Source organism: Lachnospiraceae bacterium, from assembly GCA_022794035.1.
Lineage (GTDB): Bacteria > Bacillota > Clostridia > Lachnospirales > Bianqueaceae > CALWPV01.
On the sequence record JAAWDX010000003.1, the window covers coordinates 115,343 to 346,028 of the forward strand.

Here is a 230,686-nt window from a genome sequence, read left to right on the forward strand (position 1 = left end):
TTCCAGCTGCTTAAACAATAAACTAAAACGCTGATTGGCACTGCGGGTGTTTTGCATGGCAAGATGAACAAATTCTCGGATATCGTTGAGCTGTAGCCCTGCTTGCTTCAGATAATGAATGAGCTGCAGCCAGCGATAGTCCTCTTCTCTGAAAATGCGAATCTGTCCTTTAGAACGCTGCACAAAAGGAAGCAATCCCTTTTTATCATAATAGCGCAGCGTTGAAGGGGCAACATTCAGCCGTTTGGCCATTTCCCCAACTGTATAGAGCATATGAACTTCCTTTCCCTAGCAACTTAAACATAAATATCTATAATAAATAAAAAATTTGACTTTATTATCTAATGATAGGGAAGGGTTGTCAAGTCATTCGTCTAAATTTAACGAATGCCGTGCTTTTGAGCATATTCCGTTACAATACGAATCCAATGCGCATGGGTAAAGCCCTTTTGAATATCCGACAGATCTTTACGGTCAACGCCCTCGATGGCGCCGATATAAAACAGATTATCTTTTCCAAGCAGTTCTCCCAATTTGACAAAGCATTCAATTCCTTCACGGATCTGCGGCAGCGTGACCCTGCATTTGAAATCCAAAAGCCGGTCGCCGCCTAAAAGAATATGATCAATCGTAGTTTCCAGTACATTGGCCAGGTCTGCAAGCAGTGCAGTGTCAGGCAAGGTCTCGCCTCGCTCCCATTTGCATACGGCCTGAAAAGAGACGCCGAGCCGTTCTCCTAATTCATTTTGGGTAATGTTTTTGCGTTTGCGCAAAAAAAGAATTTGTTTTCCCACTTTTTCGGGATGGATCATCATCTATATATCCTCCTGCTGATTAAAAGTAAAAGCGCTTTTCTAAGGTCTAGTATACAAGATGCTGAATGAATTACAATAATGGCGCAAATTAGAAAGGAAGGGAAAAATCAAATAGGAGTTAAAATATTTGTTTATGAGACAAGTAGAAAAGCTTCTCTGTATATGGTAAAATGGAAAGTACATATATAAGCGTAGAACTTAGATAAAAGCGTATTTAAGAAGAGGAGTAAAGGCGGCGCCATTTGAAGAATTTATAATTAATAATCGTTTTAATCATCCCATACAGGATTAATAAAACGATTGTTAAATGCTGATAAAATGATGAAAAAGAATATTGGATAGTGAAGTAAAAAGGTAGAACATCTTCTAAAGGAGACTAAAATGAATTACACAAAACTATTTAACAGCCTGCATCCCGGGTTTTTTGAGGAAGAAAACATTCGTACACTGCCTAGGGAGTGGGTCTATACAGAATTGGTTATGGATCTGCGAGGGGAGCTTCCTGATGTGACGCCGGTTTCTGATCTAAACGGAATCACGTTTGACGAGTATCATGGAGAGCTGGCAAGGGTTCAGAATGCGGTTCGCCGGGTGGACGAGGACTGGGTGCAGTACTTTAGAGAAGGTGACCGGTTCTATTGTGCCTTTGAAGGAAAAGAGATTGTTGCTTTCTGCGGCCTCACCGATATGGGGCGGTTTGAAGGCCTGCATATCGGCGGACCGGGCTGTGTCGGCACACTGCCCGAATTTCGCAGGCGGGGCATTGGCCTTGAAATGGTGCGGCTTGCCACGCAGACGCTAAAACAGGATGGATTTGATCTCTCCTGGATTCATTATACCCATCTGGCGGATTGGTACAGCAGGCTTGGCTATCAGCCGGTTCTTCGCTGGAACAGCGGCGGACTGCTCGCTGACAAGTAAATAAAGCGCTTGCAAGTCTTCAGAAAAAGCATTAAAATATAAAACGATAGCAAATTAAAAGAAAGGAAGTGTCATTCATGACCAAAATAGATATTTTTTCTGGCTTTTTAGGAGCCGGAAAAACAACATTGATTAAAAAACTGATTGCAGAGGCCTATCAGGGAGAGAAGCTGGTGCTGATTGAAAATGAGTTTGGTGATATTGCCATTGACGGCGGTTTTTTGCAGGATGCCGGCGTGGAGATCACCGAGATGAACTCCGGCTGTATTTGCTGCAGCTTAGTGGGAGACTTTGCGGAGGCACTTAAAAAGGTGATTACGCAGTATTATCCTGACCGCATTTTGATCGAGCCCTCGGGCGTGGGCAAGCTCAGCGATGTGATCCGGGCAGTGCAAAATCTGCACATGGAGGATATCGTCTTAAACAGCTTTACGACGGTAGCAGATGCGAATAAATGTAAAATGTACATGAAAAATTTCGGGGAGTTCTATAATGATCAGGTGGAGCATGCCAATGCCATTATTTTAAGCCGCACAGACGGACTGGCACAAAATAAGCTGGATGCTTGCCTTAAGCTTTTAAGAGAGCATAACGAGAAGGCAGAGATCATCATTGCTCCGTGGGAGGAGCTGAGCGGCCGGCAGATTTTAGAAGCCATGGAGCATACCAATACGCTCGAGACAGAGCTGCAGGAACTGGCAGAAGAGCATCACCATCACCATCATCATCATGACCATGAGGAGCATGAATGCTGCTGCCACGACCATCATCACCATGATCACGATCATGACCATGAGGAGCACGAATGCTGCTGTCATGACCATCATGAGCACCACCATCACCATCATGCAGATGAGATTTTTACCAGCTGGGGACTGGAAACGGCCCGTAAATTTACGAAAGAAGAGATCGAAGCAGCGCTGGCAGCGTTTTCTGATGAAGCCGCTTATGGGACTGTGCTGCGGGCGAAGGGCATCGTAGCCGGCGCGGACGGAAGCTGGATTCATTTTGACTATGTGCCGGAGGAGACCAATGTGCGCACAGGCTCCGCGGCTGTGATGGGCCGGCTGTGCGTCATCGGCTCAGAGCTAAACGAGCAGGCCATTCAGAAGCTATTTGCATAAAGCACACAGGAGGATCATATGCAGGAGATTCCGGTATATCTTTTTATTGGTTTTTTAGAGGCCGGCAAAACCAGATTCATTCGCGGGACATTAGAAGATCCCCGCTTCAATGAGGGCGAGCGCACGCTTTTGCTTCTTTGCGAGGAGGGGGAGGAGGAGCTGGATCCGGCGCTTCCTTATATGGAAAACATTTTCATCGAGACCATGGAAAATGAGTCCGATTTAACGCCCAAGGTGCTCCAATATCTTGTGAACAAGCACCGGGCCACGCGCGTCATCGTAGAATATAACGGCATGTGGCAGCTTGGCTCGCTGTTCATGAATATGCCCGAGCAGTGGGCTGTCTATCAGGAATTTATGTTTGCAGACGCAGGCACGTTTCTAAGCTACAATGCCAACATGCGGGGGCTCGTAGTGGACAAGCTTGCCAGCTGTGATGTCGTTATTTTCAACCGCTTTACGGACGAGCTGGACAAGATGGATTTTCACAAGCTGGTTCGCGGCGTAAGCCGGCGTGCAAACATTGCTTATGAATTTGAAAACGGCGACGTCGAATATGACGATATCGAAGATCCGCTGCCGTTTGACATCGATGCGCCGGTGATCGAGATCGCCGATGAGGATTATGCGCTGTGGTACCGCGATATCGCGGAGGAGCCTAAAAAATATCAGGGCAAGACGGTAGCGCTGAAGGGGCAGGCGATGACCAATGCGCGCATAGCGCCAAATAACTTCGCGTTTGGCCGCAGGGTGATGACCTGCTGCGAGGCCGACATTCAATTCGCCAGCCTGCTGGCGCAGTGCAGCAAGGAGCAGGCGCCGGAAAACGGCGCATGGTATCAGCTTACATGCAGAATTGACATCAAATTTCATAAGCTGTATGGCCGCAAGGGGCCGGTGCTGACGGTACTGGAAATAGAAAAGGCACAGGCGCCGCAGCAGGAAGTAGCCACATTTTTCTGAAAAGAGAGTAAGCAATGAAAATCGGAATATTTACGGATGCGCATTACAGCTCGCAAACGCTCACCTGCGGAAAGCGCTATAACAGCCGCTCTTTAGAGAAAATTCAAAAAGCAGTTGCCGCCTTTGAGGCCGCAGGCTGCGATTTGATCGTTTGTTTAGGAGATTTAATCGATCGGGAGAGCGATCATACACGTGAGGTTGCAAATCTGCAGGCCGTTTCTCAGGTGCTGCACAGCAGCAAAATACGAACGGTCTGCATCATGGGAAACCATGACGCCTTCGCCTTTACGCCAGAAGAATTTCGGGACGTATCGCAGCTGGAAACGGCGCCTGCCCTTATTTCAGAGGGCTCAAAGCATCTAGTGTTTTTAGATGCCTGTTATTTCAGGACCGGCGTTCATTATGAGCCGGGGGACACGGATTGGACGGATACCTTTTTGCCGGCGGCAGAGCAGCTGCGTGAGTGTTTGCCTGCCCTGCAGGGCGAGGTCTGGGTGCTGATGCATCAAAATATTGATCCATCTGTGCCGCAGGATCACTGCCTGGCGAATGCGCGAAAGGTGCGTCAGATTCTGGAGGAGAGCGGTCGCACGCGCGCTGTATGGCAGGGACATTACCATCCGGGGGCAGCTTCGTGCGTAAACGGGATTGAGTACAGGACGTTTCCGGCGATGTGCGAACGGGAAGAGGATTTTTATTGGATTCAGGAGATTTAAAAGGGCTGTTTGGAGAAGAAACAGCGTAAAATACAAAAGGCAGTTATAAAGGATGTAGGTGAACAGGATGAGAAAGACAAAAATAGTATGTACGCTGGGCCCCGCCTGCTCGGACGCGGATACGCTTGCAAAGATGTGCCGGGCCGGCATGAATGTTGCCAGGCTTAATTTTTCACATGGCACGCATGAGGAGCATGCGGAGCGGATCGCGCTTGTAAAGAAGGTGCGCGGGGAGCTGGGGCTGCCCATTGCGATTATGCTGGATACCAAAGGGCCGGAATACAGAATCAAAACCTTTAAAAACGGCGGTATTCTCCTGCATGAGGGGGATCGCTTTGCGTTTACCGCAGAAGAGATAGAGGGTGATGAAAGCAGGGTGTCCGTTAATTATAAGGATCTGCCGAAGGATCTTGAAACAGGGGATACCATTCTGCTTAACAATGGGCTTATGGCATTTGAGGTGACGGATACGACAGATACAGAGGTAAACTGCGTTGTTACGGTCGGCGGCGAGCTGACCAACCGTAAAAGCATGAGCTTTCCGGGCAAGACCTTAAAGCAGGTGTATCTGAGCGAGCAGGATAAAAGCGACATTCGGTTTGGCGTAGAGCATGATATTGATTTTATTGCCTGTTCCTTTGTTTCCTGCCGGCAGGATATTCTGGATGTGAAAAATTATCTGCAGGAGATTGGGGCATCCGGCATAGATCTGATTGCTAAGATAGAAAATCGCTCCGGAGTTGATCATATCGAGGCAATTTGTGAGGAATGCGACGGCATCATGGTGGCGCGCGGCGATATGGGGGTTGAGATCCCCTATGAGGAGCTGCCTGCCATTCAAAAGGAGATTATTATGAAATGCCGTATGCTGGGAAAACGCGTGATTACGGCCACGGAAATGCTGGAGTCTATGATCCATCATGCGCGGCCTACGCGTGCGGAGATATCGGATGTTGCCAACGCGGTATACGACGGGACCAGCGCTGTCATGCTGTCAGGGGAGACAGCGGCCGGTCAGTATCCGGTGCAGGCGGTGAAAGCGATGGCGCGCATTGCGGAAAGCACGGAGAAGAATATTCATTATGAAAAGCGCTTTCTTTCTTCTGAATTTAAGATAAAAAATACGGTCGATGCGATCTCGCATGCGACCTGCGGCATGGCGATGGATATTGGCGCAAAGGGGATCACGGTGTGCAGTCTGTCAGGCATGACGGTGCGCATGGTGTCGCGCTTTCGCCCGCCGGTTGACATCGTAGGGCTGACCACTAACGAGAAAACATGGCGCAAGCTCGCGCTTTCATGGGGCGTTGTTCCCTGTATGTGCGAAAACTATCCTTCTACCGAGGTGCTTTTCTATAAGGCGCAAAAGGTGACGAAAGAGGTTTTAGGGTTAAGCGAGGGGGATAGAATTGTGATTACCGGCGGCGTGACGAACGGCAAATCCGGCAATACGAACCTGATCAAGGTTGAAAATATATAAGGACTCCTTTGCATGTATCAGCTGTCTTGCAGCAGCCGCTCGTAGGTAAAACGCGCGGCTGCTTTTTTTAGCAGCAAATATGCGGCGAGGGTGCATAAAAGGCCGATGACCAGCAAGATAGGAGCGCTGATGAGGAGAATGCCGGTAAACTGACCGGCGATGAGGAGGATCAGCGGAAAAATCAGGAAAATAGCCCATTGCTGTGCATCCTCCATGCTATGGGCCTTGGCAGATACACGGACGATGAGGGTAATTGCAATTAAGGAGATGGCCGGCGAGAGTAAAAGAAGGATGACGAGCCATTGAAGGCCCGGAATCAAAAAGCTCTGAAAGAAGATAGAAGCTTCGGTTTCTAAAACCAAAAGCATGACAAAGAAGGAGATCAGGGAGACGCTCATACTGAGAATAAAAGAGGCGGCTACCTTGCTGCGGAAGATCTGTTCCAATGACAAAGGGCTATAGAGCAGCGTTTCAAGCGTGCGCTTTTCCTTTTCACCGACAAAGGAGCTGGCAGCTGTGATTGAGGCGGCCATGATCGGAATCAACAGAAAGAAAACAGGCATAAGATAGTTAAATAGCAGATGCAGCAGCGTAAGTGGAAGCTCCTGCGGCCGGCCAGAGGCCGGAAGCAGCTTAAGGAGCGGCTCAAGATCTCCTAAGTCGTCCGGAGACAGATGAATGGCCAGTACAAAGATGGTGGGAACAACGAGGGTGAGGAGGATGGGGACGATGAAAAGGGAAATATAGAGCCTTTTATTTAAGGTAACGCTTTTCAAATCCTTTTTGATGATGGCCAGCATTTCAGTCTTCATGTGATTCTTCTCCTTTTTTAGGGGTAAGTGCAAAATATAGATCTTCTAAAGACGGCAGATGAGCAGAAACATGATAGATGCAGCCGTCTTTTTCGATGATTTGGCGGACCAGCTGCGGGATTTCCTGTTCTGATTTGACCTTGGTTTCAAAGGTAAGAGAATCAAGCTGACAGCAGGGCCTGACGGGAGCTACTGTTGATTTTATGGTTACAGCGATCTCAGAATTGACTTTGCGGCGCAGTTGATCCAAAGTTCCTTCGGCCAGCAGCTGTCCCTCGGCCATCAGTCCATATCGGGTGCAGATTTCCTGCGCATACCGCAGTTGATGGGTACAGAGAAAAATGGTAATGCCCTTTTCCTTGGCCAGATTCTGAATGAGCAGATGAACGGCCTGCGCACTTTCGGGGTCGAGGCCGGAGGTGGGTTCGTCGAGAAACAGAATCTGCGGTTCATGGATCAGGGCGCGAGCGAGAGCGAGGCGCTGGCGCATACCGGTGGAATAGGCGGATAATTTTTGATCTCTCGCATCAGACAGCCCTAATTGGGTTAAGAGAGCATTTGTGCGCTCCGCGCTCTCGGCAGCGCTGCATCCGAACAAAGAGGCATAGAAAATAAGGTTCTGCAGGCCGGTCAGATGGTTGTACATCTGCGCGTGTTCGGTGACGATGCCGGCTAGTCGGTGGACTTTTTCCGGAGCCTGCTGGGGATCGAGACCGAAGACATGGCAGCGGCCCTGTGTGGGGAGAAGCATGCCGTTTAATAGTTTGACGGTGGTGGTTTTCCCGGCGCCGTTCGGACCGAGAAAGCCGAAGATTTCACCGGGAGCAAGGGAGAGTGTGAGTGAGTCGACGGCTTTTTTGCCGCTGTCATAAGTTTTGGATAGGGCTTCGATGGAAATGGCGTTCATAGGGATTCCTCCTTATCGGGCTGTAGCCGGGATAAAATGGTTTGAAAGAGCGGTTCGTTTTGCAGTGAAGCAAAGGCAGGAGCAGTGCTGACAGCTTCGAAGATGCTGCGCCGGATGAGAGCTTCGTCGCGGGGAGGGGCGGAGCCGAGCGGCAGATTTTGCTCGATCCACTGATCTAACAGGTCAAAATAGGAGTTGCCGTGGAGAGTGAAGGGATAGATGCCGGAAAGGGCGAGATCGGCATAGGACTGCAGACAGGCAAGGGCCCTTTGGACGGAGCCCAGCTGCATAAAGCCTTGTGCGGCGGTGATATATACAGTCAGCAGAGAGGCTGGCTGCAGTGTTTCGAGCTGAAAGGCGGAGGCGACGGAGAGAATTTTGTGGTAGCTTTCCTCAAAAATGCGGGCATTTTGCATATGCAGCCGCATATAGGAGGTGAGCAGGTCGATTAGCTCAAGGCAGGACTGATAGATGCCGGACTGCAAAATCATGGAGGCGGCCTGCGGATTCTCCAGCATTTGGTGAGCAGCGGCGAGCAGTGGCTCGGGAGGAAGGTGCAGTGCGTCAAAAGGCTCGAGCAGCGTGAGCACTTCTTCGGGGTGGCGGAGATGGAGGGCGCAGAACGCTTCCATTTTTGTGGCTTGGGCGCGGAGCTCTACATCGGGGCTTTCGTTTTTGATCCGCCGAAAAAGAGTACGGGCTTCTTCTAAGACAGTTTCCGTCTGATGAGGGGCCTCTGCCAACATGCAGTGATTGACATATAGGCTGCCGATTTGAAAGAGAAGGGGAAGACAGGAATAGTATTCCTGAATGAGCTGACGGCAGCGCTGCATGACTTCGTGAAAAGGCTCAGAGGAAAAGGCGTGGGATAAGGCGCGGTGCAGCTGCCGAATCTGAGACATTGTCATCTGAGGCTTGTATCCCATGAGCGTATCGATGCTGATATTAAAAAAGGCGGCCAGCTGCGGGAGCAGGGCGATATCGGGATAGGTGGCTCCGGTTTCCCATTTGGAAACAGTGGCTTTGGAAACGCCGAAATGCTTGGCCAGCGCTTCCTGCGTTAGATGCAGGCGCCGGCGGTTTTCTGCTACTATGCGGCCGAGCTGAATTTGATCCATAGATATATACTTCCTTAAATTGATGGTTTTATTATAGAAGAAAGAGTGAGGGTTTACAAGGGAGCGAAAAGTAACTTTTGGGAAAAAAGTTTCTTAAAAGGAAACATAGATCAAAGTAAAAAATTTTGTTTTGCGAATATGGATACAGGATCTTGTATGTTGAAAATTACATATACAAATTATAGGATAAAGCTATTTTTGTTAAAATTTACAGAAAAAATGATTGTAAAATCGACAAAAATGCTATATACTTTTAAAGCATAATATATCTTGCAATTAGTACAGGCGAAATATAATACATAGCCAAAATGCAGAACCTGCCATTGTTAGATGTAAAATCGATCATAATTTAAAAGAAATGAACAGTGTTTAGGAGGGCAATTTTATGAGGCAAAAGAGACGGGTATGTAGCTGGCTTTTATGCTTTGCTATGCTTTTGTCAGTGTTCGGGAACTGCTTTACGGCGCAGGCTGCGGATGTCATTCAGAATCCGGGCGAGGCGTGGAATAGCTATTTGGACCGCGTATATCAGGCGCGCAAGGCGGAATTTGATGCGCTGCGCGCTGCAAATGCGGACAATCTGGTGCCGGCAGAGGAGGTCTGGACTCTGAATGCGATGGAAGAGGCAACGGATGCAGACGGCAATGGCTTAGTTGACGTGTATAAGGCGTCACAGCTTCGGTGGGCTTTGGTCAATAAAAAATCGCTGGAGCTGAAAAATGATGTGGACCTTGGCGGACGCAATGGCGTGAACTGGTCGCCCGTTGCAGATCCTGGTAATATCATTATCGAGGGTAATGGGCAGACGATTTATAATATGAACTGCGAAGGCGGTGCATATGTTGGTTTTATCTCTAGCGTAGCTGAAGCCAATAGCGCGTTTAAAATGCAAAATATCCGTTTCCGCTATTGCTACACGAGAGCCACGGGGCAGTATTCAGGTACTGTAATTGGCTGGATGCGTGGCGGTCAGATGAAGCAGGTATCGGTAGAGGATTCTGTACTTTACGGTGCGGCCCATACGGGTGGTATTGTAAGCGGTTGGAGCGGTACAGGAGACGGTAACCTGCAAAGTTTTGTTGTAAAAATGGATCAGTGCCATGTACGGAATATTACAGTATATGGTACAAGCTGTGTCGGGTCCTTTGTAGGGCCGGTTTCCGGCTATAAAATTACAAATAGTTATGGTATTGATAGCTATGATATTTCTACTTCTAGCCATTCAGGCGGATTTGTTTCCTGCCCGGGCTATTGCTGGGTAGAAAACTGTTTTACGAACGTTAAGCTCTATTGTAATTCAGATGGCGGTGTTTTTTCTGGCATTGGTCATTATGTGAATCATTTTGAGAATTGTTTTGCAGCAGGTGTTGTAGAAGGAACTTCATCAGTCGGTGGTTTTTTTGGCCGTGATGAGCAGACAACCGATACTTGTGTTAACTGCTACAGTACTTCCATGGTAGGCATGCAGAGTACGGCAAGTAATATGGGTGGTTTTTATGGTTCTACGTCTGGTACTTTAATTACAAACAGCTACTGTGCCGGAGAGGTTGGTACTACACAGACAAAGCCTGGACAAGCAAGCTCGTCAACGCTTGGCGGATTTGGCGGTGCGGGCGGCAGTGCAGCACAGATTCAGAATTGCTATTATGACAAGCAGACCTCTGGTATGGAAGAATATGTAATTGGCACAACTCAGCAAACTGCATTTACTGGAATCGATGGATATCTGACTGGTCAGATGATTGGCAGTGCTATGCAGGATGAGTTGGGTATGGATAATTGGGTATATCAGGAAGGCATGTATCCTCAGCTGAAAGTGTTTGCAGAGCCTACAGAAGCCTTTGGTAATGAAACCGATCGGGCAATCGCAAGGGCTTATTCTTCAGCGTCTGTTTGTACGGCGTTGCTGCAGCCTTCCAATTTAGGAAAGTCGCAGGAGGAGCTGGAGGCCTTTGGCAATGCCAATTATGATACGGTGCGAAAGATTACGGTTTTATTCCCGCTAACCAATAATGAGATCTCGGGGATTGGCAGTCAAGGCATGTCGATTCGCTGGGATGTACGGCCGGGCTATACCTGTCAGGTACCTGGTGATATGTATGGAAATGAAGTCATTATCATTGATCCAAAGACATATCAGACAACAAACTTTACGCCCGGCGTTGGTTGGGTGGATGTTTCCGTAGATACAGGCATTGTCAATCCGCAGAACGGGGCGAACATTGTTGGCCAGCGCTTTATGCGCCTAGTGCCGACTACCGTTATTTCTATGGGAAATGCCGAATCTGTTTCTGCCGTTCGCTATGTAGATCGCGGAGATGATCGGCAGAAAGAGGCTGATGTTCAGTATGATCATCGGCTGGATGTTGTGTTTGCAGCCGGCGAAGCCAATCAGGTAGACTCAGGTAATATTCGCAATTCTGCCTATCCTAAAGATGATGAAACATTTGGCTATAAAGTAACAGAAGATGCAGCCACGGGTGAAAAAAAGGTAGAGCTGGTTGGTGTTGAATTGCCGTCAGTTGCATCAGGTGGCGTTGGCGGTAAGGTCGTCGTCGTCGTGTTTAAGCAGAATCCGGAAACCGGCGAGTTTGAGGAGATGAATGTTGCTACAGATGAAAATCTGCAGGATCTGCTGCTCAACAGACGGCATGTGGTGCCTGAGGATAGGGGCGTTTATCGTCTTGAGTACCGCTGGTACACGGCCGGCCAAATGAATGGCGGCTATATTACGAATAGTAAAACGCTGACGATACGGGATTCACTGAAGCTTTCTTATGATTGGAATCATGTGGATCATGAGGAGCAGAGTTTGATTTATGAGGATGATTATCCTTATACGATCGGTGCAACAGTTCAGGATGCAAAACATGAAATTCCAGAAGACCCTGCGACGAAGGGGTATACCTTTATGGGATGGAGCACAGATCCAGAAGCAGATCCTGATCATTTTGTGCCCTTTACAGAAGAAACGCAGCTGGAAGATGATACGGTTGTCTATGCCGTTTGGAAGATCAATAGATATCCGGTTTCTATTGTGAAGAATGGGCGCGGTATCATCAGTGGAACGGGCAGCTATCCTTACGGCGACGATGCAAAACTGACCTGGCAGCCGGAAGAGGGCTGGTATATCAACTATATTATGGTAGATGGTATCGTGCGCGATGATTTGCTTGCGGAGAATGAATTTACTTTTGAAGCAGTAGAAGCAGCCCACACGATTTATGTGGAATTCGGACAGGATCAAAATGTTGTAGAATCCGAGTATTATCCTATTATTACAAAGCGTACCGGCGGCGATGCAAGCTGCATGGTGAGTGATTCTGTTTCGGCTAGGCCGGGAGAGGATGCGACAATTACATGGGCGGCCGGTGATGGCTATAAGGTGACAAAGGTCCTCATTGACGGTATGCTGATAGATAATGGTAAGAGCGGAAGCTATACATTTAACGGTATCAGCCGCGGTCATGAAGTGGAGGTTGTTTTCGAAAAGGAGAATACCAGCACGGTGAATGTTGTTAAAGGATATTCTACGATCAACACCTCTAAAACGGGCAGTGGTACTGTGACCGAGAGTGCCAGTGTGGAAAACAGCGGTAGCTATACCGTTCATTGGATACCAGAAGCAGGAAATCATGTGACGAAAATCGTTATTGATGGGGTTGAGATTACGGATGCAGCTGTGCTTAATCAAGGTGAGCACACCTTCTTCCCCGTTGGTGAGGATCATACATTTGAAGTATTTTTTGAACCGGATACAGTAGATCCTGATCATCCGACTCCGCCAGATCCAACAGCCAAAACTTATACGATCGAAACGCAGATTACAGGAGGACCTGGTACAATTACACCCACTACAGTAGTGGAGGTGTCTGCAAGCAGTCCGGAAGCAAATGAGGAAATTGAGTGGACAACGCCGGATCAGCGTTATAAAGTGAAGGATGTCTATGTCGATGGTGTTTCCGTTAAAGACAGCACGGATGAAAATGCTAAAGTCGTTTTTGACGAAATTGACAGCGACCATACGGTTTTAGTTGTTTTAGAGCCGAATTTATTTGAAGTTCAAACCGTAATAGAAGGCGAAGGCAGCATCACGCCAGGAGCGACTCTTTTCTGGGGTGAAGACTATACAGTTAATTATGAAGCAGCGGACGGATGGAAGCTGGAGCAGATTTATATCGATGAGGTAGCACAGATTGAATATCCTGAGCCTGAGGAACCGGAAAATCCGGATGAAGAAAATAAAGAGGCAAGGAATGTTCCGCAGATTATAGGTTTGGCTCTTCATCTTAATCGGTTAGGAAGAGGAACTGCTGCATTTGCACCGGAGGATCAGACAGGAGATGCCGATCAGACGGATGTCGGTCCGGTAGAATTTGCAAAGATTGAGCAAAATCATAAGGTGCATGTTGTCTTTAGTAAGATCGACGCTTCAGGAGAAGAGCCTGATACAGTTAAGCATAATGTGAGTACTTCTTTAAGCGGCGGTATCGGCAGTGTGACGCCTGGCGTTGTTTTAGAGGACGGCAGCCAGTATACCGTTGAATGGAATGTGGCAGAAGGATATGAGGTCGAATCGGTAACCGTTAAGGTTAATGGTATTGCCAGAGATGGCATGGTAGCAGGCAATCAGGTTGTGATTGATGATTTGAGCGATGATGTAGAAGTTAATGTTGTACTGCGCCCTGCTCATACAGTTAATGTTCCGGGAGCTACGCCTCCAAGTGAGGAGGATAATGCGCCTACCTATGATATTCGAACAAGTATTGAAAAAGGTGCAGGAACGATTTCTTCATCAATGAGCGGTGTGGCTCAGGGAAGTGATCAGACAATCTACTGGAATTTTGGCGATGATTCGGCTATTCGCACTATCTATGTGGATGGTGTGGTGCGCGATGATTTACTATCCTCAGGGCAGTATACATTCTCTAATATTACAGAGAACCATGTTATCGAGATTTTCATTAAAGAAGATCCCAATGGGACTGGCGGTGTGGTTGATAAGGAATCGTACCGTGTGATTACTTCTATGAGCGGTCAAGGGGAAATTTCAGATAGTACGACAGTACAAAAAGGTGATTCTGCTACTGTTACCTGGACACCTGCAGAAGGCTGGCAAGTGACAAAGGTGATGATTGACGGAGCAGAAAAGACGGACCTCCTTTCTGAGAATAGCCTTACTTTTAATCAAATCGGTGCAGATCATACTATTCAGGTGGTTTGTGAGAAAGTTCAGGCGCCGGGCGAGGATCCCGTTGAACCCTCTGAGCAGTTTACGATTACAACGGCTATGCAAGGCGAGGGAACGATTTCTTCTTCATGTACAGTAGAGAAAGGACAGGATAAGACCATTCGCTGGAGTGCGAAGGATGGAAGCTTTGTGGCTGCTGTCATTGTGGATGGCATTATGCGCGGTGATTTGCTGCAGGCAAATCAGGTTGCATTTAATTCTATTGATAGCGATCATACGGTTGAAGTGCTATTTAAGGAAAAAACAGAGAAGCCGGATGAGGAGCCCAAACCGGATGAGGTAAAATATGTACAGGTTAAAACATCCTCTAAAGGACAGGGTACCATCAGCGGAACCAAAACAATGGTAGCCGGATCTGGTTATACGGTTTCTTGGAAGGCAGCAGACGGTTGGAAAGTCGCGGGCATTTTGGTTGATGGCATGAATGTGGATAGTCTTGCCACTGCTGAGCAGCTTGTCTTCAATACGGTCAACGAGGATCATACCATTCAGGTTATCTTTGTACCGGCGGATGGAAGCGCACCGGGACCTGCTCATACGATTGAGACCGATATTTCCGGTGGAGAAGGTACGATTACAGCGACTGGTGAAGCACCGGAAGAAGGAGATTATACCGTTACTTGGGAACCGAAAGAAGGGTACGAAGTTGATATGGTGATCATTGACGGTGTAGAGCATCCTGAGCTAGTTGGTGCAGGTTCCTGGACGTTTAAATCTGTAGAAGGTAGTCACAGCATTCGGGTGACGATGCGGCCTGTTCAAAAGACACCGGATGAGGAGCAGGGAGGCACCGGCGTTGGAACGGGTGATGAGCTTCCTGTTGGGACATTTGCAGTCTTGGGTGTTTCTGTACTGGCACTTGTGCTGCTTCTCATTCTCAGGGGAAGGAAAAAGACTCATTTTAATGAATAATCATTAGAATAAAAGAAAAGTGGGCAGGCGAAAAATGCGCTTGCCCATTTTTATGGAGTGGGGTATGATAGGAGAAGGATTTTAAGAAAGTAGGGGGAGACTGTAGTGAATGTTCTAGTTATTGACGGGCAAGGAGGACAGCTTGGCGCGCAGGTGATTAAGGCAATAGCATCAAAAATTCCCGAGATTACGATACAGGCCGTTGGAACCAATGTAATCGCAACCACGGCCATGAAAAGCGGTTCCTTGTTAAAAATCTAAAATGTGATAAAATATCAATATACTCAGAAGGGTAGAACTGGAGCAGAAGCTCATAAACAAAAAGATTTCATATCAAGACGATGCTAAGAAAGCGTTGATTTCTCAGAAGAGAAACCAGCGCTTTTATATTTGTCAATAAATGGAGGAAAGTTATGAAAAATAAAGATCATATTCGGAAAATGATTTTAAGTGCTATGTTTCTGGCTTTGGCTTATGTACTGCCGTTTTTTACTGGTCAGATTCCGCAGATTGGGTCCATGTTATGCCCAATGCATCTGCCGGTATTGCTTTGCGGATTTATCTGTGGCTGGCCATGGGGATTAGCCGTTGGGCTGTTTGCCTCGCTTTTGCGGTCAGTACTTTTGGGAATGCCAAAGCTTTTTCCCACGGCAATTTGTATGGCATTTGAGCTTGCTACATATGGTGCATTGGTTGGATTCTTATATCAGCGCTTTCCTAAGAAAAGAGGATTTATTTATGCAGCGCTTATTGCAGCGATGGCTGCAGGAAGGCTGGTATGGGGCGCTGCTAGATTGGCCTGTGAAGGATTTAATGTAGCAGTGTTTAATGCTTCTGCATTTTGGGCTGATGCTATTACAACAGCGATTCCGGGGATTATTGTACAGATTGTGTTGATTCCTATTTTGGTTATGCTCATTGATCAAAAAAGATTTAGGAGATATCAATGATGAATGAGGCGGAGCTGATAAAAGGACAGTTTGGGGGAATGCTCCGGCAAATAGAGCGATTGCTTCGAAAGGGCAGCACAACGGTTGCGATTGAGGGCGGCAGTGCCAGCGGAAAGACAACATTAGGGCGTTTTCTTGAAGACAGCTATAAGTGTACGGTTTTTCATATGGATGATTTCTTTTTAAGGCCAGAACAGCGGACAAAGCAGCGTCTGGCAGAGCCCGGTGGCAATGTGGACAGAGAGCGTTTTTTGCAGGAAGTTCTTTTGCCGCTTAAGGAAGATAGGCCTATTTGCTATCGGCGGTTTGATTGTAGCACCTTTTCCTTATTGCCTGCGGTATCAATAAAGCCGGAGAAACTGGTGGTGGTAGAAGGAGCCTATAGCATGCATCCAGACTTTACCGGGTATTATGATTTTTCAGTATTTTTGAATATTGAGCCTACTATCCAGAAAAAGCGTATTCAAAAGAGAAATACGCCGAAACAGGCCGAGAGGTTTTTTCAAGAATGGATTCCACTGGAGCAGCACTACTTTGCAGAGATGAAAGTAAAAGAACGATGTGATATGGTGATCGATATAAATTAAGAACGGTCGATGTCTTTATGTTCTATTATACTGTTATCTGCCAATATATCAGGCTTATATTTCATGCTGTCTGCTTCAGTAAGTGTTCTGATTACTTTGCAAGGAACGCCGGCGGCAAAGCTGTTGGCGGGAATATCTCTCGTTACTACGCTGCCGGCACCGATTACACAGTTATCGCCAATTGTAACACCGGGACAAACCGTTACAGAAGCGCCGAACCAGCAATCATTGCCGATATGAACGGGTTTAGCGTAACAAAGATGCTTTTTTTGGCCATCGGCTGTTAATAATGCTCGGCGTTCATTGGCTAACATAGGGTGGATGGGAGTTACGATTGTCACATTTGGACCAAAATTGCAGTTATCACCAATTGTAACCTCGGCATCATCCTGGATGGTTAAGTTGAAATTACCAAAAAAATGTTTACCAATTTTGGTATGTTTCCCATAATGAAACGTGATAGGACCTTGAAGGAAGCTGCCCTCACCAAGCTCACCGATTATTTCGGCGAGAATGGCAGTGCGTTTTTGTGTTTCATCCTCATAAGTATTATTGTAGTCTATATTTAATTTATGTGTTTTTAACTTAATTGCTTTTAAGGCTGGATCAGCAGGGCTAAATAAGATGCCGGCCTTGATTTTTTCTTCTTCTAACATGTTTTTCTCCTATAAAAATATTAAATTCATGGATGCGATACATGTATTATGTACATTTTGATTTGAAAAATCAAGAGGTAATTGATTACTCCCTAGGGCTTATATCATGGCGCTGATATGAATGCTATCTTGTAATATTTGCCACTTTTTTAAAATCAGATCTCTACAGTCTTCTGCCGTTTGCAGTGGCAGGAGATCGTTAGCCGTGATGCAGAGAATCGAAAGAGACTCAGTCAAAAGCCGGTGAATTTCATTTTCAGCATCTTTTGTAATTCCATTTGCACAAAAGAGAATAGCGGTTTTATTGCCCTTCATGCTAGAGATGTGTGCTAGATTTCTGATTTGAGGCAAGTCTACATGTGTTTGCCAATTTTTGCACTCCACTAAAATGTAAGCACCCAGTTTCCAGAGGGCATCCTCTAGAGAAATATTGACTACACTGATATCAATTTCCTGAAAGCCTGCTTGGACGCGCCGGCCAGTAATTTTCCACCCTGAGATATTTTCTAATACATAAGCAGCTACGTCTTCCCATAGAGATCCTTTTTGATGGGTTTGGCTTTCATGGGTCGCATTTTCTATTAATTTATGTAATGCAGAGGGAGAAAAGTTAGTGCTTGTGTCTGTGTGCGGCACAAGAGGCCAAAGATAAGGAAGATATACATACCGTGAATTTATGGTCTGATGTAAATCCTTTGAGATAACCGGTTCGTCTTTTCCCCTTAAAAAAGCGCGAAAGCTTTGGATATGAACCAGTAAGGCATTATGATATTGTTCTTTAGGAAGAACGGGATGGACATTCACTGTTTCACAGATATAATCCTGTAAGAAGGTTAGAAATTTCGGATATACTTTTGAGATACTGAACGAATCCCAAACGTATTCTGAAGTAGCACACAGGTAAAGGAATACCTTATGCCATTCTTCGCAAAGACTATTCGGCTGCAGCCATGTGCCATATGCATAAACAGGATTCATCAGGATTGTTTGCAGGTTTGAAGAGCAAAATCCGCCTAAATCCATTGGATGGATGGTTTCCTTCATGTAAGAAAGTTCTTCGCCGATTGAAACTTGAATGCCGCCTTCAAAAATAAGCTTCCAGCTTCCTGTTTGCGTCTGGGGCAGAAAGGAAACCACTTTTCGGCCAATAAGATCATGTAAAAGGAATGAGTGGGTCATAATTTGTTTTCCATATAGGCAGGGCATCTCCCGGTCCAGCCATAATGAAATTAAGGCATCTGTATCTTTGGGAGAACGGCCGCAGCAGATGCCAACAAATGCAAAATCTTCATTCTCATAAGCAATATGTTTGGGAAAATGGTTAGGTTGCTTACAAAAGAAATGCTGAACACTTTTAAAAAATGCATTGCCCATCTGGTCCAGTTTTGGTGAAAAGTCTTGAATATCTTGGGCAGCTAGGATCTGCTGAAAGTTATTTTTTAACGCATTCTCAACCAGATCGGATACGGTATTTGCCCTTTGTTTTGCCCCGACAATGGCGAATATATGGATTATATCAGGATCATCACCTGCTTCAGCTGCTTTTTTCATTACTTGCTGATAAAAGGCGTCTCCTATATAATGATAGGTGTCAGCTGTATGGAGGCTCGAAAGGGTATCTTCTCGATAGCCAATGAGATAAAGATATAAAAGCCCTGCTGAAGAAATCAAATCATTCACGGATAAATTCACCCCAAACTGGAATTTTTCAATAAAATGATGGGGATACATATTCCAATCATTTAGATCAAACAAAATCGTCATTACCATTAAAATTGAGCTGATACATGCGAAATATGACAGGAAAGTTTTTGGCTGCCATTGCTCTTCATATGAATAGCGATATGCCATACCTAACTGCTGCATAACAGCTTTTATGTAGGTGTATTCATATTATTGTACCTCTTTGGCTTTAAAATTTTGCGTTCTTCTCATATATAATAATGGATAGGGATTTCCCTGTTCATCAAGTTCTGTTCTCTCATAAGTCTCAAAGCCCATATGCTCGTAAAACCCCTTGGCAGCAGGATTCTGTTCATTTACGGCCAGTTTTTCTATTGAGTACTGTTTTATTCCGAGTTCTAATAGCTGCTTTCCGATACCCTTTCCCCTTTCATCGGCAGAAATAAATAACATTTCTAGCATCTGGTCTGCGATTCCCATGAATCCTAGAGGAGTGTCGGTTTCATCCACAGCTATTAGTAAATAGGGAATGTTTCTTAATGCTTGCGGAACATACTGTTTAATTTGGACTATTTCATTTTCTGATAGAAATAGATGTGTTGCCCTAACAGAGCTTTCCCATACATCTAATAGTTTTTGTATCAGTGCAGGATTTCGCTCTTTTATTTCCACTATTTTCATCATATCTGTATCCCTTTAATCAGGCGCATTTTGGTTGTTAAAAGATTCATCAATTCTGTTCTTATGAGGTTACATATTTTTGCATGATATCATTTGGTATTTCGATCTCGTATTCGCAGGTCAAATCTCCATTTAAAACGGAGCAAACTACTTTACCTTCTAATTCTCGGTCCATAAATGCTTCTACAAAATTCATCATATGACCCAGACTGCAATTACATAAGGTAGACGATACAACATTTTCTGATAAGATGGATTCTTTGGCAAGAGGGCAGTGGCAAGCATGGTACCGCTTCATTTTTTCATCGGTAGCTTTTAGATACTCTTTCATGTTATAGGGAAATGCCTTACAGTATAGTTTATTTCCCCGCCTCACAGGAGCTAGCATTTCTGGATTTTCTTTTATAAATGTCAATACTTCATCTGAAATCTCCTGTCCATAAAAATCCTTTTTTTCACGATTCAGTTCAATAAAATGATTCAGTTCATCATTCGAATGCTTATTCAAGAAATCATCTAAATTGCCTACCTCCATAAGCTCTTTATGGGCCCATTTACACTGAGAGGGATGTAATCCATGTCTCACTTTGCATAATATTTTTTTTAAGGTTTTTTCATCTGTCATTTCTTCCAACCGTTTCATAAATAAGTACATATGATGACATTGACATTTATACTCAGAATCTATATCCGGCAATTCAATATTCTTAACAAATTCATCCCCAAAAGCGTTCCCTAATTCTGTACAAATTTCTCTTTTAAAAGTAGAAATTCCAAATTTTTTGTCATAAACGATTTTATTATCTTCCATGTTTTCTCCTAAAACCTAATCTGTAATACTCTAATTATACCACTTTTAATTTTATTCCTATTTTACCATAAGCTCCTGATGAAAGCCAGTTACACTTCATATTAAAGAAAGAGTATCATCCCAACATTTTTCATTTCTCCATCCTTCTAATTTAAAATGACCTCATAGAAAGGATTACTTCCTCTCTACAAGGTCATTCAAACTTACTCTATTCGCTTTTTGGGGCTGTCTAAGATTGCCCTCACAGGATAATCGGGTGTGCCTCGGGATAATATTTATTCCTACTCGGTTGTTTCATTTAAACAGTTCTCTTTTTCAGTCTGCCTGTCATCCATTCCAGCGTTATCCCGACGGCTAGAACCCAGAAGGGCATTACGGAATAACGGTATCTGGGTTGTATTTCGATGAGAAGATAAACGCAAAAAGTAATGCAGAGGATTGCCAGGCAAAGCAGCGCTCCGCCTCTTTTCCTGTTTTCTTTCCGCCACAAAAGTACTGGTGCAGGCAGCGCAAGCAGGTAAACTAGCAGCAACGCCGCCCGCTCAAACCACTGCATATAAGCCCGAAATCCTTCCACAGTCAGCCCTGGAAGCACCTGGGCGTTGTCCGCTAAGTTCCAGGTTGACCAGTTTATAGACTGGGGCTGCGTCCAAAAGCGATTTGCCTTCTCCAGAAAGAAATGCGCCGGAGAAATTTGAGAATTGGCGAAGGCGTTTTGGATTGCATCCAGCGTGGCTTTCTTTCTGGCAGCGCTGGATGCAATGGATAAAATAGCGACGTTTTTTTCCGAATAGCTGCCGTAGCCTTCTACATTACCCAGTCCCAAAACAAATTTCCATTCCAGCGCGTGATTGGCAAGACCGTTGGGGGCAATGCGCAGCCCCATTAGCGCCAGTTCTACCAGCTTTGACGTGGCCCAGTAAGAGCCAAAAACCAACGCAAAGCTTGCGATAAAGCCTAGAAAAGACTCTCTGGTTGGATGCTGCATCCAGCGTAAAAGGCCACAGCATCCAACGGCGGTCAAAATGATAATCAATTCAGGCCGCATCAAATTGCTGACAGCAAAACTTAGACCTGCCAAAAGCAAAAAACGCCAGTTTTTTGCTTGGAGCAGACAGAAAACCCCAAGCAACAGGAAAAACAAAGAAATATGCTGATTGGTCAAAACGGACGCGAGCATGACTGCACCGGGGAAGGCCGCATAGAGAAATGTGACGCAGAAGGAAGCGGCTTCAGAAAGAAAGGTTTTGGCGATGCGGTAAAGCAGGTAATTGGAGCCGACCATAAAAAGCACATTCAAAAGCTCTAAGATAAACATAGAATGAAACAGACGCAAAACCCCGGCTTCATACAAAACAAAAGGAATCTGGTAGGCCCACAGGTAAAAATACCCGGTTGTCGTCTGACTCCAGGAGAAATCCCCAGCCGCCGCTGCTTGGGCAGATTCATAAAGTAGGGCAAAATCGCTGACAGGCTCGGTGGGAATCAGCAGGACATAACAAAGTCTGCTTCCCAGAGATAGCAGCAAAATTATGGCTAAAACAGAAAGAGGCGGTTGTTTTTTACAGCGAAATGCGATCAGGACGCAGCCAAGCAGCAAAAGAAGCAGATAAAGTCCCGCTATACCATAGCCCAATGGCCGCCAGTTTTGCACTCGCTCCGAGAAAAAGTAATAGAGGATTGTTACGGTAACAACGGCGAAAAAACACAGTGTCAGCCGTTCAATCCAAAGCCCCAGAGCATTTTTCTTTTGCGGTGGCTCTAAAAAATGAGTTTCTGGGAAATGCATAGCATACCTCCTGTGCTTACAAAAAGGGAAAAATTTTTATATAAAACTAAAGATTTCTTGCGCCGTCCATTTTATTTGAGGCTGCTCAGAAATGCACGGTCGCTTTTTTCTACGTCGGAGGCTGGTGTTTAACGCCCTATGACAAGTGGTGTCATGGCAAATCTCATTTTCGCTCTCGCCCTTCCTCGTTCTCTCCTTTTTCCTTAGTAGGGTTTTAAAGGGTTTTGAGAGAAAATGGAAAGAGAAGAGGAAGAGCCTCTTTTCCTGCAAGGTCTGATACTTGTTCTATTTAATTTGGAACGAAAACCAAATTTTGATTGTTAGGTGAAATGGGTTCCGTCATTACAAGTGGTATTACTCCCACTCCACTGTTCCCGGCGGCTTAGAAGTGATATCATATACTACGCGGTTTACGTGGTCCACTTCGTTGATAATCCGGTTGGAAATGCGGCCCAAGAGATCATATGGAATCTTAGCCCAATCGGCCGTCATGAAGTCATCAGTCGTGACAGCGCGGATGGCAATGAGCTCATCATAGGTACGGGCATCTCCCATCACGCCGACAGTTTTAACGCCGGGCAGCACAGCAAAGAATTGAGCCAGCTCATCATCATAGTGACTTTTGGCAACCTCATCACGCAGTACAGCATCTGCTTCCTGCAGAATTTTGACGCGCTCTGCCGTGACCTCACCGATCACACGCACACCAAGACCAGGACCGGGGAAGGGCTGGCGCCAAACCAGCTCTCGCGGAATGCCCAGCTTTTCGCCCACGCGCCGGACCTCATCTTTAAAGAGATCCTGAAGGGGCTCTACAATGCCGACAAATTGAATATCAGAGGGCATCGCTACCTGATTGTGATGGGTTTTAATGGTAGCTGCGTCGCCCTTGCCGCTTTCGATGCGGTCAGGGTAAATCGTGCCCTGAGCAAAGAAGCCATTGGAGTAACGAGCGCGGATTTCATCCCAGAAAACCTTATAGAATTCGGTGCCAATAATCTTGCGTTTATCCTCAGGATCCACAACGCCTTTTAGCTTAGAAAGAAATTGTTCCTGGCAGTTAATGCGCACAAAATTCATATCAAATAATCGGGTGAAGGTTTCCTCTACAAAATCGCCTTCATCTTTGCGCATAAGGCCCTGATCAACAAATACACAGGTGAGCTGTTTACCCACAGCCTTGCTCAAAAGGGCGGCGGCCACAGAAGAGTCAACCCCGCCAGAAAGGCCGAGGACAACGCCGCGATCGCCAATTTGTTCGCGCAGGCGCGCAACAGTATCTTCTATAAAGCTGTCCATGATCCAATCACCGCTGCAGCCGCAGATTTCAAATAGGAAATTGTGGAGCACCTGATTGCCGTACTCAGAATGGGTAACTTCTGGGTGGAATTGCACTGAGTAAAGTCCGCGGGAAGCGGCCTCCATAGCAGCACAAGGGCAATTAGCGGTGGAGGCGGATACGGTAAAGCCCTCGGGGGCCTGAGAGATATAATCGGTATGGCTCATCCAGCAGATGCTTTTAGAGGGAATGTCTTTGAATAAGAGACTTTCGGAAGAAACAGTGACCTCAACGTGACCGTATTCTTTGTTAGGAGCCTGAGAAATGGCGCCGTTTAACATATAGGCCATGAGCTGAGCGCCATAGCAGATGCCAAGTACAGGTACGCCCAGATCTAAAATATCAGCTGTATAATGCGGAGAGCTCTCCAAATATACACTGTTGGGGCCGCCTGTGAAAATGATGCCTTTATAGCCGGCCTCCTTGATCTGTGAAAGAGGCGTAGTATAGGGCAGGATTTCGCAATACACATGCTGATCCCGCACGCGTCTGGCAATCAGCTGATTATACTGCCCGCCAAAATCAAGTACTAATACTTTTTCCATGAGACCTCCTTGGTTTATCGGTGGATAATTTCTTCGCGCTTAGGGCCGGTGGATACCATCGTGATCGGCACGCCGAGCTCCTGCTCGATGAACAGTACATAGTCCTGTGCCTCCTTGGGCAGGTCTTCAAAACGGGTGATGCCACGGATATCTTTTTTAAAGCCGGGGAAAACCTTCAGGACCGGCTTGGCCTTCTTAAGCACAGGTGTTACAGGAAAATCTTTAACAATTTTACCATCGATTTCATAGCCAACGCAAACGGGAATTTCATCAAGATATGACAAGCAGTCGATAGCAGTCAGCACAACCTGCGTAGCAGCCTGACATTGTACGCCGTAGCGGCTTGCAACACAGTCGAACCAGCCTACACGGCGGGGACGTCCGGTGGTTGCGCCGAATTCGCCTTTATCCCCGCCGTGAAGCCGCAGTTCTTGCGCTTCGTCGCCGAAGATCTCAGACACGAATTCTCCTGCGCCCACGGCGCTGGAATAGGCTTTGGTAACAGCCACAACATCGGTAATCAGACGCGCCGGCAGTCCTGCGCCCACAGCGCCATAGCCCGCCAGCGGCGAGGAGGACGTGACCATGGGATAGATGCCAAAATCAGGATCCTTCAGCGTACCCAGCTGTCCCTCCAGCAAAATGGTCTTGCCGGCGGCCACGGCTTCGCGCAGATATACGTTGGTGTCGCACACATAAGGCGCGATCATATCTTTATATTCCATCAAAGTCGCAAAAAGTTCATCCGCATCTAGCAGCGGTTTGTGGTAAATATGCTCGAGCTGCAGGTTTTTAAGCTCGCATACGCGCGCAAGCTTCTCCTTCAGCTCTTCGGGATAAAACAGCTCGTTTACCTGAATGCCGATTTTGGCGTATTTATCAGAAAAGAAAGGAGCGATGCCCGATTTGGTAGAGCCAAAAGCGGCAGCGCCCAGCCGTTCCTCTTCATATGTATCCAGAAGAACATGATAGGGCATTACAATTTGAGCACGATCCGACACCAAAATATGCGGATTGATGCCGCGCTGCTTTACGGTTTCCAGCTCGTGAATAAGCTTGGGAATGTCCAGTGCCACGCCATTTCCTAAAATGTTTACGGTATGCGGATAGCAGACGCCGGAGGGCAGCAGATGCAGCGCAAAACGACCATGCTCATTGATAATCGTATGGCCTGCGTTGGCACCGCCCTGAAAACGGATTACAATATCAGACTGGCTGGCGAGCATATCGGTAACCTTGCCCTTACCTTCATCGCCCCAGTTCGCCCCAACAATTGCTCTAATCATAATTCTCCATCCTTTATAAGGTGTATTTTAGCGGCTGTGCCGCCAATTGTTCGCGCCGCCCATAAAACAGATAGCGGCGAGGAAACAGAAAAGGGCTTCCGAAATAGGGGGGAAGCCTTTTAAGCGTATTCCTGATCCATTATAGTATAGGACGAGGGGACTGTCAAGAAAAGTGCGGTGAAAATATCATGGTCTTTATGTTTAAAGAATAATAGATCGAAACAATTAAATGATTTCCTTTTCTGCTTTGTCGAGCACATCAGATAAACCGGCGATAAAAGCATCTTTATCGAGACAGCAGCGAGTTAAGTAAAGCGCGAATGTAATATGACTGCAGCAGCTTTTGCCTGATTCTAATGCTGTATAAGCCCGACCGCTCATATCCAGAATGGCTGCCATTCTCTCTTGCGAGAGTCCTTTGGCAGCTCTTGTCTTTAATAATTCACATCTGACATAGTTTTTGTACGCTTCACGGATGTACTTTCTCATGATAAATTTCTCCTTTGATAAAATTTATCTTAATTGTACAGAGATTATGAGGCGCACGCCATGAAGTGTACTTCGGGAAATGAGGGTATCACATGTGCTTGTCGGCTTCTAAATATAAAATAAGCAGTTGCAGTAGGGAGGATAAAGAGAAATAAGTACGTTATAAGAGTTCTGATGTGATCAATTTAACGCGCAAAACAGCAAATGGGTACGTTATAGTAAATTATTCATTGAGGAAGCAACGTGCGAATTTCGGAAGTTGCACGTTAAAAAGATATTATTTTAAATTTGCAACGTAGTTACATAAAACATCGCTCCGGTCGAAGCACGGTGACCGGAGCGATGCAGCATTCTATCACGGGAAAAGATTACATAGTTTGTTATGTTACTCTTCGGGGATTGGGTGATAGAATACATATAGTGTAGCAAAAAGAAATAGAGAGTACAAAGAAGCGGAGTGCATTTTTGGGAGAATTTAGGAAAAAGTTTTGAAATATAAGGAATTAAAGCAAAGCATGTAAAAATTTGAAGCGTCTGGGTATTGAACTTGAAGTTTAAACGCGGTATAATACTCATACTAAACTTAGGTTTAGTTTCATAAATAATGGGTAATGGCTTTGCAAGAGTGATCACAGAAGATATCATCGAGGGTACATGTATTTTGCGTGATCACATTATTATGCATATGGACTTAGAATAACCGGACAGTAAGCCTTGCCCTAAATAAGGGGAACTGAAAAAAATGTCAAGTAATTTTCATATAGATCATAAGCAAGAAGGCATGAATGATCAGAGGGGCAGTCAGGCCTATCCGCGCAGGCGGATTGAGCATTGGCAGATGATTGCGATTTGGCTAGTCATTTATGATGTGCTGGCCGTTAATATTGCCTATTTTATTGCTTTATGGCTTCGGTTTGACTGTCGATTTTCGGCAATTCCGATATCTTATTTGAAATCCTATCTTTATTTTACGCCGATTTACACGCTTTTTTGTATTATTATATTTAAAGGGCTCAGACTGTACAGAAGTGTTTGGCGTTTTGCCAGTTATAGTGAATTGGTAAGAACGGCCGCTACTTCTGTATTAACATTCCTTTTTCATACAATTGGTATTACAGTATTGTTTGAACGCATGCCGGTTTCCTATTATTGTTTTGGCGCACTGATCCAGTTTGGCCTGATTTTAGGAGTTCGGTTTTCTTATCGTTTTCTTTTGCTAGAGCGCAGTCGCAGAAATAAAAGCCAAGAAGAAGCAAGAGCGAGCCGTGTAATGCTGATTGGAGCTGGCAGCGCTGGACAAATGATTTTGAGGGATATTTTGCATGCAGATGAGTTAAAAGAAATCGTATGCTGCATTATTGACGATAATCCTAATAAATGGAACCGTTTTGTAGACGGCATTCCGATTGTAGGCGGACGGGATGATATTCTTGTTAATGTAGAAAAATATAAGATTGATAAAATATATGTAGCAATTCCTAGTTCCACGGCAGAACAGAAAAGGGATATTTTGAATATCTGCAAGGAAACAGGCTGCGTACTGAAAAATTTGCCGGGGATGTATCAGCTGGTAACTGGCGAAGTAACGGTGGGTGCCATGCGGGATGTGTCGGTGGAAGACTTGTTGGGAAGAGAGCCAATTCGCGTTAATAATGCAGAAATTTTCCAACAGCTGCAAGGAAAGTCGGTTTTAATTACAGGCGGCGGCGGTTCTATTGGGAGTGAATTGTGCCGCCAGATTGCAGCACATGAGCCCAAACAATTGATTATTTTTGATGTATATGAAAATAATGCTTATGAAATTGAACAGGAACTTAAGAGAAAATACCCTAAATTGAATTTAGTTGTGCTGATTGGTTCCGTGCGGGATAGTAGGCGTATCAATGGGGTGTTCGAGACATATCATCCGGATATTGTGTATCATGCGGCGGCTCATAAGCATGTTCCGCTAATGGAGATGAGCCCTTGTGAAGCAATTAAAAATAATGCAATTGGAACCTATAAAACGGCATATGCTGCACTGAGAAACGGGTGCAAACGCTTTGTATTAATCAGTACGGATAAAGCAGTTAATCCAACTAATATCATGGGAGCCAGTAAACGTCTTTGTGAAATGGTGATTCAGTCTTTTGCCCAGGCAGTTAAGAATGGAAGTACGGAAATGCTGCCTGTGCTTTATGCACATCAGGAAGATGAAGACGGCAGTATGAAGGAAATTGCTCAAATAATTCGTAATGGGCAAACAGAATTTGTGGCGGTACGTTTTGGAAATGTGCTGGGGAGTAATGGTTCAGTGATTCCTCTATTTAAAAAACAGATTGCAGCAGGCGGTCCGGTAACAGTGACGCATCCGGATGTGATTCGGTATTTTATGACTATTCCGGAGGCAGTTAGTTTGGTATTGCAAGCCGGTGCATATGCCGCCGGCGGCGAGATTTTTGTGCTCGATATGGGAGCACCGATGAAGATCGATACGCTTGCTAGAAATCTCATCAAGCTTTCCGGCTATAAGCCGGACATTGATATTCCTGTGGTTTATACTGGCCTGCGTCCGGGAGAAAAGCTTTATGAAGAAAAGCTGATGGAAGAAGAAGGGATGCAAACAACGCCGAATCATTTAATTCATATTGGTAGACCGATTCCATTTGATGCAGGGATGTTCTTAGAGCAGATGCAGGAGTTGGTACGTGTAAGCTATAATAACGATGAAGAACAGATTCGAAAGTTAATGCAGGAAGTTGTGCCAACATTTTCAGCGGCAGGAGAAAAGGGAAGTGAGAAGAAAGGTGAAATATATGAAGAGCTGCTGAGAGAAGTTAGGGTAAGTACTACTAATTAAGGAAAAGTAATGTGTTAAAAAACAACAGAACCTAATTGAATATCTATGGTAGGAGAAAATAGCAATGTAGCTGGGGAAAAGAAAGTTTTTATTCTGATATGACTTCTGATGCAACACTCAATCTGGACATTAAATTAGTTAAAGTTTACAATAAAAATTGATGTAATTAAAGATGTTCGCAAGAAACATGGGGTGTTGTTCATTGAAGATGCTGCTGAATTGATGGAAGCTACATATTAAGATCGACAGAGCGTTTTTTTGTAGATTATGCAGTAACTGGTGTGGCTGCCGTAATGGAGGAGAAATGGAAAATAATTACATTCAGTATGAAAAAGAATTAGATGTCAAGCGTGTTGCTGTGGCGTGTTTAAGGAAATGGCGGATGATCCTTATTGCAATGTTAATTGCTGCGCTGCTGATGGGGATCACCGATGTGATTTCACAGCTTACACAGGAATCAGTTCGGGCTGAAGATGGTACGATGGTGAAGATAGTGTTTAGTGTTTCCAGTGTTGTTATGAAGATAATTCTTGGCGGAATACTCGGCGCAGTAGCTGTGTGTGGATGTGTGTTCTGTAAACAGCTTTTTATGTTGTTATTTGGAAAGAATCTTTACAGCATGAAACATGTGTGCGAACAACTCAATATCCCAATTATGGTATCTTTTCATATACCGGTTGGGAGTAAGAATATAAAAAAAGCAACGAAAATTGATAGGCTAATTGATCAGCTGGATGGTGGTGCCCGTGAAATAGATGTAAGTAAAGAGTATGCACTTGCGGCTGCCAAAATCAGTTTGGTAGCCGGAGAGAAAAAACAGATTCTAGTGATTGGAACGGTATCGGAAGCAGAATTGAATGAAGTCGCCGTCAATCTGAATCGGAGCGGTATCGCAAGCGGAATTTCCTTTGTCCCTGTTGCAAAAGTGTTGCAAGATCCTCAATGCATGATAAAGGTTAAAAATCAGGCAATTGTGTTGGTACAATCGGAAGAAGGTAGCATAAAAGGTGATGTCTTTTCACTGTTGGAACTTTTGGCACAGAGCCGAACTATCGTAATAGGAGCAATTCTGTTGTAACGGATGTAATGCGAAAAAGAGATATAATAGTGATATTCTGAAATGTAAAGCGAGCTTTTGATCTGAATGTATGAACTGGATAAGTGAATGCAAGACTCACGATGCATATCAAAAAGGAAGCTGAGAGTATCATTTCGATATATAAAGTTTATGGAGATGTAGTGCTATGAAAAAAATTGATATTCCATTCTCGCCTCCCGACATCAGTGATGCGGAGATTAATCTTGTGACAGAAACACTTCGTTCTGGTTGGATTACCACTGGACCCAAAACGAAGGAATTTGAAAAAAAAATTGCCGAATATGTTGGTTCACCTAAGTGTGTATGTCTGAATTCACAGACTGCCTGTGCTGAGGTTTCACTCAGAATACTTGGTATTGGTGCGGGAGATGAGGTAATTGTCCCTGCATACACCTATACTGCAACTGCTTCGGTGGTCTGTCATGTGGGAGCCAAGATTGTCATGGTGGACTGCCAGAAGGATAGTTTAGAAATGGATTATGATGCTTTGGAGGCTGCCATTACGGATAAGACTAAAGCTGTAATTCCAGTGGATTTGGCGGGTATTCCGTGTGATTATAATCGTATCTTTGAAATCGTAGAACGTAAAAAGTCTCTTTTTAATCCAAATAATGAGATTCAAGAAAAACTTCAAAGAGTTGCAGTCGTTGCTGATGCAGCGCATGCTTTTGGTGCCCAGCGACATGCTATAATGGTTGGTTCTATCGCCGATTTTACAAACTTTAGTTTCCATGCTGTGAAAAATCTGACTACAGCGGAAGGGGGAGCTATGACCTGGAAGCATATTGATGGCATCGATGATGAAGCAATTTACAAACAAATACAACTTTTCTCTCTTCATGGTCAATCCAAAGATGCACTTGCTAAGACACAGCTCGGAGCATGGGAATATGATGTTGTTGGTACTTGGTACAAGTGCAACATGACAGATATTGCCGCTGCGATTGGTTTGGCCCAGATAGAGAGATATGATGGTATTTTGTCGCGAAGGAAAGAGATTGTCAGTAAATACGATGCAGCTTTGAAACCACTTGGTGTTAAGGTGCTCTCTCATTATACAAATGAGCACATATCAAGCGGACATCTATATATTACGAGAGTTCCAAATGTTACTGATGAACAGCGCCGCGAGATCATCGTAAAGATGGCAAAAGCAGGTGTGGCTTGCAATGTTCACTACAAACCATTGCCAATGCATACGGCATATAAAATATTGGGGTTTGATATTAAAGATTATCCGAACGCCTATAAGCATTATGAGAATGAGATTACACTACCACTTTATACGAAACTGACCGACGAGGAAGTGCAGTATGTGATTGATACTTATGTTGCAATTTTGAAAGAGTATATTTAGGTGAACATAAAATGAGAAAATGGGATGAGCTACCGGATAAAATGAAGACCGAGGAAGTTCGTTACTACTACGATATTCTCTGCAAGAAGAAGTTCAGTCTATTAGTGAAGCGGTTGTTTGACATTGTAGTCTCCGCTATTATGTTGGTTATTCTATCGCCTGTGTTTTTGGCTCTGGCTGTTGCAATCAAGATCGACTCTTCTGGTCCGATTTTTTACAGACAGGAGAGGGTGACTAAGTATGGTAAGAGATTTCGTATTCATAAGTTCCGCACGATGGTCAATAATGCCGACAAAAAAGGCAGCTTGGTCACAGTGAAGAATGACAGCCGTGTTACGAGAGTGGGCAGATTGATTCGAAAATGTCGGCTTGATGAAATCAGTCAACTGTTCGACGTGTTCATGGGTGACATGACCTTTGTCGGCACACGTCCGGAGGTCGTGAAGTATGTGGATCGGTATGCACCTGCTATGATGGCAACATTGCTTCTACCGGCAGGTATTACATCAGAAGCGAGTATTCTCTACAAGAATGAAGATAAGCTCCTAGATGATGCTGAGAATATAGACGATGTCTATGTGGAAAAGGTGCTTTCCGGCAAGATGTATTACAATTTGAGAAGCATTGAGAGATTTAGTCTCCGAGGAGATATCAACGTTATGGTTAAGACAGTGTTTGCGATGTTGGGTAAGGGTTATAAGACAGATGAAGCAGGGGAAAGAACGTTTGCAGAATCAATGAAAAAACAAATGAGGTAAATGTGTGATGAAAATATGGTATTTCCATCATTATGCGACGCCATATGAAATAGCGGGCTTACATAGACCATTTGAATTTGGGTCGTATTTGAATCAATCAGGAAATCAAATAGCAGTCTTTACTTCATCTTACCTGCATTATGCTGGTGAGAACATGATAAAGGGAAAAGAAAAAATCCTTCTTCGTGAATATGATGGAGTGACATCAGTTTTTGTTCGAACCTGTGGATATCAGAACAAGATTAATCGGGTTATGAATATGGTTCAATTCGGATATCGACTATTTGAGGCATCAAAATGGTTTGCAAAAAATCATTGGAAGCCGGATATTATTGTTGCATCCATTCCGCATCCGCTGGCGGCTCTTTCTGCATTAAAAATTGCAAAAAAATACAATATTCCTTGCATTTGTGAAGTTCGTGATCTTTGGCCGGAAGTTTTTTTCTTGGGAGGTGTGGTGAAAGAAAGGGGATTAATAGGAAAGTTTTTACTCCATTACGAGCGACTCATATATGAGAAAGCAGATAGCTTGGTATTTCTGAAAGAAGGCGACCATACTTATATTTCAGATCATAAATGGGATACAGCAAACGGTGGTAAAGTTGATATATCAAAATGTGCATATATTAATAACGGTGTCGATATACAACTGTTTGATAGAAGAATTAAAGAATGTACTTATCCAGACGAGGACTTGGAGACTGACAAATTTAAAATTATCTATTGTGGCACAATTAGACCTGTCAATAATATTGGCATGCTTCTTGATGTGGCAAAGAAGCTTGATGATGATGCGATAGTTTTGATATATGGTATGGGTAATTGTGTCGAAGAATTAAAACAAAGAGTTGTAGATGAGCAGATAAATAACGTGCGATTCAAAGGGTATGTAAATAATAAATATATTCCATACATCTTAAGCAAATCATCCTTGAATATTTTGAATTATTCGGGCTCTACTTATAACTGGTCGCGAGGTAACAGTTCAAATAAACTGTTTGAATATTTGGCAAGCGGGAAGCCAGTTGTTTCGACTGTCAAAATGGGATATGATATTATCGAAAGAGATAATTGTGGATACTCCGTTGAAGAGTGTACAGTTGATAATATCGTTGAAGTTATAAATAGGGTTAGAAAATTGTCTCCAGCTGAATATGAGACAATATGCAAGTCAGCAAGAAACACAGCAGAAAAATTTGATATTCCAATACTTGCTAAAAGATATGAACAGGTATTGAAAGATACTATTAAGCAATTTAAAGGAGAATAAATAAAAATGATTAACGTAATTGGACTCGGCTATATCGGGCTTCCCACAGCTCTTATGATGGCTTCTCATGGAGTAGAGGTTATAGGTACTGACTATAATAAAGAGCTTGTAGCAACACTTAATGCAGGTCACACTACTTTTAAAGAAAATGGGCTTGATGAGCTTTTTAAAAATGCTGTTAAAGCCGGCATCAAATTTACAACGGAATATCAGGTAACAGATACATATATTGTTTCTGTTCCCACACCATATGACAAATTTTCTAAGAAAGTCGATGCTTGCTATGTTGTGGCAGCGGTAAAGACTATTATGGATGTTTGCCCTAAAGGAGCAACAGTGGTTGTAGAATCCACTGTCTCCCCCGGAACTATCGACAAGTATGTTCGTCCAGTAATCGAGGAGAAGGGGTTCACCATCGGCAAGGACATCAATCTCGTTCATGCGCCGGAGCGCATTATTCCGGGGAATATGGTCTATGAACTTCTTCACAATAATCGCACTATCGGTGCTGATGATAAAGCTATCGGTGAAAAGATCAAAGAGCTTTATTCTTCTTTCTGCCAAGGTGAAATTGTTGTAACAGATATTAGAACTGCTGAAATGACAAAGGTTGTTGAGAATACTTTCCGTGCAGTCAATATTGCTTTCGCAAATGAGTTGGCTAAAATTTGTCGACATGACAATATGGATGTGTATGAGATCATTCGTATATGCAATATGCATCCTCGTGTAAACATTCTTCAGCCCGGTCCCGGTGTTGGTGGCCACTGCATCTCTGTTGATCCGTGGTTTCTTGTGGGTGATTATCCGAGTCTTGCAAAGGTTATTGATGAATCTATGAAAACTAATGACGGTATGCCTGATTTCGTTCTTAATCGCATTTATGAAATTATGAAAGAAAATGAAATCACTGATTTTAGCCGTGTTGGTCTTTACGGACTTTCCTATAAGGAAAATGTTGATGACCCCAGAGAGTCACCGACGATTCAGTTGCTTGAAAGTCAGGAAAGACATCTTGCAGCTCCGCTTAAGGTATATGATCCCTTCTTTACAAATGATCTAGTTTCCAATCAGTACCATGATTTTGACAAATTCTTGGAAGATACTGACCTTGTCGTTATTATGGTCAATCATAATCAGATCAAAGAAAACATGGATAAACTCAAAGGTAAGATCGTATTCGATACCCGTAGATGCTGTGATCTTCCCGGTACATATAGACTCTAACATAGGGAGCAAAATGATGAAAAAAGTTATGCTTGTTTTTGGCACAAGACCCGAAGCAATAAAAATGTGCCCTTTAGTAAATGAACTTAAAACAAGAAAAAATCTCAACACAGTTGTCTGTGTTACAGGGCAGCATCGTCAGATGCTCGATCAGGTGCTTGAAGCTTTCAATGTAACACCGGACTATGATTTGTCTATCATGAAGGACAAGCAGACCTTGTTTGATATTACAACCAACATTCTAAATGGTATTGGAGAGATTCTTGATGAAGTTAAACCGGATATTGTACTTGTTCACGGAGATACAAGCACAACTTTTGTAACGGCTCTGGCCTGTTTTTATAAGCAGATAGCAGTTGGACATGTAGAAGCTGGACTTCGTACATATGACATTTACAGCCCTTATCCCGAAGAATTTAATCGCCAAGCTGTTAGTATCATAGCAAAGTATAATTTTGCTCCGACTGAGATGTCGAAAAACAACTTGATCAAAGAAGGCAAGGACGTTGACAACATTTATGTAACTGGCAATACCGCTATCGATGCGCTTAAAACTACAGTTCGAAAGGATTATACACACCCCCAACTTGAATGGGCTGCAGACAGCCGTTTGATAATTATAACAGCTCATCGTCGTGAGAATCTTGGTGAGCCAATGCGTAATATGTTTCGTGCAATTCGCCGTATCATGGATGAGCATCCTGATGTTAAGGCGATTTATCCCATTCACATGAATCCTGTTGTTCGTGAGGCGGCAGCTCAAGAATTAGGTGGATGTGACAGAATTCATATAATTGAACCGCTTGAAGTACTTGATTTTCACAATTTTCTTGCAAAAAGCTTCTTGATTCTAACAGATAGCGGTGGAATTCAGGAAGAGGCTCCTTCTCTTGGAAAACCGGTTCTTGTTATGAGAGATACTACTGAAAGACCAGAGGGTATTGCAGCAGGTACTCTTAAACTTGTAGGTACTGATGAACAGGTTATCTATGATAATTTTAAGCAGCTTCTTGAAAATGAAGATGCCTATGAGGAAATGTCGAAAGCAAGTAATCCGTATGGTGATGGTTTAGCAAGCAAGCGAATTGCGGATATATTAGAGCTTTAATTTAGTTTGTGCTGATTAATGGGAGGAATAAAAGTGCTGTTTGAATCAATAAAGAATGGAAAAGCGTCACTTTCGCTTATCGGTTTGGGATATGTTGGTATGCCTATTGCAGTTGCGTTTGCAAAAGTGGGTGTAAAAGTTGTAGGTTTTGATTTGAATCCAGCGAAAATCGAACTTTACAAATCTGGTATTGATCCGACAAATGAAGTCGGGGATGAAGCAATCAAGCAGACGACGGTTATGTTTACAGCAGATGAAAAGGATTTGCAAAAGGCAAAATTCCATATTGTTGCTGTACCTACGCCTGTAAATCTTGATCATACGCCTGATTTGACTCCTGTTATTGGTGCGAGTGAAATTGTGGGCAGAAATTTGACGAAAGGTTCTATTGTCGTGTTCGAATCCACAGTTTACCCTGGCGTTACTGAGGATGTTTGTCTACCTATTATTGAGCGTGAATCTGGATTAAAGTGTGGTGTTGATTTCAAGATAGGTTATTCTCCTGAAAGAATTAATCCTGGTGACAAGGTTCATCGACTTGAAAATATAAAAAAGATTGTTTCCGGTTGTGATAAAAAAGCGCTCGAGGAAATCAAGGCTGTTTACGATCTGGTAATCAAGGCTGGTACACATCCTGTGTCCAATATTAAAACTGCTGAAGCAGTTAAGGTGGTTGAGAACAGTCAACGTGACATCAATATAGCGTTTATGAATGAGCTTGCAATGGTCTTTGATCGTATGGGTATTGATACAAACGAAGTTGTAGAAGGGATGAATACAAAGTGGAACGCACTTGGTTTCCGTCCGGGGCTTGTAGGTGGTCACTGTATTGGAGTTGATCCTTATTATTTTACTTATCAAGCGGAGAAACTTGGTTACCATAGCCAGATTATTCTCAATGGACGTATGGTCAATGACAGTATGGGAAAATTTGTTGCGGATGCGGCAATCAAGCAGATGATCAGGGTGGGCAAGGCTCCGATAAAAAGCAAGGTTGTTATTCTTGGACTAACCTTTAAAGAAAACTGTCCCGATACAAGAAATTCAAAAGTATCCGATGTGTATAATAGTTTGATGGAATATGGAGTGCAGCCGATTGTTATCGATCCGTGGGCAAGTGCACATGATGCAAAACATGAGTATAATATTGAGCTTAGTCCGTTAGAGGCTGCCGTGGATGCGGACTGTTTAATTCTGGCAGTTGCGCATGATGAGTTCAGACAGCTTGGACTTGATAAGCTTGGTAAGATGTTTAAGGATATTCCTCAAGACGAGAAAGTGCTGATTGATGTAAAGGGTTTGTATTCTGTAATGGAACTTGAAGCAAGCGGTTTGACGTATTGGAGATTATAATAAAGGGTAGATTCAGTAATGCGGGTATTACATATTAATTGCAATTATTTAACAACAGAATTGCATCAAACGATGGTCAATCATTTAAATGATTTAGACGTGGAAAATGTTGTTTTTGCGCCCACATATGATATATCTTTATCTGTTGTGGAGCCAAATTCAAATGTAATTGTTAAAAAGTGCTTTAAAAAATGGGATCGTTTATTTTTTGATTATAAACAAAGAAAGATTCGAAACGGTCTTTTGGATAGCGTGGATATAGAGTCGTTCGATTGTATTCATGCATATACTTTGTTTACAGATGGGAATTGTGCGATGCATATTTCACGTAAACTAGGAATTCCGTATGTTGTGGCCGTTAGAAACACGGATGTTAATACTTTTTTGAAATACATGCTTTATCTACGTCATAGAGGTGTAGAGATTTTGTTAAATGCCAAAGCGGTTTTTTTCCTTTCACCTGCTTATAAAAGAACTGTCCTTGAAAAATATGTTCCTAAAAAATACCAAGATGAAATTGAAAAGAAAAGCCTGATTATGCCTAATGGGATTGATGATTTTTGGCATAATAATGTATACGATAGACTACAAAATGAGTTATGTAATAAAATAAATCTTGTTTATGTTGGGAAAATTGATAAAAATAAAAATATTGATACTACTCAAAGAGCGATGGAGCTTCTTTCGCTAAAAGGTTTTGAGGTTTCGTTAACAGTTGTCGGAAAAGTTATGGATGATTCTGTATTAGAGAAAATATCGACGGATAAAAAGACGGTTATTTTGGCTCCAAAGCCTAAAGAAGAACTCATATCTGTGTATCGGGCAAATGATATTTTTGTAATGCCATCTCATACGGAAACCTTTGGATTGGTATATGTTGAAGCAATGACGCAAGGACTACCAGTTATATATACAAAGGGGCAAGGGTTTGATGGGCACTTTAAAGACGGACAAGTTGGTTTTAGCGTTGATGACAGAAAACCTCAGGACATTGCGGATGCCATTGAGAAAATAGTTACAAATTATTCTGGAATTTCAAGGAATCTAATATCTGCTTCGCGCTCTTTTTGCTGGGATGAAATTTGCCGTAAGTATAAAACAATTTACGAAAACCTTTTGTAAATCTGGACAAAGAAAGGAGTGTTCAAGTGAGAATATTAATCGTAAAAATGTCTCCTATTGAGGCGATAACTTCTTCGATGTTTAGGACACTTGCCATTGCGCGCGGTTTGCATGAACAGGGTCATCAAATTGATTTTTTGACCGTTCCCGATACGAATACCAATGCAAAGGCGGAACCCAAACATTTTATTCAAGACATAAATATAATTCGAACTAAACCAAATAATTTGTTTATAAATGCAAGTAAGACTATAAACCAAAATAAATCTAGCTTGAAAAAAATAGTGATCTCAGCTGCTCGTACGCTTTGGCATAAACTATGTATATATGATAACACAATTAATATAGCAAAATCGATTTCTCTTGATCTTTTGCCAACGAATAAATATGATATTGTTATTTCTTCATCGGATCCTAAAACAGCACATATTGTTGTGAAAAGATTATTGAAACAAGGTTTGGAATGTGGAAAGTGGATTCAATATTGGGGTGACCCTCTTACTCTAGATATTACTCAAAAGAGTATATATCCTAAAATAATCCTTAAAGCCTGTGAGAGAGGCTTAATTGGAAAAGCAGATAAAATTGTTTATGTTTCTCCTTTTACTTTAGACGAGCAAAAAAAATTATTTCCCAAATACGCTAAAAGAATGTGTTTTTTACCTATTGCCTATATGGAAAAGAAAGAGTATCCACAAACTTGTAATTCACAGTTTGTAGTTGGATACTATGGTGATTATAAAAGTAATGTAAGAAACATTGTACCATTTTATCAGGCATGCAGAGAATTAGGTGACTTAATACATGCTGATATAATTGGTGATACTGATTTGACATTGGAATCAGATGCAAATATAAATGTGTTGCCAAGGGGAATAAAAGATTCATATGAAGAAAAGGCGGATCTGGTGGTTTGTATATTAAATTCTCGTGGTACTCAAATTCCAGGAAAAATATATCATGAAGCCGGAACTAATAAGGCTATTTTAGTTATCGTTGATGGCGAAAAACGAGATCAGATGTATGAATATTTGGAGTCATTTAGCCGTTTCATAGTATGCGACAATGATGTTGAGGCAATAAAAAATGCAATTTTGAAAGTTATTAAATGTAAGTCTAAGGTTCACCCCTTGGAAGAGTTGCATTATGTAAATATATCTATGAAATTAATAAGCTGACTTGCTATATTTTGTTATGATATTTGTAGGGGCTTCTATGCAGAGCAGGTAGTCAAAAGTATCGTATATTGAGCTTATAGCTGAATAGGGAGCGCAATTGCATCAGCAGGCAAAGGAGGATGAAAGAAATATGCTATTAATTGTTTTTTATATAATTGTGGCAATCATTGCAACACTTATATTTTTAATCCACTTGAAAAATAGAGGTATATCCATTAGCATCACATTTCATGCTCTTTTCTTGATATATTATTTTGTCATTCCTCCTTTGATGCTGCTATTATTGAATTACACAGATTGGCTTCATATGAACATAATTAGGTTTAACTTTATTGCACATACAACAGAAAAACAGAGATATTTATCTTTATTATTAGCCATTATAGGTTATGTGATATTTATTTTTGTTTTTCGTACTAATATTTTTACAAAAAGAGCAAAAACAGAGTCTGCTGATGAGCAATTATATGAAACACAAGGGTTATATACTACTTTATATAAGGCGGGAAGACTCTTTGCAATCATTGGTATAATCTGCTTTGGTGTTGTAATTTATGAATTGGGTGGGATTTCAGCTATGCTAGGTATTGCTGGCAATCTTCGCGGTTATAATGTTGACAAATCTGAATATTTTTCTTCAATAGGAGCAATTTGCCTTTCAATGTCCGGTTTTATTTACAGCGCTGCGATTTGTTTGCTCTCTTGCTTGAAAAAGAAAAGGAATGTAACGATCTGGTTGGCGGTTGTCTTGATATTCTTGCTGCTGTATCTTTTGTATAATCAAGGGAGAGGCCCTATTGTTCTTTTTACATTGTGTATTTTGTATGCATTTCTTAAAAGAAAAGATATTAAGGACTCAAGGATTATCTCTGTTTTTTTGATTATTGCAGTGTTCGTTTTTTTGAGTTCGGGGTCGTTGCGTACGATATTGCGCTCAGTATCGTCCGGTCAGACGACTGAGGTAACTCTGATTGAGAATATTGAATCGACATTGAATGACTTGTCTTATCCATATGCAAATACGTTAAATGTTACGCATTTTATTGAAAAATATGGTTTTCGTTTCTTCAAAGATTACGTCTTGTGGGTTCCTGAACTTCTTCCAAGTCGCCTTTTTTCAGAAATAGGGATTCAATTACCCGAAATACAAACAATGACGAGCATTGTTTCTTATGAATACTCTAGAGGCGCGAAAAATTTGGGAGGGGTACCGGTTGACTTTCTCACTTCGGGTTTCTTTCAGGGAGGGATTTTGGGTCTGATCGGAAATAGTATAATTATACTGTGCTTGTTAAGAAAATTGGAAAGTATAGTTGAAGCTTTTCCAAAAGAGTGTTCTGCAATTAAATTCTGGATATGTGCTACAATTACATGGTCAGCTGTGATTAGTATGGATCCGTGCAAATTGCCACTTGCTTATTTACATCTTTTTATCCTTATTTTTGTTATGAGGAAACAAGCCATTCGAATGAAGCGCTATAAGCCTACTCCTATGGTGGGAAAGCTATAAAGCGGAGCAGAAATTTAGTTCAAACAGGATATAATAATTGTATTGTATGGAGGAGGTGATTGGTAATGGAGTGGATTAAAGAGAAAATAAAATATCTAAAGTCTGATATATCGCGTGTCTTAATAGCATCTGGAGTAAACAAAGGCATTAGCATGATATTAAGCATTGTCATTGTTCGGATTCTTTCGAAAGAAGATTACGGGCTGTTTTCTTTCGCATATAATAAAGTATCAATTATTATGGTATTTTCCGGCTTCGGAATTATCAGCGGTATCTTACAATTCTGTTCAGAATCAATCAGCAGTGAGAAAAAGAAAAGATACTATAAATTCGGCTTTCTCTTTGGATTGATCGCTAATAGTATCTTAAGTATCCTGCTGTTAGTTTATGCCATGGTCATTCCGATGGATATGAAGGGAGCCTCGGAATATGTGCTATATTTGGCTTGGCTGCCAATTATTGCGTTTTGCTATGAGTATGGAAACACAATTTTGCGTACTCAGGATCGCATGATTCAATATGCAAAGTCTACCAACATTAACTCTTTTTCATACGCTGCGGTATCTATTCTTCTAACGCTTTGTATTGGGGTATATGGGTATGTTGTTGGATATTACGCAAGTTATGTTGTTGCTATTGGCTATATTATTTTTGTTCTATTGAGAAATAGAAATTTTGGCGCATGGAAGACCGAAAAGTTTCAGCAGAGTGAAATAAAACCACTCCTTAAATTTTCTATTATTTGTATGCTGACAAACAGTTTGTCCAATGTGCTGGGATATATTGATTTGGAGATGATTGGTCAGATTATTCCGAATGCAGAAGTGTTGGCTGCATATAAAATTGGTTCAGGGATTCCTTCTCATGCGACCTTTATTACCGCGGCAATTGTCACGGCAGTCTATCCTAATTTTGCTAAAAACCAAGGGAATTATCTTTGGCTAAAATCAAGTACCAAAAAACTGCTCTTGGGCTTGCTGACCATTAATGGCGTTGTCGCTGTTGTTTTGTTTTTAGGCGCTGAACTAATTATCCAAGCATTATATGGACCTGAGTATTTCGATGCTGTATCAATGCTTAGAATTTCATCCATAGGGTATTTATTGTCAAGCGTTGTTCGCATTCCTTTTGGAACGCTTTTGTTATCAATGAGAAAAGTCAAGTTCAATCTGGTGGTTTGTGCAATCAGTGGCGTTTTAAACGTCATATTAGATCTTTTGCTGATTCCTAAGTATCAAAGTATGGGAGCGGTGTTTACATCACTTATTGTCATTCTGGTATCTGGGGCGATGTCTTTTACCGGATTTGTTATGTATATGAAGTCAATAAAAAATAAAACTCTTAAGGAGGAAGTATAGCGCATGAAAAAGATCTTAGTTACAGGCGCAGATGGTTTTATTGGAAGCCATTTGACTGAGCAGTTGGTAAAAAGAGGATATCAAGTAAAGGCATTTGCTTATTATAACTCTTTTAATACATGGGGATGGTTAGATAGCCTTCCTAAAGAGATTATGGAGAATGTTGAAGTATTTACTGGCGACGTTCGTGATCCCAATGGGGTGCGAGAAGCGATGGTTGGTTGCCAAGCAGTATTCCATCTTGCTGCACTGATAGCCATTCCCTTTAGTTACCATTCTCCGGATGCATATGTGGATACAAATGTTAAAGGAACACTAAATGTTTTGCAGGCAGCAAGGCTTTTGGAGACAGAAAGAATACTGGTTACGTCAACATCTGAAGTATATGGTACAGCTCAATATGTCCCAATAGACGAAAAGCATCCATATCAAGGTCAATCACCATATTCAGCTACAAAAATTGGCGCTGATCGTTTAGCGGAATCTTTTTATCGCAGTTTTGAATTACCAATAACTATTGTACGTCCTTTTAATACTTTTGGACCAAGGCAGTCGGCTAGGGCTGTAATCCCCACGATTATTACACAACTGCTCGCAGGGAAGGAAGAAATTAAACTTGGATCCATCACTCCTACTCGCGATTTTAATTACGTGAAAGATACTGCGAATGGATTTATCGAAATTTATCGGTCAGATAAAACCATTGGTGAAGAAATCAACATTGCTACGCAAAAGGAAATTTCGATAGAACAGCTGGGTAACGAGTTAATTCGTCAAATTAATCCAAAGGCGAGGATTATATGTGATGAGCAACGATTGCGTCCAGAGAAGAGTGAAGTGAATCGCCTGCTGGGTAGCAACGAGAAAATCAGAGCACTTACAGAGTGGTCGCCAAGGTATTCCTTTGAACAAGGATTAGCGGAGACGATAGCCTTTTTCAAAGATAACTTAGATAAATACAAGGTCGATATTTATAATATTTAGGAGATGAATACTATGGAAAAAACAGCGGTTATACTCTCCGGAGGATTGGGAACTAGATTGAAGCCTTTTACTAATGCTATTCCAAAACCACTTTTACCGATAGGTGAAAAGGCTGTGTTAGAGATTCAGATTGAAAGATTAGTGAAACATGGCTTTACACAAATAGTCTTGGCAACAAACTATAAAGCAGATTATATAGAGAATTTCTTCGGGGACGGTTCTCGTTATGGTGTAAAGCTTGTTGTTAGCAAGGAAGAGAAGCCCTTGGGCACTGCTGGACCAATTAAGCTAGTATCTGATTTATTAACTTCACCATTCCTTGTAATGAATGGTGACATCCTTACCACTATGGACTTCAATAAAATGTATGATTACGCCTGTAGTAATGATTCTCTCTTAACCATCGGACTAAAAAAGATTATTATGCCTTATGCCTTTGGAAATATATTTTTTGAAGGGGATCGTGTAACAGGCATACAGGAGAAACCCGACCTTATTACCTATGCAATGGCAGGAATTTATATGATGAAGCCGGGAATATTAGACTGTATTCCTGCAGACACATATTTTGGTATCGATAAGCTGGTTCAGGGTATGTTAGAGCAGGATATACCTGTTCGTAAGTATGATATTGAAGAATATTGGCTGGATATAGGTCGTATAGATGATTACGAAAAGGCGCAAGATGATTATGAGAAATTCAAAGAATGAGATTCATCGATACATGGGGGAAAGGCAAAATACACGTAATCCTAATATCGAATTGCTTAGAATTATTTCTATGCTGATGATTCTTATTTTGCACTACTTCAACCAAGGCAGAGCACTTTGGGATGTATCAGAAGGAAGTATTAATTATTACTTAATATGGGTTGTCGAAGCAATCTGCTATTTTTCAGTAAACTGTTATATGTTAATCAGTGGTTATTTTCTTTGGAAGACAGAGTTCAAATTGAATAAATTGATTTCTTTCTGGTTAACAGGAGCTTTTTATTCAGTTGTATTGTTTGTTATGTGTGTTGCGTTAAATATATATGAGTTTTCTGTTAAAGGCGTATTTATGGCTATTTTTCACGTAGCTAGTAGGGCGAACTGGTATGTGAGCGTTTATTTTGCCTTGTATTGCTTGTTACCGTTGCTAAATTATGCAATACAGGCAATGTCAAAAAAAGAGATGAAAGTGGTAACGGCTGCTGTTCTTATTCTTTTCTCGATCATTCCAACAGTACTGTTCTTTTGGGATGCATTCGGTGTAAGTAATGGATATAGTTTACTTTGGTACGTGGCTCTATATTTGGTAGGAGCTTTGTTAAGCCGTTTTTATGCCGAGAGAATAAAAGCTATTAAAACATCTGTACTGATCCTAGGAATGCTTACTGTTCTGTTATTGCCGATATTTAAGTTTGCAGTTAGGGCTATGTCTGATAGCATACCAGCTATATCAGGGTTTACAGATATACTATATAAATATAACTCCATTCCTGTTGTCATTGCATCTGTATCAATGTTTTGTTTATTTGCCCGTATACAGATCTCTGGAGATAGAATTACCCGATTGATAAATAGAATTGCTAAAACGACGCTGGGTGTATTTATTATTCATACTCACTTTGCGCTTAGGGATTCTTTATGGATAATGCTCGGTTCAAAGGATGTTATGAATTCTCAGTTGCTATGGTTGCATTTATCAGGATGCATAATTTTGGTTTTTGTAATATGTAGTTTTATTGATCTTGGCCGAGCAAAATTGTTCGACGTTTTAAAAGTTGAAAAGTTCGTTATCAAATTCAGTGAAAAAATCAACATGTTATTTGACAAGGAAAGGTTGGAAAAGAAGAATGACTAATCGTTTTATCCCATTATCGGTTCCGAATCTTAAAGGAAATGAAGTCGAATATGTTAAGCATGCTGTAGAAACAGAATGGGTATCTACAGCAGGAAGTTATGTTTCAGATTTTGAAAAGGCTGTGTCAGAATATGTGAAAACGCCTGGAGCTGTTGCGTGTCAAAGTGGTACAGCTGGGTTACATATTGCGCTAATGCTTTGTGGCGTTGAACGAAATGATATGGTCATTGTACCAACACTTACATTTATCGCTGCTGTTAACCCAGTAAGGTATATTGGGGCTGAGCCCATATTCATGGACTGCGACGACTCCTTGTGTATTGATCCTATAAAGTTGGAACAATTCTGTAAGGAAGAGTGTGAAATCAAGAATAATGTGTTATATCACAAAATAACAGGAAGCCGAATTCCAGCTATGGTTGTTGTTCATGTTTTTGGGAATATGGCAGATATGGAGAAGATTGTTGCTGTTGCTAAAAACTACCATATAAAAATTGTCGAGGACGCAACCGAAGCACTTGGAACCAAGTACACGGATGGTGCCTATTCAGGGCGTTTTGCTGGTACAATCGGCGATATGGGTGTATATTCATTTAACGGAAATAAGATTATTACTACTGGTGGCGGTGGAATGATTGTATCCAATGATAGGAGTATGTTGGCTCACGCAAAGCATTTGACGACCCAAGCAAAAGCTGATGAATTGAATTTTATTCATGATGAAATTGGATATAATTATAGATTGACTAATCTTCAAGCTGCTTTAGGGTTAGCTCAAATGGAGCAGCTGGAAACATTTATTGAAATAAAAATCAAAAACTACGAATGTTATCATTCGCAGATTTCCTCTATTCCTGGGCTCAGTATGCTTGGATTTAGAGAGAATACTCGTAGCAATCACTGGTTTTATTCGGTTTTCTGCGATCCAGTCTATCCCTTCGACAGAGATTCTCTGATCCATAGGCTTGGGGAGAAAAAAATACAGTGTCGACCAATTTGGGGGTTGATTCATCAACAAAAGCCTTATGAAGGGAACATGAGTTTTGAAATTGATAAAGCATTATATTATAATAAACATATAGTTAATATTCCTTGTAGTACCAACCTTACAGAACAGGATGTTCAATGTGTAATTGAGCAATTACGGTAGAGGTTCAAAATTTTGAAAGAAGATTCCCTATGAGAAAAATATTGATTATTGGAAATGCAGATTCTATATGGGTTAAGAACTATATTGAGCATATTTTGATGTCAGACGATTATGAGGTATATTTAACAACAACTTCTCTCAAAACAAGGTTTGATATTTTTTATCAGCAACGGCATGTTTTTTTGGTACCGCTACAACGTCGTGCTTCTTTGCTTGATAAAATACCAAAATTAAATGGAATTGCAAATATTTTAACAAGGGTAAAATCATTGAAAAAGTATGGCTTTTTTGATGTAATCCATGTACATTATGTAACAAGAGCAGCGTTGTTGTTGGCAAAATTGTTAAAACAAAGTAATACTCGTATTGTTGTATCATATTGGGGGAGCGATTTGCTGCGTAAAGGAGCTCGTGAGCTTAAGAAGGAAAGTAAATTTTTTTCAGAGATATCATGCTTTACACTATCCTCGGATGCAATGTATGAAAAGTTTATAAAGGTATATAGTCATAAATACTCGGAGCGGATCAACAAGGTACGATTTGGTGTGTCCGGATTTTTATCGATAATGCATGTCAAAGAAACCTTATCGATAGAAGACTGTAAAAAGTCGATAGGAGCTGACCCCCAAAAAGTGCTTATTGCAATCGGCTATAATAAGGCTCAGGGACAGCAGCATGACAAAGTGCTGAGTCAGATACAGACATTGGATAAAAGCTTGCAGGAACGTATTGAGCTTGTCCTGCAGTGTGGATATGGTGAATGCAGCGAAGAGTACTGGGAACGGTTGCAACAGATTATAAGTACTCTTTCCTGCAAAACAATTATTTTAACCAATTATATGAGTGATATAGATGTTGCTAAGCTTAGATATGCGGTTGATATTTATATTAACGCACAGATAACAGATGCCTTTTCTGCCACAATGCAAGAATACTTGTTCTCAGGAGCAATGGTTCTTAATCCTATATGGCTTTCATATCCGGAAATATCAGAGTTTGGCCTTTCTTGTGTTGAGTATAAAGATATTTCTGAAATACCAGAAGTAGTTGCGAAAATTATTTCAGCCGGAGTGTATCGACAATTAGAAAATGCAGCTATTTATCAGTATTCTTCATGGGAAAATTTAAAAAAAGGATGGGAAAAGAGCTATTTCTTTCCTATAGTTTAACTGAAAGAGAGATGACACAATGCGAGAAATAGTATTGTTTGGAGCAGGCGGTCATGCAAGAGTTGTTGCCGATATTGTTAAAAGTAATAATGAAGAGGTTAAAGGGTTTCTTTGTAATGAGGCCCCTCCCTCTGCAAGCCTTCATATTCTGGGAAATGATTGCGCTGCCGAATTAAAGTATGCAGATAAACAGTTTATTATTTGCGTCGGTAATAATAGGATTAGAAAGAATATTGCATTAGCTCATAAACGGTTGACCTATGCAACAGCTATTCATCCTTCTGCAGTGGTAGCGGAAGATGCAGTTATTGGTAAGGGAACCGTAGTTATGGCAGGAGCAATAATTAATCCGGGTGTTATTATCGGCGAGCATTGCATTATCAATAGCGGGGCAATTATTGAACACGATTGCTGGATAGGTGACTATGCTCATGTCTCGCCTCGTGCTGTACTTGGCGGGACAGTAAGGATTGGTGAAAATGTACATATTGGAATTGGCGCCACTGTAAAGAATAATATTACAATATGTAAGGACGTTGTGGTTGGTGCTGGTGCTGTTGTTGTAAAAGATATTTGTGAAGAAGGAATATACGTCGGAATACCCGCACGCAAGGTAATATCACAGAAGTAAAAATGGAGGAATCAATATGCCAGGCTTTTTTATTAGTAGTATTAAGGGAATTACAGTTCCTGATAATGAATATCAAAGCAAATGTATAAAGCAAGAAATTGCAAATGATAAATATGTAATACAACGCAATACTTTAGATAAGTATTTAGATGACAAGGTTTTTTTTGAAAATGACAAGGTGGTCATTATTCTTGAAGGGGTCATACTGAATAAAACTGAATTGTGCCAAAAGTATGGGGATAGCGATTTTACTTTAACTGTTTTGAAAATGCGAGAAGAAAGAGAAACTGAATTTTTCAATGATTTTCGGGGGAGCTTTTCTGGTGCGGTTTTAGATAAGAAAAAGGATGAGTGGCTCATATTTACCGACCATATCGGGCGTTCCCTTTATTGGTTCCAAAATGAATTGGGCTTTATTGTTGGTTCTGAAATACGATACATCTCTCAATCTATGCAGCGGCTTGGATTGCGCCGCGATATAGAAAAGGCCGCATTCGACTATATGTTTGTATATGGATGTATGATTGATAAAAGAACACAGATTAAAAATGTATACCGTGTGATGCCGGGTCATTATCTGACAATTGCAAATGGAAAAGCAGAGTTAAATCGCTACCACCGGATGTCTAATAAGCCAAATACCGCGATTACAGAAGACGAGGCGATCGAAACCTTTGATCGTTTGTTCTTAAAGGCTATGAAAAGAATAATCGATAAAGATAAAGAATATGGATATCAGACTATTTATGATTTAAGTGGAGGACTTGATAGTCGCGCAATATGCTTTACGGCAAAAAGACTTGGTGTGAAAAACGCTCTTACTTTCAGCTTTGGACAAAGCGGGAGCACAGATCAAACAATTGCGCAAGACATTGCCAGCTACTTAGGCTATACAAATATCTTTTACTCAATTGACAATGCAGCACATCTATATGACATAGACCAGATCATTCGCATGAATGGGGGAAGTTGCTATTACGCTGGTAACGGCGCTTATAAGCGTTGGATAGAGTTATTAGATACGAAAAAAATCGGCTTATCGGTTAACGGCGTATTTGGAGATATTTATGAAGGCGCTCATTTGTTCAATAAGACAAACGATGGATATTTGCCTATAATAGTCAATGAACGAAAAAAATGTTTGTCTCACCTGCTGGATATTAATTTAGACGAGAGTTGTACAGAGGGATTTGAGAATATAGAGCTATTTCTCTCGTATACTCGTGACATGCTTGGAAATATGAATACAGCCTTGACCAAACAAAACGCCATAGAAGTAATGTCTCCTTTTGGGGATATTGACTTCCTTTCATTCTTTTATTCTCTCTCGAGAGAAATGAGAATAGAAGAGCGGATTGGTATAAAATGGCAGAATAAAAAAAATCCAGACGCTATGCGTTTCATTTATGCAACAACAGGTCTTCTTCCAGATGCATCTCAATTTCGAGTTAATTTGCACCGTTTCCCCTTCCGTGTAAAAAAGAAATTAATGTCATATATCGGACGTAATGTGAAGAGTGTTCATGATATGAACCCCTTTGCTTATTGGTATGCAAGTAATCCTGATTTTCGAGTGTTTTTTACCAATTATTGGCGAGATAACAATGATTGTGCAAAACAATCGCCAGAAATATATACATGTGCAGAAAAGCTATTTAAAGAGGGCAATATGCTTGAAAAAATAATTTCAATTAGTGTTCTGTCGATCATCAAACAGTATATTGACAGATAATAACAATAACATTCCCATTTTTGCGAGGTGAAAAAATGCGTATTATAGGTACAATAAAAAGCATCTATTTTCATATCCTGGAGAAAAAATATGGTAAGAATGAGATCCGCTATATTTATCAAAAACAGAGAGAATCGGATGTGTTAATTGTTGTTTTTTCTGGATTTGCAGGTGCTGGTATGCCCGCAAGATACAACTACATAAGAACACTTAAAGATATAAAAGCCAATAAATTATATATACTTGATGATTTTGGTTATCAAAATCGTGGTGGTTATTACTTAGTGGATCGTGAGGGTACATTTAATGGTACGATTATTCAGGAAATAGCAGCACTTGTTGAAAAATATGCCAAAAACAGAAAAGTAATAACCGTGGGATCTAGTAAAGGTGGGAGCGCAGCTTTGTTATATGGTATTTTGTGCAGGGCGGATATGACCATTTCCGGCGCTCCTCAGTATTATATCGGTGACTACTTGAATTGCGATTCGCATAAAAAGATATTAAAAAGCATTTATGGGAGCTCAGGACAAGAGGCGGTTGCTGCATTGAATGAAATACTGCCATGTGCAGTTAAAGATCATGCAGGCGATAGTCATTTAAAAGTATTTGTTCACTGTTCAAAAAATGAGCATACTTACAAAGATCATGTGGAGGATATGGTGAGAGATTTAAATCAAAATGGGTACAGTGTTTCGTTAGATGCAGAGTATTGCTATACGGACCACAAGGATGTTGCGAAACACTTTCCACCGTATTTGCTGAAAGTCTTAAAAAGGGAACTGAGAATAAACGATAATGCTGATACATATGAAAAAGGTGACTAATTAAGTCAGAGAAACGGTGACATCCATTGGTAGCACATGGATTAGGCTTATAACTACTTCGATAATGTGCAAGAGAAGGTTTATACTAGAGATTTATTTTGAAGAGATTAAAATCTGTTTTGCATAATGAGTCTATACCTGTTATAATAGGTAGAAATAAAGTTTTAATAATTAAGAAGGTAATATATATGGATCAGGAAAACAAAAGAAGGCCCTCTGAGCAAGGGCAGCAGAGAAAAGCGCAAAATATAAACCATCGTCCGCCGGTACGCTATGACGAGAACGGGAATCCAATCCCGCCGAAAAAGCGTCCGCCGGTACGCTACGACGAGAACGGCAATCCAATTCCTCCGCGCAAGCGTCCACCGGTACGCTACGACGAGAACGGCAATCCAATTCCGCCGCGCAAACGTCCACCGGTACGCTACGACGAGAACGGCAATCCAATTCCTCCGAAAAAGCGTCCGCCGGTACGCTACGATGAAAACGGGAATCCGATTCCTAGGCAGCACCGCGAGGGGCAGAGGCCTCCTCGTGCGACTAGTGGATATGATAAATATCAGGAGAACGAAAATCAGTTTTTTGATAGGGAAGCGTATTTGAAGGAACGGGAAGAGGAACGGGCTATGCGGCGTGAAAAACAGAAGAAGAAAAAAAATATTTTTGGAAAAACCCTGATTGCGCTGCAGGCAGTTGTAACGGCCGTATTTATGGTGCTGATCTTTATACTCGATTTGCTGCCAGCAAAATATGTAGCTGCTATTGCTGTTATTTTACTAGTGCTTTGGGGGTTCACTTTATTATCGCAGAAGCTAAAGGCAGGGCAAACAGTAGGAAAGATCTATGCTATACTGATCATTTTAGTGTTGTCAGTAGGAACAGTTTATATATGGAAGGCCAATAATGTCATGGCTGATCTGACAACGGGGCAGCTTGTAAAGGTAAGCGATGTATCAGTAGTGGTGCTGGCCGATAGTCCTGCTCAGGGTCTGCAAGATCTGGATGGGAAGAGTTTTGGCGTGCAGGGTATTCTAGATAGGACCAATACCAATACTACTTTGTCAGACTTGCAGAGTAAATATAGTCAGGATATCAGCACTAAGGAATATGATGGTTTTGCTACACAGGCACAGGCGTTATACAGCGGCGAGGTGGATGCGATTATTATCAATGAAGCATACCGTCCTTTGATTCAGGAAACCTATCCGAAGTTTGATCAGGAGACACGGGTTTTAGATTCTTTTACCTATCAGGAAGAAATTATCCAGAAGGAACCAAAACCAGATGTTGATGTTACAGAAGAGGCTTTTACCGTGTTTCTGTCAGGTAATGATTCCTATGGAACTGTGTCATTAGCCGATGGACGTACAGATGTTAATATTCTAGCCACGGTTAATCCCAAAACACGGCAGATTTTGCTGACGACTACGCCGCGTGACTATTATGTAGAACTTCCCTTTTATGAGGGATGTATGGATAAGCTGACACATGCAGGACTATATGGCGTGGATTGTTCGATGACGACGCTGGAAAATCTGTATGGCATCGATATTGATTATTATGTGCGTGTGAATTTTAGCGGATTTCAAGATATTGTAGATGCATTAGGCGGAGTAGAGGTATATTCGGATTACGCCTTTACTGCTTCGGCAGGCGGCTATTATTTTGATGCTGGGTATAACTACGTGGATGGCGCCAGCGCACTGGCATTTGTGCGAGAAAGATACTCTTTCTCCGACGGAGATGTGCAGCGTGGCCGCAATCAGATGGCGATGATCAAGGCAATTATTGATAAGGTTATGTCTCCTGCCATTTTAACCAATTACATGGGGCTTATGGACAGCGTTTCCGGATGCTTCATCACGGATATGCCGCGAGATAAAATCTCTGACTTGGTGAAGATGCAGTTGGGCGAGGGTGGTTCTTGGAATATCGTCACCAACAGTGTGCATGGGTATGGCGATATGCTGCCGACCTATTCTGGCGGAAGCGAAGCGCTTTCCGTCATGAAAGAGGATGCAGAGGCTGTGCAGCAGGCAAAGCAGCTGATCGAAAGATGCGAAAATGGTGAGATTTTATCGGATCCATCATAAATAAAGTAAAACAAAAAGGAGACGCTTCCTATAAAGAAGTTGTCTCCTTTTCGTTTTATAATTAACAGAAATGATTAGAAAGCTAATTGCTACGAAGCGTTGCCCTTGTGCAAATGAGCGTTTCTTGTAATAGATGATTACGAGAATTATCATTAAGCCAACAGTTAAATGAATGGCTATTGGAGGATTGTACAATGACTAAAAATAATAAAATAGGAATGACATTAGGAGAAAAGTTAAAATCCGCAAGAAAGAATATAGGGTTTACGCAGGAGCAGTTGGCAGAAAGGCTTTTAGTATCGCGGCAGGCAGTTACCAAATGGGAAGCCGACAAAGGGACACCTGATATAGAAAATCTCAAACGGCTTTCAAAATGTCTTGATGTTAGTGTTGATTATCTTCTTGATAATGAGGAAAGTCTGAATCTGTCTGTGATGAAAGAAGAAATCAATCTTGCTGATTATATTTATAAACGAAAAATTAGAGGAAGATGGAGTAAAAAATCAGGAAAAAAAGATATGGTCGTAATAAAAAAATATCCAGATGCTGAAATTCATTATCTAATGGGAGAACAAATGCTGACCAAGAGTGAGAAAATGACAGATCACATAATAGGTTTTTTAACCAGTGCACCATTTGGAATACCAAAGCTTCTTAACAGTATTAAAAATGCTAATAAAGAATTTTATCTTGTCAAACAATCCAGCAAACAATTTCTTGTAATCGTAAGTGATGAGTATATTGAAAGCAGACAGCTTGCTGAAACCATTACAAATAACAAGTTTACGATTGGGGATTTTGTGTTTACTGATTGCGGCACTCTGCAATAAAATTAAGACGCCTTCATCAGGAAGGCGTCTTAATTTTTTATTTCAACACGTCCAGCCAGCCCTGATAAAGCTTACCGGCTTCTTCGGGCGGCATAACCGGATAAAGCCGCCGGCTTTCGGCAACAAGCGTTCTTAGCGACTCCTGATCCTTCCAGACGCCGCTGACGAGGCCGGCCATAAAGGCAGTGCCAAGCGCGGTCACCTCTGGATTAGCAGTTTGAATCACCGGAATCTGCAGCAGATCCGCCTGAAACTGCATCAGGAAATCATTGGCGCTCATACCGCCGTCTGTGCGGAGCGACATGCAGGGAAGCCCCATTTCGCGCTCCATCGCGCCCACCACATCCTTTACACGGTAGGCCACGCTCTCCAGAGCCGCGCGGACGATATGCGCCGCCGTCGTTTTGCGCGTCATCCCATGCAGGCTGGCGCGGCGGCCATTTTCCCACCACGGCGCCCCAAGCCCCTGAAAGGAAGACACAAAATACACACCCTCTGAGCTCGGCACCGACTCAGCCAGCTGCTGCGAATCACTGGCATGCTCAATCAGCCCCAGATTATCGCGCAGCCACTGGATAACAGCGCCCGCCATAAAAATACTGCCCTCAAATGCATAGCGCACCTCACCCCGCAGCCCCCAGGCCACAGTCGTCAGCAGGCCGTTTTTAGAAAACAGCGGCGAATCGCCAATATTAGAAAGGATAAAGGCGCCCGTACCGTAGGTACATTTAGCCTCGCTTTTTTCAAAGCAGAGCTGGCCAAAGAGAGCGCTTTGCTGATCGCCCAGCACGGCGCAGATCGGGATTTCAGCGCCCAAAAACGATGCATCCATCCGGCCAAAGTCAGAGCCGCTCTCCTGCACGGCAGGAAGATTGACGCGCGATATGCCAAAAAAGTCCAGTATTTCATCGTCCCAGTCCAGCGTATGGATATTCAGCAACATCGTGCGAGAGGCGTTAGAATAGTCGGTTGCATATACGCGGCCGCATGTAGCCTGATAGATCAGCCAGGTATCAATCGTGCCAAACAGCAGATCGCCGGCCTCAGCCTTCTCCCGTGCGCCCGGGACGTTTTGCAGCAGCCACTGAATTTTGGTAGCCGAAAAATAAGCATCGGGGATGAGCCCCGTCTTTTCATGCAGCCAATCAAAAAGACCGCGCGCTTTAAGCTGCTCGCAGACTTCTTCTGTGCGGCGGCACTGCCAGACGATGGCAGGATACACAGGCCTTGCAGTATGCTTATCCCAGGCAATGAGCGTCTCGCGCTGATTGGTAATGCCAAGGCAGGTGATGTCGGAGGCTTGCAGCGACAGCTGCTCCAGGAGGCGGCGGCAGACGAGCAGCTGCTTGTCCCAGATTTCCAGAGGATCTTCTTCGACCCAGCCGGCATGGGGATAGGATTGATGAATTTCTTCCTGACACATGCCGAGCGTGCGGCCCTGCTCGTCGAACAGCAGGGCGCGTACGCTGGTGGTGCCGGAATCTAAAGAGAGAATGAGTGACATGTTATTCTTCCTCTAAACGGCGTTCAATGGCGTTTACAACGGTTTCGAGCACCTTGATGCGGGCGTAATATTTGCTGTTGGCTTCTACGATGATCCAAGGCGCGTAGGTGGTGGAGGTGCGGACGAGCATCTCGTCTACGGCCACCTCATACTGATCCCATTTTGCACGGTTGCGCCAGTCTTCTTCGGTGATTTTCCACTGCTTATCGGGGTTTTCCTGGCGCTCCTTGAAGCGGCGCTCCTGTTCATCCTTGTCGATGTGCATCCAGAATTTGAGTACAACGGCGCCGCTGTTGGTCCAGCTTTCCTCCATGTGGTTCATTTCTTTATAAGCACGGCGCCATTCCTCCTCGGAGCAGAAGCCCTCGAGGCGTTCTACCATGACGCGGCCGTACCAGGAGCGGTCGAAGATGGCGATGTGACCGGCTTTGGGCACGGCGGTCCAAAAGCGCCACAAATAATGGTGAGATTTTTCTAAATCATTGGGAGAAGCCACCGGGTGCACGCTGTAGCCGCGGGGATCAAGCGCCTGGGTAAGTCGTTTGATGGCGCCGCCCTTGCCGCCGGCGTCCCAGCCCTCAAAGGCTAAAATCACGGGGATGCGGCGCAGATAGAGCTCGCCGTGGAGCTTGGTCAGCTTCTTTTGCAGCTCCTTCAGCCTCTTCTGATATTGTTCTTTGGTCAGTGTTTTAGAAAGGTCAATGCCAGCCAGCGCAGAGGCGCGGAAATTGTCGGTATGGATCTGGGCGCTCTCCTCGGGGCTCACCTTAATCAGATGCGCAGCGCGGCGGTCGGAAGCAGCAATGGCCTCTTCCAGACGGCTGACAACGGTGGAGGCAATCTTGGCCGCGGCATATTCCTTATCTTCCGCTTCCACAATGGTCCAGGGAGCGTTGTCACGATCCGTCTTTTGCAGTGCTTCCTCAGCGATGCGGAAATAGGCGTCATACTGCTCACAGCGCTGCCAGTCGCCCTTCGTCACGCGCCAGGCAGTTTCTTTAGAATCCTCTAGCTTTTTCAGGCGCTTTTTCTGTTCCTTTTGCGAAATTACGAGGAAGAACTTGATGAGTACGATATGGTCATCGGTTAACAGCTCTTCAAAGGAATTGATTTCATCGGCAGCGGTGGCCAGATTTTTGGCAGTGCTCTTGCCGTCGAAGCGGTCGTTGAGCAGGATGCGGTACCAGCTGCGGTCCAGAATCGAGATGCGTCCCTTGCCGGGCATCATGTTCCAGAAGCGCCATAAAAACGGATGGTAATGCTCCTCCTCCGTCTCGCGCTGCGTGGTATACACCTTGAAGCCTCTCGGATCGAGCGGTTCGATGAGACGGTTGATCATCGTGCCCTTGCCGGCAGCGCCGAGGCCTTCAAAGGTGATGATCACAGGAATTCCCTTTTCCTTGCAGAGGCGCTGCAGGCGGCCCAGCTTGGCATCCAGCTCGCGCATCAGCGTCTTAAATTCCTTTTTGTCCATCTTCTTAGAAAGATCAATTTTTTCTAACACACTATTCCTCCGTTCTAACATGTATTTCACATAGAGGGCTCTTTATACAAAGGGCCGGTCTATGTTGATCACAGCATAATATTTTCCCGGCAGCTCGCTTACCCGCTGCGTGAGCTGCTGCTTGAATTCATCGGCGTTTAGCTGATAGGGCAGCACGGCGTCAAAGATCAGATTAGTATGCGTTTCGCCGACAACCATCCGAAAGTCATGGATGGAAATTTCATCAGAAATCTCGTGTGCAAAGCTGCTGAGCTTCATGCGCAGCTCATTGGTGAGCGCGTCATCGGTCGCAATGGGATCCATATGGATCACAGCGTCGCAGCCAAGCCGTTCGCGCAGCTGCATTTCGATATTGTCGATCATATCATGTGCCTTTAGAATGTCCACATCCATGGGAATTTCTGCATGCAGTGAAACCATCTGCCGGCCAGGACCATAATCATGGATGATCAGGTCATGAATGCCGGTGATGATGGGCGCCTCCATCACAATGCTCTGGATCTGCCGAATGAATTCAGGATCCGGCGCCTGCCCCAGCAGCGGATTGATCGTATCCTTAGCCGCGCTGTAGCCGGAAAATAAAATGAAGCCGGAAACAAGCAGACCGCACCAGCCGTCGATGGCCAGACCGGTGTAATGGGCAATCACCGAGCAGATCAGCACCGCGGTCGTGGCAGCCATATCGCTGAGACTGTCCATAGCCGTGGCCCGCATGGCAGCTGAATCTATTTTTGCCGCAGTGCGGCGATTATAGAGCGCCATATATCCCTTGACCAGAATGGCCACGAGCAGAATGAGGGCGCTGGGCAGGGTCAGCTCCGTTACCTCAGGGTGGATGATTTTTTCGACGGAGGTTTTAACGAGCTCGAAGCCCATCAGCAGGATCAGGGCGGATACGATGAGGCCGGATATGTATTCGATGCGGCCGTGGCCGAAGGGGTGGTCGAGGTCGGGCTTTTGGCCGGCCATTTTGAAGCCGATGAGCGTGATGAGCGATGAGCCGGCGTCGGATAGGTTGTTGAAGGCGTCGGCTGTGATGGCTACGGAACCGGTGAGGGTGCCGGCCAGAAATTTTCCGGTGAATAAAAGCAGATTGAGAAAGATACCAAGAAGCCCGCAGAGCATGCCATAGGCCTGGCGCGTTCTGGGGCTTGCGGTATTCTCACGATCCTTGATGAATAGCTTAGCAAGAAGAGTGAGCAATGATATGTCTCCTTATGAAATTAGTTTAGTCTTCTGAGGCCGGCGGCAGATTGCCGAAGGTTTGCAGATGCTGCAGGCTGCCGTAGCGCTGTTGCAAAATATCCCATTCGGCGGAGTCATAAAAGCGGCAGTTGCCGCGCCCGAAATCGATGGCTACCTGCAGCATGAAGCGGGCGGCATTTTCGATATCGGTCAGGTGGCTGGCATTGGTAGCGCAGCCGGGAACGGCCGTTTGAGCCGTGATGGCAACGCCGACAACAGGGGCTTGCGTGGCTGTGGCGGGCTGCAGGATGCTGTTTAAATGGCTGACACCATTGCCGTAGGGCGTGATATCCTGCGTGGCCAGCGGAAATACGTAGGGCAGCTCGCCGGTCGTGATCTCCATGGTGCTAAGCAGATCTTCGGAAACGGAGAGCACATAGCCCTGCATAACCGTGTTGGAAATAGCAAAGCCGCGGTGATTGATGACGCGGTTGCCCTTGGTCGTGTCCACCGATAAAACAGCGTCCAGCCCCTCTATGACTTCTTCTCGATTGGACTGTACGGTGCTGATGTGAGAGCCCATGAAGGGAACTGGTTTGTGAGGCGCGGTGGGCGCATCGGGGCATACATGGGTGGCGATGAAGACATCTCCCTCCAGACGATCGCCCTTCTGCTTCATGTCCAGAAGTTTGGCGGCCAGTGCCAGTGCGCAAAGCGCACCGTCGCCGTCGGATACAAAGCCGATCTGATCAGGGCGCGCGCCGATGCCGCCGAGGCGTCCGATCAGTCCGATCGTGGGCGCGGAGCCGCCGTTCATTTTTCCGTGCGTGCCGGGAATCCATAGGCGCACGACGTCCGTTTTTCCCTTGCCGTTTGCGGCATAAAGCGGATAGGTTTCGACCTGTGCGTCGGCATCGATGCCAAGTAGATAGCTTTTTACGGCTTCGCCATTTGCACTGGCCGTGTCTAACAGATCGTATACGTCAAGTAATTGTTTGAATAACATAGCAGCTGCCTTTCTTAATGATATATGAATAGAATTAAAAAGTATGCATGAGCTGAGCTTATGGTAGCATAAAACCACAGGACGACCGCAAGAATCCCGCAGGGATTTCTTGCTAAGTTCAGCGAAGAATGAGCTGAACTTATGGTAGCATAAATTGGGGGAAAGCGCAAGCAGGAAAAGCGATCAACCAATGGTTGAATCGGCCGGTCAACGAATGCTTGATTGCTATTTTGTGCATGATCTGCTACGATGAATGCATCGATCGATACAATCTGCGAACAGGAGAAAACAAATGAATATTAAATTAACCAGCATCCTGCGCGAGCTGCGCAGGGAAAAAGAAATCAAACAGGAAACACTGGCCGAGGCCATGGGCGTGAGCGTGCAGGCGGTGAGCAAGTGGGAGACGGGCATGTCCTACCCGGATATCCAGCTGCTGCCGGATCTGGCGAGATATTTTGGCGTCACCGTGGACTACCTGCTCACGGGAGAGGACAGCAAAGGTTTGCCGGTCATGCCGGAAAAAGCTCCAGTATCTGACCTTGGGGACAGCCTGCAGGTGGTGGTGGCCTATTATCGTGATGGGGAGATGCTGCGGCAAGAGAGGCCTGAGCAGCCGATTGAGCTTGGGAATATTGCGTGGTGCATGGGCTCGGAACGGAGCTTTCAGGAGCCGGAGCTGCATGTGAGCATCTATGGCAATGCGGAAATTGCCGGGAAGATCAATGGCAGTATCGCGCGGGCACAGGATGTGTACTGCGAGAAAGTGAATGGCAGCGTGATGGAGGCCAGAATGGTGGAGACGGATAAAATTAACGGCAATGTGCAGGCACAGACGGTGCGATGCGGCGAGGGCAGCAAGATCAATGGAAATGTGGAGGCAGATGTGGTGTATGGACCGTTTCGTGCTTCTGGTGATGTGATCATGAAGGAGAAGGGGGAGCTGCCGGAGATTTGACGGGCAGAAGGGCTGCTAAGGCTGCGAGGGGGTCTTGGCAGCCTTTTTTAATATAGAGCAGCTCATACCATATAGCAGCTTATATAGCCGCTCAAAAAGTGTACTTCCGCCAGTGATGGCTGAAATTTGCGATATGGCGGATTTTGGCCGTCCTTTTGGTGCGGGTCCGTCCCTTAAGGAATGTCGTAGCCGCGTTATTTTCTTCTGATATCGGTTTTTTAACGTGCCTTAGCCCTATTTGGCAAGTTATCCCTCTGCTGTTTTTGTTCATTTAACTGGGTAAATTACTGCTTGTCTCCGTTACATTGAGTTTCATTCTCTATAATAACGGGTCATTTAACCCGTTAATTAGTTGTAAAAAAGCTATCATCAACGGTGCTGCAAGCCCTTTTGCACGTTAAACCGGTCCAAAATTCTTTCTCAAAACTGTCCTGGCATGAGACTGTCATGATTTTCTTTTCAGCTATATTTAATTTTTCCGCCACAGATAGCTGAACTCATGATATAATAAGCGCAGCCAGATATAGTTAGGCTAATCAAGCAATTGTGCTGCGCTATGAGTTTGGCATTTTATGCCAAACTCCGGTGTCGTCATGATATAATAAAGGCGGCAAGGCAGTTTAGGCTAGGCAAGCCCCTGAGCCGCCTTGCGAGTTTGCGGCAAGGTAGTTACAAAAGGAGACATAAAAATGGAGATTCAATATGAAAACATTGTGCTGCGTGATATGATAGAAACGGATATTGAAGATTATGTGAGATGGTTCACACAGGAAACAGCATGGTCAGAATATGATGCACCGTGGGAGGCGATTGAAACGGATGAAGCGGAAGAACGGCAAAGCTGGCGAGAATATTATGAATCAGTAAAGCAGCTGCCGGATGATCTGTTTCGCTGGAAGTTTGAAATTGAATATGAAGGCCGGCATATTGGGTGGGTAAGCGCCTACTCAATTGATGAAAATTATCAATGGATATCTGCTAAGAATATCAAAGATGGTCAAACGATATATCATGCAGTTGGGATTGATATCTGCGAATCAAATATATGGGGAAGCGGGATTGGTACAAATGCGCTTCGCGCATTTCTTGAGTATTGTGCAGAGCATGGATGGGACGAGCTGTATACACAAACATGGTCTGGCAATGGCCGCATGATTCGTGTTGCGAAGAAGCTTGGCTTTGTAGAATGGAGTCGTGCAGTAGGCACGCGTGAGGTTGACGGTGCAAGGTACGATGGATTAACATTTAAATGGGAGAAAAAGATAAGATGAAAATTTCTGGATTCGCAGATGAAATTAGCGCGGATTTTGATGTGCAGCTGCGCACGGTGAAGGCACTGGGAATGGAATATATATCACTGCGTACGGCAGATGGAAAGGGCATTGCCGAATATACGCCGGAAGAGGCAAGAGAGCGTCTGCTGCCTAGAATGAGAGAGGCGGGGATCTGGGTATCGTCGCTAGGCTCACCGATCGGTAAGATTGGGATTGAGGATGAAGACGGATTCAAACGCCAGATGGCGCAGCTTAAGAATCTGTGTCAGATTTGTAAGCTGCTGGATTGCCGTTATATTCGGGTTTTTAGCTTTTTTATGCCAAAGGGAGCAGCGCCGGAGGCTTATCGAGAAAAGGTGCTTGAGCGCCTGCGGCAGATGATTCCGATCGCGGAGCAGTATGACATCATTTTGATTCACGAAAATGAGAAAGACATTTACGGCGATACAGGCATGCGGTGCTTAGACCTGATGCAAGAGCTGGCAGGTCCGCATTTTCAGTTTGCCTTTGATTTTGCAAACTTTGTGCAGTGCGGCGAGGATCCGGCGCAGTGCTGGGAGCTTTTAAGAGGATATATTGCCTATATCCATATTAAAGACGCGATTTCGGAGAATAAAGAGAATGTGCTTTGCGGAACGGGCGAAGGGAAGATTGAGGAGCTGCTGCAAAGGGCAATCTGCGAAGAGGGATATGATGGCTTCCTGACACTGGAGCCACATCTGGTGTTATTTGATTCACTAAGCTCTTTGGAAAAAGCAGGTGCAGATCAGATCATCCGGGAAAATAAGGCAAGGGACGGAGCGCAGGCATATGAAATGCAGTACCGGGCGCTGCAGAAAATATTAAACCGCATTATGATAAAGGAGTGAAAAGAATGGAGAAGAAGCTGCAGGAAACAATTGATACCTTGGTGAAGATGCTGCGTCAGACGGCGGAAGGGCGCTGCAGCATTGCGCTTGCCGGGGCTCATGCAAAGGGAGTGGCAGATGCCGCTTCCGACATTGATCTTTATATGTATGTGGATGCAGTAAAACCACTGGCAGAAAGAAAACGGATCGTAGAGGAAGTCGCGGATGCAGACGCAGGGATTTGGATGGATGAGAATCCGGATGCGAAGCCATGGGGCGGCGGATTGGATTTTAAATATCAGGGGATACCGATCGAGGTGGTCGTGCGTACCTTTGGCATGACGGATCAGCGCGTAGAGGATGCGCTTTCCGGCCACTTTGAGATCATTCCGGCTACGTGGACGTCGAATGGGTATTATACGTTTATCCATGTCTGCGAATTATCCTTTATTAAGCCCATATACGATCCAGAAGGAATATTGGAAGCGTATCAAAAAAGAGTCATTCCTTATCCGGCAGCGCTTAAGGAAAGTATTATTCATACCTTTTGGGCACGCGCGAATACATGGCTGGATAATTTTCATTATGATAGTGCGATTGGGCGAGAAGATATCTGGTTTTGCGGACCAATTGTGATGCATACGGTGATGGATCTGGTGCAGGTGATTTTTGCGGTGAATGACGCTTATTTTACCGGCGATAAAAAGCTGATCAAAGCGCTGCAGGCTCTACCGTATTGTCCGAGACCCCTTTTGGAAAATGCGGCTTTGCTTATGAGCGCGCCACCGGACCATGCCGCCTTGCAAAAGCAGCGTGAGCTTCTTCGCGCCGTGCGCGATGAATTAAAGGAAAAAATGAAAGGATGATCAATAGTAAAGTCCGCACCCTATTGGATGCGGACTTTTTTAGCTTATGATACTTTGACGGTTACAATGAAGCCATCGACATTGTTTCCGGAGATTTCGTAGGGCTGCTGCGAAGGCACGGGGACCTGTGTGCCGGCGGCATAATAGATTTCATAATTGCCATCTGCTGTGCTTACGGCATAGTGTTGGCCGTCAGCAGTGTAGTTTTTGATGAAATCCATATACTCCTCGAGACAAAGGCCTTCATTGTAAACGGCGGTAGCATTAGGAACACCCAGATAGCGGAAATGCCAGGATTCATAGTCGATCTGAGTGATCGAAGCCTTATCATCGGGATAGCGCACGATGAAGCCGTATTTATGGCAGTTTTGCGTGAGCCAGGTATATTCACCGGTAGAGGAGTAGTACTCTACACCGCCGTTATCCAGCAAAATGCCTAAATCCACGGCAAGTGCAGAGTGGTGCTCGCTGTATCCGGGCCGCATGATGTAGCGCTCGGCATGCTCCAGACCGTCTTCCCGCACGCTGGCGTCAAAAAGCTCCTGTGATTCCTCCTTCGTACGGTATCCGCAGAGGATGAGCAGATTACGGATGCTGCTATGCTCGTAAAAGGATGTCAGCATTGTGTTGAGCGGCTGAGCAGCGATCTGATCGACCTGTACGTCGGTACCGGATACGCTGTATGCATCACCGGCCAGATCATACATGGAAATGAGCGTTTGATCTGTTGGGAACAGGTACTCATAGTTTTTGTTGATTAAAATGAGGGTTCCTTTATGCATATCCTCTGCGGAAAGCTGACGCAGCTCGTAGCCATCAGGAACGACCACCGGGGCTGTTGAAGAAGGCTCAGGAGCGCCGGCGGAGGAGGTGGCGGCAGAGGCAGAGGAGTGCGAGGAAGAGTCCCCTAAGAGGGAATAAGAGCTCCCGCTCTGATTGGAAGGGGCAGGATCGCTCAGCCGGCTGATAAGAATGCCTAAAAGAAGGCTGATGATCAAGGCAAATAACAGCGCGCATAGATAGAAGATCAGGCGTCTGCGTTTCCGCCGGCGCCGCAGATACTCTCGGCGTGTCATATAGGTCATACGCTATGCCCCTCCAGAGAAAGCTCGTGCATATATGGCTTCATGCCGTCGATGCATAAGGAAATTACGGCAGAGAGCTCCATGCCCAGCATGTCACAGCCCTGCAGGATGACTTCGCGGTCGCATTTGGCAGCAAAGCGCTTGTCCTTGAATTTTTTATTTACACTTTTAGGGGTTAGGTCGGTGATACCGGTGGGGCGCATTAAGGCGGTGGCCATGATGATGCCGGTGAGCTCGTCTACGGTAAATAAGCTTTTTTCCATATTGGTTTCGGGCTTGACATCACAGGTAAGGCCATATCCGTGACTGACAATGGCGCGGATATCAGAATCAGACAGGCCCTCGGGAGCTAACAGCTCTTCCACATGCTGGCAGTGCTCCTCGGGATATTTTTCAAAATCGATATCATGAAGATAGCCAATGACGCCCCACGCCTCGGGGTTTTCACCAAAATGAAGCGCCATGGCCTGCATTGCGCCGCAGACGGCATAGCAATGCTTGATCAAATGCTCCTCTGTGATGTGTTTGGCGGCAATTTCTTTTGCTTGTTCTAATGTAATCATATTAAAGGTTCCTTTCGTAAAGACTTGATCGTCAGGGTTGCAGTCGATATGTCTGTCTACGCTTCTTATTTTATCATAATTTTACTTAAATGGTTGTAAATTTATTGAAAAAAAGAAGACACCTTTATGTTTCAGGTGTCTTCTTTTTTGTCGGCTCGGGGGGTATCCTGTTGAAAGAGCAGACAGCCCTGCCGTTTAAATTGCGCAATCTTTTCATCGATTTTACAAGCATCTACATTGAAATAAGCGGCTAAACAGTCTTTACACATATAGGCAGCCGCTTCACGGGAAACGAGCTTTCTGTGAACAGCAATTTCATCGGAAGTCAGCGCTCGGCCGCATTGCATACAGCGTGCCATCAGCGGTCGATCACCTGAGCTCTGTATAGCTTGCAGCCATGTGCCGGGATCTGCTCCGTGATGATACCATTTGTTACAATCTTTTCCGCGCCGGTCCAAAGCTCTTTAAGGCGAAGTGTTTTTCCGGTGCTTTCCGGCAGGCCGATCGAATCAAGTAAAAGATGAGAATTCCAGCGGCTGGAAGCTTCGTCAGAAAAATTGAAGAAGCCAATGGCAAAATCACCGTTATTCAGCAAACGCACATAAACAGGCAGCTCATTAGGAGCGCCAGAAAGCGCCCGCGGGCTGGCATCATAGGCCTGATTGTAATCCGGATCCTGATTGATCGCGATGACCTCCTGATTCATCAGCGTTTCGCGAGTGGCCTCATCCATCGAGCGAATATCGCAGCCGATCATCAGCGGAGAGCCCAGCAGTGCCCACAAAGAAAAATGCGTGCGGTATTCTTCTGCGCTGCAGCCGGCAAAGCCCACATTGCCCTTGCCGCCCATGCCGGTAACCAGCATGTCCATGTCAGGAAAACAATTGATGCTGCCATACTGAATCGCGTCGCCGGCCACCAGCGAAAGGTCCTTAATGGAGCGCCAGGAATCATTGATGTCACCGGTAGTACGCCACATATTGGCGCCTGTCTGCTTGATCCAGGTTTTCGTTTCGTCCGCGCCCCATGAACAGGCCGAAAACAGAATATCACGTCCGCAGTTGGCAAGCGCCGCCGCCATCCTTTTATAAAGCACATGTCCCGGAATGCTGGTGGGGTGAAAACAATAATCATATTTCAAAAAGTCAATTTCCCATTCCGCAAAAGTCTGCGCATCCACAAACTCATGATCAAAGCTCGCCGGATAGCCCGCACAGGTATGCATGCCGGCGCAGGAGTACATGCCAAACTTAAGCCCCTTGCTATGCACATAATCAGCCACATATTTCATGCCGTGGGGAAATTTAGCAGGGTCAGGAACTAAACGTCCCTCTTTTCCGCGCTCGCGCAGGGCCCAGCAATCATCAATCACAATATACTCATAGCCGCAGGCGGCAAGGCCGGACGAAACGAGTATATCGGCGGATTGCATCACAACCGTTTCATTAATATCTTCGCCGAAGGTGTTCCAAGAATTCCATCCTAAGGGTGGGGTTAAAGCTACCATATTCATGACCTCCCAATATTTGATAGGTGCAGGATAGCACTGATTGCGCGAGGTGTCAATGGGGAGATTTTATTTAGGCTCTGTGTCCGCGTGAAGGCGCTCATATTGCTCTAAATCGTTTTTGAGCAGGCGGTATACAGTAGCCGCAATGGGGACGCCGATGAGCATGCCCAATATGCCGAAGACGCCGCCGCCAACAGTAACAGCGGCCAAGACCCAGATGCCGGGCAGACCGATGGAGGAGCCGACAACACGGGGGTAGATCAGGTCGCCCTCGAGCTGCTGGAGGATGATGAGAAAAATTAAGAAAATCAGAGCCTGAACAGGCGACTGCATAAAGATCAGAAACGCGCCGATAGCGCCGCCGAGAAAGGCACCGACAATGGGAATGAGGGCGGTAAAGGCGATGACGGCGCCGATCATCAGGGCATAAGGAAGGCGCAGAAGGAGCATACCGACAGTACACAATGCGCCTAAAATAACGGCATCGATACACTGGCCGACAACAAAACGGTGGAAGCAGTCGTTGGCAACAGAGAGGACATAGCTGAGCTTTAGACAGTGATTTTCTTTGAGATAGCGTTTGGCAAGGCGCGTGATCTGGACAGTCAGCTTATCCTTGCTGAGCAGCAGATAGATTGCGAAGACAAGGGCCAGGAAGGTGGTGGTGACTCCTGAGATAAAGGAGGAAATGAATTTGGCAAATAGATCGAGGATGCTGCCGATCCCGGAAAAGACAGTGGCGGCGATCTGGCGGATTTCAGACTGGAAATTGATGGCCGAGAGCTTTTGCATCAGCTCTTCGGAGAGAATGTTGGTCTGCTCTAAATAGGAGATGATGTTTTGAATGGCAATGGGGATCTCGGCGACTAAAAGCTTGATACAGCTTACCAGCTGCGGAACGATTAAAGAAGTGATCAGAGCTGTTAAGGCAATCAGGCTTAGGATGGCCAGAATTAAGCATATGGCGCGGCGGCTCCGGCATATGAATTTTTTCTTGGAGCGCGGAAAAAAGCTGCGTTCATAAAAACTCATCAGGATATTGATCAGATAGGCAAAGATGCCACCGATGAAAAGCGGCATAAGCGCTGCAAGCACGGTGCCAAGAATGGCGGATACATTGGGCCAGTAATGAATACACAGATAGAGGATAAAAACAGCAGCGCTGACAGTTATAATTGTTTTGGTTTCAGGTTTTTTCATGGCAGCCTCATTTCTCTGGTCGTAGGATAAATAGTAGAAAGACATCGCAGAATAGTTGCCTTGCGATGCCTTATGTTTCATTTGAGCTATTGATTTTTATGAATGACCCGTGGGAGAATCGAACTCCCGTTACCGCCGTGAAAGGGCGATGTCTTAACCGCTTGACCAACGGGCCGGAAAACGGAGGAGGTAGGATTCGAACCCACGGGCCCTTGCGGACTCACTGGTTTTCAAGACCAGCTCCTTAAACCACTCGGACACTCCTCCAAATAGAACAGTGTATATTATAAAGAAAAAATAAAGGAAAGTCAAGAAAAATATTAACGGGAATGCTCAAAGAGGGAGGAAGGAGTAGATAATCTGTTATATCGCATATACCTGGCCTCGGTTAACGTACTTTTAACATCTATTGTACATAAAATTTTTCTATATTTCTGATCATAACTACTATTATAGACGGGAAGGGACGGAGCTAGAATACGGCGAATCCATTTTATGAAGCATACTTCATGGCGTATACCTCATAATCTTTGTACAATAATGATAAATTTTTATAGAAGGAGGAATTTATCATGAGAAAGGAAATTCGTGAGGCGTACAAAAATTATGTTAGGGTGGAGTTCTTGAGAACGAGGGATAAGGAAGGGCTTTCACAGGGGAAAATGGCGGCCATTCTGGAGATGAGCTATGAGGCTTATAATGCAATAGAAACAGGCAAAAGCTGCTGTGGTCCGGAAACATTATCACTTTACCTAGTGCAGTTTCGTTCTGATGATAAGGAAGTTTTTATGGACGGCTTGTACAAGGCCCTTGCTAAAGTAAAGGAGAAGAGCGCATAATGTTTTGATAAGGAGCAGATAAAAAATTTGACAATGCATTGACGCTATGCTAAAATAGTAATACTGTGTGATTTAAACACCAAAACTATAAATTTTACGAAGGGCAGTGAATCCAATGAAATTACAGGTTTTTTTGTATAGCAAATACGGCTATGCTCAAAGAGTTGCTGATGAACTCAGCAGTATGTTCAGATGCAAATGCGATCAGATTCCTCCGGCATATCAGTGCAATAAAGAAAAGTTAATCTTTATTGTATATGAGAAGTATGGCAGCCTGGATAAGAAACTGGTTAGCTACATGAAAGAAATGGATGTCAATAAAGCACAGAACATTGCTTTTATTGAAATTTCCAATACGGGTAATGAAGGTGTAGAAGAGCTGAGCTCTATGGTAAAGGCAAACAAGGTCAATATCAGCGGCGTGCATGGCATTGCGGTTAAGAGAGGATTATTCTCTAAAGGCCAGCTGACGGATGCAGATATTGAAGGAGCTAAAAAGTTTGCAGACGAACAGGGAAAAGCAAACTTCGATTTCTTAAACAAATAAGATCCTTACATATCAAAAGGATATGGGGCGCCTTCCAGAAGGAAGGCGTCTTTTTTATGCGCAGTCCCATGCAGAGGCAGTATGCCGCAGAAGCGGCGCATGGGGCGCACGACGAGTAGGAGAAGATGGTTCTTCCCTACTTGATTGTTAAAATGAATTTGCAGGAGGGTATATGATAGCATATCGGGCAGTACAGCCGGAGGAAATAGATCGTGCGCTTTTTGCAGGGTTTATCCGCCGGCAGGTGGTTGTTCAGTGCCGCCGGCGGGAAAAGGACCAGTGGGTGATTAAAGAAGATCCGTTTATTGATGACTGGTCAGAGGAGGAGTATCAGGAGCTGATCAGCTGCCTGAAGCATACACTGCAAACCGGAGGATTTGTCTACGGCGCTTTTCAGCAAGGCATTTTAAAAGGCTTTGTATCGGTGGAGGCCGGGCTTTTTGGCAGCCGGAGCCAGTATGCAGATCTGTCTTCTATTCATATTTCTGAGGATATGAGAAGACGGGGCATAGGGAGCATATTATTCAGAGCCGCTAAAGAATGGGCCAAGACAAAGGGGGCCAAAAAGCTTTATATTTCAGCGCATTCTGCGGTGGAGTCACAGGCCTTTTATCAGGCTATGGGCTGCACGGAGGCAGAGGAATACAATCAGAAACATGTGGAAAAGGAACCCTATGATTGTCAGCTGGAGTGCAGTGTGGAATAAAAACAGAAAGGAGAAAGAGGATGAATATAAAATCTGTTGTATGCGGCAACAAAACCATTGCCATTGTAACAGGAGAGCATGTGATGTATGATGTGCAGTCAGCGCTCGATTTGATGATGACTGTTAAATATGAGGCGAATACCAATCTGATTGCAATAGATAAGCGAGGAATCATAGAGGATTTCTTTATTTTGAGCAAGGGCTTAGCTGGAGAAATATTGCAGAAGATGGTGAATTATCATGTTAAAATGGCTATTTATGGGGATTTTTCTAAATATACAAGTAAGCCGTTAAAGGATTTCATGTATGAGTCTAACCATGGAAAAGATATCTTTTTTGTGGAGACAGCAGAAGAAGCGATTCGTCGATTCGCAGAGTAAGGTTGCATTTTTGAAGCAAGAGGAGTAGAATATATAGGATTCTAAAACATAGGCTTAGTCTGTGTGTATAAATGGAGGAATAAATTGAAAATCAATATAGCAGTTCTTTTTGGTGGCAAATCCACCGAGCATGAGATATCCTGTATGTCTGCAGCGACGATCATAAAAGCGTTAAATCCGGAAAAATATGAGGTATACCCTGTATTTATTTCCAAAGAAGGATTATGGTACTACTATGAGGGAAGCATCGATCAGATCGAGGCAGAAACCATTATGCAGCAGGCGCCAAAGGCTGCCATTTTGCCCGGACAAAAGGAAAAGGCGCTTTGGGTTTGCCGCAACGAAGAATGGAAGGCGCTGCCGCTCGATATTGTGCTTCCGGTACTGCATGGCCGAAACGGAGAGGATGGAACGATTCAGGGACTTTTAGAGATGGCGGGGATTGCCTATGTAGGCTGCGGTGTGCTTGCATCAGCCGCTTCCATGGATAAGCTGACTACAAAACGAATTGTGATGGAAGAGGGGATTCGGCAGGCAAAGTATGAAGCCGTGTTTGCACCAGAGCTGGCGCAGATAGAGCCGGTGCTGGACCGCATTGAGCAGGCGCTGCCTTATCCGGTGTATGTAAAGCCGGCCAATGCAGGCTCCTCGGTGGGCGTCTCGAAGGCCGAGAGCAGAGCAGAGCTGGCAGAGGGTTTGCAGCTTGCTGCGCAGCATGACAGCCGCATTCTGGTGGAGGAAACGATTGTCGGACGCGAGGTGGAGTGCGCTGTGCTGGGCAACAGCAATTCTATAGAAAATCCGCCGAAGGCATCGGGCGTAGGTGAAATTTTGGCAGCGGATACATTTTATACGTATGAGGCTAAATATCACAATGCTGAGTCGAAGACAGTGCTGGATCCGGATCTGCCTCCGGACACGATTGAAGAGATCCGCAAGGATGCCTGCCGCATTTTTCAGGCAGTAAACGGCTGCGGTCTGTCGCGCGTAGACTTTTTTGTGGAAGCCAAAAGCGGGGAAGTGATTTTTAACGAGATCAATACATTTCCTGGCTTTACAGCAATCAGTATGTATCCCATGCTATGGAAGCATCAGGGCTATGATATCTCCTCTTTAGTGGATGAGCTGATTCGGCTCGGGTTTGAGCGCTGAGGTTGGCAATGGACAACAGAAAGATTGGCGTATTTGATTCCGGTTTGGGCGGCTTGACGGTGGTACGGGCCATGGAAGAGCTGCTTCCGGCTGAAAGCATCGTCTATTTTGGCGATATCGCACGTCTTCCTTATGGAAGCAAATCCAAAGAAACGATTACTGAGTTTTCTCATCAGATCATGCGGTTTTTGCTGCAGCATGATGTGAAAGCCGTCATTGTAGCCTGCGGAACGGCCAGCTCCAACGCGCTGGAAGAGCTGCAGAGCACCTATGATCTGCCGATTATGGGGGTGGTTGAGCCGGGAGCCAGAGCTGCCGCGAAGGCAACGCACAGCGGACGCGTCGGCGTGACCGGTACAGAGGCGACCATCCGCTCCGGTGCCTATGAACGTCTTTTGCAGCTGGAGGACAAACAAACAGAGGTATATGCAAAGGCCTGTCCCTTATTTGTTCCCTTAGTAGAAGAAGGATGGTTTGATGACAGCATAACCGCGCAGGTCATTACGCGCTATCTGGCTGAAATCAAAGAAAATCAGGTCGATACGCTGGTGCTGGGCTGCACGCATTATCCGCTTCTAAGGACCCTCATTCAAAAGGAAATGGGCGAGAACGTCACACTTATCAATCCGTCCAGAGCCGTAGTCGAGGAGCTGAGGGCATATCTGCAAGAAAACCAAATGCAAAGCAGCACCCAGCAGGGGCAGTACGAGTTTTATGTCAGCGACAGTACAGACAAATTTCAGGCATTCGGCCGAAAGGTGCTCGAAATCCCCAGCCTAACCGTACAGAAAGTCAATATTGAGAAATATTAAGCCATGGAAAAAGAAATCAAAATACAAATGATCAGTCGTTTTCAAAACGAGGCGGCGCCGCTGCAGCGCGAGCTAAAGGCTCGTTACCGCCTTGCAGAGCGCGAAGCAAAGCTGATCTATAAGCAGCAGCTGGATCCGCAGCAGGAGCAGTACACGCCCGAAATCCTCACAGTAGTGATCACGCCGGGGGGAAGAGCGCAGAGGGTGCAGATGAAGCGCCCCGGTACACGCCTTCAGCTAAGCTTTCAGCAAGGCATTGCCTGTACAGCCATCTATGATACGCCGGCCGGAGCCATAGAAGCAGAGCTGCATACGCAGCAACTGGACGGCTGTTTTCTGGCGGGCGAGATTGATCTGCGCCTGCAGTATGAGCTTAAGCTGGGCAGCGAGTCTATGGGCGTAACGATATTGGAAATCAGAAGCATATAAAAAAGGAAGCCGATCGGCTTCCTTTTATTTTTTGCTCTGCATATCGCTGACCTTATTCGCCAGCTTTTCACGCCATGTGAGCTTGCGTTCAAATTCAACTTTCTTTTCACCTTTTTTAGCTGTGTTAAAGCTCATGATATATCCGCCGGAGACCTCAAGTTTGACAATTTTTTTAACCGGCAAAGCCTCGAACACCTGCTTATCAGAAAACATTGTTAAAATCTGAGGTCCTACTTTGACCTTGACCAGCGGCACCTTTTGAAAACGCATGCGCTTAGGAACCTGTTCCATAACGGATTTTGGCATATTGGCCTGAGAAATTCTGATCTTTTTTTTGTCAATAATCAAAGCGGAAATGGTTTGTTTATTTTGCTCCACAATCTGCATAGAAGCAGCCTGCTTCTTTTGCATCTTCTTGCCCAGAAAGTAAAGACCGACGAGAACGAGTGCAATAATAATGATAACGGTAAAAAATATTCCAAGTGCGTCCAAGGGAATAGGCCTCCTTTAAATCAAATAAGCCAGAGTCATTATGCTGGCATTATATGCATATCAATCTTTAGTTTAGTCTATTTGTGAGGATTAGTCAATAATTTTTCTTGAAAAGTTCTTAAATGTAGCATATACTAAATCATATGCAATTAAGGAGGAGAAGGCATGTGGGCAGGATTTGTTGATATTATTGCAGAAGTGAGTCGGTACATATTTTGGATCAATATGCTGCTTGGGCTGATTCTGGTATTTTTTGAGCGTAGAAATACCGGTACGCTATGGGCGTGGCTGCTATTGATGTTTTTTGTGCCGATAGCCGGCTTCCTTTTTTATTTATATTTCGGACAGGATCTTCGCAAAACAAAAATGTTTAAGGCTAAGCAAGTAGAAGATATGATTCAGATTGCGGAGCTGCAAAAGAAACGAATCGATGATAAAACCAGAAATCCGCTGCCTCAGTATGAGCAGTATATGGATACAGCCAGGATGCTGCTGGACAGCGGGCAGGCCGTGATCAGCGATAATAATTATGTAGACATCTTTACAGATGGAGAAGATAAATTTACCAGTCTGATGGCCGATCTGCGGCAGGCAAAGGAATATATCTATATTCAGTATTACATTTTTCGCGGTGATGAGCTGGGAAAACAGATTATGGATATTCTGTGCCAAAAGGCGCAGGAAGGACTTGAAGTGCGCCTGCTTACCGACGGCATGGGCAGTATGGGAGAGAAAAAGGCCTTTTTTCAGCGGCTGCGCCAGGCTGGCGGCAGGGTGACTGTGTTTTATCCGCCCTTTGTACCATATATAAATTTTCGTATTAACTATCGCAACCATCGTAAGCTTGTGGTTATCGACGGAAATATTGGTTATGTCGGAGGGTTTAATGTCGGGGATGAATATCTAGGTAAAGGCAAGCTTGGGTATTGGCGGGATACGCATCTGCGGATCCAGGGCAGTGCCGTCGACGATATGGAGATGCGCTTTTTGCTGGACTGGAACTATGCCAGTCCCAGTAAGATTCGTCGTGACCGCTTTTATGGGCGCGACCGCAGCGGCGAGGAGTATATTCCGGCGATTCGCAAAATCCCAGGGGCGCATCCTAAATTTAGCCATGTGGTCATGCAGATCGTATCAAGCGGACCTGACTCGGCCTGGCAGAATATTCGCAATGGATATTTAAAGCTGATTACAGAGGCGGAAAAGAAAATTTATATTGAAACACCCTATCTGGTGCTGGATGATGTGCTTTTAGAAAATCTGCGGATAGCAGCGCTATCCGGCCTCGATGTGCGTGTGATCATTCCCAATAAGGCAGATCATATGATGCTCGATGGCGCCAATATGTCGTATGTGGGCGATCTTTTGGAGGCCGGAGCGCGCTGCTATACCTATCAGAATGGATTCATCCACAGCAAGAGCATTATCGTGGATGATGTGCTCTGCTCCGTGGGAACGGCTAATATGGATATTCGCAGCTTTAAGCTGGATTTTGAGGTGAATGCCTTTATCTATAATCCAGAGCTGACAGCAGAGCTGACAAGATGCTTCATGAAGGATCTGGAGCTCAGTCAGGAGATTACAGTAGAGGCCTATAAAAGGCGTTCTCTTTGGATGCGCTTTAAGGAATCGGTTATGCGTCTTGTTTCACCGCTCCTATAATGCAGTGCCATTCATTTGACATATTTAGCAAGACAGAAAATGATCAGCATAAGCAGAAGCATGACAACGAAAATTCCCAGCATTCCCTTGCCCATAATGGAAAGGGATGTTAAAAATGTGGATAAAATTTCTGAATTCATGATGATGCTCCTTTCATTATAATAAATTAGATACGAGGCCTAGGATGATGCCTCCGGCAACAACAGAACCGATCTGCCCCGCCACATTTGCGCCCACGGCGTGCATCAGCAAATGGTTGGTGGGGTCTTCTTTTAATCCCATCTTTTGAATCACGCGTGCGGACATGGGAAAGGCCGAGATGCCGGCGGCGCCGACCATGGGATTGATTTTGTTTTTACTGAATAGGTTCAAAAATTTGGCAAAGAATACGCCGCCGATTGTATCAAAGATAAAAGCCAAAAGACCGATCCCCATGATCATGAGTGTTTGCGGCGTGATGAAATCGGCTGCTTTCATGCTGAAGGAAATGGTGATGCCCAGCAGCAGCGTAATTAAATGAGAGAGCTCCTTCTGTGCCGCTTCCGAAAGATTTTTAAGCACGCCGCATTCGCGGATTAGATTGCCAAACATTAAAAAGCCAACGAGTGAAACAGAGCTGGGGGCAATCAGGCCGGCGATAAAGGTGACAATAATAGGGAAAAAGATGCGCGCCTTTCGCGAGACGGCGCTCGGTTGATAGGGCATTCGGATGCGGCGTTCTTTCTGCGTAGTCACGAGTTTGATTGCAAAGGGCTGGATGATGGGGACGAGAGCCATATACGAGTAGGCGGCTACTGCGATAGCGCCGATGTATTTAGACTGAAAGATCTGTGAGACCAAAATCGAGGTAGGTCCGTCAGCAGCGCCGATGATGCCGATAGAAGCAGCGTCGCGCAGGTCAAAGCCTAAAAGCACAGCAAGGGAAAGGGCAAAAAAGATACCAAATTGCGCCGCAGCGCCAAAAAGCAGCATTTTTGGATTAGATAGCAAGGGACCAAAATCAATCATAGCGCCAATGCCAATAAAGAGGAGAAGGGGCATGGCTTCAGAGGCTTCGATGCCAATGTGAAAAAGCCATTCAATAATACCGCTGATTTCACCAATGCCGGCAAGCGTTTGATTGATTGCACCGGAAAAAGGCAGATTTACTAAAATGGCGCCAAAGCCCATGGGCAGGAGCAGGGCAGGCTCGAAATCCTTTTGAATCGCTAGGTAGATGAGCAAAATGCCAAGTAAATACATGACTACCTGCTGCCAGGTAATGGCCATCAGGCCTGAGATTAGAAATTCCATAATGTTTCCTCCATTTTAATTCGGGAGAACGTAAAAAGACCTGTATCCTACCCGAGTAGGATACAGGTCTTGTCAGTTACAATTATACCAGCCGTTGGTCAGCTTGCTGTTGGCATAATTCCGCGGGTGCGGCGACTACTCCCCCGTAATGCTGGGCTTAGTGTATCATATGCATCGTCGATAGTCAAGGATAAAAAAGGTTTGGATTTGGTTTGGGTTTAATTCTCATGCCGGGGTGGCTGCATGACGACTGCCTGCGTTGTGTGTGGATGTATGACGATTGGCTGCCTGTGTCGTGTGTGGACGTATGTCGATTGGTTGCGTGCGCCATGTGTGGCTGAAATTGAAAATATAGCTGAAGGTTTTCTGCTATTTTGATTTTTTCCACCATATGTGGTGGAATTTCTTCAGCCACATTACTTTTCAGAGACGGTTCATGACGGAGAAAGTTCCACCATTGTTATCGTTTTCTGCCATGAATAGCTGAATTTTTTCAGCTAATTTCAATTTTTCCACCACGCACGGCTCAACCTATGATACAATAAAGGCGGCAAAGCAAATTTGGCTAGTCAAATCCCTGAGTCGCCTTATAAATTTGTCGCAAGTGACAAACTCCGATGTTATCACAGTATACAAATGATCTTTTAGATCATTTGTATTAAGAGTGACTTTTGCTAATCTTATGCGATCGCAAGAATCCATATGGTAAAATAAAAACTTGAAATGGGGGTGCTGATCCAGTGCAGATGAATATTGAGCTTGTAAAATTAACGAGTGAGTATAAAGAACAGCTTATAGATATGCTGACAGAATGGAAAAATGATATCCTTATCAATCATACGGATAAGTCTCCGGGCAGGTTATGGGCCAATGATTTTCATGATTTTGATCATTATCTTAAAAACCTAGAGATCAAAGAGGATACCCCCGGTGGACTAGTTCCGGATACAACATTATTTTGTCTTGATAAAGACAGGAATATTTTCGTAGGAGCTGTCAATATCCGGCACTATCTCAATGAGGCATTATTAAAAAATGGCGGTCATATAGGCGATGGAATTAGACCCAGTGAAAGAAGAAAGGGCTATGCAACGGCCATGATCACTTTGGCGCTAGAGGAATGTAAAAAGCTTGGCATTGATAAGGTGCTCATGTGCTGTGACAAAGACAATATTGGTTCGGCGAAATCAATCATAAATAATGGCGGTGTATTGGAAAATGAGATCGAAGAGGACGGGCATATCGAGCAGCGGTATTGGATTCAGCTGTAGGATAGAACCCATTACCAGACGGAGGGGGAAAGGAGAAGAAACATGAAGCAGTATGCGGATCTGCATGTACATACCCATATGTCAGACGGAAGCGATTCGGTAGAAGAGGTGCTCAGACAAGCGAGCGATAACAACGTCTCCTTTTTATCCATTACCGATCATAATACCTTAGACGCGTATAAAAAAAATATAAATAAAGAGGCTGAAAAGCGAGGAATTCAGCTGCTTCCCGGAGTGGAGCTAGACGTGATTCATAAGCAAAAGCAGTACCATTTACTGGCGTATGGCATTGACATTCACAATGCTGCACTGCAGGAAGCCTGCACATATAATTGCAAGGTACAGGAGCAATATAATTTTTCTTTGCTTCAATGCATGATACAGGATGGCTTAGCACTTTCGGAATCAGAGTATCAGCAATATATGATTCCGTCAGGACGAGGCGGATGGAAGCTGCTCAACTATCTGCTCGATGCTGGGGTGACTCACAGCCTGCTGGAAGGAACGAAATATTATCGGCAATATGGATTTGATTCCAATCATATTGCATTTATCAGCCTCGAGGAAGCAATCGGCATTGTAAAAGGGGCATCCGGGATTCCGGTGCTGGCGCATCCGGCCGAGCAAATCCCTTATAGCGCATATGATCAAGATCATGATTCGTTTTGGACGGCACTAGAGGAGCTGCTGCAAACCCAAATTGAAGGAATAGAATGCATTCATCCGCTTCATGGGTTTGAGCTTCAAGAAGAGCTGATAGCGCTATGTAAGGAGAGAGGGTTATTCATTTCCGGAGGAACAGATTATCATGGCCGGTTTTTTAATAAACAAAAACAGAGGATTGGCGGACAGTTCATTTCAGCAGATATTGTTAAAAGCCTAATTATGGAGAAAGTGCAGTGAAGCAGTCAAGATGGAAAAAAGCCGACTGGATTTTGCTCGGGAGCCTGTTAGCCGCAGGGCTGTTAGGAGGATTGCTGCTATTTTTGACCAGTAAAACCGGTCAAAGAGTGCAGGTTCGGGTAGGCGGCGAGATTCAGGCTGTGTACCGGCTGGAAGAAGAGGGGCGCTACCGCATAGAGGGCGCTGAAGGCGGAAGCAATATCCTAGTCATTCAAGACGGGAAGGCATGGGTTGAAGAAGCATCCTGCCCGGATGGACTATGCATGCATATGGGAAAAATCATGCAGCAGGGGCAGTCCATCGTATGTCTGCCAAATCAGGTGATTATAGAAATCACAGAAGCCGGAGCAGAGCAAAAGGTTGACGGCGTGGTTCGATAAGAGGAAAATGATATGAAACAGACACAGAGAATTGCGCAGTACGGAATCCTGATTGCCCTCGCAATGATTTTAAGCTATGTCGAAGCGCAGATTCCAGCATTTTTCGCTGTGCCCGGGATGAAGCTGGGGCTTACCAACATCGTAGTGCTGCTGGCGCTTTATCAGCTGGGAATCAAGAGCGCTTTGCTGATCAATGGAATACGGATTCTTTTAGTTGCGCTTCTATTTGGAAACGGCATGAGTCTGGCGTATAGCCTTGCCGGAGGCCTCTTGAGCGGCCTGATCATGATCCTGCTAAAAAAAACAGAGCGTTTTCACATGATCACCGTGAGCATAGCAGGCGGCATTTCGCACAATGTCGGACAGATTTTAGCCGCAATGGCGCTGCTGCAAACGAAATCGCTCGCATGGTATCTGATTTTTCTTTGGTTTGCAGGTCTTGTAAGCGGCAGCCTAATTGGAATTATAGGAGAAGAGCTGTGTAAACGAATCCATTTGGGTAAGAGATGAATTATCCTATTTTTCCACCGCCGCGGGCGGAAATGGACGATATAGCTGATTTTCCACTATTGCCGTAGCTCCCGTAGGATGGCAGAGGGATATCCATTAGCAAGCATCCTGAAATAAAAAAGTGACGGAAAAATTCCGCCACTTTTTTGAATTTTACCAGTTCTGGCAAAAGCCGAGAAGGCCGCAGATCATACGAAATGCCTTTCCTTATTTTGCTGCGGGGTGCACCTTAGAGGCAGTCAGCAGTCCCGCTTCCAGCTGAATCGAAATGAGCTTGCGAATCGGAACGACCTCATAAGACAGCTTTTCCTCTGCCAGAGCAGCCTGTTCGTTTAGCTTAGCCTCAAACAGGGAAAAAGCTTTGGTGAGGGCCTCTTTTTTGGCAGGATTGACTTCCCCTGTTTCTTCCATATGTGCCAGCTCGCTTTCATGAGCGCGGGTATACAAAGCCAGTGTCAGGCAGGAGAAGAAGGGCTGGAGATCAATATTGGAAAATTTCTCAGCCACAGTGGCCGGTTTTTGATATTCAGGATTTTCACTCAGCATCTTGCGGGTAGCAGAATCATCATCAATACTGTTAAAGCCCTCAACAGCAAATTTGAAAGGATTAGCAGGATCGATATAGCTCCAGGAATTCACTAGCGTCTCTTGGGCAAAGGCCTTCATGGCCTTGCGATAATCGAGCGCATAGAGATTGGCATCGCGGCGGCTGATGTCAGAAGCAGACAGGTCGCAGATGGCCGGATTAAAGAAGTACGGCAGCTCTGTGAGCAGGGTAAAGGCGCCGCAGGCGGCCTTGCCATAATCAGCGCTGCAGGTGCCGCAGCCGCACATTTCCTCAGGATGCTCAGCACCATAGGATTCATAATAATCATAGGTATCCCCCATGCTGATGTTGCGATATACAGCCGGGCTAAAGCGCTGAATATAGGGAGCCTCCGGCTCGCCTAAATCGATGGGCATACCATGCTTAGCGGCCACTGCGCGCAGCGCATCATAAAAATTCTCGTCAAAAGCTTCCGTTAAATACCAGTACACACCGCCAAAAGCAGAATTATGCAGAGAGTATAAGAAGGAGGGATGTAGCTGATCAATCAGCTCTTGCACAGCCTTGGTCTCCGGAATGCTGTCATGGAAATGCAAATTTTTGTAGTCGATCGGGAAAGTCCAGTCCACTTGCGCCGTGGGCGCGGGACGGAAAAAGTGACGTACATAATTTTTGAGGCTGAACGGCCCCTTGAACCAAGGCTCGTTGAGCTGGGTGCCGTCTACATCCCAGGACTTGATGATATACCATGTATAGTCCAGCGCCTCGCGCAGCTCGGCATCCTCCGCCAAAATGGCAGAAAAGGCCTCCAGCATCATGGCACCGATGGGTTCATTGGGATGCGGACAGCCGTAGCAAATCGCATTCTGTGAGCCGTTTCCGATCTTGAGACAGTACAGAGGATGTCCGGCGCGGCTCTTGGTCAGTTCAAAGATCTCGACCACATCCGGATGCGCCTCAGCCAGCCGATGGCTGCTGGCATCCATTTCATCTACGGTCATAAAGGTCTGATAATCAGGCACCTTTGCGATCACACGATCGATCAGTTGTTGTGAAATCATGATTTCATATCCTTTCTTGCTAGGTTTTGATAATAATAAACGACAAGCTGTGTACGGTCGCGCACACCAAGCTTATCCAATATTATACTAATATAATTGCGCACAGTCCCTTCGCTCAGGTACAGTGCCTGCGCAATTTCCCGGTTGTTGCGCCCCTGTGCCACCTCATGCAGCACCTGCATCTCCCGCAGGCTCAAAGGCGGATCCGAGGGAACCGGCGGTGCCAGATGAGAAAGCTTCTGCGCAATTTGACCGCCGAACACGCTCTGCCCATTCATCACTGCCCGCAGTGCAGGCGCGATAGATTCTGTTTCTTGCTTGATCAGATATCCTTTGGCGCCAATGCGCAGCGCTTCGCGCAGATATTCATCATCAGAAAAGGTCGTCAAAAACAGAATCCGTGCTGCCGGATCCTCCTGCAAAATCGCTTCTGCGGCGGCAAGGCCGCCAAGCGGCTGCATCTGAATATCCATCAGCAGTATATCAGGTTTTTGAGTATGATACAAGTCGATCGCTTCATTTCCATCGGCGCCGGTAGCGGCTACGGTAATGTCCTCCTGAGCAGATAGAATGGTTTGCAGCGACAGGCAGACAAAGGGATCATCGTCAACGATAACAAGCTTCATAAAAACCTCCTTGAATCAATGAAAATATTAGATAGTCTTTTTGGGAATGGATATAAACAGGCGAAATCCCTGGTTGGTTGTGATATGAAGAATTCCCTGCAGTGCATCTACGCGCTCCTGAATGCTATAGAGCCCCATGCCCTTTGAAGAAGAGGAAGAAGCAGTAGTGCCATTATCCTCGATAATCAGCTGATACAATGAGGGGTGCTCGATGACAGAAATATAGGCGTGGGATGCATTGCTGTGGCGCGCGATATTGGAAAGGGCTTCTTTGATAATGGATAAGAAGCAGTGATGCAGCGCCGGGTTTTGCACAGAGGCTTCATAGCGAAGCGTGACGGGACAAAAGGTGAAAGCATCGATAAGCGCCTGGATGGCAAGAGAAAGCGAAAGGGATTGGTCGTGCAAGTCATGTACGCTGGAGCGGATGTTGTCCATGGCGGAAGCAAGCGTAGTGCTGACCGCTTCCAGCGGCTCCTTCATTTGAGGAGAGGTGACCTCCAGCGCACGAATCTGCAGCAGCGAGCGGGTTAACAGGTGTCCGACATGATCATGGATTTCTCTGGCAATTCGGTTGCGCTCACCAAGCGTAGCGAGCTGCACCTGATAGGCCTGCGTTTCAGAAAGAAGCTGGTTTTTCTGCTTCAGCAGACGGGCCTGCTGCCGGCTGTCATCTTGAAACATATAGAAGCGGCGCGATTGATCCTCGAGCCGGCAGGCAGAAGAGCCAGCAGACAAAACAGACAAAGAAGGACAAAGGTATGCGGTACGGAAAGTGTGAATAGAGTGGGAAGAACCCAGGTGACATATAGAAACTTTTGCGGATTTTTATAGGTTAGGTGGAGCAGCAGATAGACGCTCATGGGGAGAAATAAAAGAAAATCCGGCCAGAGCAGGCAGACGATTTGATAAAAAAGACAAAAAAGGCAAAGCTTTTTGCGGGCAATCATCTGGCCAGCATACAGGCAAAGTGCGGTGAAGGAAAGGGAAAAAAGAAGGGCGAGCAGATACGAGGTGCTGATAAAGGCTGGCAGGGAGGTAGCGGCGCACAGCAGCCACAGCACGACAGGGAAGAGTAAATATTTCATAAGCGCCCTCCTTTTCTAATGATTTTAATATTATAAAACAGCCTAAAGAACTCGTCAAGCAAAACAGGGAGGCCTGTACGGCTTCGAATATGACAAATGTCATACTGGAAGGTGACTGCGTTCACTTTTCCCGCTGTGCGGGATATGGTATCATAAGTGCAGTTAGATATGTTTGGCGAATCAGGCACGTGGGAGGAAATAATGCTATTTGTGCCGTTTCGGAATGGAGGGTAACATGATTGAAGTGAAAAATCTGGTGAAGCGATACGGCGATCTGCTGGCGCTGGACCATTTTAATTTATCGGTGCAGGATGGCGAGATTTTTGGCCTGCTTGGGCCTAATGGCAGCGGCAAATCAACAGCGATTAACTGCATGTTGGGGCTGCTTCGCTATGAACAGGGCGAGGTGCGTCTGTTTGGCGAGCCGATGACACCGACGAGCTATGAAAGCAAGCGCAAGATCGGCGTGGTGATGCAGAATGTGGCAGTTTTTGAGGAGCTGAGCGTGCAGGAAAATATCGAATATTTTTGCAGTCTGTATGTGAAGGACCGTCAGCGCTGCAAGCAGCTGGCGCAGGAGGCCATGGAATTTGTGGGTATTGAGGAGTTTTATAAAATGCGGCCTAAAAAACTGAGCGGAGGGCTGCTGCGACGGCTGAATATCGCCTGCGGAATTGCCCATAAGCCCAGTCTGATTTTTATGGATGAGCCGACAGTTGCGGTGGATCCGCAGAGCCGCAATAACATACTGGAGGGGATCCAGCGGCTTTGCCGCGAGGGCGCGACGGTAGTCTATACGACGCATTATATGGAAGAGGCGGAGCAGCTTTGTTCGCGCATTATGATTATGGATAAAGGACGCGAGGTAGCTACCGGCACAAAGGAAGAGCTGAAGGCGATGATCCGCGCCGGGGAGAAGATTAAGCTGGAGATATATGCCCTGCCGGTGCCGGTTCTGGAGCAGATCCGCCGGCTGCCGGAGGTAAAATCAGCCGCCTATCAGGAGGGAGAACTGACAATGGAAAGCAGCAGCGCCCATGTGCTCGTGAGCGTGCTGGATCTGCTGCGGCAGGCCGGTCTTGTACCAGGGCGGATCTTTTCGGAGCCGCCGACGCTGAACGATGTATTTTTGGAAATGACCGGTAAACAGCTGAGAGATTAGGAGAGGGAGAAGCGATGACATTTGGTAAAATGATGCAGCACAGCATAAAAATATCGCTGCGCAACCGGGAAGTATTAACGTGGACGCTGATTTTTCCGCTTTTGATGTCTACTTTGTTTTATTTTGCCTTTAGCTCTCTGGATGAAGCCAATCAGCTGGAGGCAGTTCCGGTGGCCATTGTGGAAAATGCAGAGTACCGAAATAGCAGTCTGGAGCAAATGCTGCGGGAGATTTCAGAAGGAGAGGAACCGCTGCTCGCTCTGCAAAGCTGTGAATCGGCGGAGGAAGCGGCGGGCCGTCTGGAGGAGGGCGAGATAGCCGGCTATATTGATTTGGAGGACCAAACGCCGAGGCTCACTGTGAAGGAAGAGGGAATGAATCAGACTATCCTGCGGCAGGTGCTCACGCAATATCAGCAGATGTGGCACAGCATAAGCGGGCTTACGCCTCAGCAGGCCGCTGCCGTGATGGAGGCGCAGCAGGGAGAGCAAGAGTCCATGCTGGAAAGGGTCAGCTTAACGCATAACCCTCCTTCGGATATGGTGGGATATTTTTACAGCCTCTTGGCGATGGTTTGTTTATTTGGCATGTATCAGGGCATTATCAGCGTATATAATCTGCAGGCCAATCAGTCGGCTCTGGGAATTCGTCGGTGCATTGCGCCAGAGTCCTATATTAAAGTTATGCTGGCTGAAATCCTGAGCGGCTCCCTGCTGCATATTCTAGTGGTCTGGATTGCGCTTGCCTACATGGTGCTAGTGCTTAAAATCAATTTTGGCGGCCGGGTTTTGCTGGCAATGGCCGGATGCGCGGCCGGCAGCCTGACGGGAGTCAGTTTAGGCGTCTTTGTAGGCTCCTTTCCAAAGATGAATGTACAGATGAAAATCGGAGCCTCCACAGTGGTATCACTGTTTCTGTGCTTTTGCTCCGGCATGATGGTAGGGGGCATCAACTACTGGATTCAGGAATATATTCCAATATTTGCATGGCTCAATCCAGCCATGCGGCTCGTGGATGCGATGCACAGCCTGTACTATTTTGATACCATAGAGCCGTTCCTGCTTAACACGGCCATTCTGCTCCTTTTTTCTGTAGTCTTTTTCGCATTGTCAGCGCTTCGCCTGCGGAGGTACCAATATGAAAGTGTTTAAAACTTGTTTATTGATCGCCCGGCGCTGTCTGGGCATCCTGATTGCATTCTGCGGAATTTTCATCTCAATCAGCGTGTTCAGCAGCAAAATGCAGGGTGAAACCATGGAAAAAATATTTCAGGGCGAAGCCGTGCCGTATAGCATTATCAACCGAGATCAGGACTCCGCTGTGGTGCAGGGACTGCAGACATATCTGAGCACTCAGGCCGAGCAAATCGAGATCGAAGATGAGGTGCTCAGCCTGCAGGACGCACTGTTTTATGCAGAGGTCGACTATATCATCATCGTGCCACAGGGCTTCAGCGATGCCTTCCCGGAGAAAAAGCTGGAGATTGTCAGCCGGCCGGACGCGATGGAAACCTATCTGATGGATCAGCTGCTGGATAATTATTTCATGCATCTAAAGCTGCAGCTGCAAATCACGGCAGAGCCGGAAGAGGCTGTCGCAAATGCCTTAGAGAGCCTGAGCCAGAGCGCCCAAGTAGAGAAGCAGCAGTTCGGCAATCAGCAGGAGACGACGGAGGGCTATCAGGTGTATTTCCGTATGGTCGGATATGCGCTGATCGTATTGGTCTTTCAGTTTATCAGCTCGGTACAGCTGGTTTTTGGCCGCCGCGAAATCCGCATGCGCCACGACAGCGCACCGATCAGCAAGCGCAGAATGCTCTGCGAGATTGGGGCATACGGTGTGTTAGTCAGCTTTGCCATCAGTCTTATTCTGATGGGAATTGGCTATGGGATGAATGCAGCCTATTTCAATGCCGGAGGCTTTCAAAAAATCGGCTTGGTGTATCTGAATGAACTGGCCTTTATGCTAGTTGCGATTGCGCTCTCCGTGCTGTGCAGCCAGTTCACGCGCAATCAGACGGTGCAAAGCGTCATCAGCAACTTTGTAGCGCTCTCGCTCAGCTTTCTGGGTGGTCTTTTTGTACCAATGGAGCTGCTCAGCGAGTCATTGCAGAACATAGGGCGGCTCATGCCTACGTATTGGTATGTGCATACCTTCGATCAGATTAACCAGCTGGGGCATTATACTGCGGCTTCGCTGCAGCCGGTTTGGCAGGGAATGCTGCTGCAGATGGCCTATGCTGTCGCCTTTTTCTGTGTGACACTGGCAGTGGTGAAATATAAAAGGATGGAGTAAAACCATCCTTTTTTTTATTTATATATGCTCGCCGGGCTTAAGCTGCCCGAGTAAAAAGGGACTGTCAGGATCGCACTGCGAGAGATTGCGGTCAATAGAAGCCTTGCTGTAATTGGCATAGCAGTAGTGGCATCCATTTAAACAGGTATTATAGGCGCCGATATCGACGCTCTTGCTGCAGCCGCAGTGAGGGCGCTGACCGGCGTCTTTTTGCGCCCGCGGCGCAGTGTGCGTAATACGGCTGATGCGCTGCAGATCGATGCAGCTGCCGCGTTCGATCCCATAGGAAGACAAATCCATGGCTTCGCTGCAGGCGCGGATGCGCAGATGATAAGAAGCGGCGATCTGACCAAGCTGCGGAGCGAGAAGGCGGATCTCCTCGGGAGCGGCCTCATGCAGGCCGCTTTTTTGCAGGCGCTTATACAGATCGAAAAAGCTGATCACGACTTCGTCGGTATAGGGGCTTAGGGCCCGGCAGTATCTTTCAAATGCATTTAGATGAAACGGCATATCGTAGCGCGATGTGAGAATGATGGGATCATAGCGCCAGACAAGGCGCTGGCGCCCGATACGGCTGCCAAGGGCAGCAACCTGTTCCAGCAGCTCTTCCTTGGGAGGGAGTCCGGGCTCCAGATCAGCACCATAAGGGGTGAGTGTATGCTGAAAATAATACGCATAGCCCATGGCTTCGATTTCATCTAAATAGGGAAGAAAAGGAGCCGCGTTTTTGGTCCAGAATACGATGCAGTCAACCGACTGCGGCGAGAGGCATACGCGCTGGATCTGGCGGAGATTCATGGGATTGCGCGTGAGCGCATAGCCGGCATGCAGTCGATTCATCAGCCACCTACCGTGGTAGCTGGGAATGTCGGTGCGGCGGGAAGCGGATATGATCATAAAAAGCTCCTTTGCATAGATTAGATGATATCGCTCTGAAAGGCGATGGCCTTTCCTAATATGCGGATTTCGCTGAGTTCTCCTCCTACATATAAAAAGGGCTCATAGGCAGGATTCTCCGGCATCAGCACCAGCTTTTTCTGTTCAGGATAATAATAAAAGCGTTTGAGGGTGATCTCCTCTTCAATGATCACGGCGGCAATCTCGCCGTTTTCAACCATATCCTGCTTGTGGATGAAAACAAGGTCCCCATCCTTGATGCGGGCGCCGATCATGCTGTCGCCGCGGGCGCGCAGCGCAAAATCAGCATGGATGTTGGCGCCGGCTTGGACGTAGTTTTCATATTCTTCATTCATGATGATGGGAGAGCCGCAGGCGATGTCGCCCAGAATTGGGATTCTCTGAACCTCAATCGGCAATATATCGGGATGCTGCCATAAGGCGGCTTCTGAATGAGACGAGGAAGCCTGATCCGGCCAGCCAAGTAAAAAGCTGGTGCTGACGCCAGTGGCTTCTGCAATTTTTTGAATGCGTTCTAAAGGAACTTTGGCGGTTTCGCCGGTGGCATAGCGCTGCAGAGCAGACTTGGGAATCTGCGTAAGCTGCGCTAAGGCAGCATAGGAAAGCTCTGCGCGTTCGATGGCGGTTTTGATGCGGTCTGCTAATTCGGTCATAGGAAGTCTCCAATTCTAAGTTTAATTCTGATAAGGCTATTATAGTACATTTGTCCCGGAAATGCAACCATAAAATAAAAAATAATCCCAAAAATGGGTTGACAAAGATTGGAAAAATTGATATGATAAATCCGTCCCTGATTTGGGACGGTGAATTTATATATGCATATATACAATAGATAAAGGAGGAAGAGAAATGGATATTTGGCAGCAGAGAATTATCGAAGAGGTCAAGACCTACCGCAAAGGGGCAAGAGCAGAGCAATTTACGCTCACCAGCTTAAAAAGGGTGGAACGCGAGCTGGAGCGGATTTATAAAGGCAGTCAGGATCCCAATCTTGCACAGGAGCCGGCGGCGAAGCTATCAAGGTGACAGGAAATCTGCATGGCATCGGCAACTTTGTAGACAGTGAATTTAACACAGCTACCAAGGTCTTTACCGAGGCAGGCAAAACAACTCCTGCAGAGTAAGGAGAACAGGTAGATGAAAATTAACGAAATCGAGTTGCAGGCGGATCTATATGACATCGCGGTCTGGGCCGCCGCACTGGAAAAGCAAAAGGAGCAGCCGACCGGCAGCGGCTAAATGCTTTGGAAAAGGCACTGATGGGAGATGGCAATGTGCAGGGGCTCATTTAAAAGGAAAAGACGCCATATCAAGCAAATGTTTGCAAGGGGCGTCTTTTAATATGTAATCATATATGAATTTGCCTAAATATAATAAAGGCCTGTAGAAAGATCAGTTCTGATTTTAGGGGTTTATTTTTTCAAAATATTGGAAGAAGTTGTGGTCCTATTCTATAGCCTGTCTTTAGGAATGCCATAGGAAAGTTTAATAGAGTAAGAAGAAATATGCGCGGATAGAATGACATCATTTCCAAGATCAAAATAAGTATCGGAGGTTGGGTCATATAAAGAAAAGTTGTTTTGCAAAAGAGAGTAAATATTTGCAATTTCAGCTTCAGAAAGAGAAGAAGTATCGCAGTATAAACTACAGAATACTAATTTACCATCAAGGAAAGTAAGCAAAACTTCATATGTTGCTTTAAAAAGGGAAAATTCTTTTGAGAAATAAGCTATAGAAGGATTTTCAGAAGAATCCTCAAGCACATATTCATTAAGATCGAAATTAGTTTGAGGTTGCCCCAGTATTAAAGTCATTTGATTAGACAGTTCGATAATAGATTCCCTCAAAGAGGAATTCTCCAGTTTAGAAAAAAGAGTGGGAAAGGGATCTTTGGCTTTGCTGCAGGAACTTATTGTAAGAATAAGCAAAACAGTTAAAAATAGAGTAAATATTTTTTTCATCAATATAGTCCTTTCTAATAGTTTTTTATAGTTTATCAAAACGTAAATCATAAAGCAATATTTATCGTGATTTTGAAATTTGATAAATATATTTTCCTTGAATATCAGACCGATGCTGATATAATTGAAAAAGAGAAGAAGGAAATAGTATGGCCGTTGCTGTTTAGTCGAATAAAAGGATACGATGGATAAGGAGTATAAAAATGAAAAGAGTTAATGGTTTTCTATTTATTGTCTTTGTAATGCTCTTACTTTCCGGGTGTAGTGCAAAGAAGATCGAAAAGGTGGCTTCAAGCGAGCATCTTGGATATACGATCGAGAGTATTAAAAATGATTTTTCGTTAGATGATTTTGAGCTTGCAGGAGAATCGAAGACAGGAAATGAAATTGTGTTTAGCAATCCGCAGGGACACATAATTCGTTTTGCCAGCTATGCAGAGGAAAGTCCATATACTGACTTTATCTTGATCGCCTCACCTAATAGGGAAGATCTCTTTTCGTATTTAGAAAAAATGAACAAGTTCATGGAGATATATGAAAAAGAGGATGGAGAGCAGATTAAGGATCTATGCAATACGCAGGATAAGGACTTGGATCAACTGTCGGGCCGCAGACAGGTAATTGGAGATATCAGCTATCGATTTAATATGGTAGCGGGAGCAAAGAATACATATTCTTTGCAATTAGCAAGACCGAGAGATAATTCCAAGTGATATAAAAAGATAGGAGCAAGGACGGGTTTTGTCTTTGCTTCTATCTTTTTGGAGAGGATATTTCTCTTTAAGTGAAGTTTTAACTTTGATTTGCTAAAGGAATACCATAAGAAAGCTGTGTCAGTATATCCGGTAATGCCCAAAATACGAGAACTGTTTCATTTCCAATATCGAAGAAAGTGCTATCTTTATATAAGGAGAAATGAGCTGTAAGAATTGATTGAAGGGAAGAGATTTCAGCTTCTGTCAGCGGAGAGTCGAAATCGATATCTAAGTACGTTAGCTGATTGTCAGTGAAAGAAAGAGTTAGTTTACAAGGGTGGTTAAAAACAGTTATTTCTTTTTTATAATAGGTGAAATCAGGATCGGAGGAATCATCTTTTAAATATTCGTCAAGCTGAAAATCAGCGGCAGGCCGTTTAATTATAGAGGATATTTGCTCAGAAAAATCAACGATGGATTCCTCTAAAGAAGCCGTCTCCATTTTAGAAAGAAGGGAAAGAACGGGATCCTTCTGTCCGCATCCCGTTATAGATAAGGTAAGTAAAAAAATGAGCAGGCAAGAAAAAAGTCGTTTCATAATCGGTACTCCTTTAAAGTGATGAAATATAAAGATTAGGCGAATATACGGAGCCTATAAATGTATTTATTTAGATTATCATTAAACAGATAAAGAAATTCATATTTTGCATGATTTACATCTTCCGTGCCAAAAAGAGTAGGAAGTGAGGCAGAGATAGGGGCACCATGGATGTCAGTATTACATAGAGCCAAAAGCTGCTTCGAATCGCTTTCTGAGTATAGATCCAAGACTTGGTTGGCTTGTTCCAAATAAGAAAATAAATCTTCTGAAGTAGCAGCATCGATGACGATATAATCGATATATTCATATTTTTCAGGATGAGAAGTAAAAAAGCAAAATGCATCGCCATTTTCGTTGCTATATATTAACTGTTCGGGGAAATTGCTCTGAAAATCAAAGGAATCAATTTTTAATTCTTTTTTTATATGATCTAAGGTATATCCGAAGTGTTCATTGGACTCTACTTTTTTATCCTTGCATCCGATAAGGGAAACCAAGGAGAATAATAATATGACAGTGAGCAGTAAGGTTTTTTTCATGGAATAGAAGCCTCCTATTAAATTAGTAAAAGGTATGATTATCGTTTATCGAAAGGAATTCCATAAAGGATATGATCCTGAGAAAAGAAAGCAAGAGTTTCATCATCAATTTGATAACCAGTATCATAACTTGGAAATTTAGAATCTAAATTTGCAGTAAGAGAGGCAAGCTCGTCTTCAGTCAAAGGTGTTTGAAAATATATTTATATTATAGTTATCAAATTAATAAAAAGCAATACTTATAATTTTGCTAATTAACGTTAAATAGAAAGGGATTTTTGGCCATGATCAAAAATCCCTTTGAATCGGAATAAGGTTTTATTCTTTAGGAGGAACAATCGTATAATGAAAAGAGCAATGAGAGTAACCGTCTAGAAAAAGTAAAACCATATCATCCTGAATACGATATACCATTCCATCAGGTTTAAGTTTTGAATCTAAAATTGTACGAATGGGTTCCGTTTCTTCAGACGTAAAAGAACCGGATAGAAAGATAGATAAACTAGAAAATTCATTATTCTTGAGCATCAATAGAATTCTAGTATTTGGGTGGCCAAAAACAGTTAAATAAGTTTCATAAGATTCAAAAGAGTCATCAGGCTCTGAAACATTTGCATATTTTTCAATATCGAAATCATCAATAGTTTTTCCCCTTAAGGAATAGGCTTTTTTAGAAAAATCTACAATGGCTTCTTCAACAGGGACATTCTCTACTTTAGAAAAACGTGATAATACAGGATCACCCTTTTCAATGCAAGCAGTCATAGATAGGGTAAGCATGAATGCTAGTAAGAGAGAGATGATTTTTTCATAATAAACGCTCCTTTTTCAATCAAAAAATTTAAAAGCAAGTTAAAACACTCATTTTTTATTCAACGAATATAAATGTTGAATCTCTTACATAAAGATATTCGCCTTCATTTAAGGTACAATATATCTCCTTTTTATCTTTATCATCATCATAAACCGGCTTTGATGAAGAAAGAATATTAAGGCCATTGGGATCAGAAGAAATAGCGTAGAATATGCGAGCACGGGGAAGCGGAGAAATTTTATACTTTCCGGCAGGAATATCACGGCCGACTAGATATTGTCCACCATTGTAGCTGCCGTCAGAGGAAGGAGAAGGAAGGGGGGCATCTTCTGCTAGAATCATTTGAAGATCAGCACCAGTGAAATGAAAATAGTCTCCATCCGATAAAAGAAGATATCTAAAAATATATAGGGAACCATCAGCAAATACAGTTTGAGAGGTATTGTCAAGAGATAACTGCCAACGAGTCAAACGACCAGAAGTTGCTCGGACATAGTATAGTCCGGCAGGGATATCGACACCTATTTGATAAGTTCCAGGTTCATAGGTAGTAAATGGTTTTTCTATCAGAAAAAACTTTCCATGGCTAATATCAAGAAATTGTCCATCAGAAACCGTGAGATATACATCATTATCAAGACTGCCGTGTTTCGGATGACTAGCGTAATCCAAGGTATAAGGATTAGAGGATAAATAATAAAAGGAGTGTTCGTTAGGAGCTATACAGGAAAGCCGGTATTTTCCAGCCGGAATATCACGACCTACCAAATATTGTCCCTCACCATAGCTGCCGTCAGAAGCGGGCATGGGAATAGGAGCCTGATCAGCTGGTAATAAAAGACCATCACTAACGTAAAGGAATTCGCCCTCAGAGACAAGAATATATGCAAAACTATCTACAGAGTCACTACGATTATAGGATGAACGAAAAGGATCGTTTGTTGTACTCCAATATGCCGGGAGGTCAGAAGAAGCTTTAATATAATATAATCCGGCAGGGATATCACTTCCAACTAATAAGACTTCTTGAGTAAGATAATTTATTCCATCAGATGATATATAAGATGGGCAAAGATATATAAAACCGTATTGAGAATTTGCCTTTCCGTAAAATGTGAAAATAACATCTTCATTAATTTTAAAGACATTATCCTCAGAATCAAATAATTCAGTCTCTTGTGAAAAATGCTGTTCAATGTGGGACTGAATCGTAGAAATTTGATCTTGTGAAAGAAAATTATTTTCTGTAGATGCTATCTGAATTTCACATAGCTCATTATTACTAAAAGATAGGGTTAGCTCATATGTTTGGCCCCAAAGTTCAATATCTTTATAGAAAAAAGTATTAGACGAACCAGTAGTATATTCATTTTCTGAACAGTCATCAAGAACAAAGGTGCTACGGGAATTGCCTAATGCACCGGCTATTTGTTTGGAAAAGTCAATGATAGTATCTTCTAAATCGGAATTTTGGATTTCGGAAAAAAGGGAAGGGAGTGGATCCTCTTTTTTGTGACAAGAGATAAGTATAAAGAGAAATAAAAATAGTATGATAAAAGTGTAAAATTTTTTCATGAGAGTCCTCTTAATGCTTTTGTATAGTATATATCATAACAGATTTGAGAATAGAAAGCAAGAAACCAACAATTAAATACGGAGACTGCAGCGCAATCTCCGTATCTGTTAATGACTAATAAGGTGATTTTCTGAATACGATATGATTTTCATCAGATAAATAAAAATAATTTTATCTTTATTTAGATTTATTGAAGACTAATTCAAATACACAGTCGAGTTTAGCGAAAGAAACATGAGACCCATCTGATAATTCTATGACAGCAATTTCACCGGAGTCTATCAGTGCCATGATATCAGCGACCTCTTGAGAATTGGCAGTAATATCAAAAAGTCAAAATACTGCTTAATTGTTTCCTGCGAAACAGAGGTCATGTCGATATGATCAATATAGGTGTCATTTTTTAATTTGCTAAAGAAGAATAGTTCTTTGCCATTCGATGAGAGAAACCAAGGAGAACAATAATGTGGACATAAGCAGTAAGGTTTTTTCATGAGATACAACTCCTTAATATAAAGTGTAGGTTTAAAAGAAACTATGAATAATTAGTGATAGTACTATTATAAGGGTTTGTAAGATAGAAAGCAGTAGAAAAGTAAAAATCTTTAATTGTGGTCAGATGCTGTAATTTGCATGATTTATGCACGGAACATGAAATAATTATATGTTATTATTTTATTATTGCTAAAGAGATATCAACAGAAATTAGCGTACTATTTATCTAGAACGGAACAAGTAAAATCAAAGCTTTATTAAAAGAAAGGATGATAAAATGGGAGATAGTACTAATATTGAATTACATATAGATAGTTTAGGGTTAGAGAAAGGGTTTCAAAATGTAATTAGGCAATTAACAGGGAGACGGACAGAGGAAATAAGAAAAGTATTAAAACAGCCATTTGAAGTAATCACTGGTGAAATAACAAAGGAAATCAAAGATACAATGCTGCGGGTGGTGCCCAATTTGGATCTGTTGGGCTAGCGATAGGAGGAATCGGACTTGCCATTGAAGGAGTTGTTGGCGTAATTAATATTCTGGATCAAGCTGTCGCAGACCATACACAGGAGTGGCTAAAGCAATTTGGGGTATTATCGGATGCGCAGCAGGAAAGTATTACAAAGGCAACGGAGTGGAATAATCAATGGAAAGAAATTAAAAGTCATAGTAATACAGAAGCCACGGGAGTGTTAGGTGAATATCAACATACAGAGGGTTTGCTCGACAAGTTACAAAAGATTACACAGGAAAACGGCCGGATAAAAAAAGGGTATGAAGAGAGAGCGGAGATAATTACAAATACATTAAGCCATTCACTTGGTATAGAGATTGTGGATGGACAGATCGTAAAATATGGCGAATTAAAGCAATCGTTGGAAGAATTGATCCAGAAGAAAAAATTAGAAACGCTCTTGAGAGTATATGAGGAGGAGTACACAGAAAGCCTTAAGAATCAAATTGCAGCCAAAGAGGAACTGGCAAAAAACCAAGGGACATTGGGGCAATTCCAAGAGGAATATAATGCGGTTCTGAGGGATAAAGTGGCGTGGTCTAAACAAGATTATTTATCCCAAGAGCAGAGAGAGGCGTTAAACGCGAAGTACAGTGGTGGAATTACCGATCTTTTGGCAGCGGAGCAGGCCTTATCTGAAAAGATACAAGTGCAGCGAGGGGTTGTAGAGGAAAGAAAAGCAACTCTGGAAAGTATGAATACCACCGTGGGTAATTATGAGTATGCTTTATCGGCTGCAGCCAGCGGCGGCGTTGAAGAAATGGATAAGGCGATACTAGCTATGACAGGTCAGCTGCAGCTTGCGGAAGCTTCAAATCAGTATATTTTAGAGCAGCAGATGGAAGATTTTAACAATGCTTATCAGGAAGCCGCAAATTCAGTAGAGAATGGCAGCATGGAAATAACGCAAGCGGATTAGCCGGAAGTGTTGCAGAAGAGCTTGGTCGGGCTTTGGATATCCATTCTCCCTCTAAAGTAACGATAACGATGAAGCTGGGCAAATACACATCAGAAGGCTTGGCAGTCGGCATTGAAAAAGGAGAAGAAAAGGCAATCAGAGCCTCAGAAAGTTTGGCAGAAGAAGGCTTGGAAGAAATGAAAGCAAGGAGGCTCAGTATATGCCGATGGTCTCTGCACTGGTCGCCCAAATCTCAGTCGCCGTATCCGCGCAGACCTCCGGGCGCGCCGCCTGCCACATGGCGCTTGGCAGTGCGATCGGCAAGGGCGGTGAAAGCATATCAGCAGCAGAGGGGGCTTGCGCCGGATGGCATAGTAGGGGAGAAAACATGGACGTGTCTGCTGGGAGCGGGATGATCGTTTGCCGCGTTGGGGCAACATAAAACCGCTGCCCCTTTGTAGCGAAAGGGCAGCGGTTTTGAAAATAGTTGTTTTATTTGGGAGCGCCGCATTCAAGACAGGTTTTGCGAGAGCTGGGATTCTCTGTATGACAGGATTTGCATTGCCAATAGCCTGGTCTGGCGGATGGGATAAGGACGCTTTTATTTTCGTTTTGCGGCTGCTCGGCAGCTGCCGGTTCTTGATTCTTTAATAAAATTGCCTGATTCCCAAGAATCATTTCCTGATTATCCAGAATCTGGCCAATGGCGAAGAGAACGGCGCTGGATATGGCTATGGAGCTGAAGCTGCCAAGAAAGAGTGTGAAGGAAAACTCATTTGCAATCTTGGCACTTGCGATGGAGCCAATAAAGCCTAAGATACAAAGGATAGCAGCGGTAATTTTTAAAATTTTAGACATGATATATAGTCCTCTCTTTATATTTTATAAATTTAGCTTTACAATGCGATCCTCCTTTATCTGTAAAGGAGCAGCTAGTTTCTTTACAGTTTTTAAATTTATTCTACATCATCTTTAAAAGAATGATGGATGAAACGAGGCTGGGTTGATTCTACAAATTAAATGATGGGGATTTTTGATGGGGATTTTAAATTCCATCAAAAAAATAATGAAAAATAAAATCTCTGAAAGCCGCTTAAATAAAAGGTTTCAGAGATTATTTTTCAGAGCGCGAAACGAGATTCGAACTCGCGACCCTCGCCTTGGCAAGGCGATGCTCTACCACTGAGCCATTCGCGCATATATGAAATTCTTTCAACGACGATTATTATATAATAGCTTCTTAGTACTGTCAAGTCTTAATTTGAAAATCTTGGATAAGAGGGGGTGAGCCAGAGATAGGGGATTTTAGAAAATGGCGTAAAAATTTCTACCAGAACATGGAGCTGGACACTGTATGGCGGAAAAAATTCCGCCATACAGTGAGGGAGGCATCCGCGCGGATGGTAAAATTCAGCTATTCTATTAGTTATCAGCCAGATATGGAGGAAAAATTTCAGCTAAATCAGAGATTTTCCCCAAGGCTGGCGGAAGCCGTACCTAGTACATCTGCATCGTATTCCGTATCTAGTACATCTGCATCGTACCCCGTACCTGTGCACCTATCCCGCCCACGCCCCGGCACCACACCTGCGTACATCTGTCCTAATTGACCTCGCCTTAGCGCTCGCGGATGATCTGCTGGATTAAGTCTTGACTGATAAAGGGGGCAATAGGTGCAACTGCAGAAAGCCCCTGATTCAGCAATACTTTTTTCGCAATCGAATCAAGAGTTCGCTGAGAGAGAAATGGAGCAATGGAGGCAACATGGTCTATCCCATTTTTTTCATACTCCTGCTGCGCAATGGCATCGATATAGCCTGAGCTCATAAAGGGGGCGACAGAGGAGAGCGTGCTAATTCCATCTCTCTCATAGGTTTTTTGAGCCAGCTCGTCGATTACATTCTGGGAGAGAAAGGGAGCGATAGGCGCAACATGATCTATCCCATTCTTTTCATATTCTTGCTGCGCAATGGCATCGATGCGGCCTGAACTTATAAAAGGCGCAACGGAGGAAAGCGCACAGATACCGTGCTTTTCATAAGCCGCCTGAGCCAGACCATCCATTGTTTCTTCATCAAGATAAGGAAGAAGAGAGGAAAGTTCTGATAAATCTCCCGAAAACTCTATGGGGGGATCCGTGTGTTCAAAGGCCGTTTTAAATTGATCCGGCTTTAGAACGGGAGCGGCTGTTTCCAGTTCTTGGGGAGAAATTTGAGCATTTTCCAGATACGCATCGCCTTCCTCAGAAAGTAAGCCGTTTACAAGAGAAGAGGATTCTCCCAGCAGTTCATCAATTGAGACCGAGAGTAAGCGAGCGACGTCGGGAAGCTTGGCAATATCCGGCATGGAGATGCCTCGCTCCCAATTGCTCACTGCCTGAAAGCTGACGCCAAGCTGGTCAGCAAGCTCAAGCTGCGTCATATTGCGCGCTTTGCGCGCTGAGGAAATGATTTTGGCTGTGTGCTGCATGTTAAACATAAAATCGATCCTTTCTTTGAAATGAAATGTTGTAGATCCGAATCTGCAGATAGCATAGCACAGATGCGGCGTAAAAGCGATCAAGTGCTTGTTGAGTCGGGGTCAAGTGACAGTTGATTTTGAAAAAATATCATGCTATCATAAACGGGTATCAATGTAAAATGGAGGTTACTATGAAAATAAAGCAAAAATGTACGGCAGTGCTGCTTGGGTTGTGCCTGGTCCTTTCGGGGGCGCTGCTCAGCGGCTGCTCTCCGGAAAAGGAGCAGCAGGCGTTTGATGCGTTTCTGCAGGAGATGTTTGCAGACGAGGTGACAAGCGACACGATCACATTGCATTACACGCTGGCTGATCCGGAAAAACAGGGGATTACGCCGCCCGAGGTGACGTATGGCGAGGTGGACTTTTCGGAGGAAGGGCTGGCAGAGGCCAAAAAAGAATTGGAGGACAGTCTGAAGGAGCTGGAGGGCTTTCGCTATCGCCAGCTGACGGATGAGCAGAAGCTAAATTATGATGTGGTCCACGAGCTGATGCAGACGGAGCTGGCCTTCTATGACCATCCGTTTCTGTATGAGCCATTTGCCTATACCAGCGGCGTGCAGGCCAACCTGCCGATTACGCTTTCGGAATACAAGCTTTACAATCAGCAGGATGTGGAGGATTATCTGCAGCTGATCGAGCAGATGCCCGCCTATTTTCAGAGCTACTTGGATTTTGAACGGGTCAAATCCGAAAAGGGTCTTTTCATGGCAAAGGGCTGTGCAGAGGAGGTCATTCGCCAGTGCTCCGACTTTATCGCTACGCCGGAGGAAAACCTGCTGATCGAAACGTTTAATGACAGGGTTGCTCAGGTGCCCGGCCTTTCACAGCAGCAGATCGAGGCCTATCAAAAGATGAATTATGACGCAGTACTGTCATATGTCATTCCCACTTATGAGGAAGTGATCCGCGTTTTTAAGGAGCTGCAGGGTACCGGTAAAAATGAGCTGGGCCTGAGCCATCTGGAGGGCGGCAAGGAATATTATGAGTATCTTCTGAAAAGCAACGTGGGCACCAGCAAGACGCCGGAAGAGGTGATTGCGCTGCTGGAGAGCGCCATGGAGGAACGGCTCGGCGAGCTGTATGCGTTTTTCATGGAACATCAGGATGTGTATTATGCGTATATAGAAAAGGAAGATATCTATGGCGATCTCGATCCGAAGGAAGCCATCCAGCATTTTCAAGAGGTCTTTTCCGACCGGTTCCCGGAGATTCCGCCGATCGAATTCAAAGTGAGTCCGGTGCATAAATCATTAGAAGCCAGTGTCAGTCCAGCATTTTATATGACGCCTGCGATGGATGATTATCATAATAACTCCATTTACATCAATGGCGGGACGGAGAGCATGGGTTCTCTCTGGGCCACATTTGCACACGAAGGGATCCCCGGCCATATGTATCAGTTCGTCTATTTCCTTTCTCAGGAGCCAGAGCCGATCCGGGCGCTGCTGTCCTTTAGCGGTTATCAGGAGGGCTGGGCCACCTATGTGGAGATGATGAGCTACGACTATTATGATTTTGAGGATCCGGGCTTTGCCACGCTCGAGAGAATCAACGGCGAGCTCAATCTGCTCGTATCTGCGCGGTTAGAGATCGGCATCAACTACGAAGGCTGGACGCTCGAGGAGACGCAGACCTATCTGAGCGACAATGGCTACGATGCCTCTGCCGCCGAGGGCGTCATGGAATATGTGATTGCCGAGCCCGCCAACTACCAGATGTACTGCACTGGCTGGCTGGAGTTTGAAGAGCTTCGCGGCTATGCTGAGACGGCGCTGCAGGAGCGGTTCGACGAATCAGAGTTTCACAAGATCATTTTAGAAGCAGGCCCCTGCCAGTTCGATGTGCTAAAGAGCGTAGTAGAAAATTACGTAAAAGGCTGAGTGCAGAGCGAAAGCGCAGAGCGCTAAAATTTCATGAATATAGTAAAACAGCTTCCTTTCAGGATGACGGAAAGGAAGCTGTTTTTATGCAGGCGGCGCGCTGTATAGATAAATAAACCAATAGGAGCCGCCGCTTTCCTGATAAAGCCCTGCCTGCTGAAGGGCATTTAAACTGCTGTCATCAAGCGGTATGACCGAAAGAGTGACTTCGTCATTTTCCCGCGCAGGCGGGTAGACGCGGTCCTGATAAAGCTGCTCGATCTGTTCTTTGCTCCAGTCGCTTTGCAGGATGATGGTGGCGCTGACGGCACGGGCAACTTGATCCTCGGAAGCGGAGCTGGAGATAAAGCGCGCACCCTCCGGCATCTCGTGCTCAAAGAGCGGGGCGGCAAAGGCACCGGCAAAGCGTTCGGATTTTTTGTTGGCGATTGTCTCCGGCAGTACAAAGAGGAGACAGAGAATGACGATGGCAAATAGAGAGCCAAAAATGTAAGGGAATTTCCCCTTGGGTAGCTGCATATGTTGCTCCTTTCGATAAATTTAGGTAAACAAAAAGCCGCCCCGCAATCGTAATGAAAACGAAACGACCTTGAGCGGAGAAGAAGAGATTTGAACTCTTGCGCCGCTATTAACGACCTACTCCCTTTCCAGGGGAGCCCCTTCAGCCACTTGGGTACTTCTCCATAAAATGTAAGCACTGGCAAGGCGCCTACGAAAACAAATATAACGATAAAGCGGAAAGGGTGGGATTCGAACCCACGGCCCCTTGCGGAGACACTGGATTTCGAGACCAGCTCCTTCGACCACTCGGACACCTCTCCAACAGCGTCATCCACAAACGCGAATTTCATTATATCTGAAAAGAATAGGCCTGTCAAGTTGTTTTTGAAAAATTCTTAAGATTGGTACGCAGGGTTTGCTTTTCTCATGCAAACTTGCTATAATAAGCACAATTATTGCATATTTCGGCACAAGGAGGCAAAGGATGGAACAGGTACATGTGATGCAGCATCCGCTGATTCAGCACAAGATCGGCGTGCTTAGGCGTAAGGAAACGACATCAAAGGATTTTAGGCAGCTGGTGGGAGAGATCGCTATGCTGATGTGCTATGAAGCGACGCGCTTTTTGCCGCTGACGGATGTGGCGATCGAAACGCCCATCTGTAAAACAACGGTTAAAGAAATCAAAGGAAAGAAAATGGCAGTCGTACCCATTCTGCGGGCCGGGCTGGGCATGGTGGATGGGCTCCTGACGATCGTTCCCGGTGCAAAGGTAGGACATATCGGGCTGTATCGTGACCCGGAGACGGCGCTGCCGATCGAATATTACTGCAAGCTGCCAGCTGATTGCAGCGAGCGCGAGGTATTTGTGGTGGATCCGATGCTGGCCACCGGCGGTTCAGCGGCTGCTGCGATTACGATGCTTAAGGAAAGAGGCATTGAGCACATTCACTTTCTGTGCATTATCGCTGCGCCCGAGGGCGTGGAAAAGCTGACGCAGGAGCATCCGGATGTGGATATCTATATCGGCGCGCTCGATGAAAAGCTGAATGATCATAAATACATTGTGCCCGGTCTTGGTGATGCAGGCGACCGCATCTTTGGCACAAAATAAGAAAAGTAAGAATAGAAAGTAAGGATATAAAGAGAGAATGGAAAAAATATGGGCGGTTGTGCCGGCGGCCGGCATTGGCAAACGCATGGGGATGGCAGTGAAAAAGCAGTTCATTCGCCTGAAAGGAAAGGAAATTCTGATCCGCACGCTGCAGACGCTGGCCGAGGTGCCGGAGATTGAAGGGATTTTGCTGATGGTCAGCCGGGATGATCTGGATCTCTGTCAGCACTTGATTCATGATCATCATATTGAAAAGGTAAAGGATATTCTGCCGGGCGGCAGCACAAGGCAGGAGTCTGTGCTAAAAGGACTCAGCGCAATTCCAAAGGATTGCACGATGGCTGTCATTCACGATGGAGCGCGGCCGCTGGTCACGCGCCAGCAGATCAAGGAGACGATTGAGGCAGCCCGAAAGCATGGCGGCGCGCTGCTTGCTGTGCCGGTCAAGGATACGATTAAAGTGGCCAACAAAAAGGGGTTTGCCGTGCAAACGCCGCCACGGAGCAATCTGTGGAGTGCGCAGACGCCGCAGGCGTTTCGCTATCCAGACATTTTAAATGCACATCGCCATGCGATGGTGATGGGTGATTATGCCTGTACTGATGACAGCCAAATTGTAGAAAAGTACCTGGATCTGCCGGTGAAGATCGTACAGGGCTCCTATGAAAATATTAAGATCACAACGCCGGAGGACATCAGCATCGGCGAACGGATTTTAGAAGCGCGCGCAGCGCAAAATGACGGAGGGGCAAAGGCATGACCAGAAAGCTGTATGACGAGGATTCGCATATTCAGAGCTTTGAAGCGAAGGTTCTTTCTTGTCTGCCGGCGGAAACCGGCTATAAGGTAGTGCTGGATCAGACAGCCTTTTTTGCGGAAGGCGGCGGCCAGCCGGCTGACCGGGGGATTTTGGATGGACAGACGGTGCACGATGTGCAGGAGGAAGAAGGAGAGGTCTATCATTATATAGAAAATCCCATTGTATGCGGCTCGGTAGTAAAAGGACAGATTGACTGGGCTTTTCGTTATGATTATATGCAGCAGCATTCCGGAGAGCATATTTTGTCTGGACTGGCCTATGCATGGAAGGGTGTTCATAATGTAGGTTTTCATATGAATGAGGCTGTGACAACGATAGATTTTGACGGCGTTTTCAGTGCAGAAGAGCTGGAAGAATTAGAACGGCGTGCCAATCAGGCGATTTATGAAAACCTGCCGATTACAGTGAGCTATCCCGGGCCAGAGGAGCTTGCCCGGATGGAATACCGCAGCAAAAAGAAACTGACGGGCGCTGTACGCATTGTGAAGGTGGCAGATGCGGATTGCTGCGCGTGCTGCGCGCCGCATGTGCGCCGTACCGGAGAAATTGGCCAGATTAAGATTGCCTCAGCCGAGAGCTATAAGGGAGGCGTGCGCCTGACGATCCTGTGCGGGCAGAGGGCCCTAGTGGATTATGGCGTTAAAAGCCGGCTTTTGAAGGAGCTCGGAGCGGCGCTTTCGGTGAAGGCGGAGGAGATTGGGAAAGCGGTAGAAAAACAAAATGGCGAAATGGATCGCCTGAAGGAGCAGGTGGCGGCGCTTTCGCAGGAGCTGATCGAGTGCCGTTTGCAGCAGCCTTTGGAGCAGTCATCGGTCTGTCTGATTGAGAAAAACATGGATGCTGTGGCCGCGCGCAGCTTGGTGAATCAGCTGGCGGCGAGATTGCCGGGGTATGGCGCTGTGCTGCTGCCAAAGAAAGGGAGCGAGGAGACATATCAATATCTGATCGGCAGCACCAAGAAGGATGTGCGCCCTCTGGCTAAGGAGCTTGCGCAGCGCTTTGGCGCGAAAGGCGGCGGCAGTGCGCAGATGGTGCAGGGCACGGTTACGGGACGAGCGGAAGCGATTGCAGCTTTTCTGTGTGAGGCGCACGAGCAGGAGCAGGCTTAGCCTCGTAGCGGGCGATGCCGGCGGCGCCAAATTCGGTCATGTATTTCCAGTAGCGCTTCGGCATATGATTCATACGACATTTCGGGTTATACCGGGCTTTAATGGCAACCGTATCATAATAGGTCTGCCAAAGAGCCCGGTATTTTTGTTCGGCAGGTGTGGGCGCTTCGAGAAACAGCTCCTGCAGGGGCATGATCTGCGGATGACCAGGTTGGTAAAAGAGCGCCATGGCATGCGTTTCATCATAGATGAGAAAGGATTCGTGCCTAAAGCGGTCGCAGAAATGGCTCTGCAGCAGCGGCAGTACAAAATTGTTGGGGTGAATGACGGTGACCAGAAACGAATGGTAGTCAGAAAAGCGGATAAACTGCTTGAAAAAATGAGTTTCATTATGAAGCGTCTGCACAGCCTTGGAGAGAACATGCACCGTGTTATCAGTCAGCATATTCAGAACGGCCGGTCCGCGCTGAAAAGCGAGATGAAGGAAGCGGAGCATATAAAGCTCCTTGCCTGAAAGACAGGTGAGAAAGGCGAACTGGAAAAAGGCCGCCACATCCGGCCCAAGCTTTTGCGGCAGTGCGCGGGCGACCCGCGCTGCATAAGCCTCATTGGTAGCAATGCGGTGCAGCGGCGTCAGCGAAAGCTGCGCATCTCCTTCTATTTGAATGTCGACAGGGATTTCTTTGTGCAGAAAGCTTTCAAATACACAGGACAGAAGCCCCTCATAGCTGCCGTCATAGGTGTAAATCAGATTTGGATAATGGATCATAAAGCAATGCCCTCCTTGACCAGACTGTGCAGCTCCTGCGCTGAGGGGGCAAATAGAGAAAGCTGCTCGGGCTGCTGCTGCAAAAAGGCATTCATGTGTTCCACGCCTTGCGTGCTTAGCAGAGAGCGGATGACAGTGTCCTGCTTTAAAGACAGATGTCCGATAGTTTGTCCGCTGCACAAAATAAAGTATTGCGCCCGCTTGAGGACAACGCCGATTTTTTTAAGTCCTGAAAAATCGATGGGAGCAAGCCGCCGTGCGGCAACAATCCGTTTGGCACTGCGCGGACCGATGCCTGGCACGCGCAGGAGCGATTCATAGGGTGCGCGATTGATCTCGACTGGAAAATACTGCGGATGTTGCAGTGCCCAGTTGCATTTGGGATCGACTAATGGATTGAAGCTGGGATGCGCTTCATCGAGCAGTTCATCAGCCTGAAAATGATAAAAGCGCAGCAGCCAGTCGGCCTGATAGAGGCGGTGCTCACGTAGCAAGGGCGGTTTTGTCGTCAGCGCAGGGAGCAGCGGATTTTCTACCACGGGAGTATAAGCGGAGAAAAAGACGCGCTTGAGCTGATATTTTTGGTATAGACCCTCGGTTAGCTTTAAAATCTGAAAGTCCGTCTCGGGTGAGGCACCGATGATCATCTGGGTGCTCTGACCGGCTGGGGCGAAATGAGGCGCATGCTGATAGCGGATGAGATCGGTACGATTGGCCTGATGGGTATCACGGATTAAAGCCATTGGCTTTAAAATGGAAGTTTTAGACTTGTCGGGCGCTAATTGACGCAGGCTTTCCTGAGAGGGAAGCTCGATATTGCAGCTCATACGGTCGGCCAGAAGGCCGAGCTGGGTGATCAGCTTGGGATCCGCGCCGGGGATTGCCTTGGCATGGATATAGCCGTTAAAATGATATTCATGGCGTAAGATAGAAAGAGCAGAAATCATGCGTTCGCAGGTATAATTAGGGTCTTTAAGAACACCGGAGCTTAAAAAGAGGCCCTCGATGTAATTACGCCGGTAGAAGGCGATCGTAAGCTCTGCGAGCTCACGAGGAGTGAAGGCCGTGCGCCTGGTATCGTTGGAGCGCCGGTTGACGCAGTATTTGCAGTCATAAACGCAGTAATTGGTCATGAGTACCTTGAGTAGGGAAATACAGCGGCCGTCGGCAGAAAAGGAATGACAGATGCCGCAACTGGCAGCACTGCCAATGCCGCCGGCTGAATTGGAGCGGTCAACACCACTGGAGGTGCAGGCCACATCGTATTTGGCTGCATCGGTAAGAATTTGAAGCTTTTGCATGATATCCATGGGAAGTATCCTCGGCTTGTTCGTTCTAATAAGAATAAATATTCGTATATTTGTATCATACAAGAGAATAAATGTTCTGTCAAGAGGAAAGGGATGATTTTTTATTTTTTGCGGGCGAGTTAGTTTTGTGGGCGTTATGATGCGCCTATTTTATGCTTTTAGCGGGCATAAACCGTTAAATAGCGCGACAGGCCATCTTCGCAAAGGGCATACGCCATCTCAGGGGACGGACTTAAGGAAAAAAAGCTGATTATAAACGGCTTGTTCAATCCAATAATGAAGTTCTTGAATTATTTTTGAGAATTTTAAAAAAATTCTTGACACGTATTCTTTTGTATGATATGGTGTGCATGTGTCAGGTAACATCTTTGTGCTCACATATTTTTGTAAGTCATTTGATGCAGACAGATGATTTACAAAAGTATGTGATTTTTTTCTCATACCAGGGGAAGCAAGCATAAATGCGCCTTCACCCAATTAAAAAATAGGAGGTACCTATCATGAATCAGGGTACAGTAAAGTGGTTTAATCCGGAGAAAGGCTTTGGCTTTATTGCCAACAACGATGGCGGCGATGACGTATTCGTTCATTTTTCCGCAATTCAGGCAGAAGGCTTCAAGACCTTAAACGAGGGGCAGAAGGTTACTTTCGATATCGAAGTAGATCCTAAGAACCCTGCAAAGATGCGCGCAGCAAACGTAGTAGCAGTTGACTAATTGCAGTCCTTTGCTTTTCATATAAGACCGATTTCGTCCTACTGACCGTCAGGTACGTATAGACCAGCATCGGGTGCTTATCATGAAGCGCCTCTTTACAAAAAATGGAATCATCATACAAACCCTTGTGCAGGGATTGTATGATGATTTTTTATATATGATCAGCAGATAGAGAAGAAGGAGCAAATGAGAAAAATAAAATTTTTAGTCCTATATATTTTTGCATGTTTAATACTTGTAAGCTGCCAACCGAATGCAGCCGGAGCTCCCCTTCAGCAGACCACTTATTTTGAGCTGCTGGGCATAGAGCCAGAAGCCATAGAGGAGGCGTGGTTAATCTATCAGCCAACCGGGGTGCAGCCAGAGGCAGAAAAGAAGGAGCTTGTCTGCTACGGCCGCGAGGATAGGGAGCTGGAGGAGCTGCTCGCTCTTTTGCAGCAGGTTGAGCTGACGCTTCAGGAGCAGCTGGACTGGCAGATATTGCAGCCGCGCTATATATTGGGCAATACGCAGCTGGTGCTGTATGCGGAGGGCGAGCGCTACTGTCTGCCAGTGCTGGATGTGTTTGAAAAATCCATTGAAAAGCCGCATCCGATCAGCTGGGCCGTGTGGCAGGAGAGCGCCGTCTATAGGGTCAACATAGAAAAGCTTTGGGAGCAGAAGCTCTATTTAGGGCTTGCTTTATATCTAGACCGGCTGGCAGAGCCATTTTTAACTGAGAAAGAGGCCGTACGGATTGAGGTTCCCTCTTATTATGGGGATAGAATTAATGCGGCTTCCTGGAATTTCGACTGTAGGTTTGACACGATGTTTGAAAAATCGAAATGGATTTTTCATGGTCAGATTCTGGAGGCGGATCTTTATGAAGGATATCAGGTCCAGGTGCTGGAGAGCTATAAAGGAAACTGGGAAGAGGGGTACTGCTTTGGCTATCAGGACGGCACGGGAATGGACTTTGAGCTAAACCGGTATGAGGCGCTGGTCAATGAGAGTGACCGGGCGCTGCGGCCCGGCCATGAATATATCTTTTTTATGAGGCAGTACCCTAATGCCGAGAAGCTTGTGCCGCCGGAGGGTATAGAGCCGGTTTGCTTAACAGACCGGCAGTGCGGCGTTTGTGAAATTATCGACGGTAGGGTTTGGCCCATTTTCAATGCCAAGCCCGGTACATCATGGTTTACCGGACAGACGATAGAGGAAATCAGGCAGATGTGCCAGTGAAAGGCAAATCCTGTTTCTGCCAAGGTTGGCAAAATTTAAAAAATGGCGGAAGAATTTCTCCCGTCCATAAAGAATTAGAAAGGCGTGGCGGAGAAGTTTCCGCCATGCTTTGTTTCAAGAGGCTTGCTAACGGGTAAATTTCCACCATTGCATTGAAGTTCCGCCATACACAGCTGAAAAAATTCAGCTATATCGTCCATTTCCGCCAGTGGCGGCGGAAGTCGGAGGGCACAGACTGATGGGCGGCGGAAGACAAGGGCACAGACTGATGGCGGTGGACGCCGAAGGGGACGGTCCAGCGGCGGCTGAAAGCAGCAGTGCACCAGTGTACAAAAAATCAAGAATGGGTATCCGCCGTGGATGGACGGATACCCATTCTTTTATGAGGCAAAATGACGCGAAATGCGGCTCCCGATCTGCGCCAGCCCCTGATACAGCAGTACGGCCATCAGGCAGAGCAGCACGATAGAAAGCAACACCCAGTCCATCTTAAAGATTTGGCTGCCATAGATGATCAGATATCCTAGTCCGGCCTTCGCGGACAGGAATTCGCCAATGATCACGCCGATAAGGCTCAGGCCTATGTTGACCTTGAGCACATTCATGATGGTGGGGATGTTGGCTGGCAGCAGGATGGTGGTCAGCGCCTGCTTTTTGCTGCCGCCGAGGGCGTAAATTAGACGCACTTTATCATCCTCCGTTTCCTGAAAGCCAGAGAGCACGGTCAGAATCGTGACGACGATGGTCAGCAGAATAGAGGTGATGACCGTGGTGCGGATGGTGTTGCCGAACCAGACGATGAGGATGGGAGCCAGTGCGGATTTGGGCAGGCTGTTTAGCGCTACCCAATAGGGCTCCGTGGCCTCATAGACGGAGGGAAACCACCACAGCAGCATGGCCAGCAGAATGCCGATGGCTGTGCTGATGAAAAAGCTGATCAGTGTTTCTCCGAGTGTGAGCCCCATATGATATAGAAGGCGTTGGTGCAGGAGCAGATCAGCGGTGGTTTTTACCAGCGACGAGGGGGAGGAAAAGATGAAGGAATCGATCCAGCCGAGCTGAGAAGCAAGCTCCCAAAACCCTAGAAAGAGCAGCAGAATGAGAATTCTGGCGCATAGAATCCGGCGTTTGTGACCGGAAAGGTGGGCAAGATAGGCCTGCTGAGTTGCAGAAGGCTTGTCGTTAGGCATGCTGCATCACCTCCCAGATAGTTTGAAAATATTCCTGAAATGCCGGCAGACTGCGCACGCCCAGCGGCGTGCGATCCGGCCCGAAGTCGATGGGGATATCGCGCAGGATTTTGGCCGGCCGGCTGGATAAAATGATGACCCGGTCTCCCAGACTGATGGCCTCGGAGATATCATGGGTGACAAGGATGGAGGTCTTGGAGGAGGCCCGCAGGATTTTCCAGATTTCATCGCTGACGGTGAGCCTGGTTTGATAATCAAGGGCCGAATACGGCTCATCCAGCAGCAGCAGCTCGGGCTTCAACGCGAGTGTGCGCACCAGCGCGGCTCGCTGCCGCATGCCTCCTGAGAGCTGGGAAGGCTTGTGAGAAAGAAAGCTGCCAAGACCATAGGAGTCTAGCAGTTCCTTGACATAGGCCTTCGTTTCGGGATTTAGCGCTTTGCGCACTTCAAGACCTAAGCAGGCGTTTTGCAGCACGCTGCGCCATTCTAAAAGAAGGTCGTGCTGAAACATATAGCCGACGGCGGTGCGGGGAATGTGAAATTCGATGGAGCCGCCGGATGGCTCCTCGAGACCGGCTATGGCGGAGAGCAGCGTGGATTTGCCGCAGCCGGAGGGCCCGAGGATGCTGATGAATTCGCCTTGATGCAGTGTGAGATTGATGTCTTCGAGGGCGGTGGTTTCGCCGCTTGGCTGATGATAGGAGAGGGAGAGTTGTTTGATTTCTAAGATTGGCTTCATGTCGTCTCCTTCTGCGCGCACAGCGTTACTCGGCTTTGACTTTGTTTGCGAAGTCGGTGATGACGATGGCTTCGTATGCGATGCGCTGGTCGAGGGTGCCGGAAAATTCGAGAATATCTTCAATGAGGTCTAAGGATTCGGGCTTCATCAGCGGATGCTCAGCCCAGGTGTCCTGCGACCGGTAGCGTTCAATGATGGCGGTGAGGGCATCCAGATCCGTCTCGGAAAACTGGGGCTGGATCACTTTGGCAATTTCGGCGCTGGTGTGCTGCTGGCACCACAGGAGGCCTTTGTAGGTGGCATTGGTGAAGGCCTGAACGATTTCAGGTTTTTCTTCTATTATAGAAGAAGTTGTCATATAGACGGTATAGGGTACATACCCTGAATCAACACCGAGAGAAGCGACGACATGCCCCTGACCGGCGAGCTCGAGCGTGCTGGCGCCGGGCTCGAATTCGGTAGTGTAGTCACCGGTGCCGGCTGTGAATGCGCTGGCGGTTGCGGAAAGGTCGAGATTGGTGATGATGTTGACATCGGTGCCGGCTTCGATTCCGTTTTGATGCAGGATATATTCAAGGACCATTTCAGGCATGCCGCCCTGACGGCCGCCGATGATGGTTTTGCCGCGCACCTGCTCCCAGGTGAAATCGGGGTCGGCTTCATGACCTACCAGGAAGTTGCCGGCGCGCTGTGTAAGCTGGGCAAATACCTTCGGTACGTCGGCCCGGCCCTCAGCATGGATATACAGCCCGGCTTCGGTGCCGCAGAGTGCGATGTCGGCGTTGCCGGAAAGGAGAGCGGTCATAGATTTGTCGGCGCCATTTCCGATGTCGACGGTGAGATCAAGACCCTCCTCCTCATAAAAACCAAGCTCGATGGCGACGTATTGCGGCGCATAGAAAACGGAATGAACCACTTCGTTCAGAGTTACGGGGGTAAGCTCTTTTTTGTCATCGGACTGTTTGCAGCCGGCAAGGGCACATAGGCACAGTGCGGCTATGAGCATGAGTGCAAATAATTTTTTCATGGATCGTAAATATCTCCTATTTAGATTTGTTGTTAGTGTATGCAGGAGAGGGCGAATGGTGCCAGCGGAGTAAAAATGAGCAGGACGCGTATCGTATTGAAAAAGAAATTTGCCGGGGAATGCTTGTCACGGTACAAAGTTATGGTATAATAAGCGCAGCAAGAAATATTTCGGCTATTCAAATGCTTGTGCTACGCTCCAAGTTTGCCCTCGGCAAACTTGCGATATTGGTGGCATAACATAGGCGGCAAGGCGATTTCGGATATTCAAGTCCCTGAGCCGCCATATGAGTTTGCTGCAAAGCAGCAAACTCTGATATCGCCATGGTATAATGCAGACACAGAACGACCGCAAGAATCCCGCAGGGATTTCTTGTTGAATCTTTGATTTTGTAAATTAAAATTGGGAGGAACCAATATGAAGGATTATAAAGAATATGTAGACAAGATCATCCAGAGCGCGAAGGAGCTTGCTGAAACCGTCAGTGACAAAACGAAGCAGACAGCGTCCACAGCGAAAATTGAGCTGGATATCAAAAAGGCAGAGCGAGAACTTGAAAAAGCGTATAAAGCGCTGGGGCGCATCATGTATCAGATCGAGATCGGCAGCCTCAGGCGCGACGAGCAAATCATCAAGGTAGCCTGCGCGCAGGTAAAGCAGCAGGAGGAGCAGATTGCCCAGCTTGAAAAAGAAAAGGAAACTATCAAGAAACAATATGCCGACGGCCCGATCGATGTAGAGGGACAGGAGGTCACGCCAGAAGAAAGCGCGCCGCAGCCCAAGCCGCAAAAAAATCAGGACGGTTATTTTGTGCTCAAATTCTGTCCGTATTGCAAAGTCGGCAACCATCCCGATGCAACCAAATGCGTCAGCTGCGGTCATGACATTTAAAGAAGAAGGCTATTGGATCTGTCGTCATCCGCTGCATCCGTCCGTTATGGAAATTTTAGAAGCCGCTGAGCTCAAAAAATTTCAGCAGATCGAGGGCGGATATGTTTTATTAGCCCAAGTCGATACGTATGAGGCAGCGCTTGAGCGGGTACAATCTATTTTAATGGAGGTCTACCATCGCGATCCCGCCATGCAAAACATTAAAACACAGATCGAACAGCTGTACCAGTAAAACGGAAGCAGCTGGCAGAGAAAAGGAGAAGAACATGGGCGTCATATTCGCCATCCTGTGGGGCATCCTCAAATGGGCCCTCTTGCTCCTCTTAGGGCTGCTCATTCTCATTTTGCTCATAGCCGCCGTCTTCATTTTCGTGCCCATTCGCTACCGCATCCAAGGAGAAAAAAGCAGCGAGCGCCTGCAGGGCAGCTTGCGGCTCACCTGGCTGCTGCATCTTCTATCGCTGCGCGTGCAGTATCAGGAGCATGAGCTTGTATGGGAGTGCCGGCTGGGCCCTAAGATTCTGGCTGCATCCTATCCGCTGCCGCAGAAAAAGAAAAAGCGCAGGCCGCTTAAACAGCCGCCGCAGGCGGAAAAAACGACGGAGCCCGCAGCAGAGGAGCCATCGTCCGCACCGCCAGTCATTCCTCATGAGGAGGAGCAGCCAAGGCCCCGGACGAGCGAGATGTTCTCAGAAGCACCAAAGCCGCTTCCGGCCGTGCCGGAGGAAAAGCCGAGGCAGTCTAAATGGCACAAAATAAAGTCGGCAGTGCGCCGGTTTTGGCAGAAGCTCATCCATCCCTTTCAGCAGGCTTATCATAAGCTGCAAAGGTGGAGGGAGAGCTGGCACAGCATAAAGGAAAAATGGGAAGGGTATCCGCAGAAGGCGGAAACGGCCCGCGCGGTGAAGGAGCTGGCGCTGGGGCTGCTGAGGCCGGTGCTGCCCAGAGCGTATCAGCTGGAGCTGCTGTTTGGCTTTGACGATCCGGCTACGACCGGCAAGGTGCTGGGGTATTATTATATGCTGGACCCGCTGCTTTTTCCGGAGAGGAAGCGGCGCAGGGAGATTGTGGTGGAGGCTGATTTTCAGGAGGCGGTGCTGGAAGGTAAGGGCTGGTGCCGCGGCCGGTTTTGTGTAGGCAGTTTTTTAAAGCCGCTGATTAAGGCGCTGATGAATGCGCATATTCGCCGGCTGATTCGCTATATAAGAGCTTATCAATCATAAGGAGATCAATTATGGGAAATGCAAAAGAGGCGTTAAAGGAATTACTAAGTGAAATGGAAGGGTTTGTATCGACCAAGACAGTGGTAGGAGAGGCCATCCATATGGAAGATACGATTATTTTGCCGCTGGTGGACGTGAGCTTGGGCGCGGGCGCGGGTGCCCGGGAGAAGGAGAAGTCGGGCGGCCTTGGCGGCGGCGTTACAGCGAAGCTTTCGCCCAGCGCCGTGCTGGTGATCAAAAACGGACAGACGCGGCTGGTCAACATCAAGCAGCAGGACACCATCACCAAGGTGCTGGATATGGTGCCCGATCTGATCGACAAATTTAAAGGCACGCATAAGGAAGAGGATGCTGCGATTGCAAAGGCAGTCGAGGAAGCGCAGGAGAAAGAGCAGCTGTAATGATTCGCAAAATCGTAAACGGCAGGATTTATGACGGAAGCGGGACGGAGCCGTTTCTGGGCAGTATCGAGCTGGAGGCCGGCCGGATCGTGCGCGTGCGCGCTGGCGCGGAGAAGGCAGAAGGCCCAGAGATTATTGATGCGCATGGGATGGCTGTCACGCCGGGCTTTGTGGATATTCACCGGCACCACGATATTGCTGCGCTTTATGATGATCACTTTGGAGAGCTCGAGCTGGCGCAGGGCATCACAACGGCGATCGCCGGCAACTGCGGCCTGTCGCCCTTTCCCAATCATCCGCAGCGCTGCCTGCAGCAGTTTGCCTATATCGAGCCATGTCTGGGCAAAATGCCATCGGACACCAAGCTGCATTTGTTTTCGGATTATATGGAAGCGCTGGCAAAAAAGCAGCTGCCGCTCAACGTGGGCGCTCTGGTCGGAGCCGGGGCATGCGCGGCGGCGGCCATGGGCTATGAGGCGCGCGGCTTTACACCCGCAGAGCGGGAAGAGGCTATAGCCTATGTCAGGGATGCGATGCAGAGCGGAGCGCTGGGCATGTCATTTGGCATCATGTATACGCCAGAATGTTATCTTGCAGAGGAAGATATGGTCGCGATGGCCAGAGAGTGCGCGCGGCAGGGCGGCATGGTGAGCTGTCATATCCGCGGAGAAGGAAACGGACTGGTTGACTCGGTAAGAGAGATTTTGACGATCTGTAAAAAGGCAGAGGCGCCGCTCAATATCAGCCATTTTAAAGCGACGGGGATCGCCAACTGGGGACGGAATATTGGGCAGGCGATTGAAGAGATTGAAAAAGCCCGCAGTGCAGGACAGCGCGTGACCGTGGACGTATATCCCTATACGGGCGGCGCGACGACAGCGCTGTCGCTAATTCCGCCTTGTGTGACAGAAGGAAGGCCTCTTTCTTATTTAGGTACGCCGGAGGGAGCCGCGAGGCTGCGGCAGGAGATTGAACGCGAACAGCCAGGATGGGATAATATGGTCAAGAGCATCGGCTGGGAGCGAACGATCATTGGCAGCGTGACAAAAGAGAAAAATAGGCGCTACTGCGGAAAAAGCGTGGCCGCTATCATGCAGGAGCTGGCACTGGAGGACCCGTGCGAGTGGCTGGGACAGCTAATCGCAGAGGAAGAGGGCAAGGTGGGCTGCATCATCATGAGCATGAGTCAGGAGGATGTGGATACGGTTATGAGGCTTCCGTATGCGGCAATCATTTCTGACAGCCTGTACGGCGGCGGTGATAACCCTCATCCGCGGCTTTACGGATCGTTCCCGAGGGTGTTGCGCGAATATGTAAGGGAGCGGGGCATTTTAAGCATGCAGGAGGCTGTGCGCAAGATGACGGCTATGCCGGCGGAGCGCGCAGGGATCTTGGACCGCGGCTATATACGGGCAGGGTATATGGCGGATATCAACATTTTTGATCCGGAAAAAATAAGAGATTTGGCGACCTTCACAGAGCCGAAGCAGCTTTCAGAGGGAATCGCTTATACATTGATCGGCGGCGAGCAGACAGGAGCAGGCGCTCGGGGAAGACTCATCAAGAAAGGCAAGGGATTATGGAATCAGTTTTGATTTATGTGTTATTTGTAGCAGGTCTGATCTTAATTATTAAAGGCGGAGATATCTTTGTAGATGCCTCTGTGTGGATTGCAGAGGCATTTAAAGTGCCTAAATTTGTCATCGGGGCAACGGTGGTCAGTATTGCTACGACCCTGCCGGAGCTTTTGGTATCTCTGATGGCGGCCTCTCAAGGAAAGGTGGATGTAGCGGTCGGCAACGCCGTAGGATCCGTAACGGCCAACATCGGACTCATTTTGGGAGTCGGACTCTTGTTCTCTCCCTTTGCAATGCCGAAAAAGCATTTTACCTTGAAGGGTCTCCTCATGGTGGCATCCATTGCTCTTTTGTTTGTATTATGTCTTGGCGGCGCCATGCCCATGGGTTTGGGGATGCTGCTTTTCATACCGCTGATTCTGGCCACATGGGATAGTCTAAGAGCCGGCAAGAATGAAAAAGAGGAAGCGGCGCAGCCGGTTGCGACCGACAAATGGACCATTGGAGCCAATATAGCTAAGTTCGTAATCGGTACAGCCGGCATTGTAGCCGGCGCCAATCTGCTGATCGACAACGGCAGCCTGATTGCTGAGCAGTGGGGCGTGCCGGAAGGCGTGATCGCCGTAATCTTCATTGCCATCGGGACCTCGCTTCCCGAGCTGATTACCATGATCACCGCGATCCGCAAGAAACAGACCTCATTATCGCTGGGCAATATCATCGGAGCCAATATCATTGATATCACCCTCATTCTTCCCGTCTGTTCCTTAGTATCCGGCAGTGCGCTGCCGCTCAGCGCCCGGTCGCTCTCGATGGACTTCCCCATTTGCCTGGGGCTCGCGCTCATTGCCATTATTCCTTCCATATTTACAGGGAAATTTCAAAGATGGCAGGGCGGCGTATTAGTAGTCAGCTATTTGGCATATGCAGTTGTGACATTCATGTAATCGGATAACCGCAGTTCGGTTGCTTCATCGCTTGCGCCATTTTTCATCGCGTCCGCTGTTTCCGCTGTTTCCGCCGCCACTGGCGGAACTGGGCGAAATAGCTGAACTTTTTCCGCCGTGTCTGGTGGAACTTTTATAAATAGCGTAAGATTCACAGTCAGCAAGACTCTTAAAATAGAAAATAGCGTAAAAAATTCCGCCATGCAAATTTGAAACCTTATGCATGGCGGAAATTTTTACGCTATTTTTTGATTTTTACATTTGATGGCTCAACGCAGCAAAGCTCAAAGAGTTTTCTGCTTATTCCGCAATCAATTGCTTCATAGAATATAAGCCGGGAGCCTGCTGGATCAGAAAAGCGGCGGCATTCAGTGCACCGCTGCCGAAGATTTCACGGCTGAGCGCAGTATGCTTAATTTCAAAAAGCTCATCATGTCCGGCAAAAAGAACCGTGTGCTCTCCCACAATCGTACCGCCGCGCAGTGCGGTCATGCCGATTTCATGAGGGTCGCGTGCACTGCGCTTTTCGCAGCGGTCGGTGCTCATATAGTATTCATTTCCCAGTGTATTGATCAGGACATGCCCGATTGAAAGTGCCGTACCGCTGGGAGCATCCAGCTTGCGATTGTGGTGGCGTTCATTGATTTCAATATCAAAACCTGCAGGAGACAGGATCGCGGCAGCCTTTTGGCACAGCTCTGTCAGCAGGTTGATACCAAGGGACATGTTAGCAGAAAAGAAAATGGGAATCTCTTTAGCAGCAGCCTGAATTGCCTTTTGCTGCTCTTCGTTTAGCCCGGTGGTGCACAGCACTAAAGGCTTGCGAGCCTGCTTGCAGGCCTGCAGCAAAGAGGGAACGGCAGCGGCAGTACTAAAATCAATGACACAATCGTAAGGATCTGTTATGTCATTTAAAGAAGAAAAAACGGGGTAGCCAAGATCATCAGCTGAATGAATGTCAAGTCCGGCTACGATAGAAAACCGCGGATCCTCTTTTACAAGAGAGGTGATCACACGGCCCATATGGCCGGTACAGCCGTGAAGTACAATGCGAATCATAAAAACCTCCAATTCTGGAGCGTAAGCGTTCCGATATATATCGAAGCGCTGCGACAAAGCGACGAGAAATTTGCGAAGGCGATTTCTCGTCTGCTCTCCATGCCTATTTGTGACGCTCCGGCACCAATAGAGATATGAAAAATGAGTTATTAAACTTATTTTTCATATTACCTCCATATATTGTGTTTGCAAAAAATTATATCACACTCTGTAGAATAGGTCAAATTGTACGTTGCCAACAGTGCATTTTAAGCGCAAAAAAAGAAGCCGGATCCCTGTAAAAAATTTTTAGAAATTCTAAAAAAACCTTGTAAAGGGAGAAGGCATGTGTTAGAATGGTAACCAAGTGGAAGGAAATGGAACGATTTGGAGCAAAAAGGAGTGGAGGTGAAGACGTAATGTTCTTTGGTGAATATCGCCATAGTGTAGACGATAAAGGCCGCATTATCATGCCGGCAAAGTTTCGTGAACAGCTGGGCAATGTATTTTATATCACCATCGATCTTTGGGGCAAAGAAGAAGAAAAATGCCTGTACGTCTACGCTGAAGAGGATTTTAAGGTGCTGTGTGATAAACTTCGTCAGATGGCAGCCAGCGATTCCGAAACCCGTAAGCTCTATCGTAAATTCTATTCTCGCGTGCAGGATACTTCCGTTGATAAACAGGGACGCGTCATGCTTGCAACAGAATTGAGAGAACATGCCGGTTTAGATAAAGATATCGTGCTGGCAGGCCAAGACGACCACATTGAAATTTGGAACCGCGAGAAATGGGAAGCGTATAATGAAGACGATGAGTTCTTTGAGTCGAACAAGCTGGCTGAAGGGTTGAAAGCTAGTGGGATCTAATTAAATCGAGGGTGAGAACGTGGAATTCAAACATGTATCCGTCTTAAAGAACGAATGTATCGAAGGGCTTCACATTCAGGCTTCCGGCACTTATGTTGATGGAACATTTGGCGGAGGCGGTCATGCTATGGAAATTATCAGCCGATTAAACGGGAACGGCCGTTTCATAGGAATTGACCAAGATCAGGACGCAGTAGAAAATGGCCGCACCAGACTGGAACCATATAAAAATAAAGCGCAGCTGGTGCGGGATAATTTTTCTAACATAAGTCATATCATGAAAGACTTGCATATTGTGGCCATTGATGGTATACTACTAGATATTGGGGTATCTTCATATCAGCTGGACACAGGAGAGCGCGGTTTCTCTTATATGCATAATGCCGAGCTGGATATGAGGATGGATCAACGAAATCCCATAACAGCCAGGCGCATAGTAGCAGAATATTCAGAGAGAGAGCTGGCCCGGATCATCAGGGAGTACGGAGAAGAACGATGGGCAAGCCGGATTGCACGATTTATCGTGCAAGAGAGAGAGACGGCGCCCATTGAAACAACCGGACAACTGGTGGAGGTCATTAAAAAAGCGGTGCCCAAGAGTGCCAGAAAAGACGGACCTCATCCGGCCAAGCGAACCTTTCAGGCACTGCGCATTGCAGTGAATAATGAGCTTGGGATTTTGGAACAGTCGATTCAGGATATGGTAGAGCTGTTAAGCCCCCAAGGGCGGCTTTGTATCATTACCTTTCATTCATTAGAGGATCGAATTGTAAAGCAAACTTTTCATAAATTAGAACATCCGTGTACATGCCCTCCGGAATTTCCGGTATGTGTGTGCGGAAAAAAGCCGAGTATCCGGGTAATTACCCGAAAACCCATCATCCCTTCCGAGGAAGAGATGGCAGTTAATCCGCGGTCCCGCAGCGCCAAGCTGAGGATTGCAGAGAAACTCTGACAGGAGGGATGCGGAAGATACCAGGGAGGAAATAAAAATGCCGAGACAAATGGCGCAGCAGGAGGCTCGTTTTTCTGCTGAAGATTTTTTTGAAGATTACGAATCAGAATATAATCCGAAACAAATGCCGTATACGCAGGGCAGCTTAGCGGTAGAGGTGGAAGTACCGGAAAGAATACCGGACAGAAGACGTCTACCCAAACAGCAGAAAAGCCAGAAACGGGTGCAGAAAACGGTTTCCAATACAAGACAGCGTGTTCGAAAGGCAATCGATATGGCACAGATCAAAAGTAAATTTAACTTTTTCCTATGTGCTGGGCTGGTGTTAGCCGGTTGTATGGCAGTAGTCCTGATGTATGTACAGGTGTTTAATCAGGAGACGCAGATCGAGCAGCTCAAAGGACAGCTGACGGCGGCGAGAGATGCCAACGCAATCGCGCAGGAGACTGTAATAGAGCAGATGACGATGGCAGATTTATACAGCTATGCTACAGGAGAGCTGGGAATGGTAGAAGCCGACGGCAATACGACGATTCGTATAAAGGTCGAGAACCAGAGCTATACCACAAGCAGCTTGCCGATAGAAAATGCCAGTGAAAGCAAGGTGTCTTTTCACTGGTTTGGGTAAGGGTCATAAAAAAGGGGCTGACAGGGCGCGCGAGCGCTTTGTCAGCCATATCCATATATAATCAAATATAAAGTAAGGAAGGAATCTGTATGGCAGCCAAAAGAAAAAAAAGAGCGCAGGGTTCAAGGGCAAGAGTGGGACGCCTGCTTTTTATTTTATGTTTAACCGTTAGCTTGCTGGGAGTTGTGTTTTTACGAGTTATCTATATTAAAAATGTGCATGGAGAGGAATATCAGCAGAGGGCGCAGCAGCAGCAGATTGAGTCAACGGATGTGACGATTCCGGCGCTGCGCGGCAGCATTGTCGATCGCAACGGCAATGTGCTGGCAGAGAGCGCCAGAGTATATAATGTAATTTTGGACTGCCAGGTCCTGATTGAAGCAAAGGAGTCTCTGCAGATCAGCACGATTGAGCTTTTGATGAGTACGTTAAATCTGGATAAAGAAGAGGTCATTCGGCAGTACATGACAGAAGCCTATAAAGAATACCGTTATCTAAAGCTGGACGAAGGAAAAGGAATTTCAGTTGCGCAGATGGAGGAGCTGCAAAAAGGAATTGATGACGGCAAAATCGTAGGCGTTTGGTTCGAAGAGGATGAGGACCGGCAATATATCAATAATTCGCTGGCAGCTCATGTAATCGGATTTAACGGGACATATGGCGTAGAGCAATATTATGATGAATATTTAAAGGGTGTAGCAGGAAGAAAAATGGTGGTGGCCAGCAATGGCAGCAGCTTTGTTGAAGAATATATTGCCGCTGAGAACGGAAAAAATCTAACGCTTACGATTGATTCCAAGGTGCAGTATTATATGGAGCAGATTTTGCAGCAGGGCGTTTTGAGCACGAATGCCATGAAGGGCTGCGCCATTTGTATGAACCCTAAAACAGGGGAAATATACGGTATGGTGATTATGCCCACCTTCAATCTGAACAATAATGTAGAGCTCTTTGGACTCTCGGATAAATACAAAGAAAAAAATCCGGATAAAAACGCGGCCGATTATTACAGCGCCGTATGGACAAACTATGCGATCAGCAGTACCTATGAGCCCGGATCGACCTTTAAGCCGATGTTTGCCAGTGCCGCTCTTAATGAAGCCGTGATTGGCGTGCAGGATACGATTGTTTGCAGCGGCCGGTATGAGGTATATGATGCGGAAGTGCAGTGCGCCGGCAGAGAAGCGCATGGCACAGAAACCGTGGCTGATATTATTCGGAATTCCTGTAATGTGGGCATGACCAAGGTCAGCGAAATGCTAAAAACCAGTAAGTGGCTGCAATATCAGGAGGCATATGGATTCGCACAGAAAACAGGAATTGATCTCGTCGGCGAGGCCGGCGACTCGCTGGATCTGATTTATATCAGCGAGGAGCAGGCGGCGGCGCGAGGCAGCACAAATGATATGGGGCCCTTTGAAAAAGCGACAACGGCATTTGGACAGGGCTTTCGCATGACGCCGATTCAGCTGATCACGGCTTTCTCTTCTGTCATCAATGGAGGAGAGTATTTAAAGCCTTATGTGGTCAGTCAAGTAAGCGGAGAAAATGGCAATATTGTTGAGATGCAGTCCAAAGAGGTGCTGCGGTATACGGTTTCAGAAGAGGTGTCCAAGGCCATGCGCCAATATATGTACGGCACGGTTAGCGCGGGTACAGGTATTGCAGCACAGGTGGCCGGATATGAAATCGGCGGTAAGACAGGTACCGCTGAAAAAATCAATGACGACGGCACCTATGAAGAAGATAAGTATGTGGTTTCCTTTATCGGCTTTACGCCCGTAGAGGATCCGGAAGTAGTTTTGCTGGTCATTCTGGACGAGACCGATCGAAATACCAGTGCAGAGGCCGCTAATTTGGCGTCGCAGATGTTTGAAAAGATTTTGCCGGCGCTGGGGCTTTATCCGGACGCATCAGTCAATCAGCATGTGCCGTCTCCTAATGAAAATAATAGCGGAATTGATATCGGTGCATCCAGTTCCGTGCCGGAGCCGGATCCAGACAGTTCACAGGAACCTACTGCTCCGGAAGATTCCGATAATCCAAACAGCGAAGAAGGGACCGGCGGCGAGGGCGAATGAGCGGATCCTGATAAGCTGTCATAAGTAGCTTCTCTTATAGCATATCCTATCAATAAAAGGAAACAAGAGGAGCTGCTTTTGAATAGTCAATATGTAAATGGGGTTTATCGGACCCGTATGAGGATTTTGGCATGGATTTTATGCGCCTCATTGGCAGCGCTCACCATGCGGGTTGCGTATATTGAGCTTGTTCGCGGTGACTATCTGGAGGAGATGGCAGATGAGCTCCACAATCGCGAGCGCACGCTGGAGTCAAAGCGAGGAGATATTGTCGACCGAAATGGGACAGTGCTGGCCACCAGCGGCTCCATTTGCAGAGTCAGCGTGGTGCATAACCAGATTCAGGATGCCGAGCATGTAGCGAAAAAGCTGGCTGAGATTCTGGGTCTGGAGTATGAAAAGGTATTAGAAAAGGTACAAAAAAGAGTAGCGCTGCAGATCATCAAAAATCAGGTCAGTGTGGAAGAAGCCAACCAGATCAGAGCGGAAAATCTGACAGGCGTAATTATCGATGAAAATTATGACAGATATTATCCTTATGGCAGCATGGCTGCCCAAACCATTGGATTTGTTGGCTCGGACAATCAAGGCGTGGTCGGATTAGAAGTCGCCTATGATCAGTACCTGCAAGGATTGGATGGCCGGATTCTCAGTCTAACTGATGCCAGGGGGATTACCCTGGAGGACATTGGAGAGAAGCTGGAGGAGGGAGCCGAAGGGCATGTGCTGCAGACTACGCTGGATGTGAGACTGCAGCAGTATGCTGAGCAGCTGATTGAAAAGGCAGTTACGCAAAAAAATGCCAAAAAGGGTGCTTTGATTGCCATGAATCCGCAAAACGGCGAGATCTATGCCATGGCGCTGTATCCCAGTTATGATCTTAATGATCCGTTCAGTATTCAGGATGAGGCACTGATAGAGCAATGGGAGAGTATGGAAGAAAGCCAGCAGATGGATGCGCTCAATCAGATGTGGCGGAATTGGTGTATCAATGATACGTATGAGCCCGGATCGACGTTTAAGATTGTAACGGCGTCGGCGGCGCTGGAGGAAGCAATCGTCGGCTTAGATGAAACCTTTCATTGCGGGGGAAGTCTGGTGGTAGCCGATAGAAAGATTCGCTGCCACAAGGCCGGAGGCCATGGAACCGTTACCTTTTTGCAGGGCATACAGGAATCCTGCAATCCCGTATTTATGACACTGGCTCTGCGATTGGGTTCCGATCGATTTTATGAATATCTGAAGATTTTTCAATTTGACCAGAAAACAGGAATTGACGTGCCGGGAGAGGCGAGCGGGATTATGCATAAGCCCGAAAACGTAGGGCCGGTAGAGCTGGCTACGATGGGCTTTGGGCAGTCGCTTACCATTACGCCCATTCAGCTTCTGCGGGCAGGTGCTGCCATTGTGAATGGAGGCGATCTGATTACGCCGCATTTTGGAAAAGCAATCTTAAATGAAAGCGGCGAGGTGCTGAAGGAGCTGACCTATGAGACGGAGGAGCAGGCGATTTCGGCGCAGACTTCAGAAACGATGCGCCTTGCGCTGGAAACGGTTGTTTCAGAAGGCGGCGGCAAGAAGGCCTCGATCCCGGGCTATCGCATCGGGGGCAAGACGGCTACCAGTCAGAAGCTGCCTAGAAGTGCTCATCAATATATTTCGTCATTTTTGGGCTTTGCCCCGGTGGATAATCCACAGATTATGGTGCTTTGCCTGGTGGATGAGCCGCAGGGGATTTATTATGGCGGTACGGTGTGCGCGCCGATCGTGAAGGAGTTTTTGGAAAATGCACTTCCTTACCTAGGCATAGAGGCGGATTACAGTCTGGTGGATGAAAATTCAGAGCCGGAGTGGGGCGAGGAACCGATTGGGCCGGTAGGGTATGTGCCGGCGCCGGATGTGATGGGGATGAGCTTTCAGGAGGCAAAGAAGGCTGCCGAGGAGCTGGAGCTGACGCTGGAGGCGCTTGGCAGCGGAGAGGTCGTTGCAGAGCAGTTTCCGCAGGCGGGCGAGGAGATCCGCAAGGGGACGAAGCTGATTGTATATTTGAAAGGAGAGAGCACGAATGACGATAGAAAAGCTGATGGAGAAGATTGAATATCAGGTTTTGCAGGAGGGTGACATGCAGGCCGAGGTGACCTCGCTGGTGTATGATTCGCGCAAGGTGACCGAGGGAGCCTGCTTTGCCTGTGAGACAGGACTGGTGTTTGACGGAACGGATTTTCTGGAGGCAGCCAGAGCGCAGGGAGCGGTGCTGGCGATTATGGAAAAGAAGCCGGCGCAATATCCGGAGGGGCTGACAATGCTGCTGGTTCCGAATATGATGAGGGCTACGGCGCTGATGGCGGCAAACTTTTATCCGCAGGCGCTGGAGGGCGCAGTGCTCATTGGCATGACCGGAACAAACGGAAAAACGACGACCAGTACGCTGATGCATCATATTTTTATGGAGAATGGACTGGCATGCGGCTTGATCGGAACAAATGAGAATCGAATCGGACGGGAGGTCATACCCGCTGTGCATACCACGCCGTATCCATTTGATCTGTATGCGCTTTTTGAGAAAATGCATGAGGCCAAAATGGAGAGGGTTGTGATGGAGGTGTCTTCCCATGCGCTGGCGCAGTACCGTGTGGAGGGGGTGCGCTATCAGATTGGTATGTTTACGAATTTGTCACAGGATCATTTAGATTATCATAAGACCATGGAGGCTTATCTGGCAGCAAAGTGCCGTTTGTTTGAGCAGTGCGATGTAGGACTTGTAAACGGAGATGATCCTGCTGCGACGGTCATTTTGGAGACAGGAACCTGCCGCTTTGTGACATACGGGCTGCAGCCGCAGGATGAGTACCGAGCAGAAAATGTGCAGATGGATGAAACAGGGCTGCAGTACGATTGGTATTATGGAAAAGAAAAGCTAGGGCATATTCAGTATCCGGTTCCGGGAAAATTTAATGTATATAATACGCTGGCAGCGGCCAGTGCCTGTCACTTAACGGGGCTGACGCCAGAGGTGATCATACGGGCTTTGGCTACGCAGGAGGGCATTGTGAGCGGTCGTTTTCAGACCTTTCATGCGCAGGACGGCTTGACGGCCATTGTCGATTATGCACATACGCCCGACGGTTTGGCGAAGGTGTTGGAGACAGCGGCTGAGTTTGCAAAAGGAAGAATCATTACGGTGTTTGGCTGCGGGGGGGACAGAGATCCTAAAAAGCGCCCGGTGATGGGAGAGATTGCAGGAAAACTAAGTCAGTACTGCGTGATTACTTCAGATAATCCGCGGACGGAGGACCCGGAGGCTATTATCGATCAGGTAGAAGAGGGAATGAAAAAAACAGAGTGCGCCTATGAGCGTCTTGCCGACCGGCGGGAGGCAATTGCCAGAGCGATTGCGCTGGCGAAGCCCGAGGATGTGGTGATGATTGCGGGCAAAGGACACGAGGACTATCAGATTATCGGCAGAGAAAAAATTCATCTGGATGACAGAGAAGAAGTGAAAAAAGCTCTTGAAAGCCGTCAATAGGGCGGAGCAAAGGAGGAAAGCATGGAAAGAATCACCATCAAGCAGCTCATACAGGCAACGGGCGCTAAGCTGACGGGCAGCGATGAGGGCAGCATAGAGGAGATTGTACGGGATTCCCGTGAGGTCAGACAGGGGAGTCTGTTTGTGGCAATTGCCGGAGAGAATGTAGATGGGCACCAGTTTATTGCATCTGCATGGGAGCGGGGAGCAAAGGCTGTGCTTTCGCAGAAAAGCTGTGCGGTACCGGAGGGTTGCAGCCTGCTGCTTGTGCCGGATACGCTTCGGGCATTGGGGCAGATTGCTTCCTATTATAGAAGCTTATTTGAGCTGCCGCTGGTTGCGGTTACGGGAAGCGTGGGGAAAACATCCTGCAAGGATATGGTTGCCGCGGCGCTTTCCGGCGGCCGGCGTACGGTAAAGACAAAAGCCAATTTTAATAATCATATTGGTGTTCCGCTGACGCTTTTTCAGCTGGATCATAGCACGCAGGCAGCGGTTGTTGAGATGGGCATGAACCATTTTGGAGAGATCGACTATGTGGCGCAGATGGCAAAGCCGAATTATGGCATCATCACGAATATTGGCATGTCACATGTGGAAAATCTGGGCAGTCAGGAAGGGATCCTGCAGGCAAAGCTTGAGCTCCTGCCTCATATTCAAGGCCCGGGACCCGTCTTTTTAAATGGGGACGATCCTCTGTTATACGGCCTTAAAGGAAAGCTTGACAAAAAAGTTGAATATTTTGGCTATCAGGAGCACAATCAGGCAAGGGTGCTTTCGGTAGAGCTTACCGAAAAGGCACATCTGAAGCTGCAGCTTGCCTATCGGGGGGAGCTGTATGATTTTGTTCTCCGCACAATGGGGCGGCATATGGCTTATAATGCGCTGCCTGCCATTATGGCAGCCGTGCATATAGGGCTTTCTAAAGAAGAGATTCTGCAGGGACTTGCCGGCTATGTGCCGACGCCGCACCGGCTGGAGGCTATGACATCCTCACAATATCTTGTGATTGATGATACATATAATGCAAGTCCGGCTTCTATGTGCAGTGCGCTGGAGGCCATGGACAGCATTCCGTCAAGCCGGCGCCGGGTTGCAGTTTTGGGCGATATGTTTGAGCTTGGAGACTATGCAAAGGCAGGGCATGAAGAGGTGGGCCGATATGTGGCCGGCCAGTCGAAGGCAGAGGTACTGATCTGCTGCGGAGAGACGTCCAGATGGATTTATGAAGCGGCGCAGGGCCGTAAGGAGCTGCATTGTTATTATTTTCCGAACGTACCGGAGATGGAAAAAAATCTTTTTACTATTCTGAAAAAAGATGATATAATACTGCTCAAGGCTTCACACGGAATGGGGTTTACGGCCGTGTGCGAGAAGCTGCTGCAATATGAAGGATAATAACGGACGACTGATAAATGGAGGAACTCGAAAATGACGATGGAAACGGCGATTTTTCCTGCGATGATTGCATTTGTGATGGAGCTGATCCTGTGCCCCGTCCTGATACCGCTGCTCAGCAGACTGAAATTTGGTCAATATATTCGGGAGGAAGGGCCGAAATCCCATAAAAAAAAGGCGGGGACGCCCACTATGGGCGGCATTGCCATTATTCTCAGCATGATCATTGGCTGTGTATTTTTTGCCGGAAAATATCCGGCAGTCTGGCCCGTGCTGCTGGTGACAATTGCATTTGGCCTGATTGGTTTGGCCGATGATTTTATCAAAGTGGTGATGAAGCATAACGAAGGCCTAAAGCCGCTGCAGAAATTTATTCTGCAGATTTTAGTATCATCGGCTTTTGCTTTTTACTTGTATATCAATGATTTTTCGACTACGCTCACCTTCCATATTTTCGGCGATGCGCAGCTAGAGCTCGGATGGCTGTTTTATCCCTTTGTCGTATTTGCTATGGTTGCGATGACAAACGGGAGTAACTTTACGGATGGTCTGGATGGTCTGGCGGCTAGCGTAACCGTGATTGTGGCTACCTTTTTTGCCATCACAGCATGGGGAAAAGGAAGCGATACAGTGCCGGCTGCTTCTGCCGCTGCAGGCAGCCTATTAGGCTTCTTATTATTTAATACGTATCCTGCCAAGGTTTTCATGGGAGACACGGGTTCACTGGCGCTGGGCGGCTTTGTTACAGCCATTGCCTTTGTGCTGGAGATGCCCATGATCCTTTTAGTAGTAGGCTTTGTATATGTGGCCGAGGTGGTTTCGGTTATGCTGCAGGTGGGATATTTTAAGGCGACGCATGGGAAACGATTATTCCGTATGGCGCCGATCCATCATCATTTTGAGATGGGCGGGTGGCCGGAGACCAAGGTAGTCGCTGTATTTTCGATTGTCACGGCAATTCTTTGCCTGGCGGCTATGCTGCTCATATAAAAGATAGGAAAGCGAAGCGGAGGAAGGTATGAATTTGGAAGAAAAGCAGGTAATGGTAGTCGGTCTCGCTAAAAGCGGAATTGAGGCAGCAAGGCTATGCCTGCGCCATGGCGCGTGCGTTACAGTATATGACGGAAAAGAAGCAGAAAGCCTGGAGCCACAGCTAAAGGAGCTGGAAAACGAGGAGCTTCACTATATTTTGGGTAGACAGCCGGAAGAAGAAGAGCTTTCTCGTATAGATTACATGGTGCTCAGTCCCGGAGTGCCCACGGATCTGGCCTTTATTCAAAGAGCAAGAGAGCTGGGGGTAATTGTGTGCGGAGAAATTGAACTGGCCGCGCATTTTTGCCGTAATGAGATCATCGGTATTACTGGCACAAACGGAAAGACCACGACCACCACATTAGTCGGGCAGATCATGCAGGCATACGCCCCTGGATCGCTGGTGGCTGGCAACATCGGCACGCCATTTTCTGCCATGGCAGAAAATGCAAAAGAAAAAACATATACCACCATTGAGCTCTCAAGCTTTCAGCTGGAAAGCATTTTGAAATTCCGTCCGCACGTAGCGGCTATTCTGAATTTTACACCGGACCATTTGGACCGGCACAAGACCTTTGAGAACTATGTAGCGGCGAAATGCCGTATTTATGAAAATCAAACGTCCGATGATTTCTGCATTTTTAATTATGATGATCCGCTGTGCAGAGAGAGAGCCGAGCAGCTTTCAAAAAGAGAGAACGCGCCGACAGTTGCTTATTTTAGCCATCAAACGCCGACGCAGGGCGGCATATGGGCAGAGGGCGATCAGATGGTGGCCGATATACAGGGCAGCAAGACTGTGCTGGCGGAATTTTCAAGGCTGCAGATATTAGGAGCACATAATGAAGAAAATGCGATGGCGGCAGCGCTTTGCTGTTTGAAGGCCGGCGTCCCGGTACCCGTGATCACAGAAGGGCTCTATGCATTTAAGGGGGTAGCGCATCGGATTGAGCCCGTTGGCAGCGTTGCCGGTGTCCAGTATTATAATGATTCCAAGGCAACCAATCCGGACGCTGCGATAAAAGGGCTTCTGGCCATGCGCACGCCTCAAACGGTGCTGATTGGCGGCGGCTATGATAAAGGAACGCCTTATGACAGCTGGTGTCAGCTGTTTACGGGGCGCGTACGCCGTCTCATTTTAATTGGCGCGACCCGGCAGGATATATATGACTGCGCCGTGCGCTGCGGGTATCCGGCTGAGCAGATTGAAATGGCAGACAGCTTTCAGGAAGCGGTGCAAAAAGCGGCGCAGAGCGCCCAAGAAGGGGATAGTGTCCTGCTTTCCCCCGCATGTGCCAGCTGGGGAATGTTTAAAAACTATGAAGAGCGGGGAGACATTTTCCGTGAGTTGGTTCAAAATATGCAGTAAATTCAGGAGGTGACAGATTTGGCGAAGAAAACAAAAAGAAAACAAGCGACTAAAACCACCGCCAAAGCGCAGAGAAATACGCGGCCCTTACAGGCAGATGATTTTAATTCCGCGCCTTCAGCCAGAGATTATACTTTCACCTCTTTTTATGAAGAAGAGGATTCTTATGCGCGGGCTGAGGCGGCCAGAAAGAAAAAAACGGCAGACCAACCTGTGAGAGGGAGACGCAGCGGCGTTTTAATTCAGGAGAAGAAAAAGGCCAAAAGCAAGGGCTTTGCGCTGCCAAAGCGTGAAGAGAGCGATTTTACTATCATTGCCTGCGTGGTCATGCTTTCCTTTATCGGTTTGATTATGGTCACTAGCTCTAGCTATTACTACGCCTATACGCAGATGGATGACAGCATGCATTTTTTCCGCCGTCAGTTTATCTGGCTGGGCGTAGGTGCTGTAGCTATGATTTTTGCCATCAAATTTCCGCTTTCAATTTTAAAGCGGTTTGCGAAGCTTAGCTACATTGCCAGCGTATTTTTTAGCTTTATTGTGCTGTTCATTGGTAATGAAGCTAATGGCTCCACTAGGTGGCTGGGCGTGGGCAGTCTGAGCTTTCAGCCGGCAGAGCTGGCCAAGATCGGTGTAGCGCTCTATATGGCGGTCTTAGTAGAAGAGCATCAAAAGGATATTACGCAGGCTAAGGTGTTTGGCAAGCTTTTTGCGATTCTTTGCGTGCCCACGGCGCTGGTTGCATATCAAAACCTATCCAGCGGTATTATCATTGCCTGTATCGGCGTCATTATTATGTTTGTGGGCGGCGCGAGATGGAAGCATTTTTTCTGCATTGTAGGACCAATGGCAGCGGTAGTTGTCTTAGTCGTTACACTGCCCATGATCATTCCGGTTGACAGCCTGCCAGGTCCCCTGCAGGGATTTATGAAAGAATTTTTATACCGGACAGAACGTGTTCAAGCATGGCTTGATCCATTTGCTTATGCGCAGGATTCAGGGTATCAGACCATCCAGTCATTGTATGCAGTGGCCTCGGGCGGCTTTTTTGGCCGCGGTCTTGGGCAGAGCATCCAAAAGCTTGGCTTCATCCCGGAAGCGCATAATGATATCATTTTTTCAATTATCTGTGAGGAGCTTGGACTGTTCGGCGCGGGGATTGTCATTGCTCTCTTTATGGTTTTTACTTGGCATGGTATTAAAATCAGCTTATTTGCGCCTAATAAGTTTACGGCTCTTCTTTCAGCCGGTATTGTCGGACAGATTGCGATGCAGGCTATTTTAAATATTGCCGTAAATACGAATAGTATTCCGGCAACGGGAATTACCCTGCCGTTTATTAGCTACGGCGGATCCTCGATGCTGTTTTTGATGATCAGCGTAGGAATTTTGCTGAATATTTCCGGATATACAAGAAGAGCCTCTGCCGCTTAAAAATTTGACCGTTTTGCTGTAAATATGGTACCATTATCGCTCCGCCGTAATATCATAAAGTAGAAAGAGTATTGACAGGCGGAGATGAAGATGAAGTATATTGAGATAGAAGGCGGCCGTCCGCTGCAGGGTGAAATAGCGATACAAGGCTCTAAAAATGCCGCTCTTCCGATGATGGCGGCTGCCCTTTTAACCAATCAGCCCGTTTCGATCGGGCGCTGTCCTGATATTGAGGATGTGCATGTCATGTGCGAGCTTTTGCAGCATATTGGGGCGCAGATTACATGGCGGGGGGATTCCGTACGGATTCAGATGCGGCAGATTCAAAACACGGTGCTGCCGGAGGCGCTCGTGCGAAAAATGCGTTCCTCTATTATGCTGTTGGGGCCGCTGTTAGCTAGAACGGGCAGAGCCGAGATGACATTTCCGGGCGGATGCGTCATTGGAAGCCGGCCGATTGATCTCCATCTCGCTGCCTTGCAGCAAAGAGGCTTTTTGATTGAAGAAAAGGCAGGATGCTTAATCGGCAGGAAAAGCTTAGAGCATGCCGCACAGGTGTGCCGGATTCATTTGCGGTTCCCCAGTGTGGGAGCAACGGAAAATATTTTGATGAACGCGGTGCTCGGCAGCGGTCAGACGATTTTATCAGGAGCGGCGGTGGAACCGGAGGTCACAGCACTGGCGATGATGCTGCGCCAGATGGGAGCGAGAATAGAAGGCATTGGCTCTCAGCAGCTTAGCATTCAGGCGGTGCCCTATCTTCATGGGATTCAAACCAGTGTAATGGCTGACCGCATTGTGGCAGGGACATATCTGCTGGCGGCTGCGGCTACCAAGGGAGATATCTGGCTGCATGGCGCGAGGGCACAGGATAATAGAGCGCTCCTGCATATTTTAGAAGAGATGGGCTGTGAAATAGAGGATCATGAAAAGAGGGAATGGATCCATTTAAAGGCGCCGGCAGTTTTAAAGCCTGTTGATGTGAGGACAGATCCATATCCCGGGTTTGCAACAGATCTTCAGGCAATGCTGATGATTGTGATGACCCAGACTGAGGGGATCAGCCATATTGAAGAAACGATTTTTGAAAATCGGTTTCGGCATGTGGAAGCGCTGCGCCGAATCGGCGCCAGGATTCAGGTGCATCAAATGACGGCGGCTATCCATGGAGCCACAAGGCTGCAACCCGGCGTTTTATGGGCCACCGATCTGCGGGCCGGTGCGGCAATGGTGCTGGCGGGGCTTTGTGCGAGCGGCCATACGCAGATTCGGGAGCTTTCTCATATTGAACGGGGCTATGAGGATATTGTGAGAGATTTACAGAAGCTAGGCGCTGTTATATCAGTGAAAAGTGACGAATGAAGAATAAAGAAAAGGGGAAACTATGGCAAGAGTACTCAAAATACAAAATGGCTATCAGCCTCCGAGAAAAAGCAGAAAAAAGCTATGGCTTATTGCAGCAGCGCTGGTGCTGTTTGTTTTGCTAATTTTAAACAGCAGTATCTTTTCCCTTAAGCATGTAGAGATTGAGGGAAATACGCGTGTTAGCGATGAGAAGATTTTGGAGGATCTGGAGCTGGAAATGGGTACGAATCTGTTTCGGTATATGCTGACTCATTTGAATGCAGAGCCGAAGGTGGATCCGAGACTGAGTGCTGTAGATATTTATTTTTCATGGCCTAATACGATCAGAATCAAGGTGGATGAAAGCATGACGATCGGATATGTATATTTTCAGGGGACATATCTTTGTATCGACCGAAAGGGGCATGTGGCTACGAGTACGTATACGCTGGATGAGGATCTTCCGATCATCAAAGGGATCGAAGTAGGCAGCTTTTCGCTGGGAGAGTCTTTGGATACGAAGGATACGCAGCGCTATGAGGCAGTTGTCAGCGTATGTGCCATCCTGCGTAAGCATGATCTGAATGTAGCAGTGTCCGAGGTCAATGTCAGAAATCTGGAAGATATCGTTTTATACACGGAGAAGCTAGAGATTCATCTCGGCGGTATGAAAGAAATGGAGCAAAAGATCGGCGTGATTGGCAGCATTTTAGAGAAGCCGGAAATTCCGGCGGGAATTTTGCATATAGAGGATCTGGATCAACAAGTATATATTGAACCGAAAGTGAGGCCCGGACAGACGCCGCAGTAGCCGGGCCTGACTGTTTACTTTATGACAAGAAAGCACGATTTTGAAAACATTATGTAAAAATCAGCAGAAAGCGCTTGATTTTTTAGATAAAAACGATTATGATATAGCTAATTATACTCCCGAATTGATGTATAGAAGAGCGTGCAGCGGGGGAGCAGCTGAGAAGGAGAACAAGGAATGTTGGAGTTTAATGATATGGCAAATGATCAGGCCAGTGCCAAAATAAAAGTTGTCGGCGTGGGCGGCGGCGGAAATAATGCTGTAGAGAGAATGATTGAAGACGGATTGGAAGGCGCCGAATTTCTAATTATTAATACAGATAAGCAGGTACTGTCAAGAGGTAAGGCAGAGACCAAATTATTGATTGGCGAGAAGCTGACCAGAGGATTGGGAGCAGGAGCGAATCCTGAGATCGGTCAGAAGGCGGCAATGGAGAGCGAGGAAGCGATCCGCAAGGCAATTGAAGGCAGCGATATGGTATTTGTAACTGCCGGTATGGGCGGCGGAACTGGTACAGGGGCTGCTCCTGTGGTTGCCGGGATTGCAAAGAAAATGGGGATCTTGACGGTTGGCGTTGTGACCAAGCCCTTCCGTTTTGAGGGAGCTAAAAAGATGCGCTCTGCACTGGGCGGTATCGAACAGCTCGGACAAAATGTGGATACGTTAATTACGATTTCTAACGATCGTTTATTGGATGTGGCAGATAAGAAGACGACGATGATCGAGGCATTCCATATGGCAGACGAAGTACTTCGTCAAGGTGTACAGGGAATTTCCGATTTGATTTACCGGCCGGGTCTGATCAATCTGGACTTTGCCGATGTGCGTACCATCATGCATGATAAGGGTCTGGCTCATATGGGAATTGGCCGTGCATCCGGAGAGGACAAGTCCAGAAAGGCGGCAGAGGCAGCTATTTCTTCACCGCTTCTTGATACCAGTATTGAGGGTGCAAAGGGCCTGTTAGTCAATGTATGCGGCGGTCCTGATATGACTCTGTATGAATTCGATGCTGTTTCCGATATTATCAATGGATTAGCCGATCCGGAAGCGGAGATTATTGTGGGTACCTCTACAGATGAGTCGCTGGAGGATGAGATTATTGTGACAGTGATTGCGACAGATTTTGGTTCTCATAAAGACACTGGCGCTAAACCGGATGATGAAGAGCATGCGGTAGAGATTACCTCCAACGAATTTAAACCGGCAAGACCGGAAGCCGCACAAGCTTCTTCTGATACGCAGTCCGGATACCAGCAGTCTTCCACTTATCAATCAGGATATGCCTCTTCGTCCTATCAGGGGAACGAGAATCGTTCTTCAGCGCCTGAGCGTGATGCGGATAATGAAATGGATGTGCCGATTGATATTCCGGGATTTTTGCAAAGACGAAAGAAAAGATAACAATTTAAGAGAAGTGCAGCTTGTCAGATATACTCTGGCAGGCTGCTTTTTTGTTGTAAAAAAATAAAACTCCATTTCCAATAAATGACAAATTAATTGATAGGCTTGTGTTATGATATTTTCAGCCGAGAGATGGAGGTGAAGCGTGTATATTGATCTATATTTTATCAGCAATTGGATTTTAGACAGCTGGATCCTGCGGTGTGTGAGTAAAAACTATGGAGTACGGAGGATGCGGATATATCTGTCCGCAGGAGCCGGTGCCTTGGGAGCATGTTTGTGGAAATTAGGAAATTTTCCGGATATGCTTGGACCGGTAGTTGCGCTTCCTTTATCAGCTCTGATGTTGTTTTTTTGCATTGGCCGAAGACCTAAACAGCAGTGGCGGCAGGCTTTTTTTAAGCTATATATGTATAGCTTTTTTATGGCAGGACTCATTCCCATTGCGGGACAATATATTTCTTTGTGGATCGGATCTGTATTGGTAGCCTATATAGGGCTTAAAGCAGCTATTTATTTCATAGAGAAAAAACATAAGACAGAGATGAGCATTCAGATTGTGTATGGAGAAAAGGTGTACACGCTAAAAGCGCTGGTGGACAGCGGCAATCTGCTCAGGGAGCCGGTGAAAGGACAGCCTGTTGTTGTTGTTAAGGCATCTGTTTTTGAATCAGAGAAGCTGCAGGCCAGCTGGCCCATTCCCTATCATACAATCCAGGGAGAGGGGATCCTGTTTGGATTTTGGCCCAAAGAGATTCGGACGGCAGAGAGGCGTTATAAAGAAAATGAAGTGATGGTGGGAATATCTGAAAAGTGGGATGCTAAAGGATATGAAGCTTTGATTCCTGAAATTTTAGTAAAGTGAGGAAGGTAGAATGTGGAAAAAAATATGGAGCTGGATGCAAAAGAAAATCGGTAAAAAGAAAGAGGGAGGCGTCTATTACATAGGAGGCAGCGAGGTTTTGCCGGCTCCCATGACGGCCGAAAAAGAAAAATACTGGTTATCGCATTTGAAAGAGGGAGATCCACTGGCCAAACAGGCTAAGGATATGCTGATTACTCATAATTTGCGGCTTGTCGTATATATTGCCAAGAAGTTTGAAAATACGGGAATTATGGTTGAGGATCTGATTTCAATTGGAACGATCGGGCTGATGAAGGGCGTTAATACATTTAATCCGGAAAAGAACATTAAACTAGCGACCTATGCATCGCGCTGTATTGAAAATGAAATTCTGATGTATCTCCGGCGCAATCAAAAAACGCGCTCGGAGGTGTCGATTGATGAGCCGCTCAACATGGATGTCGACGGAAATGAGCTGCTTCTTTCGGATATATTGGGGACGGATAATGATGTGATTTCCAGAGGATTGGAAGATGAAATTGACCGTCAGCTGCTGCAGGAATCCATGAAGATTTTAGGCGGCCGGGAGAAAAAGATCGTACAGCTGCGGTTTGGACTCGGAAGTGACGGAGAAGAAAAAACGCAAAAAGAAGTAGCGGACATGATGGGAATCTCGCAGTCCTATATTTCCAGATTGGAAAAGAAGATTATGAAACGGCTATATAAGGAAATGAAGCGATTGCTATAAATATTTTCGCATTTGCTTTAAAGCATTTTTTTCGATGCGTGATACCTGCGCCTGGCTAATGCCGATTTCAGAAGAAACCTCCATTTGCGTATGGCCCTGGAAGAAACGCAGATTTAGGATTTTTTGTTCACGGTCAGAGAGCTTTTTCATGGCTTCATTGATCGAGAGCTTTTGCAGCCACTGCTCGTGGCTGCTTTTTTCATCCTGAATTTGATCCATTACATATAAAGCGTCTCCATCTTCATGAAATACAGGCTCATACAAGGAAATAGGATCTTGAATGGCATCGAGCGCCAGAACAATGTCTTCTTTGGGAAGCTCCATTTCCTTGGCGATTTCCTCTAGCTTTGGTTCTTGTCCGTTTTTTCTGGTCAGCTCCTCTCTTACGCGCAGTGCGCGGTAGGCGGTGTCGCGCAGGGAGCGGCTTACACGAATGGAATTATAATCCCGTAAAAAGCGCCGCAGCTCTCCTAAGATCATGGGCACGGCATAGGTGGAGAATTTGACCTGTTGCGATAAGTCAAAATTATCGGTAGCCTTGATCAGACCGATGCATCCCACCTGAAACAGGTCGTCGGCCTGCTCGCCGCGTCCAGTGAAGCGCTGGATGATGCTGAGTACCAGACGAAGGTTGCCCTCGATGAAGGTTTGTCTGGCCTGCTCATCTCCTTGTTTGATCTTTTCAAACAGGGCAAGCTTTTCTTCATGCGTGAGCACAGGGAGCTTAGCGGTGTTCACACCGCAGATTTCTACTTTATTCATATGATCATTCCTTTCTGTTTCTCTCGGAGAGTCCTCTTTGTTTTTTTAAAGGATAGCCAGCACAAAGATGGTTTATACAACAATAAAAAATTTATGAGCTTGACAATTATTTCACCGTGCTATAAACTGTAAGTTGACTATTTGTCGACAAATGCCGCTGTGCGCATTTGAGTTTATGATCAATTGAGGAGAACAGGATGAAAAAGGCTGTTAAATTTGGGGGGAGTTCGCTCGCAGATGCGGCGCAGTTCCAGAAATGTGCAGATATTATTAAGGCTGACCCGGCCCGCTTATATGTGGTTCCGTCTGCGCCTGGTAAAAGGCATGGAAATGACATAAAAGTGACCGACATGCTTTTTCATTGCTTTGCATTACAGAAAAAGGATCCTGAGCAAGCGATAGAATATTTTGCTCGGATTAAAGAAAGATATGATGAAATCATTCGGGAATTGGGGCTCGATTTTTCGCTGGCAGAAGAATATCAGACAATCGAAACCCAAATCAGAGAAGGCTTAACAGAAGAATATCTGGTAAGCCGCGGAGAATATCTAAGTGCAAAGGTTCTTTCCTGTTTGTTGGGATATCCATTTGTTGATGCGGCCAGCTGCATTCAATTTGATGACCGGGGCAATTATGACGAGCATGATTCGATGTTGGCGTTTCAGGCCTTTAAAGAAGAAGGCTGTTTTGTGTTGCCCGGTTTTTACGGGGCTGGCCCAGAGGGGGAGATCCGTACATTTTCCCGCGGAGGCAGTGATATTTCTGGCGCCGTGGTGGCAAAAGCCATGGAAGTCGACGTGTATGAGAACTGGACGGACGTAAGCGGATTTTTGGCTGCTGATCCGCGGATTGTTTCCAATCCGCAGCCCATTGAGGAAATTACTTATAGTGAGCTTAGGGAGCTTTCCTACATGGGGGCCAGCGTGTTTCATGAGGAGGCCATCTATCCGGCCAGAAGCGCGGGCATCCCGATCAATATCCGCAATACCAATCGCCCGCAGGATGCAGGTTCATGGATCTGTCCGGACGATAAGGCCACAGAAAACCATGCCTATATTACCGGCATTGCCGGTAAGAAAAACTTTATGTCTCTCTCCTTTGAGAAGGATATTGGAGGCGATAAGCTGGCGTTTGGGCGCAAGGTGCTGCAAGTCTTTGAGGAGGCGCATGTGATGGTGGATCATGTGCCGTCCAGCATCGGTACGATGACCGTGGTGGTGGATGCCAATGAGATGAATGGTAAGGAAGAGAGCATTTTGCGGCGGATCCGGCATGATATTGACCCGTATCATATTACGGTTGAGCGCAGTTTGGCTTTTATTGCTGTGGTCGGCTTTAGGATGAAGGGCGGCGTGGGCGTGACGGCGGGACTGCTGGCCGCGCTGGCAGAGGAAGGAATCAGTGTGAAAATGGTGATTCAGGGAATCCGCGAGATCAGTTTGATTATTGGGATTGATGAGGAGAATTTTGAGAAAGCGATCAAAAGGCTGTACCAGTTTCGGCAGGAAGTGCAATGAGCGCTCATATTTCGTACATGAAACAGTGGTGTAACAGAAATGTTACAATTTATAACGAAATTATTTCGTTTTCCTCTGGAACTTTGCAGAAAAATGTGATAAAATAGGACTATGCTAGCCTTGAAAGGGGTATAAAGATGATTTCAAATCAGATTTTGCAGTCAACCATTGATGGATTGAAAGCGATCACCAAAGTGGATATTTCGGTGATGGATATGGAAGGGACGCTGCTTTCTTCTACGGAGGATGTTCGGGATGAGAAAACTTTTCCTTTGATACCGGATCTGATCAGCTCCAGAGCTGAAAGCATGTCGGTTCAGGGATATCAGTTTTTCAAGGTGTATGATGATAATGAAATGGAATATATCATTGCCATCAAAGGGGAAGACGAGGATGCGTATAAGGTCGGCAAGATTGCCGCATTCCAGATTCAGGGATTATTGACTGCTTATAAAGAGCGTTTTGATAAAGATAATTTTATTAAAAATCTGTTGCTGGATAATTTGTTGCTGGTTGATATTTATACACGCGCGAAGAAACTGCATGTGGAAAACAATGTCGCCCGCCTTGTTTATTTGATCGAGTCGAATAATGATAAAGATACAAACACGTCGGTAATGGATGTGATCCGCGGAATCTATCCGGCTAAGGCGAAGGATTTTATCACGGCCGTGGATGAGAATAATATCATTTTGGTGAAGGATGTCAGCGGTGATTCCTCACGGAGCGCCATTGAGAAGACGGCGCATACGATAGCGGATATGCTAAACAGCGAAGCGATGGGACGTGTTCGTATTTCAATGGGCTCGGTCGTTCATGACCTGAAGGATATTTCAAGATCTTATAAGGAAGCGAAGATCGCGCTGGAGGTCGGTAAGATTTTTTACGAAGACAAGTATATGATCAATTACAATCGGCTGGGAATCGGACGCTTGATTTATCAGCTGCCGATTTCGCTGTGTAAGATGTATATCGAAGAAATCTTTAAAACCGTTAAGGTCGAAGAGTTTGATGAGGAGACGCTCAATACAATCAATAAATTCTTTGAAAACAGCTTGAATATTTCCGAAACATCCAGACAGCTTTATATTCACCGCAACACCTTGGTGTACCGGCTGGATAAGCTGCAGAAGACAACGGGGCTGGATATTCGGATTTTTGATGATGCGATTACCTTTAAGATTGCTTTGATGGTAGCAAAATATATGAGTTATATGGAGCAGAGCGGCTACTAAGTAGGTGCCGGACAGGTGTGCAGTTATAGAAAACGAAGACATAGGAGCGTTAGATGATAGAACTGAAGGATGTCACAAAAATCTATGATGGAAACGTAACGGGCGTGGATCATCTGGATTTGAAGATTGAAGACGGTGAGTTTGTCTTTCTGGTAGGGGAAAGCGGATCTGGCAAGAGTACGCTGCTGAAGCTGCTGATGCGGGAGCTAACGCCAACAGAAGGCAGCATTACCATTGACGGAAAAGAGATTACCAAGCTTCGGCGTAAAAAGGTGGCGGAGCTGAGAAGAAATATGGGAATTGTGTTTCAGGATTATCGCCTGCTTCCGAAGCGGACTGTATATGAAAATGTAGCCTTTGCTTTAGAGGTAATTGAGATTCCCAGCAGAAAGATCCGGCGCAGTGTGCCGGCGGCACTTAATTTGGTGGGCCTTTCTCATAAATCTAAGAATATGCCGAATGAAATTTCCGGCGGTGAGCAGCAGCGTACGGCGATTGCAAGAGCGATTGTCAATAATCCGCCGCTTGTGCTGGCAGATGAGCCTACGGGAAATCTGGATCCGCGCAATTCGCAGGAGATTATGGAAGTATTAGATGCAATCAATCGACGGGGAACTACTGTGATTGTAGCGACGCATGACCGTGCGATTGTGAATGCGATGCAAAAGAGAGTGATTCATTTGGAAAATGGCGTGATCGTCAGAGACTCGCAGGAAGGAGGCTATGACGATGAGGCTTAGAACGATGAGGACCTGTGTCAAAGACGGTTTTAGAGGGATTTTCCGAAATGGCTTGATGTCTTTGGCTTCTATCGGCACGATTGCGGCGTGTCTGATCATTTTAGGAATTACATACTGTCTGGTCGTCAACGTACAGCATTTTGCCGACAATCTGGATGGTAATTTAGGAATGGTTGCTTTTCTGAAGGCGGGCGTGACCGAACAGGAGGTTGCCGATCTGCAGAAGAAATTAAATGACAGGCAGGACATCAGAGAGTTTACCTATATTTCAGCAGAGCAAGCTTGGAAAGAGTTTCAGCAGGAGATGATCGGCGGCGATGAAATCGGTGAGGATCTGATGGGAGAGCTGGTGAAGGATAATCCGCTGCAAAATTCAGCTAATATTGAAATATACCCGCTGCGGGCAGAGGATCAGGAGGCGATTGTGAGTTTCCTTAATCAGGAGCCTGCGGTACGGAAGGTCAATTATTCTGCCAATGCTTCTCAGGTGCTGGCTTCCTTTGGAAAGCTGGTGACTTATGTCGGAATGGCATTGATTGCGTTTTTGATTTTTATTGCCCTTCTTCTGATTGCGAATACGATCAAGCTTTCCGTTTATATACGGCGCAATGAGATCAGTATTATGAAGTATATTGGTGCGACGGATGGATTTGTAAAGCTGCCGTTTATCGTCGAAGGAATCTTTATCGGCTGTTTGGGTGCAGTTTTACCGATTTTGATTGTATATTTAGGATATGAAAGTCTGATTGGGCTTTTAAATACACGTTTTTCAGCGATTACTGTGTTGGTTGAGTTTTTAAGTGTAACAGAAGTGATGAAGGGACTGCTGCCCATATTCCTAGGACTGAGTATTGTTGTGGGAGCATTAGGCAGTATGATTTCGATTCGGAAGCATCTTAAAGTATAAAAGCAGCAGGATCATGAGCGGAGGGTATAAAATGAGCATTAAGACAAAGAGAATTGTAACGGGGCTTTTAGCATGCGTCATTGTTTTAGCAATGATGCTGAGTATTATTACGCCGGTTTTTGCAGAAGAGCTGGATATCCTGGAGGAGCAGCAGCGGGAGCTGGAGCAGAAAGCAAATGATGCGGAGGCATTAAAGAATGCGACGCAGGATGAGCTTACAGCGGCGCAGAGCGCACTGCAGGTTGTCAAGGATGAGATGGCGACGATCAATGCGGAGATTCAGACCGTGAGTAATCGGATTGGGGAGCTCAATCAGAAAATTACTGAGAATGAAGGAAAGCTCAAAATAAAAGAAGCAGAGCTTGCACAGGCTAAAGAAGATATGAAAATGTATTATGCTGCCTTAAAGGGCCGTATTCGCATGATGTATGAGAGCGACCGCAGCAATAATTATTTAGAGGTTCTTTTAAATGCCAGCAGTATTTCTGATTTTTTCAGCCGTCTGGAATATATCAGTCAGATGGTAGAATATGATAATAAAATCATGGAAGAGCTGGATGCTTGCCGCAAGACGATTCAGGAAAGCAAAGAAGTGATTGAAAATACAAAGAAGGAGCTGGAAACCAACCGTGCTGATGAGCAGAAGGAGCAGGAGCGTTTGCAGCAGGCCTATGGCGAGAAGCAGGAGAAGCTTAACGAGCTGGAAAACAACCGAGTGGCCCTGCAGATGATGGCTGATGAACAGGATGCATCTTATCAGTCTTTGATGGCGGCTATTGCAGATAATGAGACGAAGATCCAAAATGAAAAGGATCGGATCGAACAGGAAGCGGCTGCGAATCAAAGACCTTCAGAGCCAAACGGGGGCGGATCCTCAGAAGGGGGCTCCAGCGGCAGCTATGATCCGGGCACAGCGCCAGGAGAGGGCGATGCCTCTGACCGAGTACTTTCAAATGGATATTACAGCACCTGGCCGGGAATCGGCAATCAGATGCTGGGGTGGCCGTGCAACGGGTATACGCTTTCTTCTTTATATGGACCGCGTATCCATCCGATTACAGGTGAATATAAAAACCATGGCGGAATTGATTTTTGCGTTGGCTATGGAGAGGACATTTACGCCTGTGCCGGCGGTGTGGTGGTAGAAGCGAACACCACAGACGACTGGGGCGGCGGCTGGGGCTATTATGTAGTCATCCAGCATTACAACGGACTCAGTACGCTGTATGCGCACTGCAGCAGCATTCACGTGTCAGAGGGACAGGAAGTCGGTGCCGGACAGAATATTGCGCAGGTTGGGTCTACCGGAATGTCTACCGGGCCGCATCTGCATCTTGAAGTATACAGCGGCGGCGGAAGAGTGAATCCGGAGGATTATCTTTAAAATAAAAATGCCGGTCATAACGGGGGATAAAAGTTATGGTCGGCATTTTGTCTTTTTGTTTGTATAGGAATCAGAAGGAGAAGGTGAAATGGATATAGCAGCGATTCAAAGCTATTTGCAGCCTCAGGCTCGGCATTTGCAGCTGGACTTAAGAGAAGAAGTAAGCTCCACCAATACCGTGCTGAAGGAAGAGGCAGCAGCAGGAGCCGCTGAAGGGAAAGTACTGTTTGCCAGAAGGCAGACGGCTGGCAAGGGACGGCGCGGCAGAGGCTTTTATTCTCCGCAGGAGACAGGAATCTACATGAGCCTGCTGCTAAGACCCTCATTGAAACCCAAAGACTGTCTGCTCATTACTACGGCAGCCGCCGTAGCGGTGGCGGAGGCCATTGAAAAGGTGACGATGCAGCGGGCTGAGATCAAATGGGTAAACGATGTGTATTGTCATGGCAAAAAGGTAGTAGGGATTTTGACAGAAGGAGGCATGGCGCCAGAGGGAGATAGACTTTCCTATGCCGTGCTTGGCATTGGAATCAATGTGTGGCAGCCGGAGGGTGGCTTTCCTTCAGAGCTTGCCTCGGTGGCAGGGAGCGTGATGCAGGAGGAGAAGAACGGCAGGCAGATCCGAGACCGATTGGCAGCGGCTGTGCTTAATGAATTTATGCTGATTTATCCTCAGCTTGCAGAGAAGAAATTTATGGATCTGTATCGGCAGCGTTCATTTTTAATCGGGAAAACAGTTAAGCTCTTGCGGTCAGATCATGAAGAGCTGTCAGGATATCCACCGGTAAAGGTGATTGGCATTGGTGATGATGCGCAGCTGCTGATTGAGCTTCCCAGCGGAGAGAAACAGGAGGTATACTGCGGTCAGGTAAGTGCGAGAATCATATAAAGAATGGAGGAATAAGATGGCACTGATTCATGCAAACTTTTATTCAGAGACGCTGGGGATGGAACGTTCTATGGACGTAATTCTGCCTCAGGTTCAAAATGGAATTGGTCAGGGCGGCAAGCAAACGGCAGAGAAGGTACCGGTGCTTTATCTGCTGCATGGTGCATCGGATGACCAGACGATCTGGCAGCGCAGAACGTCGATTGAACGATATGCGGTAGCCAAAGGATTGGCAGTAGTGCTGCCCTGTACAGATTTGGGATTTTATACCGATATGAAATATGGTTATGATTTCTATCAGTTTTTCAGTAAGGAGCTGCCGCGGGTCGTGCATGAGTTCTTTCCAATGATTTCCGAAAAACGGGAAGATACTTTTATAGCAGGGCTGTCAATGGGAGGCTTTGGCGCATTTAAGCTTGCAATCAACTGCCCGGAGCAGTATAGTTATGCGGCCAGTCTATCCGGCTATTTGGATCCGGTCTTAGGTTTGGAGCAGCTGGGAGAGAGATTCCTTGGCAATGTGATGGGGACAAAGGAGGAGCTTGTGCACAGCATCAATGATCTTCCTTGGCGTTTAGAAGAGCAGCTTTCCGCTAAGGCAGAGCTTCCGAAATTTTATATGTGCTGCGGTACAGAGGATTTCCTATATGATATCAATGTTCATTTTCGTGATCAATTTAAGGATCGGGTGGCGCTGACCTATCTGGAAGAGCCCGGTACTCATGAGTGGGGCTTCTGGGATCGCAATATTCAAAGGATTTTGGACTGGCTGCCCTTACAAAAGAAGGAGGCGATTTAAAATGGCATTGATGCAGGTTGATTTTTATGCACAGACGCTGGGGCTGTGCAGTCAGGTCAATGTAATATTGCCGCAGCAGACGCATGGGATCGGGGTCACGGGAGCTGCCGCTAAAAGAGAGCGGTATCCGGTGCTCTATCTGCTGCACGGCGCTTCCGATGATCATACCATTTGGCTGCGCCGGACCAACATCGAACGGTATGTAGCGCAAATGGAATTAGCAGTTGTGATGCCGGCGGCTCATCTATCGCGCTATGAAAATATGGAGCATGGACCGCGGTATTATGACTATATTACAGAGGAACTGCCGCGGATGATGCAGTCCTTTTTCCCCATTTCGCAAAAACCGGAGGAGCAGTATATCGCCGGTCTTTCCATGGGCGGCATGGGAGCGCTTAAGATCGGACTGACGAAACCAGAGCAGTATGCCGCTGTGGGATGCTTTTCCTCCGGCAATCTGTTTTACCGCGCACCGGAAGCATATGGGCAGGCAGCAAAGCGTGCGAGCGGAGGCTGCTCCATTATGGAGGCCGTGTATGGCTGTGACCGGCAGGATAGTCTTAAGGGAAGCCGCTGGGATCCTTTTGTCACCGCGGAGAAGCTGCTGCAAAAAGGGCAGAAGATGCCGCGCTTTTTCCATGTATGCGGTACGGAGGATTTTTTGCTGGACAGCGCGCGGCTTACACAGGAATGGTTTGCGGCTCACCCACAGATTGAGTACACCTATCAGGAGGCGCCGGGAGCACACACATGGGAATTTTGGGATCAGTGGATCCAGGAGTTTTTAAAGTGGATATAAAAGAATTTCAAGTTATTTCTAACCGGGATGGTTTATCTCTGGCTGCCCTCAGGGCAGAACCGGACGGCGCAAAGCCCATTGGCGTTGTGCAGCTGGTGCATGGCATGACAGAGCATAAGGAGCGGTATCTTCCATTTATGGAGTTTTTGGCTGCACATGGCTTTGCGAGCGTAATTTATGATCACAGAGGGCATGGCCACAGCGTGCGCTCGCAGGCAGATCTTGGCTATTTTGGGAGTCACGGGGCACTGTCTGCCGTGGAGGATCTGCATCAAATGGTTCAGTATACCCATAGCCTTTTTCCGGCCCTGCCGGTGCATCTGCTGGGCCATAGCATGGGATCTCTGATTGTGCGGTGCTATCTGCAGTCATATGATGATGAAATTGTTTCGCTGACGGTGAGCGGCTGTGTGGGGCCAAACCCGCTGGCAGGTTTGGGACAGGGGATTGTGAAGGTGCTTAAGCTCGTACTGGGAGAGCGGCACCGCAGCAGGCTGATTACACAGCTGGCATTTGGCGCATATAATAAGGCTTTTCAGCCGGTGATGTCTCCGAATGCCTGGATCTGTTCGGATCCGGAGGTAGTGAAGGCGTATGATCAGCATCCGCTTTGTGGTTTTACGTTTACCTTAAACGGATATGAAACGCTGTTTGATCTGGTGAAAAGATGTTACCGGAAAGAGGGATGGCGGGTGATGCAGCCGCAGCTGCCGATTTTCTTTGTGTCGGGTGCGGAGGATCCCTGTATGAATGGAATGAATGGATTTTTGGACGCGATTTCGTTTTTGAAGGAGCGGGGATATGAGGATGTGCAGGGCACTACGATCCAGGGCATGCGGCACGAGGTGATGAATGAGATTGGAAAGGAAAAGGTGTATGCACAGATTTTGCACCATATAGAGACAGCGCAGAGCAGTTTATGAATGAAACCGGCATTTCTTTTTGAAGAGATGCCGGTTTGTTTATGCATGCGGACACCCAAAGGGACTATAAGAGTCACTGGAAAATCGTTGCGATCGCAACATTTTATATTGACAGGCTGTGTAAAAAGAGGTATCATTATTAACGTGATTTTAAAAAGGGAAGGAATGATACGGATGGTGATCAAGAAATTCTTGAGAAAGTACGGATGGCTGTACATACCCGGTATTGTGTTTTTGGCGATTAATTCGCGGATTCAAACGCTGGCGCCGGAGGCTTTGGGAAAGGCCATCGATTTGTTGGAGCAGGCGGTGCCGGATAAAAACCTGGTCTGGAGGCAGGCGGGTCTTATCATATTGATTGCGGTTGGCGTGTTTGTGACACGATTTATCTGGCGGATGATGATTATCCGCAATGCCAGATCGATGGAGTGCTTTCTGCGCGAGGAGCTTTTTGCGAAGCTGCAGAGCATGCCGATCTCCTTTTTTTCTAAACAGCGTTCAGGCGATCTGATGGCCTATGCGATCAATGATGTCGGGGCGGTGCGTATGACCTTTGGACCGGTGCTGGCGCAGGGACTGAACGGGATTATCACAGGCGGGCTTTCCATATGGGCGATGACAAAAGCCGTGGATGGGAGGCTTACATTTTTGGCCTTAATTCCGGTGCCGATTGCGATTATTTCTATTATTTTGATTGGCAATCTGGTGCAGAAACGTTTCCGCAGAGTACAGGAACTATTTTCTCATCTTTCTGGATTTGTGAATGAGTCCATTATGGGCGTGCGTGTAGTGAAGACCTTTGCCAGAGAAAAGGAGTGGCAGCACGAGTTTGAGACCACATCTACTGAGATGATGCAGGCCAATGTAAAATTGACGGATACGTCGGCATTGATCAACCCGATTACGGTGATTACATTTGGGCTAAGCTATGCGGTCAGCTTAATCTATGGCGGCGGACTGGTCATGAGTGGTTCTTTGGCGCTAGGGGATCTGGTGGCCTTTCTGGGGTATCTACTGCTGATTCAGAATCCGGTGGTACAGCTGGGACGAATTGTCAATATGCTGCACCGCGGTATTGCATCCTATAAGCGCTTAAGTGTGATTTTTAATGAGGAGAGTATTCCCGAAAAGGAAATGCAGGAATACGACAGACCGATTGACGGTGCGATTGAAGCACGGAATCTGACCTTTACCTATCCGGATGCGGATAAGCCTGCACTGGAGAATGTTAGCTTTAAGCTGCCGGCAGGCGGGACGCTGGGCATTGCCGGAAAAACGGGCGGCGGCAAGTCAACGCTGATTGGGCTTTTGCTTAAGTTCTTTGATGCGCCGAGAGGTACGTTGTTTATTGATGGAAAGGATATCTGCGATATTCCGGCCAAGGCACTGCGGGAAGCGGCGGGCTATGTGCCGCAGGATGGCTTTTTGTTTTCAAGCTCTATTGAGCAGGATATTGCGTTCTATATGCCTAAGGTTGGGCGCAAGGAGGTACGGCAGGCCGCAGATTTGGCTAATATTGACGAAGATATCAGCGCTTTCCCGGAAGGGTATGATACGCAGGTGGGCGAACGGGGAACGCGGCTTTCCGGAGGGCAGAAGCAGAGAATTTCTTTGGCGCGTGCACTGATTCGGGATCCGCAGATTCTTATTTTAGACGACACGCTGTCGGCTGTGGATAATATTACCGAAAAAAAGATTGTAGAGAATATTCATGGAGTGCTGCGTGATAAGACTTCTATCGTGATTAGCCACCGGCTGTCAGCGCTTCGCAGATCGGACTGGATTTTGTTTATGGAGGATGGCAGAGTGATTGAGGCAGGCACGCATGAGCAGCTTATGGCCAAGCAGGGAGCGTATGCCGAGACCTATGAAAAGCAGTCAAAGGAGGATGAGCAGCATGAAGAATAAGCAGGAAAAAAGTTCTAGCCTAGTGCGTCTGGCGCTTTTGATGAAGCCCTATATTGGCAAGCTGCTGATCTGTATGTTATGTGTGATTGTGGTGAATCTGGCAGAGCTTTTGAAGCCATATGTGGCGGCCATTGTGATCGATAATTTTTTGGTGGGCACTACGGAGCAGAGCGGCTTGTTTTCTATTACCGGCATGGGCATATTGTATTTTGCTGTGGCGCTGGCCGGCGCGCTCTTTTCTATGACACAGGTGAGGCTGATTGCCCGTATATCGCAGGGGATTCTGAACGAAATGCGGCAAAAGGTATTTAATAAGATCATGCATATGCCGATGAAGCTGCTGGACCGTTATGGCACAGGACGTTTGATTACACGAGCGACCAATGATGTGGAAACGGTAAATGAATTTTATTCTGATGTATTTTTGAATCTATTTAAGGATGTATTTTTGCTGCTGGGAATTTTGGTTATGATGCTGATCATGGATCCCCATCTGGCGCTGGCGGCATTTACGGGTGTACCGCTGATTGTGCTCCTTACATTTTCTCTTAAGAAGATCATCAAGCGTAATTTTAAGCGCATGAAGCAGATCATCGGACAGATCAATGGATTTTTTGCAGAAAACATATCAGGCATGCGGATTGTGCAGGCTTTTAACCGGCAGAAAAATAAAATGGATGAGTTCCAGGAGCTGAATCAGGCATATTTTAAAACAACGATGACACAGGTGTTTTTAAATTCGTTTCTGAGGCCGACTATGGAGGTCATCAATAATCTTGTGATTGCGCTGCTGATCGTCTATGGATTTGGCAGGATTACCGGAGGCTTGCTGGAGGTTGGCGTGCTGTACGCATTTACAAACTATGTTAAACAGTTTTTTGAGCCAATCAATGATTTAGCGGAGAAATATACGACGATTCAGTCGGCACTGGTCTCAACCGATCGTATCTATGAAATTTTAGATGAGACGGATATTGAGGATCCGGAAGCGGGCGCGCACGGCGGCCCGGTAAAAGGAACGGTTGAGTTTAAGGATGTTTGGTTTGCATATCAGGATGAGGATTGGATCCTGAAGGGTATCAGCTTCAAGGTAGAGGCTGGCCAAAAGGTGGCTTTTGTCGGACATACTGGCGTGGGCAAATCTACGATTATCAACCTGATCAGTCGTTATTATGCGATTCAGAAGGGACAGATTTTGGTAGACGGCGTTCCGGTGGAGGACTGGAAGCTGAGGGACCTGCGTCAGGGAGTATCCACAGTACTGCAGGATGTGTTTCTCTTCACGGGGGATATCGCTGAAAACCTGGATATGCATGCGGGTCTTACCGAGGAGCGCATGGAGGATGCACTGGAGGTTTCGGAAGCGTCGGATTTCATCCATGATCTTGGCGGTTTGAGCAGTGCGGTGACGGAACAGGGACTCAATTTCTCTACAGGACAGCGGCAGCTGCTTTCATTTGCAAGAGCCATTGCCCATGATCCAGCCATTTTGGTGCTGGATGAGGCAACAGCGCATATTGATACAAATACGGAAGAGCTGATCCAGCAGTCGATTGAAAATATTTCCCAGGGACGGACTTCCATCTTTATTGCGCATCGGTTATCTACGATTCAAAATTGTGATGTTATTTTTGTCTTGGTTGATGGACAGGTAGCAGAGCAGGGAACACATGATGAACTATATGCACTGAATGGGGTATATACCAATCTGATTCAGGCACAGGTAGAGGAATAAAAAGGAATAAAAAGGAATAAGAGGAAAAGGGCTTTACAGCTTGGAGGATTAGCTGTAAGGCCCTTTGTGATAGAGGCGGTTAATGAAGGAGTGAAGGTTTGGAGGTTAGGAGGACTGAAGGATTGAAGGACGGTCCGTCCCCTAGACAAAGGGGGCGTTGGCAAAAGAGAGGTTGGCGGATTTTAACGTGGATGACCGATGTAAAGCACGTTAGGGAAGGACTATGAAAAAGGATTTAACGGGTCATTAGCAGGGTTTTGTCCGTTATATTGATAAGAACTCTTCAATTTCAACTGATCAAATTCGTTTTTTGACCAGTTGAAATGGCAAGCAGAGCAGAGGATGCAACGTGCAAAATCAAAGAAAGATACGTTAAAAAAACAAAATTGAAGAATCTGTAACGGCGTAGGAGCAGTAGGGACGGACCGTTTGAGGAAAGAGAGACATTGACAGATTACACAGATGGGATTATAGTAAGGAATGGCTGAAAGGAGGGAGAGCATGCCTAATTTCACTCAAATGGCAATTAAAAAAACATTTATAAAGCTTCTAAACGAGAAACCGCTGAATCAGATTACGGTCAAGGACATTGTAGAGGAGTGCGGGATTAACCGTAATTCATTTTATTATCATTTTCAGGATATTCCGGCATTGATAGAAGAAATTGTGACAGAGGAGGCAGACCGGATTATTTCTAAGTATCCCTCGATTGATTCCTTGGAGATCTGTTTGAATGCTGCCGTTGATTTTGCTACGGAGAATCGGCGGGCCATTCTGCATATTTACCACTCGGTCAATCGGGCTGTATTTGAACAGTACCTGTGGAAGGTCTGTCGTTATATAGTGGCAACCTATGGTGCAACTGTGTTTAAGGATAAGCCGGTGAAGGAGGACGACCGGCAGCTAATTCTTCGTTTTTATGAGTGTGTCTGCTTTGGCATGGTAATCGACTGGATGAACGATGGCATGCCGGAGCGTGTTCATCAGCAGATTAGCCGTTTATATGAGCTAAAAAAAGGAATGATTGAGGAAATGATTCAGAGAAGTCTGCAAAAATAAATGGATAGATTGATCGATTTGACACCGGACATGAATGTGTTAGGCATTTATGCTCCGGTGTCTATTTTTTAGTCAATTTTGGCAGCATGACCGGTTTTTCAGCATCGGGCAGAATCTGTCCGTTTGAAAAGAGGGAAGGCTTTGGTATAGTAATCGCATACTTGAAAAAAGGAGGGTTTACCATGAAAATGAGGTCGGTTGCCCCTATGCGGGCCGCTAAGATTGGCTATATCGTGATGTCGGTTTTCTTTTGTATCATGGGAATATGGATGATTGTTTACCCGCAGATTTCTATGCAGGTCATGGCAAAGGTGCTGGGAATGGGGCTGCTGCTTTTTGGCTGTATCCGGCTGATAGGGTATCTGTCGAAGGATCTGTTTAGGCTGGCCTTTCAATATGATTTGGAGTTTGGCATTCTGCTGATCCTGCTGGGACTCATTGTGCTGATCAAGCCGGGCAATGTGGTGAATTTCATTTTCATTGCAATTGGGATTGCCGTTTTCACAGAAGGGCTGTTTAAAGTACAGATTGCGCTGGATGCTAAGCGCTTTGGCATCGAGACTTGGTGGCTTATTTTTGCGCTTGCTGTCGTGACGGCACTGGCAGGAGGCGTTATTATGTTCCGCCCTGCGGCGGGAGCGCAGATGATGACGGTGCTGCTGGGGATTTCCCTGCTGACGGAAGGAATTTTGAATTTCTGCGTTGTGCTGAGTACGGTGAAGATCGTTAAGCATCAGCAGCCGGATGTGGTGGAATGCGAATATTATGAGATCAAATAAAGAGAGGATGAAACAAATGCATTTTTCAAAAGCGGTTGTCCGGTACCGCGTTCCGATTTTAATCTTGGCGCTTTTGCTGATGATTCCTTCTGTTTTGGGAATGGCGGGCACCCGGATCAATTATGATATGCTGGATTATCTGCCGGAGGACATGGATACCATTGTGGGGCAGAATGAATTGATGGAGGAGTTTGGCAAGGGCGCTTTTTCGTTTATTATTATGGAGGATATGCCGGAGCAGGAGGTGGCGGCGCTTAAGAAAGAGATCGAGCAGGTGGCACACGTGGAAAGCGTGATCTGGTATGATTCTTTGGTGGATCTTTCGGTTCCGATGGAGCTGCTGCCGGATTCGATCTACCGTGAGTTTAATACGGAGCATTCGACCATGATGGCTGTCTTTTTTGACAGCTCTACATCGGCGGATATCACGATGGATGCGATTCGTTCGATCCGAAGCCTTTGCACAAAGCAGTGCTATGTTTCGGGGATGTCGGCTCTGGTTACGGATCTGAAGGATCTGTGTGAAAAGGAAGAGCCCATTTATGTGGGGATTGCGGTAGCGCTGGCCTGTGCGGCGATGCTGCTCTTTTTGGATAGCTATCTGGTGCCCTTTGTGTTCTTGGCATCCATCGGCATTATGATTCTGATCAATCTGGGATCGAATTATTTTATGGGAGAAATTTCCTATATCACAAAGGCGCTTTCTGCTGTGCTGCAGCTGGCAGTGACCATGGATTACTCGATCTTCCTGTGGCACAGCTATAATGAGCAGAGGGAAAAGACGGCTGATGCTAAAGAGGCGATGGCTGTCGCCATTCAGGAAACACTGACCAGTGTGCTGGGCAGTTCGATCACCACGGTGGCTGGATTCATTGCGTTATGCTTTATGTCCTTCACGATGGGCAGAGATCTGGGTATTGTCATGGCTAAAGGGGTCTTGCTGGGTGTGATCGGGTGTGTTACGGTGCTACCGGCTCTGATTTTGGTGCTCGATACGCCGCTGCAAAAAACAAAGCATCGTTCCCTGATTCGCGGCTTTGGAAAAACGGCCAAGGGCGTCGTTAAAATTTTTCCGCTATTTCTGGTGATTTTTGCTGCTCTTATACCGCCTGCGTACTATGGCTATCAGAAAACCAATCAGGAGGTATACTATGACATGGGAGAGTGCCTGCCTCAGGATATGGAATATGTGATTGCCAATTCAAAGCTGAAGGAAGAGTTTAATATTGCCTCTACGCATATGATTTTGATTGACCGCGGCACGAGTGCCAAGGAGATTCATCAGATGACGCAGGAGATGGAGCAGGTAGAGGGCGTGAAATATGTACTCAGCCTGGAGTCTATTGTAGGCAGCCGGATTCCAGAAGAGATGATCCCCGATTCGATAGCCGGGATTCTAAAAAGCGATCGCTGGGAGCTCATGCTGATCAATTCGGAATATAAGGTTGCCGGCGAAGAGGTGAATGAGCAGATCAACCGGCTGAATGAAATTTTGAAGCGATATGATGAGGGTGGCATGCTGATTGGAGAAGCGCCCTGTATGAAGGATATGATCGAAACTACCGACCATGATTTCAAGGTCGTCAATATAATATCCATTTTGGCAATCTTTTTCATCATTGCACTGGTAGAAAAGAGCGTTTCGCTGCCCTTCATTTTGATCGCGGTGATCGAGCTGGCTATCTTTATTAACCTGGGGCTGCCGCATTATCTGGGACAGAGTCTTCCGTTTATTGCGCCGATCTGTATTAGCACGATTCAGCTGGGAGCCACAGTCGATTATGCCATTTTGATGACCACGCGCTATAAAGCGGAGCGGCTTGGCGGAGCAGATAAAAAGGAGGCCGTGCATACCGCACTGCTAACTTCCATCCCTTCCATCATTGTATCAGGAATGGGACTTTTCGCCGCCACCTTTGGCGTCGCTGTCTATTCCAATATTGATATCATTAGCTCGATGTGCATGCTGATGGCCAGAGGAGCCGTAGTCAGTATGCTGGCTGTTATCTTTATTTTACCGTCGCTACTGCTGCTGTGCGATAGAGCCGTATGCGCGACCACATGGGGCATGAGAAAATTGAGTAAACATTCTAAACGCAATCAGGAGGCAATCTAATCATGAAAAAAGGAATAAAAAGAAAAGTGGCGCTGGGGCTATGCGCGGCTGTCATGCTTAGCGGCATGCAGGCTCCGGCTTTAATGGTCGGCGCAGCGCAGGAAAAAGAAGAGCCACAATCAAGTGTGTCAAAAGAGGAAACGGTATATATTTTGACGGAAGCAGATGGCAGCATGCAGGATGTCATCGTCAGCGACTGGCTGAAAAATCCGCAGAAGGCAGATACGATCTCAGAACGGTCGGATCTGACAGAAGTAGAAAATGTAAAAGGAGACGAGACCTATACAGACGAAGCCGGACATGTGCGCGTTTGGAACGCGGGAGGCAAGGACATCTATTATCAAGGGAGAAGTGAGCAGACACCTCCTATTGCTCTTTCCGTCAGCTATGAACTGGACGGAAAGCCGATTTTACCGCAGGAGCTGGCAGGAAAAAGCGGCAAGGTGCGTATTCGCTTCACATATACCAACTCGCAGTATGAAACCGTGGATATCGATGGTAAAAAAGAGAGAGTCTGCGTTCCCTTTGCTGTACTGACAGGCATGATTCTTGATGACGAGGTCTTTCATAATGTAGAGGTAATCGGCGGAAAGCTCGTCAACGATGGCAGCCGCACCGCAGTCGTCGGCATTGCCTTCCCGGGAATTCAGGAAAGTCTGCAGCTGCCAGAGCAGGCTGCCGGGCTTCCCAGTACGCTTGAGATCACAGCCGATGTAGAAAACTTTGCGATGGGCATGACGCTTAGCATCGCAACCAATGAAGTTTTCAATCAGATTGATATCCAGCAGCTGGATTCCATAGAGGATCTAAAAGGTTCTCTGCAGAAGCTGACAGACGCTATGGATCAGCTGATCAATGGCTCTTCTGACCTTCGTGAGGGTCTGCGCACCTTATCTGAAAAATCCGGTACGCTGGCAAACGGCGTAGATCGTCTTACCTCCGGCGCATCTGCGATTCACAGCGGCATGAAGGAGCTTGCGAGCGGCGCAGAAAAGCTCTATGAAGGCGCTTCCAGATTGCAGGAGGGACTGGATACACTGGTCAGTAACAGCAGTCAGCTGACAGCAGGAGCGGCGCAGGTGTTCCGCACTTTGCTCGATACAGCGGCTGCGCAGCTGCAGGAAGCCGGGCTGTCTGTGCCGGCTATGACGATAGAAAATTATGCAGATGTTTTAAACGGCATCATCAATTCATTGGATGAAGCAGCCGTATATCAGCAGGCGCTGTCGCAGGTCACTGCTGCGGTGGAGGCTAACCGCGCGCAAATTATAGCGGCCGTGCAGGATACGGTTAAGGAGACGATTCGCGCCAAGGTCTGCGAGGCGGCAGAACAGACCGTCACAGAGCAGGTCACGCAGACTGTATATGAAACCGTGAAGGATCAGGTGATCCTGGCTGCGACCGGTCTGGATAGAGCTGCCTATGAAGCCGCCGTTTCTGCAGGCAGCATTACCGAGGAGCAGCAGTCACAGATTGCCAGCGCAGCTGAGGCGCAGATGCAGACAGAGGATGTGCAGCAGAAAATAGCTGTCGCCGTCCAGCAGCAGATGGCCAGTGAAGAGGCAAAGGCCATGATAGAAGGACAGATCGCAGCACAGCTGCAAAGCGACGAAGTGCAAAGTCTAATCGCGCTGCAGACAGAGGCGCAGGTGCAAAAGCTCATAGCAGACAATATGGCAAGCGATGCCGTACAAAGCCAGCTGGCAGCCGCCTCCGAAGGAGCAAAGGCAGTCATTGCCCTGAAAAGTTCATTAGACAGCTATCATGCCTTTTATTTAGGACTGTACGCCTATACGGCAGGAGTGGCAGAGGCAGCAACGGGCGCAGGAGAATTAAAAACAGGAGCTGAAAGCCTGAAGACAGGAGCCGGCGCTTTAAATCAAGGTACAGGAGAGCTTTATAACGGCTTGGTTACGCTGCAGGACTCTGTACCGGCACTGTTAAGCGGAATTTCACAGCTTTTAAATGGCTCAGCACGCCTTGCGGACGGAATCAAGGAATTAAATGAAAAGGGGATTGAAAAGCTGATCGGTGCCTTAGATGATCCGGAAAAAGTAGGAGATGTTTCGCTGCTTTTGAAAAGGATCAAAGCAGGCTTAGAGCTGTCAAAAGAGTATCAGTCCTTTTCAGAAATAGATGAAAAGATGGAAGGAAAGGTGAAATTCATTTATCGTACGGAAGGGATTGAGATTAAGAAGGAATCGTAAATAAAAAGTTTTGATAAATTCCCTCTTTACTGGATAGTCCAGCAAAGAGGGAATTTTTATATTTTTGTATTGCTAATGGATATACAAAGGGATATAATAATATCAATCTAAAATGAAAGGTGGTATCATTATGGCTACAAAAAGCGCAAATGTACTGGCTCGTGTTGAACCAGAAATAAAGGAACAAGCTGAATCTATCATGTCCAAACTTGGATTGCCCGCTTCGGTTGTTATCAATGCACTATATAAGCAGATCATTATGACTGAAAGTATTCCTTTTTCACTGTCGTTGCCGAAAAAACCTGCTACACTAGATTCTATGGATACAGAAAAATTTAACTCCATTATGAAAAAGGGATTGGCACAAGCTGAATCAAATCAGTCACGTCCTATTGCTGATGTTTTTGCGGATTTAAGACGGGAAATATAATAATGGATAATATCTATAGGAAATGTGATCAGTTACGGCAATTATCACAGAGTATGCCATAATCAAATCACTGAACTCAAATCTATGGGGAAAGTTAAGAGGATAGAATGGGGTTCTGATCAGGATTTGAAATTTAAGAATCAAAGAACGCAGCCGGTCATTGATATGGCAAAAGAATCCAGATTAAAGATCCAAAGTATATTCTTGATATTGGGCGGCGGGCTGGGAAATAGCACAGGTGTCGAATACCAAAGAAATGATGTCCATGCTGTTCGATAAATTAAAGAAAAATGGTATATAAAAAAGCGTTAGAACTGACAAATATCAGAACTAACGCTTCTTTATTTGAAATCCTATTTAGAACCTTTTTTATAGCTCAATGATTTTTCCGTCATACGAGATATCTAGGTCAAAGGGCTGAGCCGCCTCGACCAGCTGCTGATGGAGCAGGTGCCCATTGTGTGAAAAATGATTGGCAACGCAGCGCGTATGCGCATCAATAACGCCGATCTCTTTCATCTCATCACGCACCCGCACCACATCCGGAAGTCCTAAATGGCCTCCGCCGCAATGCGTGTCAATCTCACCGCAGGTGGTATCAAAGCTAACCAGATCAACAGGCTTTTTCAGAGATTTAAAATATGTCCAGACCTCAGGCGCATAGTATCCGCTATCGTGAAGATAGAGAACAGAAATTCCCTCGGCATCCTCAATGTGATAGACAAAGGGCTGGTGGCCGGCCGACATGTGATGGGCAGGAAGCGGCGTGATGCGATAAGGACCAGCCTGCACCGTTTCAAACGGCGTCAGGATATGCCAGTGCATAGCCTCATCACTTGCCTGATCGAGTTCCCAGCCGCTGCAGCGGTAAAAGAAATCCTTTGTTTCCTGCGCGCAGTAAATATGAATATCCGGGCTTGCCATGTTGTGGCTGTAGCCAGAGCCGCGTACGCTTAGCTCCTGTGGATAAAAATGATCCATATGACAATGCGTAATCAGAAGATGCTGTACCTTGGTCAGATCGAGACCATGCTGCAGCTTATGCATATAAGTATCGGGCGGCAGATCGATCAGCAGGTCCTCATTGATCATTGCCTGTGAGCGCGTGCGGATATCCTTGCCGCCAAGGCGCGCTGCCTCTTTACAAAAATCACATTGACAAAAAACCGCCGGCCAGCCCTCAGCAGCAGCCGTTCCTAAATACATAAATTTCATTTATGAACCTCCTCTTTATATGAGCGCGATAGCGCCAAATCACATAAACCGACCTCTTCAAAAAGAGAATCCCGCCCCAGAACCATGACAGAACGATAGCCAGCCTCCTGCAGCAGTGCAGTCGCCAGATCAAAATGAGCATCCAGCTTAGCCGCATCATGACAGTCAGAGCTAATCATAACAGGATATTGATGCTCCCTCAGAAAACGCAGCATCGTAAGATTTGGATAGGGCTGAGAGGCATAGCCGCGCGCAATTGCCCCGGTATTTACTTCAGTAATCGCTCCGGTTTCCGCGCAGGCGCGGAGAGATTCGAGCGCTAGTTTCAGATAGGCCGGATCCTCCTCGTCGATCAGATGATGCGTATCATTTCGCTTGGTAATGAGATTGAAGTGCCCAATGATCGAAGGCCGCTTTTGCGTGAATAGCTCGGCAACCTGAGCATAATAGGTGCGCGCAAGCGCAAAAATGTCGCCGTGAAAGCCTTTTTCAAGCGTTTCATAAAAGGAATCCACAGAGCCGTCATAGGAGTAGAAGGCGCTTGTTTGGGGATCAAGATAATGATGAACACTGCCGATGAGGTATTCATAAGGGCTCAGATCCACCGAAGAATAATAATCAAGCTCCAGGCCGAGCCGAATGGTAAGCTGATCGCTGTAGACATGCTGCAGCCGGTGGATTTCCTGTATGTATTGCTGCGTCCCTGCCAGTGACATACCATAATCTAAGGTATTCTTGTGGTAAGAATGACCGGAAAAGCCGAGAGAAGTAAAACCGAGGTTAATAGCGGCTTGCACCATCTGCTCAGCGGAAGAGGCCGCATCACAGAACTGAGTATGCGTATGAGCATTAGATAAAATCATAAATTAGAGCCTCCCTTACGGTTGCTTAGTATAGCATGGATAAGAAAAAAGTCAAGCGAGCGGGAAAGGCATAGTTGCGGATCATAATGGTTTGCCTTCCTTGCCTGTTTGTATGAGCAGAGTGATAAAGGTTTCAAATTAGGAAATACTAAATACTAGAGAAAAAATATTTACATTTAAACTTTAATAATATATATTATAAAGTATAAATGTAAAATCTCTTTTTGGAGGCATGTTTTTATGGATAGCATTTGGAGTAAAATCGAGAAAGTTGCAGAAGAAAATAATGGCTTTATAAAAACAAGTGCAGTTGAAGCTGCAGGAGTCAGCAGACCGATGCTTCGTAAATATATGAAGAATGGAAGACTGGAACAAATTCGTAAGGGGTTATATATTTGTGCAGACGATCTTGCCGATGAATTTGCTATGCTGCAACTACAGAGCACAAAGGCTATTTTTTCTTATGGAACAGCATTATATTTATGGGGATTGTCAGATCGTATACCACATAAATTCGATGTAACAATACCGCAGGGTACGAATATTAGCCGGCTTAAAAGAGACAATCCAAATATCCGATGTCATTATGTGAAACGAGAAGTATACGATATGGGAATAAGTGAGGTTCGGTCGCCTCAAGGTGCCATGGTACGCTTATATGATAAGGAACGTTGTATATGTGATTTGATTCGGGATAAAGATAAAGTGGACATTCAGATATACACACAGGCAATAAAAGAGTATTTTAATACAAAACCTGACAAGCGTAAGCTTTTGAAATACAGCAGGATTCTTGGGGTTGAAGCTAAAGTCAGAATCTATATGGAGGTATTATAATGAAAACACCAGAGCAATTAAAAGGAAGCATACGTAGCATGGCGGTGAAGAAAAATCTTCGTGCTCAGGAAATTCTGCAGATGTTTCTTTTTGAACGAGTATTGGAACGTTTGGCAAACTCTACTTATAAAAATAATTTTATTCTGAAAGGTGGTTTGCTTGTTTCCTCTATGATTGGAATAGGAGAACGCACAACGATGGATATGGATACTACTGTGCGTGGTATTCAGACGGAGGAGGATGAAATCGTGAAAGTTGTCAAAGAGATTCTGGATGTAGAAGTTGGCGATGGTATTGTATTTGAATACCAAAGTATTGAGCCTATTCGTGAGGAGGATGTTTATCATAATTTTCGTGTACACCTGCGTGCAAAATATGGTAAAATTGATAGTCCGATGAAAATAGATGTTACAACTGGGGATGTAATTACCCCGGCAGCAATCCAATATGATTTTCCGATGTTATTTGATGAAAAGACAGTTCCCATTATGGCCTATACACTTGAAACGGTCCTTGCCGAAAAATATGAAACAATTATTCGCAGAAATATCGGTACAACAAGGGCCAGAGATTATTATGATCTTCACACTCTATTTCAGAGCCGTAAATCAGAAATTTGTCTGGATGTTTTGAAAACAGCCGTTTTACATACTGCCGAAAAGCGCAATTCGGTTCAAGATATCAAAGAATGGCAGGATATTATCAAAGATATCAGAGAAGATTCACAGATGTATTTGCTTTGGGATAACTACGCTTTTGAAAATAAGTATATTGGTGCGTTGAGATTTTGTGTTGTTCTTGATACCGTGGAAGAGATTGCAAAACTTCTGAGTTTTTAAATGGTGATGGCCCTAGTGTTTTGAGTTTTCAAGTGAGGAATAGTAGTATAGAATTAGACTTGTACAACCAGAAACCCTATGGTATAATACGCACATAGAACGATCGCAAGAATCCCGCGGGGATTTCTTGTTTCGTTTGATATAGGTCAAACGAGTGTTCAGCGAAGAACGAGCCGAACTTTTTAAGCAATGCAAATGATTGTCAAACGATGAGAGCCATGAATATACTATAAGCAATGAAAGAGAAACGCGAGGGAAAGCAATATGAATTACGAGGAAATTATTCGGGTATTTAATATTGAAGGAGAGATTCAATCGGTAGAACCCTTTGGTTCAGGACATATTAACGATACCCTGTGTGCTACGGTTGTTCATAACGGACAGACGCAAAAATATGTTCTGCAGAAGATGAATACAGAGATCTTTCAGGATCCGCAGGGCCTGATGAACAATATCATTAAGGTGACGGAATACCTGAAAAAAATCATTAAGGCGCGGGGCGGCGATATCGCTAGGGAAACCCTGCATTTTTATCCTACCAAAGACGGACATCTGTTTTATAAGGATGATCAGGGGCGCTGCTGGCGCCTGGAGGATCTGGTAGCCGATACCAAATCCTATGATATGGCGGCTACACCGGAAATGTTTATGAATACCGGAATCGCGTTTGGGCAATTTATGGCGGATCTGGCGGACTTCCCAGCGGAGGAGCTGGTGGAGGTGATTCCTGATTTTCATCACACAGGAAAACGCTTTGAGACCTTTGAAAAAGAAGTAGCAGCTAATAAAGCAGGACGCATTGAAACCTGCCGTGAAGAAGTGGATTTTGCACTTGCCCGCAAGGAGCTTGCGCTGTCGCTGGTTGGGCAGCTGGCAGAAGGAAAGCTTCCGCTGCGCGTTACACATAATGATACGAAGATCAATAACATTTTGATGGATGAAACAACCGATCAGCCGATTTGTATTATTGATTTAGATACGATTATGCCCGGTGCCTGTGCCTATGATTTTGGAGACAGCATTCGCTTCGGCGCTTCTAGTGCCGAGGAGGATGAACAGGATCTGTCAAAGGTATATATGAGGCTGGATCTGTTCGAGGCCTTTACAAAAGGCTATATGCAGGCAGTGGGAAAGACTTTGACTCCAGAAGAGGCAAAAAGTCTGGCGATCGGCGCTGCTGTGATTACATTTGAAACGGGTATTCGTTTCTTAGGCGACTATCTGAATGGCGATACATATTTTAAGGTGCATCGGCCAGGTCAGAATTTGGATAGAGCGCGTACACAGTTTAAACTGGTAGCCGATATGGAGGAAAAAATGGAGGAGATGCAGGCCATTGTTGACCGCTATTATCAGCTGGCTCAGCAGTGAGCGCGGCGCTAAAACCACTTTTTGAAGAGAATTTTATATAAAAAACAGGCTCCCAAGCAGCGTTCATGCTGCCTAGGAGCCTGTTTTTTATTGATCAGTTCTTCTTTTCGAAGCTAGCGCATTCTGTGCACTCGCAGGTATTAGCGCAGGGCTCGCATTTGCCGACCTGAATCTGCTGCAGGGTGCAGTACTGGGCATCGCCGCAATGGTATTTGCACTCATCTACCGTGCAGCCGATAGCGCGGTTAGTAGTAGAATCACAATTTGTTTTAGATACATGCATGGTAAAAATCTCCTTTCTGGTGGATAAATTCTTAAATGCTGTGAAGTATTTTCACATCCATAGCTAGTATGAACAGACAAAAAGATAATATGCGATTTAAAGGCAGATCATTGACAGGAATTTAAGAAGCGATTACAATAGAAAATAACGAATGGAAAAAAATGTATATTTGATAAAAAGGCAGAGGAGGTGTAGGAAATGCAGATTGACAGCGGAGCCGAATGGATTGTAAACCGGCTTGAACAGGCAGGCTACGAGGCCTATGTAGTAGGCGGCTGTGTGCGCGATGCGCTGATGGGCATGCAGCCAAAGGATTGGGATATTACCACATCAGCCAGGCCGGAGAAAGTCAAAGCCATTTTTCCTAAAACCTTCGATACAGGCATCGAGCATGGGACAGTTTCCGTGCTGTATGATCACACAGTCTATGAAGTCACTACCTATCGGATAGACGGCGATTACAGCGATCACCGCCGGCCCGACCATGTTCTGTACACCTCTTTGTTATATGAAGATCTGGCCCGCCGTGATTTTACCATCAATGCGATGGCCTATCATCCGCAGCGGGGGCTGGTCGACTACTTCAGCGGACAGCAGGATTTAAAAGAAAAGCGGATCCAATGCGTGGGAGAGGCCGAGCAGCGCTTTGAAGAGGATGCGCTGCGAATGCTGCGGGCGGTCCGTTTCTCAGCTAGGCTTGCCTTCAGCATCGAAGACGCAACACTGCGGGCCATCCGCAAAAAGGCGCCCAGCCTTGCTCATGTCAGCCGTGAGCGAGTGGCCGATGAGGTGACGCAGATTTTGCTGTGTCAGCATCCGGAAGGCCTGAGCCGCATCGTCGACACCGGCCTTGCGCCCTGGATCTCGCAGGAGCTTGGACAGGGCGAGCAACTGGATTTTTTGGCGCCTGCGCGCGTAAAAGGGCAAAAAGCACTTCGGTTTGCTGCCTTGCTACACCGCTTTGGAGCGGAGAGGGCAGCGCGGATACTGCAGGAGCTGAAGCTGGATAATGCAACCAAGCGGGATGTCGTGCATCTGCTGACCTTTATCGGGGCGGCGCTGCCGCAAAATAGACGAGACATGCGCTTTTTTTTGCATGAGCTGGGGGCGGATTATTTTGATGCCTTGTGCGAGCTAAAGCGGGCGGCCGGACAGAACGGGGAGCAGGAGCTTTTAGCAGCGTATGCCTTGTATGAAACGGAGAAGGCGGCCTGTTTGACGCTGGCACAGCTGGCAGTGAGCGGTCGGGATCTGATGGAGGCTGGTGCGGTGAGCGGCCGGGCGCTGGGCGCTCAGCTGCAGCAGCTGCTGAATTTGGTGCTGGAAAACCCGGAGATGAATGAGAGAGAGAGTCTTATGCAGTATTTTCGTGAGAACTGTTAGGCATGAACGGCGCATTGTCCTCATATAGTGTTGGTATAGAAACGAGACGGTTTCTATAGAATTTAAGATGAGGACGTGACCAATATGAGAGAGTTTTCGCCGGCTCTGCTAGAACCCTTTGGGCTGCGCAGTAAACGCATCACCAGGGCCTACGGAGCTTTTATTTGTGATACAAATCAGGGAGTCGTGCTAGTGAAGGAAGCAGCGCAGCCGGAGGAGGTGCTGTGGGCAGCGCATGGCGCTAAGGAATATTTGTGCAGACAGGGATTTGGATGGACGGACCGCTATATAGTCGGCAGAGACGGATTTCCTTGGGCAGCTGCCGGCGGCGAGATATATACGGTGCGCAGCTGGCTGAGAGCGGAGGAAGCAGACCTGACGGATAAGGCTTGTGTCATTCAGATGGCGGCTATGCTGGGCCGGATGCATCGGCTTTCGGTGAGATATGAGCCGGTGCAGGGAGCGCAGATGGTGAACCGTTGTTATGAATGGCCGCAGAAGGTTTATAAAAACTGCCGTAAGCTGAAAAGCTACGGCAAAATTTTGCGCAAGAATGGGCATTATACAGAGTTTGACCTGATGGTGCTGTCCTGCCTGCCGCAGCAGGTGGAGGAGGCAGAGCAGGCACAGGAGTTTTTTATGGGACCGAAGTATGTGAGGCTAGCAGAGCGATCAGATGAGCAGCATGCTTTTGGTCACGGACAGTATACGGATCATACGGTGCTGCTGGGTAAAAATCGTACGATGATTACGGATTTTGAAAAAATTTCCTATATGATTCCGGCCACGGATCTGGTGATGCTGCTGGAAAAAGTACTGCGAAAAAATCATTGGTCAGTTGAGTTTGGCATGGAGATGCTGGAAGCATACGACAGGTGGTGCCCGATGGGAGAAGAGGAGCGGCAGTTTGTTTACGCCGGGCTGATCTATCCCAGCAGGCTGTGTGAGCTGTGCACCAAGGCTTATCATACGAAGAGAAGCTGGATTCCCATTGCCTATAAGCAAAAGCTGGAGGAGTTTTTAGCGCAGCAGGAAAAGAGAAAAGATTTCCTGCACCAGCTGCGGAGTGTATTGCGATAAGGGTTACCCTATGGTATAATATAGGCGGCAAGGCAATTTTGAGTATTCGAGACCCTGAGCCGCCTTTTGAGTTTGATGCAAAGCATCAAACTCCGATATCGTACAGCTATTCAAATTGATTATGCTGCGCTATAAGTTTGCCAAAGGCAAACTTGTGATAATGCTATGGTATGATATAAGCGGTAAGGCAATTTTGGTTATTCAAATCCCTGAGCCGCCTTAATACGTAAGTTACGAAGTTACGATATAGATATAAAGCATGGAGTATAGGGAGGAAAGCATGAAGGACGAAAAGGATAAAAAGAACGAGCAGTTTGAAGAATGGAGCTTTGAAGATGTGTTTGCAGCCTCTGAGAATCAGAAGCCATCAAATAAAGAAGCAGCAGGAGCAAAGAGAAAAGAAGAACGATCGGAAGCTCCGGCAGATAGGAAAATAAAAGCAGATCAGGCGCAGACGCCGCCTGCAGTGCCGGAAGAGGATTCTCCTGAGCTGCAGGAATTTTCTGATACCAAAAAACATAGTCTGAATCGTTTAAAGCCGGAAATTAAATTGACATCGGTTGAGGAGAGTATCCGCGTGGATAACCGGTATGAAGCAGAGGAAGAAGAGGCTGAGGAGCTATATGGAGATGAAGATGCCTATGGCGACGAGGATGCCTATGAGTATGACGAGGAAGCATACGATGACGGATATGAATATGATGATGAAGATGCCTATGATGAAGACGGGTATGCTTACGACGACGAGTATGAGTATGAAGACGAGGCTTATGAAGACGGTGACTATGAATATGACGAAGAAACCTATGAGGACGACGAATACGCTTACGACGATGAATACGATTATGAAGAAAGTGAAGAGACCTCAGATATTCCTAATGTAAGAAAAACCGATACCGATGGAAAAAATAAAAAGCCGCTGATTATCGGAGGAATCTCCATTGGCGTAGTGCTTTTACTGATTATGGTGGTTGTACTGCTGTTTAGGGGCCTGGGAAGCGAGGGGCAAAACAGCGATCAGAGTACAGGCTATGATTTGCAGCAGCTGACAGGCGTGGTAACAGGTCTTGATAAAAACAACGAGACCATTTTGATTTATAATGCGGAAAGTAAGCAGGAGCAGGGCTTTACATTAAAAGACGCAGGCCAAAACGTGATGTCCATTGGCAGCGTCAATGTCGGCGATGTGGTACAGGTGCAGTACAACAAAGCCAATGGAAATAAAGTAGAGGCACTAAGCCGAGCCAGTGCGGCGCAGCAACTGAAGGATGTTAAGAATGCAGTGCCCACGCAGAATACAGTTACCATTAATGGAAACCGGTATTCCATAGATGACAAACTGGTTTGCCTGTATGGAGGCCAGCCCTTTGATGTGAAAAAGATCAGTGGGAATACAACTTATGATGCTACGGTGGTAGGAGAGCATATTTATACGATTTACGTTACGTATGCAATCGGCACATTGGTGTTGCAGAACCTGGAAGAATATGCAGGCGGCATGATGACACTGCAGCCAGCCGTTGGAGAAAAGATTGAAAAGCTGATTACGCCCAATATGGAGCCAATTGAGCTTCAGGAAGGATCTGTAGAAATTCAGATTAAAATGGACGATGAGGTTGTTTATACCGGTAAGATTTTCATCAGTGCCGGCAAAGAAAATACGCTGAAGCTGACCAATATGGAGGATAAAAAAGGAAAAGTTGTATTTGTATCCAATGCCAGCACAAGGGCGGTTGTGGAAATAGACGGCAAGGAATATGCGGAAAATGATGAGATTGAGCTTGAATACGGCGACTATACGGCGCATGTTTCAGCACCCGGATATGACCCTGTGGATCAGAACTTCACAGTGAGCCAGCCCTATCAGCAGGTCAATATAGAATTCAGAGAAAATACAACGCAGGTCACAGTATCCACCAATTTGTGGGGCGTTTCATTGTACGTAGACGGCGTCTATCAGGGAGAGCTGGAGGACAGCAGCATTACCTGCCGTCTATCGCCCGGAACCTATACCATCACCTGTACACGCACAGGTTATCATGATAAATCAACTACGATTACCATTACAGAAGGAATGGAAGATCAGTTCCTGTATTTCAGCGGTTTTGTTCCGATTGAAAATAATGAGCCAAGTACCAGCCAGCCAGAGCCGCCCGCTGAATCCAGCGAAACGGGGGAAAGCAGTGATGAACCAAGTTCTGCTGGAGAAGAAGATTCAGATAACACTGATAACAGTACGCCAGAAGATGGAGAGTAAGTGAACGCCATCTTTAGCATATGACTACTTTAAGGAGGAATGAAGATGTCAGGGTACAAGGAGCGATATCAGCAGTGGCTTTCCAGCAGCGCTATCGATGAGGCCACAAAGGAAGAGCTTAGATCCATTGCCAATGATGAAAAAGAGATTGAAGAGCGTTTTTATCAGGATCTGGAGTTTGGTACCGGAGGGCTTCGTGGTGTAATTGCCGCCGGAACCAATCGTATGAATGTTTATACGGTGCGCAGAGCAACGCAGGGGCTGATCAATTATCTGATGTTAAAAGACCCCGGTGCAAAAGAAAAAGGAATTGCTATTGCCTATGATTCGCGTCATATGTCAGATGTATTTGCCAGAGAAACAGCTGCCGTTGCAAACGGAAACGGCATGAAGGCTTATGTATTTGAATCGCTGCGTCCAACACCGGAGTTATCCTATGCCATTCGTACACTGGGCTGCAAAAGCGGCGTTGTGATCACGGCCAGTCATAATCCTTCAAAATATAATGGCTATAAAGCCTATTGGGAGGATGGCTGTCAGATTCCGCCTCCAATGGACAGCGAAGTGATCGACGAAGTAAATCGGGTCGATCTTTTTGAGGGCGTAAAAGTGATGCCGCGTGCGCAGGCGGAAAAAGAAGGACTCTATATTGAGCTTGGCGAGGAGATGGACCAGCGCTTTATTGAGCAGGTTAAAAGCATGGTCATTGACAAGGAAGCGGTTGCGCAGTATGGAAAGGATCTGAAGATTATTTATACGCCGCTGCATGGTACAGGGCGCATGCCAGTGATGCGGGCGCTTACAGAAAGTGGTTTTTCTCAGGTCCATCTGGTGCAGGCGCAGGCAGAGCCGGACGGTGATTTTCCAACGGCGCCTTATCCGAATCCAGAAGATCCTGCTGTCTTTAAGCCGGCGATTGCCATGGCGGATGAAATCAATGCTGATATTTTAATTGCCACCGATCCAGATGCAGACCGGATGGGCGTGATGGTTAAGACGAAAGAGGGATATCGTCATTTTAGCGGAAACATGACAGGTGTGCTGCTGCTGTCCTATATTCTGGAGGCGCGCAAAAAAACGCATACGCTGCCAGAGGATGGATTCGTAGTCAAAACGATTGTATCTACGGAAATGGCACGTGCAATTGCGCAGAATTACGGCGTAGAAGCCAGAGAAGTGCTGACAGGCTTTAAGTTTATCGGTCAGCAGATTTTAGAATCAGAGCAAACAGGAAAGGGACAGTATCTGTTTGGGTTTGAAGAAAGCTTTGGTTATCTGTGCGGCACGTATGCAAGGGATAAGGATTCTGTCAGCGCAGCACTGCTGATCAGCGAAATGGCAGCCATTTATAAAGCCAAAGGAATGACGCTGGTTGATGCGCTGGAGGAGCTCTATAAAAAATACGGATACTATAAGGAAACTTTGGTTTCGCTTACCTTTGAAGGACTCGAAGGAATCGAAAAGATCCGCTCTATTATGGAAGAGATGCGCCAGAATCCTAAAGACAGCTATGGCGGCCTGAAGGTTCTGGAGATCAAAGACTACTCCAAGGGCATTGATGGACTGCCTAAGAGCAATGTGCTGCGATTCTTGCTAGAAAAGAATAGCTGGTTCTGTGTACGTCCATCAGGGACGGAGCCCAAAGTCAAATTTTACTTTGGCGTTAAGGGACTTGATGCTGCCCATGCACAAGAGCTGGTCGAAAAACTGCAAAAGGATGTTACGCCCTAAGCGGTGGCGTATGAATGGATACATCTCCAAGGAATTTACCTTGGGGATGTATTTTTTTGTGTGCAGATGAATATGATGAAGTAAAACCGCGAAGCGGTAAAGGAGAGACGGCTTATGAGTCAGAAGAAAAGCTTCTGGGTTTTTTTATTGCTGAGTGTCTGCATTTTGCTGACAGCCTGCGGCAAAAAGGAAGAACCGGTTCGCAGCTATGAAAATGCGCAAGATATTGCCTATGAAATTGTGACCGGCTCTGATGTGCCGCATAAGGTCAATGAAAAAATCTACAAAGCAAAAGAGAAGGGCTTTGGCTTTGCGTATCGCGACGGTGAAACCATGTATACGATTTTTGGTTTTGGAAAGCAAAATACAGGCGGGTACAGCATACAGGTGCTGGCAGTCAAGGAAACCGATGCCGCGGTTGTCATCGAAGCAAAGCTGGTAGCGCCGGAGGCAGAAGAAGTCATATCCACGTCGCCATCTTATCCATATATGATCTTAAAAATGACCAATGTGGAGAAAGATGTTCAATTCTTATTACATTAAGGGGGATCCTACAATGGCAGATTTATTAAGAGAAACATACAGCAGTGCGTCTATGTGTCCGCCGCAGCTGCTGCAGGTACCGGTTAAGGGCGATGTGATCGTTCCGGATACGAAACCGGATGCAGATAAGATTCTGCAAACAAGCGTGCGCTACATGCCTGCGGATGCTGCTTTGGAGCATCGCAAGGTCAGAGTACAGGGCGAATTGGAATTTACGGTTTTATATCTGAGTCAGGAGGAAATGCCGGCGCTGCGGAGCCTGACCAGTGTACTCCCGGTAGAAGAAGAGATTAACTTAGACGGGATCATGGAAGAGGACGATAGGGTGCGCTTTCAGATTGCTTATACGCCTGAGAACATTCGCAGCACACTTTTAAATGGCCGTAAATTAAGTCTTAGCGCACTGTTAGAGATCGAGGTGCAGGTCACAAAATATGAAGACACAGCTGTGATCATGGATGTAGCCGGAGAGGAAAATCTGGTGCTCAATCGCATTCAGAAGCCAGTAAGCCGTCTGGTAGGAGATAAAGAGGAAAAGCTGATTGTAAGAGAAAGTGAGGCGGTCAAGGACGGAAGCCCCAATATTCAGGAAATTCTGTGGTGGGATGCCTCCATTCGGAATAGGAGCTGCCGCCTGCTGGAGGATAAGGTACAGGTAAAGGGAGAAATTGCCGTCAGCGTATTATATCAAACGGAAAACGGCGTGCAGTTTTTTGATTACAGCACAGATTTTGCCGGCCTGCTGGAAGTGAGCGGCTGTAGGGAGGATATGGAAGCGGCTTTGCAGATGGAGATCGTAAAGGGGTTTGTACATGCGGATGCCGACGCAGATGGAGAACAGAGGGTTCTGCAGATGGAAATGATTGTATCCTGCAGAGTGCGTGTCTGTGAAGAGCAGATGTGCGAGCTGGTTGTAGATGCCTACGATACGAAGCAGGATGTTTTACTGGAGAAGCCGCTGCGGTTCATGCAGCATCAGATCTATCGTGATCAGCTGCGCGCGGATGTAGCAGAAACGCTGGAGATTCCGGAAAATATGCCCATGGCCCTGCAGGTGTTCTATACAACGGCGAGGGTAAAGGTAGATGATTATGTGATAGAGGATGGTAAACTGCAGATCGAGGGTGTACTCTATGTAACCGTCTTTTGCCTGACAGCGGACGACAGAAGCCCTGTTATCTCCTTTACGCAGCCCGTCCCCTTTGAAAAATCAACAGCGGTTTCCGGCGCTGAGCCGGGACAAAATGTAGAGATTGTTCCCTATTTGGAGAGCGTCCGTTCAGAGCTTAGAAATGAAAAGAAGCTGGATATGAAGGCATCGCTGGCCCTAGAAGTGAGCATTGTAGCAGAGGAGCGCCAGGAGGTGCTCACGGAGCTGCTTCTTCAGGAAGGAGAGGTGGAGGAGCTGCCGGCGATGGCATTATATTATCTGCAGCCCGGAGAAACGGTCTGGGATGTTGGCAAAAGATACCGCGTGCTGCCGGATTGTATGGAGAAGATGGGCGAGTCGGTTGTAATGGTTGTTCGCTGAGGTTGAAATTTTAGCCAGATGATGTATAATAGGCCTATCATACTATGATAGGAGGTTATGCAAATGCGTGAGTGGAATGTGCGGCAGAGGGCATACGGCAAGATCAACCTGGCGCTTAATGTAGGGGAGACCCGGCCGGATGGCTTTCATGAAGTAGCGATGATCATGCAGCATGTTAGCATCTGGGATGAAATTACGCTGATCAGACGGGATGATACAGAAATCACGCTGGAGTGTAACCTGCCTTTTCTGGGAGCGAATGAAAAAAATATTGCCTATCGCATGGCGCTGCTGATGCAGAAGCGCTATGGTCTGGGAGGCTTTCATGTTCGATTGTTTAAAAAGATCCCCATTGCCGCCGGAATGGCCGGCGGCAGTGCGGATGCCGCCGCCGTGATCAAGGCTGTTAATCGCTTGTTTGGGCTGGAGCTCTCGATGGATGAGATGATGAGACTGGGGACAGAGCTGGGATCTGATATTCCGTTTTGCCTGCTGGGAGGGACATGCCTGGCAACCGGACGAGGTGAGAGACTGGAGAGGATTGCACCGATGCGGGAGACGCATGTGGCATTGGTAAAGCCTAATTTTGGCATTTCTACGCCATGGTCCTATGCGCAGGTCGATGTTTATAAGGCGGCGCACGGAGAAACGGTGAAGGCAGATATACCGGCTATGGTGCAGGCCATAGAGAGAGGAGCACTGCCGCAGATTTGCGCCCATATGGCGAATCAGCTGGAACCGGCAGCCATAGAGGCGTATCCGGTAATTGGAGAAATCAAGCAGGATTTGATGGGGCTTGGTGCGGCGGGCGCCATGATGACGGGAAGCGGGCCTACGGTGTTTGGCCTGTTTGAAAGGTATGAAGCGGCGAGGGAGGCAGTGCGGCGCTGCAAGATGCGCTATCCGTGGAAATATCAGGTGATGTACTGCCGAATTGAAAGTTTTAAAAAACCATATTGATTTTTACTATAGAAAAATAGTAAAATAGAGGCAATACCCTCAATGATGAGGTTACAATTTTATATAAACTTAGGAGGAAGAGTCCCATGGACAAAGTCTACAACCCATATCAGAATATGCTGAATGTGTTAGAATGTGCCGCGCAGAAGCTGGAGCTTGATCAAAGCGATTATGAAGAGCTCAAATATCCGGAGAGAGAATTAAAGGTTTCCGTACCGGTACAGATGGACGATGGAAGTATTCGAGTTTTTGAAGGCTTCCGTGTGCAGCATTCAAGCTCCCGAGGACCGTGTAAGGGTGGCATCCGCTATCATCAGAATGTAGATGAAAGCGAAGTGAAGGCGCTGGCCGCGTGGATGAGTATTAAGTGCGCGATTGCGGATATCCCGTACGGCGGAGCCAAGGGCGGTATTTGTGTGGATCCTGCGACCTTGTCCAGAGGTGAGCTGGAGCGTTTGACGCGCCGTTATACGGCTATGATCGCGCCAATCATTGGAGTAGATCGGGATATTCCTGCGCCGGATGTGAATACAAACGGTGAGATCATGGGCTGGATTATGGATACCTATTCTGCGCTGAAGGGCTGCTATACGCCTGGCGTTGTGACGGGCAAGCCGATGGAGCTGGGCGGCAGCCTGGGCCGGCCGGAGGCAACAGGGCGCGGTGTTATGATCTGTGCAAAGGAAGCGGTAAAGCGCAGAGGCATGCAGATCGCAGGCAGCAAGGTGGCGGTGCAGGGAGCCGGTAACGTAGGCTTTACAGCAGCGCAGCTGATGGCGGCGGAGGGCTTTACGATTGTAGCGCTAAGCGATGTGTCCGGCGGTATTTATAAGCAGAGCGGCCTGGATGTTGAAAAGATCGGGCAGTATTTAAGTCAGAAGGGCAATCTTCTGAAGGACTATCAGGAAGAGGGACTTTCGTATATTACGAATGAAGAGCTCCTTACCTGTGAGTGTGATATTTTGGTGCCGGCTGCGCTGGAAAATCAGATTACAGCGGGCAATGCTCAGCAGGTTCAGGCCAAGCTGATTATTGAGGGCGCTAACGGGCCGACAACCAATGAGGCTGATGATATCTTAGAGAAACGCGGCATTACGGTGGTACCGGATGTGCTTGCCAATGGCGGCGGCGTAATTGTTTCCTATTTTGAGTGGGTGCAGAATCGTGAGATGCTGGCCTGGGATTTACAGACGGTGAATCAGAAGCTGCAGGATAAAATGCTGCTTGCCTTTGACAATGTCTGGCAAATGGCGGAGAATAAAAAGAGCTCGCTGCGTCAGGGTGCGTACATGGTAGCGCTGCAGAGACTGGTGGCCGCCAGAAAGCTGAGAGGGACATTTTTATAAGATAGTGCTTAATAAAGTAGAGAGCGCTGCTTAATCACATGAATGATTAAGCAGCGCTCCTTGTTTTATTCATAATCGGCAGCTGACTGCAATTCTTTCTCTAAAAATTGCTTTATATACGGATTATTTTCCTCACTTAAGGTAGGCTGAAACGCCATATACCGGCATTTCTGATACCGCTCGCCATCTAGTACAAAGGTATATCCCATCATACATTTAGGATTACAGTCGTTGGGGTCAATGAGCCGTTTGCAGACGGATGCTTTTTTGATTTCCTTTTTTATATTTTCGGGCAATGTGGACAGAAAGCTCTGATATTCCTGTATATGTTCGGGATAGATGCGAAGCCTCATCCCCGTTTTTCGGGATATAAAGGTTGCCAAAGTCCTTTTGGTGCTGCTGAGTACGTAAGACGTAACATAGCCGCTTTTTTGCAGTTTTATATCACATTTGCAGCCATTTTCTGTCAGATATTTATTAATCTGGCTGACAAAGCTACGGAAATGTTCTTCAACCGTTTCTATAAAGGCATTAAATTTGTCGTTCATGAGCTTCTTTGTTATCCTTTCTCTTTATCACTGGGATCCATACCTCATATTGTGCGTTTCGCGGATCTGGATTTAAGTAAACCTCAATATCGGGTGCATTGGCATATTCATATCCAGAGGTCGGAAGCCATTCTGTTATGATCCGCTGCTCTAGCTCCTGGATGGATTGATTTATGCCTGTTCCGGAAAAGACTGCCCATGTAGAGGCAGGAATGGTATACTCTTCAAACTCGACGCTTGTTTTTGTACTGGAAACAGCAATAAAGTATTTCCATTGCTCTTCATCGTTGCAGGCACTCACGCCTAAAAGCCCGATTAGCGGTGTATCCATCAGCCCTGCCAATTTTTCTATTGTTCCATTTGCAGATGCCTCCTGCCACATCTTAGGCATGGCCATAAAGTTATTTTCAATTTGCTTATCTAACGGCGCAGATACGCCAATGATGGGGAAGGCTTCTTTGGTTTCGATCCTATAATTTAATTCGGTTGCTCCCTTTATAGCAATTTTAAATACAATAGGAGAAAAAGACTTTACGGATACACCTTTTTCTTTCACAGATGAGGGGGCGATCCCGTGAAAAGATTGGAATGCCCTGTTAAATGCAGTCGGCGACTGGTAGCCATATTTCTCTGCAATATCAATAATCCGTTTGTCGCCGGTCTGTAAGTCTACTGCCGCTAAAGACATTTTTCTTCTTCGGATATACTCTGCCAAGGGAATGCCTGCCATATAAGTAAACATTCTTTGATAGTGATAGGCGGAGCAGCAGGCAATCCGCCCAAGCTGTTCATAGTCAATTTTATCTGTCAAATGCTCCTCAATATAATTTATGCTTTGATTTAATCTCTCAACCCATTCCATGAGGTACCTCCCTGCTACTGTGTTTTGTTTTTATTATAAGACTTATTCTTAAGCGTTTCCTCTCTATCTTTGCACAAAAAAGAGAGGCGATCGTATGGGGCCGCGTTATCACTTTATTTTAAACTGGAATCTAACGTACTTTTTTCTGATTTTGCACGTTAAGCATGGATGATAGCTTCAAATTTAACAGGGAAAACCACCGTTAAATTTAAAAGCATAAGCTTAGTATAACATACAAAACAGGAGAAAAGTACGTTAAAAGTGAGAAAATTGAATCGTAATAACGCTGCTTCAGCGGAGCAAGTCTCAATGACTGCCTCCTTTAAAAAGAAATTTTAAAATAACCTGTATAAAGGCGCTGCAAGCTGGGAATCTTTTCCGTATCGTCTGATGGAAAAGGAGAAGAGCAATGAAAGTACAGATAAAAGAATGGATGCAGAAAATAGAAAATAAAGTCTTTCTGGCCGCCATGGTCATAGGGACGGTTATCACGGTTTTGATTGTTTCGCTGTATACGCTTGCCGGACAGGAGGAAAAGCTGCTGGCAGAGAATTTTTTTCGCTTCCATGTACTGGCAAACAGCGATAGCGAAGAGGATCAGGCACTCAAGCTGCAGGTCAGAGATGCAGTCATCGCCTACTTGGAGCCTCAGCTGAGGGAGTCCTCTACGCGGGATGAGACCAAGCAGTATATATTAAAGCACCTTGCACAGATTACGGATGTGGCCGGCCGCACGGTGCGGCAGGCCGGCAGTGATCAGAGCGTCCAGGTGCTGGTGGGCGTGTCTGAATTTCCTACGAAAAGCTATGGCGCCGTCACTTTGCCGGCTGGCCGGTATGAGGCGCTGCGGATTGAGCTGGGAGAGGCGCAGGGGCACAATTGGTGGTGCGTGATGTTTCCCAGTCTGTGCTTTGTAGAGGAGACGGAGCCGGAGGAGATGGAGGAGGATTTGGAGCAGAAGCTTCCGCAGGAGCAGAATGAACTGATCCATGAACCAAGGCAGTTTAAATTTAAGCTGCTGGAATGGTACCATCAGCTGTTTGGCTGACTTGTATTTGGGGCTGAAATGTGATATAACTTTAGCAATACTGAATATCGATGGAGGCTGGGTGTGATCAGATGAAGGATGGATTTGTGAAGGTGGCGGCTGCTACTCCGGAGCTTGTAGTGGCAGATCCGAAATATAACTGTGAGAAAATGATGGAGATCGTGCGGGAGGCGGCGCAGCAGGAGGTACAGGTGCTGGTGCTGCCGGAGCTGGCAGTGACGGGCTATACCTGCGGTGATCTTTTTCTGCAGGAAAGCCTGCTGGCAGCGGCAGAAAAAGAGCTGATCAAGCTGGCGCAGGCAGTGGGCTCAATGCTGGTGATTGTGGGAGTGCCGGTTCGATACAAGAATAAGCTGTATAACTGTGCGGCCGTACTGAATCAGGGGCATGTGATCGGGATGGTGCCTAAGCGCAGTCTGCCGAATTATAGTGAGTTTTATGAGCGGCGGCATTTTGAGCCGGGCTTTTATGAGCCGCAGAGGCTGATGCTGGGTGATCAGGAGATCTGGATGGGCATGCAGCTGCTTTTTGCCTGCGGTCAGATGAAGGAGCTTGTGGTGGCGGCGGAGATCTGTGAGGATCTGTGGGTGGCCAGCCCTCCGTCTAACCAGCATGCGCTGGCAGGAGCGACGCTTGTGGTCAATCCTTCAGCCAGTGATGAGATCATCGGTAAGGAGGGGTATCGCCGGCAGCTGGTCAGTGCGCAGTCGGGCAGGCTTTACTGCGGCTACATCTATGCGGATGCTGGTGAAGGGGAGTCTACCACCGATATGGTGTATGCGGGGCATAATCTGATTGCAGAAAACGGCAGCATCCTGGTGGAGAGCTCGCTTTTTAGCCATGGAATGATCGTAACGGAGCTGGACATGCAGAGGATTGCCTATGAGCGGCGTAAGTCAACGACCTATCCGGCCGTGCAGGATGAGGGGTATAGGACGATTCCCTTTGAGCTTTGTCCGCGCAGGACAAGGCTGACAAGGCCGGTGGAGGCCAATCCGTTTGTACCGGCAGATCGCAGCGACCGGATGCAGCGCTGTGAGAGCATTTTGGCAATGCAGATTTCAGGCCTTAGAAAACGAGTAGAGCATGCGCATGCTAAATCGCTGGTGATTGGTATCTCCGGAGGGCTGGATTCTACGCTGGCGCTGCTGGTGGCAGCCGGAGCGATGGACCGCCTTGGGCGGAGCCGGACGGATATCATCGGTGTTACAATGCCCTGCTTTGGCACGACGAAGCGGACAAAGAGCAATGCGGAGCTTTTATGCCAGCGAATGGGAATTACGCTGCGGTGCGTGGATATTGCAGCGGCAGTGCAGCGGCATTTTGAGGATATTGGCCATGATCCGGCGGTGCTGGATGTGACATATGAAAACTGTCAGGCCAGGGAGCGTACGCAGGTGCTGATGGATATTGCCAACCAGACAGGCGGTCTGGTCGTAGGCACAGGAGATCTGTCGGAGCTGGCGCTGGGATGGGCCACCTACAATGGCGATCATATGTCAATGTATGGTGTGAATGCTTCTATCCCGAAGACGCTGGTGCGTCATATTATCTCGGCATTTGCCGAGCATGCGGAGGATCCGCAGATGAAGGCGGTGCTGCGGGATATTCTGGATACGCCGGTGAGCCCGGAGCTGCTTCCGGCTAAGAACGGGGAGATCGCGCAGAAGACAGAAGAAATCGTGGGTCCCTATGAGCTGCATGATTTTATTCTGTATTATGTGCTGCGGTTTGGCTTTGCGCCGGCGAAGATTGACCGCTTGGCGCAGAGGGCGTTTGAGGGCATATATGAAAAGGCGGTGATCCGCAAATGGCTGCGGGGATTTTACTATCGCTTCTTCCAGCAGCAGTTTAAACGGTCCTGCTTACCGGACGGTCCTAAGGTGGGCAGCGTCACGCTTTCGCCGCGAGGCGACTGGAGAATGCCAAGCGACGCCAGTGCGGCTGTGTGGATGGCGGAGATCGAAACGCTTCAATAAAAAGTTTGTGATGCCCTGACGGGTAAATTCATCGGGAAGATGACTAGTTCCTTCAGTTGATGCATACATTGTAAAAAACAATGTTTCTGGAGGGGCATCTTGAAGGACTATATTGAAGAGAGGGCCATCGAAGTCGGACTGTTTGTGGTAGAACACGGCGCAACTGTGCGGCAGACGGCGCAGCATTTTGGAATCAGCAAAAGTACGGTGCATAAGGATATTACGGCGCGTCTTGTGCACATAAAGCCGGAGCTGGCAAGCCGCGCAAAGGCGGTGCTGCAGATCAATAAGGCGGAGCGCCATATACGGGGCGGTCTGGCGACAAAAGAGAAATACAGGCATGAGGCGTATTGACATTTAAAGAACGCTATTTTATAATAAATTTGTTGTAGATAACGAAGAGAGGAAAGTGGGCAGGAAGGCATGTTTTCAACGAGTATTGGGATTGATTTGGGCACGTCCACTGTGCTGGTATATGTAAGAGGAAAAGGAATTATTTTGAGAGAGCCTTCGGTGGTCGCCATCCGCAGGGAAGAGCAGACCCGCATCGAGGCAGTAGGGCAGGCGGCCTATGAGATGCTGGGCCGAACACCCAAAACGCTGCATACCATCCGTCCATTAAGCGGAGGAGTCATCTCCAATTATCAATACACGGAGAAAATGCTGAAATACTTTGTGCAAAGAACGATTGGAAAACGCCTTGTTAAGCCGGTGGTGGCTGTGTGCATCCCCTGCAAGGTGACGGAGGTGGAGCGAAAGGCGTTTACCGATGCCTGTTATCAGGTGGGAGCCAGAAGCGTACATATGATTGAAGAGCCTATTGCGGCGGCGATGGGGGCTGGACTGGATATATCGAGGCCGAATGGCTGTATGATCATTGATATAGGCGGGGGCACGGCTGATATTGCTGTGATTTCTCTGGGCGGCATTGTCGTCAGCACTTCCGTTAAGGTGGCGGGTGATGATTTTGACGAGGCGATTATCCGGCATATCAAGAAAAAATATAACCTGCTGATCGGCGAACGGACAGCGGAAAATATTAAGATTCAGATCGGAACCGTAAGTGAAAATGAGGACGAGGTCGTGATGGAGGTTAAAGGCCGGCATATGATTACAGGCCTGCCGGTGAGCGTCATGGTTTCGAGCTACGATGTGCGGGAGGCGCTGCAGGAGTCCGTCAGGACCTTGGTGGAAGCAGTGCATGGCATTTTAGAGCAAACGCCGCCGGAGCTGGCCGCTGACATCTATGAACACGGCATTGTGATGACGGGCGGAGGCAGCCTGCTGCGCGGAATCGATGAAATGATCAGCCGGGAGACGCAGATGAATGTTTTTGTAGCGGATGATGCGATTTCCTGTGTGGCCATCGGTACAGGACGATATGTAGAGCAGCTGGCCGAAAAAAGAAAATGATGCAAAACGGCGTGTCAAAGCGCCGTTTTATTGTCTGTGAATATCAAAAGAGAAACTGGAGGAAGCAGCGTGCAGGAGTTGGCGGGACAGGAGCAGATTGCAGGCTATGTCATTGAATGCATCTTTGAAAATGCCGATACGGGTTACAAGGTGCTGGAGGTAGAATCCGATGACGGCCTGCAGCTCATGACGGTGGTGGGCATCATGCCCGATTTGCAGGTCGGAGAGCGCATCGAGGCCAGCGGACACTGGAAAGAGCATAATACTTACGGAGAGCAATTTGAGGTTGCTTCTTTTTTGCGCGCACTTCCAAAGGACCGCGAGGCCATGGAGCGATATCTGGCCTCCGGCGTGATCAAGGGCGTGGGCGCCGCGCTGGCGCATCGGATCGTAGAGCATTTTGGGGATGATACCTTTAAGCGCATCGAAGCGGAGCCGGAGCGCCTGGCCGAGATTAAAGGAATCAGCAGTGCAAAAGCCTGCGAGATCGGCGAGCAGTTTGCGGCGCAGCGAGCGGCCAGAGAGGCCATGGTGTTTTTGCAGGGGTTGGGCCTGACGCCCACAATGGCCATGCGGGTTTATAAGGAATTTGGCGAAAAAACCGTCTCCCTTCTCAGCAGCAATCCCTATGCGATGGCAGAGCGGGTACAAGGAATCGGATTTCGGCGGGCCGATGAGATCGCCCGGCAGATGGGCATCCCCGAGGAATCACCAGGACGGATCCGCGGTGCCATCCGTTTTGTGCTGCAAAATGCCGCAGGAGAAGGACACACCTATCTGCCGCAGGATAAGCTGCAGGATGAAGTGTACCGTCTGATCGGCATCGAAGGCATCCCAGTCGAAAACGGCATTACCGAATCAGTCCTTGAAGGACAGCTGGTACAAAAAAGAGAGCAGGAGCAGGAGCGCGTCTATCTAAAGAGCTATTATCAGGCCGAAGCGGGCGTGGCCCGCAAATTGACGGAGCTTTCGCTTTTTCAGCGTAGCCTAGAAGCGGAGAAGTACCGGGCGAGGCTGCAGGCAGTTGAAGAAAAACAGCATATAGAGCTCTCGGAGGAGCAGCGGGAGGCTGTATTGGCCGGCCTGCAGCAGGGGGTACTCATCATTACGGGAGGCCCTGGAACCGGGAAAACGACGATCATCAATGCACTTCTGGAGCTGCTGGACGAGGATCATCAAAAATATTTGCTGGCTGCGCCTACTGGCCGTGCGGCTAAAAGAATGACAGAGGCCACGGGCCGTGAGGCCAAAACGATTCACCGGCTGCTGGAGATTCAGTTTGGGCTTGCGGAGGATAGCGGAAGGCAGATTTTTCAGAGAGATGCAGAGCATCCTCTGGAAGCGGATGTGATTATTTTAGATGAGGTGTCCATGATCGATGTCAGCCTTATGCACCATCTGTTAAAGGCAGTGATGCCGGGAAGCCGTCTGATTCTGGCGGGAGATCAGGATCAGCTGCCCTCGGTGGGAGCCGGCAATGTGCTGAAAGATATGATTCAAAGCGGCGCAGTGGCGGTTCGCAAGCTGACCAAGATCTACCGGCAGGCAGCGATGAGCGATATTGTAGTCGGGGCGCACCGGATCAATCAAGGGGAATACCCTGTATTTAATCAAAAAAATACGGATTTCTTTTTTATGAAGAGAAGGGTTAAAGAAGATGTAATCCGGACTATGATTGAAGTTATTTTAAAAAGAATGCCTAAGTTTGCTAAATGCTCGCCTGTGGATGATATTCAGGTGCTTACGCCGATGAAGCGCGGTTTTCTTGGTGTGGAAAATCTGAATCCGCGCCTGCAGGAGGCATTAAACCCCCGTTCAGCAAAAAAAGCAGAGCTTGAATTCCGGGATATGGTTTTTCGCGAGGGCGATAAAGTCATGCAGATCAAAAATAATTATAATATGGCCTGGAAGGTGCTCAATCGCTATGGATATCCGCTGGAAGAAGGAGACGGCGTGTTTAATGGCGACGTAGGAAGGATTAAGCAGATTAATCCGAAAGCGCGGACGCTGACGGTGCTGTTTGATGACAAGCGCCAGGTGGAGTATGACTATATGGAGCTGGAGGAACTGGAGCTGGCATATGCGATCACGATCCATAAATCACAGGGCACAGAGAGCCCGGTGATCATTCTTCCCCTGCATAGTGGTCCGGATATCCTGCTGAGCCGCAATCTGTTGTATACAGCTGTCACCAGAGCCAAGCGCTATGCGGTGATTATTGGCGATGAGGCAGTGGTACACAAAATGGTGGATAATGACCGGCAGGCGGTGCGGTATTCTTCTCTGGGCGTACGTCTCAGGGAGCTGGCTGCTCTGGCCGAGGGAATAGAAGAAAGGAGCGAGAGCTGATTTTTTCAAGCTGCATTTTAGATCTGCTGTTTCCGCCGCGCTGCATTTTATGCAGGCAGCTATTGGACCGAAAAGAGGAGAAGCAAAGGGAAAGTGCCCTTTGCAGCCTCTGCCGGTGGCAGGATTATCAAAATCCGCAGGCAGAAGGGCCAGAGGGGCGCTGTGCATTATTGTATGAGGAGAGGCTCAGAGAAGCGATCCGGCAGTTAAAATATGAAGGAAAGAAAGCATATGGAGCCTACTTTGCCAGATGGATGCTGGAGGAGGGCGGAAGCTGGGCGGCAGAGCAGGGCTTCGACCGGATGACGGCCGTGCCGCTGGCAAGAAGCCGCATGCGCCTGCGCGGATACAATCAGGCAGAGGTGATTGCCAGAGAGCTTTCCCGGCTGTGCCGGGTGCCTTATGAGGAGCTTCTGGAGAGGCGCCGCGAGACGGAGGCGCAAAGCGCGCTGGGGGCGGCGATGCGAGGGCATAATATGGAGGGTGTATTTGCGGTAAGGCCTGGCAGCAGGACGCCTAGGCATATTTGCTTGGTGGATGATATTTATACAACCGGCAGCACGGTGAGAGCCTGCCGGGAAGCGCTTGAGCAGGCATGGCCGGAGGTGCGCGTGACGTATTGGGTGCTGGCGGGACGGATTTCGTCAAATTTTTCAGATAGCGCTTGACAGGCGGGGGCTAATGTGCTAAACTCAAAAAGCTAACTAGTTTGGGTTCTTTTTTTTTGCATGAATTTAAGAATCCGGCTCAGCGAAGAAACAAAACCAATGGAGGTGGAAGTCGTGCGAACCAGAGTAACATTAGAGTGCACAGAGTGTAAACAGCGGAATTACAACACGTCGAAAGACAAAAAGAAACACCCCGATAGGATGGAAACCAAGAAGTATTGTCGTTTCTGTCAGCGGCACACCCTTCACAAGGAGACCAAATAAGCCGAGGGAGAGATTGCTCCCGCGATGAGGAGGCGAAGCAATGTTTAGTTTTAAAGAACTAAAAAGCGAATTTAAGAGAATTACCTGGCCTGGCAAGAAAGAGATTGCGCAAAAGACAGGGATCACTCTGCTTGTATGTGCTATCATGTCGATCATCATCGGTATCTATGATTTGTTCTTTAATTGGATTATGCGAAAATTGGAAGATATTTTCCTATAAGATGAAGAGGATGAGTTTTCATGGCAGAAGAAGCTAAATGGTATGTAGTCCACACGTATTCCGGATACGAAAATAAAGTGAAGGAAAGCATTGAAAAGACTGTCGGCAACCGCAATATGCAGGAGCAGATCTTTGAGGTGCAGGTTCCGTTAGAGGACAGCGTGGAGGAGAAAAACGGCAAGCAGGTCGTTGTGCAAAGGAAGGTTTTTCCCGGATATGTTCTGATCAATATGATTATGAATGATGACACCTGGTATGTCGTTCGCAATACCCGTGGTGTTACCGGTTTTGTAGGTCCCGGATCTAAGCCGGTGGCTCTTTCAGAAGAAGAGGTGCGAAAGCTGGGAATCAGCTCTGCTCAGTATAAAATTGACGTAGAGATCGGAGAGAGCGTTCAGGTGATGAATGGTCCCTTCGAGGGTTCCGTCGGTGAGATCAAGGAGATCCGTCAGGACGAGGGTCTGGTTGTGGTCGACCTTTCTATCTTTGGAAGAGAGACACCCGTAGAGCTTAGCTTCGAGCATATCAAGAAAATCTAAGTGGAATCCATGAGATTCTGTTTTTATCACAATGGAGGTGTAAAGTCAAATGGCTAAGAAGATTTCAGGTTATATTAAGCTGCAGATTCCCGCAGGTAAAGCTACTCCTGCTCCTCCGGTTGGCCCTGCACTGGGTCAGCATGGTGTGAACATTCAGGCTTTTACAAAGGAATTTAATGCAAGAACCGCAAATGACGCAGGAATGATTATTCCTGTTGTGATCACAGTGTATCAGGACAAGAGTTTTACATTTGTAACCAAAACTCCCCCTGCTGCAATTTTGATTAAAAAGGCTTGCGGTATCCAGTCCGGCTCCGGCAACCCGAAGAAAACCAAGGTTGCTTCTTTGAAGAAGGAGCAGGTAGAGGAAATTGCGAAGCTGAAAATGAGAGATTTAAATGCTGCTAGTGTTGAGACGGCTGTTAAGATGATTGCCGGTACGGCCCGCAGCATGGGTATTACAGTAGAAGAATAAGCGCTGCTTATCCGTTTTGGCTTCGGCACCGCTGGCCGGAGACGAAACTTCTCTTCAACACTGCGTTGAAGCTGTGCGTGATTCATTGTGGGAGGGTTACTCCCCCGCTAAAACCACAAGGAGGTTTACAAGATGAAAAGAGGAAAGAAATATTTAGAAGCTGTTAAGAAGTACGATAGAGCTGCTCAATACAGCCCGGCTGAGGCTATTGCCAATGTACTGGCTATGGCTCCTGCAAAATTTGACGAGACCGTGGAAGCTCACATTCGGCTTGGTGTAGACGGACGTCATGCAGATCAGCAGGTGCGTGGTGCGGTAGTGCTTCCGCATGGTACCGGCAAGACTGTACGTGTTTTAGTATTTGCTAAAGGCGATAAGGCAAAAGAGGCTGAGGCAGCTGGTGCGGACTATGTGGGCGCAGAGGATATGGTTTCCAAAATCCAGAGTGAAAACTGGTTTGAATTTGATGTCGTTGTGGCAACGCCCGATATGATGGGATTGGTTGGCCGTTTGGGACGTGTGCTGGGACCGAAGGGTTTGATGCCCAACCCCAAATCCGGAACTGTAACGCCGGATGTGGCCAGAGCCATTGCAGATATCAAAGCTGGTAAGGTAGAGTATCGTTTAGATAAGACCAATATCATTCATGTTAGCTTTGGAAAGGTATCCTTTGGCCAGGATAAGCTGGTAGAGAATTTCCACACTTTGATTGGTGCTATTATAAAGGCAAGACCTGCTGCGGCAAAGGGTCAGTATATCCGCAGCCTGACTCTGAGCTCCACGATGGGCCCAGGAGTTAAGATCAGTCCTGTGCGCGCCGAGGAGTAAGAAGAAGTCGGCAGCCATAGGAAATGTGGCTTGACAAGTCAATATAAGTTTGTTATAATCGTTCTCGTTGATTGCAAAATCAACAGGATTGATTATATAACCGGAGACAGCAGGTGGCGCTAGCCGTAACATGAATGGGCCTGCCGAGGTATCAAAATCAGATCTTGATAGAGATGATCCAAAACCCCGTCCCCGGTTACCGGGAGCGGGGTTTTCTATATCCTACGGATGATGAACCGATTTTCCGGTAGCACAAAATCTAATAGGAGGTAAAGATAAAGTGGCTAAGATTGAAGCAAAACAGGTTGTTGTTGATGAGATTAAGAGCAAGCTGGAAAAAGCAGAAGGCGTAGTGCTGGTAAGCTCCCGCGGCTTAACCGTTGCACAGGACACTGAGATGCGTAAAGCGCTGCGTGAAGCTGGTGTGGACTACAAGGTATATAAAAACACCATGGTGAACTTTGCTATCAAAGGTACAGCCTTTGAGGCGCTGGCACCTCATCTGGAAGGGCCTACCGCTGTTGCGATCAGCTATGATGATGCGACGGCAGGCGCACGTGAGCTGGATTCTTTTGTTGCCAAGTTCGAGCCCCTGCAGTTCAAGGGCGGTGTTGTAGCTGGCGAATACTATGATGAGAAGGCGATTGAAAAGGTTGCTAAGATTCCTTCCAAAAACGAGTTGCTTTCCAGATTGCTTGGAAGCTTTAAGTCTCCGATGTCTTCCCTTGCTCGTGTGGTTAACGAGATTGCAAAGAAAAACGGAGGCACAGCAGAGGCTGCAACAGAAGCTGCTGAATAAAACGTAAAACGTTTAAAGAAAGTTAAAACTTAATAAAATTTTATGGAGGTTTTTAAAAATGGCTAAACTTAGCGTACAAGAGATTATCGATGCTCTGAAAGAGCTTTCCGTTATGGAGCTGAACGAGCTGGTTACCGCATGTGAAGAAGAATTCGGCGTATCCGCTGCTGCAGGTGTGATGGTTGCTGCAGGTCCGGCTGCTGCTGCTGAAGAGGAGAAGACTGAGTTTGATGTTGAGCTGACCGATGCAGGCGCTCAGAAGATCAAAGTCATCAAAGTTGTTCGTGAGATCACCGGTCTGGGCCTGAAAGAGGCTAAGGAACTGGTTGAGTCCGCTCCCAAAGTACTGAAGGAAGGCGCTAGCAAGGAAGATGCAGAAGCTCTGAAGAAACAGCTGGAAGAAGTTGGCGCAAAGATTACCTTAAAATAATCTTAATCCGAAAATCTAATCTAATGATAAAAATGAATTCCGATGAAGCTGCAGCAGCAGTTTCTCGGAATTTATTTTTATATAAATGCTTGACATGGCTTGACTTGTGTGGTAGTATTGTAAATTGCATTATATTGCGATTTTATGCTCATACGCAGCGTGATGGCAGAAGCTTGCATAATTCTTATTCAAGTTTGTTCCATCATGCTGTCATTAAAGCTGTTTGTGTCGGAAAACAGGCAGCTTTAGAGCAAAGCAAGATAAATCTAGTCAAGGGGTGAAACGCATTTATGGAAAAAAACCGTATCCATCCACAACCGTATGGAGACCGTGTGAGAATGTCCTTTGCCAGAGAGAAGGAAGTTCTGCAGATGCCCAATTTGTTGGACGTGCAGAAGGATTCTTATCAGCAGTTTATCAGCGAAGGCCTAAAAGAGGTATTCGAGGATATCAATCCGATCACGGACTTTGGCGGCAATTTGTCTTTGGAATTTATTGATTTTAATTTAAATTCCGAACCCAAATATACGATACAAGAAGCAAAAGAACGGGATGCTACTTATTCAGCACCTTTAAAGGTGACGGTTCGTTTGACCAATGAAGAGACAAAGGAAAAGCAAGAGCACGAGATCTTTATGGGCGACTTTCCGCTTATGACAGAAACGGGCACCTTTGTTTTGAATGGTGCTGAGCGTGTAATTGTCAGTCAATTAGTGCGTTCCCCTGGCATTTACTATGCAAAATCAATTGATAAAACAGGAAAGCCCTTGTTTTCGGCAACGGTAATTCCCAATCGCGGCGCATGGCTTGAATATGAGACGGACTCTAACGATATTTTTCATGTGCGTGTTGACCGTACCCGAAAAATTCCGGTAACAGTGCTGATTCGTGCGCTGGGCGTAGGGACGGATGCGGAGATCATGGAGCTTTTTGGTGAAAATCCAAAGCTATTGGCTACGATTGAACGGGATAATGCTAAAAGCGTAGAAGAGGGCTTGATTGAGATTTACAAAAGAATTCGTCCCGGAGAGCCTCCTACTGTAGAAAGCTCTAAGAGTCTTTTGTATTCTATGTTTTATGATGATAAGCGTTACAATCTGGCACATGTGGGCCGGTATAAGTTTAATAAAAAGTTAGCGTTTCGCAATCGTATAGCAGGCCTTGCGTTAGCAGAAGCAGTGGTAGACCATTCTACCGGAGAAGTGCTGGCAGAAGAGGGGACTGTTTTAACGAGGGATCTGTGCCAGCAGATTCAAAATGCCGGCGTCTCCTATGTGTGGGTGCAGAAGGATGACCAGAAGGTTAAGGTATTAAGCAATTTAGCTGTGGATATCCATGCCCATTTGGACATTTCAGAAGAAAAGCTGCATGAGTGCGGTATTACGGAGGATGTTTTCTATCCAGTGCTGGAAGAAATTCTGGAAAAGGATTTAGAGGGAGAAGAGTTGTGGGAGATGCTCAAAAAGCGTTCCTATGATTTGGTTCCTCGTCATATTACCTTTGAGGATATTATGGCATCCATCAACTATAATCTGAATCTGGAATATGAGATCGGCAACGTAGATGATATCGACCATTTAGGAAACAGACGGATCCGCTGCGTAGGAGAATTGCTGCAGAATCAGTTCCGGATTGGTCTGGCCCGTTTAGAGCGTGTCGTACGTGAGCGTATGACGACACAGGATCTGGAAGAGGTCACTCCTCAGAGCTTGATCAATATCCGTCCTGTAACCGCAGCGATCAAAGAGTTTTTTGGCAGTTCACAGCTTTCACAGTTTATGGATCAAAACAATCCGTTAGCAGAGCTTACGCATAAACGGCGTCTGTCCGCACTGGGTCCGGGCGGTCTGTCGCGTGACCGGGCAGGCTTTGAAGTGCGTGATGTACATCATTCGCACTATGGACGCATGTGTCCGATTGAGACTCCTGAGGGTCCCAATATCGGTCTGATCAACTCTCTGGCCACGTATGCGCGGATCAATCGGTACGGATTTATCGAAACGCCCTATCGAATTATCGACAAATCCTCGGGAACGCCTGTTGTGACAAACGAGGTTCGCTATATCACGGCGGATGAAGAGGAAAATTATAAAATTGCACAGGCAAATGAGAAGCTGGACGATCAGGGGCATTTCATGCGCGATCGTATCACCGGTCGTTTTAGAGATGATAATATCGAAATGGATGCCAACGAAATTGATATGATGGACGTATCACCTCGTCAGGTATTTTCGGTGGCGGCTTCTTTGGTTCCTTTTGTGGAAAATGATGAGGCTTCTCGTGCCCTTATGGGATCCAACATGCAGCGCCAGGCCGTGCCGCTTCTCGTTACGGAATCGCCGGTCGTAGGCACTGGTATGGAATATAAAACAGCGATGGATTCGGGTTCTTGCGTCATTGCCAGAGAAGACGGTATGGTAGAAGAGGTTTCCTCAGACCGTATCGTTGTACGTAAGGATGACGGCAATATTGATGAGTATGATCTGCTTAAGTTCCAGCGTCAGAATCAGAGTACCTGCTTCAACCAGCGTCCCATTGTGGATAAAGGAGAGCGCATCAAGGCTGGTCAGGCCATCGCAGACGGTCCTTCCACAGAAGAGGGAGAGCTGTCGCTGGGTAAAAATGCACTGATTGGCTTTATGAACTGGGAAGGCTATAACTATGAGGATGCGGTTCTGCTGAGTGAACGTCTGGTGGCAGAGGATGTATATACCTCCGTGCATATTGAGGAGTACGAGACCGAAGCGCGGGATACGAAGCTGGGACCGGAAGAAATTACAAGAGACATCCCCAATGTGGGTGACGATGCACTTAAGGATCTGGATGAACGTGGCATTATCCGTATTGGAGCCGAGGTACATGCAGGTGACATTTTAGTTGGTAAGGTAACGCCTAAAGGCGAAACAGAGCTCACGGCTGAAGAAAGACTGCTGCGTGCCATTTTCGGAGAAAAGGCCCGCGAGGTACGGGATACTTCTCTGCGCGTACCGCATGGAGAAGAGGGTATTATCGTTGACGTAAAAACCTTTACTCGTGAGAACGGAGATGAAATGTCGCCGGGCGTGAACGAAACCGTACGCGTATATATCGCTCATAAGCGTAAGATATCCGTTGGTGATAAGATGGCTGGCCGCCATGGTAACAAAGGTGTTGTTTCCCGGGTGCTGCCGGTAGAGGATATGCCGTTCCTGCCCAATGGCCGTCCGCTTGATATCGTGCTGAATCCGCTGGGTATTCCAAGCCGTATGAATATCGGACAGGTTTTAGAGGTTCATATGGGTCTCGCCTGCAAAGCGCTTGGATTCAAGATTGCCACTCCCATTTTCGACGGCGCCAGCGAGATGGATATCATGGATATGCTGGAACTGGCAAATGACTATGTCAATACTGAATGGGAAGAGTTCCAGACTAAGTATCAGGATACGCTTGATCCTGAGATTATGAAATATCTGGAAGAGAATCTGGATCATAGAGCAGAATGGGCCGGCGTGCCGATCAGCCGCAATGGCAAATTGCCGCTGCGCGACGGACGTACAGGAGAACAGTTTGATAATCATGTAACCGTTGGCTATATGTATTATCTGAAGCTGCATCATCTGGTAGATGATAAGATCCATGCTCGTTCTACAGGTCCTTATTCTCTGGTGACACAGCAGCCGCTGGGAGGTAAGGCGCAGTTTGGCGGTCAGCGTTTTGGAGAAATGGAAGTGTGGGCGCTGGAGGCTTATGGCGCTGCCTATACGCTGCAGGAGATTTTGACTGTCAAATCAGATGATATCGTAGGTCGTGTAAAGACCTATGAAGCCATTGTAAAGGGTGAAAATATTCCCGAGCCGGGCGTTCCGGAATCCTTTAAGGTGCTGCTCAAGGAGCTGCAGTCTCTTGGTCTGGACATTCGTGTGCTTACAGAGGATGCACAGGAAGTAGAGATTCACGAGGATCTGGGCGACGAAGGAGAAGGCGTTGATGTAAATATGGAGGGCCGCGAGGATATCCAGACGGGCTCTGTGTATTATGAAGATCAGCCGCCGATGGAAGAAGAGCTGATTGATACAGACGAAGAAAATGAAGAAGATTTGGATTTCGAGCCGGATCTTGAGGCAGGCGGTTATACAGTGGCCGATATTGATACTTTAGATGATCCTATGTTTAGCGAAGACCTATAAGAAGGGGGAACGCATAGATGGCTGTAAAAACCACACATCAATCCATACAGTTTGATGCGATTAAAATTGGTCTTGCTTCACCGGAAAAGATCAGAGAATGGTCCCATGGTGAAGTCAAGAAGCCGGAAACAATCAACTATAGAACCTTGAAACCGGAGAGAGATGGTCTTTTCTGTGAGCGCATTTTCGGACCGACAAAGGACTGGGAATGTCACTGCGGAAAATACAAACGGATTCGGTATAAAGGTGTGATTTGCGATCGCTGCGGTGTGGAAGTGACCAAAGCGAAGGTGCGTCGTGAACGGATGGGCCATATTGAGCTGGCAGCGCCGGTATCTCATATTTGGTATTTTAAAGGAATTCCCAGCCGGATGGGTCTGATTTTGGATATTCCGCCCCGTGCGCTGGAAAAGGTACTGTATTTTGCCTCCTACATTGTGCTGGACGGCGGCGATACAGGGCTTCTTTACAAGCAGCTTTTAACTGAGCGTGAGTACAGGGATGCGCAGGAAAAGTTTGGAGATGGGTTCCGGGCCGGTATGGGAGCGGAAGCTATTAAGGAGCTATTAGAAGCCATTGATTTGGAGAAACAGACGGCAGAGCTAAAAGAAGAGCTTGTAAACGCATCCGGACAGAAGCGGCTGCGGATTATTAAGCGCCTGGAGGTTGTAGAGGCATTCATGCAGTCAGGAAACCGTCCTGAGTGGATGGTGATGGATGTAGTGCCTGTTATTCCTCCGGATATTCGTGCGATGGTGCAGCTGGACGGCGGCCGCTTTGCTACCTCCGATCTGAATGACCTGTACCGAAGGGTGATCAATCGAAACAATCGTCTGCGCCGCTTGCTGAGTCTGGGAGCGCCGGATATTATCGTACGTAATGAAAAGAGAATGCTGCAGGAAGCGGTGGATGCCCTGATCGACAACGGCAGACGCGGCCGTCCTGTGACTGGCCCGGGTAACCGCGCTCTCAAATCTCTGTCTGATATGCTGCGCGGTAAGCAGGGGCGTTTCCGTCAGAATCTATTAGGAAAGCGTGTTGACTATTCCGGACGTTCGGTTATTGTGGTAGGACCTGAGCTTAAGTTCTATCAATGCGGCTTGCCGAAAGAAATGGCAATTGAGCTGTTTAAACCGTTTGTGATGAAAAAGCTGGTAGAAAAAGAGCTGGCTCATAATATCAAATCTGCAAAAAGAATGGTAGAGCGCCTCAAGGTTGAGGTGTGGGACGTGTTAGAAGAGGTAATCAGAGAGCATCCGGTTATGCTAAATCGTGCTCCTACACTGCACCGCTTGGGCATACAGGCCTTTGAGCCGGTACTGGTAGAAGGTAAGGCGATTAAGCTGCACCCGTTGGTATGCGTACCCTTTAATGCTGACTTTGATGGAGACCAGATGGCTGTGCATGTGCCGCTTTCAGTAGAGGCTCAGGCAGAATGCCGGTTTATGCTGCTTTCTACCAACAATCTGTTAAAGCCCTCGGATGGCGGCCCGGTTACAGTTCCGGCACAGGATATGGTACTGGGAATGTACTATCTGACGATGCAGAGACCGGATCATTTAACAGATGAGCAAAAGAATCAGCTGAGATTGTTTAAAGATGAGAACGAGGCCATTCTGGCAGAAGCGAACGGAGAGCTGACGCTGCATACGCCTATCCGCGTACGCCGTACGGTAGAGGTAAACGGTAAAAAGGTTTCAGGCTTAGCGGAAACGACGGTAGGCCGTATCATCCTGAATGAAAAGCTGCCGCAGGATCTGGGGTTTGTTGACCGTGATCCCAATCAGCCGGAGACCTTCCTGCCCTATGAAATCAATTTCCTGGTCGGCAAAAAGCAGCTTGGAAAAATTCTTCAGAAATGTATTGACGTACACGGCATTACATTTACTGTCAGCGTACTTGACAATCTCAAATCCTTGGGCTTTAAATATTCTACGCTGGGTGCGATTACCGTATCCGCTTCGGATGTTGTGATCCCCAGTGAGAAAAAGGATATGATTGCAAAGGCAGAAAAGGAAGTTGCTAAGATCCTGAGTATGTTTAAGCGCGGTCTCTTTACTAATGAAGAGCGCCATAAACGTATTATTGAGACATGGACCAATACGATTCGGGATATTACCGATCTGCTGCTCCCGAGTCTTGGGGAAGACAACAACATTTATATGATGATCGATTCCGGAGCCCGTGGATCAATCGATCAGCTGAAGCAGCTTGCCGCGATGCGCGGCCTGATGGCAAGCCCGAACGGTGAAGTCATTGAGCTACCCATCAAATCCTGCCTGCTGGAAGGGCTGGATGTTCTGGAGTACTTTATTTCTGCACATGGTACCCGAAAGGGCTTGGCCGATACAGCGCTTCGTACCGCTGACTCTGGATATCTGACCAGACGTTTGGTGGATGTGTCCCAGAATATGATCGTGCGCGCTGAGGACTGCTGTGAGGGCGAAGAAGAAGTCCGCGGTATGTGGGTTTCTGCCTATAAAGACGGAGATGAGATGATCGAGCCGCTCGAGGAGCGAATCCGGGGACGTTGGTCGATTGATGAAATCCGTCATCCGGAGACAGGCGAGGTCATTGTGCCTGCCGACAGTCTCATTGGACCGATTCAGGCAACCAAGGTTGTGGAAGCCGGTATTGAGAAGGTTTATATCCGGACAATGCTGACCTGTAAGCAAAAGCTGGGAGTTTGTGCAAAATGCTATGGCGCTGATATGAGTACCGGACTTCCGGTTCGCATGGGAGAGGCTGTTGGCATTATCGCGGCTCAGGCTATCGGCGAGCCGGGAACGCAGCTGACAATGCGTACCTTCCATACGGGCGGTATTGCAACGGGCGATGATATCACACAGGGTCTTCCGCGTGTGCAGGAGCTGTTTGAAGCCAGAAAGCCAAAGGGCTTAGCAGTGATTGCCGAATTTGGCGGACTTGTTCAGGAGAATATTACGCGTAAGAAGCGGGAAATCATTATCACCGACCAGGAGAGCAAGGAGAGCAAAAATTACCTGATTCCGTACGGTGCGCGCCTGAAGGTGAAGGATGGTCAGGTGATCGAGGCTGGCGACGAGCTGACAGAGGGTTCTGTCAATCCGCATGACATTCTGAAAATCAAGGGACTGCTGGCTGTTCAGGATTATTTGATTCAGGAAGTACAGCGTGTATATCGTCTGCAGGGCGTGGATATCAATGACAAGCACGTGGAAATCATTGTGCGGCAGATGCTGCGCCGTGTCCGGATCGAGGACAACGGTTCTACGGATATGCTGCCTGGCTCTCTGGTGGATGTGCTGGAATTTGATGAGAAGAATGCAGCGGCTGAGGAAAATGGCTTAGAGCCCGCTGTTGGCGAAAGAGTTCTGCTGGGTATCACCAAGGCTTCTTTGGCTACCGATTCCTTCTTATCTGCTGCTTCTTTCCAGGAGACAACAAGAGTGCTTACAGAGGCCGCGATTAAAGGTAAGGTAGATCCGCTGATCGGACTTAAAGAAAACGTAATCATTGGTAAGCTGATTCCTGCCGGTACGGGTATGAGTCAGTACCAGAGAGCGGAGTACGAACTGGATGGACTGCCGCCGGCAGAAATTCAGAAAATTGCGGATGAGGCTGCCAAGGCAGATGCCGAGAGTCTGGCAATGGCATATGAAGAAGAGGAGCCGGCTCTGTATCAGGATGCGCTGGAGGATGATCTAAGCGCACTCTTAGATGATGTTTTAGAGACTGCTGCTTCAGAAGAAGATTTGCCGGAAGAAAACGAATAAAATAGTTGACAGAATTAAATGAGCATGATATACTCATTTAGTCTGCGTATAACGCGGACCTGCTGAGCAGGTCCGTTGTTTTTTGGCTTTTAATAGCGGCAGATGAAAATTTGAATAGGAGGTGCCGATATGCCTACTTTTAACCAGTTGGTAAGAAAAGGAAGACAGGTTTCAGTAAAGAAATCTACTGCGCCTGCATTGCAGAGAGGATGGAATTCTCTTCAGAAGAAAGCCACTGATATTTCTTCTCCTCAGAAGCGTGGTGTTTGTACCGTAGTAAAGACGGATACACCTAAAAAGCCTAACTCTGCTCTTCGTAAGATCGCCCGTGTTCGCTTGAGCAACGGTGTGGAAGTTACCGCGTATATCCCTGGTGAAGGTCATAACCTGCAGGAGCACAGCGTTGTGCTGATCCGCGGCGGCCGTGTTAAGGATATGCCTGGTGTACGTTATCATATCGTGCGTGGCGTGCTGGATACGGCTGGAGTTGCTAACCGTCGTCAAGCTCGTTCTAAGTACGGTGCAAAACGCCCGAAAAAATAATAAGTAGGGAAAAGGTGCCAATCATATAGGGCAGTGCCCTTAGGTTGGCGCGAGACACGTAGGACTAACATGTGAGTACCTATGATCTAATTACAAATTAATTAAGGAGGGAAGAATCGTGCCTAGAAGAGGACATATTGCCCACAGAGATGTACTGCCGGATCCGATTTACGGAAGCAAGGTAGTTACAAAACTGATCAATAGCATTATGCTGGACGGTAAGAAGGGTGTTGCCCAGAAGATCGTTTACGGCGCGTTCAACCGGATTGCAGCTAAAACAGAAAAGGCTCCGCTGGAGGTTTTCGAGGCTGCTATGAATAATATCATGCCGGTTTTGGAAGTAAAAGCAAGACGTGTAGGTGGTTCTACCTATCAGGTGCCTATGGAAGTGCGCGTAGAGCGCAGACAGACATTGGGTCTGAGATGGTTAACGACTTATTCCCGTGCTCGTGGTGAAAAAACCATGGAAGAGCGTCTGGCGAATGAGATTATGGATGCCGCTAATAACACGGGTGCTTCTGTGAAGAAGAGAGAAGATACCCATAAAATGGCAGAGGCTAACAAGGCTTTTGCGCATTTTCGGTTTTAATTGAGGAGGACAAGTCGTGCCTAGAGAATATTCGTTGGAGAATACCCGCAATATTGGAATTATGGCCCATATTGATGCGGGTAAGACCACACTGACGGAACGTATTTTGTTCTATACCGGTAAAACCCATAAGATCGGCGATACTCATGAGGGTACCGCACAGATGGACTGGATGGAGCAGGAGCAGGAGCGCGGTATCACGATTACCTCTGCTGCTACTACCTGTTTCTGGAAAGAAAATCGTATTAACATCATTGATACTCCCGGACACGTAGATTTTACGGTTGAGGTAGAACGGTCTCTGCGTGTGCTGGATGGTGCCATTGGCGTATTTTGCGCTAAGGGCGGCGTTGAGCCCCAGTCTGAGAATGTATGGCGCCAGGCTGATCAGTACAACGTACCCCGTATGGCATTTGTGAATAAGATGGACATCATGGGCGCCAATTTTTATAATGCGGTGCAGATGATGAAAGATCGTCTGAAGGCCAATGCAGTGCCGATGCAGCTGCCCATTGGCAAAGAAGATGATTTCAAAGGTGTGGTCGACCTGATGACCATGAAGGCCTTTATCTATAATGATGATTTAGGCGAAGATATTTCAGAAGTAGACATTCCGGCTGATATGGCAGAACAGGCAGAGGAATATCATGTTGCGATGCTTGAAGCAATCTGTGAGACAGATGAAGAGCTGATGATGCAGTATTTAGACGGTGAGGAGATTTCCATCCCTGATCTGAAGGCTGCGCTGCGCAAAGCCGTTTGTAACGTGGAAATCATCCCTGTTTTCTGCGGTACTGCATATCGCAATAAAGGTGTGCAGAAGCTTCTGGATGCCGTAGTAGAATATATGCCTGCTCCTACGGATGTACCGGCTATTGAAGGTACAAAGATGGACTCTGAGGAAAAGGACGTGCGTCATTCTTCTGACGAAGAGCCCTTCTCTGCGCTGGCATTTAAAATTATGGTAGATCCTTTTGTCGGAAAGCTGGCCTTCTTCCGCGTATATTCCGGTACTGTGAATGCTGGTTCTTATGTTTTGAATTCTACTAAGAATAAGAAAGAACGTATGGGCCGTATTTTGCAGATGCATGCCAATAAGAGACAGGAGCTGGATAAGGTTTATTCCGGAGATATTGCCGCGGCAGTAGGACTTAAGGTTACTACAACGGGCGATACACTTTGCGATGAAAATCATCCGATCATTCTGGAATCCATGGTATTCCCGGAACCGGTTATTTCCGTTGCCATTGAGCCCAAGACCAAAGCCGGTCAGGAAAAAATGGGTGTGGCACTGGCTAAACTGGCAGAAGAGGATCCGACATTCCGTACGCATACAGATCCGGACAGCGGACAGACCATTATTGAAGGTATGGGCGAGCTGCATCTGGAGATTATCGTAGACCGTCTGCTGCGTGAATTTAAGGTAGAGGCTAACGTAGGCGCTCCGCAGGTTGCTTATAAAGAGGCGCTGACAAAAGAGGTTGACGTGGAAGGAAAGTTTGTACGTCAGTCTGGCGGACGCGGTCAGTATGGACACTGTAAAGTTCGCTTTGTTCCGATGGATCCCAATGGCGAGAATTTGTATGAATTTGTTAATGCAATCGTCGGCGGTGCGATTCCGAAGGAATATATTCCGGCAGTTGATGAAGGTATTCAGGAAGCAATGCAGAGCGGCTCTTTAGCTGGATATCCGGTATTGGGTATTAAGGCAGAGTGCTACGATGGTTCTTACCATGAGGTTGACTCCTCTGAGATGGCTTTCCATATCGCTGGTTCTATGGCGTTTAAGGAAGCAATGAAGAAGGGAGCTCCTACCTTGCTTGAGCCGTTGATGCGTGTAGATGTTACTGTGCCTGAGGAGTATATGGGCGATGTAATCGGAGATATCAATTCACGCCGCGGTCGTATAGAGGGAATGGATAATGTGAATGGAACTCAGGTTATTCATGGCTTTGTTCCGCTTTCTGAAATGTTTGGATATGCGACAGATCTTCGTTCAAAGACACAGGGACGCGGTACGTATTCTATGTTCTTTGATCATTATGAGCCAGTTCCCAAGAGTGTTGGCGAGAAAATCTTAAACGAGCGCGCTCGCGATTGATTTTAACTAACAAAATTTGTAAAACCCCTTGCAAAAACACGTCTTATTCACTATAATAGGACTGATGTTATGTAGTAAAAAACCTATATAGGAGGAATTTTATAATGGCAAAAGCTAAGTTTGAAAGAACTAAACCCCATGTAAACATTGGAACCATTGGTCACGTTGACCATGGTAAAACCACTTTGACCGCTGCCATCACCAAGACTCTTCATCAGAGACTTGGTACCGGTGAGGCTGTAGCCTTCGATATGATCGATAAGGCTCCCGAAGAGAGAGAGCGTGGTATTACTATTTCTACCGCACACGTTGAGTATGAGACAGAGAATCGTCACTATGCCCATGTTGACTGCCCTGGCCATGCTGACTATGTAAAGAACATGATCACTGGTGCAGCACAGATGGACGGCGCTATTCTGGTAGTTGCTGCTACCGATGGTGTTATGGCTCAGACTCGTGAGCACATCCTCCTGTCTCGTCAGGTAGGCGTTCCTTATATCGTTGTATTTATGAACAAATGCGATATGGTAGATGACGAAGAGCTCTTAGAGCTGGTTGATATGGAAATCCGTGAGCTGCTTACCGAGTATGAGTTCCCGGGAGATGATACTCCGATTATTCAGGGTTCTGCTCTGAAGGCTCTGGAAGATCCGAGCAGCGAGTGGGGTGACAAGATTCTTGAGCTGATGAAGTCTGTTGATGAGTATATCCCGACTCCTGAGCGTGATACAGAGAAGCCTTTCCTGATGCCTGTTGAGGACGTATTCTCTATTACTGGCCGTGGTACTGTTGCTACCGGTCGTGTAGAGCGTGGTGTTCTGCATGTATCTGAAGAGGTTGAGCTGATTGGTTTGACCACCGAAATTAAGAAATATGTTGTAACTGGTATTGAGATGTTCCATAAGCTGTTGGATGAGGCTCAGACTGGCGATAATATCGGTGCTCTGCTGCGTGGTATTCAGAGAGATGAGATCCAGAGAGGTCAGGTTCTGGCTAAGCCTGGTTCTGTAACCCCTCACCACAAAGTAAAGGGTCAGGTATACGTTTTGAAGAAGGAAGAGGGTGGCCGTCATACTCCTTTCCTGACCAACTATCGTCCTCAGTTCTATTTCAGAACTACCGACGTTACCGGTGTCATCACGCTGCCTGAGGGTACCGAGATGTGCATGCCTGGCGATAACGTTGAGATGGGCATCGAGCTGATCTACCCTGTTGCTATGGAAAAAGGACTGCGTTTTGCTATCCGCGAGGGTGGCCGTACCGTAGGTTCCGGTTCCATCACAGAGATCATCGAATAAGGTAAAGATTAAAAGGGCGCCGAAATGGGCGCCCTTTTTTTATCAAAGTGAATACTGAGAGTGAGGAAGAAAATGAAACTCATATCATGGAATGTCAACGGATTAAGAGCTTGTATGCAAAAGGGGTTCAAAGAGTTTTTTGATGCCTCGGATGCGGATTTCTTTTGTTTACAGGAGACAAAGCTGCAGGAAGGCCAGATTGATTTTGCACCGGAAGGATATTATGCATACTGGAATTATGCTGAAAAGAAGGGGTATTCTGGTACTGCCATTTTTACTAAGCATAAGCCTTTGCGTGTGAGCTATGGGATAGGCATTGAAGAGCATGATCATGAAGGGCGCGTGATCACATTGGAATATGAAAACTTTTATGTGATCACCGTGTATACGCCTAATTCCAAGCGAGAGCTCCTGCGCCTTCCGTATCGGATGATTTGGGAGGATGATTTTTTAGCATATTTAAAAAAGCTTGAAACTGTTAAGCCAGTTATTTATTGTGGAGACCTTAAGACTGAGCACTCATCATATACATCAGATGTGAAAAGAAAACCGGTGATTATTTGTGGTGATCTGAATGTGGCAGCTGCCCCAATAGATTTGCGCAATCCTAAATCAAACGAACGAAACGCTGGATATACTCCCGAGGAGAGGGAAAAAATGCGCTGCCTGCTAGAATCTGGATTTGTAGATACGTTTCGCTATATGTACCCTGATAAGCAAGAATTTTCTTGGTGGAGTTATATGCGCAATTCAAGAGAAAAGAATATCGGTTGGCGCATTGATTACTTTCTGATATCCGAATTTGCAAAATCCAGTATCAAAGATGCAGGAATTATGACGGATATTTACGGCTCCGATCATGCACCGGTATTACTTGATGTGGACATCTAGGACAAATTGGCCTTCAGAATCCCGGCTATAATCAATCTTCTCAATGATATTTTTTAAAAATTGATTTTTATCTTGTGCATCAATTTCATCGTCCTGCAGCGATTCCAATGCATCGGAAAGCAGCAGGACTTTTTCCTCATACTCAACTTTTTCCGGCATGGTGCTTTCTATTTCCGCGATTTGCTGCTCAATTGATTCGATCGTTGCATTATGTTTTGACTTTCTTTCCAAAAATTCATTTGATGTGTAGATTCCGTTTTCGTAATCATCAAACGCTTTCTCGAGTTTTCGCTTTGTAGCTTTTAATTGTGCCTGAAGCTTGTCTATTCGATCGATAAGGGCCCCTTCATCTACATCAGGAAGATTATCCACTTTAACCTCAAAATCATCTATATATAGTTTTAAACACTGCGTAAGGGCATCCATAACGTCATTAACCGCTGCGGATTTAACAGTACAAAACTGAGATAGGGGATGTGTATATCTATCTCGAGTATTTCCCTTATGTTTGCTGTAGTGCATCATTTTGCCGCAGCTCTTGCATGCGAGTAGACCGGCCAGCGGATTGATCAGTTTTAATCCGCTTTTTGTTTTGTCTGTTTTGAAATCTTTATTTGCTTCCATGAATGTCTCCTCATCGACCATTGCTTCGTGTTTTCCATCAAATAGCATATAGTGCTCTGTATGATTTGATCTCGGTCTGCTAGTTTTAAGTTTGCCATCTACCATTGTTTTAATCCGCATTCGATCATTCCAACGGACTTTTCCCATATTTACCGGATTCATTAGAATTGATTTCACGCTGTCTTTTGACCATTCCAGTTCGCCTCTATATGTTGGAATGCCCATTGAGGTCAGGCGCTTGGCGATTTTACCGGGGGACATTTTTTCTTTTATACGCCACTCGTACATCATTTTCCCAACATCAAATTCCTGCGGATGCGGCGTTAGAGTTCGGCTTCGTTTTGATTTTATGATATTCCAGCCATATGGTCGATAGCTACCCATATAGTTTCCCTCAACGACAGCCTGTTTCCGGCCCCGGTCAAGTCGTTTTTGAATCATCTTGTATTCGCGGCGGCTCATGAATAATTCAAATTCCATGTACTCTTCATCATCTGAATTGTGCGCTACGTCATATGTTTTTGTTGGCGTTACGACCAGCAGGCCGGTGTTGTTGTTTGCATACTTTAGGCAGTCTATTATCTTCTGGGCATCCCCTTGATTACCTCGCGACAATCTGGTTACTTCTACAATAATAATCCCTCGATATAGCCCAGCATAGCAATCAGCGATCAGTTTTTGAATTTCTGGCCTTGCCTCTATTGTTTCTCCGGAAACGATCTCGGAATAGATTTTGCCAACGTATAGGCCTTTTTTCTCGGCCAGTTCAATCAGTATTTCTTTATGCCGTTTTAGAGTTTCACCGGCACCCATTGCCTCCGCCTCTATGTCTTTTCTTGATTTTCGAAGATAGATTGCATATATATCCATCTTAGGAGGCAGAGTGTTGTCTATGATTCTATTTGTGTCCAATGTATTTATCATGCTCACTTTCAACTATTTGCGCTTCTCCTTTCACGGATATTATAACATCAGAATTGACCAACTTCAACGGGAACAGAAAGAAGATAAAAAGTTTGCAAAACTGCAAAGTCTGTGTTGACATTATTTTAAATAGTGCTTAAAAAATAATCTCTGAATCCCTTTATTTATACGGTTTTCAGAGATTTTATGTATTAGATCAGCGTTGCAATTTTGTTAAATATCCCAGGTCTGAATTTGTAAAATGTAGTGCCTGATGATTGATGCGGAATGACAATTTTTGCATTGTCCAAAACAACCAACTGATAGGATGCAGCATCCAGATGCATGCCAAGTGCAGCTGATATTTCATGCATTGATGATTCTCCATTTTTCATAATATATTTTATAATGTTCATTTGATCTGGATTTTTCAGCGCATTAGCTAAAATCGTTAAATCATTCGTATAACCGCCATGTGCATTCGATAGGTAATCCAATCCCAATAAAATAATATTCGGGGACTGATAGATATAAATGATTTTTCTGTGCAATAGGCAAAATGATATATATTGTGTGCTAGGCGATTTTTCGCAATTTATTTCTGTAAACGCCCGTGCAACAAATGCATCCGGATCCGCATCAAGAGCATCAACATATCTAGGCACATCAATTTCATATTTTTTTCTCATTCCTAAAATTATACTATATTTATCAGCTATGGCATTCTTCAACGATTTTTCATATATCTCCGGATCATCAAAATATGCTATCAACAGCTGTTTTACATTTTCATCACAATTTAGCGTATTTGATATGTATCTGGCTATATCATAACTATTGTCTGGCATAGGTGCATTATCTGTCCAGAAATCCCATAGCAGCTGTCGGACAGGGATATCACTTCCATTCAATATAGCGAATATATCTGAAATATTTATTTTACCCCCTAGATCATGCATAGTACGAATAAAAACCATACGTGAAAAAAATGACATCGTATGTTGTTTCTGTTTGAAAAACACAGCACAGCGTTGATCGATTTCTCCAATCTCCTCTACAATATTTTTATAGTAAATTAGATCATCTGGCGTATCTGCAATATGTGCTTCCCATGATTCCTGATTAAAATATATTACAAATACAAAGTACATATCCATAATAGCGCCGGGATCTGCGCATAATTTATAGTTCATTATAAATAAACCTCCTGTTTTTTTGTAATTCACGGGGCCAATATCAGTATAATGAACAAAAAACAGGATTTCAAGCTGTAAAAAATGGATAAAATCCCAGACAATTGCTGTCTGGGATAATTCTGGAATATAAAATTAAATTGGCGTCACTTTTTCTTAAAATTTCTAAAATACATTAGGTAGAACTAGTGAAGCAGTTTCCGACCTAAACGACATGCAGCTTTTCCTTCAATGCATCTTGCAGTGTCTGCGAAAAATTGACATCATGTTCCAGCGCTAGCGTATTGAGCCATGCAGGAATAGTAATAGTCTTTTTAACGGATTTTTCAAAATGCTCTTTGGCGTATGCTGCCACATCAACCGATACCATATTGACAAATGATTCACACTCTGGGGCCTCGGGAGTCAACTCTTTTGCGATAGCTACGGGATCAATATCAGTCATTTTAGATGGGGAAGGGATTTCATCTCCGTCTTTTTGGCAGGAGTACAGGTAGCCTGCAAGACAATCAACAGCCATTTCCATCGCCTCTTCAAAATCGGATCCCTCTGTGGCCAGCCAATTAAGATCGGGAAAGACAACAGAGTAAGCACCATCTTCTGCATAAAAACAAGCCGGGTACATAGATAACATATAGATACACCTCCTATATAATTCTTGGAAGCAGGCAAGGGGGCTACTTGAGCCCCGCCTGTTTCCTGATGGAGTTCTCGGTTTTCTTGCTCAAGTCCTTACCTGTATGAAAAGGAATTGTAACTTTTCCGGGCTTCGTAGGGTGTACATAATGTTTATGTGATCCTACTTGATGCTTGAAAATCCATCCATCTGCAAGGATTATTTTCTCCATTTCTCGTGGTTTTAATGGCATTTATGTTTACCTCCCTTGCAGTATTATAATACCATATAATACGTATAAAATCAATACGTATAAATAAAATAAATACAAAATATTTTCAAGGCGTGTCTTTGTCTTTATCTTCGGAGGATGTCCATTTAGCCCGTTTCTCTTCCATCATTTTTTGCATCAGCATGGTTTCGATTTCCTGCTGTACTTGTTTGGGAAATTCATTATATTTCAAAATGAAAGAGTTAACAAAGTCGACATCATATATATTCAATAACTTATTGACATCTTCTTTTTGATCTGATCGCCGATAGGCTCTTACTAAATTTTCTTCATGGGGCGTTAGAACAAGATCAGATGCGTGATCTGGTTTTGTGATAAACCGATTTATCCCTAAAAAATAGTCAGAGTCTATATTCAGTGCTTCGATTATGCGTTTGGCTATTTTTAGGTCAGGAATTCTATAATTATTTTCATAATTTGTTAGCGTTGATACTGCTACGCCGATTTCCTCTGCCAGCTGCGCCATTGTCATTCCACGGCGCTGTCGTGCAGACCTGATTTTTTCCCCGAGTGTTTTCAATGTATGCACCTCTTTTCCTATCATCAATTATATGTTAGCATTTTCAATATGTCAATCAAAATATTTCAAAACGAAAAATAAAATAATTCGTAACGAAATATTTGACTTGACACATCACCATCAAAGTAGTATTATTAGCTTAGTCATTCAATACGAAACATTAAGTGATTCAAAATGAAATACTTGAGGCGGTGATAATGATTAAAATATAGACTATTTTTATGCACTAGGTAATATTACGGAGGAAGAGAAAATGAAATACATAGAACGATCTATTGAATTGTTGGAAAAAATAAAAGAAAAAATAATCACAATTGATGATGAAGACATGGAATATATTTACGAAACTATAAAAAACATAATCCTAGTCAATCAAAAAGGCTGAGCATTGCTCAGCCTTTTTTTTCTGCCAGCTTCTCCGCGATGGTCGCCAATACTTCCCATTCATTTTCATTCAAGTTGGCCAAAACAGATAGAAATCGAGATTTAAAACTATCTGGCCCTTCCTTAAATACCGTTGCTGCGAATTTTGACAATTCGGCTGCCCTGCTGGGAGGCAGGATCATATCGCCTTCTCCGGTCTTTAACCAGTCTATACTAATATTAAACTGTTCGCATATATCTTCAATTATACGTTCACTTGGCGTGGTGTCTTCCCTATTGATTATTTTCCAAACATAGGCGGGAGTCACGTTTATTTTTTTTGCAAAATCTGTTTGATTCAAACCACTATGTTCAAATACCCGGCATATACGATCTCTGATAGTTTCCAATTTTTTCAAAACCTCCTTTTTTAGAAGTATACAACATGGAAAATAATTAGTCAATGAAAAAATAAACCCAGTTTAAAAATAACGCTTGACAATACAACTTAGTAATAATATAATTAAACCAAGTTTAAAATGAAGGAGGGATTATATGACAGAAAAAGAAAAGCTGATTGAAGATCGCATCAGGAAGGCGATTCCACAGCTAACTACAGATCAGCAAGAGGCATGGCTGACTATCGGTGAAACTATGGTGCTTATCAAGAACATCATGGAGGAGAATAGGCGAAAAGAAGCAGAGCCTGCAAGTTGACAGGCTCTGCGGAGAAGAAGTCGAATTGATAATATTTCATTTGTTATTTTCGGTGAGTTTGTAAATGAGTTCACGTTCTTCGTGGGATGGTTCTTTGCCAGATTTCTTTAGCATTCTAATGAATCGATTTGTCATACCATCTCCATATGCTCCGTTTAAGAGGGCTTCTGTACAAATGTTTGCTGACTGTTTAAACTGGCCTCTTTTTTCATATATCATGGCCAATCTTTTATACGCAGGAACATTTTCAGGAGGTTTCTTTCCATGTTTAATTTCGATAGAGGACATGAGCTTATATAGAGCAATGTTCTCGTAGCACTCTACGATATATTGGTCTGCAGCAGGGCCAGTGAATGATTTGGAGTTGTAGAGTATAGACCAGCCAGACTGAATTTTTTTCATACCGGCATAATATGCATCCGAAACAGGCTTGAGTATTTCTAGGTATCGCTCAAACTCCTCAAATTCCCATTTTGCGAATTTCCAGTTATTTACTACCTTAAGATATTCCCATTGCTCAGAAGAGCCACCAGCATCTATGAAATTGAGCAAGTTCTCATACTCTGTCAAGGATGTATCAACAGTGAAATCAAAAGTTTTCTTGCCAAACAGCTTTTTAAATAGTCCCATATGGCGATTGCCTCCATTTTTTTAGATTTGCTGAGCAGCGGCTCGAGGAGAGGTTACTTATTTATCTCTGGCTTGTCGGTGCGACCAAGGAGGTAGTCAACAGAGCAGTCAAGGTAATCGGCGATCTTAACGATTGCTTCTATTCTTGGATAAAACCCTCCTGATTGCATAGAAGATAAGGTATTTATACTTAGGTTGCATTCAGAAAGCAATTCTTTAATTGTAATTTTGTTCTGTTTAGCAAGCGCCTTAATTGTTATCGCAACTTCTTGTGAATTATGCATTATATGTACCTCGTAAATTTGTGCAAGTTTACAAAATCACAATTTATTGTGATTTTGTGTTGATTATCACAAGTTATTGTGATATAATATAACCAGGTTAAGAAATTAACCTAAATATACCAAAACAGGAGGAAAAAAGCAATGAGCAAGCGAAAGAAAAGCGGTAATGAAGAAGATCGGCGACTCAAAACCATCATTCTCATTACCGCAGTCACAAACCTTATCAAGACACTGATCGATTTGATCAGCAGCTTGATAGAGTAGGGATAGGGGCGAAAGCCCCTTCTCCTAAAAGATATATCTTTCAAGGTTCATTGTCAATATATAAATTCAAATTTTAAACAGGAGGTAAAAGGATGGAAACATTAAAAATTGTGTTACAGATTGCAAATATCTGGCTTGATGTCTTGCTTATTGCATTATTGGTTAGGGGGTGGAGAAAGTGAGCGTAGGCGCAATGATTCGGAAAAAGCGAGAGGAGAAAGGCTTGCAGCAAGTGGATGTTGCAGATCGTGTCGGAATCTCTCAGGCAATGTTATGCCAGATTGAGAGAGGTACTAAGAATCCATCGCTGCAAGTGAGTAAGGAAATAGCAAACGTGCTAGGCTGTCAGATCGAAGATTTACTGGAATAAATTAAAAACCCGAGCAGCAGCTCGATAAAAAGGAGAACACAACAATGAGCAAATTTTTAACTGATGAACAGGTGCAGATTGAAATTGATCAGCTGAATGAATCGCCGGCCGTAGCGTTGGCAAGACAGGAGCAGCGCCTAAAATATCGCAAGCGCCAATATTTATATGTGCTTCGCTGGTATGAAAAGCGAGGCAAGGAGTTGATGGCTGCTGGTATTACCTATGAGGCCATGGTGGAAGACTACAACCGATTAAAACAAGAGGATGGAGTTGAAATTGATGGAAGCGGCGAAGACTGAGATCAGATACGGCAATGCAATCGTTCGGATGCATGGAACACCTAACACAGAGACGATAAAAAAAGCGGCAGAGCAATATTTAAGGAGAGTTGAGCAATGCAGACAAAGAGAAAGCAGAGAGAAATCAAGCACCTGAAGCACCTACGTGCGGAGTATATAGAGGATTCTGCATTTTGGTACGTGCAAGGAGATTATGCCCAGCATCTTAGATCAGTAATGCGGGCAGTGGATATAAACCATCAGATCATTGCAAGAAGGAAGAGGTTTTTTTAATGGCGGTTAAGATGCTGACATTTGATAGCCGGGAGGAATGGCTGAAAGGCCGTGGGCGTACCATAGGAGGCTCGGATGCATCGGCAGTTATTGGGTTAAATAGATGGAAATCGAATGTTGATCTTTTTCTTGAAAAGACAGGTCAAAAAGAGCCTGACGATATATCAGAAAAACCATATGTGAAATATGGAAATGATGCAGAAATGCACCTGCGGGAACTTTTTCGGTTAGATTTTCCGCAATACCGAGTTGAGTATGTAGCAAACAATATGTGGATCAATGATAAATACCCGTGGGCGCATTACTCTGCAGATGGATGGCTTTTCGATGAGGCTGGAAGGCTTGGCGTTTTAGAAATCAAAACAACCGAAATTCTGAAAAGCATGCAGAAAGAAAAGTGGAATAACCGGGTGCCAGATAACTACTTCGTGCAATGTCTGCACGGCATGGCGGTAATGGATGCGGAATGCTGCTGGCTAAAAGGTCAACTGAAAACAGTTTTTGAGGGTGTCCCTTACCTGCAAACAAGGCACTACTGCATTGAAAGAAGCGAAGTGCAAGATCAGATTGATTATTTGATGCAGGAAGAAGAAAAATTCTGGTTAAGTATGCAAAAAAAAGAATGTCCGCCGCTGGTATTACCAGATGTAATTTGAAATCAACCTGCAATGCAGGATGAAATAAAAACCAAAAGGAGAATAAAGCAAAATGGAGCTAAGGATTGAACAATTTCAGCTGCCGAAAAAGATTGAGTTTAATTTTGCAGAACTGAAAGAAGAGCTCGCCGCCAAGGTTGAGAAGTATAACGGTCTTGTCTATGACGATTCTCAGATCAAGCTTGCGAAATCGGATGTTTCAAATCTGAGAAAGCTGAAAAAGGCCTTGAATGATGAACGAATCCGCAAGGAAAAAGAGTACATGCAACCGTTTAACGAGTTTAAGGCAGAGATCAATGAGGTTATTCAGATTATTGATCAGCCGATTGCTATGATCAGCAGGCAGATCGAGGACTATGACAACCAAAAGAAGCAGCAAAAGCTAATCGAAATCAGAGAATATTTTGACAGCTGCGAGCGCCCTGAATGGCTGAATTTCGATCAGATTTTTGATGAAAGATGGCTGAATGCCTCGGTATCGATGAAGCAGGTTGCTGTTGCTATTGATGAAAGATTAGACCAGATCGAGATTGAGATGAAAACATTGAAAACTCTTCCGGAATTTTCATTTGAGGCAATTGAAACCTACAAGCACAGCCTAAACATCAACATGGCAATAGCGGAAGGCCAGCGGTTGGCTGAAATTCAGAAGAGAAAGGCAGAAGAAGTTGCCAGAAGGCAGCAGGAAGCAGAGGAAAAGGCAAAACAGGAAGCGGCTGTCCTGCATGCTGCACCGACAGAAAATGATCAATCTATGGAAGTGCAGATAGAAATGCCTGTTAGAGAGTGGATATCCTTCAAAGCATATCTCAGCGTTGAAGAGGCACGGGAACTTTGTGCATGGTTTAAACAGAACGGCATCCAGTACGGACCGGCAAGGTAAGAAAGGGAAATCATGGGATTTACAGAAATTTTGACAATTATCTTTGTTGTATTAAAGTGCTTCGGCCTTATCAGCTGGTCATGGTGGCTTGTGCTACTGCCGGAACTGATTGCATTTGCGTTGTATCTGCTCCTGATTGTGCATGCGATTTACACGTATTATCAGGTCGCAAAGGAAGCTAAAAAATTCAGGAAATCGTTTTTTGATGACCTGATGAAACATTAAGAAAAGGAGAAAAACAAAATGATTACTTGTGACAAAGGACACGTAAAAATGAATGGTCCATTTCCGATTATATTGTCAGAATGTACAGTCGTTATACGTTCCATCTTTGAAATACTGACCGAAAAAGGAATGCCGGAAGAATTGGCAAAAAGACTCATTCAGAATGCTTATGATACGGCATTCATGAGCAATGAAGAAATAGAAAAATCAAGCAATGAAGCCAAATCAAATATGTCGAATGATCTAAGAATTGTTATCGAACGCCTTGCAGAAGCCTTGCAAGAAGATTGAATTTGAAATTTTTTTTAAGAAAAGGAGAGGAACAAAATGGCAGTAACAAATCAAATCACACCACGCAAGAACAGCACTCAAATTCTTGAGTACGAAGCAAACGGCGAAAAGGTTAAACTTTCGCCGCAAACCGTAAGAAACTATCTTGTTTCCGGCGGCGGCAATGTCAGCGATCAGGAAGTCGTGATGTTTCTCAATCTTTGCAAGTACCAACACCTTAATCCGTTTCTAAGGGAGGCGTACCTCATCAAGTATGGTAACAGTCCGGCAACGATCGTCACAGGTAAGGACGTATTTATTAAGAGGGCAAAGCGTAATCCTGCTTTCATGGGAAAACAGTCTGGAATTATCGTGCAGACGGAAAACGGCGAAACGATTGAGCGGGAAGGAACTTTTCACCTGCAGGAAGAGAAGATAGTCGGCGGCTGGGCAAAAGTATTTGTGAGAGGTTATGAGCATCCAGAATATGCCTCTGTAGCATTTGACGAATACGCAGGCAGAAAAAGCAATGGGGAGCTCAATAGCCAATGGGCATCCAAACCGGCAACCATGATCAAAAAGGTTGCTCTCGTGCAGGCGTTACGCGAAACATTCCCAGAGGATTTTAACGGTCTGTATGTGCAGGAAGAAAAACCCGAGACTTCTGAGATTGTGCTTGATGAAACAATAATTTCAGAGCCAGCTCAGCTGCAGCAAGAAGTGCAGCCAGTGCAGCAGATACAGCAGGAACCAGTGCAGACCGCTGACAATGTGCAAGCGGCGCTGTTTGGTGATAATTTTTAAAATTTAAAGGAGATCAAGGAAAATGGAAAAAATCACACTGAATGGAATCGATTATGTAAAGGAAGAGGATGTCAAAGAGCTATCACCTGCTGAAAAGTTGGATGGCATGGAATATTGCATCATTCGAACCTATTCCGCTGGTGTATTTGCCGGATATGTAGAGAGCAGAAACGGAAAAGAAACCGTTATCCGAAAAGTGCGTAGGATCTGGCGTTGGGCGGGTGCCAATACTCTGTCTCAGTTAGCGGTTGACGGAACGTGCAAGCCGGAGGAGTGTAAATTCGCTTGCGAAGTGGACAAGATCATTGTCACGGAAGCGATTGAAATTATTCCTTGTACAAAAAAAGCCATGCGATCAATTAAAGGGGTAGAAGAATGGAGAATGTAACTAAGAAGCCCTCTGGCTGTGGTTCTGGCTCAGGCTTCGGCTTTGAAGATGGCACTGGCGGTTTCTTTGGCCTTTGCGATGGCACTGGCGATGGCACTGGCATTAGTGATGGCTATGGTTTTAGCAATGGCTGGGGTGATGGCTCCGGCACTGGCACTGGCTTTGGCTATAGTTGTGGATCCGGCAATGGCCGGGGCGACGGGTAATCGAATGAATTTTACTGTTATTTCGTAAATACAAAAATATACCCCGCATGGTATTTTCCCTGCGGGGTAGGAAAGGAAACATTATGAATAAATTCATCATATCTGGCCGGCTCTGTGCCGACCCTGAGATCAGGTATACGCAGAATGGGACACTGGTTGTCACTTTTGATTTTGCTGTCAATCGACGTTTTAAGCGGGAGGGTGATCCGGATGCCGATTTCTTCCGCTGTAGCGCATTCGGAAAAACCGCTGAGGTATTTCAAAAATGCAGTATCACGAAGGGTACGAAGTTGATACTGGAAGGCGAAGTGCGCAATAACAACTACACCGACAAGGAAGGAGTGAAGCACTACAGCGTGCAAGTTGTTGTTTCGTCGATAGAATTTTGCGAAAGCAAAGCAGCAGATCAAAACTCGCAGGAAGCTGCACCTGCATATGCACCGAATAACACGGGATATAATGCTGCCGTTACCGCTGCGCATGCATTCCCGCCAGCGCCGCAATACTCGCAAGAATCTATTGGATATGACGGATTTGAGGAATATCAGTCAGATGAGGGGCTCCCGTTTTAATGGCGAAGTATCGAAGCAAAAAAACGATCATTGACGGAATAACGTTCGATTCACTGAAAGAGGCCCGGAGATATAGGGAGCTGCGCCTGCTAGAAAAGGCGGGCGCAATCTCTGATCTCCGCACGCAAGTCAGGTTTGTTCTCATTCCTGCACAGCGGGAGCCGGACGGAATCGGGAAACGTGGCGGCAAGATCAAGGGAAAACTGATTGAGCGGGAATGCATCTACGTGGCAGATTTTTGCTATACAGAAAATGGTGCTCAAATTGTGGAAGATACAAAGGGATTTCGGACAAAGGATTACATAATCAAGAGAAAACTTCTCTTGTGGATTCATGGAATCCGGATCCGAGAGACTTAATGATCTGATAAAGGTTTGATTTAATACCCCGTCAGGATTGCGTAACGGCATGATGAGGCGCTTTATATCGTATCAGTGAGTATTTTATCGATCGAAGAAATAAATCGGCTTAAACTGCCGTTAAATGATTAAGGAGATTAACTAATGAATGAACTGGTTAACACGAAGAACCTTGTAGCTGGAATTTTGAAACAAGATAAGACAGCGAGGGATAGCGACGATTACCTGTATTACCTTGTCTGCAAGGAAAAAATGAAAGCGGCCGGCGATAATATTGACGGCATTAGTTTCCGGGATGGCCTGATATACCGAAGTTTTTACGGCCTTCCAGCATTTGAAACTGTCCGCCGAGCAAGACAGAAAATTCAGGCGCAGAACCCGGATCTTTGCGCAAGTGCAGATATGCAGGGCATGCGGGAAATGAAAGAAGCGAGATTTAGAGCATTTGCAAAAGAGGAATGAGCATCATGAAGTTAGTTATCTACATGAAGAGCAAGGAGAAAGTCGTATTTCAAAACGACGAATGGACCAAAGTCTCCACAGCGGGAATCCAAAATGAGCAATTGATTATTGTGGAAAAAGAACAACACAATATCGCTCTGATTCCTATGTGCAATATTGAATATTACAGGCTTTACGAGGTGGAGCATGGCGGAGAAGGATAAAAGATATTATTGGCTGAAGTTGAAACGTGATTTTTTCAAGCGGCATGACATCCGGATTATCGAAAATATGCCGAATGGCAAAGATTACATTCTCTTTTACCTGAAATTGCTTTGTGAAAGTGTTGATCATGACGGAAATCTAAGGTTCAGCGACGAGATACCGTATAACGAAGAAATGATTGCGACTATCACAAATACAAATATAGATATTGTGAGAAGTGCGATTAAAATATTTACGCAGCTGCATATGATGGATGTCATGGATGATGGCACCTATCACATGAAAGAAGTATGCAGGATGTTAGGAAGCGAGAGCTACTGGGCGCAAAAAAAGCGGGAGCAGAAAGAGCGTGAAGCGATACAAGGGCAAAGCGTTGGAAATTTTCCAATCGAGTCCAACGATTTTCCAACGAGTCCAAGTAAGAGAAAGAGTAAGAGTAAGACTATAGATAAAGACAATAAAAACAATGTGCAAAACAAGCCAACTAAAACGGACATTGATTGTTTTTTTGATTACATTTGGAGCCTATATCCTGTCAAAAAAGGAAAAGGGCAAGTGTCAGCAGCCAAGAAAGCAGCGCTTTATGATATAGGGCCTGATGAAATGAAGAGAGCGATCAATCGGTATTTGGAAGAACTTCAAAAAGATGCAGCGTGGAGAAAACCACAAAACGGAAGCACATTTTTCAATTCTGGATATGTTGACTATTTGGACGCTAACTTCAAGCCAGATGAAGTACCAGAAAAGCAAGGCAGCAAGACATCAAGAACTACAGGATTTCATAATTTCACGCCGAGGAATGATAGCGATTGGGACGATATCGAAAAGATGGCGCAGCAAAGGCAACAAAGCCTGCTTGCAGAACATGGAGCCGAGGAGGAGCTATGAATTCGCTGAATGATCGGAAAGGAAAAACATGGTAAACGAGTTACTGCGAAATGGTGATGGATATGTAGACCCAACGGCATATAAGGCACTAAGCAAAATCCGAAAAGAAGAAAGGTCGGCAAAAATGAAATACCAAGGCATGGATATTCGAAGGGGAGATATATTTTATATCTACAAACAGGCGTATACAGGCAGCGAACAGGAGTCAGGAAGGCCGGCAATTGTAGTATCAAACAATATCGGCAATGAGCATGCACCTATTGTCAGTGTAGTATACATGACAACGCAAGAGAAAAACAACCAGCCAACGCATGCAAAAGTGAATTGTAATAAACGGGAATGCACGGTCCTTTGCGAACAGGTTGCAACGGTATCCAAAAGCAAGATTGGCAGCTATATTACATCTTGCACTGAAGAGGAAATGGATGAGGTAGATGCAGCCCTTGCCTGTGCGTTAGGTCTGGATTTTGATATAGTATATGCGGAAGATGAAAAGATATCAAGGAGAATTTGAAAAAAGCAAGGTGGTACATCGAAAAGGAGATTGGAAGAAATGCAAATTAATCTTGACAAGAATTTTTATATCGGCATCGATGAATACAATCACACTCTGCATATGAAATTCATCGGAAAAACAAGGGAAGGCGAAAAAAGACAGTCTGACAAGGTGATTGGATACTATGGAAGCATTGATGATTGTTTAGAGGCGTATCTGGATGCCCGTCAGAATCATTTAACAGTAGAAAGAGCCGTCTCTTTGCGCGAGTACGTAAATTTGGTCACAAAGTCGAACAAGGAGGCTTTACGGGCCTTTAAACGATTGATCAAGGAGTCAACATGCTGAGCGTATCGATCTTTATCGTGCTGGCCGGGTTTAAACTGGCGAGGATGGCGGCAAGGAGAATGGAGGCAGGAGCATTACATGAATGCAGTGATTAAATATCCCGGCAGCAAGTGGTCAATAGCAAACTGGATTATTTCATTTTTTCCTAAACATCATAGTTATCTGGAACCGTTTTTTGGGTCAGGAGCTGTTTTATTCAACAAGCCAAGATCGAATATAGAAACAGTAAATGATATGGATGGGTCGGTAGTGAATTTGTTCCGGTGGATTAAGAATGATCCTGAAAAGCTGGCGCATGAAATATATTATACGCCATACTCTAGACAGGTTTATGACGATTCGTTTAAATCGGTACCAGATGATAGTCTACAGCGTGCAGTAAATTTATGTGTTCGGTTAAATATGGGGCATGGGTTTAGAACAAATGGTAAAAAAGTAGGATGGAAAAATGATATTCAGGGAAGGGAACGTGCATACGCAGCCTTGGATTGGTCAACGATGCAAGACAGAATTATGACTGCTGCTGAACGGCTAAGAGGTGTACAGATTGAATGCAAACCGGCAATAGATGTTATAAAACGGTTTAATTTTGATAATGTGCTGATATACGCTGATCCCCCGTATGTGCTATCTACTAGGCACGGAAAGCAATATAAACATGAAATGGATGATGACGATCATGAACAACTGCTACAATCGTTGTTAGCCCACAAGGGCCCCGTGATAATAAGTGGATATGATAGCGATGTGTATAATGATTTATTAAAAGGCTGGTACCGAAAACATCAAACGGCATATTCACAGGTTTGTAGTAAAAAAGATGAAGTAATCTGGATGAATTTCAGACCAGACGATCAGATGCGATTGGATGAAATGGCTGAGGCCGAGGAGGAAAAAGAATGGAATATGAATTGATAAATCCAAGTGACCCATATACATTTTTAGCGGATGATGCTGAAACTGCAGCACTTGTTGTATTACTGATAAGTAATTTATGTGGCGCAGAATCGAAAGATAAAAAAGAGTATATACCCATATTGCTTTCACCAGAACAGTATATAGAACGGTTTGGGAGAACAGCAAAAGAAGGACTAAATGCTAAAAGGAATGAATTGGCAATAGCTTTAGAATCTATGATGTATGGTCATTTTAAAGATAGAAAACGATATGAAGCTGCCTTAAAGGCGATTACAGATCAAGAAAAAAAGAAATTGTTTATGGATGAATGGCAAGATGCCCATACGAGTCTAAATGATATAGGCACTTATTGTCACGAGCTAGCAACGAAAATAAAAGAAATGAAAACAGAAGAGAGGGAATAAAATGCCAATAAAAAATTACACAACGAAAATACCAGCGCTGCAGACAGTAGGGGAAATACAGGGGATCCTAGAAGCGCATGGGGCTAAAAAGATCATGATGGATTATGGTGATGATGGAAAAGTGAAGAGTGTTGTATTCGCGCTAGAAACAGCAACAGGACTGCGAGGTTATCTGCTCCCCGCACGGATAGATGGCGTTGCGGCAGTTCTGGCCAAGCAACGGGTGAAATGTGACTATGATACGGCTGAAAGAGTCGCTTGGAGAATCGTAAAAGATTGGATAGATGCGAAGATGGCATTTTTAGAATCTGAACAGGCAGCAATGGACGAGATATTCTTGCCGTATATGGTGAATGACGAAGGGCATACATTGTACAACGTGTTTCTAGAAAATAAACTGAAATTCATAGGGATGGAGGAATAAAAGAATGAGTGAGATCAATTTGCTAAGAGAGTATTGTAAGCTGTGTACTTCGCGTGGTTTATGCATAGAATGCCCGATTAAAGAAGTAAAGGAAGGTGACTGCCGGCAATGGATTCTAGAACATTGGGATCAGGCGGTCGAAATCATCACCAAGTGGGCTAAGGAGCATCCGCAGAAAACGCGGCAGGATGTATTTTTGGAGCGGTACCCAGATGCGGTAGTAGATAATACTAAAGTGCTGGGAATTAAACCATGTTATATGGGAGCACACAGGAAAGAAAATGTAATGTGCGGTGGTTATAATGACTGCTATGATTGCAGGAAAGATTACTGGTCAGCGCCGGCAGAGGAGGAATAAAATGAGCGAGATCAATTTGCTAAAAGAGTATTGCAGGATGTGTGATACATTCGGAGAATGCAGCGAGGGATGCCTAATAAATCAAAGAGCTAGGCATGTCGGTGATACATGTCAGAGTTGGATCCTAGACAATTTTGATCAGGCAAATGAAATCATCACCGCATGGGCGCAGGAGCATCCGGAAAAACCGGTGCGGACACGGCAGGATGTATTTCTGGAACGGTACCCAAAGGCAGTCGTAATAGACGGGGTGCTAGAAATACATCCATGTGCAATGGGGTTTATTGATGAAGGCGGGAAAGATTGCGAAAATGTTGATTCGTGCGAGACTTGCCATCAATCATACTGGCTCGCACCAGCCGAGGAGGAAGAGGGATGAGACTGATTGATGCGGATGAGCTGCGAGAGAACATGATAAACGTATGGATGGTAGGAACCGACAAGGATGTTGATTATGTTATGGATGAGGTATTGCATGAAATTGATATTGCGCCGACGGTAATGGTACGATGTAAAGAGTGTAAGTATTTTGAAAAGGCAGAGTGCATAGATGGATTCCTAATATGCCCTGCTAGTGGTATGGAAATACATGAAAATGATTTTTGCAGCTATGCGGAAAGGAGAAGCCGGGATGATTAGATTACATGATGCTGATGATGGGCATGAAATTTGGTTGAATGAAATATATATCGATGAGATCACTGCAGACGAGAAGGTTACTATTGTTTCTATGTTGGCTAGGGAATGCTGCTGCGTCACCGAAACTCCGGAGCAGATTCTGGGAAAGATGGGAGAGACAACGCAGCCAGCGCCGGCGAAGAACAATCTAACAAAATGGATTATAGGAATGAGCGATGAGGCGTTAGAGAATGTTATTTCGGCCGGTACGCAGCGCCACACGTGCCTAGCATGCCCGGCTAAGGATCTATGTGATGAAATGGATGGTAGCTGCGCCGGTGCATTCAGACGCTGGGCGATGGAGGCATCCGAGGAATCAGATAAAAGGAGGGTAAAAAAGAATGAATGTGATGCTTGATGAAGGTGCGAAACTTCCACTCAGGGCGCATGATGCAGATGCTGGTTATGATTTATTTTCAAGAGAGAGTGCATATATTCCAGCAGGAGGAAGTCATAAATTTGATACAGGCGTTCATATGCAGATACCGGAAGGGTTTGCTGGATTGCTGGTTAGTAAAAGCGGATTGAATGTAAATTACGGGTTAAAAAGCGAAGGTTTGATTGATAGCGGATACACGGGCAGCATTGTTGTAAAATTGTATAACCACGGCGAAGAAGGCGTTTACATTAAAAACGGTCAGAAGATCAGCCAGATTATCATTATTCCGATTAAAACCGAAGAACTAGCAATCGTGGACAAGTTTTCTGACACCGAAAGAGGAAGCAATGGTTTCGGGAGCAGCGGATTATGATGATTGATATGCATGTTGGACCGGTTGAGATTATTTGCTGTGTGTGTTTAATTTTCCTTATGGCCTGTATGGCAATTAAAGAATCATGACAACTTACACAATGGGATGCGGAATAATGCCGAAATGGGTTACACAGCGGCTAATTGCCTATAAACGAATGGACGGAAAAACGGGATATGAGTTGCACATTGGGTTTAGTGTATTTGACATTATGCCCGGTGATACAATCATGAAGGACGGCCATCAAATACATGTTGAAAGGATGTGCAGCCACAGCAATGGAAGTCAAAAAGTATTTGGAACAAATAGAAAAGTACGACAGAATCATAGAAAACAAGCTGGAAGAAAAACAGAGATGGCATGAAATTGCAACCAGCATAACGGTGCAAACTGAAGGCGAGAAGGTGAAATCATCTGGACGACAACAGAAGATGGCGGATGCTGTGGATATGTACATTGATCTTGAAAGAGAAATAGACCTGATCATTGCTCAGAGGGCGCAGGAGAGGCAGACCGTTATCAACACGCTTGAACTGCTGCCCGCTCTTGAGTATGACGTGCTCTATCGAAAACATGTAAAATATCAATCATTTGATGATATTGCAGAGGCACATGCAAAATCATACAGCTGGGCCACTAGTGTATATGGACAGGCCCTGCAAAGTCTTCAAAAACTTCTGGATGATGGAAGGTGAATGATATGCTGCAGAGAGTGGAAAACGAAGATGCGATTAAGTATGGCTGCAAATACTGTAGCCATGCCAAACGAAAGAGACGAAAAAGCGAATCTGGAAGATGGGGGGGTGTTCTGGTGCTGTCCATATGAAAAATGTCCGTACGGAGAGATCGACCAAGCTGGAAGTTTCAAAAAGTATTTGAAGGGTGATCAATATAAAACGCAATTTGAAATTCTGGAGGGTGGCGTTGCTTCCGGCGGTGATAAGTATGCTTGATCTGGAGTAATCTGGAATTATTTGCAAAAAATTAGCGTAATCTGGAATTTTCTGCAAAAAGTTAGCGAAAATTAGCGTGAATTGCAAAAAGTTGTTATAAATTGCAAAAAGTTGGCGTGCATTGGAGTAAAAACTGTGATATAGTGTAAAACGTGAAAATTTGAAAAGCGCTGGGCTGATGCCTTGGCGCTTTTTTCATTGCAAAGGAGCTGATATGAAATGAAGATCAATGTACTTGGAACTATATATGACTTAATCGAGTCCAGTGCGGCAGAAGATGAAAATTTGGCCGAAATGGATGGATATTGCGATACAAGTGCGAAACTATGTGTTGTTGATGATATGAAAAATGCTGCTAAGGAAAGTTTCTCGAAAAAGAATTTAGATGAATACAAAAATGGCACCAAGAGACATGAATTGATTCATGCCTTTATGTATGAATCTGGTCTTGACGCAAATAGTTTTTGGGCGCAGAACGAAGAGTTGGTGGATTGGATTGCGCTGCAGTTTCCGAAAATGAAAAAAGCATTCGAAGAGGCCGGTTGTCTGTAAGTGACGAAAGGAAAATGAGAACGTGAATATAATCGAAAAAAAATTAAACGAGATAAAGCCGTATGAAAAAAATCCAAGAAGAAATGACGACGCAGTAAAATATGTCGTTGAATCAATCAAAGAATTTGGATTTAAGGTGCCGATCATAATTGATAAGAACGGAATCATCGTTGCTGGTCATACCCGGTACAAAGCGGCAAAAAAGCTAAACATGGAGAAGGTTCCCTGCGTTATTGCTGATGATCTGACAGAAGAACAGGTAAAGGCGTTTCGATTGGCTGATAACAAAACCAGCGAGATGGCAGCATGGGATTTTGACCTGCTTCACGAAGAATTGGATGAATTGCAGCAGTTTGATTTTTCGATGGAAGACTTCGGATTCTATAACAATTTCAATGACGATGAATTCGATGATCTGTTTGAAAGCAAGGCAAAAGAGCAGACAGAAAGCAGAAAGGACGAATCAGCAGATGATTTTTCCGGGCAGTGGAAAGTCATTGTACGTGCAGAGAGCGAAGAAGAGGCGCAGGAAATTGCAGAACTGCTGAATGAAAGCGGTTATGAATGCGAGGTTATGCGGATATGATGCAGATTATTACTTTTAATCAGATTATCGGGTGTCATAACTGGCCCGGTGCTCCTGAGAGATATGCTTATTTGAGGAATACGCACCGCCATGTGTTTCATGTGCGCTGCTGGTTTTATGTTGATCATTCGGACCGGCAGATCGAGATAAACGATATGCAGCAGATCATTGAATATGAATTTACAAAAAAATGGAGCCTGAAAGGGGAGGGAAAAGGCTTTCAGTTTGGAGCAATGAGCTGCGAAGACATTGCGAAGTGGTGCGTTGATACATTCGAATGCGAAGCCTGCGAAGTGATGGAAGATGGGTTTGGTGGAGCTTATGTTAGGCGCTAACTGTAAAGTGCATTTCGCGGGTTCTGATAATAGCGTGCCGCATCTGGCAAGCAGTAATGTTGCGGGAGTAAACTACCAGCTCTTTACTTGTTATCCATTCATCGCAAACAAAAAACCGGAAGATGATTTTCGATTTGGTGAAGGTGATTTATTTGTTCCTAGATGGGTGCAGCAACTGCGCAAGCATGTTATCATGGATTCTGGTCTATTTACCCTTATGTTTGGGGCGAAGAAAAATGAGAAGCAGACTATTGAAACGCTAACAGCATGGCAAGACAAAACAGCAAAGTTTGTAAGGCAGAATAACCTCACTTGTACTTGCGTTGAAATTGATTGCCAAAAGGTGCTTGGCGTTGATGAGGCATGGTATTTCAGGAGGAGAATGAAAGAGGTTATGCCAAACAACCGGCATATCAATGTTTTTCATTTAGAAGATGGAAGGAAAGGACTCGACAGGCTCATTGAGTTTTCTGAATATATTGCAATATCAGTGCCGGAGCTGCGCATTCATAGGCCGAAGTCGTACAAATACGAAGTCACATGGTTAGCAAACTATATTAAGAACAAAAAACCGAGTATTGATATTCACCTGCTGGGATGCACCGAAAAGGGATTGCTTGAGCAAAATAAATTTTGTACAAGCGCAGATTCTACTAGCTGGCTTTCTTCTGTGAGGTATGGGAATTCCAACTACAAAAGATACAATATCAACCAGCTTAGGCAAGAAAAACGACTGCAAGTGCGTCCATTATTGCAGGCTGAATATGATAAGTACAAAACGCCTTCCATGCAGGCGATGAGCGACAAAAAAATAAAGTATATTGAAGATTGCTATTTTTCGGCTGTTTTTTGCAAAACTATGTACGAAAAATCAGTTGGACCGCAAGATTGATCAATGACAGAGAGCTGCAAAGCCGCTCTATTTTTATTTGGAGGAATTATGCATGTGTAAAATGACTAAAATGACGACGAAAGATGCGATGGGCATAGCAATAGAGCAGGCCCGAAAAACGATGAATGAAAATATTGGCGGTCCCTTTGGGGCGGCCATTTTTGATGAACACGGAAATTTGATTGCAGTAAATAGCAATAGAGTTTTGCAAGACCACGACCCGACGGCGCACGCAGAAATCACGGCCATTCGAGAGGCGTGTAAGAAATTAGGCACACATGACCTTTCCGGCTGCATTATGGTTGCGACTGGCTACCCCTGCCCGATGTGCCTTGGGGCGATGATTTGGGCAAACATTAAAACGTGTTATTATGGCTGCACGCCAAAGGATGCCGAAGCAATAGGATTTCGAGATGAATTTATCTATGAGTTTATCAAAGGAAAATGCAGCGATACCAATGTATTGAAATTCGAGGAATCGCAGCGGGAAAACTGCTTGCAGCTCTTTGAAGAATATCATAAAAAAGAAAAGGAGTTATATTGATGATTGAAAACATTTACAAAGTGAAATCTATTGAGATCGAAGCAAGTGCAAAGTGTTTTTGCCCGCTGGGGCAGGATTGGTACACAAACCAGTTTTGCATTTATATGGATCCTGGTCAAAAAATTCCGGACTACTGCGATATTGACAGATGGATTCGTGAAAATCTCAACGGTCAATCACTGATCATTGAGGATGCCACAAACAGGTTATATCAGCATGTTATGAAAGAATACGAGCCGTTTTTCTGTAGTATTGATAATTGTGTTGAAGATGCCAGACACAGCAAGGTTACAATCACGGTTGAGTAAGGAGAAAAAGCAATGAATAAGAAAGTCAGTATTTTGCAGCTTTTGTTGACGCTGCTTTTTGTTGTTAGCCTTTTGATCAGCAATATCATCACAGGAAAACAGATTCAGCTTCCGTTTGATATTACGATGACAGGCGCTATTTTCATATTTCCTGTCACCTATATTCTCTCGGATGTGTTTTCGGAGATATACGGCTACAGATGGAGCCGCATAACATGCTATCTGGCGTTTGCAGCTAACTTGTTTGCAGTTATTATGTTCAGCATTGTTATTGCAACGCCTGCGCCCGGCTACTGGCCGAATCAAGAAGCGTTTGAAACAGTGCTAGGAAATTCGCCGAGGATTCTGTTTTCTTCCCTTGCGGCTTTTGTAATTGGCGACCTTGCGAATGACCTTGTTTTCAAGAAAATGAAAAGCAAGCATCCAAATGATCATAAAGGATTCGGCTTCCGTGCTATTTTATCTAGTTTCTGCGGGGAGCTGGTGGACAGTTTAGTATTTTTACCGCTGGCGTTTTTGGGTACTATGCCAGTATCAACGCTAGTTACAATGACGATTTTACAGGTATTTTTGAAAACAGGTTATGAGATTATAGTGCTACCGATTACACACTTGGTTGTTAAGAAAGTCGGTAAATATGAAATGAAGATAGCAAAATAGAAAGCGAAAGAGGGATGCGAAATGGACGGAAAGAAGTATCAGTTTGATAAAATGACGCCGGAGCGCCGTGCAGAGTGCGGAAGAAAAGGCGGTATCGCATCAGGAGAAGTGCGAAGAGAGAAAAAAGCAATGAAAGAAACCATTGCTTCCGTCCTTCGTATGCCGATTAAAAACGGGAAATCTGTTGATATTGAATCTTTACGCAGTTTCGCAGCGCTTCGAGGAAAAAACATCTCAGTGCAAGAAGCAATCATCATTGCTCAAATACAGAGAGCCATGAAAGGCGATACAAGAGCCGCTGAGTTTATTCGCGATTCAAGCGGGAACAAGCTAAAAGAAGCTGTTAAAATTGATGCAAACATCAATAATCCATTTGAAGGTCTAAGCACTGAGGAACTGAGAAAACTGATTGAAGATGCTTAAAGATGTGCTCAAGCGTTTTGCGAAGATTGAACTTGCAAAACGTGAATTCTGGGAATACTGTAAATTGACATCTCCGGATTTTTACAAAGAAGAGCGCTCTTTCCTTCGTGAGCTGGCTGAGAAGTTGCAGTGGTTTATTGAGGAATCTGATTCTCAATTTATGGTAGTGACGCTACCACCACGGCATGGGAAAAGTAGAACAGCAAGCAAGCTTGTACAATGGCTTTTTGGGAAATACGGATCAGGAAAAAGGGTTATGACAGGATCATACAATGAAACCTTGTCAGGAACATTCGCTAAGGCAGTTCGTAATACAATAGCAGCTGTTTCAACTGGTGATTCTATTGTGTACAATGATATATTTCCGAATATCCATATCAAATATGGAGAAGCAGCGGCGCAAATGTGGGCATTAGAGGGCAGCGATCAGATCAATTATCTTGCCACGAGCCCGACTGGTACGGCAACAGGTTTCGGTTGCGATATAATGATAATTGATGATCTTATTAAATCTGCAGCAGAAGCCTACAATGAAAATGCCTTGATGGCACAAATTGAATGGTTTACCAATACTATGTTGTCCAGAACGGAAAAAGAATTTAAAGTTATCATCATTATGACCCGATGGGCCAATGGCGATTTGGCAGGGTACGTATTAGAAAACTATGAGAATGTTATTCATATAAATTACAAGGCATTACAAAATGATGGAACTATGCTCTGCGACGAAATACTTTCACGCAAAGATTTTGAGTTGAAAACCAAAAACATGAATAAAGATATAATAGCAGCCAATTATCAACAAGAGCCCATCGATATAAAGGGCCGCCTATATACCAATATTCAAACATACAGCAGTATTCCTGAAGACGATTCCGGAAAAGCGTTGTTTGATTATATATTGAACTACACCGACACTGCCGATGAGGGCAGTGATTTTTTATGTTCAATTTGTTACGGCATGTATGGATCCGCCTACTATATCTTGGATGTTCTTTACACCAAGGATCCGATGGAAATAACAGAACCAGCAACGGCGAAAATGCTAACACGAAACAATGTAGGTAATGCGCTGATTGAATCAAATAATGGCGGCAGAGGATTTGCTAGGAATGTTGAGCGAGAACTTAGGGAATTAGGCAATACTCATACGGCGGTCAAATGGTTTCATCAGAGTCAGAACAAAAAGGCCAGAATTCTTTCTAATAGTACGGGCGTTATGAATAATGTGCTTTTTCCTGTTGATTGGGAAGAGCGCTGGCCAGAGTTCGCAAATTCCATAAGAGTCTACCAAAAAGAGGGAAAGAATGAGCATGATGATGCTGAAGATGCGATTACTGGCGTTTATGAGAACCCGAAGCCAAAGGAGCCGCCTAAGCTTAATAAGTCATTCAGAGGAGGGATATAGTGTTTAAGATTCCGAAAGACTTAGTATTAACAGATGATTTGCTGGATGAATTTCTGACAAAGCACAGGCAGGAAGTGACCAATATTTACGAGCCGCTGCATAAAGCGTATACCAGCGATCATGATATTTTGCATCAAGACAAAAAACCAAACTACAAGCCAGATAATAGGATAGTTGCCAACTTTCCGAAGTACATCGTTGACACCATGAACGGATTTTTTATTGGCAATCCTATCAAAATCGCTTGCGATGATGATGCGGTTGCTGACTGGGTGGATTATCTTGATCAGTACAATGATCAGGATGATAACAATGCAGAACTTTCGAAAATTTGTAGCATTTACGGGCATGGCTACGAAATGTACTATGTAAATGAGGATTCTGAACTTTGCATCACCTATCTAAATCCAATGGAGGCATTCATGATCTATGATGAATCGATCATTGAACGACCTCTTTATTTTGTCCGGAGATATGTAGATTATGAGGGTAACGAATGGGGAAGCATTTCGGATTCTGAGAATGTCCGACATTTTCAATATTCTAGTGGGATAAAATGGTTAGATGAAAAGCCGCATTATTTTGGCGATGTTCCTGCGACTGAGTATTTGGAAAACGCTGAGCGTCAAAGCATCTTTGCGGCAGTTCTTTCTATGGTCAATGCCTATAACAAAGCTATTTCTGAAAAAGCAAACGACGTTGATTATTTTGCAGATGCCTATTTGAAGGTTTTGGGAACGAAGATCGACTCTGAAGATGTCAGGTTTATGCGAGATAACCGAGTAATCAATTACTATGGTGAAGATTCAGACAAAATAATTGCTGATTTCATGTCAAAACCGTCTGCTGACGAAACGCAGGAGAATTTGCTGGACCGAATGGAAAGATTGATTTTTCAGATCAGCATGGTTGCCAATATTTCAGATGAAAACTTTGGTACATCCTCTGGCATTGCAATGAAGTACAAGCTGCAAGCCATGAATAACCTGCGCAAGACCAAAGAGCGAAAGTTTACTAGCGGCATGAATCGCCGTTACAAGCTTTTGTTCGGCCATCCGTTGCGCAAAGTACCTGCAGACGCATGGGTGCAGCTGAAGTACATCTTTACACCTAACCTTCCTTCTAACATTCTTGAAGAGGCACAGATTGCAGCACAGCTTTCCGGTATTGTATCACGAGAGACACAGCTTGGCGTGCTTTCCATCGTGGACAATGTGCAGGATGAGCTCGCGCGGATTGCAGACGAAGACGCACCCGCCGAGGAAACAATTGTTGATCGCATGACCTTCGGGACAATGCAAGAGGATAGTGCAAATGATGAAGAGGCTACAGAAGCAAAAACAGATGAAGCTTAATTTGCAGTTCTTTGCGTCGAAATCTAGTAAAGATTATTGGAGAGAACGTGAGGAGGAAGCATTAAAGCATTATGTGACAGAGGAAGCAGAATATGACCGGCGAATCAGGCAAATATATAGGGATATGCTAGATGGCTGTCAGGATCAAATAAACGCATTTTACGGCCGTTATGCAGCCAAGGAAGGTATTTCTATGGCTGAAGCCAAAAAACGAGCTTATTCTCTCGATATCGAAGCCTACGAGCGAAAGGCAAAGCGATATGTGCGAGAGAAAGACTTCTCAAAGACTGCAAATGAAGAAATGCGGTTATACAATTTGACGATGAAGGTTAATCGGTTGGAGCTCTTGAAAGCCGAGATGGGAATTGAGTTGATCACCGGACATGATAAACTGGAAAAATTCATGAGTAGTATTTTGCTGGGACGAACAATGGCTGAACTAAAGCGTCAGTCTGGAATTCTTGGAAAGACCCTCATAAATAATAAAAAAGGCGCTGAATCCATTGTAAATGCCTCGTTTCACAATGCGACATTCTCAGATCGCATCTGGATGCATCAAGATCTGTTAAAAGCTGAACTGTCAAAGCTGCTTCAAAGTGGCATGATTCAGGGAAAAGGATCACGCGAACTGGCAAAGACGCTGGAAAGCAAATTTTCAGTTAGTAGATCTAACGCAGAACGGCTCATGCGGACTGAATTGGCAAGGGTGCAGACATCAGCACAAAAACAGGCATTTGTTGAAGACGGAATACAGAAATATAGATTTGTGACGGTAGGTGCTGGTGCTTGTGATATATGCGCAGCGATGGACGGCAAAGTGTTCAACGTTGCAGACATGATGCCCGGTCTTAATGCAGCTCCTATGCATCCTAGATGTCGTTGTAGTGCAGCTATTTCCAAAGAAGATATGGCACGGATGAGGCAGTTGTTGGATTCCAAGCTGGATGATGTTTACAATGCAGGTATTGCGGAACAAAATAAGACGAAACCAGTTGATAATTCTGGGAAAAATAGTATAATAAAAGAGGCGATAAACGCAACAATAAACAGTGGGGCGCTTACGAGAAAGAACGATCCCGATTTCAAAAAAAGGGAAGCGTTTGCTAAATCCTATTATCAGGAGATTATAGGAAGAGACAGCGAGAATGAAATTTCTGCAGTCGCTAAAAATAGCGCATCTTCTGTAGAAGATATTCGCAAAGTGTATTTGCATGTGTTTGTGCAAGAACATTTATTTGCGGATGGTTCTGTTCATAAATTCGATCCTGATTATGACATGGCGCAATCATGGTTTAGGTTAAGGGAAGGTATAAATATAAAAGAACATGATCTGGTCATGTTGAAACACGAATTGATGGAATCGGAAATAATAAAGAATGGATCAGATGTGACATATGAACAAGCGCATGAAGCGGCTGAAAAAATATATAACTACAAAGCGGAGCTCGAAAAATATCTGAAGGAGAATGGATTGGAGTGAGTAGGTGGTTGATATGTTAAAATATAAACTTCTTGAAAAAGTTGGGAAAGAATTTATTTATGCCTATTATCCGGAGGGCAAAGAAACTTCTGCGGGAATTGTTGGTATATCAGAATCTGGGAATAAAAGGTTGATTTCTGAATCAGAAGCTGATTTTGGAGGAAGGTATGCATATCATGCAATGAGCGGAATAAACACAGACAAAGAGAGCGGGACTGTTGCATGGTATTGATTCAAACAGTAAAAATAAGGCACTTTGCGAAAGCAAGGTGCTTTTTTCGTGTGGAAGGTGATGAAAATTGACTGTAATAAAACGCACAGAGGCAGGCATATCAATCAGCGGTCATGCGGGATATGCTGAGCATGGGAAAGACATTGTCTGCGCTGCTGTTTCGGTGATGGCGCAGAACCTGATCAGGTCGATCGAGGAGCTCACTGAGGATAAAATCGAATACTATATCGGACCGGGCAGTATTAACATTGAGTTCGGGGAGCTTTCCGAAGAGGCAAGGCTCTTGATGGACTCTTTTTATATAGGAGCTGCGATGATATCGGAAGAATACCCGGAAAATGTAACGATCGAATAATTAAGCACTTTGCATATTTGCAAGGTGTTTTTTTATTGGGTGCAAGCATTGAATCACCCATCAAAAAAGCTATGGATAAGAGCAGGCTTGCATCTCTCTAAACTGTAAGGAATTCAAGCGTGAGAATCAAAACACGGAGGTATAAACATGAAGAACGAAAAAATCAAGATGTTGTTGCAGTTATTCGCAGAAGAGGGCGGCACAGAAAATGGTGCAGACGGTGAAGGTGGAGCCGGCGGCGCAGGAATCCAGAACGGATCCGGTGATCAATCAGATACTAAGACCGGATTGAAATATACGGATGCAGACCTCGATCGCATTCTTGGCAAGAAATTTGCAGAATGGCAGCAGAAACGCACGAAAGAGGTAAGCGAAGCTGAACGCCTTGCAAAGATGAGCGCAGAGGAAAAGGCAAACGAGCATGTGAAGTCTTTGGAGAAACGTGTTCTTGAATTTGAACAGCGCGAGGCCAGAAACGAAATGATGAGACAGGCTCGTGCGCTGTTGGCTGAGCGCGACATCAATGCAAGCGATGCTATTCTGGTAAATCTGATTGCTGATGATGCAGACAACACAAAATTGGCAGTTGAGAACTTCGCGAAAGAGTTTGAAACTGCTGTTGAAAATGCTGTAAAGGCCAAACTAAAGAGCGAAACTCCTAGATCGGGCGCTCCCTCCGGTTTGACCCGAGAGCAGATTATGAACATTCAAAACCGCTCCGAGAGACAGCGGTTGATCAAAGAAAATATGCACTTGTTTAAATGAAAGGAGATTTAACATTATGAAAAAGATGGGACTTAATCTGCAGTTATTTGCTGCAGAAGAAAACTTGATCATGGCGACCGATATGGAACCAGCTATTTCCATTGACTTTGCTTCTAGGTTAAACAGCAACATTTCCGAGTTGATGAAGCTGTTGGGCATTGTAGATCTGGATTCTGTTCCTGCTGGTACTACCATTGATATCTATGCGGCGAGTTCTACCGGGCTTGCTGATCAGGTTGGCGAAGGTGAGAAAATAAAACTGACCAAGGTGATGCGTAAGAAGGTTAAAAGCATTACCTTGGAACTGGAAAAATATCGCTGGGCAACTTCTGCTGAAAATATCCAGAAAGTAGGTCGCGAAAAGGCCATTAACGATACGGACGATGTTGTAATTGGCCTGATTCGCAAGGATGTAAAGCGGCGTTTCGTTGAAAACTTGCTGACCGGAACTGGAAGCGCAACCGGCACTACTTTGCAGGCAACGCTCGCGAAGTCTTGGGCCGCAGTTGGTAAATACTTTGAGGACAGAGATGTTACTCCTATCTATTTCGTTTCTCTTGACGATGTGGCAGATTATCTGTCTACGGCTCAGATTGGCCTAGCTCAGGCATTTGGATTCTCCTACATCGAAAATTTCCTCGGACTTGGTACTACTATTGTGCTGCCTGCCTTGGAAAAGGGTAAGATTATTGCGACTGCCAAAGAAAATCTGCGAGGCGTAAAAATCAACATGTCTTCTGGTGATGTTGCTAGGACATTTGGCCTTACTTCTGATCAGACCGGCATTGTTGGAATGAAGCACTACCTTGCCGAAGATGAGGCAACGGTAGGTTCTCTTGCTATGGCCGGTATTACCTTCTATCCAGAGGAGGCAGAGGGCGTAATCGTCGGTACTATCGGAGAATCTGTCGGATTGGATAATCTGACTGTAACCAGCGTTGCCGGAACTAACAGCGGAGATACTAAGATCACCGTTAGCCCTGCATTAACTTCCGGAAATTCCTACAAGTACAAGGTGGCAGACAATGCAACTCTGCCGGCTGCTGGCCAGAATGTGCGTACATGGACGAACTGGGACGGTTCCGCTGATATTACTGCTGCTACTGGCAAGGAGATTGTCATTGTGGAATGCGATGCAGATTACAAGGCAGTTAAGGGCGGCGTTGCTACAGTTACCGCTAAGGAGTAAGGTAGTTCCTGATGTACAAAGTAATCAAGTTTTTTACAGATTTGCATGATGCCGATTACCCGTATCAGGTGGGGGACCAATTCCCCCGCCCGGGAATCGAGGTGACGGAAAATCGCATTGCAGAACTATCTGGGAGCGACAATAAGCAGGGAGTGCCGCTGATTGCACTTGTCGAAGAGCAACCAGAGACTAAGAAGGCAGTTTCTAGGGCGAGAAAAGCAGCTGCCAAGAAATAAGGAGGCATCTATATGCTGAATAAACTGAAATTGCTGCTAGGTATACCGGTAGATGATACAGATTTAGACGAAAAACTGAATCTTATCATTAGCATGACGACCGATCGGCTGAAAATATTGCTAGAAGGATTCGAGCCACCGGAAGAACTTGCTCATATTATCATTGATGTTTCTGTGAAGCGTTATAATCGTATCGGTAGCGAGGGCATGGCAAGTCATACAGTGGAAGGGGAAAGTCAGAGTTTTGTTGACAGCGATTTTGACGAATTCGCAGATGAAATACAGGCTTTTCTCGATTCAAAAAGTGATAGCAAGCGTGGAAAGGTGAGGTTTTTATAATGCGTTTTGATACTCCCATATACTTTCAGACTGTCCAGCAGGGCGCATACGACCCGAAAACCGGCAATTATGCGCCGGAAACTGTTACAGAGGTGAAGGGGTATGCGTCTGTTACAGATTCCAGCGCAGAAACGCTGAATCTCATATACGGGCAGATCAAGCAAGGAAGCCGGACAATCCGCCTGCAAACGCCATACAAAGAGCCTTTCAGTCGCATACGGATAGGAAATACGATCTACAGAGTGGACAGAATGAGAAGACTGCGGACAAAGCAAACTTTTATTGTTAGCGAGGTGCAGCAAAATGGCGAAACTTAAGATTGAGGGGTTGGGTGAATTGCAGAAAGGACTGCGTAAAAAGGCATCTCTTGACCTTGTGAAACAGACCGTCAAACTCAACACAATGGAGATGAAAGATAAAATCCACGATAATGCTGTGTTTACCCGCGGATATAGTACAGGTGATACACAGAGAAGTGTTTCATATTCGATCGAGGATTCAGGTTTTACTGGTGTTGCCGGTGCTAAGATGCACTATGATGAATATGTGGAAAAAGGAACTCGCTTTATGGATGCGCAACCCTTTATTCGCCCTGCTTATGAAGAACAGGCGAAGAAATTCAAAAGCGATATGCGGAAACTTGTGAGGTGATCAGATGGATCGTGACCCACAGCAGGAATTATTCACAGAATTAAAATTCGCAATTGAAGCACTTGGATATGACGTATACGACAGTGTTTTGCCACCTAAGAATACGCCATATCCATTTGTTTATCTTGGCGATTTTCAGCAGAATGATGCAGAACTAAAAAATGCAGTGTTTGGCGCAGTGTATCCAATGATTCATGTGTGGCATAACAATCTGCAGCAGCGTGGAACTGTATCAGAAATGATGCTGAATATCAAGACCGCATGCAGAAAAATTGAAAAAACCGATAATTTTGCATGGATTATTGGAAGTATGAATTCAAGAATCATACCTGATAATACAACCGCTCAGCCTCTTCTTCACGGGGTAATTGAGCCAACATTTAGATTCAGTTAAGGAGGAAAATATATATGGAGAAGTTTAAACTAGACTTGCAGGCATTTGCTAGCGCCGTTTCCGGTAAAAAGATTGTTTATCTTTACAGGATTTTGGAAAATGCGACTACTGTTGCCGGTGCGATGCTGGCATTTACAACCGAGAACGGTAGAACAAAATCCAAAGATGCAGATTCTACCATCACAAAAGACGGGGCAATCAGAACGCCCGGCGCATCCGAAATCGAGATCACGGCAACTTCGATTTTATCTAAAGGGGACACGATGATTGATTCTTTGGAAGCTGCCATGGATGAAGATAAAATTATCGAAATCTGGGAGGCTAATCTGGAAGAGCTTGTGACAGGAGAAAGCGCACAAAACAAATTCAAAGGTCATTACTATCAGGGATATTTGACCGAGATTGAAATTACTTCCAATGCAGAGGATTTTGTCGAGGTATCTTTGACATTTGGAGTAAATGGCAATGGTAAGGCCGGAAGTGTCACTGTTACCACTGAACAGCAGGAAATGGCTGATTATGTTTTTGCTGACACTACCAAAAAAGAAACGGGAGCGTAAGAGGGCAGAGATGCCCTCTTTAAATTTTTAAATTCAAAAAAATAAATTGTGAGGTATGAAAATGTTTGAAATTACAATTAACGAAGTTGTATATCAGTTTAACTTTGGAATGGGATTCATGCGAGAAATTAACAAAAAGGTGACAACGCCGATTGATGGCCTAAAAGATGTTAAGAAAAATATCGGCCTGCAGTATCTTGTAGCATCTATCATTGATGGCGACCTTGAAGCGCTGGTTGAAGTGCTAGACTGCGCGAACAAAGGACAAAATCCTAGAGTTACCAGACAGCTGCTGGATGCCTATATTGATGATGAATCAACGGATATTGATGCTCTTTTTGATCAGGTGCTGGATTTTTTAAAGAAAACGAATGCTACGGCGAAGACGGTTGGCGATCTCCTCAGGGTGATCGAGGAAGCAAAGGGGAAGAAGTAAACACTGAAGAAGGTACGATTGAGAGCCTATACCGAGAAGTTGCGCTTAATTGTTTTCGATTTTTGGATTTCAAGAGTTTTGCAGAAGTGGACAGGATCACGATTCCTGAATACCGCCTGTTGATGGAAGCTGTTGAATATCGGCAAATTGATGCCGATTACAGAAACCATCTGCAGGCGTTTTTAAATTTCGCTGTTAAGGCAGAAAAGAAAGTAGGTAAAGGGAAGAGTGTTCCGGTTTATAAGAAATTTAAGAAATTCTATGATTATGAATTTGCGGTAAATAAGATTCGAGACAAGAAGAAACCAGAGAAGGAAAAAAGTCGGTTTTCCGGTATTGGAAAGTTTTTGAATAGGGGGTGAAACCATGGCAGAGAGCTATTCTGTAAAAGCTGTACTGTCAGCAGTTGACAGGGGCTTTATATCCACCCTAAAAGGCGCTGAAAAGACAACAGAGAGTCTTGCGAGCAAGATAAAAAGCGGTTTTGCATTTGGTGTTTTGACAGGAATGGGACAGCAGGCATTTAGCGCACTAACAAGCAGTGTGCGAGGCTTGATGAGTGAAATGAACTCAGCAAATGCATCATGGAAAACATTCGAAGGTAACCTGTCAATGATTGGCAAGAACAGCGGAGAAATAAAATCCATAAAAAAGGAATTGCAGTCCTTCGCAGAGCAGACCGTTTATAATGCATCCGACATGGCAACGACCTATTCACAGCTTGCTGCTGTTGGTGTGAAAGATACCACAAAGCTAGTTAAGGGCTTCGGGGGTCTGGCGGCGGCTTCAGAGAATCCGAAGCAGGCTATGAAAACGCTTTCGACGCAGGCGACGCAGATGGCTGCAAAGCCTACTGTCGCATGGCAGGATTTTAAACTGATGCTTGAGCAAACTCCTGCCGGTATCGCTGCAGTTGCAAAACAGATGGGAATGACAACATCTGAACTGGTTGCAGGCGTTCAGGATGGTACTGTGGCCACTGAAGACTTTTTTGATGCTATCTCAAAGGTCGGTACAAACAAAGAATTTACGAAGCTGGCAACGGAATATAAAACAGTTGGTCAGGCTATGGATGGTCTGACCGAAACAGTTTCAAACAAACTAGCGCCAGCATTTGATGTGCTATCTGGTGTTGGAATTAAGGCTGTTTCTGGTATAGCGGATGCACTAGATAAAATAGATGGCGAGGCAATAGCTGGAAAGATTTCGGGTTGGATTGAGAAAGCAAGGCCATATTGGGAATCGTTTAAGCAAGCGATGGCTAGCACGTGGTCAACAGTTAAATATGCGTTTAAGTCCATCAAAGAAAGTCTAGGTGATTTATTTGGTGAGTTTGGATCAACGGATTCACTTGATAGTTTTAGGGCTTCCATGGATTCACTTGCATCATTCATTAAAAATACGATGCGCACGATACAGCAGTTTTTCAAAAAAATTGCAGATACAGGCGCATTTAAAGCATTAAAACAAGCGATTTCAGATGTTGGTAGCGCATTTAGCCATGTTTTCTCTTCAATCTCAAAAGAAGGGTCAAGGGGTACATTTAACGGAATCGCTACAGCTATTGGAAATGTTGTAAAGTGGATCTCAAAAGCGGTTAGTGCCGTTGCTAAATTTGTCAGCAGTCTTGATTCTGGTATGTTTTCTGGTATTTTGAAAGGCGTTGTCGGTGTAAAAGCTGGCTTTAAAGCTCTCAATTTCGTAAAATCCTTTAAGCCGTTCAGTTTTTTTAAGAAGAATACAGAAAATGCAATCGGGCAAACAGGGAATACGGTTTCATCGGGAGCTTCTAAGATTGTCAATATTGTTAGGTCAATTGGAAACGTGATAAAAAGCGCTTTTGAAGGAATCGGAATAGCGGCACAAGGTATAGGGACCGGAATACAGTCGGCATTTATTGGAATCGGCAAGGCGTTAAAGCTTGCAAATCCGGTGAATATCCTTGCTGTTGGTGCTGCAATTGGAATCATTGTTGCTGCGTTTACTCTTCTGGCGACGCAAGGAGATGGCGTATCAAAGATTCTTGTCGGCATCAGCGGCGTTCTAAATACAGTCGGTAAAGTCATATCGACCATTATAACAACTGCGATTAAAGCAGTGGCGCAGGCACTTCTTATACTTTCGCCTATTATTCCTATCATTGCAGCAGCTCTTGTTTCTCTTTCGCCGCTGGTAACGGCATTCGGGGAGGCATTTTCGCTTGTAGCGCAGGCAATAGGAGAGGCGGTATCAAAAATCATCGAGGTACTAACGCCAATCGTTGAAATTATTGGTAATGTGGTTACGGAAATTGTACGAGTGATCGGTGATGTAGTAGTTGGTATCCTAAACGTCATTTCGCCAATTCTGCCAGAACTGACAAGTTGTTTTACACAAATTGCCGATATCGTATCAAATGCTATTGTCAGAATCGTAGAGGCGATTGCTCCATACATTCCATGCATACAAAAAATGGTAGAGGCAACGGCGCAGGCGATTCAGGCGGTTTGCGATGCGTTTAAAACTCTCGTGCAGCAAATAGTGCCGATAATACAGGCTATAATAGATCTAGTAGTAGCTCTGGGCGATGCGATCAGTAACGTCCTTCACGCTATCGCCGATGTGATAGAAAGCGTAGGCAACGCTATCAAAAATATCTTCGAGGGCATCGGGAATGCAATTAGTAAAGTAATTGATAGTATTGCTGGTGTAATTGAGTCAATCGGAAATGCAGCGCTAAATGCAGGTAAGGGATTTGATTTATTCGCCAATGGCATAAAAACCATTACAGAACTTGATCTTTTTGATATGGTAGCCTCTATGGCGGCGGTTGCGT

The 230,686-nt window shown here is 45.7% G+C and carries 240 protein-coding genes, 5 tRNA genes and 1 other annotated feature (2 of these 246 cut by a window edge); of the genes, 181 read left to right on the top strand and 64 right to left on the bottom strand.

The features are described from left to right. Positions 1–273, bottom strand: partial view of a MerR family transcriptional regulator gene (locus tag HFE64_02215; GenBank protein MCI8632283.1) — the 5' portion only. 54 nt of this gene lie to the left of the window's left edge; only the first 273 of its 327 coding nucleotides appear in the window; the start codon lies at positions 271–273; the stop codon falls past the left edge of the window. 107 nt (positions 274–380) lie between these two features. After that, positions 381–815, bottom strand: a complete 435-nt coding sequence (locus tag HFE64_02220; protein MCI8632284.1) for a helix-turn-helix transcriptional regulator — start codon at positions 813–815, stop codon at positions 381–383. Positions 816–1,196: 381 nt separating this feature from the next. On the opposite strand from HFE64_02220, the gene HFE64_02225 reads away from it, so the two are divergent. From HFE64_02225 to pyk, 5 genes are all read left to right on the top strand, one after another. Further along, the gene (locus HFE64_02225) at positions 1,197–1,736 is read left to right on the top strand and encodes a GNAT family N-acetyltransferase (protein MCI8632285.1); all 540 of its coding nucleotides are present in this window, start codon (positions 1,197–1,199) and stop codon (positions 1,734–1,736) included. Positions 1,737–1,813: 77 nt separating this feature from the next. Next, positions 1,814–2,860, top strand: a complete 1,047-nt coding sequence (locus HFE64_02230) for a cobalamin biosynthesis protein CobW (GenBank protein ID MCI8632286.1) — start codon at positions 1,814–1,816, stop codon at positions 2,858–2,860. A gap of 18 nt (positions 2,861–2,878) precedes the next feature. Beyond that, positions 2,879–3,823 carry a GTPase gene (locus tag HFE64_02235; GenBank protein MCI8632287.1) on the top strand — a complete coding sequence of 315 codons (945 nt, stop codon included), beginning with the start codon at positions 2,879–2,881 and terminating at the stop codon, positions 3,821–3,823. Between the two features lie 14 nt (positions 3,824–3,837). Further along, positions 3,838–4,539 carry a hypothetical protein gene (locus HFE64_02240; protein MCI8632288.1) on the top strand — a complete coding sequence of 234 codons (702 nt, stop codon included), beginning with the start codon at positions 3,838–3,840 and terminating at the stop codon, positions 4,537–4,539. 67 nt (positions 4,540–4,606) lie between these two features. Next, a complete protein-coding gene (pyk, locus tag HFE64_02245; protein ID MCI8632289.1) occupies positions 4,607–6,019 on the top strand; it encodes a pyruvate kinase in 1,413 nt (470 codons plus the stop codon). Between the two features lie 17 nt (positions 6,020–6,036). On the opposite strand, the gene HFE64_02250 is transcribed toward pyk, so the two are convergent. Genes HFE64_02250 through HFE64_02260 form a run of 3 tightly spaced genes read right to left on the bottom strand, consistent with a single transcriptional unit; the run spans position 6,037 to position 8,856 of the window. Then, positions 6,037–6,831: an ABC transporter permease gene (locus tag HFE64_02250; protein MCI8632290.1), complete on the bottom strand. Its 795-nt coding sequence runs from the start codon at positions 6,829–6,831 to the stop codon at positions 6,037–6,039. Continuing rightward, entirely contained in the window at positions 6,821–7,738 is a 918-nt protein-coding gene (locus HFE64_02255) for an ABC transporter ATP-binding protein (protein ID MCI8632291.1), read from the bottom strand. The genes HFE64_02250 and HFE64_02255 overlap by 11 nt, the downstream gene beginning before the upstream one ends. Continuing rightward, a complete protein-coding gene (locus HFE64_02260; protein MCI8632292.1) occupies positions 7,735–8,856 on the bottom strand; it encodes a helix-turn-helix transcriptional regulator in 1,122 nt (373 codons plus the stop codon). Before HFE64_02260 ends, HFE64_02255 begins: the two co-directional genes overlap by 4 nt. Before the next feature lie 385 nt (positions 8,857–9,241). Here HFE64_02260 and HFE64_02265 point away from each other — a divergent pair, with 385 nt between their 5' ends. The 4 genes from HFE64_02265 to HFE64_02280 all read left to right on the top strand — a co-directional run bounded on the left by HFE64_02265 (position 9,242) and on the right by HFE64_02280 (position 16,556). Continuing rightward, positions 9,242–15,019, top strand: coding sequence for a hypothetical protein (locus HFE64_02265; GenBank protein ID MCI8632293.1), 5,778 nt, complete (start codon positions 9,242–9,244; stop codon positions 15,017–15,019). Between the two features lie 105 nt (positions 15,020–15,124). Then, on the top strand, positions 15,125–15,280 hold the full coding sequence (locus HFE64_02270; protein ID MCI8632294.1) for a DUF3842 family protein: 156 nt from the start codon (positions 15,125–15,127) through the stop codon (positions 15,278–15,280). A gap of 152 nt (positions 15,281–15,432) precedes the next feature. Continuing rightward, on the top strand, positions 15,433–15,969 hold the full coding sequence (locus tag HFE64_02275; protein MCI8632295.1) for an ECF transporter S component: 537 nt from the start codon (positions 15,433–15,435) through the stop codon (positions 15,967–15,969). Next, positions 15,966–16,556 carry a uridine kinase gene (locus HFE64_02280; protein MCI8632296.1) on the top strand — a complete coding sequence of 197 codons (591 nt, stop codon included), beginning with the start codon at positions 15,966–15,968 and terminating at the stop codon, positions 16,554–16,556. Before HFE64_02275 ends, HFE64_02280 begins: the two co-directional genes overlap by 4 nt. Here HFE64_02280 and HFE64_02285 read toward each other — a convergent pair. The 8 genes from HFE64_02285 to HFE64_02320 all read right to left on the bottom strand — a co-directional run bounded on the left by HFE64_02285 (position 16,553) and on the right by HFE64_02320 (position 25,835). Next, on the bottom strand, positions 16,553–17,212 hold the full coding sequence (locus tag HFE64_02285) for a sugar O-acetyltransferase (protein MCI8632297.1): 660 nt from the start codon (positions 17,210–17,212) through the stop codon (positions 16,553–16,555). The two genes, HFE64_02280 and HFE64_02285, sit on opposite strands and share 4 nt — an antisense overlap. Before the next feature lie 99 nt (positions 17,213–17,311). Then, positions 17,312–18,976: a hypothetical protein gene (locus HFE64_02290; protein ID MCI8632298.1), complete on the bottom strand. Its 1,665-nt coding sequence runs from the start codon at positions 18,974–18,976 to the stop codon at positions 17,312–17,314. A gap of 129 nt (positions 18,977–19,105) precedes the next feature. After that, on the bottom strand, positions 19,106–19,576 hold the full coding sequence (locus HFE64_02295) for an acetyltransferase (protein MCI8632299.1): 471 nt from the start codon (positions 19,574–19,576) through the stop codon (positions 19,106–19,108). Between the two features lie 61 nt (positions 19,577–19,637). After that, positions 19,638–20,387: a hypothetical protein gene (locus tag HFE64_02300; GenBank protein ID MCI8632300.1), complete on the bottom strand. Its 750-nt coding sequence runs from the start codon at positions 20,385–20,387 to the stop codon at positions 19,638–19,640. 298 nt (positions 20,388–20,685) lie between these two features. Continuing rightward, positions 20,686–22,176: a glycosyltransferase family 39 protein gene (locus HFE64_02305; GenBank protein ID MCI8632301.1), complete on the bottom strand. Its 1,491-nt coding sequence runs from the start codon at positions 22,174–22,176 to the stop codon at positions 20,686–20,688. Positions 22,177–22,530: 354 nt separating this feature from the next. Continuing rightward, positions 22,531–24,060, bottom strand: a complete 1,530-nt coding sequence (guaA, locus tag HFE64_02310; protein ID MCI8632302.1) for a glutamine-hydrolyzing GMP synthase — start codon at positions 24,058–24,060, stop codon at positions 22,531–22,533. 14 nt (positions 24,061–24,074) lie between these two features. Continuing rightward, positions 24,075–25,346, bottom strand: coding sequence for an adenylosuccinate synthase (locus tag HFE64_02315; protein MCI8632303.1), 1,272 nt, complete (start codon positions 25,344–25,346; stop codon positions 24,075–24,077). A gap of 225 nt (positions 25,347–25,571) precedes the next feature. Next, on the bottom strand, positions 25,572–25,835 hold the full coding sequence (locus HFE64_02320; GenBank protein ID MCI8632304.1) for a helix-turn-helix transcriptional regulator: 264 nt from the start codon (positions 25,833–25,835) through the stop codon (positions 25,572–25,574). 781 nt (positions 25,836–26,616) lie between these two features. Here HFE64_02320 and HFE64_02325 point away from each other — a divergent pair. From HFE64_02325 to HFE64_02430, 22 genes are all read left to right on the top strand, one after another. After that, a complete protein-coding gene (locus tag HFE64_02325; GenBank protein ID MCI8632305.1) occupies positions 26,617–28,674 on the top strand; it encodes a polysaccharide biosynthesis protein in 2,058 nt (685 codons plus the stop codon). A gap of 304 nt (positions 28,675–28,978) precedes the next feature. After that, positions 28,979–29,752: a hypothetical protein gene (locus HFE64_02330; protein MCI8632306.1), complete on the top strand. Its 774-nt coding sequence runs from the start codon at positions 28,979–28,981 to the stop codon at positions 29,750–29,752. Between the two features lie 175 nt (positions 29,753–29,927). Beyond that, on the top strand, positions 29,928–31,130 hold the full coding sequence (locus HFE64_02335; GenBank protein MCI8632307.1) for a DegT/DnrJ/EryC1/StrS aminotransferase family protein: 1,203 nt from the start codon (positions 29,928–29,930) through the stop codon (positions 31,128–31,130). 11 nt (positions 31,131–31,141) lie between these two features. After that, positions 31,142–31,888 carry a sugar transferase gene (locus HFE64_02340; protein MCI8632308.1) on the top strand — a complete coding sequence of 249 codons (747 nt, stop codon included), beginning with the start codon at positions 31,142–31,144 and terminating at the stop codon, positions 31,886–31,888. Between the two features lie 4 nt (positions 31,889–31,892). Beyond that, positions 31,893–33,158: a glycosyltransferase family 4 protein gene (locus HFE64_02345; protein ID MCI8632309.1), complete on the top strand. Its 1,266-nt coding sequence runs from the start codon at positions 31,893–31,895 to the stop codon at positions 33,156–33,158. A gap of 6 nt (positions 33,159–33,164) precedes the next feature. Then, the gene (locus tag HFE64_02350) at positions 33,165–34,385 is read left to right on the top strand and encodes a nucleotide sugar dehydrogenase (protein ID MCI8632310.1); all 1,221 of its coding nucleotides are present in this window, start codon (positions 33,165–33,167) and stop codon (positions 34,383–34,385) included. A 16-nt stretch (positions 34,386–34,401) separates the two neighbouring features. Further along, positions 34,402–35,493: a UDP-N-acetylglucosamine 2-epimerase (non-hydrolyzing) gene (wecB, locus tag HFE64_02355; protein ID MCI8632311.1), complete on the top strand. Its 1,092-nt coding sequence runs from the start codon at positions 34,402–34,404 to the stop codon at positions 35,491–35,493. 18 nt (positions 35,494–35,511) lie between these two features. Beyond that, positions 35,512–36,846 (top strand): nucleotide sugar dehydrogenase, encoded by a 1,335-nt coding sequence (locus tag HFE64_02360; GenBank protein MCI8632312.1) that lies wholly within the window; start codon positions 35,512–35,514, stop codon positions 36,844–36,846. Between the two features lie 72 nt (positions 36,847–36,918). Further along, on the top strand, positions 36,919–37,968 hold the full coding sequence (locus HFE64_02365; protein MCI8632313.1) for a glycosyltransferase family 4 protein: 1,050 nt from the start codon (positions 36,919–36,921) through the stop codon (positions 37,966–37,968). A gap of 26 nt (positions 37,969–37,994) precedes the next feature. Beyond that, positions 37,995–39,146 carry a glycosyltransferase family 4 protein gene (locus tag HFE64_02370; GenBank protein MCI8632314.1) on the top strand — a complete coding sequence of 384 codons (1,152 nt, stop codon included), beginning with the start codon at positions 37,995–37,997 and terminating at the stop codon, positions 39,144–39,146. Positions 39,147–39,276: 130 nt separating this feature from the next. Continuing rightward, positions 39,277–40,656, top strand: a complete 1,380-nt coding sequence (locus HFE64_02375; protein MCI8632315.1) for an oligosaccharide repeat unit polymerase — start codon at positions 39,277–39,279, stop codon at positions 40,654–40,656. A gap of 65 nt (positions 40,657–40,721) precedes the next feature. Continuing rightward, positions 40,722–42,014, top strand: a complete 1,293-nt coding sequence (locus tag HFE64_02380) for an oligosaccharide flippase family protein (GenBank protein MCI8632316.1) — start codon at positions 40,722–40,724, stop codon at positions 42,012–42,014. A gap of 3 nt (positions 42,015–42,017) precedes the next feature. Beyond that, positions 42,018–42,998 (top strand): SDR family NAD(P)-dependent oxidoreductase, encoded by a 981-nt coding sequence (locus HFE64_02385; GenBank protein MCI8632317.1) that lies wholly within the window; start codon positions 42,018–42,020, stop codon positions 42,996–42,998. A 12-nt stretch (positions 42,999–43,010) separates the two neighbouring features. Beyond that, on the top strand, positions 43,011–43,709 hold the full coding sequence (locus tag HFE64_02390; GenBank protein MCI8632318.1) for an NTP transferase domain-containing protein: 699 nt from the start codon (positions 43,011–43,013) through the stop codon (positions 43,707–43,709). Next, positions 43,684–44,844, top strand: coding sequence for an acyltransferase (locus HFE64_02395; protein ID MCI8632319.1), 1,161 nt, complete (start codon positions 43,684–43,686; stop codon positions 44,842–44,844). The genes HFE64_02390 and HFE64_02395 overlap by 26 nt, the downstream gene beginning before the upstream one ends. After that, entirely contained in the window at positions 44,837–45,994 is a 1,158-nt protein-coding gene (locus HFE64_02400) for a LegC family aminotransferase (GenBank protein MCI8632320.1), read from the top strand. The genes HFE64_02395 and HFE64_02400 overlap by 8 nt, the downstream gene beginning before the upstream one ends. Positions 45,995–46,023: 29 nt before the next feature. Beyond that, positions 46,024–47,163: a glycosyltransferase gene (locus tag HFE64_02405; GenBank protein ID MCI8632321.1), complete on the top strand. Its 1,140-nt coding sequence runs from the start codon at positions 46,024–46,026 to the stop codon at positions 47,161–47,163. A gap of 19 nt (positions 47,164–47,182) precedes the next feature. After that, complete coding sequence (locus tag HFE64_02410) at positions 47,183–47,794, top strand: acetyltransferase (GenBank protein MCI8632322.1); 612 nt, start codon at positions 47,183–47,185, stop codon at positions 47,792–47,794. A gap of 16 nt (positions 47,795–47,810) precedes the next feature. Next, positions 47,811–49,526, top strand: coding sequence for a hypothetical protein (locus HFE64_02415; protein ID MCI8632323.1), 1,716 nt, complete (start codon positions 47,811–47,813; stop codon positions 49,524–49,526). A gap of 35 nt (positions 49,527–49,561) precedes the next feature. After that, a complete protein-coding gene (locus HFE64_02420; protein ID MCI8632324.1) occupies positions 49,562–50,353 on the top strand; it encodes a hypothetical protein in 792 nt (263 codons plus the stop codon). A 188-nt stretch (positions 50,354–50,541) separates the two neighbouring features. Continuing rightward, positions 50,542–52,446, top strand: coding sequence for an ABC transporter substrate-binding protein (locus HFE64_02425; protein MCI8632325.1), 1,905 nt, complete (start codon positions 50,542–50,544; stop codon positions 52,444–52,446). 218 nt (positions 52,447–52,664) lie between these two features. Then, entirely contained in the window at positions 52,665–53,276 is a 612-nt protein-coding gene (locus tag HFE64_02430) for a helix-turn-helix transcriptional regulator (protein MCI8632326.1), read from the top strand. A 37-nt stretch (positions 53,277–53,313) separates the two neighbouring features. Here the strand turns inward: HFE64_02430 and glpK are convergent, their stop codons facing one another. The 4 genes from glpK to HFE64_02450 all read right to left on the bottom strand — a co-directional run bounded on the left by glpK (position 53,314) and on the right by HFE64_02450 (position 58,475). After that, the gene (gene glpK, locus HFE64_02435) at positions 53,314–54,780 is read right to left on the bottom strand and encodes a glycerol kinase GlpK (protein MCI8632327.1); all 1,467 of its coding nucleotides are present in this window, start codon (positions 54,778–54,780) and stop codon (positions 53,314–53,316) included. Position 54,781: 1 nt separating this feature from the next. After that, entirely contained in the window at positions 54,782–56,284 is a 1,503-nt protein-coding gene (gene pap, locus HFE64_02440; protein ID MCI8632328.1) for a polyphosphate:AMP phosphotransferase, read from the bottom strand. Between the two features lie 42 nt (positions 56,285–56,326). Further along, a complete protein-coding gene (locus HFE64_02445) occupies positions 56,327–57,409 on the bottom strand; it encodes a cation transporter (protein MCI8632329.1) in 1,083 nt (360 codons plus the stop codon). Between the two features lie 103 nt (positions 57,410–57,512). After that, complete coding sequence (locus HFE64_02450; protein MCI8632330.1) at positions 57,513–58,475, bottom strand: DUF1177 domain-containing protein; 963 nt, start codon at positions 58,473–58,475, stop codon at positions 57,513–57,515. Positions 58,476–58,767: 292 nt separating this feature from the next. Between HFE64_02450 and HFE64_02455 the strand changes: the two genes are divergently transcribed. From HFE64_02455 to HFE64_02470, 4 genes are all read left to right on the top strand, one after another. Beyond that, positions 58,768–59,433 carry a helix-turn-helix transcriptional regulator gene (locus tag HFE64_02455; GenBank protein MCI8632331.1) on the top strand — a complete coding sequence of 222 codons (666 nt, stop codon included), beginning with the start codon at positions 58,768–58,770 and terminating at the stop codon, positions 59,431–59,433. A 689-nt stretch (positions 59,434–60,122) separates the two neighbouring features. Then, positions 60,123–60,704 (top strand): GNAT family N-acetyltransferase, encoded by a 582-nt coding sequence (locus tag HFE64_02460; GenBank protein MCI8632332.1) that lies wholly within the window; start codon positions 60,123–60,125, stop codon positions 60,702–60,704. After that, positions 60,683–61,576, top strand: coding sequence for a sugar phosphate isomerase/epimerase (locus HFE64_02465; GenBank protein ID MCI8632333.1), 894 nt, complete (start codon positions 60,683–60,685; stop codon positions 61,574–61,576). The genes HFE64_02460 and HFE64_02465 overlap by 22 nt, the downstream gene beginning before the upstream one ends. Before the next feature lie 5 nt (positions 61,577–61,581). After that, positions 61,582–62,421: a nucleotidyltransferase domain-containing protein gene (locus tag HFE64_02470; protein MCI8632334.1), complete on the top strand. Its 840-nt coding sequence runs from the start codon at positions 61,582–61,584 to the stop codon at positions 62,419–62,421. Between the two features lie 44 nt (positions 62,422–62,465). Here HFE64_02470 and HFE64_02475 read toward each other — a convergent pair whose 3' ends face one another. The 7 genes from HFE64_02475 to HFE64_02505 form a co-directional block, all read right to left on the bottom strand. Further along, entirely contained in the window at positions 62,466–63,506 is a 1,041-nt protein-coding gene (locus HFE64_02475) for a M15 family metallopeptidase (GenBank protein ID MCI8632335.1), read from the bottom strand. Further along, complete coding sequence (locus tag HFE64_02480; GenBank protein MCI8632336.1) at positions 63,503–64,069, bottom strand: hypothetical protein; 567 nt, start codon at positions 64,067–64,069, stop codon at positions 63,503–63,505. Before HFE64_02480 ends, HFE64_02475 begins: the two co-directional genes overlap by 4 nt. Positions 64,070–64,200: 131 nt before the next feature. Further along, a complete protein-coding gene (locus tag HFE64_02485; GenBank protein ID MCI8632337.1) occupies positions 64,201–64,428 on the bottom strand; it encodes a hypothetical protein in 228 nt (75 codons plus the stop codon). Beyond that, entirely contained in the window at positions 64,428–65,576 is a 1,149-nt protein-coding gene (locus HFE64_02490; protein MCI8632338.1) for a glycoside hydrolase family 27 protein, read from the bottom strand. The genes HFE64_02485 and HFE64_02490 overlap by 1 nt, the downstream gene beginning before the upstream one ends. A 69-nt stretch (positions 65,577–65,645) precedes the next feature. Then, the gene (locus HFE64_02495; protein ID MCI8632339.1) at positions 65,646–66,779 is read right to left on the bottom strand and encodes an AI-2E family transporter; all 1,134 of its coding nucleotides are present in this window, start codon (positions 66,777–66,779) and stop codon (positions 65,646–65,648) included. Positions 66,780–66,882: 103 nt separating this feature from the next. Further along, a tRNA-Glu gene (locus HFE64_02500) sits at positions 66,883–66,954 on the bottom strand. 6 nt (positions 66,955–66,960) lie between these two features. Beyond that, positions 66,961–67,046: transfer RNA gene (locus HFE64_02505), tRNA-Ser, on the bottom strand. 305 nt (positions 67,047–67,351) lie between these two features. Between HFE64_02505 and HFE64_02510 the strand changes: the two genes are divergently transcribed. From HFE64_02510 to HFE64_02540, 7 genes are all read left to right on the top strand, one after another. After that, entirely contained in the window at positions 67,352–67,618 is a 267-nt protein-coding gene (locus HFE64_02510) for a helix-turn-helix transcriptional regulator (protein MCI8632340.1), read from the top strand. A 115-nt stretch (positions 67,619–67,733) separates the two neighbouring features. Further along, on the top strand, positions 67,734–68,165 hold the full coding sequence (locus HFE64_02515; GenBank protein ID MCI8632341.1) for a hypothetical protein: 432 nt from the start codon (positions 67,734–67,736) through the stop codon (positions 68,163–68,165). 172 nt (positions 68,166–68,337) lie between these two features. Then, entirely contained in the window at positions 68,338–68,871 is a 534-nt protein-coding gene (locus tag HFE64_02520) for a GNAT family N-acetyltransferase (GenBank protein MCI8632342.1), read from the top strand. A gap of 20 nt (positions 68,872–68,891) precedes the next feature. Beyond that, positions 68,892–69,251 carry a DUF4180 domain-containing protein gene (locus HFE64_02525; GenBank protein ID MCI8632343.1) on the top strand — a complete coding sequence of 120 codons (360 nt, stop codon included), beginning with the start codon at positions 68,892–68,894 and terminating at the stop codon, positions 69,249–69,251. 84 nt (positions 69,252–69,335) lie between these two features. Then, a complete protein-coding gene (locus HFE64_02530; protein ID MCI8632344.1) occupies positions 69,336–70,403 on the top strand; it encodes a D-alanine--D-alanine ligase in 1,068 nt (355 codons plus the stop codon). Positions 70,404–70,411: 8 nt separating this feature from the next. Beyond that, positions 70,412–71,215 carry a glutamate racemase gene (locus HFE64_02535; protein MCI8632345.1) on the top strand — a complete coding sequence of 268 codons (804 nt, stop codon included), beginning with the start codon at positions 70,412–70,414 and terminating at the stop codon, positions 71,213–71,215. 3 nt (positions 71,216–71,218) lie between these two features. Then, positions 71,219–71,644, top strand: coding sequence for a DUF1934 domain-containing protein (locus HFE64_02540; protein MCI8632346.1), 426 nt, complete (start codon positions 71,219–71,221; stop codon positions 71,642–71,644). Positions 71,645–71,668: 24 nt separating this feature from the next. On the opposite strand, the gene HFE64_02545 is transcribed toward HFE64_02540, so the two are convergent. Then, a complete protein-coding gene (locus tag HFE64_02545) occupies positions 71,669–72,121 on the bottom strand; it encodes a hypothetical protein (protein ID MCI8632347.1) in 453 nt (150 codons plus the stop codon). 180 nt (positions 72,122–72,301) lie between these two features. Between HFE64_02545 and cls the strand changes: the two genes are divergently transcribed. Continuing rightward, on the top strand, positions 72,302–73,798 hold the full coding sequence (cls, locus tag HFE64_02550; GenBank protein MCI8632348.1) for a cardiolipin synthase: 1,497 nt from the start codon (positions 72,302–72,304) through the stop codon (positions 73,796–73,798). Positions 73,799–73,954: 156 nt separating this feature from the next. On the opposite strand, the gene HFE64_02555 is transcribed toward cls, so the two are convergent. After that, positions 73,955–75,091 (bottom strand): sodium ion-translocating decarboxylase subunit beta, encoded by a 1,137-nt coding sequence (locus tag HFE64_02555; GenBank protein MCI8632349.1) that lies wholly within the window; start codon positions 75,089–75,091, stop codon positions 73,955–73,957. Between the two features lie 746 nt (positions 75,092–75,837). Between HFE64_02555 and HFE64_02560 the strand changes: the two genes are divergently transcribed. From HFE64_02560 to HFE64_02575, 4 genes are read left to right on the top strand one after another with little or no spacing between them, the layout of a single operon-like run. Beyond that, positions 75,838–76,362, top strand: a complete 525-nt coding sequence (locus tag HFE64_02560; GenBank protein MCI8632350.1) for a GNAT family N-acetyltransferase — start codon at positions 75,838–75,840, stop codon at positions 76,360–76,362. A 42-nt stretch (positions 76,363–76,404) separates the two neighbouring features. Then, entirely contained in the window at positions 76,405–77,265 is an 861-nt protein-coding gene (locus tag HFE64_02565) for a PHP domain-containing protein (GenBank protein ID MCI8632351.1), read from the top strand. After that, complete coding sequence (locus HFE64_02570) at positions 77,262–77,645, top strand: NusG domain II-containing protein (GenBank protein ID MCI8632352.1); 384 nt, start codon at positions 77,262–77,264, stop codon at positions 77,643–77,645. The genes HFE64_02565 and HFE64_02570 overlap by 4 nt, the downstream gene beginning before the upstream one ends. A 12-nt stretch (positions 77,646–77,657) precedes the next feature. Next, positions 77,658–78,155: a Gx transporter family protein gene (locus HFE64_02575; GenBank protein ID MCI8632353.1), complete on the top strand. Its 498-nt coding sequence runs from the start codon at positions 77,658–77,660 to the stop codon at positions 78,153–78,155. Positions 78,156–78,362: 207 nt separating this feature from the next. Here HFE64_02575 and HFE64_02580 read toward each other — a convergent pair whose 3' ends face one another. From HFE64_02580 to HFE64_02595, 4 genes are read right to left on the bottom strand one after another with little or no spacing between them, the layout of a single operon-like run. Next, positions 78,363–79,763 (bottom strand): zinc carboxypeptidase, encoded by a 1,401-nt coding sequence (locus tag HFE64_02580; GenBank protein ID MCI8632354.1) that lies wholly within the window; start codon positions 79,761–79,763, stop codon positions 78,363–78,365. Continuing rightward, positions 79,760–80,389 (bottom strand): response regulator transcription factor, encoded by a 630-nt coding sequence (locus tag HFE64_02585; protein ID MCI8632355.1) that lies wholly within the window; start codon positions 80,387–80,389, stop codon positions 79,760–79,762. Before HFE64_02585 ends, HFE64_02580 begins: the two co-directional genes overlap by 4 nt. A gap of 27 nt (positions 80,390–80,416) precedes the next feature. Beyond that, the gene (locus HFE64_02590; GenBank protein ID MCI8632356.1) at positions 80,417–81,073 is read right to left on the bottom strand and encodes a two-component sensor histidine kinase; all 657 of its coding nucleotides are present in this window, start codon (positions 81,071–81,073) and stop codon (positions 80,417–80,419) included. Then, complete coding sequence (locus tag HFE64_02595; GenBank protein MCI8632357.1) at positions 81,034–81,477, bottom strand: hypothetical protein; 444 nt, start codon at positions 81,475–81,477, stop codon at positions 81,034–81,036. Before HFE64_02595 ends, HFE64_02590 begins: the two co-directional genes overlap by 40 nt. 223 nt (positions 81,478–81,700) lie before the next feature. Here HFE64_02595 and HFE64_02600 point away from each other — a divergent pair, with 223 nt between their 5' ends. The 3 genes from HFE64_02600 to HFE64_02610 are packed head-to-tail and all read left to right on the top strand — an operon-like array spanning position 81,701 to position 84,934. After that, the gene (locus HFE64_02600) at positions 81,701–82,639 is read left to right on the top strand and encodes an ABC transporter ATP-binding protein (GenBank protein ID MCI8632358.1); all 939 of its coding nucleotides are present in this window, start codon (positions 81,701–81,703) and stop codon (positions 82,637–82,639) included. A 14-nt stretch (positions 82,640–82,653) separates the two neighbouring features. Beyond that, on the top strand, positions 82,654–83,790 hold the full coding sequence (locus tag HFE64_02605; GenBank protein ID MCI8632359.1) for an ABC transporter permease: 1,137 nt from the start codon (positions 82,654–82,656) through the stop codon (positions 83,788–83,790). Further along, a complete protein-coding gene (locus HFE64_02610; protein MCI8632360.1) occupies positions 83,777–84,934 on the top strand; it encodes an ABC transporter permease in 1,158 nt (385 codons plus the stop codon). The genes HFE64_02605 and HFE64_02610 overlap by 14 nt, the downstream gene beginning before the upstream one ends. Before the next feature lie 18 nt (positions 84,935–84,952). Here the strand turns inward: HFE64_02610 and HFE64_02615 are convergent, their stop codons facing one another. Both HFE64_02615 and HFE64_02620 read right to left on the bottom strand, forming a co-directional pair. After that, positions 84,953–85,831, bottom strand: a complete 879-nt coding sequence (locus tag HFE64_02615) for a DUF1848 domain-containing protein (GenBank protein ID MCI8632361.1) — start codon at positions 85,829–85,831, stop codon at positions 84,953–84,955. A gap of 20 nt (positions 85,832–85,851) precedes the next feature. Further along, positions 85,852–86,505, bottom strand: coding sequence for a helix-turn-helix domain-containing protein (locus HFE64_02620; protein ID MCI8632362.1), 654 nt, complete (start codon positions 86,503–86,505; stop codon positions 85,852–85,854). Positions 86,506–86,701: 196 nt separating this feature from the next. On the opposite strand from HFE64_02620, the gene HFE64_02625 reads away from it, so the two are divergent. Beyond that, entirely contained in the window at positions 86,702–86,878 is a 177-nt protein-coding gene (locus HFE64_02625) for a hypothetical protein (protein MCI8632363.1), read from the top strand. Between the two features lie 425 nt (positions 86,879–87,303). Here the strand turns inward: HFE64_02625 and HFE64_02630 are convergent, their stop codons facing one another. Next, positions 87,304–87,813, bottom strand: coding sequence for a hypothetical protein (locus tag HFE64_02630; protein ID MCI8632364.1), 510 nt, complete (start codon positions 87,811–87,813; stop codon positions 87,304–87,306). Between the two features lie 203 nt (positions 87,814–88,016). On the opposite strand from HFE64_02630, the gene HFE64_02635 reads away from it, so the two are divergent. Further along, entirely contained in the window at positions 88,017–88,526 is a 510-nt protein-coding gene (locus HFE64_02635; GenBank protein MCI8632365.1) for a hypothetical protein, read from the top strand. 79 nt (positions 88,527–88,605) lie between these two features. On the opposite strand, the gene HFE64_02640 is transcribed toward HFE64_02635, so the two are convergent. From HFE64_02640 to HFE64_02655, 4 genes are all read right to left on the bottom strand, one after another. Then, on the bottom strand, positions 88,606–89,106 hold the full coding sequence (locus HFE64_02640) for a hypothetical protein (protein ID MCI8632366.1): 501 nt from the start codon (positions 89,104–89,106) through the stop codon (positions 88,606–88,608). Positions 89,107–89,141: 35 nt separating this feature from the next. Then, positions 89,142–89,648: a hypothetical protein gene (locus HFE64_02645; protein ID MCI8632367.1), complete on the bottom strand. Its 507-nt coding sequence runs from the start codon at positions 89,646–89,648 to the stop codon at positions 89,142–89,144. A 318-nt stretch (positions 89,649–89,966) separates the two neighbouring features. Further along, positions 89,967–90,428: a hypothetical protein gene (locus tag HFE64_02650; protein MCI8632368.1), complete on the bottom strand. Its 462-nt coding sequence runs from the start codon at positions 90,426–90,428 to the stop codon at positions 89,967–89,969. 88 nt (positions 90,429–90,516) lie between these two features. Beyond that, complete coding sequence (locus HFE64_02655) at positions 90,517–92,037, bottom strand: hypothetical protein (protein MCI8632369.1); 1,521 nt, start codon at positions 92,035–92,037, stop codon at positions 90,517–90,519. 773 nt (positions 92,038–92,810) lie between these two features. On the opposite strand from HFE64_02655, the gene HFE64_02660 reads away from it, so the two are divergent. The 3 genes from HFE64_02660 to HFE64_02670 all read left to right on the top strand — a co-directional run bounded on the left by HFE64_02660 (position 92,811) and on the right by HFE64_02670 (position 94,362). Continuing rightward, positions 92,811–93,020 (top strand): hypothetical protein, encoded by a 210-nt coding sequence (locus tag HFE64_02660; protein ID MCI8632370.1) that lies wholly within the window; start codon positions 92,811–92,813, stop codon positions 93,018–93,020. Between the two features lie 203 nt (positions 93,021–93,223). Next, positions 93,224–93,967: a hypothetical protein gene (locus tag HFE64_02665; GenBank protein ID MCI8632371.1), complete on the top strand. Its 744-nt coding sequence runs from the start codon at positions 93,224–93,226 to the stop codon at positions 93,965–93,967. Positions 93,968–94,143: 176 nt separating this feature from the next. Further along, entirely contained in the window at positions 94,144–94,362 is a 219-nt protein-coding gene (locus HFE64_02670) for a peptidoglycan-binding protein (GenBank protein ID MCI8632372.1), read from the top strand. A 76-nt stretch (positions 94,363–94,438) separates the two neighbouring features. Here HFE64_02670 and HFE64_02675 read toward each other — a convergent pair whose 3' ends face one another. The 3 genes from HFE64_02675 to HFE64_02685 form a co-directional block, all read right to left on the bottom strand. Continuing rightward, positions 94,439–94,804: a hypothetical protein gene (locus tag HFE64_02675; GenBank protein MCI8632373.1), complete on the bottom strand. Its 366-nt coding sequence runs from the start codon at positions 94,802–94,804 to the stop codon at positions 94,439–94,441. Between the two features lie 267 nt (positions 94,805–95,071). Then, a tRNA-Gly gene (locus tag HFE64_02680) sits at positions 95,072–95,143 on the bottom strand. A gap of 420 nt (positions 95,144–95,563) precedes the next feature. Continuing rightward, complete coding sequence (locus HFE64_02685) at positions 95,564–96,424, bottom strand: helix-turn-helix transcriptional regulator (protein ID MCI8632374.1); 861 nt, start codon at positions 96,422–96,424, stop codon at positions 95,564–95,566. A 173-nt stretch (positions 96,425–96,597) separates the two neighbouring features. Here HFE64_02685 and HFE64_02690 point away from each other — a divergent pair, with 173 nt between their 5' ends. Next, on the top strand, positions 96,598–98,346 hold the full coding sequence (locus HFE64_02690; GenBank protein MCI8632375.1) for a DUF885 domain-containing protein: 1,749 nt from the start codon (positions 96,598–96,600) through the stop codon (positions 98,344–98,346). An 84-nt stretch (positions 98,347–98,430) separates the two neighbouring features. Here the strand turns inward: HFE64_02690 and HFE64_02695 are convergent, their stop codons facing one another. From HFE64_02695 to HFE64_02705, 3 genes are all read right to left on the bottom strand, one after another. After that, complete coding sequence (locus HFE64_02695) at positions 98,431–98,865, bottom strand: hypothetical protein (protein ID MCI8632376.1); 435 nt, start codon at positions 98,863–98,865, stop codon at positions 98,431–98,433. A gap of 75 nt (positions 98,866–98,940) precedes the next feature. Continuing rightward, positions 98,941–99,029 (bottom strand) — tRNA-Ser (locus HFE64_02700). Positions 99,030–99,081: 52 nt separating this feature from the next. After that, positions 99,082–99,167: transfer RNA gene (locus tag HFE64_02705), tRNA-Ser, on the bottom strand. Between the two features lie 164 nt (positions 99,168–99,331). Here HFE64_02705 and upp point away from each other — a divergent pair. From upp to HFE64_02720, 3 genes are read left to right on the top strand one after another with little or no spacing between them, the layout of a single operon-like run. Continuing rightward, positions 99,332–99,961, top strand: coding sequence for a uracil phosphoribosyltransferase (upp, locus tag HFE64_02710; protein MCI8632377.1), 630 nt, complete (start codon positions 99,332–99,334; stop codon positions 99,959–99,961). Positions 99,962–99,998: 37 nt separating this feature from the next. After that, the gene (gene ispD, locus HFE64_02715) at positions 99,999–100,721 is read left to right on the top strand and encodes a 2-C-methyl-D-erythritol 4-phosphate cytidylyltransferase (GenBank protein MCI8632378.1); all 723 of its coding nucleotides are present in this window, start codon (positions 99,999–100,001) and stop codon (positions 100,719–100,721) included. Beyond that, positions 100,718–101,890, top strand: coding sequence for a hypothetical protein (locus tag HFE64_02720; protein MCI8632379.1), 1,173 nt, complete (start codon positions 100,718–100,720; stop codon positions 101,888–101,890). The genes ispD and HFE64_02720 overlap by 4 nt, the downstream gene beginning before the upstream one ends. On the opposite strand, the gene HFE64_02725 is transcribed toward HFE64_02720, so the two are convergent. Both HFE64_02725 and HFE64_02730 read right to left on the bottom strand, forming a co-directional pair. Continuing rightward, the gene (locus HFE64_02725; GenBank protein ID MCI8632380.1) at positions 101,826–102,659 is read right to left on the bottom strand and encodes a DNA metabolism protein; all 834 of its coding nucleotides are present in this window, start codon (positions 102,657–102,659) and stop codon (positions 101,826–101,828) included. The two genes, HFE64_02720 and HFE64_02725, sit on opposite strands and share 65 nt — an antisense overlap. Further along, positions 102,656–103,969, bottom strand: coding sequence for a putative DNA modification/repair radical SAM protein (locus tag HFE64_02730; protein ID MCI8632381.1), 1,314 nt, complete (start codon positions 103,967–103,969; stop codon positions 102,656–102,658). The genes HFE64_02725 and HFE64_02730 overlap by 4 nt, the downstream gene beginning before the upstream one ends. A gap of 500 nt (positions 103,970–104,469) precedes the next feature. Between HFE64_02730 and HFE64_02735 the strand changes: the two genes are divergently transcribed. Both HFE64_02735 and HFE64_02740 read left to right on the top strand, forming a co-directional pair. Further along, a complete protein-coding gene (locus tag HFE64_02735) occupies positions 104,470–104,685 on the top strand; it encodes a cold-shock protein (protein ID MCI8632382.1) in 216 nt (71 codons plus the stop codon). 186 nt (positions 104,686–104,871) lie between these two features. Then, the gene (locus HFE64_02740) at positions 104,872–105,906 is read left to right on the top strand and encodes a hypothetical protein (protein MCI8632383.1); all 1,035 of its coding nucleotides are present in this window, start codon (positions 104,872–104,874) and stop codon (positions 105,904–105,906) included. A gap of 380 nt (positions 105,907–106,286) precedes the next feature. On the opposite strand, the gene HFE64_02745 is transcribed toward HFE64_02740, so the two are convergent. From HFE64_02745 to HFE64_02755, 3 genes are read right to left on the bottom strand one after another with little or no spacing between them, the layout of a single operon-like run. After that, positions 106,287–107,096 carry an ABC transporter permease gene (locus tag HFE64_02745; protein MCI8632384.1) on the bottom strand — a complete coding sequence of 270 codons (810 nt, stop codon included), beginning with the start codon at positions 107,094–107,096 and terminating at the stop codon, positions 106,287–106,289. Beyond that, complete coding sequence (locus tag HFE64_02750; protein ID MCI8632385.1) at positions 107,089–107,835, bottom strand: ABC transporter ATP-binding protein; 747 nt, start codon at positions 107,833–107,835, stop codon at positions 107,089–107,091. Before HFE64_02750 ends, HFE64_02745 begins: the two co-directional genes overlap by 8 nt. 25 nt (positions 107,836–107,860) lie before the next feature. Then, positions 107,861–108,862: an ABC transporter substrate-binding protein gene (locus HFE64_02755; protein ID MCI8632386.1), complete on the bottom strand. Its 1,002-nt coding sequence runs from the start codon at positions 108,860–108,862 to the stop codon at positions 107,861–107,863. Between the two features lie 417 nt (positions 108,863–109,279). Between HFE64_02755 and HFE64_02760 the strand changes: the two genes are divergently transcribed. From HFE64_02760 to HFE64_02785, 6 genes are read left to right on the top strand one after another with little or no spacing between them, the layout of a single operon-like run. Then, positions 109,280–109,753, top strand: coding sequence for a hypothetical protein (locus HFE64_02760; GenBank protein MCI8632387.1), 474 nt, complete (start codon positions 109,280–109,282; stop codon positions 109,751–109,753). Continuing rightward, entirely contained in the window at positions 109,743–109,985 is a 243-nt protein-coding gene (locus HFE64_02765; GenBank protein ID MCI8632388.1) for a hypothetical protein, read from the top strand. Before HFE64_02760 ends, HFE64_02765 begins: the two co-directional genes overlap by 11 nt. Positions 109,986–110,019: 34 nt before the next feature. Beyond that, positions 110,020–110,976 carry a DUF2953 domain-containing protein gene (locus HFE64_02770; protein MCI8632389.1) on the top strand — a complete coding sequence of 319 codons (957 nt, stop codon included), beginning with the start codon at positions 110,020–110,022 and terminating at the stop codon, positions 110,974–110,976. An 11-nt stretch (positions 110,977–110,987) separates the two neighbouring features. After that, entirely contained in the window at positions 110,988–111,377 is a 390-nt protein-coding gene (locus HFE64_02775; protein ID MCI8632390.1) for a sporulation protein, read from the top strand. Beyond that, on the top strand, positions 111,377–112,972 hold the full coding sequence (locus tag HFE64_02780) for an amidohydrolase family protein (protein MCI8632391.1): 1,596 nt from the start codon (positions 111,377–111,379) through the stop codon (positions 112,970–112,972). The genes HFE64_02775 and HFE64_02780 overlap by 1 nt, the downstream gene beginning before the upstream one ends. Next, positions 112,957–113,901 carry a calcium/sodium antiporter gene (locus tag HFE64_02785; protein MCI8632392.1) on the top strand — a complete coding sequence of 315 codons (945 nt, stop codon included), beginning with the start codon at positions 112,957–112,959 and terminating at the stop codon, positions 113,899–113,901. Before HFE64_02780 ends, HFE64_02785 begins: the two co-directional genes overlap by 16 nt. Here HFE64_02785 and HFE64_02790 read toward each other — a convergent pair. Further along, entirely contained in the window at positions 113,868–114,104 is a 237-nt protein-coding gene (locus tag HFE64_02790; protein ID MCI8632393.1) for a hypothetical protein, read from the bottom strand. The genes HFE64_02785 and HFE64_02790 overlap by 34 nt on opposite strands. Before the next feature lie 97 nt (positions 114,105–114,201). Then, complete coding sequence (locus HFE64_02795; protein MCI8632394.1) at positions 114,202–114,960, bottom strand: 4-hydroxy-tetrahydrodipicolinate reductase; 759 nt, start codon at positions 114,958–114,960, stop codon at positions 114,202–114,204. Positions 114,961–115,316: 356 nt separating this feature from the next. Between HFE64_02795 and mraZ the strand changes: the two genes are divergently transcribed. The 15 genes from mraZ (at position 115,317) to sigE (ending at position 133,382) form a co-directional block, all read left to right on the top strand. Beyond that, positions 115,317–115,808 (top strand): division/cell wall cluster transcriptional repressor MraZ, encoded by a 492-nt coding sequence (gene mraZ / locus HFE64_02800; protein ID MCI8632395.1) that lies wholly within the window; start codon positions 115,317–115,319, stop codon positions 115,806–115,808. 19 nt (positions 115,809–115,827) lie between these two features. After that, a complete protein-coding gene (rsmH, locus tag HFE64_02805) occupies positions 115,828–116,763 on the top strand; it encodes a 16S rRNA (cytosine(1402)-N(4))-methyltransferase RsmH (protein ID MCI8632396.1) in 936 nt (311 codons plus the stop codon). Between the two features lie 37 nt (positions 116,764–116,800). Then, complete coding sequence (locus tag HFE64_02810; GenBank protein ID MCI8632397.1) at positions 116,801–117,391, top strand: hypothetical protein; 591 nt, start codon at positions 116,801–116,803, stop codon at positions 117,389–117,391. A gap of 89 nt (positions 117,392–117,480) precedes the next feature. Next, positions 117,481–119,472 carry a penicillin-binding protein 2 gene (locus tag HFE64_02815; GenBank protein ID MCI8632398.1) on the top strand — a complete coding sequence of 664 codons (1,992 nt, stop codon included), beginning with the start codon at positions 117,481–117,483 and terminating at the stop codon, positions 119,470–119,472. A 117-nt stretch (positions 119,473–119,589) separates the two neighbouring features. After that, on the top strand, positions 119,590–121,569 hold the full coding sequence (locus tag HFE64_02820) for a PASTA domain-containing protein (protein ID MCI8632399.1): 1,980 nt from the start codon (positions 119,590–119,592) through the stop codon (positions 121,567–121,569). Beyond that, entirely contained in the window at positions 121,538–122,998 is a 1,461-nt protein-coding gene (locus tag HFE64_02825; protein ID MCI8632400.1) for a UDP-N-acetylmuramoyl-L-alanyl-D-glutamate--2,6-diaminopimelate ligase, read from the top strand. Before HFE64_02820 ends, HFE64_02825 begins: the two co-directional genes overlap by 32 nt. A 21-nt stretch (positions 122,999–123,019) precedes the next feature. Further along, complete coding sequence (locus tag HFE64_02830; GenBank protein ID MCI8632401.1) at positions 123,020–124,396, top strand: UDP-N-acetylmuramoyl-tripeptide--D-alanyl-D-alanine ligase; 1,377 nt, start codon at positions 123,020–123,022, stop codon at positions 124,394–124,396. A gap of 39 nt (positions 124,397–124,435) precedes the next feature. Continuing rightward, on the top strand, positions 124,436–125,386 hold the full coding sequence (locus HFE64_02835; GenBank protein MCI8632402.1) for a phospho-N-acetylmuramoyl-pentapeptide-transferase: 951 nt from the start codon (positions 124,436–124,438) through the stop codon (positions 125,384–125,386). A 28-nt stretch (positions 125,387–125,414) separates the two neighbouring features. Continuing rightward, a complete protein-coding gene (murD, locus tag HFE64_02840) occupies positions 125,415–126,797 on the top strand; it encodes a UDP-N-acetylmuramoyl-L-alanine--D-glutamate ligase (protein MCI8632403.1) in 1,383 nt (460 codons plus the stop codon). Between the two features lie 18 nt (positions 126,798–126,815). Continuing rightward, entirely contained in the window at positions 126,816–128,231 is a 1,416-nt protein-coding gene (locus tag HFE64_02845; protein MCI8632404.1) for a cell division protein FtsW, read from the top strand. A 90-nt stretch (positions 128,232–128,321) separates the two neighbouring features. Then, positions 128,322–129,593 carry a UDP-N-acetylglucosamine 1-carboxyvinyltransferase gene (gene murA / locus HFE64_02850; GenBank protein MCI8632405.1) on the top strand — a complete coding sequence of 424 codons (1,272 nt, stop codon included), beginning with the start codon at positions 128,322–128,324 and terminating at the stop codon, positions 129,591–129,593. Positions 129,594–129,615: 22 nt separating this feature from the next. Beyond that, positions 129,616–130,386: an FtsQ-type POTRA domain-containing protein gene (locus tag HFE64_02855; protein ID MCI8632406.1), complete on the top strand. Its 771-nt coding sequence runs from the start codon at positions 129,616–129,618 to the stop codon at positions 130,384–130,386. 177 nt (positions 130,387–130,563) lie between these two features. Further along, the gene (gene ftsZ / locus HFE64_02860) at positions 130,564–131,790 is read left to right on the top strand and encodes a cell division protein FtsZ (GenBank protein ID MCI8632407.1); all 1,227 of its coding nucleotides are present in this window, start codon (positions 130,564–130,566) and stop codon (positions 131,788–131,790) included. 145 nt (positions 131,791–131,935) lie between these two features. After that, positions 131,936–132,655: a hypothetical protein gene (locus tag HFE64_02865; protein MCI8632408.1), complete on the top strand. Its 720-nt coding sequence runs from the start codon at positions 131,936–131,938 to the stop codon at positions 132,653–132,655. 10 nt (positions 132,656–132,665) lie between these two features. After that, the gene (gene sigE, locus HFE64_02870) at positions 132,666–133,382 is read left to right on the top strand and encodes an RNA polymerase sporulation sigma factor SigE (protein ID MCI8632409.1); all 717 of its coding nucleotides are present in this window, start codon (positions 132,666–132,668) and stop codon (positions 133,380–133,382) included. On the opposite strand, the gene sigG is transcribed toward sigE, so the two are convergent. Then, the gene (gene sigG / locus HFE64_02875) at positions 133,377–134,144 is read right to left on the bottom strand and encodes an RNA polymerase sporulation sigma factor SigG (protein MCI8632410.1); all 768 of its coding nucleotides are present in this window, start codon (positions 134,142–134,144) and stop codon (positions 133,377–133,379) included. The two genes, sigE and sigG, sit on opposite strands and share 6 nt — an antisense overlap. A gap of 197 nt (positions 134,145–134,341) precedes the next feature. Here sigG and HFE64_02880 point away from each other — a divergent pair, with 197 nt between their 5' ends. The 17 genes from HFE64_02880 (at position 134,342) to HFE64_02960 (ending at position 153,850) form a co-directional block, all read left to right on the top strand. Further along, positions 134,342–135,661: an aspartate kinase gene (locus HFE64_02880; protein MCI8632411.1), complete on the top strand. Its 1,320-nt coding sequence runs from the start codon at positions 134,342–134,344 to the stop codon at positions 135,659–135,661. Positions 135,662–135,798: 137 nt separating this feature from the next. Next, positions 135,799–136,896: a PucR family transcriptional regulator gene (locus HFE64_02885; protein MCI8632412.1), complete on the top strand. Its 1,098-nt coding sequence runs from the start codon at positions 135,799–135,801 to the stop codon at positions 136,894–136,896. Positions 136,897–136,949: 53 nt separating this feature from the next. After that, positions 136,950–137,636, top strand: coding sequence for a cell division ATP-binding protein FtsE (gene ftsE / locus HFE64_02890; protein ID MCI8632413.1), 687 nt, complete (start codon positions 136,950–136,952; stop codon positions 137,634–137,636). Beyond that, entirely contained in the window at positions 137,626–138,543 is a 918-nt protein-coding gene (locus tag HFE64_02895; GenBank protein MCI8632414.1) for an ABC transporter permease, read from the top strand. The genes ftsE and HFE64_02895 overlap by 11 nt, the downstream gene beginning before the upstream one ends. Before the next feature lie 31 nt (positions 138,544–138,574). After that, the gene (locus HFE64_02900; GenBank protein MCI8632415.1) at positions 138,575–139,927 is read left to right on the top strand and encodes a peptidoglycan DD-metalloendopeptidase family protein; all 1,353 of its coding nucleotides are present in this window, start codon (positions 138,575–138,577) and stop codon (positions 139,925–139,927) included. An 88-nt stretch (positions 139,928–140,015) separates the two neighbouring features. Further along, positions 140,016–140,816, top strand: coding sequence for a biotin--[acetyl-CoA-carboxylase] ligase (locus tag HFE64_02905; GenBank protein ID MCI8632416.1), 801 nt, complete (start codon positions 140,016–140,018; stop codon positions 140,814–140,816). Positions 140,817–140,832: 16 nt separating this feature from the next. Further along, entirely contained in the window at positions 140,833–141,615 is a 783-nt protein-coding gene (locus HFE64_02910) for an esterase family protein (GenBank protein MCI8632417.1), read from the top strand. Between the two features lies 1 nt (position 141,616). Continuing rightward, entirely contained in the window at positions 141,617–142,414 is a 798-nt protein-coding gene (locus HFE64_02915) for an esterase family protein (protein MCI8632418.1), read from the top strand. Beyond that, positions 142,405–143,337, top strand: coding sequence for an alpha/beta hydrolase (locus tag HFE64_02920; protein MCI8632419.1), 933 nt, complete (start codon positions 142,405–142,407; stop codon positions 143,335–143,337). The genes HFE64_02915 and HFE64_02920 overlap by 10 nt, the downstream gene beginning before the upstream one ends. Before the next feature lie 174 nt (positions 143,338–143,511). Further along, positions 143,512–145,245: an ABC transporter ATP-binding protein gene (locus HFE64_02925; GenBank protein ID MCI8632420.1), complete on the top strand. Its 1,734-nt coding sequence runs from the start codon at positions 143,512–143,514 to the stop codon at positions 145,243–145,245. Beyond that, positions 145,226–146,980: an ABC transporter ATP-binding protein gene (locus HFE64_02930; protein MCI8632421.1), complete on the top strand. Its 1,755-nt coding sequence runs from the start codon at positions 145,226–145,228 to the stop codon at positions 146,978–146,980. The genes HFE64_02925 and HFE64_02930 overlap by 20 nt, the downstream gene beginning before the upstream one ends. Positions 146,981–147,481: 501 nt before the next feature. Continuing rightward, a complete protein-coding gene (locus tag HFE64_02935) occupies positions 147,482–148,039 on the top strand; it encodes a TetR/AcrR family transcriptional regulator (GenBank protein MCI8632422.1) in 558 nt (185 codons plus the stop codon). Between the two features lie 182 nt (positions 148,040–148,221). Next, complete coding sequence (locus HFE64_02940; GenBank protein ID MCI8632423.1) at positions 148,222–148,818, top strand: hypothetical protein; 597 nt, start codon at positions 148,222–148,224, stop codon at positions 148,816–148,818. 16 nt (positions 148,819–148,834) lie between these two features. After that, a complete protein-coding gene (locus HFE64_02945; protein MCI8632424.1) occupies positions 148,835–150,934 on the top strand; it encodes an MMPL family transporter in 2,100 nt (699 codons plus the stop codon). Between the two features lie 2 nt (positions 150,935–150,936). Next, positions 150,937–153,141 carry a hypothetical protein gene (locus HFE64_02950; protein ID MCI8632425.1) on the top strand — a complete coding sequence of 735 codons (2,205 nt, stop codon included), beginning with the start codon at positions 150,937–150,939 and terminating at the stop codon, positions 153,139–153,141. A gap of 130 nt (positions 153,142–153,271) precedes the next feature. Next, positions 153,272–153,571, top strand: coding sequence for a type II toxin-antitoxin system RelB/DinJ family antitoxin (locus tag HFE64_02955; GenBank protein ID MCI8632426.1), 300 nt, complete (start codon positions 153,272–153,274; stop codon positions 153,569–153,571). Positions 153,572–153,655: 84 nt separating this feature from the next. Continuing rightward, positions 153,656–153,850, top strand: coding sequence for a hypothetical protein (locus HFE64_02960; GenBank protein ID MCI8632427.1), 195 nt, complete (start codon positions 153,656–153,658; stop codon positions 153,848–153,850). A gap of 90 nt (positions 153,851–153,940) precedes the next feature. Here the strand turns inward: HFE64_02960 and HFE64_02965 are convergent, their stop codons facing one another. Together HFE64_02965 and HFE64_02970 are read right to left on the bottom strand one after the other, a co-directional pair. Then, a complete protein-coding gene (locus HFE64_02965; protein ID MCI8632428.1) occupies positions 153,941–154,786 on the bottom strand; it encodes a hypothetical protein in 846 nt (281 codons plus the stop codon). After that, positions 154,783–155,649, bottom strand: a complete 867-nt coding sequence (locus HFE64_02970) for a histidinol-phosphatase (GenBank protein ID MCI8632429.1) — start codon at positions 155,647–155,649, stop codon at positions 154,783–154,785. The genes HFE64_02965 and HFE64_02970 overlap by 4 nt, the downstream gene beginning before the upstream one ends. Before the next feature lie 240 nt (positions 155,650–155,889). Between HFE64_02970 and HFE64_02975 the strand changes: the two genes are divergently transcribed. The 3 genes from HFE64_02975 (at position 155,890) to HFE64_02985 (ending at position 158,696) form a co-directional block, all read left to right on the top strand. Then, positions 155,890–156,486, top strand: a complete 597-nt coding sequence (locus tag HFE64_02975; protein MCI8632430.1) for an abortive infection protein — start codon at positions 155,890–155,892, stop codon at positions 156,484–156,486. Then, complete coding sequence (locus HFE64_02980; GenBank protein ID MCI8632431.1) at positions 156,486–157,325, top strand: nucleotidyl transferase AbiEii/AbiGii toxin family protein; 840 nt, start codon at positions 156,486–156,488, stop codon at positions 157,323–157,325. The genes HFE64_02975 and HFE64_02980 overlap by 1 nt, the downstream gene beginning before the upstream one ends. A gap of 264 nt (positions 157,326–157,589) precedes the next feature. Next, a complete protein-coding gene (locus HFE64_02985) occupies positions 157,590–158,696 on the top strand; it encodes an aminoglycoside phosphotransferase family protein (GenBank protein MCI8632432.1) in 1,107 nt (368 codons plus the stop codon). 94 nt (positions 158,697–158,790) lie between these two features. On the opposite strand, the gene HFE64_02990 is transcribed toward HFE64_02985, so the two are convergent. Further along, positions 158,791–158,979: a DUF1540 domain-containing protein gene (locus HFE64_02990; GenBank protein MCI8632433.1), complete on the bottom strand. Its 189-nt coding sequence runs from the start codon at positions 158,977–158,979 to the stop codon at positions 158,791–158,793. A 198-nt stretch (positions 158,980–159,177) separates the two neighbouring features. On the opposite strand from HFE64_02990, the gene HFE64_02995 reads away from it, so the two are divergent. The 8 genes from HFE64_02995 (at position 159,178) to HFE64_03030 (ending at position 169,810) form a co-directional block, all read left to right on the top strand. Continuing rightward, on the top strand, positions 159,178–160,362 hold the full coding sequence (locus HFE64_02995) for a CCA tRNA nucleotidyltransferase (protein MCI8632434.1): 1,185 nt from the start codon (positions 159,178–159,180) through the stop codon (positions 160,360–160,362). Between the two features lie 84 nt (positions 160,363–160,446). After that, on the top strand, positions 160,447–161,442 hold the full coding sequence (locus tag HFE64_03000) for a CotS family spore coat protein (protein MCI8632435.1): 996 nt from the start codon (positions 160,447–160,449) through the stop codon (positions 161,440–161,442). A 280-nt stretch (positions 161,443–161,722) separates the two neighbouring features. After that, the gene (locus tag HFE64_03005) at positions 161,723–163,699 is read left to right on the top strand and encodes a PEGA domain-containing protein (GenBank protein ID MCI8632436.1); all 1,977 of its coding nucleotides are present in this window, start codon (positions 161,723–161,725) and stop codon (positions 163,697–163,699) included. 45 nt (positions 163,700–163,744) lie between these two features. Next, positions 163,745–165,430, top strand: coding sequence for a phospho-sugar mutase (locus tag HFE64_03010; GenBank protein MCI8632437.1), 1,686 nt, complete (start codon positions 163,745–163,747; stop codon positions 165,428–165,430). Positions 165,431–165,544: 114 nt separating this feature from the next. Next, positions 165,545–165,973 (top strand): protease complex subunit PrcB family protein, encoded by a 429-nt coding sequence (locus HFE64_03015; GenBank protein MCI8632438.1) that lies wholly within the window; start codon positions 165,545–165,547, stop codon positions 165,971–165,973. Between the two features lie 13 nt (positions 165,974–165,986). Beyond that, complete coding sequence (locus HFE64_03020; GenBank protein ID MCI8632439.1) at positions 165,987–167,504, top strand: DUF3794 domain-containing protein; 1,518 nt, start codon at positions 165,987–165,989, stop codon at positions 167,502–167,504. Between the two features lie 63 nt (positions 167,505–167,567). Further along, complete coding sequence (locus HFE64_03025) at positions 167,568–168,464, top strand: 4-(cytidine 5'-diphospho)-2-C-methyl-D-erythritol kinase (protein MCI8632440.1); 897 nt, start codon at positions 167,568–167,570, stop codon at positions 168,462–168,464. 86 nt (positions 168,465–168,550) lie between these two features. Continuing rightward, positions 168,551–169,810: a Glu/Leu/Phe/Val dehydrogenase gene (locus HFE64_03030; GenBank protein MCI8632441.1), complete on the top strand. Its 1,260-nt coding sequence runs from the start codon at positions 168,551–168,553 to the stop codon at positions 169,808–169,810. Positions 169,811–169,875: 65 nt separating this feature from the next. Here HFE64_03030 and HFE64_03035 read toward each other — a convergent pair whose 3' ends face one another. Both HFE64_03035 and HFE64_03040 read right to left on the bottom strand, forming a co-directional pair. After that, entirely contained in the window at positions 169,876–170,358 is a 483-nt protein-coding gene (locus HFE64_03035) for a hypothetical protein (protein ID MCI8632442.1), read from the bottom strand. Further along, complete coding sequence (locus tag HFE64_03040) at positions 170,342–171,220, bottom strand: AraC family transcriptional regulator (GenBank protein MCI8632443.1); 879 nt, start codon at positions 171,218–171,220, stop codon at positions 170,342–170,344. The genes HFE64_03035 and HFE64_03040 overlap by 17 nt, the downstream gene beginning before the upstream one ends. A gap of 409 nt (positions 171,221–171,629) precedes the next feature. Here HFE64_03040 and spoIIR point away from each other — a divergent pair, with 409 nt between their 5' ends. The 20 genes from spoIIR (at position 171,630) to HFE64_03140 (ending at position 195,575) form a co-directional block, all read left to right on the top strand. Next, positions 171,630–172,268, top strand: a complete 639-nt coding sequence (gene spoIIR / locus HFE64_03045; protein ID MCI8632444.1) for a stage II sporulation protein R — start codon at positions 171,630–171,632, stop codon at positions 172,266–172,268. 71 nt (positions 172,269–172,339) lie between these two features. Further along, a complete protein-coding gene (locus tag HFE64_03050) occupies positions 172,340–174,247 on the top strand; it encodes an NAD(+) synthase (GenBank protein ID MCI8632445.1) in 1,908 nt (635 codons plus the stop codon). 99 nt (positions 174,248–174,346) lie between these two features. After that, positions 174,347–174,601, top strand: a complete 255-nt coding sequence (gene spoIIID, locus HFE64_03055) for a sporulation transcriptional regulator SpoIIID (protein MCI8632446.1) — start codon at positions 174,347–174,349, stop codon at positions 174,599–174,601. A gap of 69 nt (positions 174,602–174,670) precedes the next feature. Next, entirely contained in the window at positions 174,671–175,660 is a 990-nt protein-coding gene (locus HFE64_03060) for a rod shape-determining protein (protein ID MCI8632447.1), read from the top strand. A gap of 78 nt (positions 175,661–175,738) precedes the next feature. After that, the gene (locus HFE64_03065) at positions 175,739–178,009 is read left to right on the top strand and encodes an ATP-dependent RecD-like DNA helicase (GenBank protein ID MCI8632448.1); all 2,271 of its coding nucleotides are present in this window, start codon (positions 175,739–175,741) and stop codon (positions 178,007–178,009) included. 62 nt (positions 178,010–178,071) lie between these two features. Further along, positions 178,072–178,677 carry a ComF family protein gene (locus HFE64_03070; GenBank protein ID MCI8632449.1) on the top strand — a complete coding sequence of 202 codons (606 nt, stop codon included), beginning with the start codon at positions 178,072–178,074 and terminating at the stop codon, positions 178,675–178,677. A gap of 114 nt (positions 178,678–178,791) precedes the next feature. Continuing rightward, a complete protein-coding gene (rpmG, locus tag HFE64_03075) occupies positions 178,792–178,941 on the top strand; it encodes a 50S ribosomal protein L33 (protein MCI8632450.1) in 150 nt (49 codons plus the stop codon). Between the two features lie 40 nt (positions 178,942–178,981). Beyond that, a complete protein-coding gene (gene secE / locus HFE64_03080) occupies positions 178,982–179,161 on the top strand; it encodes a preprotein translocase subunit SecE (GenBank protein MCI8632451.1) in 180 nt (59 codons plus the stop codon). A gap of 20 nt (positions 179,162–179,181) precedes the next feature. Continuing rightward, positions 179,182–179,700: a transcription termination/antitermination protein NusG gene (gene nusG, locus HFE64_03085; protein MCI8632452.1), complete on the top strand. Its 519-nt coding sequence runs from the start codon at positions 179,182–179,184 to the stop codon at positions 179,698–179,700. A gap of 49 nt (positions 179,701–179,749) precedes the next feature. Further along, the gene (gene rplK, locus HFE64_03090; protein MCI8632453.1) at positions 179,750–180,175 is read left to right on the top strand and encodes a 50S ribosomal protein L11; all 426 of its coding nucleotides are present in this window, start codon (positions 179,750–179,752) and stop codon (positions 180,173–180,175) included. Between the two features lie 132 nt (positions 180,176–180,307). Next, entirely contained in the window at positions 180,308–181,003 is a 696-nt protein-coding gene (gene rplA / locus HFE64_03095) for a 50S ribosomal protein L1 (protein MCI8632454.1), read from the top strand. Positions 181,004–181,085: 82 nt separating this feature from the next. Beyond that, positions 181,086–181,229: a sequence feature (ribosomal protein L10 leader region), on the top strand. 54 nt (positions 181,230–181,283) lie between these two features. Further along, positions 181,284–181,802 carry a 50S ribosomal protein L10 gene (locus tag HFE64_03100; GenBank protein ID MCI8632455.1) on the top strand — a complete coding sequence of 173 codons (519 nt, stop codon included), beginning with the start codon at positions 181,284–181,286 and terminating at the stop codon, positions 181,800–181,802. A gap of 58 nt (positions 181,803–181,860) precedes the next feature. After that, on the top strand, positions 181,861–182,232 hold the full coding sequence (gene rplL, locus HFE64_03105; protein ID MCI8632456.1) for a 50S ribosomal protein L7/L12: 372 nt from the start codon (positions 181,861–181,863) through the stop codon (positions 182,230–182,232). Between the two features lie 290 nt (positions 182,233–182,522). Beyond that, positions 182,523–186,398 carry a DNA-directed RNA polymerase subunit beta gene (locus HFE64_03110; GenBank protein MCI8632457.1) on the top strand — a complete coding sequence of 1,292 codons (3,876 nt, stop codon included), beginning with the start codon at positions 182,523–182,525 and terminating at the stop codon, positions 186,396–186,398. A gap of 17 nt (positions 186,399–186,415) precedes the next feature. Beyond that, positions 186,416–190,153, top strand: a complete 3,738-nt coding sequence (rpoC, locus tag HFE64_03115) for a DNA-directed RNA polymerase subunit beta' (protein ID MCI8632458.1) — start codon at positions 186,416–186,418, stop codon at positions 190,151–190,153. 129 nt (positions 190,154–190,282) lie between these two features. Continuing rightward, entirely contained in the window at positions 190,283–190,696 is a 414-nt protein-coding gene (gene rpsL / locus HFE64_03120) for a 30S ribosomal protein S12 (protein MCI8632459.1), read from the top strand. A 118-nt stretch (positions 190,697–190,814) separates the two neighbouring features. After that, the gene (gene rpsG / locus HFE64_03125; GenBank protein MCI8632460.1) at positions 190,815–191,285 is read left to right on the top strand and encodes a 30S ribosomal protein S7; all 471 of its coding nucleotides are present in this window, start codon (positions 190,815–190,817) and stop codon (positions 191,283–191,285) included. A gap of 61 nt (positions 191,286–191,346) precedes the next feature. Beyond that, positions 191,347–193,386, top strand: a complete 2,040-nt coding sequence (gene fusA, locus HFE64_03130) for an elongation factor G (GenBank protein MCI8632461.1) — start codon at positions 191,347–191,349, stop codon at positions 193,384–193,386. Between the two features lie 104 nt (positions 193,387–193,490). Then, complete coding sequence (tuf, locus tag HFE64_03135) at positions 193,491–194,684, top strand: elongation factor Tu (protein MCI8632462.1); 1,194 nt, start codon at positions 193,491–193,493, stop codon at positions 194,682–194,684. A gap of 72 nt (positions 194,685–194,756) precedes the next feature. Beyond that, entirely contained in the window at positions 194,757–195,575 is an 819-nt protein-coding gene (locus HFE64_03140) for an exodeoxyribonuclease III (protein MCI8632463.1), read from the top strand. Here HFE64_03140 and HFE64_03145 read toward each other — a convergent pair. From HFE64_03145 to HFE64_03170, 6 genes are all read right to left on the bottom strand, one after another. Next, positions 195,555–197,069 (bottom strand): recombinase family protein, encoded by a 1,515-nt coding sequence (locus HFE64_03145; GenBank protein MCI8632464.1) that lies wholly within the window; start codon positions 197,067–197,069, stop codon positions 195,555–195,557. The two genes, HFE64_03140 and HFE64_03145, sit on opposite strands and share 21 nt — an antisense overlap. 245 nt (positions 197,070–197,314) lie before the next feature. Continuing rightward, complete coding sequence (locus tag HFE64_03150; GenBank protein ID MCI8632465.1) at positions 197,315–198,295, bottom strand: helix-turn-helix transcriptional regulator; 981 nt, start codon at positions 198,293–198,295, stop codon at positions 197,315–197,317. Positions 198,296–198,500: 205 nt separating this feature from the next. Then, positions 198,501–198,929, bottom strand: a complete 429-nt coding sequence (locus HFE64_03155; protein MCI8632466.1) for a HicB family protein — start codon at positions 198,927–198,929, stop codon at positions 198,501–198,503. 43 nt (positions 198,930–198,972) lie between these two features. Beyond that, entirely contained in the window at positions 198,973–199,164 is a 192-nt protein-coding gene (locus tag HFE64_03160) for a type II toxin-antitoxin system HicA family toxin (protein MCI8632467.1), read from the bottom strand. 85 nt (positions 199,165–199,249) lie between these two features. Continuing rightward, entirely contained in the window at positions 199,250–199,723 is a 474-nt protein-coding gene (locus HFE64_03165; GenBank protein MCI8632468.1) for a helix-turn-helix transcriptional regulator, read from the bottom strand. A 392-nt stretch (positions 199,724–200,115) separates the two neighbouring features. Further along, entirely contained in the window at positions 200,116–200,505 is a 390-nt protein-coding gene (locus HFE64_03170; GenBank protein MCI8632469.1) for a helix-turn-helix transcriptional regulator, read from the bottom strand. Positions 200,506–200,641: 136 nt separating this feature from the next. On the opposite strand from HFE64_03170, the gene HFE64_03175 reads away from it, so the two are divergent. After that, complete coding sequence (locus tag HFE64_03175) at positions 200,642–200,803, top strand: hypothetical protein (GenBank protein ID MCI8632470.1); 162 nt, start codon at positions 200,642–200,644, stop codon at positions 200,801–200,803. 36 nt (positions 200,804–200,839) lie between these two features. Here the strand turns inward: HFE64_03175 and HFE64_03180 are convergent, their stop codons facing one another. Then, positions 200,840–201,433 carry a hypothetical protein gene (locus HFE64_03180; GenBank protein ID MCI8632471.1) on the bottom strand — a complete coding sequence of 198 codons (594 nt, stop codon included), beginning with the start codon at positions 201,431–201,433 and terminating at the stop codon, positions 200,840–200,842. Between the two features lie 53 nt (positions 201,434–201,486). Continuing rightward, complete coding sequence (locus HFE64_03185; GenBank protein MCI8632472.1) at positions 201,487–201,717, bottom strand: helix-turn-helix transcriptional regulator; 231 nt, start codon at positions 201,715–201,717, stop codon at positions 201,487–201,489. 442 nt (positions 201,718–202,159) lie between these two features. Here HFE64_03185 and HFE64_03190 point away from each other — a divergent pair, with 442 nt between their 5' ends. From HFE64_03190 to HFE64_03435, 50 genes are all read left to right on the top strand, one after another. Then, positions 202,160–202,351 carry a helix-turn-helix transcriptional regulator gene (locus HFE64_03190; protein ID MCI8632473.1) on the top strand — a complete coding sequence of 64 codons (192 nt, stop codon included), beginning with the start codon at positions 202,160–202,162 and terminating at the stop codon, positions 202,349–202,351. 44 nt (positions 202,352–202,395) lie between these two features. After that, positions 202,396–202,650, top strand: a complete 255-nt coding sequence (locus HFE64_03195) for a hypothetical protein (GenBank protein ID MCI8632474.1) — start codon at positions 202,396–202,398, stop codon at positions 202,648–202,650. A gap of 272 nt (positions 202,651–202,922) precedes the next feature. Next, the gene (locus tag HFE64_03200) at positions 202,923–203,579 is read left to right on the top strand and encodes a YqaJ viral recombinase family protein (protein MCI8632475.1); all 657 of its coding nucleotides are present in this window, start codon (positions 202,923–202,925) and stop codon (positions 203,577–203,579) included. A gap of 52 nt (positions 203,580–203,631) precedes the next feature. Continuing rightward, positions 203,632–204,462: a DUF1351 domain-containing protein gene (locus tag HFE64_03205; GenBank protein ID MCI8632476.1), complete on the top strand. Its 831-nt coding sequence runs from the start codon at positions 203,632–203,634 to the stop codon at positions 204,460–204,462. Positions 204,463–204,474: 12 nt separating this feature from the next. Further along, positions 204,475–204,687: a transmembrane Fragile-X-F protein gene (locus tag HFE64_03210; protein MCI8632477.1), complete on the top strand. Its 213-nt coding sequence runs from the start codon at positions 204,475–204,477 to the stop codon at positions 204,685–204,687. Between the two features lie 18 nt (positions 204,688–204,705). Then, entirely contained in the window at positions 204,706–204,978 is a 273-nt protein-coding gene (locus HFE64_03215) for a hypothetical protein (GenBank protein MCI8632478.1), read from the top strand. Positions 204,979–205,014: 36 nt separating this feature from the next. Further along, positions 205,015–205,761 (top strand): phage recombination protein Bet, encoded by a 747-nt coding sequence (bet, locus tag HFE64_03220; GenBank protein MCI8632479.1) that lies wholly within the window; start codon positions 205,015–205,017, stop codon positions 205,759–205,761. A 22-nt stretch (positions 205,762–205,783) separates the two neighbouring features. After that, positions 205,784–206,149: a hypothetical protein gene (locus HFE64_03225; GenBank protein ID MCI8632480.1), complete on the top strand. Its 366-nt coding sequence runs from the start codon at positions 205,784–205,786 to the stop codon at positions 206,147–206,149. After that, positions 206,137–206,355: a hypothetical protein gene (locus HFE64_03230; GenBank protein ID MCI8632481.1), complete on the top strand. Its 219-nt coding sequence runs from the start codon at positions 206,137–206,139 to the stop codon at positions 206,353–206,355. The genes HFE64_03225 and HFE64_03230 overlap by 13 nt, the downstream gene beginning before the upstream one ends. 83 nt (positions 206,356–206,438) lie before the next feature. Then, a complete protein-coding gene (locus tag HFE64_03235) occupies positions 206,439–206,927 on the top strand; it encodes a single-stranded DNA-binding protein (GenBank protein ID MCI8632482.1) in 489 nt (162 codons plus the stop codon). Further along, positions 206,927–207,286 (top strand): DUF1064 domain-containing protein, encoded by a 360-nt coding sequence (locus HFE64_03240; protein ID MCI8632483.1) that lies wholly within the window; start codon positions 206,927–206,929, stop codon positions 207,284–207,286. The genes HFE64_03235 and HFE64_03240 overlap by 1 nt, the downstream gene beginning before the upstream one ends. A gap of 144 nt (positions 207,287–207,430) precedes the next feature. Then, on the top strand, positions 207,431–207,748 hold the full coding sequence (locus HFE64_03245; protein ID MCI8632484.1) for a hypothetical protein: 318 nt from the start codon (positions 207,431–207,433) through the stop codon (positions 207,746–207,748). 5 nt (positions 207,749–207,753) lie between these two features. Continuing rightward, positions 207,754–207,951: a hypothetical protein gene (locus tag HFE64_03250; protein ID MCI8632485.1), complete on the top strand. Its 198-nt coding sequence runs from the start codon at positions 207,754–207,756 to the stop codon at positions 207,949–207,951. Further along, a complete protein-coding gene (locus HFE64_03255) occupies positions 207,935–208,840 on the top strand; it encodes a hypothetical protein (GenBank protein MCI8632486.1) in 906 nt (301 codons plus the stop codon). The genes HFE64_03250 and HFE64_03255 overlap by 17 nt, the downstream gene beginning before the upstream one ends. A 139-nt stretch (positions 208,841–208,979) precedes the next feature. Next, positions 208,980–209,354: a type II toxin-antitoxin system PemK/MazF family toxin gene (locus HFE64_03260; protein ID MCI8632487.1), complete on the top strand. Its 375-nt coding sequence runs from the start codon at positions 208,980–208,982 to the stop codon at positions 209,352–209,354. Between the two features lie 39 nt (positions 209,355–209,393). Further along, positions 209,394–209,684, top strand: coding sequence for a hypothetical protein (locus tag HFE64_03265; GenBank protein ID MCI8632488.1), 291 nt, complete (start codon positions 209,394–209,396; stop codon positions 209,682–209,684). Between the two features lie 78 nt (positions 209,685–209,762). After that, positions 209,763–210,599, top strand: coding sequence for a DNA adenine methylase (locus HFE64_03270; protein ID MCI8632489.1), 837 nt, complete (start codon positions 209,763–209,765; stop codon positions 210,597–210,599). Next, positions 210,584–211,006, top strand: a complete 423-nt coding sequence (locus HFE64_03275; GenBank protein ID MCI8632490.1) for a hypothetical protein — start codon at positions 210,584–210,586, stop codon at positions 211,004–211,006. The genes HFE64_03270 and HFE64_03275 overlap by 16 nt, the downstream gene beginning before the upstream one ends. 1 nt (position 211,007) lies before the next feature. Continuing rightward, positions 211,008–211,430 (top strand): hypothetical protein, encoded by a 423-nt coding sequence (locus tag HFE64_03280; protein MCI8632491.1) that lies wholly within the window; start codon positions 211,008–211,010, stop codon positions 211,428–211,430. Positions 211,431–211,434: 4 nt separating this feature from the next. Further along, positions 211,435–211,788 (top strand): hypothetical protein, encoded by a 354-nt coding sequence (locus HFE64_03285; GenBank protein MCI8632492.1) that lies wholly within the window; start codon positions 211,435–211,437, stop codon positions 211,786–211,788. A 1-nt stretch (position 211,789) separates the two neighbouring features. Next, a complete protein-coding gene (locus tag HFE64_03290; GenBank protein ID MCI8632493.1) occupies positions 211,790–212,167 on the top strand; it encodes a hypothetical protein in 378 nt (125 codons plus the stop codon). Then, positions 212,164–212,427 carry a hypothetical protein gene (locus tag HFE64_03295; GenBank protein ID MCI8632494.1) on the top strand — a complete coding sequence of 88 codons (264 nt, stop codon included), beginning with the start codon at positions 212,164–212,166 and terminating at the stop codon, positions 212,425–212,427. The genes HFE64_03290 and HFE64_03295 overlap by 4 nt, the downstream gene beginning before the upstream one ends. Continuing rightward, the gene (locus HFE64_03300; GenBank protein MCI8632495.1) at positions 212,420–212,824 is read left to right on the top strand and encodes a hypothetical protein; all 405 of its coding nucleotides are present in this window, start codon (positions 212,420–212,422) and stop codon (positions 212,822–212,824) included. Before HFE64_03295 ends, HFE64_03300 begins: the two co-directional genes overlap by 8 nt. After that, positions 212,808–213,218, top strand: coding sequence for a dUTP diphosphatase (gene dut, locus HFE64_03305; GenBank protein ID MCI8632496.1), 411 nt, complete (start codon positions 212,808–212,810; stop codon positions 213,216–213,218). Before HFE64_03300 ends, dut begins: the two co-directional genes overlap by 17 nt. 278 nt (positions 213,219–213,496) lie before the next feature. Further along, entirely contained in the window at positions 213,497–213,913 is a 417-nt protein-coding gene (locus HFE64_03310) for a hypothetical protein (protein MCI8632497.1), read from the top strand. Between the two features lie 42 nt (positions 213,914–213,955). Next, entirely contained in the window at positions 213,956–214,171 is a 216-nt protein-coding gene (locus HFE64_03315) for a hypothetical protein (GenBank protein MCI8632498.1), read from the top strand. 219 nt (positions 214,172–214,390) lie between these two features. Beyond that, positions 214,391–214,723: a hypothetical protein gene (locus HFE64_03320; protein ID MCI8632499.1), complete on the top strand. Its 333-nt coding sequence runs from the start codon at positions 214,391–214,393 to the stop codon at positions 214,721–214,723. Between the two features lie 22 nt (positions 214,724–214,745). Continuing rightward, positions 214,746–215,309 (top strand): ParB N-terminal domain-containing protein, encoded by a 564-nt coding sequence (locus HFE64_03325; protein MCI8632500.1) that lies wholly within the window; start codon positions 214,746–214,748, stop codon positions 215,307–215,309. Further along, complete coding sequence (locus tag HFE64_03330) at positions 215,306–215,644, top strand: hypothetical protein (GenBank protein ID MCI8632501.1); 339 nt, start codon at positions 215,306–215,308, stop codon at positions 215,642–215,644. Before HFE64_03325 ends, HFE64_03330 begins: the two co-directional genes overlap by 4 nt. Continuing rightward, the gene (locus tag HFE64_03335) at positions 215,613–216,536 is read left to right on the top strand and encodes a hypothetical protein (protein MCI8632502.1); all 924 of its coding nucleotides are present in this window, start codon (positions 215,613–215,615) and stop codon (positions 216,534–216,536) included. The genes HFE64_03330 and HFE64_03335 overlap by 32 nt, the downstream gene beginning before the upstream one ends. 70 nt (positions 216,537–216,606) lie before the next feature. Then, positions 216,607–217,080 (top strand): nucleoside deaminase, encoded by a 474-nt coding sequence (locus HFE64_03340; GenBank protein ID MCI8632503.1) that lies wholly within the window; start codon positions 216,607–216,609, stop codon positions 217,078–217,080. Continuing rightward, positions 217,080–217,388, top strand: a complete 309-nt coding sequence (locus HFE64_03345; GenBank protein ID MCI8632504.1) for a hypothetical protein — start codon at positions 217,080–217,082, stop codon at positions 217,386–217,388. The genes HFE64_03340 and HFE64_03345 overlap by 1 nt, the downstream gene beginning before the upstream one ends. A gap of 12 nt (positions 217,389–217,400) precedes the next feature. Then, positions 217,401–218,048: a queuosine precursor transporter gene (locus tag HFE64_03350; protein ID MCI8632505.1), complete on the top strand. Its 648-nt coding sequence runs from the start codon at positions 217,401–217,403 to the stop codon at positions 218,046–218,048. Between the two features lie 21 nt (positions 218,049–218,069). Further along, a complete protein-coding gene (locus HFE64_03355; protein MCI8632506.1) occupies positions 218,070–218,471 on the top strand; it encodes a hypothetical protein in 402 nt (133 codons plus the stop codon). After that, complete coding sequence (gene terL, locus HFE64_03360; protein ID MCI8632507.1) at positions 218,464–219,879, top strand: phage terminase large subunit; 1,416 nt, start codon at positions 218,464–218,466, stop codon at positions 219,877–219,879. The genes HFE64_03355 and terL overlap by 8 nt, the downstream gene beginning before the upstream one ends. Further along, positions 219,879–221,234, top strand: coding sequence for a phage portal protein (locus HFE64_03365; protein ID MCI8632508.1), 1,356 nt, complete (start codon positions 219,879–219,881; stop codon positions 221,232–221,234). Before terL ends, HFE64_03365 begins: the two co-directional genes overlap by 1 nt. Further along, the gene (locus tag HFE64_03370) at positions 221,194–222,714 is read left to right on the top strand and encodes a minor capsid protein (protein ID MCI8632509.1); all 1,521 of its coding nucleotides are present in this window, start codon (positions 221,194–221,196) and stop codon (positions 222,712–222,714) included. Before HFE64_03365 ends, HFE64_03370 begins: the two co-directional genes overlap by 41 nt. Before the next feature lie 13 nt (positions 222,715–222,727). Beyond that, positions 222,728–222,946: a hypothetical protein gene (locus HFE64_03375; protein MCI8632510.1), complete on the top strand. Its 219-nt coding sequence runs from the start codon at positions 222,728–222,730 to the stop codon at positions 222,944–222,946. Positions 222,947–223,022: 76 nt separating this feature from the next. Beyond that, complete coding sequence (locus HFE64_03380; GenBank protein MCI8632511.1) at positions 223,023–223,301, top strand: ribosomal-processing cysteine protease Prp; 279 nt, start codon at positions 223,023–223,025, stop codon at positions 223,299–223,301. 147 nt (positions 223,302–223,448) lie between these two features. Continuing rightward, positions 223,449–224,066: a DUF4355 domain-containing protein gene (locus HFE64_03385; protein MCI8632512.1), complete on the top strand. Its 618-nt coding sequence runs from the start codon at positions 223,449–223,451 to the stop codon at positions 224,064–224,066. A gap of 16 nt (positions 224,067–224,082) precedes the next feature. Continuing rightward, on the top strand, positions 224,083–225,255 hold the full coding sequence (locus HFE64_03390; protein ID MCI8632513.1) for a hypothetical protein: 1,173 nt from the start codon (positions 224,083–224,085) through the stop codon (positions 225,253–225,255). A gap of 11 nt (positions 225,256–225,266) precedes the next feature. Then, the gene (locus HFE64_03395) at positions 225,267–225,491 is read left to right on the top strand and encodes a hypothetical protein (protein ID MCI8632514.1); all 225 of its coding nucleotides are present in this window, start codon (positions 225,267–225,269) and stop codon (positions 225,489–225,491) included. A 12-nt stretch (positions 225,492–225,503) separates the two neighbouring features. Continuing rightward, entirely contained in the window at positions 225,504–225,830 is a 327-nt protein-coding gene (locus HFE64_03400) for a phage head-tail connector protein (GenBank protein ID MCI8632515.1), read from the top strand. Beyond that, a complete protein-coding gene (locus HFE64_03405; GenBank protein MCI8632516.1) occupies positions 225,830–226,147 on the top strand; it encodes a hypothetical protein in 318 nt (105 codons plus the stop codon). Before HFE64_03400 ends, HFE64_03405 begins: the two co-directional genes overlap by 1 nt. Next, entirely contained in the window at positions 226,134–226,481 is a 348-nt protein-coding gene (locus tag HFE64_03410) for a phage tail protein (GenBank protein MCI8632517.1), read from the top strand. Before HFE64_03405 ends, HFE64_03410 begins: the two co-directional genes overlap by 14 nt. Positions 226,482–226,485: 4 nt before the next feature. After that, positions 226,486–226,875 carry a hypothetical protein gene (locus HFE64_03415; GenBank protein ID MCI8632518.1) on the top strand — a complete coding sequence of 130 codons (390 nt, stop codon included), beginning with the start codon at positions 226,486–226,488 and terminating at the stop codon, positions 226,873–226,875. A 14-nt stretch (positions 226,876–226,889) separates the two neighbouring features. Next, on the top strand, positions 226,890–227,435 hold the full coding sequence (locus HFE64_03420; protein ID MCI8632519.1) for a phage major tail protein, TP901-1 family: 546 nt from the start codon (positions 226,890–226,892) through the stop codon (positions 227,433–227,435). Between the two features lie 61 nt (positions 227,436–227,496). Next, the gene (locus HFE64_03425) at positions 227,497–227,871 is read left to right on the top strand and encodes a hypothetical protein (GenBank protein MCI8632520.1); all 375 of its coding nucleotides are present in this window, start codon (positions 227,497–227,499) and stop codon (positions 227,869–227,871) included. A 122-nt stretch (positions 227,872–227,993) separates the two neighbouring features. Next, complete coding sequence (locus tag HFE64_03430) at positions 227,994–228,233, top strand: hypothetical protein (protein ID MCI8632521.1); 240 nt, start codon at positions 227,994–227,996, stop codon at positions 228,231–228,233. Positions 228,234–228,237: 4 nt separating this feature from the next. After that, positions 228,238–230,686, top strand: partial view of a tape measure protein gene (locus HFE64_03435; GenBank protein MCI8632522.1) — the 5' portion only. The gene runs 1,472 nt beyond the window's last position; the window shows 2,449 of its 3,921 coding nt (coding positions 1–2,449); the start codon lies at positions 228,238–228,240; its stop codon lies beyond the right edge, outside the window.

Excerpts from the sequence above, each read along its gene's own strand:
- HFE64_02430 (MCI8632326.1), top strand. The coding sequence starts at position 52,665 with ATGACATTAGGAGAAAAGTTAAAATCCGCAAGAAAGAATATAGGGTTT.
- HFE64_02465 (MCI8632333.1), top strand. The coding sequence starts at position 60,683 with ATGGGAGAAAAAGATAAGATGAAAATTTCTGGATTCGCAGATGAAATT.
- HFE64_02405 (MCI8632321.1), top strand. The coding sequence starts at position 46,024 with ATGAGAAAAATATTGATTATTGGAAATGCAGATTCTATATGGGTTAAG.
- HFE64_02775 (MCI8632390.1), top strand. The coding sequence starts at position 110,988 with ATGGGAAATGCAAAAGAGGCGTTAAAGGAATTACTAAGTGAAATGGAA.
- HFE64_03195 (MCI8632474.1), top strand. The coding sequence starts at position 202,396 with ATGAGCAAATTTTTAACTGATGAACAGGTGCAGATTGAAATTGATCAG.
- HFE64_03370 (MCI8632509.1), top strand. The coding sequence starts at position 221,194 with ATGATGAAGAGGCTACAGAAGCAAAAACAGATGAAGCTTAATTTGCAG.
- HFE64_03400 (MCI8632515.1), top strand. The coding sequence starts at position 225,504 with ATGCTGAATAAACTGAAATTGCTGCTAGGTATACCGGTAGATGATACA.
- HFE64_03250 (MCI8632485.1), top strand. The coding sequence starts at position 207,754 with ATGAAGTTAGTTATCTACATGAAGAGCAAGGAGAAAGTCGTATTTCAA.
- HFE64_03290 (MCI8632493.1), top strand. The coding sequence starts at position 211,790 with ATGAGCGAGATCAATTTGCTAAAAGAGTATTGCAGGATGTGTGATACA.
- HFE64_02745 (MCI8632384.1), bottom strand. The coding sequence starts at position 107,096 with ATGCCTAACGACAAGCCTTCTGCAACTCAGCAGGCCTATCTTGCCCAC.
- HFE64_02235 (MCI8632287.1), top strand. The coding sequence starts at position 2,879 with ATGCAGGAGATTCCGGTATATCTTTTTATTGGTTTTTTAGAGGCCGGC.
- HFE64_02375 (MCI8632315.1), top strand. The coding sequence starts at position 39,277 with ATGCTATTAATTGTTTTTTATATAATTGTGGCAATCATTGCAACACTT.
- HFE64_03160 (MCI8632467.1), bottom strand. The coding sequence starts at position 199,164 with ATGCCATTAAAACCACGAGAAATGGAGAAAATAATCCTTGCAGATGGA.
- HFE64_02485 (MCI8632337.1), bottom strand. The coding sequence starts at position 64,428 with ATGGCACGCTGTATGCAATGCGGCCGAGCGCTGACTTCCGATGAAATT.
- terL (MCI8632507.1), top strand. The coding sequence starts at position 218,464 with ATGCTTAAAGATGTGCTCAAGCGTTTTGCGAAGATTGAACTTGCAAAA.
- HFE64_03390 (MCI8632513.1), top strand. The coding sequence starts at position 224,083 with ATGAAAAAGATGGGACTTAATCTGCAGTTATTTGCTGCAGAAGAAAAC.
- HFE64_02620 (MCI8632362.1), bottom strand. The coding sequence starts at position 86,505 with ATGACCGAATTAGCAGACCGCATCAAAACCGCCATCGAACGCGCAGAG.
- HFE64_02990 (MCI8632433.1), bottom strand. The coding sequence starts at position 158,979 with ATGCATGTATCTAAAACAAATTGTGATTCTACTACTAACCGCGCTATC.
- HFE64_03340 (MCI8632503.1), top strand. The coding sequence starts at position 216,607 with ATGACGACGAAAGATGCGATGGGCATAGCAATAGAGCAGGCCCGAAAA.
- HFE64_02930 (MCI8632421.1), top strand. The coding sequence starts at position 145,226 with ATGAGCAGCATGAAGAATAAGCAGGAAAAAAGTTCTAGCCTAGTGCGT.
- HFE64_02725 (MCI8632380.1), bottom strand. The coding sequence starts at position 102,659 with ATGATCCATTATCCAAATCTGATTTACACCTATGACGGCAGCTATGAG.
- HFE64_02910 (MCI8632417.1), top strand. The coding sequence starts at position 140,833 with ATGGCACTGATTCATGCAAACTTTTATTCAGAGACGCTGGGGATGGAA.
- HFE64_02735 (MCI8632382.1), top strand. The coding sequence starts at position 104,470 with ATGAATCAGGGTACAGTAAAGTGGTTTAATCCGGAGAAAGGCTTTGGC.
- HFE64_02560 (MCI8632350.1), top strand. The coding sequence starts at position 75,838 with ATGAATATTGAGCTTGTAAAATTAACGAGTGAGTATAAAGAACAGCTT.
- HFE64_02790 (MCI8632393.1), bottom strand. The coding sequence starts at position 114,104 with ATGGCGGAATTTTTTACGCTATTTTCTATTTTAAGAGTCTTGCTGACT.
- HFE64_02230 (MCI8632286.1), top strand. The coding sequence starts at position 1,814 with ATGACCAAAATAGATATTTTTTCTGGCTTTTTAGGAGCCGGAAAAACA.
- HFE64_02955 (MCI8632426.1), top strand. The coding sequence starts at position 153,272 with ATGGCTACAAAAAGCGCAAATGTACTGGCTCGTGTTGAACCAGAAATA.
- HFE64_02895 (MCI8632414.1), top strand. The coding sequence starts at position 137,626 with ATGAGGCTTAGAACGATGAGGACCTGTGTCAAAGACGGTTTTAGAGGG.
- HFE64_03285 (MCI8632492.1), top strand. The coding sequence starts at position 211,435 with ATGAGTGAGATCAATTTGCTAAGAGAGTATTGTAAGCTGTGTACTTCG.
- HFE64_02535 (MCI8632345.1), top strand. The coding sequence starts at position 70,412 with ATGGACAACAGAAAGATTGGCGTATTTGATTCCGGTTTGGGCGGCTTG.
- HFE64_02740 (MCI8632383.1), top strand. The coding sequence starts at position 104,872 with ATGAGAAAAATAAAATTTTTAGTCCTATATATTTTTGCATGTTTAATA.
- HFE64_02540 (MCI8632346.1), top strand. The coding sequence starts at position 71,219 with ATGGAAAAAGAAATCAAAATACAAATGATCAGTCGTTTTCAAAACGAG.
- HFE64_03355 (MCI8632506.1), top strand. The coding sequence starts at position 218,070 with ATGGACGGAAAGAAGTATCAGTTTGATAAAATGACGCCGGAGCGCCGT.
- HFE64_02445 (MCI8632329.1), bottom strand. The coding sequence starts at position 57,409 with ATGCTCTGCGGGCTTCTTGGTATCTTTCTCAATCTGCTTTTATTCACC.
- HFE64_03350 (MCI8632505.1), top strand. The coding sequence starts at position 217,401 with ATGAATAAGAAAGTCAGTATTTTGCAGCTTTTGTTGACGCTGCTTTTT.
- HFE64_03395 (MCI8632514.1), top strand. The coding sequence starts at position 225,267 with ATGTACAAAGTAATCAAGTTTTTTACAGATTTGCATGATGCCGATTAC.
- HFE64_02925 (MCI8632420.1), top strand. The coding sequence starts at position 143,512 with ATGGTGATCAAGAAATTCTTGAGAAAGTACGGATGGCTGTACATACCC.
- HFE64_02670 (MCI8632372.1), top strand. The coding sequence starts at position 94,144 with ATGAAAGCAAGGAGGCTCAGTATATGCCGATGGTCTCTGCACTGGTCG.
- HFE64_02395 (MCI8632319.1), top strand. The coding sequence starts at position 43,684 with ATGATTATGAGAAATTCAAAGAATGAGATTCATCGATACATGGGGGAA.
- HFE64_03315 (MCI8632498.1), top strand. The coding sequence starts at position 213,956 with ATGGCTGCAAATACTGTAGCCATGCCAAACGAAAGAGACGAAAAAGCG.
- ftsZ (MCI8632407.1), top strand. The coding sequence starts at position 130,564 with ATGTTGGAGTTTAATGATATGGCAAATGATCAGGCCAGTGCCAAAATA.
- HFE64_03295 (MCI8632494.1), top strand. The coding sequence starts at position 212,164 with ATGAGACTGATTGATGCGGATGAGCTGCGAGAGAACATGATAAACGTA.
- HFE64_03375 (MCI8632510.1), top strand. The coding sequence starts at position 222,728 with ATGTTAAAATATAAACTTCTTGAAAAAGTTGGGAAAGAATTTATTTAT.
- HFE64_03225 (MCI8632480.1), top strand. The coding sequence starts at position 205,784 with ATGGAAAAAATCACACTGAATGGAATCGATTATGTAAAGGAAGAGGAT.
- HFE64_02410 (MCI8632322.1), top strand. The coding sequence starts at position 47,183 with ATGCGAGAAATAGTATTGTTTGGAGCAGGCGGTCATGCAAGAGTTGTT.
- HFE64_03255 (MCI8632486.1), top strand. The coding sequence starts at position 207,935 with ATGGCGGAGAAGGATAAAAGATATTATTGGCTGAAGTTGAAACGTGAT.
- sigE (MCI8632409.1), top strand. The coding sequence starts at position 132,666 with ATGTGGAAAAAAATATGGAGCTGGATGCAAAAGAAAATCGGTAAAAAG.
- HFE64_03385 (MCI8632512.1), top strand. The coding sequence starts at position 223,449 with ATGAAGAACGAAAAAATCAAGATGTTGTTGCAGTTATTCGCAGAAGAG.
- HFE64_03155 (MCI8632466.1), bottom strand. The coding sequence starts at position 198,929 with ATGTTATCTATGTACCCGGCTTGTTTTTATGCAGAAGATGGTGCTTAC.
- HFE64_03180 (MCI8632471.1), bottom strand. The coding sequence starts at position 201,433 with ATGGGACTATTTAAAAAGCTGTTTGGCAAGAAAACTTTTGATTTCACT.
- HFE64_02695 (MCI8632376.1), bottom strand. The coding sequence starts at position 98,865 with ATGCAGCTACCCAAGGGGAAATTCCCTTACATTTTTGGCTCTCTATTT.
- HFE64_02885 (MCI8632412.1), top strand. The coding sequence starts at position 135,799 with ATGATTTCAAATCAGATTTTGCAGTCAACCATTGATGGATTGAAAGCG.
- HFE64_02825 (MCI8632400.1), top strand. The coding sequence starts at position 121,538 with ATGACGATAGAAAAGCTGATGGAGAAGATTGAATATCAGGTTTTGCAG.
- HFE64_03025 (MCI8632440.1), top strand. The coding sequence starts at position 167,568 with ATGCGTGAGTGGAATGTGCGGCAGAGGGCATACGGCAAGATCAACCTG.
- HFE64_02320 (MCI8632304.1), bottom strand. The coding sequence starts at position 25,835 with ATGAGAAAGTACATCCGTGAAGCGTACAAAAACTATGTCAGATGTGAA.
- HFE64_03020 (MCI8632439.1), top strand. The coding sequence starts at position 165,987 with ATGGCAGATTTATTAAGAGAAACATACAGCAGTGCGTCTATGTGTCCG.
- HFE64_03050 (MCI8632445.1), top strand. The coding sequence starts at position 172,340 with ATGAAGGATGGATTTGTGAAGGTGGCGGCTGCTACTCCGGAGCTTGTA.
- HFE64_02975 (MCI8632430.1), top strand. The coding sequence starts at position 155,890 with ATGGATAGCATTTGGAGTAAAATCGAGAAAGTTGCAGAAGAAAATAAT.
- HFE64_02425 (MCI8632325.1), top strand. The coding sequence starts at position 50,542 with ATGGATCAGGAAAACAAAAGAAGGCCCTCTGAGCAAGGGCAGCAGAGA.
- mraZ (MCI8632395.1), top strand. The coding sequence starts at position 115,317 with ATGGAACGATTTGGAGCAAAAAGGAGTGGAGGTGAAGACGTAATGTTC.
- HFE64_02815 (MCI8632398.1), top strand. The coding sequence starts at position 117,481 with ATGGCAGCCAAAAGAAAAAAAAGAGCGCAGGGTTCAAGGGCAAGAGTG.
- HFE64_02760 (MCI8632387.1), top strand. The coding sequence starts at position 109,280 with ATGAAGGATTATAAAGAATATGTAGACAAGATCATCCAGAGCGCGAAG.
- HFE64_02455 (MCI8632331.1), top strand. The coding sequence starts at position 58,768 with ATGAATATTAAATTAACCAGCATCCTGCGCGAGCTGCGCAGGGAAAAA.
- HFE64_03310 (MCI8632497.1), top strand. The coding sequence starts at position 213,497 with ATGGAAGTCAAAAAGTATTTGGAACAAATAGAAAAGTACGACAGAATC.
- HFE64_02965 (MCI8632428.1), bottom strand. The coding sequence starts at position 154,786 with ATGAAATTTATGTATTTAGGAACGGCTGCTGCTGAGGGCTGGCCGGCG.
- HFE64_02995 (MCI8632434.1), top strand. The coding sequence starts at position 159,178 with ATGCAGATTGACAGCGGAGCCGAATGGATTGTAAACCGGCTTGAACAG.
- HFE64_02350 (MCI8632310.1), top strand. The coding sequence starts at position 33,165 with ATGATTAACGTAATTGGACTCGGCTATATCGGGCTTCCCACAGCTCTT.
- HFE64_03275 (MCI8632490.1), top strand. The coding sequence starts at position 210,584 with ATGGAATATGAATTGATAAATCCAAGTGACCCATATACATTTTTAGCG.
- HFE64_02810 (MCI8632397.1), top strand. The coding sequence starts at position 116,801 with ATGCCGAGACAAATGGCGCAGCAGGAGGCTCGTTTTTCTGCTGAAGAT.
- HFE64_03430 (MCI8632521.1), top strand. The coding sequence starts at position 227,994 with ATGGAAGCTGTTGAATATCGGCAAATTGATGCCGATTACAGAAACCAT.
- HFE64_03330 (MCI8632501.1), top strand. The coding sequence starts at position 215,306 with ATGATGCAGATTATTACTTTTAATCAGATTATCGGGTGTCATAACTGG.
- rplL (MCI8632456.1), top strand. The coding sequence starts at position 181,861 with ATGGCTAAACTTAGCGTACAAGAGATTATCGATGCTCTGAAAGAGCTT.
- HFE64_03280 (MCI8632491.1), top strand. The coding sequence starts at position 211,008 with ATGCCAATAAAAAATTACACAACGAAAATACCAGCGCTGCAGACAGTA.
- HFE64_03030 (MCI8632441.1), top strand. The coding sequence starts at position 168,551 with ATGGACAAAGTCTACAACCCATATCAGAATATGCTGAATGTGTTAGAA.
- HFE64_02290 (MCI8632298.1), bottom strand. The coding sequence starts at position 18,976 with ATGACGATTTTGTTTGATCTAAATGATTGGAATATGTATCCCCATCAT.
- tuf (MCI8632462.1), top strand. The coding sequence starts at position 193,491 with ATGGCAAAAGCTAAGTTTGAAAGAACTAAACCCCATGTAAACATTGGA.
- HFE64_03210 (MCI8632477.1), top strand. The coding sequence starts at position 204,475 with ATGGGATTTACAGAAATTTTGACAATTATCTTTGTTGTATTAAAGTGC.
- HFE64_02240 (MCI8632288.1), top strand. The coding sequence starts at position 3,838 with ATGAAAATCGGAATATTTACGGATGCGCATTACAGCTCGCAAACGCTC.
- HFE64_02580 (MCI8632354.1), bottom strand. The coding sequence starts at position 79,763 with ATGATTTCACAACAACTGATCGATCGTGTGATCGCAAAGGTGCCTGAT.
- HFE64_02280 (MCI8632296.1), top strand. The coding sequence starts at position 15,966 with ATGATGAATGAGGCGGAGCTGATAAAAGGACAGTTTGGGGGAATGCTC.
- HFE64_02495 (MCI8632339.1), bottom strand. The coding sequence starts at position 66,779 with ATGAAAAAACCTGAAACCAAAACAATTATAACTGTCAGCGCTGCTGTT.
- HFE64_02555 (MCI8632349.1), bottom strand. The coding sequence starts at position 75,091 with ATGGAATTTCTAATCTCAGGCCTGATGGCCATTACCTGGCAGCAGGTA.
- HFE64_02980 (MCI8632431.1), top strand. The coding sequence starts at position 156,486 with ATGAAAACACCAGAGCAATTAAAAGGAAGCATACGTAGCATGGCGGTG.
- HFE64_02630 (MCI8632364.1), bottom strand. The coding sequence starts at position 87,813 with ATGAAAAAAATATTTACTCTATTTTTAACTGTTTTGCTTATTCTTACA.
- HFE64_03140 (MCI8632463.1), top strand. The coding sequence starts at position 194,757 with ATGAAACTCATATCATGGAATGTCAACGGATTAAGAGCTTGTATGCAA.
- HFE64_02970 (MCI8632429.1), bottom strand. The coding sequence starts at position 155,649 with ATGATTTTATCTAATGCTCATACGCATACTCAGTTCTGTGATGCGGCC.
- HFE64_02660 (MCI8632370.1), top strand. The coding sequence starts at position 92,811 with ATGGGAGATAGTACTAATATTGAATTACATATAGATAGTTTAGGGTTA.
- HFE64_03145 (MCI8632464.1), bottom strand. The coding sequence starts at position 197,069 with ATGGATATATATGCAATCTATCTTCGAAAATCAAGAAAAGACATAGAG.
- HFE64_02415 (MCI8632323.1), top strand. The coding sequence starts at position 47,811 with ATGCCAGGCTTTTTTATTAGTAGTATTAAGGGAATTACAGTTCCTGAT.
- HFE64_02450 (MCI8632330.1), bottom strand. The coding sequence starts at position 58,475 with ATGTTATTCAAACAATTACTTGACGTATACGATCTGTTAGACACGGCC.
- spoIIR (MCI8632444.1), top strand. The coding sequence starts at position 171,630 with ATGAAAGTACAGATAAAAGAATGGATGCAGAAAATAGAAAATAAAGTC.
- HFE64_02220 (MCI8632284.1), bottom strand. The coding sequence starts at position 815 with ATGATGATCCATCCCGAAAAAGTGGGAAAACAAATTCTTTTTTTGCGC.
- HFE64_02490 (MCI8632338.1), bottom strand. The coding sequence starts at position 65,576 with ATGGTAGCTTTAACCCCACCCTTAGGATGGAATTCTTGGAACACCTTC.
- rplA (MCI8632454.1), top strand. The coding sequence starts at position 180,308 with ATGAAAAGAGGAAAGAAATATTTAGAAGCTGTTAAGAAGTACGATAGA.
- HFE64_02255 (MCI8632291.1), bottom strand. The coding sequence starts at position 7,738 with ATGAACGCCATTTCCATCGAAGCCCTATCCAAAACTTATGACAGCGGC.
- HFE64_02470 (MCI8632334.1), top strand. The coding sequence starts at position 61,582 with ATGGAGAAGAAGCTGCAGGAAACAATTGATACCTTGGTGAAGATGCTG.
- HFE64_02595 (MCI8632357.1), bottom strand. The coding sequence starts at position 81,477 with ATGAAATATTTACTCTTCCCTGTCGTGCTGTGGCTGCTGTGCGCCGCT.
- HFE64_02765 (MCI8632388.1), top strand. The coding sequence starts at position 109,743 with ATGACATTTAAAGAAGAAGGCTATTGGATCTGTCGTCATCCGCTGCAT.
- HFE64_02960 (MCI8632427.1), top strand. The coding sequence starts at position 153,656 with ATGGGGAAAGTTAAGAGGATAGAATGGGGTTCTGATCAGGATTTGAAA.
- HFE64_02855 (MCI8632406.1), top strand. The coding sequence starts at position 129,616 with ATGGCAAGAGTACTCAAAATACAAAATGGCTATCAGCCTCCGAGAAAA.
- HFE64_03040 (MCI8632443.1), bottom strand. The coding sequence starts at position 171,220 with ATGGAATGGGTTGAGAGATTAAATCAAAGCATAAATTATATTGAGGAG.
- HFE64_02750 (MCI8632385.1), bottom strand. The coding sequence starts at position 107,835 with ATGAAGCCAATCTTAGAAATCAAACAACTCTCCCTCTCCTATCATCAG.
- HFE64_03405 (MCI8632516.1), top strand. The coding sequence starts at position 225,830 with ATGCGTTTTGATACTCCCATATACTTTCAGACTGTCCAGCAGGGCGCA.
- HFE64_03415 (MCI8632518.1), top strand. The coding sequence starts at position 226,486 with ATGGATCGTGACCCACAGCAGGAATTATTCACAGAATTAAAATTCGCA.
- HFE64_02325 (MCI8632305.1), top strand. The coding sequence starts at position 26,617 with ATGAATGATCAGAGGGGCAGTCAGGCCTATCCGCGCAGGCGGATTGAG.
- HFE64_03230 (MCI8632481.1), top strand. The coding sequence starts at position 206,137 with ATGGAGAATGTAACTAAGAAGCCCTCTGGCTGTGGTTCTGGCTCAGGC.
- HFE64_02300 (MCI8632300.1), bottom strand. The coding sequence starts at position 20,387 with ATGGAAGATAATAAAATCGTTTATGACAAAAAATTTGGAATTTCTACT.
- pyk (MCI8632289.1), top strand. The coding sequence starts at position 4,607 with ATGAGAAAGACAAAAATAGTATGTACGCTGGGCCCCGCCTGCTCGGAC.
- HFE64_02780 (MCI8632391.1), top strand. The coding sequence starts at position 111,377 with ATGATTCGCAAAATCGTAAACGGCAGGATTTATGACGGAAGCGGGACG.
- HFE64_02640 (MCI8632366.1), bottom strand. The coding sequence starts at position 89,106 with ATGAAACGACTTTTTTCTTGCCTGCTCATTTTTTTACTTACCTTATCT.
- secE (MCI8632451.1), top strand. The coding sequence starts at position 178,982 with ATGTTTAGTTTTAAAGAACTAAAAAGCGAATTTAAGAGAATTACCTGG.
- HFE64_02730 (MCI8632381.1), bottom strand. The coding sequence starts at position 103,969 with ATGGATATCATGCAAAAGCTTCAAATTCTTACCGATGCAGCCAAATAC.
- HFE64_02755 (MCI8632386.1), bottom strand. The coding sequence starts at position 108,862 with ATGAAAAAATTATTTGCACTCATGCTCATAGCCGCACTGTGCCTATGT.
- wecB (MCI8632311.1), top strand. The coding sequence starts at position 34,402 with ATGAAAAAAGTTATGCTTGTTTTTGGCACAAGACCCGAAGCAATAAAA.
- HFE64_02460 (MCI8632332.1), top strand. The coding sequence starts at position 60,123 with ATGGAGATTCAATATGAAAACATTGTGCTGCGTGATATGATAGAAACG.
- guaA (MCI8632302.1), bottom strand. The coding sequence starts at position 24,060 with ATGGAAAAAGTATTAGTACTTGATTTTGGCGGGCAGTATAATCAGCTG.
- HFE64_03000 (MCI8632435.1), top strand. The coding sequence starts at position 160,447 with ATGAGAGAGTTTTCGCCGGCTCTGCTAGAACCCTTTGGGCTGCGCAGT.
- HFE64_02250 (MCI8632290.1), bottom strand. The coding sequence starts at position 6,831 with ATGAAGACTGAAATGCTGGCCATCATCAAAAAGGATTTGAAAAGCGTT.
- HFE64_02225 (MCI8632285.1), top strand. The coding sequence starts at position 1,197 with ATGAATTACACAAAACTATTTAACAGCCTGCATCCCGGGTTTTTTGAG.
- HFE64_03175 (MCI8632470.1), top strand. The coding sequence starts at position 200,642 with ATGACAGAAAAAGAAAAGCTGATTGAAGATCGCATCAGGAAGGCGATT.
- HFE64_02905 (MCI8632416.1), top strand. The coding sequence starts at position 140,016 with ATGGATATAGCAGCGATTCAAAGCTATTTGCAGCCTCAGGCTCGGCAT.
- HFE64_02610 (MCI8632360.1), top strand. The coding sequence starts at position 83,777 with ATGAAAGTGTTTAAAACTTGTTTATTGATCGCCCGGCGCTGTCTGGGC.
- HFE64_03345 (MCI8632504.1), top strand. The coding sequence starts at position 217,080 with ATGATTGAAAACATTTACAAAGTGAAATCTATTGAGATCGAAGCAAGT.
- HFE64_02615 (MCI8632361.1), bottom strand. The coding sequence starts at position 85,831 with ATGATCATATCCGCTTCCCGCCGCACCGACATTCCCAGCTACCACGGT.
- HFE64_02940 (MCI8632423.1), top strand. The coding sequence starts at position 148,222 with ATGAAAATGAGGTCGGTTGCCCCTATGCGGGCCGCTAAGATTGGCTAT.
- HFE64_03005 (MCI8632436.1), top strand. The coding sequence starts at position 161,723 with ATGAAGGACGAAAAGGATAAAAAGAACGAGCAGTTTGAAGAATGGAGC.
- HFE64_02785 (MCI8632392.1), top strand. The coding sequence starts at position 112,957 with ATGGAATCAGTTTTGATTTATGTGTTATTTGTAGCAGGTCTGATCTTA.
- murD (MCI8632403.1), top strand. The coding sequence starts at position 125,415 with ATGAATTTGGAAGAAAAGCAGGTAATGGTAGTCGGTCTCGCTAAAAGC.
- HFE64_02420 (MCI8632324.1), top strand. The coding sequence starts at position 49,562 with ATGCGTATTATAGGTACAATAAAAAGCATCTATTTTCATATCCTGGAG.
- HFE64_03235 (MCI8632482.1), top strand. The coding sequence starts at position 206,439 with ATGAATAAATTCATCATATCTGGCCGGCTCTGTGCCGACCCTGAGATC.
- HFE64_02675 (MCI8632373.1), bottom strand. The coding sequence starts at position 94,804 with ATGTCTAAAATTTTAAAAATTACCGCTGCTATCCTTTGTATCTTAGGC.
- HFE64_03010 (MCI8632437.1), top strand. The coding sequence starts at position 163,745 with ATGTCAGGGTACAAGGAGCGATATCAGCAGTGGCTTTCCAGCAGCGCT.
- HFE64_02520 (MCI8632342.1), top strand. The coding sequence starts at position 68,338 with ATGATAGCATATCGGGCAGTACAGCCGGAGGAAATAGATCGTGCGCTT.
- cls (MCI8632348.1), top strand. The coding sequence starts at position 72,302 with ATGTGGGCAGGATTTGTTGATATTATTGCAGAAGTGAGTCGGTACATA.
- glpK (MCI8632327.1), bottom strand. The coding sequence starts at position 54,780 with ATGTCACTCATTCTCTCTTTAGATTCCGGCACCACCAGCGTACGCGCC.
- HFE64_02385 (MCI8632317.1), top strand. The coding sequence starts at position 42,018 with ATGAAAAAGATCTTAGTTACAGGCGCAGATGGTTTTATTGGAAGCCAT.
- HFE64_03425 (MCI8632520.1), top strand. The coding sequence starts at position 227,497 with ATGTTTGAAATTACAATTAACGAAGTTGTATATCAGTTTAACTTTGGA.
- HFE64_02880 (MCI8632411.1), top strand. The coding sequence starts at position 134,342 with ATGAAAAAGGCTGTTAAATTTGGGGGGAGTTCGCTCGCAGATGCGGCG.
- HFE64_02295 (MCI8632299.1), bottom strand. The coding sequence starts at position 19,576 with ATGAAAATAGTGGAAATAAAAGAGCGAAATCCTGCACTGATACAAAAA.
- HFE64_02795 (MCI8632394.1), bottom strand. The coding sequence starts at position 114,960 with ATGATTCGCATTGTACTTCACGGCTGTACCGGCCATATGGGCCGTGTG.
- HFE64_02380 (MCI8632316.1), top strand. The coding sequence starts at position 40,722 with ATGGAGTGGATTAAAGAGAAAATAAAATATCTAAAGTCTGATATATCG.
- HFE64_02315 (MCI8632303.1), bottom strand. The coding sequence starts at position 25,346 with ATGATTAGAGCAATTGTTGGGGCGAACTGGGGCGATGAAGGTAAGGGC.
- HFE64_03245 (MCI8632484.1), top strand. The coding sequence starts at position 207,431 with ATGAATGAACTGGTTAACACGAAGAACCTTGTAGCTGGAATTTTGAAA.
- HFE64_02480 (MCI8632336.1), bottom strand. The coding sequence starts at position 64,069 with ATGATTACATTAGAACAAGCAAAAGAAATTGCCGCCAAACACATCACA.
- HFE64_02305 (MCI8632301.1), bottom strand. The coding sequence starts at position 22,176 with ATGCATTTCCCAGAAACTCATTTTTTAGAGCCACCGCAAAAGAAAAAT.
- murA (MCI8632405.1), top strand. The coding sequence starts at position 128,322 with ATGAAGTATATTGAGATAGAAGGCGGCCGTCCGCTGCAGGGTGAAATA.
- upp (MCI8632377.1), top strand. The coding sequence starts at position 99,332 with ATGGAACAGGTACATGTGATGCAGCATCCGCTGATTCAGCACAAGATC.
- HFE64_02645 (MCI8632367.1), bottom strand. The coding sequence starts at position 89,648 with ATGAAAAAAACCTTACTGCTCACTGTCATATTATTATTCTCCTTGGTT.
- HFE64_03150 (MCI8632465.1), bottom strand. The coding sequence starts at position 198,295 with ATGAACTATAAATTATGCGCAGATCCCGGCGCTATTATGGATATGTAC.
- HFE64_02685 (MCI8632374.1), bottom strand. The coding sequence starts at position 96,424 with ATGTTTAACATGCAGCACACAGCCAAAATCATTTCCTCAGCGCGCAAA.
- HFE64_02585 (MCI8632355.1), bottom strand. The coding sequence starts at position 80,389 with ATGAAGCTTGTTATCGTTGACGATGATCCCTTTGTCTGCCTGTCGCTG.
- HFE64_02275 (MCI8632295.1), top strand. The coding sequence starts at position 15,433 with ATGAAAAATAAAGATCATATTCGGAAAATGATTTTAAGTGCTATGTTT.
- HFE64_02260 (MCI8632292.1), bottom strand. The coding sequence starts at position 8,856 with ATGGATCAAATTCAGCTCGGCCGCATAGTAGCAGAAAACCGCCGGCGC.
- HFE64_03110 (MCI8632457.1), top strand. The coding sequence starts at position 182,523 with ATGGAAAAAAACCGTATCCATCCACAACCGTATGGAGACCGTGTGAGA.
- HFE64_02575 (MCI8632353.1), top strand. The coding sequence starts at position 77,658 with ATGAAACAGACACAGAGAATTGCGCAGTACGGAATCCTGATTGCCCTC.
- HFE64_02515 (MCI8632341.1), top strand. The coding sequence starts at position 67,734 with ATGAAATTACAGGTTTTTTTGTATAGCAAATACGGCTATGCTCAAAGA.
- rpoC (MCI8632458.1), top strand. The coding sequence starts at position 186,416 with ATGGCTGTAAAAACCACACATCAATCCATACAGTTTGATGCGATTAAA.
- HFE64_02360 (MCI8632312.1), top strand. The coding sequence starts at position 35,512 with ATGGGAGGAATAAAAGTGCTGTTTGAATCAATAAAGAATGGAAAAGCG.
- HFE64_02720 (MCI8632379.1), top strand. The coding sequence starts at position 100,718 with ATGACCAGAAAGCTGTATGACGAGGATTCGCATATTCAGAGCTTTGAA.
- rpsL (MCI8632459.1), top strand. The coding sequence starts at position 190,283 with ATGCCTACTTTTAACCAGTTGGTAAGAAAAGGAAGACAGGTTTCAGTA.
- HFE64_03060 (MCI8632447.1), top strand. The coding sequence starts at position 174,671 with ATGTTTTCAACGAGTATTGGGATTGATTTGGGCACGTCCACTGTGCTG.
- HFE64_03015 (MCI8632438.1), top strand. The coding sequence starts at position 165,545 with ATGAGTCAGAAGAAAAGCTTCTGGGTTTTTTTATTGCTGAGTGTCTGC.
- HFE64_02625 (MCI8632363.1), top strand. The coding sequence starts at position 86,702 with ATGGATATTTGGCAGCAGAGAATTATCGAAGAGGTCAAGACCTACCGC.
- HFE64_03265 (MCI8632488.1), top strand. The coding sequence starts at position 209,394 with ATGCAAATTAATCTTGACAAGAATTTTTATATCGGCATCGATGAATAC.
- rplK (MCI8632453.1), top strand. The coding sequence starts at position 179,750 with ATGGCTAAGAAGATTTCAGGTTATATTAAGCTGCAGATTCCCGCAGGT.
- HFE64_03185 (MCI8632472.1), bottom strand. The coding sequence starts at position 201,717 with ATGCATAATTCACAAGAAGTTGCGATAACAATTAAGGCGCTTGCTAAA.
- HFE64_03300 (MCI8632495.1), top strand. The coding sequence starts at position 212,420 with ATGATTAGATTACATGATGCTGATGATGGGCATGAAATTTGGTTGAAT.
- HFE64_02590 (MCI8632356.1), bottom strand. The coding sequence starts at position 81,073 with ATGTTTCAAGATGACAGCCGGCAGCAGGCCCGTCTGCTGAAGCAGAAA.
- HFE64_03335 (MCI8632502.1), top strand. The coding sequence starts at position 215,613 with ATGGGTTTGGTGGAGCTTATGTTAGGCGCTAACTGTAAAGTGCATTTC.
- HFE64_03240 (MCI8632483.1), top strand. The coding sequence starts at position 206,927 with ATGGCGAAGTATCGAAGCAAAAAAACGATCATTGACGGAATAACGTTC.
- nusG (MCI8632452.1), top strand. The coding sequence starts at position 179,182 with ATGGCAGAAGAAGCTAAATGGTATGTAGTCCACACGTATTCCGGATAC.
- HFE64_02945 (MCI8632424.1), top strand. The coding sequence starts at position 148,835 with ATGCATTTTTCAAAAGCGGTTGTCCGGTACCGCGTTCCGATTTTAATC.
- HFE64_02525 (MCI8632343.1), top strand. The coding sequence starts at position 68,892 with ATGAATATAAAATCTGTTGTATGCGGCAACAAAACCATTGCCATTGTA.
- HFE64_03270 (MCI8632489.1), top strand. The coding sequence starts at position 209,763 with ATGAATGCAGTGATTAAATATCCCGGCAGCAAGTGGTCAATAGCAAAC.
- HFE64_02330 (MCI8632306.1), top strand. The coding sequence starts at position 28,979 with ATGGAAAATAATTACATTCAGTATGAAAAAGAATTAGATGTCAAGCGT.
- HFE64_02820 (MCI8632399.1), top strand. The coding sequence starts at position 119,590 with ATGAGGATTTTGGCATGGATTTTATGCGCCTCATTGGCAGCGCTCACC.
- ftsE (MCI8632413.1), top strand. The coding sequence starts at position 136,950 with ATGATAGAACTGAAGGATGTCACAAAAATCTATGATGGAAACGTAACG.
- HFE64_02830 (MCI8632401.1), top strand. The coding sequence starts at position 123,020 with ATGGAAAGAATCACCATCAAGCAGCTCATACAGGCAACGGGCGCTAAG.
- HFE64_02285 (MCI8632297.1), bottom strand. The coding sequence starts at position 17,212 with ATGTTAGAAGAAGAAAAAATCAAGGCCGGCATCTTATTTAGCCCTGCT.
- HFE64_03320 (MCI8632499.1), top strand. The coding sequence starts at position 214,391 with ATGAAGATCAATGTACTTGGAACTATATATGACTTAATCGAGTCCAGT.
- sigG (MCI8632410.1), bottom strand. The coding sequence starts at position 134,144 with ATGAATAAAGTAGAAATCTGCGGTGTGAACACCGCTAAGCTCCCTGTG.
- HFE64_03420 (MCI8632519.1), top strand. The coding sequence starts at position 226,890 with ATGGAGAAGTTTAAACTAGACTTGCAGGCATTTGCTAGCGCCGTTTCC.
- HFE64_02900 (MCI8632415.1), top strand. The coding sequence starts at position 138,575 with ATGAGCATTAAGACAAAGAGAATTGTAACGGGGCTTTTAGCATGCGTC.
- fusA (MCI8632461.1), top strand. The coding sequence starts at position 191,347 with ATGGCCCATATTGATGCGGGTAAGACCACACTGACGGAACGTATTTTG.
- HFE64_02390 (MCI8632318.1), top strand. The coding sequence starts at position 43,011 with ATGGAAAAAACAGCGGTTATACTCTCCGGAGGATTGGGAACTAGATTG.
- HFE64_02365 (MCI8632313.1), top strand. The coding sequence starts at position 36,919 with ATGGTCAATCATTTAAATGATTTAGACGTGGAAAATGTTGTTTTTGCG.
- HFE64_02605 (MCI8632359.1), top strand. The coding sequence starts at position 82,654 with ATGACATTTGGTAAAATGATGCAGCACAGCATAAAAATATCGCTGCGC.
- ispD (MCI8632378.1), top strand. The coding sequence starts at position 99,999 with ATGGAAAAAATATGGGCGGTTGTGCCGGCGGCCGGCATTGGCAAACGC.
- HFE64_02265 (MCI8632293.1), top strand. The coding sequence starts at position 9,242 with ATGAGGCAAAAGAGACGGGTATGTAGCTGGCTTTTATGCTTTGCTATG.
- HFE64_02985 (MCI8632432.1), top strand. The coding sequence starts at position 157,590 with ATGAATTACGAGGAAATTATTCGGGTATTTAATATTGAAGGAGAGATT.
- HFE64_02400 (MCI8632320.1), top strand. The coding sequence starts at position 44,837 with ATGACTAATCGTTTTATCCCATTATCGGTTCCGAATCTTAAAGGAAAT.
- HFE64_02340 (MCI8632308.1), top strand. The coding sequence starts at position 31,142 with ATGAGAAAATGGGATGAGCTACCGGATAAAATGAAGACCGAGGAAGTT.
- HFE64_02565 (MCI8632351.1), top strand. The coding sequence starts at position 76,405 with ATGAAGCAGTATGCGGATCTGCATGTACATACCCATATGTCAGACGGA.
- HFE64_02690 (MCI8632375.1), top strand. The coding sequence starts at position 96,598 with ATGAAAATAAAGCAAAAATGTACGGCAGTGCTGCTTGGGTTGTGCCTG.
- bet (MCI8632479.1), top strand. The coding sequence starts at position 205,015 with ATGGCAGTAACAAATCAAATCACACCACGCAAGAACAGCACTCAAATT.
- HFE64_03200 (MCI8632475.1), top strand. The coding sequence starts at position 202,923 with ATGGCGGTTAAGATGCTGACATTTGATAGCCGGGAGGAATGGCTGAAA.
- HFE64_02950 (MCI8632425.1), top strand. The coding sequence starts at position 150,937 with ATGAAAAAAGGAATAAAAAGAAAAGTGGCGCTGGGGCTATGCGCGGCT.
- HFE64_02475 (MCI8632335.1), bottom strand. The coding sequence starts at position 63,506 with ATGACCTATATGACACGCCGAGAGTATCTGCGGCGCCGGCGGAAACGC.
- HFE64_03035 (MCI8632442.1), bottom strand. The coding sequence starts at position 170,358 with ATGAACGACAAATTTAATGCCTTTATAGAAACGGTTGAAGAACATTTC.
- HFE64_03205 (MCI8632476.1), top strand. The coding sequence starts at position 203,632 with ATGGAGCTAAGGATTGAACAATTTCAGCTGCCGAAAAAGATTGAGTTT.
- HFE64_02770 (MCI8632389.1), top strand. The coding sequence starts at position 110,020 with ATGGGCGTCATATTCGCCATCCTGTGGGGCATCCTCAAATGGGCCCTC.
- HFE64_03260 (MCI8632487.1), top strand. The coding sequence starts at position 208,980 with ATGGATATTCGAAGGGGAGATATATTTTATATCTACAAACAGGCGTAT.
- HFE64_02915 (MCI8632418.1), top strand. The coding sequence starts at position 141,617 with ATGGCATTGATGCAGGTTGATTTTTATGCACAGACGCTGGGGCTGTGC.
- HFE64_02510 (MCI8632340.1), top strand. The coding sequence starts at position 67,352 with ATGAGAAAGGAAATTCGTGAGGCGTACAAAAATTATGTTAGGGTGGAG.
- dut (MCI8632496.1), top strand. The coding sequence starts at position 212,808 with ATGAATGTGATGCTTGATGAAGGTGCGAAACTTCCACTCAGGGCGCAT.
- HFE64_02635 (MCI8632365.1), top strand. The coding sequence starts at position 88,017 with ATGAAAAGAGTTAATGGTTTTCTATTTATTGTCTTTGTAATGCTCTTA.
- HFE64_02650 (MCI8632368.1), bottom strand. The coding sequence starts at position 90,428 with ATGCTTACCCTATCTATGACTGCTTGCATTGAAAAGGGTGATCCTGTA.
- HFE64_02600 (MCI8632358.1), top strand. The coding sequence starts at position 81,701 with ATGGAGGGTAACATGATTGAAGTGAAAAATCTGGTGAAGCGATACGGC.
- HFE64_02835 (MCI8632402.1), top strand. The coding sequence starts at position 124,436 with ATGGAAACGGCGATTTTTCCTGCGATGATTGCATTTGTGATGGAGCTG.
- HFE64_02655 (MCI8632369.1), bottom strand. The coding sequence starts at position 92,037 with ATGAAAAAATTTTACACTTTTATCATACTATTTTTATTTCTCTTTATA.
- HFE64_03410 (MCI8632517.1), top strand. The coding sequence starts at position 226,134 with ATGGCGAAACTTAAGATTGAGGGGTTGGGTGAATTGCAGAAAGGACTG.
- HFE64_02935 (MCI8632422.1), top strand. The coding sequence starts at position 147,482 with ATGCCTAATTTCACTCAAATGGCAATTAAAAAAACATTTATAAAGCTT.
- HFE64_03215 (MCI8632478.1), top strand. The coding sequence starts at position 204,706 with ATGATTACTTGTGACAAAGGACACGTAAAAATGAATGGTCCATTTCCG.